The sequence below is a fragment of the Pseudomonas sp. P116 genome, from assembly GCF_020149425.1.
Taxonomy (GTDB): domain Bacteria; phylum Pseudomonadota; class Gammaproteobacteria; order Pseudomonadales; family Pseudomonadaceae; genus Aquipseudomonas; species Aquipseudomonas anatoliensis.
Map to the genome: position 1 here is coordinate 173,014 of NZ_JACVHB010000007.1, position 208,102 is coordinate 381,115.

The window sequence follows — 208,102 nt, forward strand, 5'->3', positions numbered from 1 at the left end:
CCGCGAACAAGCCGTCCGCCGTCGCGCGCATCTGTCGATGGAAATCACCATAGCTATAACCGGACAGCGCTGGCGTCCCGCTGCTGCCACCGGAGCGGAAATACAACTGCGCCGTCGCGTTGAACGGCTGGCCGTTGAGGCTCTCCTTGTCCATGATTGGCTGCCCGCAAAGCATTGCGGGTACAGGCGCGCGGTCAAGGGTGGCGTGGCTTGGCAACCGGTCGGCGGCGACGCTGACGGACACGCGTCGACTGAGCCGTTGCAACGCGTAAACGCCATCATGGGGCTCACCGTCATAGCCGTCGTGAATGCCGGCCACTGGCGCGATGCGCGTCACACCGGCACTGATCAGCCTCCGCGCCAACTCGCCGATCTGTGCTTCGCCGCACAGCAGCGCGCAACTTTGCAGGACATTGCGCCATGGCAGCAGGGTTTCAGTGATCAGCTGCCGTGGTACCGGATGCAGTAGCACGCTGCGAAATAGTGGGGAGGGTGCTAGCTGACGCTCGTGCGCCCAGATCACCCGCCAACCCGGCGCGCTCCAGACATGGCCGGTTTGTTCAGCGAAACTCTGCGCCAAGCGTGCCATGTGCGTGTGCGTGGTGATTTGCGCGGCTTCCTGTGGCGTTGGCAGCAGCGCCGGCCATCGCCCGGCGCGGCGCTCGAAGGCTGCCGCCAGGCGTTCACCTATCTGGCGCAACACCACCGGGTTGTCACTGTCCACCAGCAGCCATTGCGGGCTGGAGCAGGCTTGCTGATCCAGCCGACAGACTTCATCGGCGACGGCATCGAGGTTTTGCGCTGTGGCGGCATCGGGGGTCAGATAGACGAAGCTGATGCGATGTCCCCAATCGATCCAGCGGCAACCGGACGGTAGCTGTTTGCGAATGGCTTGTAAGGCGGGTTCGCCTCCCCACGCCGCAACGCCATTGGCGTGTTTACACAGTTGCCCGATCTGCCCGGTGCTCACTGGCAATACCGCCACGTAACCAGCGAGTTGGCCACTCGAATCGCATTGCAACAACGCGTGCAGTAACCGTGCGGTCAGGCCCTGGTCGCTGCTGCTGGGCCGTAACCAGTTGACGTTGCCAGCCAACAGACTTTCCAGTACCGCGCAGAACGCCAGCAACGGCGCATTGCCCGGCGTGATGTGCACCACCAGCCCGAGTGGGCTCCAGCATTCGAAGCGCGATTGTCGATAGTCGATGCGGCGCAAAGAACCTGGTTGTGCGCCCAGTTCGCGTTGCAGTTTGATCTGCAACGCCTCGGCCGTGCAGAACTCGATCAGGGCCTGTCGCTGTTCGAGATCAAGCGCGAGTTCTTGATTGTCGCCGCTCAATTGCTCAGCAAAGCAGGTCGCGGCGCTGATCACAGTGCTGCTTTCCAGCGGCGTGCTCAGATGATCCGCAAGATCTGCCTGAAGGCATTCGAGGGTAGCGTCAAGGTCGTTGGCGTCGCGTAATTGTCCGTCGATCAAGTACATATCAGTAGCCCCCCAGTAGTTCGGCCGCTGCCATCGCGCAACTTCTGCCAGCGGTTGTGCCCGCGCGGCCATGCAGTTCAAACCAGTCGCTGCTCAGCCCGCAGTCGCAACTTCCGCCGGGGTGCAACGTCGCCAGGTCGCTCATCACCACCGCATGCGCGGGACTGGACGAGATGTAGGGCGAGACGAATCCCAGCAGGCCTTGCTGGCCGTAAGGCTGAACTGAAAAATCCGCGGGATGGCGCACGTACACCTTCGAATAGACCGGGACATGAAAACGCTGATGGGCGCATTCGATGTAAGGCACGGCATGCTCGACGGCGCCGTAGCCATCTCGACAACGCGAGGTTTCAATGCCCAGTTGGCGGTGGATGCAGGCATATAACTGTTGCCTGGGAATCTCATGTGCGGCCTGGGTTTTCCAGCCACCGCCGAAAAATGCCAGTGAACCGACCGGCAGTTTCAGATTTGTCATGCCGAGGGCCTGCATCTGTTGCAAGGTCTGCCAGAGAAACGCCGGGAAGCCGAGGATGCGCACCGGCAGACCTTCTTCGGCAAACGCCTGCAAGGCCTGGATGACGCCAAACACATCAAACTGATGACTGTCACCGGTGCTGCGCAAGGCATACACCACGCGGTTGGCGGGAGCGAAACGGCACAGGAACTGATCGGTGAAGGAGGTGCCGAGCGTGATCTGCCCTTGCGGCTCGTAACTGAGCAGCAAATAGTTGCAGGGCGTGTCCGGGGTGTCCCAGCCGTAATAGCGGAAGATCTGCGCGACCATGAATTGCGCCGCGCCAAGGCTGCGCTCGTCGTAGCGCATGCGGCTGCGCTGACCGCTTGTGCCAGAAGACGTCAGTTCCAGGGCATCGGCGCCGGTGCTGCTGAGCAGCAGCCGTTGCTTGAAAAAATTGGCGAAGATCGGTGGCAAGCGCGACCAGTCATCAAGCGTGTCCAGTTCATGCGCACCGAGCCCGTGGGCGTTCAACCAATGTTCGTAGCCCGCTGTGTGCCGGCAATGAAAACGACTGATCTCGGCCATGGCCCGCTCGAACAGGCCCGCTGGCACGGAATCCGGGCAATAAGGATGGGGCAACGCGCATAACGCATCGCTCGCGGGTAAATGGATCATCGAAACTCCCTTATTCAGATGCGGCGAACGCGGTTTTGGCGTCTTGCAGAAACCAGAGCAGTAGGGGCAGGCACATCAAGCCTGCGAGCGCGGCCCAAAGGGCGAAGAGTTCAAGGCGGGTTCCGCCGCCAATGGCGGCAATGAGCGAGCCGCCGATACCCATCACGGCAATCGAAATCATGCCGACCATGGCCGAGACCAGACCTTTGCTGTCATCCGAGCAAAACAGCGCCAATCGATACAGCGCCGCATTGCTGATGCCCAATCCAACGGCGTAAAGCGCCAGGCTGGCGACTGTCACTGCCAGTCCCAGACCTTGCATCGCGCAGCCGATCAGCGCCAGCAGGCCCAGGCAAAACGGCCAGAGCCCCAGCTGAATCAAGCGGGGTAACGAATGCGTCACTAGCAGACGGTCGAGAATCAGATTGCCGACGATGACGGCAGAAAAAACTGGAATTTGCCACAGACCGTACGTCAGCGGCGTCAGGCCCAGGCCCTGGATCAGCAGCAACGGCGCCAGACCGATCCAGGCAATCAGCGGCAGGCTCATCAGTCCCAGGGCCAGGCTTGCGCCGAGGAACCGCGGATTGCCGAGCAGGGCGAGGTAGCGCTGGCGGATCTGACGCAGGGAAAACGTCACGCGGGCTTGCTGCTGCCCATCGCGGCGGACAACGCCCACGGTCTCCGGCATACAGGCGTAAAGCCCCAGCCAGACCAGCATCGCAGCAATGCCGAGTGCCAAAAACAGCTCGCGCCATGTCAGCCATTCCAGCAGTACGCTGCCGAGCATGGGTCCCAGCAACGGCGATAGCAGCGTAATGTTGCCGAGCAGGGCCATCAGGCGTACGGCATCCGCCTCGCAGAACACCTCCTGCAGCGCCGGATAACTGACGGCCACGACAAATCCCAACCCCATGCCCTGTATCAGGCGCAGCACATTGAACGCTTCAATGCTGCGGGTGGCGAAAGCGGCGGCACAGGCAACAGCAAATGCGGCGCAGCCGATCAACAACAGGCGCCGCCTTCCCCAGCGATCAGACAGTGGCCCCATCAGCCATTGCAGGCAGACACCGCCCAACAGATACAGATTGAACGCATTGGGAACATGGCGAACATCGGCTTGAAATTCTTCAGTGACGTTCAACATCGCTGGCATGATCAAGTCACTGGCCATATAGGTCAGGAGTTCAAAAGCGCTGAGCGCCAGGCAGAATCCCACCACTTGGCGTGGCCCGATTCTTATCAATGTTCTCTGCATAAACATCCTTGTCAGTTAAGGAGGAAGGTTGCAGAGCCTAGGTCCAGACATTGGCGTGACCTACTGGTTAGCTGAAACATTAGATTTCGAATCTTTGCAGGATATGAAACGGACCCAAAACGCTCGTAAAACAAGATGTTACCGGGCAGTCATCCATGGCCAAAAAAAATGCCCGCGAAGGGGGCGGGCATTGTTTGTCAGTTAATTCAGCGTGTATTTTTCATGCCCGGCATCTGACACTGACGGGCAGGCGGGGTGAAATATCCTGTCAACGATGTTGATAGTAGCCAGGGCCTCCACGGTCGTAACGATGATGGTCGCCGTGCCAGCCGCCGTGGGGAAAGATGATGCAACCACTCAGGGTCAGCAGGGCGAGAACAGGAATCAGCCAGGTGATTCGACGCAGCATTTGAATAATCCTCATGTTAAAGCCGTCATGAAGCCAAAAGCCTTCATCGGCTGTAACATGAGACCCCGTTTGCAGCGGCGCATCCCCGTAAGACGGTAAGTGCATGGCATGCAAGTGGACACAAACCGGATACATTCCAAAGTTTCAGGAAGCCGCAATGACCCAGAAGCAACGCTTGATTTATTCGATTCTGATCGCCGTCTCCGTACTGGCGATCATGCTCGGCCTGTCCTGGCTGCAAAACACCGGGAGAATCGATGAAAAGACCTTCCAGTACATCGCCATCGGTGTGGCGGTGATCGTCGTGGTGATCAACGGCGTGATGCGCCGCAAGGTCAAACCCTGACGGCGATCGCTGGACGTTTCAATCGATGTCGAGCACTGCAGCAGCCTGCGGATGCAGGCTGTAGCTCTTGTCGGCGTTGACGGTGATCACGCCTTCGGCGCTCAGGCGCTTGAGGACTTCGCGCACACTCAGAAAGGACAGCGGAATATCCAGATCCAGCAATTGGCTATGGACGCCGCGAACGCCCAGGCGACGGTCGTTCTGTGCCGCGACCAGCAGGGCGTCGATGACCTTAAGGCGAATCAGGCTGGTGCGCAGACCAAAACTTTTCAGCAGCAGACGGATGCGTTCGTTGCCGTGACGCTCGACGCGTTGTTCGAAATCGCTCGCGTGCGGGCTCATGGATGCTCCTTGTAACGCCTGGCTACCGTCCGTTGGTAGTTGCGAGTTGTACATGTGATTACTCCTTTTCAGAGCCCGATCGGGAAAGGTTTTCTTTGCGCTCTCTAAAACAAGACGTTTCAGCTCGCCAAATCATGAAAGAAAAAATGTAGAAAATTTGTCGGGATTTCGTCTTCTGCGTGTAATCACTGCGCAAAACCGCCGCGCACCGCGCTAAATTTTTTTCGTCGACGTTCGTTTTCAGGACAGGCTCATTGCGTGTGGACGCATGGGTGTTTCCACAGCGGATCCGTCGCCCGTCACATGCTTCGCACGGTATGCAGATCCGCTCTTCGGCATTTCGATCAGGAGCGAGCGTGATTATTTCCAGGCAGTTAACCGGACTGGCCCTTGCCGGTATTTTTTGCGGGCTTAGCCTGTCGGCCCATGCATTCAGCCCCTCCGTTGATGCCAGCGCCGAGATCCGTCGTACCGGTTTTGGTGTGCCGCATATCCGCGCCCAAGACGAGCGTGGCCTCGGTTTCGGCATCGGTTACGCCTATGCGCAGGACAACCTTTGCCTGCTGGCCAACGAGATCGTCACGGTCAATGGCCAGCGTTCGCGTTATTTCGGCCCGGATCAGTTCACCGTCGAGGAGCGTGAAAACCGCGTCAGCGATGTCTTTTTCAACTGGCTCAATACGCCGGAAGCGGTCAGCACGTTCTGGCAGGCGCAAACGGCCCAGGTACGTGATTTGGTCCAGGGTTATGCCGCGGGCTACAACCACTATCTCGCCGAACGCCGTCAGCAGGGCCTGCCGCAACAATGCCAGGGCGAGTGGGTTCGCGAGATTGCTCCAGAAGACCTGGTCAAGCTGACCCGTCGGCTGTTGGTCGAGGGCGGGGTTGGTCAGTTCGCCGAAGCCTTGGCCGGTGCCACGCCGCCACAGGCCACAGCGCGGATCGCCAACGATACGCATACCTACCAAATGGCAGATGCCCGTCAGCAGCGCTTCGCGCTCGATCGTGGCAGCAATGCCGTGGCGGTGGGTGGCGAGCGTTCGTTCAATGGTCGCGGCATGCTGCTGGCCAACCCGCACTTTCCCTGGGTTGGCGGTATGCGTTTCTATCAAATGCACCTGACCATTCCCGGCAAACTTGACGTCATGGGCGCCGCGTTGCCGGGCCTGCCGATGATCAACATCGGTTTCAACCAGCATCTGGCCTGGACCCACACGGTCGATTCCTCCAAACACTTCACCCTGTATCGCCTGCAACTCGATCCGAAAGACCCGACGCGCTATCTGCTCGATGGCCAATCATTGCCGATGAGCAAGCAGACAGTGACCGTGCAGGTCAAACAGGCCGATGGGCAAGTGCTGCCGGTGGCACGCGACATCTATAGCTCGAAGTTCGGCCCGATTGTGCAGTGGCCGGGCAAGCTCGATTGGGACACTCAGTTCGCCTACAGCCTGCGTGATGCCAACCTCGACAACGATCGCGTGCTCAAACAGTGGTATGCGATGAATCAGGCTTCCACGCTTAAAGAATTGCAGGATTCGGTGCACAAGATTCAGGGTATTCCCTGGGTCAATACGCTCGCCGCAGATGACAAGGGACAGACGCTGTATATGAACCTGTCGGTGGTGCCGAACGTCAGTCGCGAAAAACTCGCGAAGTGCAGTGACCCGCGAATCGGCACCCAGATGATCGTGCTCGACGGTTCCAACAGCGCCTGCGCCTGGGACATCGACCCGCAAGCTGCGCAGAAGGGTATCTACGCCTCCAGCCAATTGCCGCAACTGCTGCGCAAGGACTTCGTCCAGCACTCCAACGATTCCGCATGGCTGGCCAACCCGGCGCAACCGCTCACCGGTTTCTCGCCGCTGATCAGTCAGGACGGCCAACCGCTGGGGTTGCGTTCGCGCTTTGCCCTTGATCGTCTGGCCAGCCTGAATAAAAAAGGCCCGTTGGCAGTGAAGGATCTGCAGCAAATGGTGATGGACGATCAAGTGTATCTGGCGACCCAGGTCGTGCCGGATCTGCTGAAGTTCTGCGCCGCTGACCTTGGCGCCGATGCGCAAGCCCTCAAACCTGTGTGTGCCAGCCTGAAAGCCTGGGACGGGCGCGCCAATCTGGATTCGGGCCTGGGCCTGGTGCATTTCCAGAACATCATGCAAGCCCTGCAGCAGTCAGCGGACATCTGGCGCGTAGCCTTCGATCCGCAGGATGCGCAGCACACTCCGCGTGGTCTGGCTGTCGAGCAGTCAGCGGTGGCCAAGGCTCTTCGCGAAGCGATGCTGGCGTCGGTCGATACGGTTGCCAAAATGGGCCTGAAACCGCACACCCGTTGGGGCGACATTCAGGTGGTCAGCAGCGGCGGGCAGCAGACGCCGATTCATGGCGGGCCGGGTACGCTGGGGATCTACAACGCGATCCAGAGCGTGCCGCGCGAAGATGGCAAGCTTGAGGTGATCAGTGGCACCAGCTATCTGCAAGTCGTGACGTTCGATGAAAAGGGCCCGCACGCGCAGGGGCTGTTGGCCTTCTCGCTGTCCAGTGATCCGGCATCGAAGTATTCACGCGATCAGACCGAGGCGTTCTCGAAGAAACAGTGGAGTGTGCTGCCGTTTACCGAACAGCAGATTCTGGCTGATCCGCAGTATCAGGTGCAGACCATTCACGGGGCGCCGGAGAAAACGGGGAACGTCGCCGCACAGTAAACACGGCGTTACTTGAAAAACAATTGAAGGCCGCATCCCGCAAGGGGCGCGGCCTTCAGCTTTTTGGCGGCTGCTGCGGCATCGGGTTGATCACCGGGTTGCCTTCCTTGTTGCGCGTCAGGTAGACGGGCAAGACCTTGGGCAGGGAGTTGGCAAGGTTGTTCAGCTCTTTGATGTTGTAGATACCGCCCACCCGAATTGTTCCGGTGCTGTTGTCAGCGAGCATCAACGGTTTTTCCAGGTAGCGGTTGATCAGCGGCAGCGCTTCATTGAGCGGCAGATTGTCCAGCACCAGTTTGCCGCTGCGCCAGGCAAGCGAAGCATCGTTTGGGTAGGACTGGCTGATCTGCGGCATGTAGTCGCCCGGCTTGTAACGCGCTTGCATGGATGGCTCGAGACGCAAGCCATCGCCCGGCAATTGACGATTGCTGCTGACCAGCACCGAACCTGCAATCAGGTTCACCCGCACTTGATCCTCGTACATCCAGACATTGAACCGCGTGCCGGTCACCCGAATCTTGCCTTCGCCTGCACGCACGACAAACGGGTGCGACGTGTCGTGACTGACGGTAAAGAACGCCTCGCCTTTTTTCAGCGTGACGCGGCGTTCGTCCTTGTAGTTGCTGAAGGTCAGGTCAGTGTTGAGGTTCAATTCAAGTTGGCTGCCGTCACTCAGCGTTACCTGACGCACATTGTCAGTGGCGGCAAAATGCTCGTAACTGTTGGGCAGCCAGCCGAGATTCCAACCGGTGTAAGCCGTCAGTGGCAACGCCACTGCGCAGAACCCGGCCGCTATCGCGTATCGGCGCCATGGGCGGGCAGGCTGAGCAACCGGCACGACCAATGCTGTATCCGGGCGCGGGAGGTGGCCGGCAACGTCCCAGATCTCCAGCATGGCTTCGTACTCGAATGCATGCAGAGGATAAGCATCGTGCCATTGCTGGAAGGCGCGACGCTCTTCGTCCGTGCAGTCGGCGGCGTGCAAACGCATGCACCAGTGCGCAGCGGCATCGGTGATCGCATCGTATTCGGCTTCCGAGAGAGTGTCTTGGGTCATTGACTCATCCTGATTTCGCACATTCTAACCTTGACGGGAAGTTGCCGAGAACATTAGTCATGGCATTTACCCATCAAAGTGGAACTTATTTTTCGCTCAGGCGCCCAAAAAACAGGAAGCCCATGACCACTATCCACAAATGGAGTGAAAAAATGATCAAGAAGACTTTTGCCGCCCTGATTGCCACCGCCAGTTTGCTTGGCGCCGGCGCTGCGTTGGCGGACAAGCCTGGCGCAGGCTGGATCACCATCGAAAAAGCGATCGATACCGCAAAAACCAAGGCCGGTTATGTCGAGATCTACAAGATCGAAGCTGACAACGACGGCTATTGGGAAGGTGAGGGTCGCAAGGCCGATGGCGTCGTGTACGAGTTCCGCATCGACGGCGCATCGGGCAATGTATTGCGAGATCAAAAGGACTGAACGTCGTCAGTTGAATAAAGGTAAGCGCAGGTTAATCCTGCGCTTTCTTGTACGTGTTTCAGGTGACTGGCTCGGTGTCCAGCTGCCGGCCGATTTCGCAGATCAGGCGTGAAATCGAATCGGCATTACTCAAAATCACATCAACGCGAATATCCGCTGAGTCAGGGTCTAAAAACGCATCACGTGCGTCTTCAATGGTCTGGCAGCCCGTCAACTTCAGAAGTTTCTTGCTGACCCTTTCTGCACCCATATCTCGAATTTTATCCCAGGTGATATAAGCGCCTGCCTTTCTGTTCCAGCGCGAAAAAAGCTCATCTCGAGGTGTTTTTAACGAAAGTGCCCGGCTTTGAAATTTTTCCTGCTGATGCTTCATCGACAAGCCTTTCAAAGTATCGATTTTGATCAGATCAACAAACGGCCGTCGAGATTCCAGAGAGGCAAAATCTTCGGCTTTTGAGAATTGATGGGCGAATTCGTGAATCAGAGTCGATGCCTGAGCGTGGCCGTTGATATCGAATGGCTGCAACGTAGATGAATCGTACTCAACCAGACCTGGGTTGAAAAAATGCTCGGTGAGGTGAAGCTTTTTCTTACTGTCGTTTCCAAGTACGAACGCAATAGTCGTTGAGCGGCTGTTGACGTTTGAGCCGATAACGAAACGTTCGGTATTCATCAAGTCCTCGGTAGGATCCACCAAGGCATTGCAAATAGGCACGATCGTTTTTTTGATTCTGTTCAATAACTTTGTATCGATCTGCTGGACACCAAAAAAAGACTTGAGAAAGCTGTCCACGCGTTCGACAGGGATATTGCTTTTGACTAATGCCAGGTTATGCAGGCATTGGAATGCATAGTTTCTTGCCATATCGATTGCATGTTGAATCGTCCGGGCTTTTTGAGGGAAATTGAGACTGATAGCCTCCATGCCTTCAGCCTCGATGTTCATCATCACCTGACGATTCACCTCTACGGAAATGTGGTTGTGCAGTTTCGAAATGGCTTTACCGTAATGAACAGCATGGCGGTCAGGATTCAGGAAAAGTTGTGAGCCACTCTCTCTTAATGAGGGGCCGGGGTTTTCATCGTTTACCATCTGCCAGACCGCGCCGGGTTGTTCGATGCGGTAAACCTTGCCGGCAATGGCGGTGTACGTGCGCTTGTCGGTCGTGTCCTCGTAAATGCCGTTGCTGGTGTCGTGCTTGAGAGCCTCGAGCACCACATCTGATGCTTCAAAAGACTGCAGCTCGGTACGCAGCGGCGAGGTCGGCCTGATCTGCGACCATGCAGGGACGGGGATATTGCTTTCAGTCCCGGTCGGCACTTCAACGGGTGTTTCGGGCTCCACCTTGTCAGTTGCTCCAACGGTTATGTCTTCTGTTTGCGCGGTGGCTTCCAGTGACAGGCTGCCGAGCAAGAGCATTTGCGCCGCGCCGGCGATGAACGCCTGCAGGGCTTTTTTCCAATGATGATCCTGCAAGGCTTCAGCCGATTCCTTGAAGTCTTTGTAGGCCTGCCAGAGAAAAATCGGACAGGACAGTTTGCCAGGCAGCAGATGCGCGGCCAGGCCGACGCCATACCTGAACAGGGTTTTGGCGGTCTCCCAGTCCGCTTGCGCGTTGCTTTGCAATTGGCAGTTGAGAAACTGCGGCAGCAGTTTGAGGTTGTCAGCGAAAAACCGGTGCAACAGATTGCCGGTAATGGCCGCGCCAGCCAGGGTCAATTCACTGGTCTTGTTCACGCTCGACTGCAACACGCCGCGAAAGACCGCTTGTTGCGCCTCCGGCAGGCGACGAATCAGCAGGTCCGGAAAATTGCCCGGCGTGTTGATGGCCGCGATCACGCTCGCTTCGTCCGCAAACTCGCGGAACACCTGTTCTGCATAGGGCGCATAAAGCACCAATGGGCCCTTGTGCCCAATGCCCGGCCTGATCAAATACAGCCCCAGGGTTTCCACGGCGACTGCGCCCGGCGTCTTGATCAACGACAGGGGATAAACCATCGCGTGGGCGCCTGCAACTGTCTCGCGTGCAAGACCATCCGGCATGTCCAGCACCTGGCAGAGGTAATCGAACGCGTCGCTGGACAATTGCTGTTGCAGTTTCAGGCCGTGCGCATGTTGCAGCAGTTGCCAGGGCAACTGGCGGTAGAATCGTTGTTTGCGCTCTTGGGCCAGAGGGTTAGTGTCCGATAGCGCGTCGACCACGGTCGTGGCGTAAGTCGTGGGTATCTCCAGCGACAGCAGCAGTTGCTGGACCGCGCTTTGATCCAGCTTGGCCGGCAGCGGCGTGGCTGTCTTCGAGGCGACCTTGTAGTGGGTGCCCTGGGCAAATTTCAGGGCAAACTCGGTGAGTGTGCACGCGGGGCCGCCCAAAGCCAGATCGGGTGTGATCTCGATATCAGTCGGCTTGAGTTTGCTGTCGGGGAAGCGCGCGTCCAGCAGAGACGTCAATCGTTTGGTCACATGATCCGGGAGCGAGGGCAGATCGCTGAGATAGTCTTTATCGTCGGCCACGCTCTGGCACCACTGCTCAAGCAGTTCGAGGTGCAACTGCTGCTCTGCCACCGGAGCCATGCCCAGCCAGGCGGGGAGAGTCTGCTGCAGGGCGATGGCTTTTGCCAGATGACTGGTTCGCAACAGGTTGGTTGCGATCATCTGCCTGGTGACGCTGGACAACGCCGGCACGAGTGCGGTCTTGCCCTTGAGACGCTCGCGTAGCACGGCGCAGCGAGCAAGGAAGTGATCGATGCCGGACTGGACGCAATGATCCAGCACATTGCCCTCGATCAACTGCAACGCACCCAACGTGAAGTTCTGCTGGAGCAGTTGATCGCCTGGCAGCAGGTTTTCCAGGAGTGACAGGCGATCCACCTGGTCCTTTAGACGTCGCTCCAGCGCGCGCCGCGCAACGTTGATGCTGGAAAAGACCTCAAGGCCAAGGGCGGGCGTCCACAGAATCGCTGTTCCCGCGTGCGCGTCGTCGAGGCCGCCACGCTCAGTCAGCAATACACAATGGGCCAACGTCCGTGGGTCTTTCGTCACTGGGTGCTCCAAGGCAATTGACCAGGCGTCAGGCCGAAAACCATTGAGTGAGCGGCGAGCGTCGCGATTGGGCTGAGCGGCATTGAAAACAGTTTCGACAATCGCCTGTTCAGCGGCTTTGAGCGAGCCACTGAGTACCCGCAGCTTTGCCTCACTGGTCACTCCGAAAAAGAGTGCGTGGGTCAGTCGCGGCTTCAGGTTTTCAAGGTGACTGCGTTGCTCGATCACATTGTCGAGCGGTTGACTTTCAAACAAACCGGCAAGCTCCGTGCGGATGCTTTCGCACGATTTCTCCACCACTTTCGCTTTTTGCTCAAGCACCGCTGAAGGTTGTTGAACGCCGGCCAGCACGGGCCGCGTCACCCAGCGTTCACCCGCGTCCATTTCCAGTAACTTCTCGTGGATCATCGTGTGGATATCCAGAGCCTTGTCGAACAGCGAGTGGATGCCTACGGCGCCATCGCTGAGGCGAAACGCCTGTAAGGCATAGGCGATGTTCTGACGTTGTTTGGTGATGATTGCCTCGAACAGGACCTTGAAAATCTCACCACTGATGCGTTCGCCGGTCACGTGAGGCCGGTCAAAACCGATATAGCGTTTGCGCTCTTCCAGGTTCAATAAGCCAAACAACTCATCCTGGTGGCCGGCTGCGCGAAACTTGCTGATCAAGGTCTCTTTCAGATCGCGGTAATCCTTGAGCACCTGCAGCCCCATGGTTGGCGTGTAGAGGCAGGCGTCGGCATGACTGATCATCAAGGAACCGGCCAGTTCGACATAGTTGGGTTCGTCTTCCCACAGGCGCACGGTTTCGATGGTCGGCAGCGGTGCCGTGCCCTGCTGGATCACGTGATGCAGGATGGCGAACTGCGTCGGATCAAGAATGTTGCTTTCGCGCTTGATCATCAGCTCGGCGCGTGCCTGCTCGCGCAACACTTCAGCAAAAAATGTCCGGCGCGCGGATTCTGCCGAGGCGGGCGCATTCCAGTAGTTTTCCATTTCGCTAAACAGCAGTACTTGAAGTTTGCCCGACGCCTGGTTCACCGCGTCTTCCCAGGCAGCCTGATCGCCTTCGACGGTCGCATGACCGGGGTGGGAAAATTCGCGCAGTTGGCCGCTTGGCCAGGCTCGCTGGCGGTAGATCAACAGCACGGCGTCACTCAGGCTCATCGAATCGTGCAAGTGCCGGCCAGACAGCGGCGGTGGCACACCGTCGATAACCTCGGCATCGGTATAGAAGGTGACCCGGGTCTGCGCCTGTTTAAGGTGGGGAAACCGGTAGGCCAACAGGCCATCAAGGATTTTTTCCAGCAGGGACGTGAGTGAGGGCAGTTGTTTCAGTTCCTTCAGCACAGCCTCGGCGTCGATTTGCCGGCAGGCGAGGATGGCAGCCTTCTGGCTATCGAAAATATCGCCTTCAATCGCTTCGTAGCTCAGAGTGTGGCTGCTTTGCCCGACGATTTTGCGGCGTTGGGATAACGCCAGAAAAGCCAGTATCGAATCGTCTTCCTTGATCGACTTGAAGCGCATTTCGAGTGCATCGATGAGGTTGGGCAGGCTGTCATATTTTTTCAGGCCATCGTACGGCGTATAGAGAATCGCGCCTTTGTCGTCAGGGGTTTCACTGAGAATAAAACTGCCTGCCAACGCGACGGGCGAAGGTTCGCCTATATCGAGGCTAATGCTTTGCGCGAGCATCGGCGGGGTCTGCTTGCTGCGTAGCGCCTGTGTGGCCAGTTCGACGTTGGCGAGCCAGCGGAAGTCGTTGTCGTTGAGGTTATGGGTCTTGCCCAGTGCTATCCACTGGCCAGATGAATTCAGGATTTCGGGGAAAAGGAGCGGGGGTACAGGCACGGTCATCATCGAGTCTCGGTATGGCGCGTTCGGCGCGAAATGTGAGGCTCAAGGCTAAAGGCGTGCCCGCGGCACGGGTGGTAGATAGTTATCGCGCAGCCAGCCTTGGCAGTGCCGCTGCACTGGCGGTCGGAGGGTTGACAGCAGGCGGGTCTGGCGTGGTTAATCGGTGGGCAAGTTATCCGTACGCTGGTGTTCCCTCCAATAATTATTCTGGAGCTTCAGATGTCTGCGCCACACGATTGTGCAACGCCTGCTTCTGCGTCGTCGATTTCACTCGAAACGCTGACCCGATTGCTCGAAACGATTTTTCTGCGCCATGGCACCTCCACTGAAGTGGCTCAGGTGCTGGCCGCCAACTGCGCCAATGCCGAGCGTGATGGCGCCCACAGCCATGGCGTGTTCCGAATTCCCGGTTATGTCTCGACCCTGAAAAGTGGCTGGGTCGACGGCCACGCAGTGCCACAGATCGAAGACGTCGCCGCGGGTTTCGTGCGTGTTGATGCCGGCAATGGTTTCGCCCAGGCGGCACTGGCAGCGGCTCGACCGTTGCTGGTGGAGAAGGCGCGTCATGCCGGGATCGCCGTGTTGGCCATTCGCAACTCGCATCACTTTGCTGCCCTGTGGCCGGATGTCGAACCTTTCGCCGAGGAAGGTCTGGTTGCGCTGAGTGTGGTCAACAGCATGACCTGCGTGGTGCCGCACGGCGCCGATCGACCGTTGTTCGGCACTAACCCGATTGCTTTCGCCGCGCCACGCGCCGGCGCCGCGCCGATTGTTTTCGACCTGGCCACCAGCGCTATCGCCCATGGCGACGTGCAGATTGCTGCGCGCAAGGGCGAGAAGGTGCCGGCAGGCACGGGAGTCGACAGTCTCGGTCAGCCAACCCAGGACCCCAAGGCGATTCTCGAAGGTGGGGCATTGTTGCCGTTTGGCGGCCATAAGGGGTCGGCGCTGTCGATGATGGTGGAATTGCTGGCGGCGGCGTTGACCGGGGGGAATTTCTCTTTCGAGTTCGACTGGTCAAATCATCCCGGCGCGAAAACACCGTGGACCGGGCAGTTATTGATCGTCATCGATCCGAGTAAAGCGGCGGGGCAGAGTTTCGCCGAGCGCAGTGAGGAACTGGTGCGGCAGATGCATGGGGCAGGGCTCAAGCGATTACCGGGGGATCGTCGGCATTTGCAACGGGCCAGGTCACTGGCGGAGGGGATCGTGCTGGATGAACAGACTTTGGGACAGCTGAGGGATCTGGCAGGTCATTGAAATGTTGCTTGGGGATCTGGCACGTAATTGAAATGTTGTTTGGGGATCTGGCAAGTAATTGAAATGGGGTGAGGATCAATGTGGTGAGGGGATTTATCCCCGATGGCCTGCGCAGCGGGCCCCTGCTTTTGATTCAAAAGCGGGGGCCGCTTCGCGACCCATCGGGGATAAATCCCCTCGCCACAAAAATCCCCTCCCCACAATGGGTTTCTGATCAAGTTAAAGCTTTGATTCTAAAAAGGTTTTTTTGCTTAGCGACGACCCAGCAGCAATCCCACTACCAAACCAAAACCAGCTGAAATCGCCACGGTCTGCCAAGGATGGCCGCCGATATAGCTCTCGGTGGCATCGACAGCGGGTTTGGTGCGCTCGCGTACGCTGGAAACCGAATCCAGCGCCTGTTGCAGCTTCAGCGCGACTTGTCCGCGCAGGGTCTCCGCTTCTTCGCCAACCAGTGAGGCGCTGCTCTTGAGCAGTTTGTCGGACTCTTCGATCAGTGCCTGAAGGTCGCTGAAAGCTTGATCCTTGATTTGATCCTGAGCGGCTTGCACGGCGGATTTGCGGGCCATTGGGTGACTCCTTGCAGTTGAATGGACAGTGATCAATGGAGTGTGACGCTGAGTAAAAAGTTGCACTGAATTTAGTCCGGAATCAAAAACCTGCGCGGGAGATTTCCGTCGAGCGTGTAAGATGTCGGCATTTTACGCCGCAGGATAATTCCCCATGAGTTTCAATCTGGCCGACAAACCCCTCGCAGAGCGCGCCGCGCTGGAAGACGAGAAATCCCGTCTGTTCGACCTCTGGCAAAGTAATCTTGGCAAAGCCAAAGGCGAGGCTGCACGGTTGTTCGGCGAGCGCGCCAAGCGCAAGGGCAAATGGGCCGAGTGGGTCCGTGCGGAACTCGACGGCATGTCACCGCCGGAGTTCGCCAACATGGTGCGCAGTGAGGTCAACCGCTTGATGGCGGCGAAGTAAGACCACGTCAGTCGCGTTTGAAACCCGCAACAATTGCTTCGCGCACCTTCACCACCACAGGGTCGATCTGGGTGCTGGTGCGCCAGCCGAGTTCGATCGGATAACGCGGCAGGGCCAACGGGCAGGGCAACAGCGCCAAGCCGCTGAGTGCGGCGATGCTCACGGCGGCATGCGCCGGAATCGTCGCCACCGCCTGACTGCCCTTGAGCAGAAAGGGCAGCGCGGCAAAATGCGTGGTCGATGCGCAGACCCGGCGACTCAAACCTAGCGCCGCCAGCCCTTCATCGGTAATGCCGATAAACCCTCCTGACGACACCAGCAGGTGCTCGCGGGCGACAAACTCCTGCAGATCGATCTGTTGCTGGCCGGGCGCAAGGCTCGCCGGGTCCACCAGGCATGCGTAACCCCCTTCACCCAACACCTGACGGCTGAGCAAGCGTTCGGCAAAACCGCCGGCAGTGATCGCCAGATCGATGCTGCGTTCCATCAGGTCGCGGGCGACAATCTGGCTGTGAGTCTGCCGGAAGATCAGCCGCAGCTTCGGCGCGCTACGGGCGATTTCTTCGATCAGGCGGCGACCGTAAGCGATTTCGAAATCGTCCGACAGGCCCACCGTAACCGACCGCCCTTCGTAGTGATTGGCTGCTGGATCAACCATCGCCAGGCTTTGCCGACACTTGTCAAGCGCCTCGCTGACCACCGGTTTCAACTGATTGGCCTTGAGCGTCGGCGCCAGTCCGCGCCCGGTGCGCACGAACAATTGATCGCCATAAACCTCACGCAGGCGCCGCAACGCCGCGCTGACTGCCGATTGCGTCACGCCCAGACGCAACGCTGCGCGGCTGGCGCTGGATTCTTCATGCAGTGCTTCGAAGACTTTCAACAGGTTGAGGTCGACCGTGGCGATATTCATTTGGCTCATATCATTCAGCAGCGATTGGGGCTTTATTCATGATCCCGTGGCGCCGGAGAATCAGCAACACTTGAATCCGATGGAGTGACCGCGATGCCAAAATCAATTGTTGCTGCGCTGCAAATTGGCGCGTTATCCGGTGGTAAAGGCGAAACCCTGGCGCAGATCCTCAGTTGGGAAGCCGCCATCATTGAATCCGGCGCGGCACTGGTAGTGATGCCGGAAGCGTTGCTTGGTGGTTATCCGAAAGGTGAAGGCTTCGGCACGCAACTGGGTTATCGCTTGCCCGAAGGTCGTGAAGCGTATGCACGCTATTTTGCCAATGCCATTGATGTGCCGGGTGCGGAAACCGAGGCGTTGGCGGCGTTGTCGGCGCGCACGGGGGCCAACCTTGTGATCGGCGTAATCGAGCGCGCGGGCAGCACGTTGTATTGCACGGCTCTGTACTTCGATCCGCAGTCAGGACTTGTCGCCAAACATCGCAAGCTGATGCCCACCGGTACGGAACGGCTGATCTGGGGCAAGGGCGACGGCTCGACGCTGCCGGTGCTCGACAGCCAGGTCGGCAAACTTGGCGCAGTGGTCTGCTGGGAAAACATGATGCCGTTGCTGCGCACGGCGATGTACGCCAAGGGTATCGAGGTCTGGTGCGCGCCGACCGTGGATGAGCGCGATATGTGGCAGGTGAGCATGCGTCACATTGCTCATGAGGGTCGCTGTTTCGTGGTCAGCGCGTGTCAGGTGCAGGCATCGCCAAATGAGCTGGGAGTCGAAATTGCGAACTGGCCGGCGGATCGTCCGTTGATTGCCGGTGGCAGCGTGATCGTCGGGCCGATGGGTGATGTGCTGGCGGGGCCGTTGCGCGGCGAGGCGGGGTTGCTGGCTGCTGAAATCGATACCGATGAACTGATTCGGGCGCGCTATGACTACGACGTGGTCGGCCATTATGCGCGGCCCGATGTGTTCGAGTTGAGCGTGGATGAACGCGCCAAACCGGGTGTGCGGTTCAATACTTAATCCTTGTGGCAAAGCCTGCCCTGAGTCGTATCTGGATTCCAACAGGGCAACACTCGGGGGTTCTGGATTGCGCCGGCCTGGCAAGGTCAGTGAGTTGATCCGCGAGGCTCACGTATTTTTACCAGGTCGCGGCGCTGGCCTTGGGCAGGCTGAGCTTGCCGCTGTCGACAAAACGCATGGTGCCGAACAGCCCGCCGGCGAGTTTTCCGCGCAGCACGTAGGGCAGGTTGTCGAGGGTTTGTGTCTGGCTCAGGCCGAGGGTCTGGCGCAACACCGAGAACGCCGAAACGCTGACCGGGACGCTGACCACGGTTTCGGAAAACCGCGCGATCGTCCCGCTCTGGTCGCTGACGCCCGAGGCCAGCGCATGGCCGTTGACCTCCAGATCGAGGGCGATGCCGTTGTAATCAATAGCGGTTTCGTTGGGGTTCTGTACGCGCAGTTTGATCGCGAAACGCACTTCAAGATCCTGGCTGGTCAGCGGTTCGATGCCGACCACATTGATGTTGACCGGGTCACGATTGGGAAATAGCGCGCAGGCACTGAGCGACAGCAGAAGGAGTGACAGGATGAAAGCGTGCAAGCGGCGCATAAACAGTCTCTCAACAAAAAAGGGCTGAACCGATTGCAGGCTCAGCCCTTTTTCACAGGCGCAGCTTTTAGCGGTTCAACTGTGCGACAGCCGCAGGCGAAGCAGGTTCACCCTTGGCCGGGACATCCGGGTTTTCCATGACTTGCAGAATAGAAGCTTCCGGATCGAAGTCGTCTTCCTCAAGTTCGATGAATTCTTCCGGCAGGAAGATGTTCAGCACGATAGCGCACAACGCGCCCACGGTAATCGGCGATTCGAAGATATTGCGCAGCGCTTGCGGCAGTTCGCGCAGCACTTCCGGCACGGCGGCGATGCCAAGGCCCATGCCCAGCGAAATGGCCACGATCAGCATGTTGCGTCGGTGCAGGCCAGCCTCGGCAAGGATCTTGATCCCGGCCACGGCCACGGTGCCGAACATCACCAGTTCGGCGCCGCCGAGCACCGGTTTGGGCATCAGTTGCAACACCGCGCCGATCATCGGGAACAACCCCAACAGCACCAGCAGGCCGGCAATGAAAAAAGCGACGTAACGGCTGGCCACGCCGGTCAGCTGAATCACGCCGTTGTTCTGCGCGAAGGTCACCATCGGCATGCTGTTGAACACCGCTGCCATCGCCGAGTTGAGACCATCGGCGAGCAAGCCGGACTTGATCCGGCGGATGTACAACGGGCCTTTGACCGGTTGCCGGGAAATCATCGAGTTGGCAGTCAGGTCACCGGCAGCTTCCAGTGGCGAGACAAGGAAAATCACCGCGATTGGCACAAACGCTACCCAGTCGAAATTGAAGCCGTACTTGAACGGCACCGGCACGCTGACCACCGGCACGTCGGGCAAATTGGCAAAGTCGACGGTGCCCATCAGCCAGGCGACCACGTAGCCGAGGGTCAGGCCGATAACAATCGCGCCCAGACGCAGGAACGGCACGTCGACCCGGTTCAGCACCACGATGGTGCCGAGCACCAGCGCCGCCAGAAACAAATGGCTGGCGCCGCCCAGATCCGCCGCGCCGAAACCGCCGGCGATGTCGGTCATTGCCACTTTGATCAGCGACAGGCCCATCAGCGTGATGATCGTGCCGGTGACCACTGGGGTAATCAGCATGCGCAGTTTGCCGATGAACTGGCTCAGCGCCACTTCAATGAACGCAGCGAAAAAGCACACGCCGAAGATCGTCGAAAGGATTTCATCCGTGCCGCCGCCGCGAGCCTTGACCATAAACCCGGCACTGAGAATCACGCTGATAAATGAAAAACTTGTTCCTTGCAGGCACAACAAACCAGAGCCCACCGGGCCGAAGCGCTTGGCCTGAACGAACGTGCCCAGGCCCGAGACGAACAGCGCCATGCTGATCAGGTAGGGGATTTCGCTTTGCAGACCGAGGGCGCCGCCCATGATCAGGGTCGGGGTGATGATGCCGACGAAACTCGCCAACACGTGTTGCAACGCAGCAAACACAGTGGCGGTCAGGTGCGGGCGGTCGTTGAGGCCGTAGATCAGATCGTTGTTGCGCAGGGCTTTTTCAGAGGCGGTCATGGTGATTTGCGCGCCGTGAGGCGGGGCCGGGTCAGAAAATGGAGGCGCAGGATGCCGGAAGAGAGCGGCGAGGGCAACGCAATAAAACTGCCTGAAAGGTCAGGTTTTATTGGGTGTGGAAGGTTTGAACACAGCCCCGATCCTGTAGGAGCTGCCGAAGGCTGCGATCTTTTGACTTTGGTTGTTCAGATCACAAGCCAGATCAAAGGATCGCAGCCTTCGGCAGCTCCTACAGGGAGTTGGGGTGACTTAAAGGTGTGGGCAAGCCATGGCATACTGCCGCGCATGAATTTCGACTCTCCGCTAAGCGCTTGGCAGCATGCCATCGAGCACAAGGGTTTCATCCAGGATGAAGCTCAGGAGCACGCCGTATGGGCGCTGCAAAAATGCCACGAAGCCTTACACGCCGGTGCCCGCTCGGTCAGCGGTGTGTACTTGTGGGGCCCGGTCGGGCGCGGCAAGACGTGGCTGATGGATCAGTTCTATCAAAGCTTGCGAGTGCCGGCGCGGCGCCAACACTTCCATCATTTCATGGGCTGGGTGCACCAGCGTTCGTTCCAGTTGACCGGCATCGCCGATCCGCTGCGTGCGCTGGCCAAGGAATTGGCGGGCGAAGTGCGGGTGCTGTGCTTCGACGAACTGTTCGTCAACGACATTGGCGATGCGATCATTCTCGGGCGCCTGTTCCAGGTGATGTTCGACGAAGGCGTGGTGGTGGTCTGTACATCCAACCTGCCGCCGGATGATTTGTACGCCGATGGCTTCAATCGCGACCGCTTTGTCCCGGCGATCGCCGCGATCAAGGCGCATATGCAGGTAGTCCCGGTGAATGGCGCCGAGGATCATCGCTTGCATCCGGGCGCGATTCACCAGCGCTACTTTGTCGCCACTGCCGAAGGCACCAGTGCGCTGCGCGAGGTCTTTGAAGCGTTGACGGCCGGGCAATCGGCGAGCGCTGCACCGGTAACGGTCGGCCATCGAGTGCTCAACGTGGTGCAGGCCAGTCAGACGGTACTCTGGTGTCGCTATGCCGACCTGTGCGAGCAACCGTTCGCCGCCATGGATTTTATCGCGCTGTGCGACAACTACCGGGCTATTCTGTTGAGCGACGTGCCTAACCTCAGCGCACAGAAGCGCGAAGGACGCATCGCTCGCGGCACCGAAGACGGCTCCGCGCAAGTGGTGGCGGGGGATCGTGAGTTGCCACAGTTATCGGTGCACGACGATGGCGTACGGCGCTTTATCGCCTTGGTCGACGAGTGCTACGACCGCAAGGTGCCGCTGTACATCGAGGCACACGTGGCGATGGAGGCGCTCTACACCGAGGGCTATCTGCAATTCCCGTTCCGCCGCACCCTCAGTCGCTTGCAGGAAATGCAGTTGCAGCGCTTTGCCGAGGCTTGAAAGAAGAGGGCGCCCACATGAACCAGCCGCTGTCCCATCATCTATTGACCATGGCGTATCAAAACGCCTGGGCCAACCACCGACTGGCCAAGGCCTGGGCGCAACTCGGCGACAGCGACCTGTCGGCCCCTCGGGTGAGTTTTTTTCCGAGCCTGCGGCTGACCCTCAACCATATCCTCACCTGTGACTGGTTCTACGTGGATGCGCTGGAGCGCGAACTGCGCGGGGACGAACCGCATCCGGACTGCTACGTGTTTTTCAACGCCGACGAACCCTTTACCGACCCACTTCCATTGCGTGAGGAACAGGCCCGTGTCGATCGCCGGCTGATCGCTTATTGCGAACAACTGCGCGATGCCGATCTGGGCCGGCTCGTCACCATCGCCCGCGAGACGCCGCAGCACGACAGTCGCTTGCGCATGCTTTCGCACCTGTTTGAGCATCAGATTCATCATCGTGGGCAGGTGCATTCAATGCTTAGCGATACGACCGTGAAACCGCCGCAACTGGATGAGTTTTTCTGTGTCGGTGAGGCTGGATTGCGCGCCGGGGATTTTGCTGAACTGGGCTGGACCGAGGAACTGATCTGGGGTCGTTGACCTACAAAAGATCGCAGCCTTCGGCAGCTCCTACACCGATCTCCTGTAGGAGCTGCCGAAGGCTGCGATCTTTTGTTCTTTTGCTTTTCTTGCAGGTTGTCTGCCGCCCCGCGCTCGCGCTAAGGTCAACACAGCCTATCAGCAAGCACTTTGCGCGCCGGGGCTTTTGTGTTCGGGGATGGAAATGGATTCCGCAGAAATTCTTGTGCTTCAGGCCAGTTACACCAATCCACTGCATGCCGAGGCCATCGGCGTAGTACTCAATCACTATGCAGAAGACCCCATGGGCGGCGAGCAGCCGATCGACCCTGAGTTGCTGCGCCGACTGCCCGAAGAGCTGGCGCGCCGGCCGCACGCCTTCAGTGTGCTGGCATTCGTCGGCGGCGAGCCGGCAGGGCTGGTGAACTGCTTTGAGGGGTTTTCCACCTTCGCCTGCAAGCCCTTGGTCAACGTCCACGACGTGGCGGTGATGAGCAAGTTTCGCGGTTTGGGGTTGAGCCAGAAAATGCTCCGCAAGGTCGAGGAAATCTCCCGTCAGCGCGGCTGCTGCAAGATCACCCTCGAAGTACTGGAAGGCAACGCCGTGGCACAAAACGCCTACAGCAAATTCGGCTTTGCGCCAGGCATGTTCAACCCGGATCACGGGCGCATGCTGTTCTGGATCAAAGACCTTCAGGCATAAAAAAGGCGCCCGAAAAGGGCGCCTAACTGTCATCTCCCAGGCCGGAGCACAGCCGTGGGAGGTCCATCGGTTGCTCGGTAAAAACTCAGTTGCGGTAGGACTCGGTCACTTGCGCCGTCTGATCGGCGGGAACCCGAATCTCTTTCGCGCTGGCGTCGCTCGTCTGTTCGCTTTGCGCGTGATGGACCGGGAAGTTGTCGTAGTAATGGCGCATACGTTCGGCGCCTCCTTCAGCGAATACGCTGGCGGAACCGAGGGCGAGTAGCCCGGCAAGCATTGCGGTAGTGATTTTCATGGTGCCTCCTACTGAACAAGTCGGAGCCGTTCGTCCATGAAGCAGATCTCGCAGGCAAGTCTGTGCCGAGCGAATTAACGCGGGGTTAACAGCAAAATGTGGCGAGGGGATTTATCCCCTCGCCACAGATAAATCCCCTCACCACAGATAAATCCTAGTCACAGATAAATCCCATCCACAGTTGAATCCCGACAGCAGATACAGTCTTCACCCATGACATTTTCCTTCAACACAACTTCCTGTGTCAGAAGGGAGTAATCAGGCGTCGTGTCAGAGCTTCCAGTCTAGGCTCAACGTGACCGTGCGCGGATCGCCCCAGTAGACGCCATTGTAGAAGCCAACGTTCTCGTAGTACTTCTTGTCGAAAAGGTTGTCGACGTTAAGCGAGGCCGAGAGGTTTTTGTCGATGGCATAGCGCGACATCAGCTTGACCACGGTGTAGGCGCCCTGGTGGATTTTGGTGTTTTCGGTGATGAATGCACCCTCGGCATCGCGGCCGACCGGGCGATTTGAATCGCCGAAAATACGGCTTTGCCAGTTCACTGCACCGCCGACAGTCAGCGCCTGCCATTCGCCCGGCAAACGATACGCCGTGGAAACCCGCAGCATGTTCAGCGGCTGGTCTTCATTGGTGCGTTGTTGCTCACCGTTGGCCGAATGGGTGTAGGTGTAGCCGGCGGTCATGTTCCAGCCGTTGCTGATTTCGCCCGAAACCTCGGCTTCGAAACCGCTGACCTTGTTGCCTTTACCACCGGACTTGTAAAACTGTTCGCGCGTGACGGGATCTGGCGGCACCGAATTGTCGACCTCGGCAACGTTGTCCTGCTTGCTCCAGAACAGCGCCGTGGCGACGTTGAGTCGCTCTTCCAGCAAACTGCCCTTCAAACCGAGTTCGTAGTTGCTGCCAACCACCGGGTCAAGATATTTGCGGCTGCTGTCGCGGTTGCTCTGCGGTTTGAAAATATCGGTGTAGCTGACGTAAGCGGTGTACTCCGGCGTCAGGTCGTAGAGCAGGCCGGCGTAGGGTGTCCAGACGTCATTTTGTTGCTGACGGGTTGTTTCAACGCGGGTCAATTGCAGGTTTTTGTCATAGTAGTGATCGGAATTTTCACCTTCCCAACTGCCGTAACGGCTGCCAATCACGGCGTGCAACTGGTCGGTCAGGCTCAGGCGCGTAGCGATATAGCCAGCCTTCTGCCGCGTGCTGCCCCTTGAGCCGGTCAGTCCGGTGACGGTGTCGGGAAACTTGCCGATGCTACCCATGTACTTCCAGTCGCGGATCGTACCGTAGTCGTCCGGTACGGGACCGTCGACGGTCTTGGGGGAGTAGGAGCGGTGCTCGGCTTCGCCATAGCCAAACATCATCTCGTGCTCGCGGCCGAACAACGAATAGGGGCCCGAGAGATTGAAGTCATAGACGTCCATTTTCTGCGTGCCGACCATGTGCGATGTGTAAGCGATCATGCCGCTGCGGTCCGCCTCGGGAAAGCCTGCGCCGCCGTAGTAGACCTTGCCGTCGATATCGCTTTGGCGATGGGTGTAGGCCGCTTTCAGGTGCCAGCCACCTGCCAGTGCCTGATCAAGGGTGGCGAAGGCGGTTTTATCCTTGAGCGGCCACGAGCTCCAGGAAGTCGCCATATTGGTCGAGCGGCCGAGCCCGGCCTTGCCGCCGTCGGCGTTCCAGTAAGGCACGGTGCCCCACGCCGAACCTTGCACCTGTTTGTCCTGATAGTCATAACCCACGGCGAGCACTGTGGAGTCGGTCAGGTCGGCCTCAAGAATCCCGTAACCGACCTCCCGTTGCAGTGCGTACTTGTCGCGAAACGACTGGCTGTCGCGATAGGCCAGAACGGTACGCCCGCGCAAACGGCCATCGAAGGCCAGCGGGCCACCAACATCTACGTAACTGTAGTAATCGTCGTAGCTGCCACCGCTGACCCCGGCCAGCGCCTGAAGTTGGGCGGTCGGGCGTTTGCGCACCATGTTGATGGTCGCCGACGGATCGCCCGCGCCGGTTGTCAGGCCTGTGGCACCGCGCACCACTTCAATGCGGTCATAAATGATGGTGTCGGCGTCGGACTTCATCCGGTCGAACGTGTTGAGCATCCCGTCGATCTGGAAATTGTTGATCGAATAACCCCGGGACGAATAGCTGACCCGATCCGAGTCCAGGTGCTGGACCACCACGCCAGTGGTCTGGCTCATGACTTCGGACAATGTACCGAGCTTGAAATCATCCATCTGTTGGCGGGTGACCACGGACACCGACTGTGGCGTTTCCTTGATCGACAGGTTCATCCGCGTGGCGGTGCTCATGGCGCCGGTGGTGTAAGCGTGGGTGTTTTCGGTGCTGCTGCCCAAGCCTTGGGCGGAGATGTTGGTTGTTTCCAATTGCATAGCCGGGGCTGCGGGCTCCGGTGGTTTTTCGAGTTCGGATTCAGCCAGCAGATCGGTGCTCAGGGCGGCTCCGCAGAGGCCGAGGGTGAGGGTCATGGAACGGGTGATGGGGGTCGCGAACATCGCAGCCGACTCCTTGTCTTCGAGGGGAAAAAATCCGTTTGTTCAAAGACGAGGCGGGGCACTGCGATTTAGTATCAAACGCGAAATACTTTCATTTGTAAATGTTGCAGGCATGAAAAAGGGGCCGGTTTTGGCCCCTTTTTCTATGTCACTTTTGTACGACTTTCGGCTCTGCGCCCGCGACGGGTTTGGGCTTCATCAAGCTGAAATCGATCAGCGCCCGTTGTGCCGTTTGATACGGATCGCCGATCAGCAATGGACGAGCTTTGAAGCTGTCGCTGACCACGCTTTTGCTGCGGTCCAGTTCATCGAAGCTCAAACCGGCCAGGTCTGCCCAGGTGTGGATCAGATGCGAGCTGCTGTACGGTCGCTGCAAGTCACCGGCCAGGTTCCAGTCATGGTTTTCGCGCCATTTCGGCGAGGCCCAGGCCATGAACGGAATGGTGTACATCGGTGCGGTCGGTTTGCTTTCGTTACGGCCCAGGGTGTTGTGGCCCACCGAGTCGAACACGTCTTCGCCGTGGTCCGAGAGATACAGCAGGAAGCCATTCGGATCGGATTTGGCGTAATCCTTGATCAGGCTCGACACGACAAAGTCGTTGTACAGCACGGCGTTGTCATAGCTGTTGTAGGTCGGTACCTGATCGTCACGCACACCCGGTGGTACACCGTTGCGGTCCTTGAACTTGTCGAAGGTCGGCGGATAACGGTACTGGTAGCTCATGTGGGTGCCGAGCAAATGTACGACGATCAGCTTGCGCGGTGCCGCATCGGCCAGCGCCTTGTTGAACGGCTCGATCACGTCGCCGTCGTACTGGGCAGCGTTCTGGTTGCGGTTGTTGTTCAGGTACACCTGCTCGTCGGCCTGTTCGGAGAACGTCGTGAGCATGGTGTTGCGCTTGGTCATGGTCTGCTGGTTGGTGATCCAGAAGGTCTTGTAACCCGCCTGTTTCATCATGCTGACCAACGATGGCGTGGACAGATACAGGTCCGGGTTTTCTTCGTCAGCGAACGTCAGAACCTGCTGCAGCGCCTCGATGGTGTACGGGCGAGGGGTGACGACGTTGTCGAACACCGCCAGTTGATCCTTGAGTTTGTCCAGTTCCGGCGTGGTGTTACGCGGGTAGCCATACAGGCTCATGCGCTGACGGTTGGTCGACTCGCCGATTACCAGCACAAGCGTTGACGGCTGATCGGCGCCGGCAGCCTTGAGGTTATGCAGCGGCGGGATCTTGCTGGCGCTGTGCAGCATGCCCTGCATGTCTTCCAGGGTGTCGAGGTAACGGTGGTAAGCCACAACCATTTGCCATGGCACCGCCGGCTCGATACGGGTTTCGAATTTCTCGAAGCCTTGAGCGAAAGTACCCATGCGCAGCGTTTGCTTGACCAGCGGATAACCGACAACAGCGATCACGATAGCCGCGGCGGCGACCATTGCACGGCCACGGGGCATGTACACCGGGCGCAGGCGAGTCCACAGAAAGTAAGCGAATGCGGTATGCGCGAGGAACGCCGCGACCATCCACCAGGCAAAGTACTGGGTCATGTACTCGCCGGCTTCAGACACGTTCGACTCGAACATGATGAAGATGACGCTCTGGGAGAACTCCTGCTGATAAATGAAGAAGTAACCCAGGCTGGCCATCGAACAGGCCCACAGCACCACGCCGATCAGGGCGGCAAGCAGTTTTGTGCGTTTGGGGAATAACAGCATGGGTGCCAGCCAGATCGCGCTCATCACGAACGCTTGGCGAAACCCCGTGAAACCGGAGGTGCCGGTTATCTGAATCAGCAGTTGGGTAATGCCGGAGAAGTACCAGAAGAACACAAACAGCCAGAGGAAACCGGCCCAATCGAAACCTGCCGCAGTCGTTTTGCTGCGTTTGAACAATGCCATTCGGCGCTCCAGCTCACTCGTTACAACTACCGCCGGAACATCCATGAAACCGACGAACGGACGCCGTACGCGCAGGTACGGCCAGAATGCGGCGCAGTATCACGAAGGGAATGTGAAAGTTTTGTTAATCGGCGCGCTTGTCTATGCAAAAGCGGCCAGAGGTGCATCGTGTCGGGAACAGCGTCGGCTGTTCCCGAAAATAGCGGGGAATATCAGGCGTGCGGGTGACGCTGGACAACCGGCAGCGGTTTGGGCTGAGCACCCTGGGTCAGCGCGCGCAGTTGCGCCAACTCCTGCTTCAATTGGTCGCGCTCGTCTTTCAACTGACGCAATTCATCGCGACGAATCGTGACGTACAGGGTTTGTGGCGGCATTGCTGTGTGTACTGTGCCCATTGCTCACCTCGCAAATGGTGTGTCTCAACTGTAAGTAGCCCCCTTTTTTGGGGTGCTGACTTACTATCGGCAGCAATTTTGTTTTCTTTTGCCTCCAAATGGAACTTTTTTATTTTTCATGGTCGGTGTGTCTTCGACAGGTTTGAGGGCGTTATCAGTCTAGATCGGGCACAATGCCCGGAAACTTCATCCCGGTGCTCTGGACTAACCTCCATTAGTCGCGTTGGGCTATACCTTTTGACACACATTATTTGTAGTAAGGAGCATCAGCACATGCAACTCGGGATTATTGGACTGGGCCGTATGGGCGGCAATATTGCGCGGCGTCTGATGCTCAACGGTCACACCACCGTTGTTTTCGACCGCAATACCGCTTTCATCGATAACCTGGTCGCCGAGGGCTCCACGGGCGTTGCCGATTTGCCGGCACTGGTTGCAGGCCTGGCCAAACCACGTGCCGTGTGGGTCATGCTGCCGGCCGGCGCGCCGACCGAAGACACCATCGAAACGCTGAGCAACCTGCTGGAAGCTGGCGACACCATTATCGACGGTGGCAACACCAACTATAAGGATGACATCCGCCGCGCCAAAACCCTGGCCGAGAAGGGCCTGCACTACATCGACGTCGGCACCTCCGGTGGCGTCTGGGGCCTGGAGCGCGGTTACTGCATGATGATCGGCGGCGATGCCGAAACCGTAAAACGTCTCGACCCGCTGTTTGCCGCATTGGCGCCGGGCATGGGTGATATTCCGCGCACCAAGGACCGCAAGTCCGATGACCCGCGTGCCGAGCACGGCTACATCCACGCCGGTCCCGCCGGTGCCGGGCATTTTGTGAAGATGATTCACAACGGCATCGAGTACGGGATGATGGCGGCCTTCGCCGAAGGTTTTGACATTCTCAAGACCAAATCCAGCGAGCGTCTGCCGGAAGATCAGCGTTTTGATCTCAACGTGGCTGACATTGCCGAGGTCTGGCGTCGGGGCAGCGTGGTGTCGTCCTGGTTGCTCGACCTGACCGCCGACGCGCTGGCCAGCGACCCGAAACTCGACGGTTTCTCCGGCTCGGTGGCCGACAGCGGCGAAGGTCAATGGACCATCGAAGCCGCCATGGAACAAGCGGTGCCGGTACCGGTGCTGTCGAACTCGCTGTTCTCGCGCTACCGTTCGCGCGGCCAGGGCACTTTTGGCGACAAGATTCTTTCGGCCCAGCGCTTCGGCTTCGGCGGCCACGTAGAGACTGCGAAAAAATGACCCATACGATCCGCAGAAAATCCAAGGCAGAACCCGCACCACCGACCACGCTGTTCCTGTTCGGTGCCCACGGTGACCTGGTCAAGCGCTTGCTCATGCCCGCGCTGTACAACCTGAGTCGCGACGGCTTGCTTGATGAGGGTCTGCGGATCGTCGGCGTTGACCACAACGCCATTACCGATGAAGCCTTCGCGCAAAAACTCGAAGACTTCATCCGCACCGAAGTGGCGGCGAAGGTCGGCAAGGGCGATCAGATGCTTGATCCGGCCTTGTGGGCCAAGCTCGCCAAAGGCATTAGCTACGTCCAGGGCGACTTTCTGGACGACAGCACTTATTCCGCGCTGGCGGCGAAAATCGCCGACAGCGGCACCGGCAATGCGGTGTTCTATCTGGCCACCGCGCCGCGTTTCTTCAGCGAAGTGGTGCGCCGTCTCGGCAGCGCCGGTTTGCTTGAGGAAACCCCCGAAGCATTCAGAAGAGTGGTGATCGAGAAGCCGTTCGGCTCCGATCTGCACACTGCCGAAGCACTGAACGCCTGTTTGCTCAAGGTCATGTCCGAGAAGCAGATCTATCGGATCGACCATTACCTGGGCAAGGAAACCGTGCAGAACATTCTGGTCAGCCGGTTCTCCAACAGCCTGTTCGAGGCATTCTGGAACAATCACTACATCGACCACGTTCAGATTACCGCCGCGGAAACCGTTGGCGTTGAAACCCGTGGCAGTTTTTACGAACACACCGGCGCGCTGCGCGACATGGTGCCCAATCACCTGTTCCAGTTGCTGGCGATGGTCGCCATGGAACCTCCGGCGGCGTTCGGCGCCGATGCGGTGCGCGGCGAGAAGGCCAAGGTGGTCGGCGCCATTCGGCCATGGACCGTGGAAGAAGCGCGGGCCAACTCGGTTCGCGGGCAGTACAGCGCCGGCGAAGTGGGCGGTAAGCCACTGGCCGGGTACCGCGAAGAGGCCAACGTCGCACCCGACAGCAGCACCGAAACCTACGTCGCGCTCAAGGTGATGATCGACAACTGGCGCTGGGTTGGCGTGCCGTTCTACCTGCGCACCGGCAAACGCATGAGCGTGCGCGACACTGAAATCGTCATCTGCTTCAAACCGGCGCCTTATGCGCAGTTTCGCGACACCGAAGTCGACGAGTTGCAGCCGACCTACCTGCGCATCCAGATCCAGCCCAACGAAGGCATGTGGTTCGATCTGCTGGCCAAACGGCCCGGTCCGGCGTTGAACATGGCCAACATCGAACTGGGTTTCGCTTACAAGGATTTCTTCGAGATGCAGCCGTCGACCGGCTACGAAACACTCATCTACGACTGCCTGACTGGCGATCAGACACTGTTCCAGCGCGCCGACAACATCGAGAACGGCTGGCGCGCCGTGCAGCCGTTCCTTGACGCCTGGCAGCAGGATGCGAGCGTACAGACCTATGCCGCCGGTGAAGACGGCCCGCAGGCTGCCGAAGATCTGCTGACTCGCGATGGTCGCGTCTGGCATGGTCTGGGATGAGCGAGCCTATCCGTTTTCTGTTGAGCGATATGGACGGCACGCTGTTGCTGCCCGATCACAGTCTGAGCCAGCGCACCATCGACGCCGTTCGATCGTTGCGCGAGGCGGGCGTGCTGTTCAGCCTCGCCACTGGCCGCCCGCCAAAAGCCATGCTGCAGCAGATCGAAGCCCTGGGCGTCGACCTGCCGACGGCGGCATTCAATGGCGGCACCATCGTCAATCCGGACGGCAGTCTGCTGGTGGCGCATTACCTGCCGGCGACGACCGCACTGATTGCACTGGCGACCTTCGCGGACCAGCCTGATGTTGAAGTCTGGGTGTTCAGCGGCGGTGACTGGCTGCTCAAAGACCCGAACGGGCCGATGGTGCCGCGCGAGCAGCATGGCCTCGGTTATCCGCCGGTGGTGGTGGAGAGTTTTGAACCGTATCTGGAGCGCATCGACAAGATCGTCGCGACCAGTAACAACACCGAATTTCTGATCGAGCTGGAAGCGCGCCTGTTGCCCAAGGTCAACGGCATGGCGCAAGTCTCGCGTTCACAACCGGTGTACCTCGACGTCACGGCGCTGGAGGCGAACAAGGGCACCGCGCTGGCAACGATTGCTGCGCATCTCGGTTTTGCGCTGGAACAAACGGCGGCAATTGGTGATGGCGGCAACGACCCGGCGATGTTCCATTGCGCGGGGCTGTCGATTGCCATGGGGCAGGCGGAAGAAGCGGTGCGGCGTCAGGCCGATGTGGTTACCGGCGCAAACACTGAAGACGGTGTGGCCCAGGCGATCGAGAAATACATCCTCCCTCGCAAGCCCTGAATCACCGAAACCCTGAATCACGGAACCCCTGTAGGAGCTGCCGAAGGCTGCGATCTTTTGATCTTTTTTTTAACAATCAAGATCAAAAGATCGCAGCCTTCGGCAGCTCCTACAGGGAGTTGTGTTTACAGCCAGTAACTCACCGCATACCAGCCCAACAACCCCATCACCACGGTGTAAGGCACTGCCATCCAGACCATCCGCCCATAAGACAACCGCACCAGCGGCGCAATTGCCGACGTCAGCAAAAACAGAAACGCTGCCTGACCATTCGGCGTCGCCACGCTCGGCAAGTTAGTGCCGGTGTTGATCGCAATCGCCAGCGTCTCGAAATGCTCACGGCTCATGTGGCCGGCGAGAAATGCCTGCTTCACTTCGGTGATGTAGATGGTCGCGACAAACACGTTGTCGCTGATAGCCGATAGCAGGCCGTTGGCGATAAACAGCATGCCCGGTTGTTGATCCACCGGCAGCGCCAGTACCCACGTGATCAGCGGCACAAACAGCTGTTGATCGTGAATCACCGCTACCACGGCAAAAAACACCACCAGCAATGCGGTAAACGGCATGGCGTCCTTGAACGCACTGCCCAGACGATGCTCATCGGTGATTCCGGTAAATGCGGTAATCAACACAATCACCATCAAACCGATCAGGCCGACCTCTGCCACGTGAAAGGCCAGGCAGCCAATCAGGATCAGCGCGGCGGCGCCTTGCACCAGCAGCGCAGCGCGCTGGCGTGCGGTACGTTCAGCGTTGTCTTCGGCGGCGTAGTTGGCCAGTACGGCGCGCACGTTGTCCGGCAGCAGGGTGCCGTAACCGAACCAGCGCAGTTTCTCCAGCAACACGCAGGTCACCAGGCCCGCCGCCAGTACCGGCAAGGACACCGGTGCGACTTTCAGGAAGAACTCCGCAAAATGCCAACCCATTTCATGGCCGATCAGCAGGTTCTGCGGCTCGCCCACCAGCGTGCAGACGCCGCCAAGCGCTGTACCGACCGCGCCGTGCATCAACAGACTGCGCAGGAACGAGCGAAATTGTTCCAGGTCGGCATGGTGCAAAGTCGGCAGGTTTTGGTCGTCGCTGAATTCGCTGTCCTGGCGCGGATCGTTGCCCGAGGCCACCCGGTGGTAGACAGAGTAAAAACCTACCGCTGCGCTGATGATCACTGCGGTCACCGTGAGGGCATCGAGGAACGCCGAGAGAAACGCCGACAGAAAGCAGAACATCAGCGACAGTATCGCTTTGGAGCGCACGCCCAACAGCAGACGCGAAAACAGATACAGCAGCAGGTCTTTCATGAAGTAGATGCCGGCGACCATAAACATCAACAGCAGGATCACCGGGAAGTTGTGCACCAGCTCATCGTAGAGCGCCTGCGGCGTGGTCATCTTCAGCAGCAGGGCTTCGATCAACAGCAAACCACCGGGCATCAGCGGATAGCACTTGAGGGCCATGGCCAAGGTGAAAATGAACTCGATCACCAACAGCCAGCCCGCCGCGACGGGGCCGACGGTGAACAGCACCAGCGCATTGAGGATCAGGAAACCGACGATGGTCGCCTTGTACCAACGTGGCGAGTGCCCGAGAAAGTTGTGCGCGAACGCCTGGGCGATTGAACCGGACATCGGTTGCTCCTTGTATTCTGAAGCGCGCAAGTTGCCGGATGTTTCAGCCGAGTTCAAGTTCTAACTGCTGGATACGGTGTCCTGTAGGAGCTGCCGCAGGCTGCGATCTTTTGATTTTAGAAACAAGATCAAAAGATCGCAGCCTTCGGCAGCTCCTACAGGGGCGTAATTGTGCCAGGTAAAATTTATTGATTTGTGTAGCGCGCAACCATCGCCCGGTAGTTGCCATCCAGCGAATAGCCGCCGACCAGTATTGAACCGTCTGGTTGCACGGCCAGTGAGTTGGCCGTGTCAAGGCTGCGGCCCAGGCGTGTGCGCAGCCAGCCGCGGCCATCGCCGAAGCTTGGGTCGAGGCTGCCATCGGCGTGATAACGAGCGACGATGAAGTCTGCCTCGACACCGCCAATGGTTGCTCCCACCGCGATCATCCGACCGTCTGCCATGCGTTGTGCGGCGCTCCATTGACAGCCGCTGGGTCCGATTTCGAGCAGTTGCGACTGGCCATTGCCGATGTGCGAGTCCGGGCGACCATTAGAGTGCAGGCTGAGCGTGAGGCAGCGGATCGGGTCGCGACTGCTGCCGAAACAGTGCAGCGATTCGGTGGATTCAAGGATCTGACTGACCAGTGCACTTTTGCCTTGGGCGGTGAACGCCATGAAACCATCCACTGCAAAGCGTTCATCAAGACAACCATCGGGCAGGTATCGCGCCAACAGACCTTGCTGCGGAAAGTCGATCGAACCGCCAACCACGATCCGCCCGTCAGCCTGCAACAACAGACTGCTGAGCCAGGTATTGAGCAGCAAATGGCGGATCATCACGAAGCCGCGACCGTTGAAAGCCTCATCCAGACAACCATCGGGTTTGAGGCGAATCAGCATCCCGGCGTGATCGGCAAGTTCGAAATGATGGTTGGCGATCAGCAGAATATGCCCGTCGTCCTGAACCGCGAAGTCGCAGGCTTCGGCACCCGGTACACCGGGCGGGAGCCAGCTATCGCGGGTGCCCATGGACAGGTCGCCCGGCAGACGCACGACTTGCCGGCCGTTGTCGCCGAACGTTTGATCCGGATTGCCTTGCGCATCGAACAAGGCTAAGGCGGGCAAAGTGCGATGGCTGTTTTCATAGTGCAAACCGGCCAGCAGGATGCGTCCATCGGCCAGTGCCTGGACTTTGCCGGCCATCGCTTCGAAACCATGGGTAAACGTGTCAATCACGCTGCCGTGGTTGCCGAAGGACAAATCAGCAGAACCATCCGCGAGCAACCGCGCCAGACCGAAACGGCTGCCCTCGGCAACGCCGACTTTCGCCGCCACCAGAGTCCGACCTTGCGCATCGAGCGCAACATCCCCGGTCAGGCTGGACAAACTGCCGGCGAAATACACCTGAGCAACGCCGCGGAAGGCGAAGGTCTGGTCAAGTTGACCGGCATTATTCATTAAGGCTGGGAGCGCAAAGGCGTTCAGGGTGGACATGCACGCATCTCCTTGCGAGTTGACCAAGACCGCAAACCGGCTGGTAACTGCATGAGCGGAACATTCAAAACCTGAACTGAGGGAAGTACAACTGTAAGAACTAACAGGTGGAGGGTCGCACTGTGCCAGAACAGTGTCTTTTTGAACCGAATGCAAGCGTGCCAAGCAATTACGCCTGAGCGTATTGCCGAAAGTTGTACAAAAGTATCGAGGATTAACCAGAAACAGCAACTAACAAGAGTAGGGCGGATGACCAGGAAGTCATCCGCGTCACCCGGTTATCAGTGCGGCATCGACCAGGATTGCAGCGTGTAACCTTCGTCGCTCAATTCAGCACGAGCCTGCTGCAGCAGTTGCTCAAGTTGTGCCGGATCGGAGTAGGCGCTGCTTGGAATCTGTTTGCGACCGATGTGGGAGTTGGTGCGGTCGATAACGGTCAGGCTCAGTTCGCCATTGCCGTCTTGTGGCGCCCAGGCCACGCACTGGAAAGGCTTGAAGGCGTGGTTGGCAATCAAAAGTGCTTCGTTGATACGGAGCGGGGCGGTCATGGGGTCTTCTCTCTGTAGTGCCCAATCAAGTGATGTGCCGTCGGTTGGGCTTACCGTTCGGCTGGTTACTTGTACTGATGCACGCAACCCCGGAGCAGGTCACACTCTTGGCAAAGAAATTTCGACTTTCTTTCATATACCCGGTTTTAAACCGGTTTTGAAAGCTTGGCGAAAGCTTATTAACTGGGATTCATCCAGACATAAGTCGATAGCTAACTAACAACTGCAGTTCTTATAACGAGTTTGCTTGTACACCTATAAGCAATCGATACAAGGCGCTGTCAAAATCTTGCTAATGTTACAGCCAGGTCTGCCAAATGACTGTTTTTTCAACCTTTTCCTAAAATTTGGCGCCAAGGAACAGTCATGAGCGAAGCGCCTGCGTTACGACGTTTATTGGTGGTCGATCCGTGCGACGACTGCCATCGCCTGTTACCCGGTTTGCGCGCGGTAGGGTGGGATGTCGACAGTTGTACCCTGGAAAACGCTGCCGACCGCACCTGTGATGTCGGGCTCTTGCGTTTGCAGCCCTTTCATCTGGAGCGACCTGAAGCCGTCAAGGAACTGATCAGCCGCAGCGGCACCGAATGGATCGCTGTGCTCAATCAGGAAGTTCTGCGTTTGCAGAACGTTGGCGACTTCGTTTGCGAATGGTTTTTCGATTTTCATACCTTGCCGTTCGACGTGTCGCGGGTGCAAGTCACGCTCGGTCGGGCCTTCGGCATGGCGCGGCTGCGCGGGCAGGGCACGATTCACGTGGATCAGCCCGAGCATGAACTGCTCGGCGACAGCAAACCGATCCGCGAACTGCGCAAGTTGCTCAGCAAACTGGCGCCCACCGAATCGCCGGTGTTGATCCGTGGCGAAAGCGGTACCGGCAAGGAGCTTGTCGCGCGCACGCTGCATCGCCAATCCCAACGCCACAGCAAGCCATTTGTGGCGATCAATTGCGGGGCGATTCCCGAACATCTGATTCAGTCCGAGCTGTTTGGCCACGAAAAAGGTGCGTTTACCGGCGCTCATCAACGCAAGGTCGGGCGTATTGAGGCGGCCAACGGTGGCACGTTGTTTCTGGATGAAATCGGTGATCTGCCGCTGGAATTACAAGCCAATCTGCTGCGTTTTCTGCAGGAGAAACACATCGAGCGGGTCGGTGGCAGTCAGCCTATTGCGGTGGATGTGCGCGTTTTGGCGGCGACCCACGTCGACCTCGAGGCGGCAATTGAGAAGAAGCGCTTTCGTGAAGACCTGTATTACCGGCTCAACGTGCTGCAAGTCGTCACCGCGCCGTTGCGCGAACGGCATGGGGATCTGTCGATGCTGGCCAACCACTTCTCACATTTCTACAGCCACGAAACGGGCCGCCGGCCGCGCAGCTTCAGCGAAGATGCGTTGATTGCCATGGGTAAGCATGACTGGCCCGGCAATGTCCGTGAACTCGCCAACCGCGTTCGTCGCGGCCTGGTGTTGGCCGAAGGTCGGCAGATCGAAGCGCGGGATCTGGGGCTGATCAGCCAGCATTCGATCGCCACGCCCATGGGCACCCTGGAAGACTACAAGACCCGCGCCGAACGCCAGGCCCTGTGCGATGTGCTGAACCGGCACAGCGACAACCTCAGTATTGCCGCCAAAGTGCTTGGGGTTTCGCGGCCTACGTTTTATCGGCTGCTGCACAAGCATCAGATTCGTTAGTTAGATAGCTCAAAAGCAAAAGATCGCAGCCTGCGGCAGCTCCTACATTAGATCTATGTAGGAGCTGCCGCAGGCTGCGATCTTTGCTGTTGCTTTAGAAGTAGTACGGGAATTTCAGACTGAAGGAAAAGTCCGGGGCATCCTCGGTTATACCGATAGACAGGTTGGGTACGATGGTCAGGTTGTCGGTGGCCGCAATGGTCATGCCGACGTTGAAGTAACCGGCGTTGGCGTCACTGGACACCACCGACTCCCAATCCCCGCCATCCTGCTTCAGTTTGCTTTTGCGCTGCACCAGGTCGGATACCGAGAACGACATACTCATCTTCTCGTTCAGTGCAAAGGCAATACCGGCGCCGATCTGGAAGCTGTCGCCGATCTTCACCTTGCCCGGGTTTTTCTGGTTGACGGTGGAGCTGATATCGTCGAACGACTCCTCGAGGTTGTGCGTATAGGACAGGCTACCGAACAGCACGGCCGGGTCAAACGTCTTGACCAGCGAGATGCCCGGTGTGATCGACCAGACGCCGTTGCCGGTCGGCAGGGTGTCAGGCACGAACAGGTTGGAGTTGGCGTCGGTCTGACGCAGTTTGATGCCGAACGGATCCTTGCCGGTTGGCGCCTTGACCCGCAAGGTGACGACTGCATCCGGCGTGTTGACCGACTCGTCGAGGAACTTGTACGCAATACCGAAGTTGACGTCGCCGAGGGTTGGATCCTTGGTGACGGTTTCCTCGGTAGTAACGCCTGCCGCACCCTCGTTGCCGCCGCCCGACTGATACGTCGACTCGCGATACACCACCGGCACGTTCAGGTCGAACTGCCAGCGATTGTCGAAGTTGTAGCGGCCCGTGAGGTCAAGGGTCCAGGTGTCGGCCTTGATCCGGTCGAGGTTGATGTTGCCGAGAAAGATCGAGTCCAGTGCCAGGAAGCCGTTGAGAATCAACTGGCGGGTGTCATAGCGTGAATAAGTAACGCCGGTTTCAACGCTGAACTTACCGCCGCCGAAGAAGCCGCTGGCCTCGTCATAAAGGTTGGAGACGCTTTGCGCCGGTTGTGAATCGTCAGCCAGAGATTGCCCGTAAGAGGCGCCGCTGCCCCCGGCGGCTCCTCCTGATGCTGCGGCAGCACCGGTGCCGGTGGCGACGCGATTGCCTTTCATGTCCGACGGCGATTTCGCCAGCCGTTTTGGCGGTGGGGCAGAGGGTTGTTCCTCAACCTGGCGGACCCGTTGCTCGAGTACCGCCAGGGCTTTTTGTTGTACTTCGTAGCGTTGCTTGAGCTCCAGAAGTTCCTGTTTCAGGGCCTCTACATCCGCGTTGGGAGCCGCTTGCAACATTGCGGCAGGGAGAAGAGTGCTCAAACACACTGCGGCACGCAGTGATACTGATCGATACATGAATAAGCCGTCCCTTTATGCCCAATGATCGAGACTCAGCGTAGTTCAATATCCGATATTGCGTAGGGCCCCGAGTTGAGTCAGGTTGCAGTCCAGTGCGCCGGCGCTTCTGCCGTTATTGTTCAATACGACGTTGAGTTGAGTCAGGTTATTGACCACGTTGGCGCTGCCCAGCAATCGAGTGTTCTGCAGTAAACCGCCCTGGGCGACTTGTTGCAGTGCAGTTCCCTGATTGCCGCTGGCTTGAATAGCCATTTGAACGCCGCCGCCAGTGGCCGACACCGCGACACTGCCCGCAGCGTTGCTGCCACTGATGGTTTGTCCGGCGACCAGCGCCTGGCCTTGAGAAGGTGCCAGCGCTGGCGCCTGACTGGCTTCGCTGACGTTGATTGCAACATTGTTGCTGGCGGTATTGCTGTCGCCCGCGGCACGTACGCTTTGCGTCACGCCCTGGCTGCTGTTGAGCCCCGCGCCACCGATGACACTGCCAGTACCCGGCGTCGGGGTGCTGCCATTGCCGTGTTCCTTGATGGTCGAGACGTAGAACTCCGGTTTGACCGTCGCGGCCTGAATCTGCATCGAGGTCGCGGCCCCGATCAAGTCACCGCTGGCGTTGCGCCAGGTACTGCTCATGACAATGCCGAAGCTGATGATTCGCCCCGGCATGACATAACGACCACGCAGCTCGGCGAGCTCTTGGTCCTTGATTTCGATAGGTGTGAATCCTGCATTGGCATAGCCTGAAGCACTCGCCGCCAGGCAGGCGGCGGCCAGCCAGTATGAGGTTTTCATCTGCTGCTCCCGGGACATCCAGTCCCTTTTTATATAGTCGGCGATTAAAAGAAGTCGCTCTGTATGAACCCGAAATCCATCAATTCAGCATCTTTGACAGGATTGAAGCCATCCAGCTGGTTCTTGGCCGTCAACGGTACCGGTGGACTGCGCAAGGCGTTGGCCTTGTCGTACCCGGGACCGACGATGGCGAAGACAATGCCGTTCCAACCTTTGACAAAGTCATCGTGTTTGTAGCGCTTATGACCCAGGACAGGGTCTCCGATGTAAACCCACTCCTTGTCTGCACGCTGCAACACGACGAAATGCTTGTAGCCGCGAATATCTATCAGTACCACCACCGGAATCGTCACCGCTTCGAGCTTCTCGGGCGGTATCCGGTAGCCTCTGGCACGCATGCCGATGCTTTCAACGTAGCGCTTCATGTCGAGCATGGAGAAGCCTTGAGTACGAACAAGGTCCTGGTCTGCAGTGACCAGCATGCCTTTGATGATGTGCTCCTCATCGACGTCGAGCCAATAAGCCTGGCGTAACACCGTGGCCAGTGCGGCAGCGCCGCAGCTGAAATCGGTTTTCTGTTCGACAATGTCGGCAAACTTGCGCTCACGGATGCTTTGCACGTCCTTGTAGACGAGTGTGCCGCCCGGCAAGGCAGCCACAGGCATCTGTGCCGCCTGAGTCAGACCGCACAGGCACAGCAAAGCGAGAAGGGCAGACTTACGCATGATCGATACGCCTTTGCGGACTGAGGAAAAGCCCCGTTTCCGGGGCTTTCGTTCGATCGCGATTACAGGCAGGCTCTGCAACCTGCGGCGATGGACAGCGAGTTGCTTTGTTGGTTGCCCACACCAGACGAGACGTTGGCCCCACCGTTGCCGGAGAAGTTGTTCATCGAGTTGGTCATGTTGGCATTGTTGACCACTGGCGCTTTCCAGCCGTCTTTGGTCATCACTTGCTGAGTGGTTACGCCAGCGAGGCCAAAGGTACCCACGGCTTCGAACTTGGCTTTCTGATCATCGTTGCCGCCGTGGCCGCCGCCACGATTGCCCCAACCGCCGTGATCATTATCGTCTTCGATGGTTGCAGTGCCTTTTGCCTTGAACGTCCCGGCAGCGGCATAAGTGCCGGTGAGGGTGTCGGTTTTGTAGGCCTGCACGCCTTTGTTTTCTACAACCAGGCCAGTGGAAGACTGGTTGGCAGAAGCAGCAGCCTGAGCTACGCGGCCACCGGATACGGCGATCGCCAGGTTGTTTTTCTGCTGGTTGAAGTTACCGGCAGTGACGTTGATGCCGATGTTGCCGGAACCATTGTTGCCTGCGTTGTTGAGCGTGGCGTTGTTGAAGGTGGACGAGTTTTTCACATAGTTGTTGGTGTTGGTTTGAGTGGCGCTTGAGGCAGCAACAGCGTTACCGAAGATGAAGCTTTCGTCAGCGGTGGCCAATGCAGCAGCGTTGTCCTGCTGGTTGCCGTCGCCGGCTGCCACGTTGGCGCCCATGTTGCCGTTGGAGTTGTTGAGCGAGTCACTGGCGTTAGCGTTATTCAGCGTGCCCTGGTTTTTGACAACGTTGCCGTCGCTGTCTTGCTCATCGAGCACAGCGGCGCCGGCGCCTGCAGTGATTTGCAGCAGTTGTTCAAGGCTTGGGCCCCTAGGCTGGTTATTACCATGGCCGTTGCCGTGTCCATTACCATGATCGTCATCACGACCGCCTGCCTGTGCTGCGATAGCCATCACTGCTGCAAGTGCGAAAACCAGTGGTTTGAGAGCCATTGTAGGTTTCATGGTGTTTCTCCGTCGTGCTTATTAGTTGGTTAAGTGTTGGTACTTTCTAATTGCACTGCTTTTTATTTGGGTCAGTCTGCGACCCGGATGCTCAGGGTGTTGGCCATTCGGTTCCCCACCCCGGCACTCTGGTTCACCTGGATTACCCCGCGGCTGCCGGTGAAGGCCTGATCACTTGTCGTGACCTGGCGACTGCCGGGTGAGGTACCAGTTGCTCCTGAGCTCGGTAACAACGCCACGTTCTGTTGCGAAAGGGCGCTATCGTCAACGCTCTGCGGGGCAGCACTGATGCTGACGCGCGTCACGTTGGCCATCTGGTTATTGGCCCCGGCACCCTGGTTCACACCCAGTACTCCGTTGCCATTACTGAAAGAGTTGCCGCCGATGTTGGCGCTGGCGTTCATCGAGCGATCGGCAGGTGTGCCGATCTTCTGGATGACGCGAGTGGAGGCGTGGGATTCGGTGCCGATGGCAATTGCCTTGGTGTTGGCTTGCTGCATCTGGTCACCGGCGGCCTGGTTGACGTTGAAATTGCCGCGGTATTGCATGCCTGAATCCTGAATGTTTGCGCTGTTGACTGAACTTGGGTCAGCCATGGCGCTGGTGCAACCGAGCAAGGCGAGGAGAAGGACAGTGCGATTCATCTCATTGGCCTCCGGCCATGCGGGTCAGGGGGGCCAGGCCGGTGCTCATGGCGCGGTTGACGGTATTGGAGATCGAGCCGCCAGCGCCGCCGCCGGTGCCAGTGCGCATGCCCGGCAAGCCGTTGGTGTTGGTCAGCGTGTTCATGCCCGGAAGGTTCGAAGCAGGCGTGTTCATGTTGCCGCGTATCGAAGAACCACTGGCGATCCCGGCGAAGTCACCGTCACTGAGTTCAGTGCTGCTCAGGGTCTGGTTGATTCGAGCGGAGGGGTTGGCGTTGACGGTCGTCGGGTAGGGGTCTTTGCCGCCATTGCGGCCGATTGGGATAGGCTGAACATCGCGATCAAGGACGATCACGCCATTGCCTTCGGCCTGAACGTTGAAACTGATAAATGCGCTGGCTGCTGATCCGATCAGCAGAAGGCAGGTCATGCTTTTTTTGATATTCCCCACGGCTGCAATTCCTTCTTCAGTGGGCTGCCCTTGTCAGCGTTGTGAAGGAGATAGCGAAAGCTGTGCCGCTTTTGAATTGTTGTTGTTTTCCAGCGGCTTACCGCAAGCACGCGCAGAGTCGATGCACAGGGTGTTTCATCGTTGAAACACAAGCAGTCTCGCCAGCCCGTCTATTGGCTGAACAAAGCTCTGGAACAAGGGTTTGCGGGGATGTGTATCAGTGGCGTAACAAGTGCCATGACAAAGCGATGAATGCCGCTGAAACGGCCACTCTGCACTCGCGTCAGTGTTTCAGGAATGGACACTTTTTCCCCAAAACAGGGTGAAGCAGTGGGGCAGGTGACCCATCAGGCGGTTTACTCGACCAGTAGTCTTTCGACTGCAGCGAAGGCCTGGACCTGTCGTTCGGCCCAGTCGCCCTGAATGATCTGGCAAGGTTGCCGATGCTGTTCCAGCCAATCGCGCGTGGCCTGGAAGAAAGCCAGGCGCTGATCAAGGTCCGGCTGGCAGCGCTGACCGTCATCGGTCCAGTCAATTCGTTCCGGGGACAACAGAAGGTGCAGGTCGTAATGGCGCGCCAGCAACTCGCCTTCCAGCCATTCCGGGCAGGCGCCAAACAGGGTCTGGCTCCAGAGAATATTGCTCAACAGGTGGGTGTCGAGAATCAGCAGCGACGGTTGCTGCGCCCGCGCCTGATCTTCCCATTGCAGTTGCCCGCGGGCGATCTCGGGGATGTCGGCCAGGCAGGTGTCGCGCGGGTTCTGCTCGATAAACCAGCGCACGTACTCGTCCACCCGCAGACCGCCAAACTGTTGCTGAAGACCCGCCGCCAGCCAGCTCTTGCCAGTGGATTCCGGACCGGTCAGAACCACGACCTTCATGTGCGCAATGCCGGGTCGGCGCGCCATTCGCGCCAGCCTTGAATGGCAATCACGGTGAACAGTGCGTACAGGCCCGCGGTGAGGTAAAGCCCCTTATAAAGGAACAGCCCGACAAAAATCACATCGAGCACGAACCACAGCGCCCAGCATTGCAGGCGTTTCTGCGCCATCCACAACTGCGCGACCAGGCTGAACCCGGTGAGCGCCGCGTCCAGCCACGGTTGCGCAGCGTCAGTCCAATGCGCCATCGCAGCCCCCAGCAACACGCTGCCAATTGCGCCGACACTCAGGCCAAGCGCAATCGAGCGAGCATCCAGGCGGGTGACTTGTCGCCCGTCGTGCATCGTCCCGGCGCGCGTCCATTGCCACCAGCCATAAACCTGCAGCGCGGCGTAGATCACTTGCAGCAACATGTCCGAATACAGCTTCACTTCAAAGAAGATCCAGCTATAGAGCAACACCATGACCAGCCCGATCGGCCAGCACCACGGATTCTGTTTGACCGTCAGCCACACGGCAATGACACCGAGAGCGGCGGCAAACAGTTCAAGCCCGGACATGTGGGTTCCTTGGGGGGAGTTGAAAGAGGGGGCGGATTGTACTGTATTCGCCAGAACACTGAAGGACCCAAGGAGCGAGCTTGCTCGCGAAAGCGTCGGCACACTCAACAATGATGCTGAATGTTGTGCTCTCATCGCTGGCAAGCCAGCTCCCACATGGATTTTCGCGGTGCTCAGCCTTTGTGGCACGCCGACAAAGTCTGCCAGCTCCCACATGGATTTATGTGGTGCTCAAAAATGATGGCGCTGCACAAAAACTTGTGGGAGCTGGCTTGCCAGCGATAGCGGTGGGTCAGGCGACATCTCTATCGACAAATCCACCGTTATCGCGAGCAGGCTCACTCCTACAGGAGAATGGCGTTAGACGCGGAACTGGCGCAGCAGGCCGTTGAGTTGTTCGCTCAACTGGCCAAGTCGCACGCTGGCCGCACTCGACTGTTCTGCCGCCACGGCCGTGCTGTGAGAAAGCCCCGCCGCCTGAGTAACGTTCTGGTTGATGTCTTCGACCACATGCGCCTGTTGCAGCGTGGCGCTGGCAATCGATGCGTTCAGGCCATTGAGATTGCGCAATGCCTGGCCGATGGCATTCAAGCTAGCTCCAGCCAGCCCAGCCTGTTCAATGGTCAGTTGCGACGCCTTGCTGCTGTCACCGATAACCTTGACCGCTGCCTCGGAGTGATTTTGCAGGCGTTCGATCATCGACTGGATTTCCGCTGTCGACTTCTGTGTACGCTGCGCCAGCAAGCGCACTTCATCCGCCACCACGGCAAATCCACGACCCTGTTCACCGGCCCGTGCTGCTTCGATGGCCGCGTTGAGGGCGAGAAGGTTGGTTTGCTCGGCGATCGAACGAATCACCTCCAGCACACTGCCGATCTGGGTACTTTCGGTGGCCAAAGTGCGAATCACCTCGACCGCTTGGTCAATGGTGCCCGAGAGCTTGTCGATCTGTTGCAGGCTGCCGTCGATATTGATCTGGCCCTGTTGCGCCTGCGCCTCGGCATCACGCATTTCGGCGGCGGCATGCTCAGCGTTTTTCGCCACGTCCTGCACGCCGTAAGTCACCTCGTTGATCGCGGTGGCGACCAACTCCATTTGTTGCGACTGTTGCTGGCTACGTTGTTGGGCCTGCGAGGCATCGTTGCCCAGTTCGCTGGACGATTGACCGAGCGCGCTGGCCGACACCTGCAACTCACCGATCACCCGGCGCAATTTGGCGGTAAATGCATTGAAGTGGTGAGCCAGTTCGGTGACTTCATCCTTGCCGTGGGTGTCGAGGCTGCGGGTCAGGTCGCTTTCGCCGCTGGCGATGTTGGCCATGGCGTTCACGGTCTCCTGCAAGGGGCGCACGATGCTGCGCGCGATCAGGATCACCAACAGCGCCATGATCACGGCGATCACCAGGCCGATAACGGTGGCCTTGATCACCTGGCCCTGGAATTCGGCCTGCACATCGTCGACGTAAACCCCGGAGCCAAGCACCCAGCCCCACGGTTCGAACAATTTCACGTAAGAGGTTTTCGCCACCGGCTCACTCGCGCCAGGCTTCGGCCAGCGGTAGTCGACCATGCCGGCGCCCTTGGACTTGGCAATCGCGACCATCTCGTTGAACACCGCAAAGCCGTCCGGATCGCGGATCGCCGACAGGTTCTGACCTTCGAGCTTGGGGTTGGTCGGGTGCATGACCATTACGGGCGTGAGGTCGTTGATCCAGAAGTAATCGCTCTGGTCATAGCGCAGGCCACGGATGGCGGTGAGGGCCTGTTTCTGCGCGGCTTCCTTGGTCAGCGTGCCGGCGGTTTCCAGGTCGTGGTAATAGGTCAGCAGGCCGCTGGCGGTCTGCACCACATGCTGGGTTTTCTGGGCTTTGGCGTGATACAGGTCATCGTGGATCTGCTTGAGCATCAATGCGCCCAAGGTCAGCAACATGACCACTGCCACAATCAAGATGAGCCACAAGCGTCGGCTGATCGACACACTGCGCAAGCTGTTCATAACGCTGTCACTCCGGATTCTTTTTCTTGTAATTAACGACCGCCAGCATCCAACCACGATTTCGTAGGCGGGCATACGCGACCCAAGTCGTATAACGCGGCAGCGCTATTAAGGCTTGTCTGTTAGGATTTCGGCCCCGCGCGTGAAAACCTGAATCGAAGTTGCTATTTCACGGAATTTTGACCCTTTCGTAAGGATCCTGTGCGCGCGGAATCGGTCCAGCATTAACCAGCTACGCTGATCGCAGTGAACGTAAAAAAATACTATCGGGGCATGCCGGCGTGCATCGCTCTTTGGGGGATTGATGGATCTTTGGACCGCCTTGCAGGCATTGATACTAGGAGTTGTAGAAGGGCTGACGGAGTTTTTGCCCATTTCCAGTACCGGACACCAGATCATTGTTGCCGACTTGCTCAACTTCGGCGGCGAACGGGCCATGGCGTTCAACATCATTATTCAGCTCGGCGCGATTCTCGCGGTGGTCTGGGAATTTCGCCGCAAGATTTTCGACGTGGTCATCGGCTTGCCGACCCAGCCAAGTGCGCGTCGCTTTACGGCTAATCTGCTGATCGCATTCTTGCCAGCCGTGGTGTTGGGAGTGATTTTTGCTGATCTTATCCACGAATACCTGTTCAACCCGATCACCGTGGCGGCCGCGCTGGTGGTGGGCGGGGTGATCATGTTGTGGGCCGAAAAGCGTCAGCATGAAGTGCATGCCGAGACGGTCGATGAAATTCGCTGGAGCGACGCGCTGAAAATCGGCTTCGCGCAATGCCTGGCAATGATTCCCGGCACCTCGCGTTCCGGCTCGACGATCATTGGCGGCCTGCTGTTCGGCCTGTCGCGCAAGACGGCTACCGAGTTTTCTTTCTTCCTCGCCATGCCGACCATGGTCGGTGCCGCGGTGTACTCGGGCTACAAGTATCGGGATCTGTTTGTGCCGGCGGATTTTCCGGTGTTCGCCATCGGTTTCGTCACCGCGTTTATCTTCGCGATGATCGCGGTGCGCGGCTTGCTCAAATTCATCGGCAGCCATAGCTATGCGGCATTCGCCTGGTATCGGATCGTGTTCGGGCTGGTGATTCTGGCGACATGGCAGTTCGGCTGGGTGGACTGGACGGCGGCCAAGGCATGAATGATTCGCGCGCCCGCCGACCCGAAGGTCGGCCGTCCGGTGGCAGCATTCAGAACCTGAAACTGAAGCTGGTCGTTCTGTTGATCGTCTGCGCGTTGCCGTTGGCAGGCTCGCTGTCGATGTGGCTGAGCGGCATTTCGCTGGTGCCGCTGGCGGCGTACGGCATCGTCAGCGTGTTGGCGTTTTTCATGTATTGGGCAGACAAACGCAAGGCGCGCACCGATGCATGGCGCACGCCGGAAAACATCCTCCATGCCGTGGAACTGGCCGGTGGCTGGCCGGGCGCGCTGATTGCCCAGCAAGTATTCCGGCACAAGACGCGCAAGGTGTCGTTTCAGGTGCTGTTCTGGGTGATTGTCGCGCTGCATCAGGTGTTCTGGATCGACCAGTTGTTCCTTGGCTCGAATCTGCTAACCCTGCTCTAACCCCACCGCAAACCCCCTGTAGGAGCTGCCGAAGGCTGCGATCTTTTGATCTTAAAAGACAAGATCAAAAGATCGTCCGATCGCGGCCCGAGCCTTCGGCAGCTCCTACAGGGAGTGAGTTACAGAAGTAGGCCAACCCGGGTTTTCTTCGGCAACTTGCTCACCACCAACTGATGCGAGCGTTGTAGCAAGCCCTGCAATTCCTCAGCCCCCAGCGGGTAGGGTGGATGCATGATGATCCACTGTGCCCGGGCCAGATAGGGCGCCGGATGAATCCCCGGTCGATCGCAATGACCAAGAAACAGGTCCTTGTCGACCTTGAACGCCAGCGAATCCCCGCGTAAACCCTGCAAGGCGAACATCTTGTTGCCCGCAATCGAAAACACCCGCACGCCACCCCACTTGTAGTCCTCGCGCGCGCCGGGCAAGGCCAGACAAAACGCGGCGACATCCGCTTCGCTCATTTTTCCCTTGCTCATAACAACCGCTCCCCACAGGCATTGAACGACTCGACCAGGTGATCAATCCACGCACGCACCGCCGGCATGACCCCACGCCGATGCGGGTAAACTGCTTGCAGCCAACCGCCGGGCAGCGACCACTCGGGCAGCAATTGCACCAAGGCGCCGCTTTCCAGCTCCGCTTCGCAAAACATCATAGGCAGCATCGTGAAACCCTGGCCGGCCAGTACGCAGGCCTTGCGCACGACAAAATCGTCGATGCCCAGCCGTGCTTCCATGCTCAGTTCGAAGCTGTTGCCCTGCTGATCGAGTAAACGCAAGTGCACCAGGCGATCGGCCTCCAGCGCCCCGAGCACCGGCAGGTTCTTCAGCTCTTGCGGATGGCTGATCGACTGGCCTTGCATGAATGTCGGACTGGCCACGACCACCGTTTGTGCCTGGCGCAGACGTCGGGTGACCAGCAATGGATCTTCATCACCCAGCTCGCGTACGCGCAGGGCAACATCAAAGCCTTCGGCGACCAGATCGACCCGACGATTAAGCAGCACCACTTCAAGTTGCACCTGAGGAAATTTGCCGAGAAAGTCGCTGATCACCCACGGCAGCATTTCATGCGCAAGACCGGTAGGGCATGACACACGCAAACGACCCCGCGGTTCGCTGGACATGCTGGCGACGGCTTCGTCGGCCATTTCCGCTTCAAGCAGCATCGCCTGACAGTGACGCAAATAACGCTCGCCGACGGCGGTGAGATTGAGTTGGCGCGTGGTGCGTTGCAGCAAACGCGCACCGAGGCGCTCTTCCAGTTCGGCGATTCTGCGTGACAGTCGTGACTTTGGAATCCCCAGCAGACGTCCGGCTGCCGCAAAACCGCCAGCCTCGACGACTTTGGCGAAATAGTAGAGATCGTTGAGATCTTGCATGGTTGGTACCCAACTGTTCTATCAGTGGGACGAACTATCGCATTGCTGGCGGCTAATCAGCTATTGGTTTCTTGCGTAGGATTGTCTCCATTCCGTCGCCACCGGCGATTCATTCCAGGAGATCCCACATGAAACTGCTGCATATCGATTCGAGCATTCTGGGCGACAACTCGGCTTCCCGTCTGTTGAGCAGCGAAGTCGTCAAAGCCTGGCAGGCCGCTGAGCCAAGCGCTGTGGTGACTTACCGTGACCTGGCCGCCGATGCCATCAGCCACTTCTCGTCGACCACTCTGGTTGCCGCCGGCACCACCGCTGAATTGCGTAACGCCGCACAGCAACACGAAGCCGACCTCAGCGCTTCGACACTGGCCGAGTTCATCGCCGCCGACGCTGTAGTCATCGCTGCACCGATGTACAACTTCACCGTACCGACGCAACTCAAGGCGTGGATCGACCGCGTTGCCGTTGCCGGTCAGACCTTCCGCTACACCGAAGCCGGCCCTGAAGGCCTGTGCGGTGGCAAGAAAGTGGTGATCGTTTCCACTTCTGGCGGCATTCACGCCGGTCAGGCCAGCGGCATCGCTCACGAAGAATATCTGAAGCTGGTATTGGGTTTCCTTGGCATCACCGACATCGAAATCGTCCGTGCCGAAGGCCTGGCGTACGGTGACGAAGTGCGCAACAACGCCATGACCGCCGCGCAAGCGAAGATCAGCGAGCAACTGTTCGCCGCCGCGTAAGGCTTGCGTAAAGAACAGCTGATGTTCAGGTAGTCTCTCAAAAACTCTGTATTCTGGTTCCGCAAGGGCCAAATACGGAGTTTTTTGTTTCTGACTGTTACATAATCTGGCCCGGGTTATGCAGTCAAACGATCAGCGTCTGAGCGCAGTGTCGACCCGGAACATCGATTGCCCGTCGTTCGGGGCTCGCACTGCAACGGATCTTTGGATTGAGTCACAACAGGGTGGGGCATCGCGTGATGCGTCTTTGTGCAACGTTACTGATTTGCCTGCTCGGCAGCCTGAATTCAGTGCAGGCGGCGCCCGGGCGTCATCCTGTGTGGAGCGTCGGTTACCACGAGATGACGTTCCTCGATCCGCTCGACTTGCAACCGATGCGCGCCATCGCGTTCTATCCCTCCAACGACCGCGAACACCTGAGCCTGCTCGAGGGTTATTCGGTCGAAGCGGGCGAAGACACCAAAGTCGCCATGGGCCGGTTCCCGATGCTGATGCTGTCTCATGGCAACACCGGCACGCCGTTGGCCCTGCACGATCTTGCCACGTCGCTGGCGCGCAAGGGGTTCGTCGTGGTGGCGGTGATTCACCCCGGCGACAACTCCAAAGATCACAGCCGACTCGGCACCCTGAGCAATCTTTACGGGCGACCGATCCAGATTTCCGAAGCGATTACTGCGACCCTTGGCGACTCCATGCTGGCGCCGTTCGTCAATGCTGAGCAGGTCGGCGTGATCGGCTATTCGGCGGGGGGCGAGACAGCGTTGATTCTTTCGGGGGCACAACCGGACCTGGATCGCCTGCGCCGCTATTGCCAGGAACGCCCGGACGACCGTGATGCCTGCAACACCCAAGGCGAGCTCATTGTTGACCGTGATGACTTGCAGCCGGTGGCCGACCCACGCGTGCACGCCTTGTTGCTGATGGCGCCGCTCAGTTTGAAATTCGGCCGACATACGTTGGCAGACGTGCATGTGCCCGTGCTGCTGTACAGCGGCGATGGCGACAAACTCGTCGCATTCGATAAAAACGCTGCCGCACTGGCGCGCAAACTGCCGACCGCACCGGATTTCAAATTGCTGGCCGGGGCAGGGCACTTTGTGTTCATGGCGCCGTGCAACGAAGAGCAGATTATTGCCATGCCGGCGCTGTGTACGGATGCCGACGGGGTTGATCGCAAAGACATCCATCGCAACCTGATTTCCGAGGCGGGTCGATTTTTCGCCCATGCGCTGGGCTGGCCTACACGGGCGGGGATGCAGACTGCGGATCAGTAACACGGAAGATCAAAAGATCGCAGCCTTCGGCAGCTCCTACATTGGCTTGGCGTAGAAGCTGCGGAACGCTGCGATCTTTTGATCCTGCTTTTCAGGGGCTCGCCCGGCGCTTGAGCATCAAGGTCAACCCCAGCCCGGTCACCGACAACAGCGCCGCACTGAAGAAAATCCACGAGTACCCCAGATTCAACGCCACCGCCCCCATCAACGGCCCGGCAACCGCCAGTGCCAAGTCAAAGAACACCGCATAGGCACTCAACCCGGCACCGCGACTGGAACCCGGTACCTGCTTGATCGCCTCGACCCCCAGCGCCGGATACACCAACGACAGGCCGAAACCCGCCAGTCCGGCGCCGATCAATGCGAAAGCGGTGGAGGGCGCGAGCCACAGCATCACCAGCCCCACGGTTTCAACGGCAATGCAAACGATGGCCGAGGTGAAACCGCCGAATCGACTGATCGCCGAAATAAACAGCAGTCGCGACACAATGAAACACACGCCGAACACCGTCAGGCAATACGCCGCGCCGCTCCATCCGCGGTTGAGGTAATAAAGGGTGATAAATGTGGTGAGAGTGCCGTAGCCGATCGAGGCCAGCGTGAGGCTCGCGCCGAACGGTGCAATCCGCCCGAACACGGCCCAAAACGGCAGGCGCTCACCGCGTATCACCGGCACCGAAGGTTTGTTGCGGATCAACAGCAATGCCCCCGCCGCCAACACCGACAGCGAAATGCCGAGGCTGGTGAAACCGTATTCGGCCACCATCACCACGCCCAGCGGCGCGCCAATCGCAATGGCGCCATACGACGCGATGCCGTTCCAGCCGATGGATCTGGCGGTGTGCTCAACCCCGACCTGGCCCATGCACCAACTGATGGTGCCGACACCGATCAGCCCCTGCGCAATGCCCAACAGCAATCGGCCGAGAATCAGAATCAGCAGGCTCGGCAGCGGATAGCTTTGCAGCAACGTGGACAGCAGCGTCAGCGCGCCACTGAGCACAATCCCCAGCAAGCCATAAACGATCGCCCGTTTGGTGCCGAGGGTGTCAGACATGCGCCCGGCCATCGGTCGGCTGAGCAGGGTGGCCAGGTATTGCGAGCCGATTACCAACCCGGCAATGATCGCGCTGAAACCCAGTTGTTCATGTACATAACCCGGCAGCACCGCAATCGGCAGACCGATGCAGAGGAAGGCAATAAAGGTATAGAAAACGATGGAGACGATCTGCACGGTGATCGCCATGGAGCTTTGTGGTGGCAGTTGCTGCGCAGACATGAGGACTCGTTCGCGGGCGGCGGTGGGAGAATTCGCATCATGGCGTGGGTGTGGAACAAAAGGAAGCTGGCTAACGATCAAAGGATCGCAGCCTTCGGCAGCTCCTACAAAGATCAAAAGCGGTCCGGTGTTGGGGCTGCCGAAGGCTGCGATCTTTTGATCTTCAACACTTGAATGCAAAAAGCCCTGTCACATGGACAGGGCTCTTGACTTGCAGCTAGCAGCTGAAAACTCGAAGCTGCTTTTTAGAACACCACACCCTGGCTACGCAGGTAATCGTCATACGTACCGCTGAAGTCGGTCACGCCGTCCGGGCTCAGCTCGATGATGCGAGTGGCCAGGGACGATACGAACTCACGGTCGTGGCTGACGAAAATCAGCGTGCCCGGGTAGTTTTCCAGCGCCAGGTTCAGCGCCTCGATGGATTCCATGTCCAAGTGGTTGGTCGGTTCGTCCATGATCAGCACGTTCGGCTTTTGCAGGATCAGCTTGCCGAACAGCATGCGGCCTTGCTCACCACCGGAAATCACCTTCACCGACTTGAGGATTTCGTCGTTGGAGAACAGCATGCGACCCAAAGTGCCACGGATCACTTGCTCGCCCTGAGTCCACTGACCCATCCAGTCGAACAGGGTCATGTCGTCTTCGAAGTCGTGCGCGTGATCCTGGGCGTAGTAGCCCAGCTCGGCCGCGTCGGTCCACTTGATGCTACCGGCATCCGGAGTCAGTTCGTTGACCAGAGTACGCAGCAGAGTGGTCTTGCCGATACCGTTCGGGCCGATGATCGCTACGCGTTCGCCGGCTTCAACCTGGAAGCTGAAGTCCTTGAACAGTGGCTTGCCGTCAAAACCTTTGGCCATCTTCTCGACCATGACGGCCTGACGGTGCAGCTTTTTGTTCTGATCAAAACGGATGAACGGGCTGACACGGCTCGAAGGCTTGACCTCGGCCAGCTGGATCTTGTCGATCGCCTTGGCGCGGGAAGTGGCCTGCTTGGCTTTCGAGGCGTTGGCCGAAAAGCGGCTGACGAACGATTGCAGTTCGGAAATCTGGGCTTTCTTCTTGGCGTTGTCCGACAGCAGTTGCTCGCGGGACTGGGTCGCCACGGTCATGTACTCGTCGTAGTTGCCCGGGAACAGGCGCAGCTCGCCGTAATCCAGGTCAGCCATGTGGGTGCACACGCTGTTCAGGAAGTGACGGTCGTGAGAGATGATGATCATCAGGCTGTTACGCTGGGTCAGGATGTTTTCCAGCCAGCGAATGGTGTTGATGTCCAGGTGGTTGGTCGGTTCGTCGAGCAACAGCACTTCCGGATCGGAGAACAGTGCCTGAGCCAGCAGCACACGCAGTTTCCAGCCTGGCGACACTTCGCTCATCGGGCCGAAGTGCTGCTCGATGCCGATACCCAGGCCCAGCAGCAGTTCACCGGCACGGGATTCGGCGGTGTAGCCGTCCATTTCGGCGAATTCGGTTTCCAGCTCGGCAACGGCCATGCCGTCTTCTTCGCTCATTTCCGGCAGCGAGTAGATGCGATCCCGCTCGGCCTTGACCTTCCACAGCTCTTCGTGACCCATGATCACGGTGTCGATTACGGTGAATTCTTCGTAGGCGAACTGATCCTGGCGCAGCTTACCCAGGCGCACGTTCGGCTCGAGCATGACCTGGCCACCCGACGGGTCAAGGTCACCGCCGAGGATTTTCATGAAGGTCGACTTGCCGCAACCGTTGGCGCCGATCAGGCCATAACGGTTACCCGCGCCGAATTTGACGGAAACGTTTTCGAAGAGCGGCTTGGCGCCGAACTGCATCGTGATGTTAGCTGTAGAGATCAAGAGTTTTTCCTGCGAAGCATTCTGAATAGCGAGGGTGCGGCCGTAGCGCTTGGCCCGAGTCAAAGTGCGCTGAAGCGGGGAGTTCCCGGCATCAACCAAGGGGGCGCGTAAAGTTTGGCGGCGATTGTACTGGTCTGGCTCTTTAAACGATAGGGCGAAGACGTCGCGGGTGCCGATTGGCACTATCGCGGGACAGTTTTTCACAGATGAAGGTTCACTATCCGTTACAAAGTGTGGCTAAAATGCCATCCATTCAACCACCGCCCTACAGCGGCGCGGGCTCAAGGACGTGCCATTTTGTACTCAGACCACTGCATAAGACGCTGGGCCTCAGGCCGACAGGCGCGCAGTTTGTTCACTTCTGACGTGTGACGAATTCCGTGAAACTCATCATTGCTGCTATTTATGTCATTTCCATTGCATACGTTCACTTGCGTGGCCGTGTGCGCCACAAACTGGGGCGACAACTGAGCGACCATTCGACGTTTCTGGCGCCGATCAACTGCTTTCTCTACCTGTTCTCGAAAAAGCCGAACAAACCTTACCTTGATCCGACTGAATTCCCCGACCTGAGCCCGTTGCAGGCGCATTGGGAAGAAATCCGCGAAGAGGGCCAGAACCTGCTGCGTGCGGGGGAAATCAAGCGCTCGAACCAATATGACGACGTCGGTTTCAACTCCTTCTTCAAAAGCGGCTGGAAGCGTTTCTATCTCAAGTGGTACGGCGAGAGCCATCCGTCGGCCATGAAGCTGTGCCCGCGCACTACGGAACTGGTGCAGAGCATTGGCTCGATCAAGGCTGCGATGTTCGCCGAGCTGCCGCCAGGTTCGAAACTGGTACGTCATCGCGACCCGTACGCCGGATCCTATCGTTACCACTTGGGCCTGGACACGCCTAACGACGCGGGTTGTTACATCAACGTCGACGGTGAGAACTACCACTGGCGCGACGGTGAAGCGGTGATGTTCGATGAAACCTTCATCCATTACGCGGAAAACACCACTGACAAGAACCGGATCATCCTGTTCTGCGACATTGAGCGACCGCTGAAGTATCGCTGGGCTGCAGCGTTCAATCGCTGGTTCAGTCGTACGGTGATGTCCGCCGCCGGTGCGCCCAATGATGCGGGTGACCGTACCGGTGGTATCAACCGTTTGTTTACCAAGATCTACAAGATCCGATTGCGTGGCAAAGAGCTGAAAAAGCGCAATCGTGCGCGGTACTACATGGAAAAGTGGGCGATTTTTGGTGGTTTGCTGGCGATCTTCATCCTGATCTGAGTGACCTCGAAACTGCGCGATTGACTGTAGGAGCTGTCGAGTGAAACGAGGCTGCGATCTTTTGACTTTGCTTTTTTTAAAGGCCAGATCAAAAGATCGCAGCGTGCCGCAGCTCCTACAGGAATTGCGTGCAGCCGGCCTGCTCGCGATGACTCTCTCAAAAACAACCTGTCAGTCAGCTGACAATCCTTCAATTGTCATGCCCCGGACGCTTTTTTGGTCTTCTTCGCCGGCGCTGCTTTCGAGGCCGTTTTGGCCTTCGGCTTAGCCGGTGTCTTGCCACCGAGGCTGCGTTTAAGCAGCTCGGTCAGGTCGATAACATCGGCAGTCTTGCGCTGTTCCTCGCCACCCACCGTCTCGACATCCTCGATCTCGCCCTCATGGGCCTTTTTCTCCACCAGTGCCATGATCTTGTCTTCGAACTCGTCTTTGTAATCCTCGGGGCTCCAGTCCCCGCTCATGTCCTCGACAAGACGTTTGGCCATGTCCAGCTCACCTTTGGCCAACTGCGGCTTGGTCACTTCGCTGCCCAGTTCCAGCTGGTCGAGACCGCGTACTTCCTGTGGCCAACGCAATTTCACCAGCACCAGCGCTGACTCCAGCGGCATCAGCGCCGCCAGATACTGACGCGTGTGCAACACGACGCGGGCGAGCGCAACCTTGTTGGTCTTGCTCAACGTTTCACGCAACAGCGCATAAACCTTGCCACCGCGCTTATCCGGCGCCAGGTAATAGGGGGTGTCGATGTTCTGCAACGGGATCTGCTCGGCGTCGACGAAGGAAAAGATGTCGATGGTCTGGGTCGAAACCGGGTGCGCCGAGCGGATTTCCTCCTCGCTGAGCACCACATAACGGCCCTTTTCATAGGCCACACCTTTGACGATGTTTTCCTTGGTAACTTCCTTGCCGGTCACCTTGTTGACGCGCTTGTAGCCAACCGGGTCCATGCTGCGACTGTCGAGCCAGTCAAAATCCACGCCTTGAGACGAGGTCGCTGAAACCAGCGCGACAGGGATATGGACCAGTCCGAAGCTGATCGCGCCTTTCCAGATTGCCCGAGCCATGGTGAGTTCTCCGAGTGATGATCAGGTGACCTGAAGCCCGGCGCGAAAGTTTCCGGAGAATGCGCGTTTTCAGTCTGGCTCGGTCAAGCCGTGTTACATGTTGTTTAAGACCGACGGGTTAACAAATCCGAACCTGAAGCGTAGCGTGGACTCGAAGGCTCTACTCCACGCACATCGAGAGGCTGTCCCATGAACCGATTTCTGATTGGCATCGCCGTCCTGACACTCAGTGGCGGCCTGGTTCATGCGGACGTTGTGCTGGCGCAGAGTCCGACCGGCAACAGCAACAACCCCTATAACAGTCCGATTCGCCGGGCGAATCCCAACAGCATGCAGGGCACCCAGCCCAGCTCGCCGCCCATCCGAGGGCCGAACACCGTTCCCGTGCCACGTCCGCCAACGCTCGACAACAGGGGCATTGGCAATGGCCAGCCGATTCGCTCGGTGCCCAGCAAGCCGCCCACATTCATTCCCAACCCACCTTCGCGAAGCACCGACACTCAACGTTAAACGGCAGATCAAACGGTCGGCCAGCCTTTGAAACCACAAAAGGAATCGTGCATGTTGCGTAAAACCCTTCTAGCCAGCCTGTGCGCCGGCGCTCTGATAAGCGCTCCGGTGTTCGCCGCCGCCCCCCAAGAGCTGCAAAGCGAGCAAGGCACTCTTGAAGTCACCACGATTGCCCAAGGACTTGAGCATCCATGGGCGCTGGCCTTCCTGCCGGATCGCCAAGGCATGCTGGTGACCGAACGACCGGGCAATCTGCGCGTGGTCGGTGCCGATGGCAAGCTATCGGGACCCATAGACGGCGTGCCGCAAGTGTGGGCCAAGGGGCAGGGCGGTTTGCTGGATGTCGTGTTGTCACCCGACTTTAAACAGGACCGACTGGTTTACCTGTCCTACGCCGAAGGTGGCGGCGCGGGAGACAAGGCCGGCACGGCGGTGGGACGCGGTTACCTGTCGGATGACTTGAAGACGCTGAAGGATTTCAAAGTGATCTTCCGCCAGGAACCAAAACTCTCCACCGGCAACCACTTCGGTTCTCGGCTGGTGTTTGATCGCGATGGTTATCTGTTCATCACCCTGGGTGAAAACAACGACCGGCCGACTGCGCAGGATCTCGACAAGCTGCAAGGCAAGATTGTGCGGATCTACCCGGACGGCAAAGTCCCGGACGACAATCCGTTCGTGGGTCAGTCAGGCGTGCGACCGGAGATCTGGGCTTACGGCATTCGCAACCCGCAAGGTGCGGCGCTCAATCCCTGGAACGGCACAATCTGGGAAAACGAACACGGACCGCGCGGTGGCGATGAGGTGAATATCATCGAGCGCGGGAAAAACTACGGCTGGCCGATGGCGACCCACGGCATCAACTATTCCTTGCAGCCGATCCCGGAAGCCAAGGGAAAAACTGTTGAAGGGGGTGTCGATCCGCGCCATGTCTGGGAAAAATCACCGGGTGTCACTGGGATGGCGTTTTACGATGCCGATCGTTTTAAACCGTGGCAGCAGAACCTGTTTGTCGGCGCGCTGGTGAGCCAGGAGTTGATTCGCTTGCAGTTCGATGGCGACAAGGTCGTGCATGAGGAGCGCTTGCTGGGTGAACTGAAACAGCGCATTCGTGACGTGCGACAGGGGCCGGATGGGTATTTGTATGTGCTGACGGATGAGGAGAAGGGTTCGCTCTATAAGATCGGCCTGAAGCCCTGACTTTGAAATGCATGCCCTTGTAGGAGCTGCCGAAGGCTGCGATCTTTTGATCTTGTTTTTAAAAACCAGATCAAAAGATCGCAGCCTTCGGCAGCTCCTACAGGTTCAGCATCGGCATCGGCATCGGCATCGGCATCGGCATCAGCATCAGCATCAGCATAAGGGTCAGTGTCAGAATCAGGGTCAGGGGCAGGCTAATCACTACGTGAGTAAAGAATCACAGCAGCCCGCAGCTTCCCCCGCCCAAACCGGCACATCTTCTCGAACTCTCCATGACTGACCGGCACATGCTGGCAGTCCATGGGCTGGCGATGCTGGCTGTGATCGACATCGGGGTCATGCAGATAAACAAAATCCTCATCGCAATCAGTCACCACTACCCAATGCGGTGATTTCGATCGTGTCAGCCGATAGCTGCTGATCAGCACCAGCGGTTGGCCTCCCGCTTCCAGTAAGCGCGGCAAATCCAGCGCAGCACCGATCACTCGCTCGACATCGGTCTGCGCCAACTGCGCGGTGAACTCTTCATGGACCAGGCGCATGACGTCTTTTTTATGCTCATTGCGTACGCCGTCAAGGAACAACGGCCCCGCCAGACTCAACTCCAGACGCACGCGAAATCCCCGTCGCCACGCCGCGAGCGCCAATCCCTGCGGACTGCAACCACCATGTCCCGACGTCATGAAAACGGTGGTCGCCTCACGCCAGATCTGCAGTTCCTCCCGTCGCTCCAACAAGCGTTCTGACTGCAGTGCCCCCATGGCCATCAACAGACACGCCGGGCCACAGGTGAAATCGGTGGTTTGTCCGTACCAAGGCACTTTGATGCTGCGTGAGTCTCGATGCTGAAGAATGCGTTTCTCCAGGCGCAGCGCGTCGGCATGGTCTTCGTAGTAGTCGTGGATCAGTGCAAAACGCCGGTAACCATTGCGTTCATACAGGGCAATGGCGGCGGGGTTGTCGGTGCGTACTTCCAGGCGCAGGTACGCGCAATCGTGTTCCAGCGCGCAAGTCTCGATCCGTTGCAGCAGTTGTTTACCCAACCCGCTCCCGCGCGCCTCGGCAGCAATCGCGATGGAATACAGCCGTGCCAGCGACGTACCACGGTGAAACAACGCCAGTGCGTAACCCCGTATTTGCCCGTCGAGCTCGGCCACCAGCAATTGTGCGTGGGCGCGGGTAATCATCCAGTGAAAACTGCGACGGCTGAGCCCGTCCGTGGTGAAACATTGCATTTCCAATGCCAGCAACGCCGGCAGATCTTCAACTACCGCCAAACGAAAAACAGCACTCATATGACCACCGTAAAAGTTGCGTAACGAAACGAGACTTTCGAAAAACTTCGTGCTTAATAGAAAAGGTCTTGTTCTCCAACGGATCAATCTCTATGTCAGCGGTACAGGGTCATTGGCGCGAAGTATCCGAGCAAAGTTTGCCGGCGGCAACTTATTTAAATTCAGCGACTGGCACTTCCAGTCGAGTGTTGATCATTGTCGAGCGCAAGGAAGACTGGGCTTCGTACTTCCCCAGCGAGGACATCATCACGGCGCAGGAATACCTCGAGCAAACCCGAGACAGCGAGCCAGGCAAGCGTGTGCAGGTAATCAATCTGTGCCGCAGCTACAAGTACCTCGGCCATGGCTATTACTGCTCGCTGCTGGCCGAAGCCCGCGGGCACAAAGTGATTCCGTCGGTTCGCACGATCAGCGAACTGACCAAGAAGTCACTCTACGGCCTGGCGCTGGATGATCTAGATAAAACCCTGGAAAAAGCCCTAAGCCATCATCTCTACAGCGATACCGAAGGTTTCACCCTGACGCTGTATTTTGGCAAAACGCATATCGAGCCGTTACAGGATCTGGCTCGCCAATTGTTTGAAGTGTTTCCCTGTCCAATTCTGTTAGTTGAGTTTCGTCGAACTAACGGCTGGCACATCGAGGGCATAAAGTCCGGCACATTGCATAAGTTGCGCGACGACCAGGAAGATCAATTCGCCAATGCGCTTGATGGCTTCAGCCGCAAAGTCTGGCGGGTGCCTCGCTCCAAGCAAGTGGCGCGGTATGACCTGGCGATCTTGCACGATCCGCAAGAAGCGTTGCCGCCATCAAACAGCAAGGCGCTTGCGAACTTTGTTCGGGTCGGCAAGACCATGGGCATCGACGTCGAACTGATCGAGCGCAAGGATTACGCGCGACTCGCCGAGTACGACGGCTTGCTGATTCGCGAAACCACCAGCGTCGACAACCATACCTACCGTTTCGCCAAGAAGGCTGAAAGCGAGGGGCTGGTGGTGATGGACGATCCGGCCTCGATTCTGCGCTGCACCAACAAGGTCTACCTCACCGACCTGCTCAACAGCCATCAACTGGGCATGCCCGCGACGGAGATTCTGTACAAGGAGCGACCCGAAGATTTCGAGCGGGTAGGGGAACGCCTTGGTTTTCCGTTGGTGTTGAAGATCCCCGACGGCTGTTTCTCGCGGGGTGTGATCAAGGTCGAAAGCCAGCAGGCGCTGCTCGAAGCCACGGCCGAGCTGTTCGAACATTCGGTGCTGTTGCTGGCCCAGGAGTTTTTCTACACCGAGTACGACTGGCGCATTGGCGTGCTCAACCGCAAACCGATTTTCGCGTGTCAGTACTTCATGTCCAAGGGCCACTGGCAAATCTACAACCACAAGGCCAAGGGCCAGGACATCAACGGCGAATGCCGGACAATGGCGGTCCACGAGGCACCCCGCGCCGTGGTGGAACTGGCGGTGAAAACGGCCAACCTGATCGGCGACGGCCTCTATGGCGTGGACCTGAAACAGGCCGGCGACAAGGTGGTGGTGATCGAAGTCAACGACAACCCGAACATGGACGCCGGTATCGAAGACGCTTATTTGCAGGACGATTTGTATTCACTGGTGCTGGAAGAGTTTGTGCGGCGGCTGGAGCTCAAACGTCGCGGCCAGGCCTGGTGAAGCGCCGATGATCAACAGTTTTGCATTGAGCCATGGTGCTTTGCAGCGGGTCGAACGACTGGACGCCGAGGTGATGCTGTTCAGCGATCCCGACGCCGCCGAGCGTGACCTGCTGCACAGTCATTTCAAAGTCGATGAACACGCACTGGCCTCGGCACTCGATCCGGACGAAGTGTCGCGAATCGAGTTTCACCCCGATCACTTGTTCCTGATCTGGAAGCGCCCGGAAAACTATTCCGGTGGCGGCAGCCTTGCGTTTGAGGTGTCTTCGTGCGGTTTGCTGTTCTCGCCCGGGCAGTTGCTGGTGATCGCCACCGACGACACGCCGCTGCACGGCCTCGGCACTCGCCAGCCGTTAAACACGCCGCTGGATGTTCTGCTCGACCTGCTGTTCAACAACATCCATCACTACCTCGGGCACTTGAAGGTGATCAAACTGGTCGCCCGCGAGTTGCAGCAAAAATTCAACGCCTCGATGCAGAACCAGCATCTGGTGCAGATGTTCAACCTCAGCGAAAGCCTGATCTATTACATCAACGCCCTGCACAGCAACGGCGCGGTGCTCACGCGGCTGCGCAACCACGCCGAAAAACTGCATTTCAACAGTGAAGCGATCGGCCTGATCGACGACCTGATCATCGAAAACAACCAGTGCTACAAACAGGCGGAGATTTATTCCACGGTGTTTTCCGGGCTGATCGACGCGCGCGGCAACTTGATGAACAACAGCATGAACAACCTGTTGCGCAAACTGACATTGATCAACGTGGTGTTTCTGCCGTTGAACCTGATTGCGAGCATTGGCGGGATGTCGGAGTTCAGCATGATGACCGCGGGAACACCGTGGTGGGTGTCGTATCCGCTGTTTTTGGCGGCGATGTTGCTGGGGGCAGGGGGGATGTTGTTTGGGCTGCGGCGCTTGGCCAGTTGATCGTTGGTAATCCCTGTAGGAGCTGCCGAAGGCTGCGATCTTTTGATTTTCAAGATCAAAAGATCGCAGCCTTCGGCAGCTCCTACACGGTTTATGTATTTCTCACAGTCCCGCATTTGGCCGAACCGCCACCGTGATGCCTTGTTATAGTTCGGGCCTCATTTTCAGCCCGGTAAAGGATCACTGCCATGTCTCAATACACCGCCTTCAGCGTCGAACTGGCCGACAATATCGCCCATGTGCAGATCAATCGTCCGGAAAAGATCAACTCGATGAACGCCGCGTTCTGGAGCGAGATCGTCGAGATTTTCCAGTGGATCGACGACACCGACGAAGTGCGCGTGGTGGTGCTCAGCGGTAACGGTAAACACTTTTCCTCCGGCATCGACCTGATGATGCTCGCCGGCGTCGCCAATGAACTGGGCAAGGATGTCGGCCGCAATGCGCGCTTGTTGCGCAAAAAAATCCTGACCCTGCAAGCCTCGTTCAACGCCGTCGACAATTGCCGCAAACCGGTGCTTGCGGCGATTCAGGGTTACTGCCTGGGCGGCGCCATCGATCTGATCGCCGCCTGCGATATGCGTTACGCAGCTGAAGACGCGCAATTCTCGATCAAGGAAATCGATATCGGCATGGCCGCCGATGTTGGCACTTTGCAACGGTTGCCACGGATCATCGGGGACGGCATGCTGCGTGAACTGGCTTACACCGGTCGCCACTTTGGCGCTGAAGAAGCGCGCAGCATCGGTCTGGTCAATCGCGTTTACAGTGACAATGACGCGCTGCTCGAAGGCGTGCTGGACATCGCTCGCGACATCGCGTCCAAGTCGCCCATCGCAATTGCCGGCACCAAGGAAATGATCAGCTACATGCGCGACCATCGCATCGACGACGGCCTCGAATACGTTGCCACCTGGAACGCCGCCATGTTGCAATCCACCGACTTGCGCGTGGCCATGGCCGCCCATATGAGCAAACAGAAACCCGAATTTGTGGATTGAGAACCATGACATCTCGCTGGACCACTGCAGTACTGGACACCGATCAACCCGGCGGCTTGGCCGTGGCGCGTAGCCCCGAAGGCTTTCTGTTCGACGACAACGGCGCGCTGTTCCCGCGTGAATGGCTCAAGCGTCAGGACTTGTCGGTGCTGGCCGAGCATGGCATCGGCCACCTCGATGGCGAGCCGGTGTACCTGCTGGAGTTGCGCAGTGCCAGCGAGGTCATGGGTTGCAGCTGGAAAGGCCTGCGGGCGTTCATGCTCGACGGCGATCACACGATCTACAAAGTGCTGGGTTATGCCGCGCAGATCGGCACTTGGGCCCGTGAACACCGCTTCTGTGGCAATTGCGGGCAAGCCATGACGCAAGTGCCGCGCGAGCGGGCGATGTATTGCCAGCCCTGTGATCTGCGCAGTTATCCGCGGATTTCGCCGAGCATGATCGTGCTGATCACCCGTGGCGACGAGATTCTGTTGGCACGCTCACCGCGGTTTGTCAGTGGGGTCTACAGCACGCTGGCCGGTTTCGCCGAACCGGGCGAGTCGGCGGAGGAATGCCTGATTCGCGAGGTGCGCGAAGAAGTGCAGATCGAAGTGAAGAACATCCAGTATCTGGGCAGCCAGTGCTGGCCGTTCCCGCACTCGATGATGCTGGGTTTTCACGCTGAATACGCGGGCGGCGAGATTGTCTGTCAGGAAGACGAGATTGAAGACGCCCAGTGGTTCAACGTGCACGATCTGCCGCCGTTGCCGGCATCAAAATCAATTGCCCGTTACCTGATCGACGTCTATGTGGCGCGGCGCTTAGGCCACGCTGAACCAGTGTTGCCAGGCTAGGCGCACGGTTAATCCCAGCACCACGGTGATGAACACCGGACGAATGAACTTGGCGCCACCGCTGATTGCGGTGCGCGCGCCAAAGAAAGCACCAACCATCACCGACAGGCCCATGCTCAGGCCGATGATCCAGTCAACTTGCCCGGAAAATATGAACACCGACAGCGCCGCAATGTTGCTGACGAAGTTCATGCTGCGCGCCACGCCGCTGGCCTTGACCAGGTCGATCGGGTACAGCAGCAGGCTGCTGACGGTCCAGAACGCGCCCGTGCCGGGACCGGCCACACCGTCGTAGAAACCGAGGCTGAAGCCTTGGGTCGATTGCCATTTCTTCTTGATCGGCGCGTCGCTGTCCAGCGGCGCTTTTGGCGTGCCGCCGAACAACAGATACAGGCCACAAGCAAACACGATCACCGGAAGCATTTTGTTCAGCCATTCCGCCGGCAGGTAATGGGCGACGACGGCGCCGGTCAACGCACCGACCAGGGTGCCGACAATCGCGTGCATCCACTGGCGAGGATGAAACAGCTTGCGCCGGTAGAAAGTGAAACTGGCCGTCGCCGAACCGAAGGTTGAACTCAGCTTATTGGTGCCCAGCACCAGATGCGGCGGCAGGCCAGCGGTCAGCAGCGCAGGCGTGGTCAACAGACCGCCACCGCCAGCGATGGCATCGATGAAACCGGCAACGAAAGCGACAACGGCCAGAATGGCCAAAGTGGTGAGGTCAACGCTGAGTTCAAAAGGCATGGAGTCGACTTATTCGGCAGGGGCGCAGATCGGAGCTGCGGGGAAGGGCTGCCATGTTACCTGTATCCAAGTGTTGCGGCGAGACGACTGACGTCTTCGCGAGCAGGTCTTAGAGTTGTTCCCAAAACCCTGTAGGAGCTTTCGAGTGCAACGAGGCAGCGATCTTTTGATCTTGAAATTCAGAATCAAAATCAAAAGATCGCAGCGTGCCGCAGTTCCTACAGGGGATTGCGTTGTGCCTAGGTCAAGCGTTGCGATTGGCCAACGCGCGTTCCATCCGTGCAATCCCTTCTTCCAGCAACGACCGCGGGCAGCCGAAGTTCAGCCGCACGAACTGCTGATTTTGATCGCCAAAGTCCAGCCCGGCGCTCAAACCGACCTTGCCCTGTTCCAGAAAGAACTGCTGCGGGTTTTCCAGATCCAGAGCCGAACAATCGAGCCAAGCCAGATAAGTCCCCTGCGGCACATTAATGGTCACGCCCGGCAAACGGCTGCGAACCGCTTCAACCAGATAATCACGGTTGGCCTGCAGGTAGGTTTTCAACTCGGCCAGCCATGGCCCACCTTCGCTGTAAGCGACGCGGGTGGCTTCCATGCCCAGCGGATTGACGCTGTCGACCATGCCGCAACGGGCGTGGTTGACGCGTTCGCGCAGGGCGGCGTCCTGAATGATCATGAACGAGGTCTTGAGACCGGCGATGTTGTAGGCCTTGCTCGCCGACATCAGGGTGATCGTGCGCTGGGCGATTTCTGCGCTCAGCGAAGCGGTCGGAATGTGCACGCGGCCATCGAAGCACAGTTCGGCATGGATTTCGTCGGAGATGATCCATGCGTCCTGCGCCACGCAGATGTCCGCCACCGCTTGCAGCTCATCGCGGCCGAACACTTTGCCGATCGGGTTGTGCGGGTTGCTCAGCAGCAACGCGCCGCCGCCGTTCAGCGAATCACGCAAAGTGTCCAGCGGCGTGGCGTAGGTGCCGTCAGCCTGCGGCACGAATTCCAGCTCAACCTTGTTCAAACCCCAATGAGCCGGCGCATGGCGCAGTGGCGGGTAGTTCGGCACTTGCACCACGACATTCTGCTGCGGCTGCACCAGCGCCTTGAGCGCCATGTTGAAACCGGATTCAACACCCGGCAGGAAGATCAGCTCTTGCGGTTGGACTTTCCAGGCGAACTTGGTCCAGAGGTCGGCAACGATGGCTTCACGCAGGTTGTCCTGCGCGACGCTGTAACCCACCAGCGGGTGCAGCAGGCGCTGTTGCAGCGCCTCGATGACCACCGGCGGCGCGGCGAAATCCATATCAGCGACCCACATCGGCAACACGTCGGCCGAGTAGCGGCTCCACTTGGTGCTGCCCGTGTTGTGGCGGTCGAATACCTGATCAAAATCGAAAGTCATGCGCGGTCTCGTGAAGGCGGGTGAGTTCTGCCGGACATGATAAACCTTGAACCCCTGTAGGAGCTGCCGAAGGCTGCGATCTTTTGATTTTGTTTTTAAAAACCGGATCAAAAGATCGCAGCCTTCGGCAGCTCCTACACAGACTCGGTTGCGCCCCGACAAACGGCCGACGGTCGGTTTTCACACAGTCTGTGTGGTCATTGTCTACAGTGAAAAGGCTGGCACCCGTTGCCGCAACCGTGATTGTCCAGATAAAGCCCGGCATCAGTACCGGGTTCCACCTGATCAGGAGTGCACGATGGATCTCAGCCGTCGTCAGTTCTTCAAGGTCGCCGGTATCGGCCTTGCAGGCTCAAGCCTGGGCGCGTTGGGCATGGCCCCAACGCCTGCCTTCGCCGAGCAGGTGCGTCACTTCAAGCTTGCCCACACCCATGAAACCCGCAACACCTGCCCGTATTGCTCGGTCGGTTGCGGTTTGATCATGTACAGCCAGGGCGATGCCGGGAAGAATGTCGCGCAAAATATCATCCACATCGAGGGCGACGCCGACCACCCGGTCAACCGCGGCACCCTCTGTCCAAAAGGCGCGGGCCTGCTGGACTTCATTCACAGCCCGGGCCGTTTGCTGTATCCGCAGACGCGCAAACCCGGCAGCAGCGAATGGACACGGATCAGTTGGGATGAAGCGCTGGATCGCATCGTCGACCTGATGAAAACCGACCGCGACGCCAATTTCATCGAGAAAAATGCCAACGGGCAAACGGTGAATCGCTGGCTGACCACCGGTTTCCTCGCGGCCTCGGCGGCGTCCAACGAAGCGGGCTACATCACCCAGAAGGTGATTCGCAGCCTCGGTTTATTGGGGTTCGATAACCAGGCGCGTGTCTGACACGGTCCGACGGTGGCAAGTCTTGCCCCGACGTACGGCCGTGGAGCCATGACCAATACCTGGACCGATATCGCTAACGCGAATCTGATCCTGGTGATGGGCGGCAACGCAGCAGAAGCGCATCCGTGCGGCTTCAAATGGGTGACCGAAGCCAAGGCGCATAACGCCGCGCGGCTGATCGTGGTCGACCCGCGTTTTACCAGGACCGCTTCGGTGGCCGACTATTACGCGCCGATCCGCACCGGCACCGACATCGCCTTCATGGGCGGTTTGATCAATTACCTGCTGACCGAAGACAAGATCCAGCACGAATATGTGCGCAACTACACCGATGTGTCGTTCATCGTCAAAGCCGGATATGGCTTCGAGGACGGCATCTTCAGTGGCTACGACGTGGCCAAGCGCAGCTATACCGACAAATCCGGTTGGGGCTACGAAATGGGCGAGGACGGCTTCGTCAGAGTCGACCCGACCCTGCAAGACCCGCGCTGCGTCTACCAATTGATGAAACAGCATTACAGCCGCTACACCATCGACCTCGCGAGCCAGATCTGCGGGATGCCGGTCGATGCCATGCAGAAAATCTGGGACGAAATCGCCACGTGCTCGATACCGGGCAAAACCATGACGATTCTCTACGCGCTCGGCTGGACCCAGCATTCGATCGGCGCGCAAATCATCCGCAGTGCGGCGATGGTGCAACTGTTGCTGGGCAACGTCGGCATGCCGGGCGGCGGGGTGAATGCCTTGCGCGGGCACTCGAACATTCAGGGCCTGACCGACCTCGGATTGCTCTCCAATGCGCTGCCGGGCTATCTGTCACTGGGCACCGATACCGAGCAGGATTACGCCACCTACATCCACAAACGCACGCAAGTGCCGTTGCGGCCGGGGCAACTCTCGTACTGGCAGAACTACAGCAAATTCCACGTCAGCCTCATGAAGTCGTGGTACGGCGCGCACGCCACGGCCGAGAACAATTGGCTCTACGACCATTTGCCGAAACTCGACATCCCCAACTACGACGTGTTGAAGATGTTCGACCTGATGAGCCAGGGCAAGGTCAACGGCTACTTCTGCCAGGGCTTCAACCCTATTGCGGCGTTGCCCGACAAGAACCGCGTGATGGGCGCGTTGGCCAAACTCAAATGGCTGGTAGTGATGGACCCGCTGGCCACCGAAACTTCGGAGTTCTGGCATAACGTCGGGCCCTACAACGATGTGAAAACCGACGAGATCCAGACTGAAGTCATTCGCCTGCCAACCACCTGTTTCGCCGAAGAGGACGGCTCGTTGGTCAATAGCAGTCGCTGGCTGCAATGGCACTGGAAGGGCGCCGATGGTCCGGGCGAAGCGCAGACCGACATCCGCATCATGAGCGAGCTGTTCCTGCGCCTGCGCAAACGTTATCAGGCTGAGGGCGGCAAGTTTCCCGACCCACTGCTGAAACTGACGTGGCCGTACAAGATTGCCGACGAACCGTCCCCGGAAGAGTTGGCCAAAGAGATCAACGGCAGCGCCGTTACAGACTTTACCGATGCCACCGGCGCCACGGTCAAGGCTGGCACGCAACTGGCCGGGTTCGGTTTGCTCAAGGACGACGGTAGCACCGCGTCCGGTTGCTGGATCTTCGCCGGCAGCTGGACCGAGGCCGGTAATCAAATGGCGCGGCGCGACAATGCCGATCCATATGGCATGCATCAACACCAGGGATGGGCGTGGGCCTGGCCGGCCAATCGACGGATTCTCTACAACCGCGCTTCCGCAGACGTTGCGGGCAAACCGTGGGACCCGAAAAAGCGTCTGGTCTGGTGGAACGGCAAAGTCTGGACCGGCACCGATGTGCCGGACTACAAGGCCGACGTGCCGCCGGAAGCCGGGATGAATCCGTTCATCATGAACCCGGAAGGCGTGGCGCGGTTCTTCGCCGTCGACAAGATGAACGAAGGGCCATTCCCCGAGCACTACGAGCCGTTCGAAACCCCCATCGGCATCAACCCGCTGCACCCGCAAAACAAGCAGGCCACCAGCAACCCGGCAGCGCGGATCTTCGATTCGGTCTGGGAAACCCTTGGCGAAGCCAAGGACTTCCCGTACGCCGGCACCAGCTATCGCCTGACCGAGCATTTCCACTTCTGGAGCAAGCACTGCAAGTTGAATGCGATTGCCCAGCCTGAACAATTCGTCGAAATCGGCGAAGTGCTGGCGAAAGAGAAGGGCATCGCGGCCGGTGATCGGGTGCGGGTCAGTTGCAAACGCGGGTTCATTGAAGCGGTCGCGGTGGTGACCAAAAGGATCCGGCCGCTGCAGGTCAACGGCCAGGTGGTGCATCAGATCGGCATCCCGTTGCACTGGGGTTTCACCGGCCTGACGCGTCACGGTTATCTGACCAACACCCTGGTGCCGTTCCTCGGCGATGGCAACACACAGACCCCGGAATCCAAGTCATTCCTGGTCAACGTGGAGAAACTGTAAATGGCCAGCCAAGACATCATTGCCCGCTCGGCCACCACCACGGTGCCGCCCTCGGTGCGTAATCAGGAGGCCGTGGCCAAGCTGATCGACACCACCAAATGCATCGGCTGCAAGGCCTGCCAGGTCGCCTGTTCGGAATGGAACGAACTGCGCGACGAGGTCGGCCACAACCACGGCACTTACGACAATCCGCAGGACCTGAGCGCAGAATCCTGGACGCTGATGCGCTTCACCGAGCACGAAACCGACGCCGGCAATCTCGAATGGCTGATCCGCAAGGACGGCTGCATGCACTGCGCCGAGCCGGGGTGCCTCGCTGCATGTCCGAGCCCCGGCGCGATCATCAAACACGCCAACGGCATCGTCGACTTCGATCAGGATCACTGCATCGGTTGCGGCTATTGCATCACCGGGTGCCCGTTCAACATTCCGCGTATCTCGCAAAAAGATCACAAGGCGTACAAGTGCACCCTGTGTTCGGATCGAGTCGCGGTGGGTTTGGAGCCGGCCTGCGTGAAAACCTGCCCGACCGGCGCCATCGTCTTCGGCACCAAGGAAGACATGAAGGAACACGCCGCCGAACGCATCGTCGACCTGAAAAGCCGTGGCTTCGAGAACGCCGGTTTGTATGATCCGGCCGGCGTCGGCGGCACTCACGTCATGTACGTGCTGCACCACGCCGACACGCCGAGGATTTACGCCGGTCTGCCCGACGCGCCGGCCATCAGTCCGCTGGTGGGTTTGTGGAAAGGCATCAGCAAACCGCTGGGGTTGCTGGCAATGGGCGCGGCGGTGCTGGCCGGGTTCTTCCACTACGTGCGCATCGGCCCGAACCGGGTTGAAGAGGATGAGCATCCGACAGCTCCCGACACCTCGGTGCATGTCGTTGATCCGGCGGTGCACACCTTCGACCCACGCGGGGAGGACCGGCCATGAGCAACAAGACGATCCTGCGTTACACCGCCAACCAGCGCACCAATCACTGGCTGGTGGCGATTCTGTTTTTCATGGCCGGGCTGTCGGGGCTGGCGCTGTTTCATCCATCGATGTTCTGGCTGACGCATCTGTTCGGCGGTGGGCCTTGGACGCGGATTCTGCATCCGTACATGGGTGTGGCGATGTTCGTGTTGTTTCTCGGGCTGGTGTTCAATTTCTGGCGTGCCAACTTCTTTATCGCCAACGACCGGCAGTGGCTGCGGCGTATTGATCGGGTCATGGTCAACGACGAAGAATCCGTGCCACCGGTTGGCAAGTACAACGCCGGGCAAAAGCTGCTGTTCTGGACTTTACTGCTGTGCATGCTCGCGTTGCTGTTCACTGGGCTGGTGATCTGGCGCGCCTGGTTCAGCGCGTTTTTTGGCATCACCCTGATTCGCTGGTCGATGCTGCTGCATGCGCTGGCCGGGTTTGTGCTGATCCTCAGCATCATCATTCACATCTACGCCGGGCTGTGGATCAAGGGCTCGGTCGACGCGATGCTGCATGGTTGGGTCAGCCGCGCCTGGGCGAAGAAACACCACGCACTGTGGTATCGCGACATCACCCGCGATGAGCGGCAACCGGACGTGCCAGAGCGACCGATCACCAAAAAGGGCTGACCTTTGCCAAGCATTCTTGAACCCGGAGAAATCGAAGCGGCGGCCAGTTCGCCGCCGTTTCTGCACTTGCCACCGCACAACCTTTTCAGCCTGCGCGCCGAACGTCTGGAGCGATTGGCCGATGGGCATCCGTTGGCCGAGTACCTGCGCTTGATCGCCGGTTTGTGCCGGGCTCAGCAGCAAGTGCTGGGTGATCCGCCGTCGACCGAACCGGTTGATCAACAACGGCTTGCGCTGTGTCAGCAACACGGTTTGCCGCCGTTCGGCGCCGATACCTTGATCCGCGAAGATGACTGGCAAGCCTGGCTGGAGGCTCTGTTGCAGTGCTACACAGCACCCGAGCAACCCGCAGTAATCGATGCAATCGCCACTTTGCGCAGTGCCGATTCTGGGCAGTTGCGCAGCTGGGGGGTGGCGCTGGTCAGCGGTCAATATTCCATGGTGCCGGCGCAACTGGTGCCGTTTTTGGGCGCGGCGCTGCAAACCGCGTGGAGCCACTGGCTGCTCAGCGCACCCAACCTGCAACTCAAACCCGGCGACAGCCTCAGCCAATGCCCGGCCTGTGGTTCACCGGCCATGATCGGCGTCATTCGCCATCGCGGTAAACACAACGGCTTGCGCTATCTGGTGTGTTCGCTGTGCGCCTGTGAATGGCACGTGGTTCGGGTCAAGTGCGTGTATTGCGAGTCGAGCAAAGGCCTCGACTACCTGAGTTTTGAGGACGATCGCCACGCCGCCAATCAGGCGCCGCTGCGTGCCGAAGTCTGTCCGGGCTGCAACAGTTATCTGAAATTGCTCTATCTGGAGAACGATGCCGACGCCGAGGCCTTGTCGGCGGACCTCAGCAGTCTGCTGCTGGACATGCGTCTGGCGCAGGACGGCTATCAGCGCCTGGCACCCAATCTGCTGCTGGCGCCGGGAGACGAATGACCGCAGCGTCTACACTCGCCGGACAGTCTTTCGTTTCGGGAGTGGCAGATGTCTGCAAGTGTTGCCCTGCGGTTACCTTCCATTGATGGTTTGTTGCGTCATCCGGCGTGCTTGCCGCTGGCTGAGCGTTATGGGCGCGAGGCGTTGCTGGCGAGTTTGCGACAGCTGCTGGATGAATTGCGTTCGAGTGTGTTGAACGGGCAGTTGTCCGCTATTGAAATCAGTCCTGAAGTGCTCGCCGGGCGGGTCGGCGAACGTCTTGCACAGCAACAGCGCAGCCAGGTTCGGCGGGTGTTCAACCTGACCGGCACGGTGTTGCACACCAATCTTGGCCGCGCGCTATTGCCTGAAGAAGCGATTGAAGCGGTGCAAATGGCGGCGCGTTATCCGCTCAATCTGGAATTCGATCTGGCCAGCGGTAAACGCGGCGATCGTGATGATCTGATCGAAGGTCTGATCCGCGAACTGACCGGCGCTGAAGCCGTCACCGTGGTCAACAACAATGCCGCTGCGGTGCTGCTGACACTCAACAGTCTAGGTGCGCGCAAGGAAGGCATTATCTCGCGCGGCGAGTTGATCGAGATCGGCGGCGCGTTTCGCATCCCCGACATCATGGCCCGCGCCGGTGTGCGTCTGCACGAGGTCGGCACCACCAATCGCACCCATGCCCGCGACTATGAAGCGGCGATCAACCCGCGCAGCGGTTTGATCATGCGTGTGCATGCGAGCAATTACAGCATTGAGGGTTTTACGGCTCGGGTGGCGACCGCCGAGTTGGCCGAGTTGGCGCATCGTCACGGGCTGCCGTTGTTGGAGGATCTGGGCAGCGGCAGCCTGCTGGATTTGACGCGCTGGGGTTTGCCGGCGGAACCGACGGTGCGACAGGCGCTGCTCGATGGCGCCGATATCGTCACCTTCAGCGGTGACAAGTTGCTCGGCGGCCCGCAGGCCGGATTGATCGTCGGGAGCAAAGCGCTGATCGCGAAGATCAAGAAGAACCCGCTGAAGCGCGCATTGCGTGTCGACAAGCTGACCTTGGCGGCGCTGGAAGCAGTGCTCGGTCTGTATCGCGATCCGGATCGACTGGCCGAGCGATTGCCGAGTCTGCGCCTGCTGACCCGTGCGCAATCCGACATTTTTGCGCAGGCGTCACGATTGCAACCGGCCATGGCTGACGCTTTGGGCGAGGTCTGGAGTGTTGCTGCCGTGCATTCACTGGGCATGATCGGCAGCGGCAGCCAACCGGTGGCGCGCTTGCCCAGTGCGGCGCTGTGTTTGCGTCCGCAAGTGTCCAGGCGATTACGCGGCCGTCATCTGCTTAACCTTGAAGCCGCGCTGCGTGCCTTGCCGATCCCGGTGCTCGGGCGCATTGACGACGACGCGTTGTGGCTGGACTTGCGCCAACTCGACGACGAGCCCGCATGGCTGGCGCAGTTGCCGCTATTGCAGGTCGCGCAATGATTATCGGCACGGCGGGGCACATCGACCACGGCAAGACGTCGTTGCTGCAAGCGCTGACCGGGCAAACCGGCGACCGCCGCCCGCAGGAACGCGAACGGGGCATGACCATCGACCTTGGTTATCTGTATGCCGAACTGGAGCCGGGTGCCGGGCTTACCGGTTTTATCGATGTGCCCGGCCATGAAAAATTCACCCACAACATGCTTGCCGGCGCGCAGGGCATTGATCTGGTGTTGCTGGTAATCGCGGCGGATGACGGCGTGATGCCGCAAACCCGCGAACATCTGGCGATTGTCCAGTTGCTCGGCATTCCCCGCGCGGTGGTGGCGATCACCAAGTGCGATCGGGTCGAGGCGGGCAGGGTGGAGGAGGTGCAGCGCCAGACACTGGACTTGCTGGAGGCCGGGCCGTTCGCCGAGGCGCCGATTTTGGCTGTATCGAGCGTGAGCGGGCGGGGCATTGATGAATTGCGACAGATCCTGTTGCAGAGCCAACGCGAAGTGCTTGAGCGCAGTCGAGAAGGAGGTTTTCGTCTGGCCATCGACCGCGCTTTCAGCGTTGCCGGCGCGGGGATTGTGGTCACCGGTACGGCGCTGTCGGGCTTGGTCGCGGTGGCGGACAAACTGGTTTTGGGTCCCGCCGGCAAAGCCGTAAGGGTTCGTGGTTTGCATGCGCAGAATCAGCCCGCCGAACATGCGTTTGCCGGGCAGCGGGTGGCATTGAATATCAGCGGCGATCGCCTGGCACTGGAACAAGTCCATCGCGGCCAATGGCTGCTGAGTGAGTGGCTATACGCGCCGACACAACGGGTCGATATCGAGTTTCAACTGTTGCCCGGCGAACGCCCCTTCGAGCACTTCCACCCGGTGCATCTGCACCTTGGCACTCAAGACGTGATCGCCCGCGTCGCCTTGCTCGAAGGCCCGCGCCTGAATCCCGGCGAACGCATGTTCGCGCAGTTGCTGATCAACGCGCCGGTGCACGCGGTGCACGGTGATCGGTTGATCCTGCGTGATCAAAGTGCGCAACGCACCCTCGGCGGCGGCCGGGTGCTCGACCCGTTCGCCCCGGCCCGCCAACGGCGCAGCCCCGAACGGCTGGCGCAACTTGAAGCCTTGGCGCGCAGTGAACGTTTTGAGCAGGTGCTGCCGGTGTTGCTCAATCACAGTGCCAGCGGCCTCGATCCGCAGCGGCTGGAGCGCCAGTTCAATCGTCCCCGCGAAGACTGGTCATTGCCGCAGAACGTCCGGCTGATCAATACCCGCCAAGGGCCGGTGCTGTTCAACGTGCAGCGCTGGGGGCAGTTGAAATTCACCCTGCTGGAACAACTGACGAAGTTTCATGAACTGGAGCCAGATCAGATGGGCCCGGATCGGGATCGACTGCGGCGTTTCAGCGGGTTGGCGCTGGAGCGTTCTATCTTCGTCAGTCTGTTGGAGGAATTGCTCGGCGCCGGTTCGATCAACGCCAGCGGGCCGTGGCTGCACCTGCCGGATCATCAGGTGCGCTTGAATGCCGAAGACGAAACCCTGTGGCAACTACTGCAACCGCTGTTCGAACTGGCCGGATTTGATCCGCCGTGGGTGCGCGACATCGCCAAAGCCGTTGAGCAGGACGACGCCGTCGTCCGCTTGCTGCTGCGCAAACTCGCGCGCCTTGGGCTGATGCATCAAGTGGTGCGCGATCTGTTTCTCAGCGACGCGATGCTGCGGCAAATGGTGGCCGTGTTGCTGGAACTGGCCAAGGAAAATCCGCAGATCCAGGTGACAACCTTCCGCGATGCGCTAGGCTTGGGACGCAAACGCTCAATTCAATACCTCGAATACTTCGACCGCCTCGGCCTGACCCGGCGCAGCGGCGAATCACGCCAAATCCGTTACGACAACGCGCTGGCCACCGCTGACGCGCACTGAGTTCAAGGAAGGCAATCGCGCCCGGTGGCGCGGCCGGGCTTCAAACCCGGTTGGGGACGGCATCCGTTCCCGGGCAGGTTCGACTCCGGCTGCCTTCCGCCATTTCGAGAATCGTTCCCCTTGAGATTTCTGCTGCTCATTCATGTGCAGGGCGGCCATCACGTGCTCGCGGGTGGCATTTAAGATTGCTCTTATTCACGCCTTTGAGATTAGTGGTTTAAATGCTCGGTCAAGTGATCTGTTCAAGACTCACGAGCGGCTACGATCGAGGATTTTTTATGAAGTTATGGATTGCGCTTTTGGCGTGGTTTATCGTTCCGAATGCATGGGGTTATTGTGTCTTTGCTTTAAACGACGACTTGGACAAGATTCGAGATTATGGTGCTCACGGACCAGGCTCGCAGTTTATTAATACACCTAGAGATGCTACCGGTTTGCCGGTGATTTACACTGAATCGTTGCCGGTCGTGGGCAGCAAAATGATAATTACATGCCCATTCAAAGAGACCCTGGGCCTGAGATTAAATCCTGCCATTGGTGCGCAGCCCAACTTCAGCACTTCGCTTTTCCGATTGAAAGACACCGGGATTGCACTTCAGTTCTTCCTTGATAGCAACGCTGCCGCATTGGTCCCCCTCCAATTTAGCGATGCGTCTATATGGTTACACGCGAAGATCCCCACGCCGGCTCCTCAATTGCGTGTGGTACAAACCGGGCCGATCAAGGAAGGGGCTGTGATCCCGGCGGGACTGCTCGCCTCATTGGTATCCAGTGACGACCAAACGTTTGCAACGTTCAATTTGTCGAACCCTGTCTATATTGTCGCAGGAGCCTGCAAGACACCTAATGTCAGTGTCGATATGACGCGGGACAACAAAACCAGTTCATTCAAGAAAATAGGGAGCAAGACCAATCCTGTTGCATTCAATATTCAATTGGTCGAATGCCCCAACTTTCTGAAATCAGTCAAGTATTCAATAAAGGCGAACACGAAAGTCATTGATGCGAATAAGGGCGTTATTTCACTGGATGCATCTTCTACCGCGAAAGGTATAGGGCTGCAGGTATCACGGGGGGATGATCAGCCAGTGGTGATTGGAAAAGAATACAACTTTGCTGGATATGATCGCGCGGGAGGCGATTTCAATATCCCTTTCAGTGCATCGTACATTCAAACCGATGCATCGATAGAAGCCGGAATCGCTGACACTTCTCTGACGTTCGTCATGAGTTATCAATGAGTATTTGAACTTTACGCAAGACAGCGAAAAATCACTAGACTCTTGCTTCTCAATTGCAGGAGCCTGGGTTTATTCTTTTTCGAGGGTAGGCGAAGGGTTGCATTGCAGTAGCCCGATTTTTTCTCGTCTGGTTTCATGCCGAGGTATCATTAATCATTGCGGCAAAAGTTACAGGTAGTTTATCAGGAACATCATTTCAGAGTTCGCGGTTCCTGCCTTGATGGGGCCGGTTCCCAGATTTATATATTTAGCGGAAAGCGTTTGGATAAAGGTGCCCTGGCTATCTCTTGAGGATAAAGGGTAGGCCTTGTCGAAAGTGATAGCCTTACCCGAATCGTCAGTGATTTGTATGCCGATATTTTTTGCATTAGAAGCGTTATTTAATGAAATAACTCCGTTGTACCCTTCTATCACCTGAGTGAGAGGTTTCAGGCTAAAGGTCAGTCCTTTGGTGCTTTTTGGGCATTCGGTAATCGAGACAGAGAAGCTTTTCGATAGGCCTTCGCCACTCGAATCATAAACTTCATGAATATAACGCTTCCCCATCTCGACCACTACTGGTTGCACTTGGCAAGCGCGCTCATAAAATCCGCTATCGCTGTTGGTTCTGAATATATATGAAGCTATGCCCCCGTCACTTTGCGTAGCGATCTGTCCACTGGGCAACACGTAAGTTGTGTCGATTTTTCCGGTTTTAACGATTCTCAGGGTAAAACGTGTGTGGGTATAACCCCAAATGCCTTCGCCATTGGACGTGGTGCCGTAGGATGTCAATAGATTACCGTCCGAACCTTCGATGCTGAAAGAAAGTCCGGTGGTACCCACTCGAAATAGCCTTTCGCCTGCAGCCGGATTGCTGTATCGGGGAATGACTCCTGAAGGGCTATTGCCGCTGCATATGACGACCGGGTAACGGCTCACTGAAGCAGATGTGGTAAACAATACGGTATTCATAGGAAGACCGGGTTCGATAGCTTGCCAACCTCCACGTCCTGCGAATGTTACAAGCGCAGGGTCCGTACCTTCCTTGAGTCGACAGTTGGCATTAGAGGTATTCCAGAAAAATAATGCAGCCAGCGGAATGAATAAAATAATTATTTTTTTAAGGGGCATGCTAAATCCTTTAGGTTAGTTGATGTCCACTGAGAGAGGCTCTCGCCGGGGTTGTGATACCTGAGGGGTTTTTTTAAGTGGTGCTGGCTGACGGAGTACGCTAATTCTCAGGCAGACAAACTAGTTGGTAGGTCTCGTAGTTTCGGTTTTTATCCTGCGCTGGTAATACATAAGGCGCCTGGCATTGTTTTTCGCCCCATTTTATATTGATCACGCCTTGCTCTTTCTCCATCAATGCCAGCGCTTTCCCACTTGGATCACTGAGCGACAGTTGTTTACCTTGGCTGTCCTCAAGTACTGCGCCAAACGGTAACGGCTGTTTCTGCGCGTCAAACAGTTCAAATTGCACGCGCCGGCCGGTCTTGCCGGCATAACGTGCCTTGACCACCGCACCACGGCGCGGCACGCGTTGTTGGCTGGCGTTGTCGATTTCGAGATCGGCACCGAGGTCGCGGGTGTCCAGGGTGATCCAGTTGACCCGATAGGGTTGCGCACTGGGGATCACCGCATAGCCATTTCGGCCGGTGGTCACACCGCTGTAGCTGCTGATTTTGGCGTCCTTGACCCCCGGCACTTCAACCAGGGCGAAGGTTTCGCCCACCGTCTGGCCAAGGTTTATGCCGCCGGCATGGGCCACAACCGATCCTGATGAATTAAGGCTTTGTGATTTATAACCACGGCCCTCGCTATAGCCCAGGCTCAAGTCGCCCACTGATGTGCGGGTGTTGAGATTGAACGAACCTGAATTTCCGCCACTGGAGCTATTCCCGGCCTGTACGGAGTAGAAGGTATCACCGGTTTCCGAGACATAACCGTTGATACCGGCCTGCGTGCTGCTGTTGTTTTTCTGACGGGTAGTGGTCATGAAAGCGCGGGGCGCGCGAATTTTTCTACCCAGCGGAAAGGAGATCGACAGGCTCATTTGGGTGTCATTGCTGGTCGAACCGTAATAGCCCTGATCCTGGGTATGCGTGACGCCGAAGTTATAATTCAGGTCGCCCCAGTTATTGCTGTAGCCCGCAGAAAAGCTTCGCGAACCGCCACGATTCCAATAGCGTTGATCACTCGCCGTCAGATAGAGATTACCTAGCTGTTGATCCCGGCCAAGGCTCTGGTTGATGGTCAAGTCGGTGCGGGTTTTCGAGCTGCCGCTGTTGCGCGCGCCGTCATCACTGATGGCCTGTACGTGTTCGGGCAGGGTACGAAAACCCTCGGTTGAATAGCGGTAGGCCGCCAGGGTGAAGCTGGTGTTGGTGCCCGTGAACGTTTTCGCATAGAGGGCACGCACGCTGTCACCTTGGGTGGATACCCCGCCAACCTCGCTGGTGGAGTGGGTCATATCCAGTGAAACCGCGCCTAAGGAGGTGTTTTTGCCCATACCCAATCCCAGCGCTTTGTAGCCATCACTGACCTGGACACCGGCTATGCCGGTCAAATTGCTGGTGAGGCCGTACGCCAGTGTGCCACTGACCAGTTGCGGGTTTTTCTCACCCTCGGCGTGGCTGCTGTATTCACCGGCCGAGACGCTGTACTTCAATTGACCTTCACGCACCATGATCGGTAGCGCGGAGAACGCCTGGCGGGTGACGTGACGTGTACCGTCAGCTTCGATGACGGTGATTTCCAGATCACCGTTGGAACCACTGGGGTAAATGTCGCTGATCTCGAACGGCCCCGGCGGCACGTTACTTGTGTAAAGGATGTAGTCGTTCTGGCGGATTTCCACCTTCGCACTCGTCTGCGCTACACCCCGAATCACGGGGGCATAGCCGCGTTCGCTGTCAGCACGCATGCCTTCGTCTGACGCCAGTTTCAGGCCGCGATAGCGCACGCTGTCGAACAGATCCGGATCAGAAAAGATATCGCCTGCGCTGAACTGGCCCTTGATCGCGGTGACGTCATGCTGCAGGTAGGTGCGATTGCTGGTGAAAGTATTCGGGCGTCCGGTGCCGGTGCTGAAGTTGGATTCATTGCGCAGGCGCCAGCCAGCGAGGTTGATGCCGTTGCGCAGCCCCAGGTTGTTGGAAATCTTGACGCCGTAATCGCCAGCATTGCGATTGGTGTTGAGTTGGTAGTTGATGAACGCCGCCGACACGCCTTCGTCCCACAACTCGGGAGCGACATAGCCGCGAAGGCCTTTCTCCATCGACATCTGCGGCACGCTGACGGCCAGGCGCAGGTGACTCGCGTCGTAACGCACGCTGGCCTGATCAATCATGCCGGGCAAGTCATAGCAGGCTTGCGGGTCGTCCGGGGTAAACGTGCCCTGCGCCTGAAGTTTATTCAGATCGATGCCCAGTTGTTTGAGCAGATCAAACGTCAGGCACGGTTCAACCCGACCATTGATCGCGTTGCGCATAAAGTCGATATCGCGCCGACCGACCAGCACTTCATTGCTGTAAAGATCGACCCGATAATTGCCAGGCAGCACGCTGTCGGCTGCCAATAGCAGCTTGAGGTCGACGTTGGACTGCGCACCTTGCAGGAACGTGGTGTTGTAATCGTCCAGTTGCAAATCTTCATCTGCACCCAGCACGAGAGTGGGCAGGCCAATGAAAATGGCCAATGCCAGCGCATTGAATGCTGTCGAATCAAATGCCTTGAGAGCATATGAATTGCACGCGGGCTTCCCTGAACAACTTCCGATTTTGTTTAGAGTGGAAAATGGCATGCAATAAAACCTGTATCGGCGCTCACAACTCAATCGCTGGCCGAGCGCAAGCGAGCACCTGGTTTGAAGGTGCTTGCGCAAGGACTTGTTACTTGGATTCAGTCGGTTCGGCTTTGACGGCTTGGCCGTTGATCAGCGACGCCTGGTAATGACTCATCGCCCCGTAGTCATTGATGCTGGAAAACGTCAGGCTCACCGGGGGACTGCCGGATGGGAAGCGGCTCAGCGAAAACCTGGCTTCTGTTCCCGGCGCGACCATCTTCGAGTCCAATGGAAGTTCACTTCCTTTCGAATCGCGAAGTGTCAGATCGGCCATTGATACGTGGTACGCGCTGGGGTTTTTTACAATAAGAACGGCATTGCCGTTTTCTTGTGTGACTTGCCACTGCAATTGGATCGGCGCCAGTATGGGATCGCCGGGCAGGCCAGGGGGACGGAAAAAAACTTTGATCCGTTGGCGCACGGCCAGTTGCAAGGTATTGGCGGTTTTGGACGCCTGTGGAATCTCTTGGACATTAAGCCAGACCACCGATTCTTTATCGGTCGGCATCCCTTGGCCTTCGTAAAGAATGCGAAGAAGTTGTTGTTCTTTGGCAAATACACGGGCCAATGGCGGTGTGACTGCGAACGGAGTCGCTTTATCACTGGTGTCTTCCCGGTCGATCCAGGATTGAATGAGTGCGTCCTGGTTGCCGTTGCGCACGGTGATGTTGGCTTCTTTATGAGCCCCATCAAACACCACACGCGTGGCACTCAAGGAAATACTGCCCAGTGCCTGCGCACTCACTAGCAGTGCCAGGAAGGCGAAAATGAATTGACGCAACATAGTGGTTACCGCTGTTTCAAGATAAAAGGCGAGGCCGAGGCCTCGCACGAATTCAGGCAGGCGCCAAGGACTTAGTTGTATTCGAGAATGAAGGGCAGGGTGGCATCGCCACGACCGGCAGTAGCGCTGCCTTCCACGCCTGTGGTGACGTAGGCGGCAGAAAAGCTCAGTGTGCTGTCGCCACCGAATTCACCAGCACCATGCATGCCGGCTTCGATACGAGCATCGTTTCTGTTGCTCAGGTTGATTTGCACGCCGTTACTGTCCAGCAACGCGATACCGACGTTGGTTGCCGTGCCGTTGCCAGGGGTCAGTGCCAGCAATTTTTTGTCGTCAGGGACAAAACCAGAGCCGCCGCTGCTCGGATCGAAGATCATCGCGACTTTGGTGCCTTTGTTGCAGTTGACGTTGAGGTTGAAGTGGTTACCGGCGACACGCCCGCCAGCCGGGTTAGCAGCAGTGCCCATGTCTTTGATCGAAACATCGCCCATATTGACAGCGATCACTCGATTGGCATCGCTGCCGTCGACGGAGCAGGCATCGTTGTTGATTACGCCAGTAAAGCTGATTTGGCCGCTGCCACCCTGTGTTGGTTTTACTGGATCTTCTGCGAGCGCGTTGCACGAAGCACCCAGTATGGCGGCAGCGAGAAGGGCGATTGAGAAGTTTTTCATCGTTGTGTCCATTTATATGAAAGTGAAATGTGCTGAATGAAATTGCATGAGCAAGATAGTCAGCGAGCACTTTCGAGGACATCAGACGAATCTTAATAGTCGTGGCCGTTTAATCCCTGTTAGTTAAAAACATTGAGTGCGTGACAATAAGCCAACAAGTCCTGATCGCTAGAAACTTCCAGTTTACGCATGGCCGATATCTTCTGCGCGCTGACTGTTTTGGTACTGCGGTTTTGACTGCGGGCGATATCACTGACGCTTTTTCCAGACACAAACAGCCGCAGAATCTCGAACTCCTTTGGCGACAGGGTTGAAAATCGCTGTTGGATATCGGCGTTGGATTTGATGACAGATTGCGGTACGGGTTGCTGGCTGAGGTATTGGCCTTTGCGGGCAATGGTTTCGAGGGCCAATTGAATCTCATTGTGCAATTGACTCTTTTGAATCACACCGGCCACACCCAACTCATGCAAACGCGTGAGTATCAGTTGATTGGACAGCATGGTCAGTACCAGCACCTGTACCGCAGGGAAGTGTCGCTGCAGATATTCAACCAGCTTCAGGCCATCGCCATAGGGCGAGTCGGCGGGCATGTTGTAGTCGGTAATGACAATGTCTACCGAATGCAGGTTGAGCAGATCGATCAGACCTTGTGAGCAGATGGCTTCACCTACTACGCAAAAGCGACTATCGCGTTCAACCAGTTCGCGCACTCCGAGCAGAACAATCGGGTGATCGTCAGCAATGACTACGTTCAACTTTTTCATGAAAACCAACCCGTGGACGCGTGTATCGATGAGTGAACTGCATGTAAGTCGTTCAAGGGGAAACCTTGTCGAGCAGGTTCTGGATGCGCCGCACCATTTGCCGGACATCAGCCAGCAATGTCGCGGTGACTGCGCCTGATGACAGTCGGCACTCCAACTCAGTGCAAGCATGAGCCAACTCGCCTGCCTGTACGGCGCCCATGGCACCTGCAATGCTGTGAAGCCTTTGTGCCACAGCCAGCATGTCAAGGCTGTCCAGGGCTGAGTTGAGTCGTGCCAGGTCCTCGCGCATTGTCACGGAAAAGATGTTGCGCATTCGCGGCGAAAGCACCACGTTGTCATCAAAAGATTCGGGGTGAACAGAAGTCGAGACTTCACTGACTGACACGGCTTCAACCGGTAACGAGCAAAATCCAAGCAATTGTTCGCGCAATGTTTTGAGGCTCAACGGTTTTACAATCCAGGCATTCATCCCGACCTCAAGGCAGCGGGTGCCTTCTTCACGCATTGCATTAGCCGTGACGCCAATAATAGGTGTGCGCAAATCCAGTTTCCGCAATGCCTTGGCCAGTTCATAACCGTTCATTACGGGCATGTTGACGTCAGTCAAAACCAGGTCGAAAGCCCGCTCGCGCCACTGCTCCAACGCTTGCTCGCCATTGGCCGCAACGCAGACGCTACAGCCCAGTGCTTCCAGTTGTTCTTTGATGATCGCCTGGTTGATCGGATTGTCCTCGGCGACCAGAATCCGCAACTCAAGCGGTGTTTGGGCAGGGCGTGCCAGTTCGGTCGCGTCTACCACCTTGCCTTTTTGCACCAGACTGACCGCCCGGGCGATCGCTCGGATGTCGTACAAATCGACATCTGGCGTATCTGCAATCGTTTCAGGCTGATTGAGTCCATTTATCCGGCAGACAATCCGCGAGCCCTGCCAGGCCGCGACGTTGTAGGATGGAAGAATGTCAACCAGGACCGCGCCAGGCTCAACAGTCAGGTTATCGCTGAGTGGGCGGGCCATCAGTCCGAAACGATTGAGCCAAGCGCAGACATTCTCTGCCAGTTCCGGCACTGGGGCGCGAACGAGGACAGTCGCCGGGCTTGGCGTGATGTCCATACAATCGGTCAATTCGCCGGGCAGTCCCTTGAGCCTCAGGTCCAGCGAAAAACTGCTACCAAGCCCCGGCTCACTGATGACGGTCAACTCGCCATTCATCATTGCGCAAAGCCTTTGACAGATCGCCAGCCCCAAACCGGCCCCGGCCTCGCTGGAGGCGTCGCGTACTTGAAAGAACGGCGTGAACAACTGAGTTTGTTGTGCCTGAGCGATACCTATTCCGGAGTCGCTTACTTGCCATTGCACCGAAACTTGATCCAGGTCGCTGGCCAGCACCCGAGTACGCAGGACAACCCGGCCTGAGTCGGTGAATTTGATCGCGTTGCTCACCAGATTGTTGAGGATCTGACGGATGCGCACCGGGTCACCCTGCAACCGATTGGGCAGGGCGGGATCGGTGCACGCACAGAGCAGCAGCCCCTTGCGCTGGGCGAATGCGGCATACGTATGCAGCGTGTCCTCGATCAGTTGCAGGGGGCAAAAACCGATGGACTCGATCAGCATTTGTCCGGATTCGATCTTGGAAACGTCCAGCACATCGCTGATCAACTGAAACAATGTGGTCGATGAGCGTTGAATGGTCTGTAGATAGTCCTCTTGACGTGCGCTCAGGCTGGTCATGCCAAGTAACTCAAGCGTGCCCAGAACGCCGTAGAGCGGGGTGCGGATTTCGTGGCTCATTGTCGCCAGGAACCGGGTCTTGGCCTGGTTCGCCAAATCGGCCGTTCGCCGAGCCTTTTCCAGGGCCAAGGCATCCTGGACGTGGCGCGTGATGTCATTGAACGCGCAAAGTAGTACGTCCTGCCCTTGATAACGGGTCGAAATAAAGCCGACATGTAAGTGCCGGCCTTCGATGTCCAGGCGCGTTTCACCGACATCGGCCAGATCGTGATGGCGGTCCAGCACCGCTACCAGTTTTGCGGTGCCTTGCCACTGCTGGGCACGCTGGTTTTCCAGCAGCACTTTGAAATCGGTGCGCCGCACCACACACAATCCGGTGGGGGCGGTATCGATCACCGCACGGCTGAACGCTTCGCTTTCGGCGATGCTTTGATGCGCTTTTTCGGCTGGCTGAACGACGCGAATCCTGTACCAGCGACTGATCATCCAACTGATACCCGCCCCGCCCAGTAACAACATCAGCAGGCCAACCAACGGCCACATCAGTTGCCCGAAGTAACTCTTGAAGCTGATGGTATAAATGGCTGTCCAGGGTTGCTCCGTTTTAGCCACGACCTTGAACACCATGCCATTGCGATTGATGTTCAGACCTTCATGCAGTGTTCGATCGGAATTGATGGAACCGATGACCGCACGACCGTCGGGGGTTATCAACGTGAAACTGTCGTAAATCGACCATTCCATGATGCGTTCAACATCATTGACCTGGTTCATGTTCAATAGCGACGCCACCACGCTCGACTCACTGGTCCCATTGATTTTCCGTTCGTTGGGATCAAGCTGAATATTGATATAGGCGAGCATTTCGGTTGAGCGCGGGTAATCGTCGGGCACGTTGTAGGCTTCCCAGTGCACCCGACCATCGGCGAGTCCGTTGTTCTTCACTTTGAGGTGTCGGGCCACGCGCGCGACGATCGTATTAAGCGGTTCCTCACTTTCTTTTGTGCCGGCGTGCAGAACGCCGTTGGATGGAACGGTGATGTCGAAGTTGTCATTGTCGTTGTACAAGAAGATTTGCGGCGATTGATAGTGCGACGTCGACCAAAAGGCGCTGTAAAGACTCGAAAGGTGGACGCCGAGGGTGAACACTTTAGGCAGTTCACTTTCCTTGAGTTTTTGATGGTTGAAACTCAGGCCGAAAGGAACGGAATAGGGGAACTCATAACCTTCGTAAATATTCGGGCCTTCGGTTGGCAGCTGTCTGGCGCTATAACGCGCATTCAAACCCTTGTAGAACATTTCCCCTCTTACACTTTGCTGCGCTACTTCACGCAGAAACGCTTCATGCCGCTGCACATTCTCCATCAAGCGAGCAAAGTGAAATCGCACGGTGTCGTTTTGCTCCCTGAGCAAACGCTGGAAAGCCCAATAGCTGAATCCCACCAACAGGATGGCAATGCCCAACAACACCAGCAGCACTTTGTTCAGGCGCATGGAGCTTCGGGAAAGGTTTTCAAGCAAGGAGGGATTGTGTTTCATGTTCGGTCATTTCCAAAGGGCATGCAGGTGCCTCGTTGAAGGGCATCTTGTCTCTAAGCTCCTTTTTTCATTGGCTTGAGACCGGCTGCACCGTAGCGTTTTGCGGGGCTGTCCGACCATAGGGCAGCAAGCAATTGAACAGCGCTCGCAATGCAAACGGCTTGACCAAGCAGTGGTCCATTCCTGCTTCAAGGCACAACGCTTCTTCGCCGCGCATGGCATTGGCCGTCGCGCCGATGATGGGTTGTACATAGCCTAGACGTCGTAATTCTTTTGCCAACTCGTAGCCGTTGAGTTTCGGCATATTTACATCACTGAGCACAACATCGAAGGTGCCGGCTTTCCAGAGTGCCAAAGCTTCTTCACCGTTGCAGGCCAACTCCACCGAGCAACCTAATTCTTCGAGTTGATCACGAAGAATCAGCTGGTTGATGTCATTGTCTTCAGCAACCAAGAGATGCAGATTGAGTTTTTTCAAAGCGCTGGTCGTCAAGCTTTGTGTGGTCTGGTCGACCCACAGGCCTTGTGCCTGGCTGACAGCCTGGTGAATGGCATACAGGTGGCTGACATTGACGTACCGGCATTCGGGCTGCGATGCAGGCGTATTGCGCAGGTTGGCGGTGGCGATTATAAGTGGACCGCACCAATTCGGCACCAGGCGTTTTTCAACATCACCCGCATGCAGCTCGATCAACAGGCTGCCACTTGCCGCTGTGGTGTTTCCAAGGGGCGCCACCTGAGCCCGTGCCCCCCACCGACGCAACCAGCCCGCGATGGACTCGTTCAACTCTCGCACCGCAGACGCCACATAGATTGTGTTCGGAAGCAAACTATTCGTTGCCGGCAACGATCGGGTGACGATGTCGAGTGGCAACGTCAGCGTAAAACTGCTGCCCAGTCCCTTTTCACTTACCATACGCAGTGTGCCTTTCATCAGCTGCGTCAGGCGTTTGCAGATCGGCAGGCCCAAACCGGTTCCGGCGACGACATTGGTATTGCCTTCAGTCTGATAGAACGGCTCGAAAATATGGGCCTGGTCATCCCGGGAAATACCTCGGCCGGTGTCTGTCACTTGCCACGCCACCTGTGCTTGTTCGTCAGCACAGTCGAGTAGCCTGACCCGCAAAACCACCCGCCCTGAATCAGTGAACTTGACTGCGTTGCTCAGCAGATTATTCAAAATCTGCCGGATACGTGTGACGTCGCCAATCAATCGCTCGGGCATTTGTGGATCCATGCACGCATACAACCGGACGCCTTTTCGCTGCGCCGCCGCCGCGTAAGCCTGAATGGCCTCGTATACCAATTCCGTCGGGGCAAACTCGTGCAGTTCGAGGGCCAGTTGACCTGCCTCGATCTTCGATACGTCCAGGACATCGCAGATCAATTGCAACAAGGTCGCGGATGAACCTTCGATGGCACGCAAATACCCTTTCTGTTGGGTGTCCAGCCGAGTCCGGCCCAAGAGTTCCAGTGTTCCCAACACGCCATACAGTGGGGTACGGATTTCGTGGCTCATGGTTGCCAGAAACAAGGTTTTGGCTTCATTCGCCGCGTCAGCCAATCGCCGCGCCTCTTCAAGCGCCGCCTCGACTTGCTTGCGCGCACTGATATCGCTGAATGCGCAGAACAACACGTCTTCACTTTTGTAGCGAGTCGGTGCGCTGCTCAAATAAAGGTGGCGTCCGTCGGCTGTGGAAAAATAGTCACTGCGAATGGGTTGCGTCGCATCAAACGCTTGCTCGATCCAGCTTTTGCAGAGCATTTCGCGCTCAACACCACTGCCCAGCCAACGCTCGGACAAGGTGTTTTCGAGCATCACCTGGCCGTCAGTGCGCCGCAATACGCAAAGTGCGACGGGCGCGGTTTGAATCACGTCACGGCTGAATGCTTCACTCTCGATCAGTGCCTGCAAACGGTTGAGTGCCGGTGTAATAAACCTGTGCTCGACCCGACGAATCAATAGCCAGATCAAAACCATGCTTGCCAGGCAGAACGCCAATGTCGCGATCAGTTGCGGCAATAAAGCCTTCAGCAGATCCAGCAAGTCGAACGAGTACACCAATTGCCAGTCCGTGGATTTCAACTGCTTGCGGATCACCAGATGATCGGGAAGCCAGCCGCTGCCCACAAAACCGAAGTAGTTGTTCTCATGCGATCGGCTCAACGTCTCGCCGAGTCGGTGCGCAGGGGTGTTGGCAAACAGCAGAGAACCTTGGGAGTTGAGCATCATGAACGTGCCGGCGCTTTGATCGTTCAGGGCTGCGGAGATTTCTGCACCCTCCATTTCCAGACCGAGCCAGCCTGAGTCTTTCACGCCATCATCCAGACGGATGAAGATGTACAACTGCGAAGCGCTTGCCGCTTGGTCAGTCAACCACAACTCCTGATCCCGTTCCGGCAATTGGTCATTCAATGCGGACAGTTGATCCAGGATCGACCGGGGAAGCCGCGGAAGATTCGCACTGGCGGTATACAGGCGATTCACCTGAGGATTCGCTTCGGCGGAAACATAAATCAGATTCAGCTGATTACGCTGCATGTAATCGAGCATTCTGCGTGTCAGCCAGAGGGTCCACTGAGCTCCGCCGGAAATGCCCAATTGAACAGAATGGTCCTCAATCGACGGCGAGTAGGAGAGTGGGGTGGCCATCATCGGCTTGCATACGGCTGAAAGCCCCAAGCTCTCAAGCAAGGACTCGCGGCTGGTAAAAAATGTCTGCGCCTCTGCTACCGCGCTGCTCATATAGCTGCGGCGCTGGGAAATATCGTTGGCGAGGGTGGAGCGCAAGAAGTTGTACGAAGCGCTGAGGATCCCGGCCATCAGGACCAGCGCAAACAGACGAAGCAGCCGGCGGGCTGCTTCGGGACTGGATAAGAACGGGTTGATCTGATGCAGGTAACTTTTGAGTCTCATTACCCCACTGTAAGGACTGTGTCATCCGCGGGGCATAAGACGATTCTTAAAGTGGCGTTTTTGTGAGCCTCTTCACCCACATTGTCGGTCACCCGTTTCAGAAGCCCATCGGGTACTGAACCACCACATAGATCCGATCAATATCATCCCCCGCTTGAGCTTCATTGGCCCGGTGTGAAACATGCGATACCTGCACCGACAAATCCTTCGCCGCACCCGACTGCACGATGTATTTCAAATCAATGTCGCGCTCCCAGTGTTTACCGCCATCGCCTTGCTGCGGCTGGTATTCGCCGCTATCGGCATCAAACGGATTGTAGGCACCACCCTTGGGCGCATGGGTGCCATCGATGTGGCTGCCGGAGACGTAGCGGGTCATGAACTTGAGGCCGGGAATGCCAAAGGCGCCGAGGTCGAGGTCGTAGCGTGCTTGCCACGAACGTTCACCGGCACCGTTGAAGTCGGCGTATTTGATCGAGTTGGCTAGGTAGATCGAGTCGCCGCCGACGAAATCGAACGGTGTGTTGCCATTGATCCGCTGCCAGCCGAGCATTACTGCATGCGGGCCGAGGGTGTATTTGCTCGAAAGGCTGAACGCGGTGTTGTCGATTGTCCCGGCCAGCGCCTGCCCGGTGTCGCGGGTGTGGTAGAGGTTGGCGTCGAGCAACAGGCCGGGTTGCTTGAAATGCAGGTTGCCGTAGTACTGATGCCAGGTGTCGGTCAGCTCGGAGGCATACAGCGCGCCGCCCAGCGGACTATCAGCAAACAGATCGGCACCGACAAAGCTGATGGCGCCGGATTCTGTGCTGGCACCGTACCCGTAAAAATCATCTTTTCCGCTAGAACCATCCTGATTCTTGAATGCCGTGAAATGCCCGGCCTGTAGATTGACGTTGTCGATCTCCCGGCTGCTGAGCAGAAACCCTGTGGCGTATTCCGGTTGCAGGCGTTTATCGGAGGTGTCGAATACAGGGGTTTCGACGGTCATTTCGCCGAACGCCAGGGTGGTGCGCGAAGCCTTCAACTTGAGGGCGCCGCCGGCGCTGGAGTAGTCGTTTTCGCTGCGGCCATCGCTGTCGACCGGCAACAACCCCGTGCCAGAATGGCCCTTGCCGCCATCGAGTTTCAGTCCGAAAAATGCGTGTGCATCGACGCCGAGTCCAATGGTACCGGGTGTGAAACCAGATGAGAAAGTGCCGATAAACCCTTGAGCCCATTCCTGTTTATAGTTTTTCCCGGTAGGTGAGGGCGAGCGGTAGTCGTTGCTCAGGTAGAAGTTGCGGCTGAGCACTTCAGATTTGGAATCGTCGAAAAAACCGTCCGCTGCCGCTGTTTGTGTCAGGCCGCATAACAGCATAAGTAGCGTCATACGCGTAAGTGCGCGATCAATCATGGTCGGTGGCCAACATTCAAGGGTTGACGCTGATGATCAAGGGACTTTGAGCGAAGGGATTGAGGCGATGTGCTGTGCGGAACACAAAACCTTGTAGGAGCTGCGGCACGCTGCGATCTTTTGATTTTGATTGCAAAAAAAGAAAGATCAAAAGATCGCAGCGTGCCGCAGCTCCTACAGGGGTATCGTCGTTAGCGTTATGACAACGGCGGGGTGCGTGGCGGGATCATTCGTTTGCTGCCCGTCGATTCAAACGCCGCGGCCAGGCGCAGCAGGCTGGAGTCGTCGTAGGCGCGGCCGGCGAAGGTCAGGCCGACCGGCATGCCGATGTCGGCCATCACGCCCATCGGCACGGTGACGGTGGGCACGCCCAGGTGGCGGATCGCGAGGTTGCCGTTGGCGACCCAGATGCCGTTGCTCCAGGCGATGTCGGCGGACTCAGGGTTCACATCCGCATCCGCCGGGGCGACATCGGCGACGGTCGGGAACAGCACGGCGTCGAGGCCCAGCTTATCCATCCAGTCCTCAAGGTCGATGCGCCGGGTTTGTTCCAGACCGCGTAAGCCATCGGGAACAGTGGAGATTTCATTCCAAGGCGTGATGCCACGCTCGGCCATGCGTACGTACTCGTCCATACCGGCAACGAGATCGCCCTCACGGTTGGGCAGAGTGCCCGGCTCGTGCGGGAAGATTTTCGCGCCGTCGACGTCCACCAGACGATTGAGCTTCGGGTCGCCGTTGGCTTGCAGGAAGTCGTCGAACGCCCAGGCAGTCAGGTCCCACAGTTCATGGTGGAGGAACTCTTTGGACACCAGCCCACGAGTGAACACGGTCGGTGCGCCGGGACGGTCGCCTTCGCAGTTGGAGACCAGCGGGAAGTCGGTTTCGATCACTTCGGCACCGGCAGCTTCCAGTGCCTGACGCGCCTGTTTCCACAGATCGATCACCGACGCGCGCGTGTTGATGCGTTGGCCAGTCGGGCCGCCGATGCCCGGCGCTTCGCTGGTGCCAGCGTCAGGGTCGGCGTTGATGAACATGCGCGGCACGGCGAAACGCTTGCCAGCCAGTGCGGTGCGGTCGGCAGCCAGTTCAGCGTAAGCGGCAGGGCGTACGGTGCTGACACTCGGGATCGGCACCCAAGGTTGCAGGCGCCACAGATCGCCGCGTGTATCCGGGTCTTCGGCGACGACGATGTCGAGGACTTCGAGCAAGTCAGCCATGGTGCGTGCGTACGGCACCACGACATCCATGGTCGGGGTCAGTGGCCAGTTGCCGCGCACCGAAATCACACCGCGCGACGGGGTGTAGGCACACAGACCATTGTTCGACGCAGGGCCGCGTCCGCTCGACCAGGTTTCTTCGGCCAGGCCGAATGCAGCAAAACTCGCAGCCGTGGCGGTACCGGCGCCATTGGACGAACCGGAGGCGAACGGTGCGGTGAGGAAGTCGGCGTTGTACGGGCTCTCGGCGCGGCCATAAACCCCGCGCTGCATGCCGCCATTGGCCATCGGTGGCATGTTGGTCTTGCCCAGGCAAATCGCCCCGGCACCGCGCAGGCGCTCGATGGTGAACGCGTCGCGATGGGCGACCAGATCAACGAAGGCCGGGCTGCCGGACGCGGCGGTCAGGCCCTTGACCAGATAACTGTCCTTGGCGGTGTAAGGAATGCCGTCGAGCGGGCTCAGGGTTTTGCCTTTGGCGCGGCGGGCGTCGGCGGCCCGGGCTTCGTTCAGCGCTTCGGGGTTGCGCACGACAACCGCGTTGAGCGCTGTCGCCGTGTCGGCGCCGTCGTAGGCATCGATGCGAGCGAGATAGGCCTGCACCAGCTCAAGCGATGTGGTCTGACCGGACTCAAGCGCAGCGCGCAGTTGGGCGATGGAAACTTCAGTGACTTCGATCATGCGTTCACCGCCGATTGCAGTTGAGCGTCATGGTTTTTTGCAGAGCTATTCATATCAGTTCTCGTGCACGGCTTTAGCGACAAGGTTAAGACTGGCGCCTATTTAACACCATGCCGGGCGCGGAGTAATCGGCGGGATGGTTTTTGTCCATCGATGCCTCCTTGGCGGACCCATCAATCAAACAGGAAGAATGCAAGGAGGTGATCTAGGCTCAGCGCAGTCCGACCGATGCGCTTGACAGGGGAACCACTGTGGAAGAGAAACCGCTGATCGCATTCAACAGTTCCAGAACTTTGCTTGACGTGCTGATCCGTGCGGGGTTGATCGTCATGCTGGTGCTGTTCTGTTACGACATTTTCCATCCGTTCCTCAATGTGATGCTCTGGGCGCTGATCCTGGCCGTCACCCTGTACCCGCTGAACAGAATGCTCGGCGCCAGACTCGGTCAACGTTACGGCTGGGCCGCGGTCATTGTGGTGGTGCTGGGGCTGCTGATCCTGATGGTGCCGTTGAGTCTGCTGGGCGCATCGGTGGCCGAGTCGGTGAAGGGCGGGATGCAGGTGCTTGAAAGCGGCCATTTCGAAATCCCGCCGCCGCCGGCCAATGTCGAGACCTGGCCGCTGATCGGGCCACCGATTTTCGGTATCTGGCAGCACGCCTCGCAGGATCTGAGCTGGGCCTTCCAGGAACTGGCGCCGCACCTCAAGGAATGGGGCAGAGTGATGCTGCACCAGGCGGCCGGGGTGGGAGCGGGCATTGTGGTGTTCGTCGTAGCGTTGATCGTTGCCGGGTTGATCATGACTTACGGTGAAAGCGGCCATCGCACCGCCGTCGCCGTCACCACGCGGATTTCCGGGCCCGCGCGTGGGCCGCAGATTGCCCAATTGTGCACGGCGACCATTCGCGCTGTAGCTCAGGGCGTGGTGGGCATCGCTTTTATCCAAATGCTGCTGATCGGCGTCGCCCTGGTGATCATGGGCGTACCGGCGGCCGGCATATTGGCGCTATTGGTGCTGTTGCTGGGCATCACCCAATTGCCGGTGCTGTTGATCACGCTGCCTGTGGTGATTTTTGTTTTTGCCCAGCAAGGGGTCAGCGCCGCGACGGTGATCTTTGGCGTGTGGATGGTGGTTGCCGGGCTTTCCGACAATGTGCTCAAACCGATGCTGCTGGGACGCGGCGTGGCCGTGCCGATGCCCGTCGTGTTGATCGGCGCCCTCGGCGGCATGGTGACCAGCGGGATTATCGGGTTGTTTACCGGGCCGGTGATTCTGGCGGTCGGTTATGAGTTGTTTATCGGTTGGGTGTATCAACCCGCCGACGTTGCCCAGGTACTGGAACCGCCCCCAGAGCAAACTCTGCCCTGATTCGCGCGGTGCTGAGAGGCTGCGGCAGCCCGGGCAGGTTTCTACACCGGGCTACGCAGACGTCATGTTGCCTTAGTTGATCCGTGGATGCTGTTGCACCAGGTTCTTGCGCTTGGCTTCCAGTTCGGCAATTTCAGCATCGATGTCTTCGATCTTCTGCTCGATATTGTCGTGATGCTCTTGCAGCAGCTCCTTCGCCTCTGCGAGGTCAGAGGCTGCCGGGGCGGCGCCACGCAACGGTTTGTTCGCCGTCTCCTTCATGGTCAGGCCGGTGACCAGACCGACCACGGCAACTACCATCAGGTAGTAAGCCGGCATGTAAAGGTCGTTGGTGCTTTCCACCAGCCAGGCCACGACGGTCGGCGTCAGGCCGGCGATCAACACCGAAATATTGAAAGACGCCGCCAGTGCGCTGTAGCGAATATGCGTGGGGAACATGGCCGGCAGGGTCGAGGCCATCACGCCGATGAAGAAGTTCAGCAACACCGCCAGCATCAGCAGCCCGGCGAAGATCAGGCCGATCTTGCCGCTGTTGATCAGCATGAACGCCGGAATGGCGAGAATGAACAGGCCAATGCTGCCGATGACGATGAAAGGCTTGCGGCCGATCTTGTCGCTGACAAAACCAATCAGCGGCTGCACGAACAGCATGCCGACCATGATCGCGATGATGATCAACACGCCACGATTTTCGCTGTAGTGCAGGTTATGCGAAAGGTAACTCGGCATGTAAGTGAGCAGCATGTAGTAGGTGACGTTGGTCACCGCTACCACTCCCACGCAGGTCATCAGGCTGCGCCAGTGCTTGGTGGCGATTTCCTTGAACGACACCTTCGGGCCACGGGCCAGACCTTCGCGGTCGCCTTGTTCGAGCTTCTCCACGTGCTGCTGGAACGCTGGTGTCTCTTCGAGCGCGTGACGCAGATAGAGACCGATCATGCCCAATGGCAGGGCGAGGAAGAACGGCAGACGCCAGCCCCATTCGAGAAACTTCTCTTCACCGATAATCGCCGAGATCATCACCACCACACCGGCGCCAAGGACGAAACCGGCAATCGAACCGAAGTCCAGCCAACTGCCGAGGAAGCCGCGTTTGCGGTCCGGCGCGTATTCGGCGACGAAGATCGAGGCACCGGTGTACTCGCCACCGACGGAGAAGCCTTGAGCCATTTTCGCCAGCAACAGCAGGATCGGCGCCCAGATACCTATGGAGTCATAGGAGGGGATCAGGCCGATGGCGAAGGTGCTCAGGGACATGATGACGATGGTCGCGGCGAGGACTTTCTGTCGTCCGTACTTGTCGCCCAACGCGCCGAAAAACAGGCCGCCCAGCGGCCGGATCAGGAAAGGCACGGAGAACGTCGCCAACGCCGCGATCATCTGTACGCCAGGGTCGGCGCCGGGGAAGAAGATTTTGCCGAGTGCATAGGCGACAAAGCCGTAGACGCCAAAGTCGAACCATTCCATGGCATTGCCGAGTGCAGCGGCCGTAATGGCTTTGCGCATCTTGACGTCGTCGACGATGGTGATGTCTTTCAGACCAATCGGTTTGACGCTGCTTTTACGTGATTTCATCCGGGTATTCTCTTTACTGATCCATCTTGTTACGCCGATGCCATCTATTTGATGGCGCGTGCTTAATGGGTCTGATACATGAGGACACGAAATAATTCACCGCTCGCGGCTTTTTTTAATTTTTAAACACAAGATCAAAAGATCGCAGCCTCGTTTCACTCGACAGCTCCTACAGAGTCCTGTGTTCAGTGTAGGAGTTGCCGAAGGCTGCGATCTTTTGACTTTGCTTCTGTCGGTTTTACTTACGAATCGCCACGTACGATTTGCCTAGATCACTGGCCCAGCCATCCAGCACCACTTTGACGTCGTCAGCCGTCAGCACTTGTTTATTGTTGTCCAGGGGCACGCCGGTACCTTTGCGCATGACTTCTGCAACCACTTCCCCGGTCGAGCCGTCCTCGAACGACACTTCGGTGGCGATTTCGCTGTCTTGGTCACGAATGCCAGTGGCGGTGCTCACGCCGGCCGCGACCAGTGTGACCGGCAACCATTCGTAAAAACGCAAACCTTGAGTGCTAGTGGCGACCCGGGTAATCGCAGGCCTGACGATCAGCGTATTGGGACCGGGAGTCGATACCAGTGGCAGGACTTTGCCCAGTTCGTGCCTGAGGGCCGCGTCGTAATAGTCGGTGACGCCCGCGAGGGTGCTGAGGGGAATGCGTGCGGTGGGCTCGGCGCTGGGAAAAAACTGACTCGGCGCCAGATAGGCCTGGGTGTAACGCCCCCTGGCCAGGGCAGGGCTGACCCACCCCAATACATCGTGACCCGACGGCGATGTGTGTTCCTTCAGAACGCTGTAATCATGCAGAAATCCCGTGTGTTCGACGCTTGTACTGGTGCAGGCCGACAGGCTCAGGGACGCAGTACAAAGCACCGTCATCAGGCAATGGCTTCTCATTAATGTGAATCCTTGTTGGTTTGCGGGGCATTTTCCGAGCACTCGATGTGCAACTGGCCGTGGGTCATGATCCAGTGGATGAGGTCGGCGGCCGGGATCGAATGGGCGTACTCCACCCACTGGGCATTGGCCGGGCTGAACTGTTCAAAGTAACGGCGCAGGACAATCCGGCTCTGATCACTGGACAACCCCAGGCAAAACTCCTGAAACAGGATCGGCGTATCGTGCGTCGACGCCGTGGTGCGCTGGCTGAGGATCAACGGATATTTGGCGTTATGCCCCTCGGCGGTATACCTGCTGTGCAAGGCCTTCATGAACAACCCCCTGATTTGGAAAGGTGTGCAGGATGCACGAGGGTTTTTGCCGGACGATGTCCGGTTAATGTCGCTGGCGAAGGAATGTTGCTCGATTGAAATAAATGACCAGGACGCCAGAATGGTTTTAGATGCGCTCTTTTCTGGATTGAGGATCCTGTGCCCGTGAGCAGACTGCTGATCGTCGACGACGACGTGGAAATTCTGTCGCTGCTGAAGAAGTTCTTCGTCCAGCACGCCTATGAAGTCGATGTGGCCGCGGACGGCGAGGCGATGTGGGCGGCGATCGCGCAGCAGCGACCGGACACGATCATTCTCGACCTGATGCTGCCCGGGGAGGGCGGCTTGAGTCTGTGCCAGAAAGTGCACGCACAGATGGCCATTCCGATCATCATGCTCACCGCCATGGGCGAACTGAGCGACCGCATTGTCGGCCTTGAGCTGGGGGCGGACGACTACGTCACCAAGCCGTTTGCACCGCGTGAGCTGCTGGCTCGTCTGCGTGCCGTGCAACGCCGCGCGGGCGAACCGGTCAGCCAGCCGAGTGAGCCATCCCGGCCAGTGATCGCCTTCGCCGGTTGGCATCTGGATATCACCTGTCGCGAACTGCGCTCACCGCAAAACGTGATGATCCCGCTGTCCGGTGGCGAGTTCGATTTGCTCGTGGTGTTTCTCGAAAATCCGCAACGCATCCTCACTCGCGAGCAATTGATCGACCTGACCCACGGCCAAGGCCACGACGCGTTTGATCGCAGCATCGATGTTCAGGTCAGCCGGCTGCGGCGCAAGATCGAGCCCGACTGCAAACGCCCGGATTTGATCCGCACCGTTCGCAACGGCGGTTATATGTTCACTGCCAAGGTCAGCCGCTCGTGATCCGCCGGATGCTGCGGCGCGACACCCTCAGTCGGCGGATTGCCCTGACCATCGTTGCGGCGATGCTGACGTCGCTGGCCCTGAATGCCTTGTTCGTGCAAGTCGCCGGGATCTGGGCGCGGCCGCCGATTGAACGTACCGGTTTGCTGGAACAGATTGCCGCTACCGTGCGCGTGATCGAGGCCGCGCCGGTACCGTTGCGCCCGCAGTTGGCGGACGCGGCAAGCAGCCCGCGGCTGAAAGTGGCGTGGAAAGCGCAGCGCGCCGACTTCGGGCTGCCGGCGGGCGGCAATCCGGTCGAAGCGGGCAGGGTGCCGGTGCTGCAATTGCTATTGGGTAATGGCCGCACCATGGAAGCCTTCAACCCCGACGACTGGCCGAGCCACAGCCCGCAGGCGCACTATGCCGCACTGGTGCAACTGGTCGATGGCAGTTGGTTGTCGTTCACCCCACCCGAGCGGGTTTGGGGGCTGGAGGCCAGCACGCGGATCGCGGTGGTTATTGCCCTTGGCCTGATCGCAACCTTGCTGGTCGCCTGGATCGCTACGCGCCAACTGGCCAAACCCTTGCAACGTTTCGCCAGCGCTGCGCGGCGTTTCGGTGGTGACCTGCGCGCACCGCCGATCAAAATCGAAGGCCCGGACGAAATCCGCCAGGCGATCATCGCCTTCAACACCATGCAGGCGCAGATCCAGCATTTCATCGGCGAACGCACGCACATGCTCGCGTCCATCTCCCACGACTTGCGCGCACCGCTGACGCGCATGCGCTTGCGTAGCGAGTTCATGGAGGACCTGGATCACCAAGGCAAACAGATTCGTGACATCGAAGAGATGCAGTCGATGATCAACGCCGCGTTGGCGTTTTTTCGCGAGGACACCCATCGCGAGTCCACTACCGCGTTCGATCTCGCCGAACTGCTGCAAACCATCATCGATGACTACCGTGACCAGAACATCGCCGTCGATTACAGCGGCCCCGCACATTGGGTGTATGAGGGGCGGCCGCTTGGCATCAAACGAGTAATCGTCAACCTGCTGGATAATGCCGAGAAGTACGCGCAACACCCGCGCATCGCGTTGAGTGGCGATGGCTACACGATCTGCATCGAGGTCAGCGACGACGGGCCGGGGATTGCCGAAGAGTCGCTGGAACGCGTGTTCGATCCGTTTCTGCGCCTCGAAACCTCTCGCAACCGCGAGACCGGCGGGGTCGGACTCGGGCTTTCCGCGGCGCGGGCCATCGTGCGCGAGCAGGGCGGGGAACTGACGCTGAGCAATCGCAGCGGCGGCGGGTTGGTGGCGCGGGTTGAATTGCCGATTCAATGACCGCGCCTTTAGCCGTTGTCAGGGGGCATCGTCATCAGCGTCGGACATTCAGTGGTAGTGCGAAACTTCCGTCAGATAATAAGACGTGCCATCTCGGGTCTTTTATTGAATCGCCAAACTTGATCGCGACATATTTTGTTTACCGTTTCAGAAGGGTCCTACAACCGGACTAAAACTCCTTTCATTAGGATGTGCGGCTTACCAAAAGGAGTGGGCGCGCATGGCTAATCACGGTTACATGACCATCACCGGCAAGGCTCAAGGATTGATTTCATCGGGTTGTTCGACCCAGGACTCTATTGGCAACAAGTGTCAGACAGCCCATGCAGACGAAATCATGGTGCTGTCTTACAGCCACAACATGGCCAATATCGGGAATATCAATAAACCGACGCATAACCCCATCGTCATTACAAAGAATGTTGATAAATCATCGCCGCTACTGGCTCAAGCGCTCTCAAGCAGAGAAGAAATCAACTGCATCATTAACTTCTACCGCATTTCTCCGTTTGGCTTGCAGGAGAAGTTTTATACGGTCGAAATCAGGGGCGGCGTGGTTACCGATCTGACACTCGACATGCCTCATGTGGTTTTACAGAACGACGTCGAACCTCAGGAACATCTTGCTATTCGCTATCAAGACATCATCTGGACTCACCACCTGGCAGGGACCAGTGGCTACAGTTCATGGGGGGAATAACCCATGGGCCGGTCCAAGGATAGCTGCAAGTCAGGAAGTTGCGACTATTGGATGGTCAGTAACGCCGCTGCCAATCTGACGAACCAAGCCTGTACGTTAAGTGCTCGCCACATTAAAGACGGCACGTTACGCATTCAATTCAATCGTGAGGTTTCTTATTACGCAAGAGGCGTTGTCAATGACGTTGCGCAGGGAAGAAAAAGCTCTGAACAGGGACTGAAAGACATAAAGGACGAGCAGAACAGTCTGTTAAGTCAATCGATGGAGGTTGCTCAAAGAGGCGTCGGCGCAATTGCAGGTGCACTTCAGTTTGTAGCCGGTGCCGGGATTTGTTACGGCTCAGTCGGTACGTTATGCCTTTTCGCGGGGGCGCCGATGATGGCTCATGGTGCCAACAATGTGTATGAAAACGGGCGGAATTTATGGGAGGGCCGTTCAGATACACAAGGCCCCGTCAGAAAAGTTTATCAAGAGGTCGCTAAAATTATTGGCGGCGGAGCATTTGAAGGGAATATGGCCTATGGGACTGTTGACTTGGGACTTTCCGTATATGGCGCCGGCAGACTGATATTGAAGCCGGATGGATGGCGTCTATTTAGGTATGTGCATGGTGATTATGTTCGAGGCTATCAAAACTCAAGCAAGGCAGCGCTGATGTTAGAAGCGGCTTCCAACACGATAACAATAGAAACCATGTACAGGCAGGTCACGGATAATGATTAGCAGTGCATCCCTTGTAGTGTTGGTTTATTTGCTTATTTCTTTGGTTGGCTTTTTCTTTTTTGTCTCCATTTCAAGAAAAATTTCGGGGCGCAAGCTTACGCCTGGAAGATTTTGGGTGTTTTTTGCAGTTCTCCTGTTTTGGGTGGTGAACCAAATGAGCGTAGCTCAAAATGGTTATTTATTTTCATATAGGCCATCCAAAGAGGTTTTGGAGAATGATTATGTAATTCGGTGGATCGCATATATAAGTGCTATTGCTCAGGCCTTTTTTCTTCCAAGCAAAGAAGAACCAAAGCGCTGGTTTTCACGAAAGTAGACGCACCTATGACAACCCCCACACCACACTCTCTCTCCAACCGACTGCTTTGGATATCACCATGATTGGCGGTGGACCATCTGAAGGGAATACGGCTCGCGGCACCGTTGACTTGGGACTTTTCGTATATGGCGCCGGCAGACTGATATTGAAGCCGGATGCTTGGCGCCTGTTTAGATATGTGCGTGCTGATTATGTCCGGGTTTATGAAGACTCAAACAAAATCGCATCGGGGCGTTTTCAGACGTGACAACAATAAATTCCGTGTATCAGGAGGTCAAAAAAAATGACAAGTGAGCCAGTATTCATAACGTCGATATATTTAATTGTTTCTCTGGCGGGTTTCCTGTTTTTTCTCTTCATCTCAAGAAGATTTTCAGGGGTTAACTTTACGCATGGAAGGTATTGGTTGTTTTTTGCATTAGTAATGCCTTGGGCAACCAATCAACTCAGCGTGGCTCGCTATGGTTACTTGCTTTCATTTATGCCAGCCATAGGTTTTTTTGAAAATGATTACGTTATTCGGTGGGTCGCATTTATTACTGCTATCGCTCAAACGTTCTTTTTTCCAAGCAGAAAAGAACCAAAACGCTGGTTTTTACGAAAGTAGACGCACCTATGACAAGCCCCGCACCACTCTCTCCAACTAATCGTTTTGGGGATCACCATGATTGGCGGTGGAGGCTTTCCGTATATGGCGCCGGCAAACTGATATTGAAGCCGGATGCATGGCGCCTTTTTAGATATGTGCGTGCTGATTATATTCGTGGCCATGAAGGTTCAAGCAAAATTTCGCTGTTGATCGAAAGTGTTTCCGGCGCAGCTACAGTGGACGCCCCGTATCGGGAGGTCAAAAATAATGATCAGTGATCCGAGATTCATAACGGCACTATATTTTCTTGTCTCTGTAGCGGGCTTCTGGTGTTTGCGCTCTGTCTCAAGAAGGATTTCAGGAGATAACTTTACAGATGGAAAATTTTGGGTTTTTTTTGCTTTGTTTTTATTTTGGGGCGGGAACCAGATGAGCGTGGCTCGCTTTGGTCAATTGATGTCTTTCATGCCAGCCGTGGAAGCTTTTGAGGATGATTACATAATTCGATGGATCGCATTTATAACTGCCATCGCTCAAGCCTTTTTTGTTCCAAGCGAAAAAGAACCAAAGCGCTGATTCTCACGAAAGTAGACGCACCTATGACCACCACCGCACCACTCGCCATTTATTTCTGTTAATGGCCCCCACGTTCGCACCGTCCATATCGCGTCATCGATCGGCCCACATCACAATAACAATGTCGCAATAGCACACTGTCATGCAGGTCGACAGATGGACAGGCGCGCATCCCTCGACCTGCTGGAAAACTGCATAAAAAGGGATCTGTGGCTTTTGGTCGACAACCGTCCCAATGAACACACACTTTTTCACAAAGACCTCCTGCCAACCATTCAATGGCAGAATCTCTCCAACTGACTGTTTTGGAGATCATCATGCTTCGTGCGTTTGAACGAAGACTCGACCCTTTTCCTCCTGACGAGGTACCGCCGCCGCCCAATGGCCTGGCGCGTTTTCTGTGGGCCTGTACGCGGGGCGCGCGCGGTTACATTCTGCTGCTTGCGCTGGTGAGTGCCGCTGTGTCGATTTACGAAGCCTGGCTGTTTTCATTCCTCGGGCAGGTTGTGGACTTGCTCTCGACCTGGCAGGCCGGCGGTGAAGCGGCCGCGCAAGAAAGTCGCGTGTTGTGGGGCATGGGCATCGTCATGGTAACCAGCGTCGGGCTGGTGGCGTTGCGCACCATGGTGCAGCACCAGATATTGGCGATTAACTTGCCGTTGCGGCTGCGCTGGGACTTCCATCGTCTGATGCTGCGGCAGAGCCTTTCGTTTTTTTCCGATGAGTTTTCCGGCCGGGTCACCACCAAGGTGATGCAAACCGCGCTGGCAGTGCGTGACGTGCTGTTTACCCTGATCGAGATCATCCCCGGGATCGGCGTGTATTTCATCGCGATCATCGCGCTGGCCGGTGGCTTTGCGCTGAAACTGATGCTGCCGTTCATTGGCTGGGCGGTGTTGTTCGCGCTGGCCATGTGGTACTTCGTGCCGCGCCTGGGCAAAGTCGGGCAGGAGCAGGCCAATGCGCGGTCAATGATGACCGGGCGTATCTCCGACGCCTACACCAACATCACGACGGTGAAGCTGTTCTCCCACTCCAATCGTGAAGCGCACTTCGCCCGATCAGCGATGGAAGATTTCAAACTGACCGGTTTTCGCCAGATGCGTCTCGTCAGCATGTTCGAGATCGTCAACCAGGCCTTGGTGGTAGGGCTGATCGTGTCCGCGGGTGGTTACGCCTTGTGGTTGTGGCACCAGGGCGATGTCGGCGCCGGTGCGGTGGCGGCAATCACTGCCATGGCGTTGCGCATCAACGGCATGTCCAACTGGATCATGTGGCAAATGACCTCGCTGTTCGAGAGCATCGGCACTGTGCAGGATGGCATGGCCACACTGACTCAAGGCGCCAAGGTGCAGGACGCGCCGGATGCAGGTGTGCTGGTGACCAAGGGCGGCGCCGTTACTTTCGATAAGGTGCACTTCAACTACAACGGCGAACGCCAGGTGCTCGATGGCCTCAGCCTGAACATCCGCCCGGGTGAAAAGATCGGTCTGGTCGGCCGCTCCGGCGCCGGCAAATCCACGCTGATCAACTTGCTGCTGCGCTTCTATGATGTCGACAGCGGTGAGATTCGCATCGACGGTCAGAACATTGCGCACGTGACCCAAGACAGTTTGCGCAGCGCCATCGGCATGGTCACTCAAGACACCTCGCTGCTGCATCGTTCGATTCGCGACAACATCGCCTATGGCCGTCCGGATGCAACCGATGCGCAAATCCGCAGCGCCGCCGCCAGCGCCCAGGCCCATGAGTTCATCAGCCAACTCAGCGACCGGCAAGGCCATAGCGGCTACGACACGCTGGTCGGTGAGCGGGGCATCAAGCTGTCGGGCGGTCAACGGCAACGCGTCGCGATTGCCCGGGTGATGCTCAAGAATGCACCGATCCTGCTGCTGGATGAAGCCACCAGCGCACTGGATTCGGAAGTCGAAGTGGCCATTCAGGAAAGCCTCGATGACATGATGCAGGGCAAAACCGTGATCGCTATCGCCCATCGACTGTCGACGATCGCGGCCATGGACCGATTGATCGTGATGGATGACGGACGCATCATCGAACAGGGCACCCACAGCGAATTGCTGGAGAGGAATGGCGTGTACGCGCGGCTTTGGCAGCATCAAAGCGGCGGGTTTCTGGGTGAGGACAAGGGGTTGGTCGAGGCACTGGATCAGGCTTGAGATGCAAGGGCGCCTGGCGCGGATTTATTGAGTTCCGTCCATGCGCCCTCTATATGGGCCGACAGTAGCCCGTGGTTAACCAGAACTTTGGGCAGAGGTCGACCAATACCTGCCAGTCATCAACGCCGGCCTTCGACTCAGCATCGCGGTCATTCCCCAAAGGCAAACCCGTATCTGAATAGGGAAACTCCGAGAACGCCTGAAAGTCTATTCTCCAAGACTTGACTCCACTGTTCAGGGTGCTGATGCATGAACTCTCTCTGGATCGCCCTGGCCATCTTCGGGTGCCTGGTTGCTGCCTCGCTTCTGATGATGAATGGGTACCCCAAGCTGGCGTCCCACCACCGGGATGACGACACCAATACGGTCATTCGCCTGGTCGCCAACATTTTTGTGGTTATGACGTCGCTGGTCTTTGGTCTGATGATCAATTCTGCCAAAAACACCTACGAGTCCATAGATGCGAACTTCCATGGGTATGCAACCAGCCTGATTATTTTTGACCGGACGCTACGAGGCTATGGAGATGCGACACAAGTCACGCGCAACCGTCTGATCACTTATCTTGCGCGCGCTATCGAGACCCCGTATCGAGGTGATGAGGCATTGCAGCATCGCAACAGCAAAGCGGCTAAATACCTGGATGACGTAGGCAAGTCGCTGACCGGCATAAAGCCACCGGATCGTTTCCATGAAACGATGCTTCAGGATATCCGTCAGCAATATCATTCGCTCATCGAGCAACGCTGGAGGATCGTCGAGCAGTCAGAGGGGGCAATTCCGGGCCCTTTGATTGGAATGCTGGTTGCCTGGTTGACACTCATCTTCGCCAGCTTTGGTTACCGCGCTCCCCGGAACTCGATGGTGATTGGAATGTTTATTGTCTCGTCATTTCTCATCGCGGCCTCTGTTTACCTCGTGTTGGACATGGATGTGCCATTTCACGGCCCTATTCAGATATCCGATGAGCCCCTGCGCAGGGCGCTCGCCGAAATGCAACTCTGAGCGGCTTGTTGGGCATTTGCATTCCAAGTGGCAGCTTTCATCCGGATGCCAATGCTCCAGCCGTTGCAGGTGGTGCGGCAGGAAGCAGCCGATCACCGTCCGCCGGTGTTTTAACGGCAATGGAACAATGACCCTGTAACTTCTCAAGAACCCGAAATACGCTATCGTTGCGCGACTATTGAAGAAGGAACGCGGGTACATGGCCGACTCTTGTACGACTGAACGAAACAGTGCCTGGTCGGTGTTTCTGATCTTTATGCGGCTCGGATTGACTTCATTCGGTGGTCCCATTGCCCACTTGGGCTACTTCCACCATGAGTTCGTCAGCCGGCGGCAATGGCTGACCGAGCGCAGCTATGCCGATCTGGTCGCGCTTTGTCAGTTTCTGCCGGGCCCGGCGAGCAGTCAGGTCGGCATCGCTTTGGGCCTGTCCCGCGCAGGTTATCGCGGTGCGCTCGCTGCTTGGGCCGGGTTCACGTTGCCGTCAGCGATGCTGATGATTTTGTTTGCGCTGGGCCTGTCGCGTTATGGCGCTGTTCTTTCGCCCGGCGCTCTGCATGGCCTCAAAGTCGTCGCTGTCGCAGTGGTTGCTCAAGCCGTGTGGGGAATGGCACGAAACCTGTGCACGGACGTGCCGCGAATGACCCTCATGGTGATCGCAGCGTGCGTAGCGTTGCTTGCGCCGTCTGCCTGGGGGCAGGTCAGTGTGATTGTCATCGCCGGGCTGCTGGGGCTGATGCTGTTCAAGCCTGCGCAACGTGTCGAACACGACGCGCTGTCGATACCGATCAGTCGCAGGGCAGGAATGATGTGGCTGGCCTTGTTTCTTCTGTTTTTGGTGGGGCTGCCGCTGTTGGCTGAACGGGTAACCGATCAAAGCCTGGCAATGGTCGATGCTTTCTACCGTTCCGGCTCTCTGGTATTCGGCGGCGGCCACGTGGTTCTGCCTCTTCTGCAAGCAGAAGTCGTGCCCACCGGTTGGGTCAACAGTGAAACGTTCCTGGCCGGGTACGGTGCTGCGCAGGCTGTGCCGGGTCCGTTGTTTACGTTCGCGGCGTTTCTTGGCGCCTCCATGAACGGCGCGCCGTCAGGTTGGGCGGGCGGCGTGATCTGCTTGTTGGCGATCTTTGCCCCAGCGTTTTTGTTGGTCGTCGGCACCTTGCCTTTCTGGGAGCGGTTACGGCGAAGCGTGCGTGCGCAAGCCGCGCTGGCTGGCGTAAACGCAGCGGTCGTCGGCCTGTTGCTGGCCGCGCTTTATCAACCCGTGTGGACCAGCGCGATTCTCAAGCCGCAAGACTTCGGCCTCGCGCTGGTCGCCCTGATGGCGTTGATGATTTGGAAGTTGCCGGCGTGGCTGGTTGTAATCGGCACGGGAGTGGCGGGGTGGGTGATGAGTGTCACGCTTTGAAAACGTCCAGGTCAGCGCTCTACGCGACCGCGCCTGTATAGCATTTGAAAATCACACTTTGCGCGCCCAGCTACCGAACATCACGTCGCCGATATACGTTGCGCGAGAGTCTGAACGCTCCTGGTCCAGACGTTCTTGCAACGTTTCAATCCCGACGTCTTCTGCACTGGCCACCCCCAGCGCAATGATGCGCGGCAAGCACGCTCGAACAATGCTGCCGAGACCGTAAGGTGTATCAGGCGTTTGCACCAGACATTCAGCCCGCACATGTTCGACGGCCAGGCCCGCCTGGGTGAAGAGGCTGTGCAGGTTGAATCCGATGTGTAGATCGGCTCCCTCACGCGCGATCATTTGCTGTATCCAAGCTTGCGCTTGTCTATGCAGCGGGAAAGGCTCCAGGCTTGCCGGTACCATCGTCGTATCGTGTTCTTGAAAGACCAATATGCCGCCGGGACGCAAACATTTCGACAGCGCCCGAATCGTCGCCACGGCATCCTTCTGATACATCAGCACGCGTCGCCCGACAATGGCGTCGAAAGTACCCATGGAATCTGGCAGCTCCAGAAGATCGTACTGCACAAAGGTCAGGGCAGGGTGGTCTTTTGCTGCACTGCGCTCGCGGGCAATGGCGACGGCGCGGGCGTCATGATCAACGCCGATGATCTCTCCGTCTTTTCCCACCAGTTCGGCCAGGAGAAAGGAAACATCCCCTGAGCCGCAGCCCACGTCCAGAACACGCATTGCTTTGGTGATGCCCGCGTCGATCAGCAAGCGCGTGGTGAAATCCGGTCTGTTGCTCGTCATCACAAAGCCTCATCAAGTGTTCCGGGGAAACTCCCCAGCAGCGCTTCATCTTTCGCCACGGCACGCTTATAGGCGTCGCGACTTATCAACTTCCCGGCGTAAGCGAGAAACGCGGGTCTGTGCGGCAAAGTGCCCAAGCCTAATCCCCAGCCGATGTGGGAGCCAACATAAATGTCGGCAGCGCTGAAGTGCTCCCCGGCAATGAACGGATGAGCCAGCACGGCGCGTTCAAGTTGGTCGACGGTGCGTTCGTAGCTTCCATAGCCAAAGAAGAACTCCTGATCCGCCGTCGGGTTGAAGCCGGCGCGATGATTGGTCACGGCCTGTTCCAGAGGGCCCGCGGCGAAAAACAGCCAACGGTAGTAGGCCGCCCTTTGCGTTACCGCAGGGGCCAGCCCGGCTTCCGGGAAAGTGTCTGCGAGGTACGCACAGATGGCGGCCGTTTCTGTTATGGTTTGCCCGTTATGCACCAGCGCAGGGATCTTGCCCATCGGGTTGACGTCGCGAAAGAATCTGACCCGCGGATCATCACCCTCGGCCAGCGCCGGTACTGCCAGCGCAGCGCCTCCCCAGCGGTCTGCCTGACTGGTCGCCTGGTAATCCAGAATGACCGTTTCATACGAACAGCCGATCTCTTCAAGCATCCAGCGCACCATGCGACCGCGAGAGTTGGGATTGGTATAAAAGGTCATCGTCATCGTGAGCTCCTTTCAGCTCGATTCGTTGCCGACAATGTTAAAAGCGAAGCTACATCATCCCTTCGGCGGTTTGCGCCAAAACACTCGCAGAGTGCGCCATCAACGAGGCGCTACGTCAGTAAGCCGCTTGCCTGCGGCTCGGAGCCTGGAAAAATGTCCCACCTTCAGACCAGCGCCGAGCGCTGTAGATTACCCCGAGCGTTCTGGCAATCGATCGAACAACTGGGGCTGAATCCCTCGTTGATCCAGGCGCACGCTCAACTGCCCCATGACCTTCATCTGAACGAAGCTGCCGTTGTCAGCACACAGCAATTGTTTGCCGTGTGGAACGCGATCGAGGCGCTTTCAGCAGACCCGGCCTTCGCGATAAAAATGGTCCGCGATACGCCCAGCGCGAAACACAAACTCGCGTTTCTTGCAGCGCTATATGCGGCCAGTTTTCGCGACGCACTAGCGAGGTTTTGCCGTTTCAAGCGCCTGTGCAGCCCCGACCAGATTTGCATGGATGAGCGTGAGGACAGGGTGCTATTCACGATTCAGTGGCCTTCTGGTGCAGGGCTTGCGCCTCATCTCTCGGTCGATGCCTGTTTTGCTTTGGTACTTGAACTGGGTCGACGAGGCACCGGTAAGCACCTGAAGCCTCTTGCACTGAGCTTGAGGCGCCCGCCGCAAAACCTGGAAACTCATTCGGGTTATTTTGATTGCCCCATTCAATACGGCGCGGCTCGTGACGAGTTGAGCATGAGCGCCGCCGACCTCGATCTGCCATTTCTTCAACACAACCCGGAAGTGCTGGACATGATGACGCCCGGCCTTAGCGCTGCGATGCGAGAGATCGAAGCGCCGGCTGGTTTCTGTGAGCAGGCGATTGAAGTTCTGAAGCGAGCCTTGGCGGATGGTCGGCCGAGTTTGCAATATCTCGCCCGTGAACTGTTGCAAAGCGAGCGCACCTTGCAACGACGATTAACGGCGGAGGGTACGACGTTCAGCGCGCTGCTCAACGAGGCCCGGCGCCAGGCAGGATTGCACCTGCTGGCTGACAAGACGATTGAGCTGAAAGAGGTGGCTTACCTGCTCGGCTACCAGGACGTTAACTCTTATTACCGGGCGTTTCGGCAATGGGAGAACGTGTCACCGGGTGAGTGGCGACGCGCCAATGCATGAGGTTTTAGTGGGTAGAGACAGAGACTGATCAACGCCTGGCACAAATAATTTGAACGGCTCTCGGGCGCGCTCACCTAATGATTAGCTTGTGAATAATCACACAGGCACTGTGCCAATATCGGCATTCTCCGAGAGGTGATCAACGTGGCTAAAGACGACAAGAAAAGCAAAGGTGACGCTTCGAAAGCCAGCAAGGACTTGAAAGACAAAAAGTCATCACCGGCCAAGAAGTCAGCTGCGGCCTCGACGCTTTCCAAATCCTCCGACAAGAAGGACAAAAAGAAAGACGCCGAACCGAAGAAGTCTGCAAAGAAGGCTGATAGCAAGCCAGAAAAGACCAAGAAGACAGAGAAGGCTGATAGCAAGCCAGAAAAGGCCAAGAAATCAGAGAAGTCTGATAAGCCTGCAAAGAAGAAAAAGTGACACCTGCTATCTGCTAGGGCTTTACGCCCTAGCGTTTTTCAAGCCAATGGCTCAAAACCTTCAGGCCAGTTCTTCAACCCTGTGCACATCACCCAAGGAATCACGCTGCATCGACTGCAGGTTTTTCTCGATGGTTTCGCACAGCGCTTCCATCTGAATCTGGTGCTCACTGAGGCGAAACGGGCTTTGCAGATCGGTGCCGATGCGCTCGATGGCCAGCAGCATGAAACCCACCACGGTCGAAGCGAGCGGGGTGAACCAGCCCAGCGATTCCACCAGCCCCACCGGTACGATCAGGCAGAACAGCGAAATAAACAGCCGTGGGAAATACACGTAAGGGTAGGGCAGCGGGGTATTGGCGATCCGCTCCATTCCGCCCTGGCTGTTGGACAGATCGACCATGGTCGATTCCAGCCGCGCAAGGCGAATGCTGTCCAGGCGCCCGGCCTTGTATTCCTTCGCCAGCAGGGCGGCGGAACCGGTGAGGATGTCGTTGGCGAAGTTGTTGGTGGTGCCGCTGCGGGCGAACTCGTCGGCAGGGATAAACGCGCGAACTTCTTCCGGGCAAGGCTCGCCCTGTAGATGCGCCGCGAGGCAATTCACATAGGCCACGTGGCGGCGCAGCAGGGTCGATTTGACTGGATTGACCTCATTGTCCGGGTCATCCAGCAATGTCAGCACCTGCCGGGCGTAGCTACGCGAACTGTTGATCATCATGCCCCACAGCGTGCGCGCCTCCCACCAACGGTTATAGGCGCTGCTGTTGCGAAAACTGATCAACACCACCAATGCCGAACCCAGCAATGTCAGGGGCATCAGCGGCAGGTTGATCTTGGCATTGAGAAACAACATGAAGTCTACGGTGACGGCGATATCCCAGAGCAATAACCAAAACAGGGCCCAGCCCACATAGCCCATGGTTTTGATGATCAGACGGTATTTTTTGATGATGGCTGCTTTCAAACGGAAACCTCGAGGTGAGCAGTAAGCATTAACGCCTTAGCTCGGACGGTGTTTTCGGGGTAAAGGTTCGGCGATTGAAATACCTGTCGTCCATTCGTCCAGAATGCGGCACTCCTCAGAGCGGATCGCCTCTGAACTTCAAGCACGGACTTCCCGCGCCCCGGTTGGAGAGCCAGCATGGAAATTGATGAAAACGCGCCAGGCAACAAATCTCAGCAGGAAGTGACACGCACCACGGACAACGAGACCGGACACGATCCGCAGCGCGATGAACCTGAGGTCCCGTTGCCAGCAGACGACGAAGCGCCGCTTGAGGAAGATATGAGTGATGTGGATGCGAATAACTCGGTATCGAGCGAGCATCCTTGATCAACATAATCGAGCAATAAAAAACCGGCATTGCGCCGGTTTTTTTATGTTCTGCAATCGGCAAATCAGAGTGCAGCTTTCACCTGCAAGCCAAACACCAGTGCATTGTCGATGTCCTGCCCGGAAAAAGCGCCCGGCTCGATGATGTACTGCATATTTGGGCGCAGGGTCAGCCAGGGCGTGGCCTGATAACCGTAACCGAGTTCGATCAACTGTTCGGCGCTGTCCAGATTCGGGAACGCTGTGCCGTTGTTCAGCGCGGCGTCTTGTTGCACATCGCGACTGCGTGGGTTGGGCACGGCGCGGCCATAGCCCAAAGCAAGCGTGTCACGCGGCCGGCCTTCGAACGGTTTGTACAACACCACACCCGTGCCGTACCACTTGCTGAAAGGCGAAGCGGCAGAACTGGCTGCCGAATACTGACCGAAGGCGTGCAGGCTGCGACCTTCGGACGCCTGCGAGCGCCACACCGCCTGGTCGACGAGCAGGTAATGACCACCGCGACCGGACACCTCTTTGTCGCTGTCGATGCGTTTTACATCGGAGCTGTCGTAGTAGTAACCAACCTTGTATTCACCCGGCAAGTCCCCCGCGTGCTTGTACACCAACTCGATCGGCACCACGGTACCCGTCGTGTGTTTCGGCCCAAGATGCCAGGCACGGCTGGAGTCGCCGTTGCTTTCGGGGTCGACATTGAATGCGGCCACACGCAGTTGCCACGCTGGCGACAGGTCGTATTTCACCCGCACGCCCAACCGGGCGTTGGGGTAGTTGGTCCAGCCGCTGCCGCCGGACATGTTCAGTGGATGGCCGCAGAAACCGGCGTTCATGAAGTTACACAGAATGCCACTGTCCAGGCCGCCGAGGTCGTTACCCATGGCCATGTAGCCGAGTTTGACGTTCAGCGCCGGGGTGAAGAGCGAACGCTCGTAGCTCAACTCGGTCAGGCGGGTGTAGAGGCCACCGTAGTTTTCCTGAATTGGCAGACGGTTGCCGACCAGATCGTCGGAGGCGCTGTTGCCGCGGCGGTCGTTGATGGTCAGTTGGACCTTGCCGGCGTTGTCCACGCCATACAGTTTGCTCAGGTCGAATTGCACGCCGAGCTTGATGTTCTGCGAGTAACGCGCCGAACGATGCAGCCCGCCGTCGGCGTTGTAGGCCGTCTCGCCGCTGTAATCGCCGGTGAACTTGACGCCATCTTCGTCCATCTGGTGGCGCAGGCCGCCCCAATCGCCAGTCAAGGTGTTGCGGGTCAACAGGTTCGAGTCGGCATCGGCGAAGGCGGGCAGGGCGGTGCTGCAAGTCAGGCCCAACAGCACGCCGTTGATCCAGCCGATATGAGAAAAACGAAACATGGAAATCTTCCTGGTGAAATCTTCAGCGATAGGCATAAAGCGGCGCGGCACCCGAAGGTGCCGCGCACAAGTGCAATGAAGTGGCTCGCAGATGTTTACGGCAGCGCGTAAGCCATCACGTAGTCGCCACGATCGGTCGACTGACGAGCACCACCGGCGGTAATGACGATGAACTGCTTGCCGGTCTTCGGCGAAACGTAAGTCATAGGGCCGCCCTGGCTGCCCACAGGCAGACGCGCCTTCCAGACTTCTTCACCGTTGCCGCTGTTGAAGGCGCGCAGGTAGAAGTCTTGAGTGCCGGCGATAAAGATCAGGCCACCTTGGGTCGACAGGGTGCCGCCGAGGGTTGGCAGACCAACCTTGATCGGCAGGTGCATGCGGATACCCAGCGGACCGGTGTCTTCAACAGTGCCGACCGGCACTTGCCAGGCGACTTTCTGCGTCTTCATGTCGATGGCGGTCAGCGTACCGAACGGCGGAGCCTGGCAAGGAATGCCGGCGACCGACAGGAAGCGGTTTTTGTTCACCGCGTAAGGCGTGCCCTTGAGCGGCACGGCGCCCATGCCGGTGTTCAGCGATTCGCCACCGGAAGCGGCCTGAGCCTTGTTCTGCGACGGGATCATCTGAATCCACAGACCCAGGCGCATGTCGTTGACGAAGATGAAACCGTGCACCGGATCAGTGGAGATGCTGCCCCAGTTCATGCCGCCCAGCGAACCCGGGAAGCTCAGGGACTTGTCGGTGCCCGGCGCGGTGTACAAGCCGTCATAACGCATCGACTTGAAATCGATCCGGCACAACAGTTGGTCGTACGGCGTTGCGCCCCACATGTCCGATTCGGTCAGGTGCTGAGCACCGATCTGCGGCATGCCCACCGATTTTGGCTGGGTTGGCGAGTACGGTTCGTTAGGGATGTTGGCCGCTTTGACCGGCACTTCTTCAACGTCGGTCAGCGGTTTGCCGGTAGCGCGATCCAGTACATAAATCTGGCCAGCCTTGGTGCCGATGACCAGCGCCGGAACGGTTTTGCCGTCCTTGGTGAAGTCGATCAGGCTCGGCTGCATCGGCAGGTCGAAGTCCCAGAGATCGTTGTGAACGGTCTGGAACACCCACTTTTCTTCACCACTGTTGGCGTCCAGCGCGAGGATCGACGCACCGTAGGTGTGATCCAGTTTGCTGCGCTCGACACCGTAGATGTCGGTGGAAGAACTGCCCATCGGCAGGAATACGGTGTTGGTGGCCGAGTCGTAAGACATCGGTGCCCAGCTGTTCGGCGTGCTGCGCACATAGGTGCTGCCGTCGGCTGGCGCGTTGCGATCCTGCGGGTTGCCCGGGTCGAACGCCCAGCGCATGGCGCCAGTCATCACGTCGAACCCACGGATCACGCCCCCCGGCATGTCGGTTTGCACGTTGTCGGCCACACGACCGCCAACGACTACGGTGGTCCCGGCCATCAACGGGGCGGAGGACAACTGATAGTAGCTGTCCGGGACATCACCCAGACCAGACTTGAGATCAACCTGGCCATTGTTGCCAAAACCCCGGCAGAACTCGCCGGTGTCGGCATCCACGGCAATCAGGCGTGCGTCGATGGTGTTGGTCAGCAAACGACGTTGGCAGTGGGCAGGGAGGGCATCGGCCGTTTCTTGAACGACTGGCGAGTTTTCTGGCTTGGCGACTGCCGCAGTGGCGTCGAAGTAAGCCATGCCACGGCAACGCTGCCAGACTTTCGATTGCGCGTTGATCGAGTTTTTCCAGATTTCCTTGCCGGTGTCGGCATCCAGCGCGATCAGGTTGTTGTGCGGGGTGCAGATGAACACTTTGTTGCCGACCTGCAGCGGGGTGAGCTGGTCTTCGGCACCGTTGCCATCGCTCTCGGCGACGTCACCGGTGTGATACGTCCACGCGACCTGCAATTTGTCGACGTTGGTACGGTTGATCTGGTCCAGCGCGGCGAAGCGGCTGCCACCTTCGGTATTACCGTAGTGAGCCCAATCCTTCTGCGCCTTGTCTGGCTCGACAGGGGTGAGGCCCGGGCCAGTGCCGGTCGCGGCAACTGTCGGGTGGGCGACGAACATATTGCCGGCCGCGACAGCCAGTGCCACCGCCAATACCGCGGCAACGCCATAAGCGCCACGGCCAGGCACACCGCCGTTGGCGCGGGTCAGCAGGGGATAGACCAACGTAACGGCCAGGCCGACCGCGCCGAACATGAACAGACGCGAGAACAACGGCCAGAACACCAGGCCCACGTCGCTGACTGCCCAGACGGCCGTTGCGAGCAGGAACGCCGCAAACAACCAGGCACCGGCCGGCTTATAGCGCGCGATCAGCAAACCGGCGATGGTCATGACCAGACCACCGACCAGGAAGTACCACGATCCGCCGAGGCCGACCAACTTCACGCCCCCGGCCGCGAGGGCCAGACCGAGCAGGGCGATGATCACGCCCAACCCGATCAGAATGAATTTTGATACGCCAGAGACGCGTTGACTTTGCTTCACGTTGAGAGCCCCGTTGAAATGAAGCGCGCATTATATAGTTAGGTAACTATCTAGTTAAATCACAATTTCACCCTCAAGCGTAGTTCGTCCTTGTCAAGCGCTCCATCGCGAGGCCCTGAACACGTCAGGCGTTTGCTGCGTTTGGCCAAATGCTGACGACAGGCGCTAAAATCGGCGGTGAGCGCCGCCCGTCGCAAGCGCACCGTGAAAATTGCAATTATTCCTTTCGACCACGTTTCAGATCATTGTGGATTGCCTGCACCGCTGCCGATCCCGGCGCGGACGTGCGATGTACCCACTTCAAAAAAATCAGGAGGAGCAATGTCGCAACCTGTTGCGTCTGCAAGGCCGACTCAAGCGTCAAACCGGCGCTGGATGGGCATGATGTTTTGGCTGGTACTGGCAGGGGTGGCAGTGCTGTTGCTGGTCAGTGGCTACGGTGCGTTGGTAAATGCCGACCGCGCTAACTTGCAACTCGCCGTACTGGGTGGACTTTCCGGATTTGGTGCGACCGCGCTGGGCGCCGTGGCGGCCATTGCGCTGCGCGACATTTCGGCGCGCACGCAGGACACCATGCTCGGCTTCGCCGCCGGAATGATGCTGGCCGCCAGTTCGTTTTCATTGATTCTTCCCGGTATCGAGGCCGCTCGGGAGCTTAGCGGCAACCCGATGCTGGCTGCGGGCATCGTCGTGCTGGGATTGGGACTGGGGGTGGCGTTGATGATCGGACTCGACCGATTTGTCCCTCACGAACATGCCGAGAGCGGTCGGCGCGGGCCGGAAGTCGAGCGCATCAACCGGGTCTGGTTGTTCGTCCTGGCGATTACCTTGCACAACTTGCCGGAAGGCATGGCCATCGGCGTCAGTTTCGCCAATGGCGATATGCAGGTCGGTTTGCCGCTGACAACCGCTATCGCCATTCAGGACATTCCCGAAGGTCTGGCGGTGGCGCTGGCCTTGCGGGTGACCGGTATTTCAGCACTGCGCGCGGCGATGATCGCCATTGCATCCGGCTTGATGGAGCCATTGGGCGCCGTCGTTGGTCTGGGCATTTCCAGCAGCTTCGCGCTGGGTTACCCGATTGCACTGGGGCTTGCTGCCGGCGCGATGATTTTTGTGGTGTCCCACGAAGTGATTCCCGAAACGCACCGTAACGGCCATGAAACACCGGCGACGCTTGGGCTCATGTTGGGCTTCGGGGTAATGATGTTTCTCGACACGGCGCTGGGCTAGTCGCTCATCGTCCGGTTTGAACTCCTGGCCTGAGTGTTGCGTCCGTTGCTGAGAGGGCCTCACTACCGTTTATAGCCTCGCACCGGGGGATCCGTGCCATGAATGCCTACAAGAATCTGCTGAGCGATACCGAAGTCAAAAAACTCGCCGCACTGGATCGTTGGCACGCGGCGTTTGACGATGTGACGTTGCGTCGGGATAACCCGGACGGCTATCACGAAGAGCTGATCCGCCGTGCCGATGAACTGGACCGCTTGGGGGAAATCACCTTCGAAGAGTGGCGGGTGTTGCGTCTCGACGCTGATCAAGCCTGGCTGCGCGCGGTTTCTGGGGATGACTATCGGTAAAGTGGTTATCAACTATGGAGATTATGTGTCCACATTCAACATCGAGGCCGTGACCCGGTCAGAGATTGCCGAGGTCATCGACTTCGTCATGCAGGCTCGCGCTGAGCTTTTTCCGAAGCTGAGCGCCACAGGAATCCCGCCAGATCTGGCGAATTTTGAAGAGACTTATATCAGTGGCGCCGGACGTTTTCTGGTCGCCCGTCATGAGGGCCGCATCGTCGCCGCGATCGGTTATTTACCCTATGACCAGCGCTTCGAACACCTCGACTATGAGCAACTCGAGGTCGTGGAAGTGGTGCGGCTGTTTGTCATTCCCGAGTACAGACGCTCAGGATTGGCCAGTGAGCTTTACCAGACGTTGAAATCATCAGCCGAAGACGCCGGAGTCGACGTGATCTACCTGCACACGCATCCGTTCTTGCCGGGTGCGATCAATTTCTGGCTCAAGCGCGGTTTTCAGGTGATCAACGTCGATCCCGACCCGGTCTGGCAGACGACCCACATGGATTGCCGGATTCAAAACTGACCAATCAGGAAGAGCGCAATCGCAGGATCTGCGCGCCGTCGAAAGGGTCAGTCAGGTAATGGGCATGCACCCCGAACGTGTCGAGCAGGCGTTGCGGGGTCAACACCTCAAGTGGTTTGCCGAGGGCGACCAGGCGACCCTTTTCCAGTACGGCCAATCGATCACAAGTCAGTGCTTGATTGAGGTCGTGCAGGGCAATCACCGTGGTCACCGGCAACGCTTGAACCACATTCAAAATAGACAGTTGATGCTGGATATCCAGGTGGTTGGTGGGTTCGTCCAGCAGCAGGATTTGCGGGCGCTGGGCGAGGGCGCGCGCGATGTGCACACGCTGGCGCTCGCCACCGGAAAGGCTGCGCCAGGAGCGATTGCGCAGATGCGTCGCGTCAACATCGCGCAAGGCCTGATCGATAATGCCATCGTCCTCGGCAGACCACGGACTGAGCGCCGACAGCCATGGCGTTCGACCCAGCGCCACGGCATCAAACACGCTGATCGCGTCGAGGGTGTCCGCCTGCTGCTCAACCACCGCCAGCGTTTGCGCGATGGTTCGGCGCGACAGCGTCTTCAACCGCTGGCCGTGGAGATGGATGTCGCCACGACTGGGCGAGCGTACGCCGCAGAGCAATTTCAGCAAAGTGGATTTGCCAGAACCGTTGGGGCCGACAAGGCCAAGGGTTTCGCCGCGACGGATGTCCAGATCAATCTCGTGCAGCAACCGCGCATCGCGGATATCAAAGCCGAGGCCGCAGCAACGCAGCACCGATTCGCCGACCACCGGGGACAGCGCATTCATCGGGCATTCCTCCGGCCGATCAGGATCAGCGCGAACACTGGCGCACCGACCAGCGCGGTAATCACGCCGACCGGGATCACCTGGCCTTTGATCAGCGTGCGCGACAGCACATCAGCGGCAATCAAAAACACCGCGCCGCCCAGTGCACTCGCGGGCAGCAGACGCGTGTGTCGAGTGCCGAGCAAAAGCCTTACAGCGTGGGGAATCACCAGACCCACGAAACCGATAGAGCCGACAATCGACACCATCACAGCCGTCACCAATGCGGCACAACTGATCAACAGCAACTGCACGCGCCGCACCGGAATCCCGAGCGATGCCGCTGAGTCGACGCCGAAGGTAAACGCGTCCAGCGCACGCCGATGCCACAGGCACACAACGAGCCCGATGACTGTCACCGGCACTGCCAGCCACACCGATGGCCAGCGCACGCCGCTGAGATTGCCGAGCATCCAGAACATGATGCCGCGTGCCTGTTCGGAGCTGGCCGACTTGGTGATCAGAAATGCCGTGAGGGCATTGAACAGCTGCGAACCGGCGATCCCCGCCAAAATGATCTGGCCGGTATTACCCGGTGAGCCAGCGGCGCGGCCGAGTAAAACCACGACGGCGAACGCCACAACAGCGCCGCCGAACGCACCAACTGACATGGAAATCGCCCCGGCGCCGAAACCCAGCAACGCGACCATCACCGCGCCCGTTGAGGCGCCAGCGGAAATGCCGAGCAGATACGGGTCGGCCAGCGGGTTGCGCAGCAGCGATTGCAGAATCACCCCGCAAGTCGCCAAACCCGCGCCGCAAGCGGCAGCCACCAGCGCGCGAGTCAGGCGATAGTTCCAGACAATGCCTTCGTCGATCGGATCAAGCACATAACCGGCCGCCCACAGTTTGTTGGCCAGCACCTGAAACACCACGATGGGATCAATGGTCGTCTCACCAATGGCCACACCGGCAATCACCGCTAAAAGCAGGATCGCCAGTGCCAACAGGGTGCGTATCAACGTCGCGGTCATTTGGACAGGTCGTAGCCGTTAATGGCGCTCGCCAATGAGGCGATGCCGTCGAATGTGCGCATGCTGGCCTGCATGGCCATGGCGTCGAGAATGATGATGCGGTTGTTTTTCACCGCGTCCATGTTGCGGGTCACGGGATCGTTGCGCAGGAATTCCAGCTTCTTCAGATAGTCGTCAGCCGGGAAGCGCCGGCGATCCATGCGCGCGATGACCAGGAACGTCGGGTTGGCTTTGGCGATGGTTTCCCAGCCGACAGTTGGCCATTCTTCATCGGACTCCACGACGTTGCGCACGCCCAGCGTGTTGAGCATGAAGTCTGGAACGCCCTTGTGTCCGGCGACGTACGGGTCGATATCCAGACTGGCACTGGAAAACCAGACCAGTGCGCTGATGTCTTTCGATTTCTTGTCATTCGCCATGGCAATCGAGTTGGCGAGGCTCGCCTTGAGGTCTGCGTTCAACTGTTGAGCGCGCGCCTGGACATCAAAAATCTCACCGAACTGGGTGATGCTTTTATAGATGCTGTCGATGCGAAACGGCGCCAGACGCGTGCCGTCGGCACCGACCAGATTGTCCTTGGCCTCGCAGTCAGACGGCATCAGATAAGTCGGTATGTTCAGTTCGTGAAACTGTTCGCGGGTGCCGACCGCGCCTTGCGGCCCGACCATCCATTCCAGCTCCACAGCCACCAGTTGCGGGCGCTTGGCGATCACCGATTCGAAACTCGGTTCGTTATCGGCCAGGCGCTCGATGTTGTCGTTTTGCGCTTTGTACTGAGGCAGCACATCGTTGAACCACAGCGAAGTGCCGACGATTTTTTCACCCAGTCCGAGGGCGAAGAGCATTTCCGTGCCGGCCTGGCCGATTGTCACCGCGCGCGCCGGGACCTGCGCGAAGGTCAGCGTGCTGCCGCAGTTTTCAATCGTCAGGGGGTACTGCGTCGGTGCAGCATGGGCGAGGGCGCCAACACCCAGGCCAACGACGAGGGCGACAAAACGAGGCAACAGCATGATGCAATCTCCATTCGAACCGTACACGGAGCCAGGGTGCAGGTTCTGGAAACACATCGCTCACGCTGCCTTGAAAGCAGTGCCAGGCCGATCACCGAAGTGACGCGCGCACAAGGATGTCCTTCCCGGACACCCCGCCGGTTAGTGATTGTTGCTTGGCCGGCAGGTCTCCTGACTGATGCGTCGTCGCCTGCTTCAGCCTTCCCGGGAACAATCCCAGTGGCAGTTTAGAAGCAGGCTCGGCATCTACAGTTGCGGGGGCAGTTCCGTTTGATGCGTTGGGCGCATCACGGATTCCCTATTAATCCCAATTGGAAACCGGCGGGCGGCATGGTATCCGATCGTGGCGGTTGAGGCGAACGGGCGTGCTCGCTCAAGGCGTGGGGCAGCGCCAGCAGGAGGGGCGATGGTGAGAACGGACCAGTCAGGTACTTTTATGCGAAGCACTTTTGCGCCACCTATTCAGTTACTGCAACGATTCAGCGCAACTTGTATCCTTGCGTTACAAGAGGACGAATGGCCCCAGCTATTGCCCTGACCCAATAGTCGCGGGAACGGAAAACCGGACTTTCCTTAAGGTAATAACGTGAAGCGTGATTCGCACCTGGTTGTGCTTTTGCTGTTCGTGATCGGTTGCTCTCTGGCGTCATTGACGGTCTGGAAAGTATTGGCTTCTCGAGATCGGGCACTGGAGGAAGTGGATGTCCACGGCTTGAACCTGACCCAGGCGCTGTCTACCTACTCCGAGGGGATTGTCCGCCAGAGCTCGCTGCTTTTACTCGGGCTTGTCGAGCGCCTGGAAATTGAAGGTAGCGGCCCCGCGCAGATTCAGCGGCTGAGTGCATTGATCATCCGCCAGTAACCGTTAATGCCACAGCTCAGTGGTATCACGATCTACGACAATCAGGGACGCTGGCTGATGTCCTCCAATCGACCGATTCCGGCCGGGGCGAATAGCAGCGATCGGGCCTATTTCATTCATCATCGCGACGATCCCAGCCGTGAGACCTTTATCGGTCCGCCTATCCAGAGCCGTTCGAATCAGGAATGGGTGATCACCGTCAGCCGCCGCTTCAATGATGCGCGCGGAGAGTTTGCCGGGGTGGTGGCGGTCACCTTGGGCGTCGAAAACTTTCTTCGGTTGTTCGGAAAGATCGACGTGGGGCAGGAGGGCGCCATCGGGTTGTCTTACACCGATGGGACGTTGCTGGTTCGTTATCCATTCCGCGAGCAGGACATGGGCCGCAACTTTTCCAAATCGCCCATCTATGCCAAGTATCTCGTTGATCGAGCAGTCGGCACCGCGTCGTTTACCTCCAGCCTGGATGGTGTGGAGCGGCTCTACGCCTTCCGCAAGAGTGACCGGCTGCCGCTGATAACGACGGTGGCCCTCGGCAAGCGCGAAGCCCTCGCCGCGTGGCGAACCGAGGCATTGTTGTCGGCGGTGGTGGTCACCGGGCTGCTGGGACTCACGGGCCTCATTGGCTGGTTCCTGATTCTGGATATCCGTCGGCGTACCAAGGCCGAAGATCAGTTGCGAGGCACCCAGCAGCAGTTGCTCTCAACCAATCGGCAACTGGAATTGCTGGCGATGAAAGACGCCCTGACCGGTCTGGCCAATCGACGCTGCTTTGATCAAAGCCTTGCCATGGAAGCCCGCCGAGCACGACGTGACGGTACGACGTTGGCATTGCTGATGATCGATATCGACCACTTCAAGCTGTTCAACGACTCACTCGGACATGTTGCCGGAGACGCCTGTCTGCAAACCGTTGGCAGAATCCTGGACGAATGTGTGCGGCGCCCCTCGGACCTGGTGGCCCGATATGGCGGTGAAGAGATGGGGGTGATCATGCCGGACACCGATATCGACGGTGCCGCAGTCGTGGCGCAACTGATCATCGACCGCTTGCAGCAAGCAAACATCCCGCACAACGCCAGCCCGCTCGGACGCGTCAGTGTCAGCATCGGGATTGCGACCGCCACGGGGCTGGAACTGGATCACCTGCAAGGTTTGATCGAGGTAGCCGATCAGGTGCCGTACAACGCCAAGGCCCGGGGTCGGAATCAGTATGTAAGGGGTGGGTCGTGACAGGCGATCGCCTTTAGGTCTGGCACGGCATCAAAGGGCCTCTTCAAGCATTCGTGTTTTGCTACCGGCAAAAGCACCTTCTCACGAGCCTGCGACTTCCTCTAGCGATTGCAGTTTTTCTAGCTACGCTTGCCAGCAAGAGAACGGCGTCACCGCGCCCACTCGTTACTGGTCACGAAAGGGAGCCGACATTCATGGACAGCGTGCAGGACCTGTATCCATCAGCAACCGTCCTGGTGGTGGACGACACCCCCGACAACCTGATGCTGATCGCCGAGTTGCTCAAGGACAAATATCGGATCAAGGCAGCCAACAGCGGCGAGAAAGCACTGCGTCTTCTGCAAAGCGATCCGCTTCCCGACCTGATCCTGCTGGACATCATGATGCCCGGCCTGTCCGGGTATGACGTTGCCGAGCAGCTCAAGGGTGACCACCGTACTCGCCACATTCCGATCATTTTCCTGACTTCCATGGTTGCTACAGAGTACGAGATTCGCGGTTTGAGCCTGGGGGCTGCGGATTACATCACCAAACCGATAATCCCTCCGGTGCTCTTGGCCAGGGTCGAGACTCAGATCAAGCTCAAGTCGGCTGCAGACTTCCTGCGCAATCAGAACGAATTCCTGGAACAGGAAGTGCAGCGCCGGACCCGGGAGGTGATCGCCATCCAGGACGTCACTATTCACGCCATGGCATCGCTGGCCGAAACCCGCGACAACGAAACCGGCAACCACATTCGCCGTACTCAACACTACGTAAGACTACTGGCCGAACTGCTGCGCGAGCATCCGCGCTTCCGGCACTTCCTCGATGAGGAAACCATCAAGCTGCTATTCAAGTCAGCACCGCTGCACGATATAGGCAAGATTGGTATCGCTGATCGCATCCTGCTCAAGCCGGGACGTCTTACTGCGCAAGAATTCGAGATCATGAAGACCCACACCACACTGGGGCGCGACGCGATCCAGCACGCCGAGGATCAGTTAGGAATCAAAGTCGACTTCCTTCATCTGGCCAAGGAAATCGCCTACGGCCATCAGGAAAAGTGGGATGGCAGTGGCTATCCGCAAGGGCTGGCCGCCGACGACATACCGATCAGCGCCCGTTTGATGGCCCTGGCGGATGTCTACGATGCGCTGATCAGTCGTCGCGTGTACAAACCCGGCATGCCCCATGAACAGGCAGTCGAGATTATCCGCGAAGGCCGCGGTTCGCATTTCGATCCGGACATCTGCGACGCGTTTCTGGCCAATGCCGAGCAGTTCCGTGAAATCGCACTGCGCTTCATCGACAGCGACCACGACATGGCGAGGCAGTTGGCCTTGCTTGAGCAAAACGCTGACCACTCCTGAGCCCTTGGCATCACTGCACATCAAGCTGAACGAGGCCGTATATGAACAGACTGTTCGAGCTGCTCGAGCGCCTGTCCCTGCGCAATAAATTGATCATCGGCTTCGCCGCACTGCTGATGTTGAGCCTCGTACTGGGTGTGCAAAGCCTGCGCACCCAGTATTCGCTCAGGTACGAAATGCAGCAGTTGTACCAACAGGATCTGGTCGGTATCCAGCATGTGCAGGAAGTCCGGGTGCAGTTGCCGCATCTATTGCTGGCAATGCAGCGCGCAATCGCTACCAACAACGCAGACATCCGGATCAGCGCCAGAGCCCAGATGGCCGTCGCCCAGAAACGCCTGCTCGAGGCTCTGGAGCAGCTTCGACCGACACTGCGACGACAGAGCAGTCTCAACAGCCTGTTGGAATTCGAAGTGGTGTTGCGGCGCCTGCAAAAAGACGGCGATGAAGCACTGGAGTTCGCCGGCAAGGGCTCCCTTGGTCAGGCCCTGACATTACTCAACAGTAAGGATTTTCTCGCGCTGGAACAGGGAGGCGACGAGTTGCTCACTCAGATACAGAACAACAAGGAAGCCGACATCCACGATATGGCGAAGAGTCAGGTTGAGTATGCACAGCGAAGCAGCACGATCACTTATGTCTTGCTGCTGGGCGGTTCGACGCTGGCCTTGCTCTTGACCTGGCTGGTCAGTCAATCCATTCGCGTGCCGCTCAATCGGGTGCGCGTGGCGGTTGACGAGTTGGCTTGTGGCAAGCTGGACGGTCAGATTCCTCACACCGATCTTCGCAACGAAACCGGCGACCTGGCGCGTGCCATTGCCACGCTGCAACTGGAGGCTCGTCAGCTTGAGCGCCAGCGCTGGGTCAAAGCCCACGCCTCGCTGCTGCAAGTGGATCTGCAACAGGCAGAGACGCCACAACAGTTGGCGCAGGCTTTTTTCAGCCGTATCGCGCCACAGTTGGGCATGTGCCAAGGGGCTTTGTATGTCCTCTATGAGGGCGCGTCACGTCTTCGGTTGGTCGGCGGTTATGCGGTGGATAGTCAGCAGCCTCTGTCGACTGAGGTTGAACTCGGTGAAGGATTGCTCGGCCAGTGTGCATTGGATCACCAACCTCGCCAGCTCGACGATCTGCCTGAACGGTTCTGGCATGTGCGCGCGCAATTGGGTACAGCCCCCGCCAGCCATCTGCTGGTTCAGCCGGTGCTGCGTGGTGAGCGCTTGCTTGGCGTTCTGGAAATGGCCGGCTTTCGACCGCTGGAAGAAAATCAGGCGTTGCTCTTGCAGGAAGTGCTGCCCAGGCTGGCCGGTGCCATGGCGATCATGGAGCGCAGTGAGGCGGCTCGGGCACTGCTGCAGGAAACTCGTCGCCAGGCGGACGAAATGGGTGCGCAAACTTTACTGCTGGAACACCAGGCCAGAGAACTTGAAGCCCAGCAGACGGCACTGCGCGCTACCGAGGCCTGGTATCGCGGCATTATCGAGGCGGCACCGGATGGCATGTTGGTGCTGGGGGCCGACGGCCGCATTCTGATGACCAATCCACAAATGGACACACTGTTTGGTTATGAACAAGGCGAGCTGATCGGCGCCAGCATTGAGCGTCTGGTGCCGCAGGCTGCACGCCAGCGGCATGTCGGATTGCGCGACGGTTTCATTGCCAGCGGCGGAACCCGGCAGATGGGCGGCGACCTCGGTGACCTGAGCGGCGTGCGCAAAGACGGCAGTCTGTTCTCCGTGGAAATCGGCCTGTCCCATTTGCCTCGCCTGGAGGGCCGCGGCGTCTGCGTTTGCGCCTCGGTGCGTGACGTGAGTGAGCGCAGGGCGATGGAGGCGAAACTGCGCACTGCCAGCGATCGCCTGAATCTGGCGCAAGAGGCCGGCGACATCGGCTTGTTCGACGTTGATCTGGTCAGCGGTACAAATTACTGGACGCCCCAGCTCGAAAGCCTTTTCGGTCTGGAGACTGGCGCATTCGGCGGCACGCTGGAGCACTGGAAGGCGCTGGTCCATCCCGATGACGTAGCGCGCGTCAGCAGCACGTTCGAAAACGCCGTCCAACGGGGCGATGATCGCGTCGAGTTCGACTTGCGCATCGTGCGTAAAAACGATGGAAAGGTGCGCACATTCCGGTCGCTCAACCGCTTCTCACGCACCCCTGACGGTAAGCCGTTACGTGCGACCGGTATCAACATCGACGTGACTGCGCTGGCAGAGGCGAGGGCAGTGGCCGAAGAGGCCACGCGGGCCAAGAGCGAGTTTCTCGCCAACATGAGTCATGAGATCCGAACGCCGATGAACGCCATCATCGGCATGAGCCATTTGGCGTTGCGTACCGAACTTGATAAGCGCCAGCGCAACTACATTGAAAAGGTTCACCGATCGGCGGAGAACCTGCTGGGGATCATCAACGACATCCTCGATTTCTCCAAGATCGAGGCTGGCAGGATGAGCCTTGAACAACTCCCGTTTCGCCTCGAGGACGTACTCGACAGCTTCGCGGCCATGATTGGCCTGAAAACCGAATACAAGGGCCTGGAGCTGCTGTTCCAGATCCCGCCCGACCTGCCCACTGCACTGCTCGGAGATCCCCTTCGTCTTGGCCAGGTGCTGATCAATCTGGGTAACAACGCCGCCAAATTCACCGAGCGCGGTGAGCTTGTGGTCGGCGTGGAAAAAGTCAGTATGCACAACGAGCGCGTGGAGCTGCATTTCTGGGTGCGCGACACGGGCATAGGCATGACGGTCGAGCAGTGTTCACGCCTGTTTCAGTCGTTCAGTCAGGCTGACAGCTCGATTACCCGCAAGTACGGTGGCACCGGGCTGGGCTTGTCTATATCCAGGAAGCTGGTGGAACTGATGGCCGGCCGCATTTGGGTCGAAAGTGAGCCTGGAGTCGGCTCCACGTTTCATTTTCAGGTGCAGCTCGGTGTGCAGCAAGACGCTCAGCCGCGCCGAATGTTCAAGGCCGGCGAACTGATGGGGCTGCGGGTACTGGTCGTGGATGATAACGCCAGTGCCCGTGAAATCCTCTCGGGTATGGCTCGCAGCTTTGGTCTGGAAGTGGACGTCGCGCAGTCCGGTAGTCTGGCCCTGCGCATGCTCGGCGACGCCGAACTCAAGGCGCTGCCGTACGATCTGGTCCTGATGGACTGGCGGATGCCCGGCATGGATGGCATGGAAGCGGTGAGCAGAATGCATTCCGCCAGCCTGTTGCATACGCCGTCGGTGATCATGGTTACCGCCTTTGGCCGTGAAGAAGCTTGCGAGGAAGCCGACCGACAGGGTATCCAGTTGCCGGTGGTGCTGACCAAACCCGTAACTCCGTCCTCTTTGCTGGAAGCTATTGGTATGGTGCTGGGAAAAGGCCTGAACGGCGATACTCGGGCTGGCGAACGCGCCCAACTCAACGCCAGCACCGTAGACAGCTTGAAGGGTGCGCGGGTGCTGCTGGTCGAGGACAACGACTTGAATCAGGAACTCGCCTGCGAGCTGCTGGAGAGTGCCGGAATGCGACTGCGACTCGCCAGGCACGGCCAAGAGGCGCTGGACATCCTGGCCGAGGATGACGACTTCGATGGCGTGCTGATGGATTGCCAGATGCCGGTTATGGACGGCTACACCGCGACCCTGAAAATCCGCCAGCAGCCGCGTTTCAACGCTTTGCCGGTGATCGCCATGACCGCCAACGCAATGGACGGTGACCGCGAACGAGCGCTGCACAGTGGTATGAATGACCATATATCCAAGCCACTCAATGTCGAGGCGATGTTCGCCACATTGGCAAAATGGATCAGTCCACGGGCTGCGCTTGCATCGCTGAATGCAACGCTGTCGGATCGGTTGCCAGACCGTATCGAGGGTATTGATGTGGCGGCCGGTTTAGCCACCTGCATGCAGCGGCGAGACCTTTATTTACGTCTGCTGTGCAAGTTTCGCGACACTCAGGCAGGCTTCGCCGAGCAATTCGAGGCCGCACTCGACGACCTCGATCCTGGCGCCACCGAACGACTGGCGCACAGTTTGCGCGGCAGTGCCGGCAACATCGGCGCCATGGCCGTGGCTCAGGCTTGCGCGCTGCTGGAACAGGCCTGCCACAACGGCGAGTCTGCTAGCGTGCTGCGAAAGCTGGCGGCGCAGGTCGAAAATTGCTTGCTCCCGATCTTGGCGGCGCTGGCCAACCTGACCGCAAACGCCCCGGCATCAATAGATGATGGTGTGCTGGTCGGGTCAGAAATCAGTGAGCGACTGAACAGTCTCAAAGATCTTTTGGTACAAGGTGACACCGCGGCACTGGACGCAGTTGCCGAACTTCGCCACATGCCACTCGCTCGGGTCTTGGCAGAACGTCTGGCGCTGGTTGCCGAGCAGGTGGAACTGTTCGACTTTGATCGTGCTCTGGAACTCTTGCAGGAGGGGTAGGTTTTGCCGGGAGAGGGACGGCAGACTGCTCCGGTGTCCATTTTTGTCGCAAACAGGCTTTCTTTAATGCTCTAGAAGCAACGGATCAGCTACAGAACACGGTTGACGCCAGGTCAAGCCACTGTCAGGCATCATTGTTCTTTGCGATGAAGCTTCGCAACCGTGACGACGAAGGTGGTACCGCTTTCCGGATTCGAAATGACCTCGATAACACCACAGTGCGATGTAACGATCTCTGAGGCAATAAACAATCCCAGCCCCAAGCCTTCAGTAGGGCCATGGTCGATAATCGAGTGCTGAGAAAAACGACCCATCGGGTTGAAGATGAACGGGATCACGTCATCTGGAATGTGCTCACCGCTGTTATGCACGGTGAAAATGACATTCTCCTCAGCGGCGACCAGAGTGACGGTCACTGGCTGCTGGTTATCGCCATGCTGTACGGCATTGCCGATCAGGTTGGAAAGAACCTGCTCCATCCGTGCGCCATCGAAGTCCCCCACACAGGATGTTTTTGTCTGCAAGAGTATGTCCGCATCAGGGTGAAACGCCCGGATTTCATCAACGATGCGCTCGCACACAGGCAACAAATCCAGGCGCTCTCGTTTAACCGGTATACCCGGACCCATTTGGCACCGTGTTAAATCCAACAGGTCGCTGACGATCTGATTGGCACGTTTAACGCTGGTGTAAATTTGAGTGGAAATCTTGGTTGCCTTGACGCCGATGCCTTCTGAGCGCCTCAACATGTCGGCGCCGAGCAAGATAGCGCCAAGCGGGGTTCTCAGATCATGGCCAAGGATACCCAGGAATATGTTCCGTGACGCTTCGACGGCTCGTGAATAGCTTGCAATTGACTCGGCGAGGGCCTGGTCAATTGCTTCATGAAACCTTGTCATGTCATCCACATCGAGTGGCGTGCCGGCCTTGATCTGCTTTGACCACTGACCGAGGACGCTGGCTCTGAGCGCACGATATTCAGAGACCATCTGATCGATCGTGAACCCTGCCATGAGCCGCGTGACTGCGTGGGTTTCCGCTGGCGTTTCGGAGTCATTTGACGGGGCATTGCCATGTGCCTTCGCCAGTTGTTCTTTTGCAGTCTGTTTAGTCCGCAAATCGAGCACGATGGCGTGGAGCATCTGTTCGGCATGATCACGCAGCGCTTCTGTGTCCAGCGGTGCGCCGGGCGTTTCTATCGTTCGCGCAAAATCTTCCCAGTCCTGCAGAATCGGCTCGAGGTTGGTGGTGATGAAGTCGGACAGTCGCATGTTCGTGATCCTGGTCAGGAGCGCGAGTTCCAGACAGGAAAGATGGGGAAGCCGCAACGTGAAGTAGAACACGGATTTGCTGTTTTGCTGCGCTGTCCTATCAAACGTAGCGCCCTGAACGCTGATTCCGCTATGCGTTACTTGGGCGCTCGCCCTACAGGACAGCATTCACTTTGCCGCTAGCGCTTATCTACCCCCGGCACATCCATGTTTATCTTGCGCCAGGCACCTTCGGAGAAACTGTAAACCGAGAATGCGATCAATCCCAACGCCATCACCATCAGAATCAAACCGCCAAAAGGCATGTTTTGCAGCGCATCAAGGGCTTCCTTCATGCCCGGGGGATTGGTGGCTTTATAAAGAGATCCGCTGATCGCCATCAGCAGTGCAATCTCGATAAACACGACGCCTCGGGCAATCAATCCGAATTGCGCTACAGGGCGGATATAGCGCATCACATCTTCGTCAGCTTCAAAGTACTTCTCGAATGACGCTTTACAGCCTTTGATGATGTGCGCAATGCCGACACCTAACGGCACTAGCGCCACTAGGTAGACCAGCAGGTTTGAATGTTCGAACGACAAAAGATGTGCCAGCAGATCCTTGGTCTTGCCATCACCGGAATTACCCGAGCTGCCAGCACCACTGACAAGCAGGCCCAATGCAAAAACCGCCAGCGCGCCATTGACCAGACCTCCCGCGAACAAACCTGCACGAATAACGAGGCCCTTGAGTTCGGTACCGTGATGATCAACGTCGCGAACGGCTTGCAACACCCGCCATGCAGCGAAGGCGAGTAGGCCGGCCACCACCAGCCCTACTAGTACGTAGCCGAACGGCTGGCTTAACAACGCCTCGAGACTTTTATGACTGTCTTTTGGTTTCGTAGCGTCTTGAGCCGCCAGCAGCGCGAATATCCCGATGATCAGATACAGAACGCCCCGAGCGACATAGCCGCAGCGCGCGAGCAGAACAAGGGTGTGTTGGGCAAGCATTGAAATATTTCCAAACAGAGAAGGTGTATACGAGCAGACCCGCCGCTGCAGCAGGGGTTCGATAAAGCACGTTGAAGGGTTGATTGGGGAAACCTGACCGTGTTCTGTTAATGCGATTGCCGAAGTGTGCACATATTGCGTGTTGACTGAAGACCCTATGGCTTGCTCAGAAGAGTATTCAATGTTTATCGCTAGTCGTTTGTACACAACCAAAGGTCCTAAGCAATGATGCGAGCGATAAACCTCATGTGGCCAAACGTCTCGCCTGGCGAAAGGGCCACACTGTTACTGGGTTTCGCCTTCCATTTCTGCGTTCTGGCGAGCTATTACCTCGTGCGCCCATTGCGTGATGCGCTGGGGCTGGAGGGCGGTGCAGACAAGTTGCAGTGGCTGTTCACCGCGACTTTTCTGGTGATGCTGCTGATGGTTCCGCTGTTCGGCGCACTGGTTTCGCGGCTGCCCGCCACGCGTTTTGTGCCGTTGATCTATCGCTTCGTCGCCTTGTCGATGCTGGTGTTTGGCGTGTTGATTGCCAACAGGGTTGCGCCGGTCCAGGTGGGGCAGGTGTTTTTCGTCTGGATCAGTATCTACAACCTGTTCATCGTTTCGATTTTCTGGAGCGTACTGGTCGACCGGTTTTCCAGCGCACAGGGGTTGCGTCTGTTCGGTTTCATTGCGGCGGGAGGAACCCTGGGTACGTTCGTCGGCCCTCTGCTGGCAGCGACCATGGCAACAAAGCTTGGCCCGATAGCGTTGACCTTTGCAGCGGCGGTCCTGCTGGAATTGGCGGTGCGATGCTATCGGGGACTGTTGTCCCGGACTGACACGCAGTCTGCCGGCCCGATAACGGCTGAACGAGAGATGGGCGGCAGCATGCTTGCGGGCATCACGCTGATCACACGCTCGCCCTATCTGCTAGGGCTAGTGCTATTCATGCTGCTGCACACGACTGCCGCGACTTTCCTGTATTTCGAGCAGGGCCGGATAGTCGCTGGCAGTTACTCGGACGTGGCCAGCAAGACGCAGTTTTTTGCTGTCGTCGATCTGATCGTGTCGGCGCTGACCCTGATCTTTCAACTATTGCTGACCGGGCCGTTGATCCGCCTCGTTGGCGTCGGCGGGGCACTGGTCGCATTGCCCGTGGCGACCATCGTGGCTTTCACTGCGATGGCATTGGCACCGGTGCCGGCCACGGTGGCGCTGGCGCAAGGTTTGCGCCGCGCTATCGAATTTGCCGTTGTGCGCCCGGCGCGGGAAGTGCTCTGGACGGTGGTCAGCCGTGAGGAAAAGTACAAAGCCAAGAATGTCATCGAGACGCTGGTGTATCGAGGCGGAGACGCCGCCAGTGGCTGGCTGTCCGTCGGGTTGACGGCAGTGGGCGCCGGGTTTGGATTGGTGGCAGTATTTATTGTGCCCGTGGCAGGGCTTTGGAGCGTCCTTTGCTTCTGGTTAGCCAGACGGCAGCGGCAAAAGGCAACGCTGAACGCCTCGTCATCGTGAAAGAGTCGCTGCTCGATCATCTGGCGGAGGGTTCGTTGCACCCCAATCGGCGTTGAAGAATACAAATGCGAATACGTATCAAACACTCGCAATGTCATATATCATCCCCCGCGAATTATTGGCACGTATGCCGTCCCATTTGGCTATTTCCTCAAGGCTTCCTCGATGCGTCGTACTCTGGTTTCCATCTGTGTGCTTCAGGCGTTTTCCGCTTCCTCTTGGGCGGAGCAGGCGACATCCGATACAACCGTTCTGGAGTTGCAGGCGACTGACATCGTCGGTACTTCCGAGTACGAAGCCCCCCAAGGCCCGGTGAAGGGCTACCGCGCAACGCGTTCTGCCAGCGCAACGCGAACCGATACGTCGATTCATGAGACACCGCAGTCACTCAGTGTGGTGACCAAAGATGCTGTCGAAGACATCGGCGCTACTCGCCTTCAGGACGCGCTTGATTACGCCGGCGGGGTAGGACGGGCCAATAACTTCGGTGGCCAGGGACTGACTACTTTCACGGTGCGTGGATTTACCACGGGCGAGTTCTATCGCAACGGTTTCCCGATCAACCGTGGTTATCCGAACATGCCGGATGCGAACACCATCGAGCGTCTTGAAGTACTGCGAGGCCCGGCCACTACTCTCTATGGCCGGGGTGATCCGGGTGGCACGTTCAATGTGGTCTCCAAACAGCCTTTGACGGAGCGCACCGTGACCCTGGGCAGCCAGCTCGATGATCAGGGAATGAAGCGTGGCACGCTGGATGCGTCCGGCCCGCTCGACGAAGAAGGCCGACTGGCCTATCGCTTGAATGTGGTGGGAGAGGGCGGCGATACCTTCCGTGATCATGTTGAAACCGAACGCTATGGTGTGACGCCGGTAATTTCCTGGCAGGCCAACGACGATACCAAGGTGATCTTCGAGGGCGATTTCATGCGCAATAATCACCCGCTGGATCGTGGCGTGACGCGCTATCCGAAGCAGATTGGCACCGCGTCTCGCGATACCTTCTTTGGCGAAAAGAACGTTGGCAAACTGCACAACGACAACAACATGGCGCAGCTGCGTTTCGAACATCTGCTAAGCGATAACTGGACGTTGGGCGGTGGTTTCCAATGGCTCGACGGCTCCTTGCAGGGCAATGCCATTGAAGCGAATGGCGTCGCTGCCGACGGGCGCACGCTGGGGCGCAACTTCAACTATCGCAAACTGGAGTGGACGGACAAGGACACCCAGCTGAACCTCACCGGACACTTTTCAACTGGTGGTTTCGATCACACGCTGCTGACCGGAATCGAGTACGAAGATTACGACTACAAGTCCATCATCCAGCGTTCCAGCGGCGCAGTAAGTGCCTACCCGATTGATATCTTCAATCCAGTGTATGGTCAGCCTCGTCCAGCCCTGGCCCGCACACCCACCCACGACAAGGAAAATCTCAAGACCTACGCCGCCTTCATCCAGGATCAAGTGGCATTGACCGAGCGCCTGAAAGTTTTGGCGGGCGCCCGGTTCGAGCGTTTCGAGCATGACTATGAAACCTATGTACCGGGCGGCAAAAGCTGGGAGGCAAGCGACAATGCGGTGACCCCGCGTCTCGGAGTCCTTTATGACCTTACCGATACCGTCGCGGTGTACGCCAATACCGCGCGCTCATTCAAACCCAATACGGGCGCGAGTCGGCAGGGTGGCGGTTTTGAGCCGGAAAAGGGTAAGTCTTATGAGGTGGGGATCAAATGGGAGGCGCTGGATCGCCAGTTGAGTGTTGACGCGGCGATCTACCAGATTGAAAAACGCAACGTCCTCACCACCGATCCTGTGGACTCCACTTTCAGCGTGGCGGCCGGCGAGGTACGCAGCCGTGGCTTTGATCTCAACGTCGCAGGCAACGTAACCCCAGAGTGGCGGGTGATTGGCGGTTATGCCTATGTGGACGCCGAGGTCACCAAGGACAATGTAATTCAGTCGGGCACACGACTGATGAACATTCCGAAGAACAGCTTCAGCCTGCTCAACGTTTACGAATTCCAGGATGGCAATCTGAAGGGCCTGGGTTTGGGTATGGGCAGTAAATACGTTGCCGAACGTGCAGGCCAGACCGCTAACACCGCATTCTCGATGGGCAGTTACACCGTTGTCGATTTGCTCAGCTTCTACAAGATCAACGACAAGGTCAGGCTTAACCTTGATGTGAAGAATGTCTTCGACCGGGATTACGAAGAAGGCGCCTTTGGTAATGTCTACGCGTACCCTGGTGAGCCGAGAACAGTTCAAGTGGGTGTTTCTTACACTCTGTAGACGATTCGGTGAAATGAAGCGCTGTTAATCATGCCCGCAGGACGGGAGAATACTGATCCATAAACTTCAGTGGAATCCGCATGCGATATCGACGCCTCGACCTGAACCTGTTGGTTGCGCTGGATGCCCTGCTGAGTGAGTGCAGTGTGAGCAGGGCGGCCGAGCGTCTGTGTCTGGGGCAGTCAGCTACCAGTTCGGCACTCGGGCGTTTGCGTGAATATTTCAACGACCCGTTACTGGTGCAAGTGGGGCGGCGTCTGGAGCCAACGGCGTTGGGCCTGGAGTTATTGCCGAAGGTGCGTGCGGCCTTGGCTCTGACGCGGGAAATCGTCGATGCACCGCTGAATTTCGACCCGGCCCAGTGCAATCGGCACATCACTTTGGTGGCCTCCGATTACGTGGCGGACGTGCTGTTTTCGGCAGTCAGCCGTGAATTGGCGCATATCGCTCCGGGCGTTCGTCTGAGCCTGCGGGACATGCCGCTGCCGCGCGACGGTGATGTCGTCAGCGAGGCGCTCGACTATCGGCGCAGTGATTGTGTGATCGTGCCGCGGCAACGCGTGAATCCCGCGTACTCGCAGATGCCGCTGATGACTGACCAACTCTGTTGCATCGTCTGCGCGCAGCACCCGCAGTTTGCCGAAGGCCTCAGCCTGGCCGACTATTGCGCCGCGGAGCACGTCGTGCGCGAGTTTGCCGACGGGCGCAACCTGGCAATGGACGCCGTGCACCTGCATGAACTGGGCATTGAAAGGCGTGACGCGGTGACTGTTGAAAGCTTTGTACTGATGCCGGAATTTATTGTCGGCACTGCGCGCATCGCCACCGTGTTCCAACGGCAGGCGCAGCGCTTTGCACAGCGTTTCCCGTTGCGCATTCACCCGGCACCGCTGGCGTTTCCGCAGGCCGAGCAAGTCCTGCAATGGCATCCCTATCAAGAACATGACCCGGCCATGCAATGGTTTCGCGGCCTGCTACTGGAGCAGGCCGCGCTGCTCGATCAACCGGGGACCTGATCACCGCTGTCGGCCACCAGTCCGGCGTGGGCGATTGCGTGTAATGCACAGCGTTCGTCGTTGTCCGAGGTATCGCCGCTGATGCCGATGGCACCGAGAATTAAGCCCTCGACATTACGGATCAGCACGCCGCCCGCCACCGGAATCACCTCGCCGCCGGTCAAACTGTTGATGGCATCGAAAAATGCCGGCATGGCCTGCGCACGTCGTGCCAGCTCACGTCCTCCAAAACCCATGCCCAGGCAACCGCGCGCCTTGCCGGTGGCGATTTGTGGGCGCAGAAATGTCGCGTGCTCGTCACGCAGAACCGCCAGTGAATGGCCTGCGGCATCCAGTACGGCGACGCCCAGAGGTTTGATCCCGGTGTCCCGAGCGAAGCGCATGGCTTCACTTGCCATGTTCATGGCGGTCAGCAAATCGAGTCGTTGCATGGCATCAGTCCTCATACCGTCCACTTACCCAGTTGGGCAACGCGGTCGCGGGTGTAGAGATCTGTCCATTTCAGCGAGTTGAAATCAGACACTTGTTTAGGATTGTAGGGGCTGCGATCCATGCGCACCGGTTGGCCGGATTTATAGACGGCTTTAATGCGTGACCGGTCTTGAAGGAGACGGATGTCATCCAGCGGCGAGCCGTCGAGCAAGAGAAAGTCTGCCTGCTTGCCCACTTGCAGCGAGCCAAGGGTTTCACCGCGCGGCATGCAGCGCGCACCGACAGCGGTTGCGGCGTATAACGCTTCGGCCGGTGTGAAGCCGAGTCGGGTCACCAGTAACTCCAGTTCTCGGGCATGCCACTCGCCGTACGGTGTTACCGCAAAACCGCTGTCACTGCCGCAGGCAAAGGGTACGCCGGCAGCCTTGGCGCGCTTGAGTACCGCCGAACCCACTTCCAGTGTGCGTGCGCAATAACCCGCATAACCCGTGCTGATCGCCGGGTCATGGGGCTGGCAGAAGTCCACAGTGTTTTGCGGAAACGTCATGGTCGGGGCAAGAATGCTGCCGGCCTCAAGCAATGCTTCGATGCATGCGTCATCCATATAAAAGGCATGGAAAACCAGATCGACCCCTGCGCGTGCCGCGTACATCACGGCCTCGCGACCGTAGGCATGAGTGGCGACTTTGCAGCCCAGGCGGTGAGCTTCTTCGACCATCTCAAAGGTTTCGTCGGCGGTGAAGGCCGCAATGATTTCACCATTGGGGCGGCGGTGGGTGCCGTCCATGGCGATCTTGATCAGGTCGACTCCATCCTTGGCTTGCTTGCGAATCTCCGCGAGGGCGTCGCTGCGGCTGGTGACCAGTTGCGCCGTGAAGTATTCCGGGGCGCCGACCCGGCTCGGGAACCAGTCGTTAAGGCTCTGGCGATTGGTGATGACGCGGCTGCTGGCCGCGATGCGCGGGCCTTCAAACAAACCTGCGGCGACGGCATTGCGCACGGCGATGCTCAGCTGGCCGCTGTCGCCGGGGCAGACCATGCTGGTGACGCCGGCAGCCAGTACGTGCTGCGCGAAAAACATCCCGCGCAGTGCGCGAAACTCGTCGCTGGTCCACAGATCAATGTCTTCTTCGCTTTGCGCATTACCGAACGCCAGATGCGTGTGCACATCCACCAGACCCGGCATGACGAAGTTGTCGCCGGCATCCACTTGTGTGTCGCCAGGCTGGGGAGAGGGTGCCATCGCGGTTGGGCCGACGTAAGTGAGCAGGCCGTTTTCGACGATCAAGGTTTGTTGTTGGCGGGTTTCAAGTCCGGTGCCGTCGAACAGGGTCTGGCATTTCAGATGCAGGGCAGTCATGGCGTCTTCGCTTTGTGATTTTTATGCAAAGCGAGGCTAAAGAGCAGGCGGGTGCAGAACCAGCAGATTGCATCGATGCCTGCGTATTGATCGCGTCAATAGGTGCCTTTGGTTCAACCCGTAAACGCAAAAACGCCGGAGAATCGAAAGATTGTCCGGCGTTTTTTTGGGCGTGGTTCCAACGGATCAGGCGGTGCGGCCACCCAGGGTTTCGGCGATCCAGTCGGCGATGTATTGACCGGCATTGATGCTGTTGTCGAAGCTGGAATGCTGCACACCGCCCTCACGCTCAGTGAAGATTTTCAGCTCGCGTTTCGGGCTATTGACCAGTTGTTCGTAGGTACGGTGCGCCCACTTCAGCGGGATCTGCGAATCCTTTTCACCGTGGGTGACCAGGAACGGCACCTTGATGCGATCCAGTATGCCGTCCAGATGCACGTTTTCGGCGATGGCCATGAAGTCATCAATGTCTTTGGCACCCCACACCCAACTGACGTGCGACCAGTAATGCGGCACCGGAAAGCTGCCTTCTTTTTCCAGTCGACGCTTTTGCACATCGCGCCAGTCGTGGTTCGCACCCCAGACCACGCCGCAGGCAAACCGCGGCTCGAAGGCCACCGCGCGCGGGCAGTAATAACCGCCGAGGGAGACACCTTCCAGGCCGATGCGCTTGGCATCCACGTCGCTGCGGGCTTCCAGCCAGTCGACCACGCGACTGGCCCAGTGCTCACTGTCATAACGGGCGATCAGGTTGTGCAGGCGCAGCGCTTCACCGGTTCCGGGCTGGTCGATGATCAGCGAAGACACGCCGCGTTTTGCCAGCCAGGCCGGCAGGCCGACGCGGTATTTCATCTCTTTGGTCGAATCCAGCCCGTTGACCTGAACCAGCAGCGGCGCGGGGCCGCTCACCCCTTCAGCACGGACCAGCAGGCCGGAAATATGTTTGCCTTCATACGGGATTTCGACGCGCTCACAGTTTTCCCGCGACAGCTCGATACCGCGTTTGAAGGTCTGCAAAAAGCGCTGATACAGTTCGGTACGGCCCGCAGCGCCGTGGGCTTGCAAGCGTTCGCACGTCAGGTAATAGGTGGCGGCGCGACTGTATTTTTCGCCGGCGGAAAGCAGCCGGCCATTGCCTTCATCTTCTTCGGCGAGGCCACACAGCTTGTCGGCCATTTTTGCCCAGGTTTCGCGAAACGCCTGGGTGCCGGCGGCGTCAGGTTGCTTGGCAGCTTCTTGCAGCGGGGCACACATTTCTTCGATTTCGCCCATCCGGGCGCCCATTTCAATGGCCAGATCGACAGAAAGATTCCACACGTAGTTAGTCGGGAAGTAGCGGAACATTATTGTTGTCCTTGTGGTTGCCTTGACGATTGCAAGGCACGTTAAGGACGGCCCGACTATTTGGCCAATCGTGACTCGGGATGGGAGGTATCGCGAGCGGCGATAGCAGCCGGTTCCAGATCCGTGATGAATTCGCTGATGCGCTCGCGCAGCCAGCGGTGCATGGCATCGCCATCGACGCTGCGGTGCCAGAGCATGAACTCACGCATGACCGGGATCTTGACCGGCGGCGGCAGGATGCGCAGCGGCAGATATTCGGCGTACAGACGCGCAAGGCGTTGGTGCATGGTCGCGATACGTTGGGTGCCGACAATCAATTGGGGGAGGGTATTGAAGTCATTGGTGATGACTTCCAGTCGGCGATTGAAACCGTACTGGTTCATGAACCATTCCTCGATGCTCATGTGCCGGGTCCGCCCGAAGCCGACCGACACGTGGCCCATTTCCATGTACTGCTCAAGGGTCAGGCTGTCGCCGACCTGCGTGTTGCCTTGCCACACCACGCACACATGATCTTCTTCAAACAGCAGTTGGGACGGGTGACCCTCGATGATGTAGCGCTCGGGCACGATCATCAGGTCGACCTCGCCGCGCACCAGCAATTCGCCAGAGTTGTCGCTGGGGCCGAGCATCTCGAAGGTGATGTTCGGGGCTTCCTGATGGATTTTCTGGATCACCTGAGCAAACAGCACGCTGATCAGATAATCCGAGGTCACCAGGCGGAAATGCCGCTTGCTGACCGCCGGGGAAAACACCGGTTTGGCGGTAATCGATGACTGAATCGTCAGCAGCACTTCGCGCACCGGTTCGCTGAGCTCCACCGCATAAGGTGTGGGCTGCATCTTGCGGCCGACCTGGACGAGCAATTCGTCTTCGAAATAGGTACGCAAGCGCCCGAGTACACCGCTTGTAGCCGATTGAGTCATGTGCAGGCGTTCGGCGGCACGGGTGATGTTCTGCTCCTGGAGCAACACATCGAGCGCCACCAACAGATTGAGGTCCAGGTGATTGAAACGCATAGGCCACGTCCATTTTTATATTTATTTTCGCGATACATTCGGTCGAATACATCGCCGCGTCAACCCTCCCGTTATTCGCTGTGTCAGTCGCTGCGCAGGTATCGCGATCGGCGATAGGTCGCATCCCGACAGACGATTAGTCAGCTGCCAGATCCCGCGTCAATCTTCGCCGCAGTCGGGCCTCTTGCCGACACCACCACCGGATTCCAAGCATGGCTGATCGCCTGAACAGCCGTTGGCAACAGTCTCCACAATCATAATTTCAATGGAGTGGTAGCCATGAACATCATTGGCCTTGATGCCCTGATCTTTGGCGTCGATGACATCCAAGCCTGTAGCGATTGCCTGCGTGACTACGGCCTCGCGCCGATTGGCGTGGACAGCAATGGCGGGCGTTTTGAAGCACTGGACGGTACCGCCGTGATCATCCGGCGCGCAGACGATGCGAACCTGCCGGCCGCCATCGGCCCGGCGCCATCGATTCGCGAAACCGTCTACGGCGTAGCGGGCGTGGCAGACCTTGATGCGATCGAAGACGAACTGGCACGTGATCGCCAGGTGAGCCGCGATGCGGATGGCGTGCTGCACAGCGTCGACGACATGGGTTTTGCGATTGCTTTCCAGGTCAGCGTGCGCAGGCCGTACAGCGCCCCGGATGACTTGACCAACGCGGCCGGCAATTCCCCGCAACGTCCGCTCAATCAACCCGGTATCAGCCTGGACATGAGCGCGCTGCCGCGCACCTTGTCGCACGTCGTGTATTTCGTTCCTGATGCGGCGAAAGCCGAGGCGTTTTACGCCGAACGCCTGGGTTTCAGAACCACTGACACCTTTATCGGCGCCGGACCGTTCATGCGTCCGGCGGGTTCCGATGACCATCACTGCCTGTTCATGATCCAGACGCCACCGCACATGAAAGGCTGCGAGCACTTCACGTTCCACATGGGCAGCGGCACCGAAGTGTTGTTGGCGGGCACGCGTTTCGAGCAAAAAGGCTGGACCAGTTTCTGGGGGCCGGGCCGCCATCTCTTTGGCTCCAACTGGTTCTGGTACTTCAACAGCCCGCTGGGTTGCCATATCGAATATGACGCCGACATGGACAAGCACGACGACGCCTGGGAGGCACGTCGCGCGCCGCTGTCGGCGGATAACTCGCAGCTGTTCCTGTTCAATTCGAAAGAAAAATGGGCACCCGTCGGCCCGCCACCGAAGCTCGGCTGAACCATGGTCGACCACGGGTTTTACCTGTGCCGACTGGAAGAGCTGGTGGAAGGGCAGGCGCGTGGATTCGATCCGCTGCAACGCGGTAAAGACAGTGTTTTTGCGCTGATGCACCAAGGTCAGGTGCGGATTTATCGCAACAGTTGCCCGCATCTGGATGTACGCCTGGAGTACCGCAAAGACCGGTTCCTGTCCGCCGATGGCCAGTTGATCGTCTGTTATGCCCACGGTGCGCAGTTTCTACCTGACACCGGCGAATGCATCTACGGCCCGTGTCTGGGCCAGACACTGGAAGCGCTTGAGTGGTTTCTGGAGGAGGGTTGCGTGGTGCTGAAAATGCCCGTCGCGGGAGAGGTGCAGCTACAAAACGAGGTATCGCGCCTGGCGATACATCGCATCCCTACTCGCGATTAGTCAAATCCCTGGTTTGCCCGGAAGCTGGACCCAACGACGCAGCGCCCCGCGCTGCAGCGAATCACAAGAATAAGAAGCGAGATTGCCATGAGTGCAGTGAACAAAGTTCTGATCGTGGGCGGCGGTATCGGCGGCCTGTGTGCAGCCATCGCGTTGCGCCGCAAAGGTATTGCAGTTGATCTGATAGAACTCAAGTCGCAGTGGACCGTGTACGGCGTCGGCATTATCCAGCAGAGCAATGTGGTGCGCGAAATGGCCAAGCTGGGCGTGCTCGACGGTTATCTCGATGCGGCATACGCCTTCGAAGACGTCGCCATTTACGGCCCGGGCGGCCAGCAACTGGCTCGCATCCCCGGTCAGCGCCTCGCGGGCCCTGAATACCCGGCGAACGTCGGCATCTCGCGGCTGGCCCTGCACAATGTGCTCAGCACCACGGCGATGGAGCTCGGCGCCAATGTGCGCCTGGGCCTCAGCGTGGAATCGCTGAATGACCGGGGTGACAGCGTCGAGGTGGTGTTCACCGACGGTACTGACGGCACCTATGATCTGGTGGTCGGCGCCGACGGATTGTTCTCCAAAGTCCGCGAACTGTTGTTTGGCGACACATACCAGCCGCGCTTCACCGGCCAATCGGTGTGGCGCTACAACTTCCCACGCGCCGCGCAAATCGATCACCTCGCCAACTATCAGAGCGCCGCCGGCAACGCCGGGCTGGTGCCGTTGGCCGGGAACTTGATGTACATGTTCCTGACCTCCCATGAGCCCGCCAATCCGTGGATGGATCCCGCCACCCTGGCCGAGCAGATGCGCCAACGCCTGCAAGGCTTTAGCGGTTTGATCGGCGAATTGCGCGAGCAAATCACTGACAGCAGCCAGGTCGTTTACAAACCGATGGAAGTGATTTTCGTCGACGAGCCCTGGCATCGCGGTCGCGTCCTGCTGATCGGCGATGCCGCCCACGCCACCACGCCGCACCTCGGTCAGGGCGCCGGTATGGCGATCGAAGATGCCGTGGTGCTCAGTGAAGAACTCACGGCCGGCGGCAGCGTTGAGCAGCAACTCGAACGCTTCATGGCGCGGCGCTTTGCCCGCTGCAAGTTCATCAGCGAAAGCTCGGTGCTGGCCGGCGACAAGGAAATGCAGCAAGACCGGGATTTCGACCGTATCGGCCTGGTCAAGCAGATGCTTGCGCGCACGGCTGAGCCAATCTGATTACACACCCAGCATTCCCACAGCAGTTACCACTATAAAAACAAGAGGTTAACGCGATGGTTAGCTCAACGACTGCGACGCTCGCGCGCCGCCCGGTTCGCTTGTCTGCACCCTGCGGTTTGAGTCTGGCGGCGGCATTGGTGCTGTGTAGCCAGGCCGTTCAGGCGTTTCAGGTCGAGACCGGTAATCCCGATTTCAACCTGCGCTGGGACAACACGGTGAAATACAGCACCGCGTGGCGAACCGAGAATCCCAGCCACAAACTGACCCGTGGCCAGGTCGCGCTGAACCAGGACGACGGCGATCGTGCCTTCCAGAAGGGACTGATCTCCAACCGAATGGACATCCTCTCGGAACTGGACATGTCGTTCAAAAACGTCGGCGCACGGCTCAGTGGCGCGGCGTGGTACGACACCGAGTACCAGAACGACAACGACAATAATGACCCCAGCCGCGCCAACGCGCGTTCGGTTGGCTACGACGAGTTCACCGATGACACCCGCCACTTGCACGGCGGCGATGGTGAGTTGCTGGATGCGTTTGTCTACTGGAACGGCGAGATCGCCGAGCGCTCCACGTCCGTGCGTGCCGGGCGCCATGGTTTGATCTGGGGCGAAAGCCTGTTTTTTGGTGCCAACGGCATTGCCGGTGGCATGGCGCCGGTCGATGTGGTCAAGGCACAGTCGGTGCCCAATACCCAATTCAAGGAAATCACGCGCCCGGTCAATCAGCTCTCGGGCACGTTTCAAGTGACCGACGATGTCTCGCTCGGGGCGTTCTACCAACTGGAATGGGAAGAAACACGCTTGCCGGGCGCAGGCAGTTATTTCTCCACCAGCGACACCATCGGTGAGGGTAACGAACGCCTGATCGTCGGCGCGCCTTTCCCGGCGTTCCTCGGTGGCAACGCCGGCAGTCCGGCGGCGTTTTTCCACGGCAAAGACAAAGACGCCAAGGATTCGGGGCAGGGCGGCCTGCAATTGAAATACAACGCCGAGACCGTGGAGTACGGCCTGTACGCCATCCAGTACCACGACAAGACGCCCAAGCTGTACCTCAAACCTTCCGCCGGTGCGCCGAATTTCAGCACCGGCCAGATCGGCGACTACTACTGGGTTTACCCGGAGGAGATCCGCGCGTTGGGCGCCAGTTTCTCCACCACGGTTGATGCCTACAGTTTTGCCGGTGAAGCCTCGATGCGCTGGAACATGCCACTGGTCTCCAACGGCGTCACCGTGCTGCCGGGGGTCGTGGCCGACAACGACGATGACGCGCTCTACGCCGTCGGGCGCACAGCGCACATCAACCTCAATGTGATCGCTTCGTTCGGACCGAACTTCATTGCCAAGGAATCGGGATTCGTCGGTGAGATCGCCTGGAACCGTCTGCTCAATGTCACGAAAAACCGTGCCGCCCTCGACCCCGGCGCCACCGATGACGGCCTCGGCTTCAAGGTGGTCTACACCCCGACCTATCGCCAGTTTTTCTCCGGCGTCGATATCAGCATTCCTGTCGGCCTGAGCTATTTCCCCCTCGGCAAGTCGGCGGTTGTCAGCTCGTTCGGCCCGGATAACGGCGGCGACATGAACATCGGTATCACCGCGACTTACCTGGATCGCGTGACCGCCGGCCTGACGTACACGCATTACTACGGCCCCGAGAACACCAACCTCAACGCAGCCAGCCAATTCAACTTCCAGCAATCGCTGAAGGACCGGGATTACCTGGCCTTCTCCGTCAAGACCACGTTTTAAGAGGACTTGCGCATGACCCATAACAACAAAAATGCCGCATTCACACTCAAAGCCTTGTGCTTCGCGCTGCTCGGCAGCCTGGCGGTGTTGAGCCAGGGCGCAACCGCGGCCACGGCTGACGAAGCGGCAAAGCTGAACAAGTCGCTGACCCCGATGGGCGCTGAGCGCGCAGGCAATGCCGACGGTTCGATTCCGGCCTGGGACGGTGGCTACACCAAGGTCGACCCAGCCTTCAAGGAGGGGGGCAAACGCAGCGATCCGTTCGCAGCGGACAAACCGTTGTTCAGCATCACCTCGAAAAACCTGGCGCAGTACGCCGGCAAACTGACCGACGGCACCAAGGAAATGTTCAAACGTTTCCCCGACACCTATCGCATTGATGTGTACCCGACCCGCCGCACGGCCGCAGCGCCGCAGTGGGTTTATGACAACACGCTGAAAAACGCCACTCGCGCCAAACTGGTCGACAGCAGCGCCGGCCCGGTGCCGGAAGGTGCCTACGGCGGCATCCCGTTTCCGATTCCGAAAAATGGCGCTGAAGCCATGTGGAACCACATTCTCAACTGGCGCGGTACGTCGTTGTCCATGCACTTTCGCCATTACCTGATGACCGCCGATGGCAAACAGGTGATGACGACTGACGGCCAGGCGATCCAGGAAATGCCTTATTACTACCAGGACGGTACGCCTGAATCCTTCGCCGGCGATTACTGGCTGTTCCGTCTGCTCAACGTCGGTCCGCCGCTGCGTGCCGGCGAGCAGATCATGGGCCGTACCAACATCAACGGCGACAAGTCTCAGGCCCACGTCTACCTGACAGGGCAGCGCCGCGTACGCAAGTTACCGAACGCCTGCTGCGATACACCGACACCGGCGACTGCCGGGGTCATGTCGTTCGATGAACTGAGTGTGTTTCAGGGTCGAATCGACCGTTTTGACTGGAAGCTGATCGGCAAGCAGGAGATGTACATCCCTTACAACACCAACAAGGTGCAGGCCGCTGCCAAACCCGAGGACCTGTTTCTCGCCCATCACATGAACCCCGATGTCGTGCGCTGGGAACTGCACCGGGTGTGGGTGGTGGAAGCCGATCTGGCACCGGGCAAGCGTCATCAGCTACCGAAGGGCCGTTACTACCTCGATGAAGACACCTGGCAAGCCATGCTCGGCGACCGCTGGGACGCCAACGGCCAGTTGGCCAAAACCCTGTGGTCGCTGCCAGCGGTGCTGCCGGACTTGCCTGCCCAGGCGCAATTGTCTTCGGGCTTTTACGACCTGACCTCCGGCGCCTGGTTTATCCAGAACGTTTACACCGGCCAGCCTGAGCAGTACGGCGTGGTGGATCGCTATAAGGCCTCGGAGTTCTCGCCGGCGGCGATGGCGGGTGCCGGGGTTCGCTGAATCGGACCGGGTCACGCTGCGCAAGACGTGACCCGGTTTCACAGGATTTTCGAGGTCGCATATGAACACTTTCTCAAGGCTGGTGTGCCTGTTCGCATTGTCCTGGGTCGGGCTTGCGAGCCTGGCGCAGGCTGGCGCTGTGGGCGATACCCTGAGCACTGCGGCCATGCGAGTACCGCAAGCGCAGCACGCCGTTCTGCTGGATCTGGCTCGGGCCGGAACGCGACTGGTGGCAGTCGGCGAGCGCGGCGTCGTGGTGCTTTCCGACGACAACGGTACGAGCTGGCGACAGGCCGAGGTACCGGTATCGGTGAGCCTGACGGCGGTGCAATTTGTCGATGCCAGCCTGGGTTGGGCGGTCGGCCACGCCGGTGTTGTGCTGATGTCCAAAGACGGCGGCGAACACTGGGCGCTGCAACTCGATGGCAAGCGCGCCGCACAGCTCGAACTGAAGGCGGCCCAGGAACAATTGCCTTCAGCCGTAGACACGGATGTCGCCGCCACACGGGTGCAAACAGCTGAACGCATGGTGGACGAGGGCGCGGATAAACCCTTCCTCGCGCTGGACTTTGTCGACGCCCGGCACGGCCTGATCGTCGGCGCCTATGGCCTGGCATTCGAAACCCGCGACGGTGGGCGCAGTTGGCAGTCGCTGATCGGCCAGATCGACAATCCGGCCGGCGCCCATCTCTACTCCATTGCGCATCAGGGTGAGCGCTGGTTTATCGCCGGAGAGCAGGGCTATCTGGCGCGATCCGAAGACAACGGCCACACCTTCAAGCCACTCGACAGCCCTTATTCAGGCAGTTTTTTTACCCTGCAAACCGACGCCGACGGCACGCTGCTGGTGGCTGGCCTGAAAGGCAACGCGTTTGTCTCCCACGACTTTGGCGACAGCTTCCAACCCGCGCCCGTGGCGCTGCCGATCTCCTTCAGCGATGCGATTCGCAGCAGTGACGGTCAGTTGCTGCTGGTCAATCAGGGCGGCGCGCTGTTTCGCACCGATCGCCAACCCGGCGCGCTGCTCAAGCCCTACGGCAAACCGTTGGGCAGGCCCGTTTCCAGCCTGATCGAGGCCGCCGACGGCAGCCTCATCATGGCGGGTTTTACCGGTGTGACGCGAGTATCGCCACCCACCGTAACTGCTTCGGAGTGAGGTTATGAAGTCATTCGACAACGCCACGGCCAGCCTGGCGAGTTTCGACCCACGCTCAGGCTCGGTGGTGGAACGCACGCTGTTCAATCACCGCGTCTGGGTGCTGCTGGTGTGTGTGCTGACCACCCTGGTGCTGGGTTTTCAAGCGACGCGGATCGAGCTCAACGCCAGTTTCGAAAAAATGATCCCTACCCAGCATCCCTACATCGCCAATTACCTTGAACACCAGAAGCAACTCACCGGGCTGGGCAATGCCTTGCGGATCGTCGTGGCGAACCGCAAGGGCGATATCTACGATGCCGAGTATCTGAAGACTCTGCAGGCATTGAGCGACCAACTCTATCTGTTGCCCGGTGTCGATCGCGCCTACATGAAGTCCCTGTGGACGCCCGCCACCCGTTGGGTAGCCGTGACCGAAGAGGGCCTCGACGGCGGCCCGGTCATCCCCGATGACTACAGCGGCACTGCGGCCAATCTGGAAGCGTTGCGCCGCAATGTTCAAAGGTCCAATGAGCTCGGCCAGTTGGTGGCGCTGGACCAGACGTCGAGCATCATTTACGTGCCGCTGCTGGCCAACACCGCCGACGGAAAGGCACTCAACTATTCGACGCTGTCCGAGCAACTGGAGAATCTGCGCAGCACCTATCAAAAAGACGGGATCGAGATTCATATCACCGGTTTCGCGAAGAAAGTCGGCGACCTGATCGATGGACTGAAACAGATCCTGTTGTTTTTCGCCGTAGCCATCCTGATCACCACCGCCGTGCTGTTCTGGTACACCCGTTGCCTGCGCAGCACATTGCTGGTGGTGTTCTGTTCGCTGGTGGCGGTGGTCTGGCAGCTCGGTTTGTTGCCGTTGCTCAACTATCAACTGGATCCGTATTCGGTGCTGGTGCCGTTTCTGGTGTTTGCCATTGGCATGAGTCACGGCGCGCAGAAAATGAACGGCATCATGCAGGACATCGGTCGCGGCATGCATCGCGTGGTGGCCGCGCGCTTCACCTTCCGCCGCCTGTTTCTGGCGGGGCTGACGGCGCTGCTCTGCGATGCGGTGGGGTTTGCCGTGCTGATGCTGATCAAGATCCAGGTTATTCAGGATCTGGCCGTGATCGCCAGTATCGGCGTCGCGGTGCTGATCTTCACCAACCTGATTCTGCTGCCGGTTTTGCTGTCGTACGTCGGAGTATCACCGCGTGCCGCACAGTTGAGCCTCAAGAGCGAACAAACCGAGCAGGCCGGTCTGCGCCGTCATGCCTTTTGGCGCTTCCTGGACCTGTTCACCCAGCGCCGTTGGGCGAGTCTGTGCATCGCCATCAGTATCGCCCTGGCAGCAGCCGGTTTTGTCGTCAGCCTGCAACTGAAGATCGGCGACCTCAATGCTGGCGCCCCGGAGTTGCGCGCAGACTCGCGCTACAACCAGGACGACGCTTTTCTCACCCGGCATTACGGTGCCAGCAGCGATCTGTTTGCAGTCATGGTGAAAACCCCGGCCGGCGGTTGTGCGCGTTACGACGTTCTTGCCAAGGTCGATGCGCTGGACTGGCAACTGCGTGCGCTGCCGGGGGTGGATTCGACCAACTCGCTGGCCTTGCTTAACCGCCGCATGCTGGTCGGGCTCAGCGAAGGCAGCGCCAAGTGGTACGAGCTGCAGAACAATCAGGCGATGCTCAACATGATCACCGCCAGCGCACCTCGCGGCTTGTACAACGAAGATTGCAGCCTGTTGACGCTGTATGCCTACCTCACCGACCACAAGGCCGAAACCCTGACGCGCCTGGTCGAGCACGTGGAAACGTTCGCCGCCGCCAATAACACCGATGAGGTGCAATTCTTGCTGGCGGCAGGGAATGCCGGTATCGAGGCGGCGACCAATATCGTCGTCAAGCAGGCTAACCGCGAGATGCTGTTCTGGGTGTATGGCGCGGTGATCGTGTTGTGTCTGATCACCTTCCGCTCATGGCGTGCCACGGTCTGCGCGGTGATTCCGCTGATGCTCACCTCGATTCTCTGCGAAGTGCTGATGGTCTGGCTGAACATTGGCGTGAAGGTCGCCACGCTGCCGGTGATCGCCCTCGGTGTGGGCATCGGCGTCGACTATGCCTTGTACGTGATGAGCATTTTGCTCGGCCATCTTCGCCGCGGCGCGAGTTTGTCCGAAGCCTATTACCTGGCGCTGGTGTCCACCGGCAAAGTGGTGATGCTGACCGGTATCACCCTGGCGATTGGCGTGGCGACGTGGATGTTCTCGCCGATCAAATTCCAGGCCGACATGGGCGTGCTGCTGGCGTTCATGTTCGTCTGGAACATGGTTGGCGCCCTGGTACTGCTGCCGGCGCTGGCGCATTTCCTCCTGCCTGTACGCCGCTCGTCTGCCGATGCGGTTGTGCGAGCCGGTGTGTTGAGCGTGACGAAACCAGCCACCGCGGTTGCGGCCAATCCCGAACATCTGCACACCCAGGAGCGTTGCCATGCGCGTTGAAACCTCAGACGTGAACGCCGGCAGAACAGCCGGGCTGGCGCAATCGCTGTTACTGCTGCTGGGCAGTTGCCTGCCGGTACTTGGCGCGGTGCTGCTGGCGCCGGTGCTACCGCGCATGCAAGCGCACTTTGCCGACGTTGCGAACAGCGCCGTGCTGGTGCCGATCGTGCTGACGTTGCCGGCGTTAATGATTGCCCTGTTGGCGCCATTTGCCGGAATGATCGCCGACCGCCTCGGGCGCAAGCCGTTGTTGCTCGCCAGCATGGGGCTTTACGTGCTCTGCGGTGTACTGCCGCTGTGGCTCGAATCACTGCCGGCCATCGTCCTCAGTCGCGCCGGCATCGGTCTGGCCGAGGCGGGCATCATGACCTGCTGCACCACGCTGATGGGCGATTACTACAGCGGCGCCCGACGGGAGCGTTTGTTTGCCTTGCAGATGGTCGCCACGTCGCTGTCCGCAGCGGTGTTTATCGCGCTGGGCGGTTTTCTCGGGCAGGACGACTGGCGCACGCCGTTCGCGTTGTACGCCGTCGGGCTGGTCTTCCTGCCGCTGATGGCGTGGAAACTCTGGGAGCCGCAATCGCACACCCGGGCCGAGCATCCACTGCATAGCGCGCTGGTCGACAAATTCCCATGGCGCGCGCTGACCCCGATGTATGCCTTGGCACTGTTGGCCGGCCTGAGCCTGTTTATCGTGCCGGTACAGGCCGGGTATCTGCTCAATCTGCTGCACGTCGATGCGCCGCAGGACATCGGCATGACCATGGGCGCCAACCAATTGGGCGTGCTGGCCGGGGCGCTGAGCTTCCGCCTGTTCAGTGGCATGCGTGCGCAGCACATGTTGTTGATCGCCTATGCGCTGGCGGGCGTCGGCGGCTTGTTGATGGCCAATGCCGGCAGCCACATGCAGGTGGTGGTCGCGGTGACGATCAACGGTCTGGGCATCGGCCTGATGTTGCCGACGCTGATCACCTGGATCATGGCGCAGGTCGACTTTCATCAACGCGGGCGCGCGGCGGGGTGTTTCACCGCGGCGATTTTTGCCGGCGAATTCATCAGTCCCTTGGTCGTACTCGGCATCACGCATGGCGTCAGCTCGGTGTTGCCGCATGCCTTGGCCATTGTGGGTGGCCTGCAATTGCTGGTGGCGCTGTTTTGCCTCGCCATCCCCAGACTCGGCGGATTGCTGCCCCGAGCGCCGCTGACAACTGAACGAGAACTTTAAATGCAGACCCTTCCCGAGTTCAAAAGAGTGGTCACCGGCCACAACGCCCAAGGCCGGGCCATTGTCGCCAGCTGCGGGCCGACGCCTAACGTGTTCCCGCTGCTGGCGGTGCCCGGCACGGTGTTTTACGAATTGTGGAACACCGGCGCCAGCCCCGCACCGCTCGACAATGCGAGTGATCCGAGCGCCCAGCCGCTGCGACTCAGTCCCGCGCCGCAAGGCAGCGTGATTCGCGTGGTCGACATCCCGCCCGACAGCGTGCAGAACCGGGTCAGCGATGAAAACGCCGCGGCGGTATTTGCCGAAATCGGCGAGTCGCATGCCGGCACGGGGCAGGGCGCAGGCAAACACAAACTGATGCACCGCACGGAAACCCTCGACTTCGGCATCGTCACCGAAGGTGAAGTCTGGCTGGTGCTGGACGAGGAAGACGTGCACCTCAAGCGCGGCGACGTGGTGGTGCAACGCGGCACCAACCATGCCTGGAGCAACCGTACTGAAGCGATGGCGCGAATGGTGTTCATCCTGCTCGACGGGCGCTTTGCCACTGAACTGAACCCTATGCAAGGAGCATCATCATGAAACTCGCCACGCTGAAAAACGGCCATCGTGATGGACAACTGGTCATCGTCTCGCGGGATCTGCAATGGGCACTGGATGCCGGCTCGGTGGCGTACACCCTGCAACAGGCTATAGAAGACTGGCCTGATGCCGAACCGCGCTTGCAGGCGCTGGCCACCCGATTGAACGCGGGCGATGCGCCTGACGCGTTTGCCTTCGACCCGACTCAGGCCATGGCACCGTTGCCACGCGCCTACCAATGGTGCGACGGCTCGGCATTCCTCAGCCATGGCGCGCTGATGCAAAAGGCTTTCAACCTTGACCCCATTGAAGGCGTCGAACACACGCCGTTGATGTATCAGGGCGCAGGCGATGATTTCCTCGGCCCCCGCGACAACATTGCGCTGCCCAGCGAAAGCCAGGGCATCGACTTTGAAGGCGAGTTCGTCGTGCTGGTGGACGACGTGCCGCTGGGTTGCAGCGCGGAGCAGGCCATTGGGCACATCAAGCTGATCCTGCAGATCAACGACGTCAGCCTGCGCGCGTTGGCGCCTCGGGAGATGAAAACCGGCTTCGGTTTTTTGCAGGCCAAACCGTCGTCGAGTTTCGCCCCGGTGGCAATCACTCCGGACGAACTGGGCGATGCCTGGCGCGACGGGCGTGTGCATCTGCCGTTGCAGGTGAGCTGGAATGGCGAGTGGTTCGGTCATCCACACGGTGGGCAGATGACCTTCGGCTTTGGCCAATTGATTGCCCATGCCGCGCTGACTCGCCGGTTGGGTGCGGGCACGTTGATCGGCTCCGGTACGGTTTCCAATGCCGAGCGCAGCGTCGGTTCGGCCTGCATTGCCGAACGCCGCGCCATCGAGATGATCGAGCACGGTGCCCCGCAAACCGCTTTCATGCGCTTCGGTGATCGCGTGCACATGAACGTCCTGGGGGCTGACGGTCAGTCAGTGTTCGGCGCGATTGAGCAATGCGTCGTCAAGGCCCAAGGCTAAGGAGCGGCACATGCGTGTGTTGATTACCGGAGCCAACGGCTTCGTCGGCCGTGAACTGGTGCGCTGTCTGCTGGCGAAGGGCAGCGTGCGTGGACGGATCATTGTTTCGATGCTGGTGCTGGACACTGACTTGCAAGGCCTGCCGGACGATCCGCGCTTGCGCCGTCATCGCGGCAATATTACCGACGCCGCGTTAATGCGCCGGGTGCTCGCCGATGGCATTGATGTGGTTTTTCACCTGGCGAGTATTGCTGGTGGCGCGGCGGAAGAACATTACACGCAGGGCTACCAGGTCAACCTCTTGGCGAGCCTCGAATTGCTCGACCAGTTACGCAACAAAACCCAGCCGCCGGTGCTGGTGTACGCCAGCAGTGTCGCGGTCTACGGCGGCGAATTGCCCGTGCGCATGAATGAGCAGGCACCGCTGCATCCGGAGCTTTCTTACGGTACGCACAAGGCCATGGTCGAAAGTGTCATTGTCGACTTGGCCCGGCGCGGGGAAGTGGACGGTCGCGCGCTGCGCCTGCCGGGCATCGTTGCCCGCCCGCGCGAACCCAACGGATTACGCTCGGCGTTCATGAGTGACTTGCTGCGCGCCTTTGCCGAAGGCGAGGCCTATCGTTGCCCGGTTTCCGCCGAGGCCACTGCTTGGTGGATGTCGGTGCGCTGCTGCGTGAACAACCTGATGCACGCCGCTGAGCTGGATCACCACGAACTCGAATCGCAACGGGTGTGGCAATTGCCGGTACTGCATCTGTCGATTGCCCAAGTGGTCGATGCCTTGGCGGCGAGTTATGGGCAGGAACGCCGCAACCTGATCACTTACCTCCCCGACAGTCAGTTGGAAGCGCTGTTCGGGCGTCTGCCACCGTTGAAAACCCCACAGGCGCGTGCCGCCGGTTTCAGCCATGACGGCAACGCCGCCACGTTGATTCGCAACTCACTGAACCCCGCCGCCCCTCGGCATTTATCGATTACCGGAGATTCCCTTCATGCAGCCAGCCAAGCCTAAACGTCGCCTGGTCGACCTCTCGGTCACGCTCGACAATAACCCTTACACCGATCCGCCGCCGTTGCTGCCGAAGATCGATTACATGGATCACCAGCAGGGCTGGCCAGAAATGGCCGCGATGTTTCCCGGTCTGCAACTGGACCAGATGCCGGGTAAAGAGTCATGGGCCGCCGAACGTCTGCAAATCACCACCCACAGCGGCACGCACATGGACGCGCCGTGGCATTACGCGTCGACCACCGATGGCGGCCAACCGGCATTCGGTATCGACGAATTGCCGCTGGACTGGTGCCTGCAACCGGGGGTCAAACTGGATTTTCGGCACATGCCCGACGGCCATGTGGTGACCGCTCAAGAAGTCGAAGCGGAGCTGGCCCGTATCGACCATGTGTTGCAGCCGCTGGATATCGTGTTGATCAATACCCGCGCCGGCGCATTGTTCGGTCAGCCCGGCTATCTGGATGCCGGCGTCGGGATCGGCCGTGAAGCCACGATGTATTTGCTGGAGCGCGGTGTGCGGGTAGTCGGCACCGACGCCTGGAGTTGGGACGCGCCGTTCAAGTACACCCGCGAGCGATTCGCCGCCAGCGGCGACGCCTCGATCATCTGGGAAGGGCACAAGGCCGGGCGTGATATCGGCTACGGGCAAATGGAAAAACTGGCCAATCTGGAAACCTTGCCGGCCAATGGCTTCGTGGTGTCGTGCTTCCCCTACAAAATCAAACACGCGTCGGCCGGATTCGTGCGCGCGGTGGCGATCTTCGAGGAGTGAGAGGCCGCTGCTGCCCGTGGCATTTTGATCAAACAACAAGAGAGAAACCATGCCTCTTCTGCGAATGCCTTTAAGCCTGCTGCTAGGCGCGTTGACGCTGGGGAGCAGCCTGGCGATGGCTGCCACGGCGGAGTCGACGCCACCGAACATCCTGCTGATCGTCGCCGACGATCTGGGTTATTCCGACCTCGGCAGTTTTGGCGGTGAAATCAACACGCCCACCCTCGATTCACTGGCGCGCGAGGGCTTGCAGTTCACCAGCATGTACGCCGCGCCGACCTGTTCGATCACCCGTTCGATGCTGATGTCCGGCACCGATAATCACCTCGCTGGGCTTGGCACCATGGCCGAAGCGCTGCAGCCGTTTCACCGCGGCAAACCGGGGTATGAGGGGTATCTGAATCAACGTGTCTACTCGGTGGCCGAGCTGCTCAAGAATGGCGGTTACCAAACGCTCATGGTCGGTAAATGGCACTTGGGTCTAGAGGCTGATCAGGGCCCCGATCAGCGCGGATTCGAGCAGTCGTTCACCTTGCTGGAGGGCGGCGCGTCGCACTTTAAGCCTTCTAGCGTTGAACCGAGCAAACTGGAGCAGGTGCATTACCGGGAAAACGGCCGGGCGGTGCAGGTGCCCGAGAGTTTTTATTCCAGCGATTTCTACACCGATAAGCTGATCGGTTATCTGCAAAACACTAAAAAACAAGGCAAGCCTTTTTTCGCCTACGCAGCCTATACCTCACCGCATTGGCCGTTGCAGGCGCCCAAGGAGTACCTGGATAAATACCGCGGCCGCTTCGATCAGGGCTACGACAACGTGCGCCAGACGCGGATCGAGAGGATGAAGACGCTCGGTTTGCTGGCAAAGGACGCGCAACCGGCGCAACCCTTGCCCGCCAATCCAAAACTGCCGGGCTGGGACCAGCTAACGGCTGAGCAGCAACAGTTTGAAGCGCGAAAAATGGAGATCTACGCGGCGATGGTCGACAACCTCGACCACAACATTGGCCGCCTGATCGAGTATCTGCGCGAGAGCGGCCAGTACGACAACACGCTGATCGTGTTCATGTCTGACAACGGCGCGGCCGCTGAAAACCATGCGCAGTTCTATCCCCCCGGCGCAAAAACCGATAACCGATTGGCGAACCTCGGCCAACCAAGTTCGCAGATCGACTATGGCATGCGTTGGGCCGAAGTCAGCGCAGCACCGTTTCACCTGTTCAAGGGCACCACTGCCGAAGGCGGAATCAGCGTTCCGGCGATTGTTCAACTGCCCAGGACACTGCGTCGTCAGGGCGTGGAGCGGGGCGTGGCACGGGTGGATGACCTGGCGCCGACCTTTCTCGAGTTGGCGGGCATCAGCTTGCCGAGCGAGGCGGGCAAGCACCCGATCACCGGCAAATCTATCCTGCCCATGCTGACGGGCAAAGGCAGCCCCCACGGCGATGGTTTTCTGGCCGCAGAGTTGTTCGGCAACGCCTACTATCGCGAGGGCAACCTCAAGTTGTTGGGCATGCGCCCGCAGGCGGGATTCGGCGACCACGCGCAGCCGCCACAATGGCAGTTGTTTGATGTCGCACAGGATCGCGGTGAAACCCATGACCTGGCGGGTGCCCAACCGCAAACCGTCGAACGGCTCAAGGCCGCCTGGCTGAAGTATGCCGAGCAGGTCGGCGTGGTCTTCGCGCCGCGCTGATACGGCGCAACCACCCAGCCGCCACGCGATTTTCGCTGCGGCTGGGTAATGCATCGTCAGCCTTGAACGGGGCCGTTGCGCAGTCGCTCGATGATTCTGCGAGCACGGTTGGCGCCCACATCGACATGAATATCGATCATCGGGCGTGTGCCGAAGCGGCACATGTTCTGGTACTGGGCTTCGATTACCACCTTGTCTTCGTCGAACGTCAACATGGTCTGCTCGAGCACTTTGGCCATGACCGCCTGCGGATCATTTTCAGGGTTGGTGGCTATGGTCCAGAAGTAGTGGCTTGAGCTTTCGGTTTCTGGTGTCACGCCGTGAAAACCGCGCATATGGAAGCCGGCGCGGTCGGGGTCGTTCAGATTGTCCGTGCCTGCGTCTACCGCCCCGGTCCAGATGCGCAGGTGATTGATGTGAAATTCGATTTCCTGCCAGCGATCAACGTTGCCCTTGAACGGATAGGCTGCGGTGTAGGTCGGCGGTGGCACGGAGTCGGGCATGTGCCGAACCACGCGGACCATCGAGTCGTCACCGTCCACGTTCATCTGCGCGTTCATATGAATGCTGGCGTTGCCGCCGATGGTGCGTAAATGGACGTAGCCCAGATGGCTGAGGTCCATGAGGTTGTCGTGGATGAGCTGATAGGGCGCGTCGTAGTGATAGACATCACCGTCGAACAGGTATTTGCCACTGCTATGGACGTCGTAGGTGGGCGGCGCGAATGTCGGCTCAGGATGCTCGGCGCTACCGAACCAGATCCAGATGATCTGGTCCTGCTCGCGCACGTGGTAGGCGGGCACTTTCGCCTTGCTCGGAATCCTGTCCTGGCCGGGAATTTCGATGCACTTGCCGCCCTCGTTGAACAACAGGCCGTGATAGCCGCAGCGCAAGCCACGTTCTTCCAGCGTGCCGTTGGACAGTGGGAGGGCCCGGTGACAGCAGCGGTCTTCCAGTGCGGCGACCTGGTTATCGGCGGTGCGAAACAGCACCACGGGTTTATTCAGCAGCGTGCGGCCAATGGGTTGATCCTTCAGTTCCCAACCGAGCGCGGCGACGTACCATTGATCGAGTGGGAAACTCGATAGGGCAGGCGGGGCGATCTCGTGGGCAAGGGGCAGGGCAGCAGTCGTCATGGTGTTCTCCGGCGAGCGGGCAATGCTCGGTTCAGGTCAAAGGTCCAATACCAGGCGGGGCGATTTGGCACGTGAGCAGCACGGGGTAAAACGGTCATTGGCGGCATGTTCTGCGGCAGTCAAAAACTGGTCACGATGATCACCAATGCCATCGAGCAGACGCGTGACACAGGTGCCGCAGACGCCTTGCTCGCAGGAGGTTTCGATTTCAATACCGGCCTCATCGAGTACCTCGAAAACAGTCCGGTCGGCGGGGATGTGAAATATCTGCCCGCTGCTGGCTATCTGTACTTCAAAGGGTGTATCAGCGCTTTGATCGACTGGTGCGGCGGTGAAAAACTCTCGGTGCACCCGGTCTTCGGGCCAGTTGGCTGCTTGTGCAGTGTCCAGAATGAAACTCATGAACCCTGACGGGCCGCATACGTAAAGGTGGCTCGCACAGCCCGGCGTCGCTAACAGGGCGGCGGCATCAAGTTTCTGTTCAGGCGAGCCGCTGTCGTCGTGCAAGTACACGCGACTGGCGAATGGCGCTTGCCCGAACCATTGAATGAAGGCAGCGCGCTCTGTGGATCTAAAGCAGTAATGCAATTCGAAATCCGCGCCCTGACGGTGAAGCTCATGTGCCATTGCCAGCATTGGCGTGATGCCAATACCGCCGCCAAACAAAAGGTGCCGCTTGGCTGCGGGTGCGAGTGAAAACAGGTTGCGCGGCGCGCTGATGGTCAGTGTCTGGCCTTGGCTGACTCGCTCGTGCATGGCGCGGGAGCCGCCACGCGAGGCCGGATCCTTGAGCACGCTGATCAAATAGCGATGACGCTCCGTGGGGTCATTGCATAGCGAGTATTGGCGCGTGAGGCCGCCGGCAATGTGAACGTCGATGTGCGCACCTGCCTCGAAAGGGGGCAACGGGCTGCCGTCGTTGGCACAGAGCTCGAAGCTGCAAATACCTTCAGCTTCGATCTCTTTGCGGGTGACGTTGACTTCAAACATGACTTCTCCCTCCACACTGAAGTGGCTGCTGAAAAAACAAGGGTGAAAAAGCGCGCGTGCGGGCTACAAATCAGCCAGGAGAAAAGGCGCAGGGAAGGGCAGAAGTCGCATTCGTCAAAGAAGGGCGCAACGGACAAGGATTCATGAGCAAGACCTGATAATTATTTTTTTGAGGTGGTGCTACGGCGTAGTATGCGGGCATTGCACGCATCGCTTGGCTGAGTAAATCCTTATCCGATTTGGTTGCGGTGTCAACTAATATTAGAGATCTTTGACCTTCGGTGTTTTCTTTATGCCTACCGAAACACAACTCAACCTGTCGCGTTATGTGCCTGGCCTGGTGACGTTCCTGGCGAACAAACTCGCCACTGGGGCCTCCCAGTGCTATCGCAAACATTTCGGAATTGGCGTGGTGGAATGGCGGATGCTTTCAATGCTGGCTGTTGAATCCGATATCTCCGCCAACCGCATCTGCCAGGCCATCGGGCTCGACAAGAGTGCTGTCAGTCGCTCATTGCAGACGCTGGAGGCGGCCGGGCGAATCACCAGTCGGCCTGATCCGGCAGATGCCCGGCGTTCCACTGTCCGGTTGACGGCCAGCGGCAAAGAACTGCACGACCGCGTGCTGAAAGTGGCACTCGAACGTGAGTCTCGCCTGTTAAGCGGGCTCTCGGCAGCAGAGATCGACACGCTGGTTGATTTGCTCGGCCGCCTGCATTTGCAAGTGCCGAACGTCAACAGCTATGACCCTGGTGACGCGTGAGGTGAGGAGACGCTGCCAGCGAACGTGCAGAGCCATAAACTCTAAATCCAACATTATGTGAACAATGAATCGTCAGCTGTTCGTCTCTCTGGATGGGCCCAAGGCCACCGGTAAAACCACACTGTTGGAGGCCGTCGCGAAAGTGCTGAGGGCCGACAACAACAAAGTAGTTCGGCTTTGCGAGAGAAAACGGGATCCCTACAGGGCAGAAACCATGGCCCTGGTCAACAATCTCGCCCGAAATCCCTCCAGGGATCTGGAGTGGGTTGTGTGCGGAGCCTTTGCTGAAAGCCGCAGCTGGATTTCCCGACATGTGCTCACTGAACAACCGCCAGACAGCATAATCCTGATTGATCGCTGGTATCCGTCTGACGCCGCGTTTCGGCAAACAGTCCCGTTTGCCGACATTCTCCAGTTGAACATGGATCGAGACGTACGAGTGCCAGACCTGCATGTCGGCGTCGTTACCGACCCGGAGATTTCATGGGCGAGGGCAGCGACACGATCGCGAGGACTGGGCGGCACTGTGATTCAGAAATATGCAGAGCACGTTTTGTGTACCGAATTGTTCGAGCAAGCGGCAGCCGATCACGGTTGGGTTCTATGCCGCAATGAAGGAACAATCGAAGAGGCAACGATGCAGGTGGTATCTGAGATCTATGGAGTGCTTGGGAGGCGTGACCGATGACTGATCAATCTCTCAATTGAGCGCCATTTTCAGCGTCGTCACAGCGTGGTGATCTGTCCATTTCGATCCAGCTCAAAAACTTTGTTTTCCTGCAATTTCTCTTTCAGCCAGCGTTCAGCCTTGCCCAAGGGCCGCTGGCGAGCCCACAAAAGGTCCACGCCTATTTGCCAGTCGGTGTGCGGGTAGGCCGAGAGTTGAAGTTCTACCAACTCACCTCTGGCCAGTTCGCGCTGGATGAGTTGACGGGGCAGGGTGGCCCAACCGAGGCCGGCGCGCACCATTTCCAGTAAAGCCAGATAACTTTCCGCCTGCCAAAGTTGGGTCGAGCGCAGGTATTCGCTGCTGGGCAGTTTGCTCGCGTGGGCGCTGAACGCCAGACGTCGATGGACGTGCAGATCCTCGAAGCTGACGTTGTCGAGTTGCGCCAACGGGTGATCGGGATGGCAGACGTGCAGCATGATCAGTTTGCCCAGTTGCTGGAACGCCAGCTCAGGGGGGTAGCCGGGCTGTGAAAACGCCACGCCGAGTATGGCTTCGCCGCTGCTGACGAGCTCGCTGACATCGCCGTACACCGGATGGCGGATGATCAGATCGACGAAGGGGAACGCTTCTTCGAAAGCTTTGAGTACGGACATGATCGGGCCGTACGGCGTTTCAATCGCGAGCGTCAGGCTGGGTTCGACGTCGTCCGAGAGGCAGTCGGCGTGGGCTTCAAAGGTCATGCAGCGTTCGAGCACGGCTTCGGCCTGCAGCAGCAATTTGTGGCCGCTGGCGGTGAGGGCAGGGCTGCGGTTGCTGCGGTCGAACAGGTCGACGCCGAGGTCGGTTTCGAGGTTGGCAATCGCCGCGCTGATGGTCGATTGGGTCTTGCCCAGTTTGCGCCCGGCGGCGGAAAACGATCCGCTTTTGACCACTTGGACGAACATCAACAGTTGATCGAGTGAGAAGCGCAAGCGGTGGACTCCCGGGTCGAAGGTGAGGGTTATCAGCGTCTGGCGAATGCCTGATTGTGCCGTGTAAGTGCCATCGAAAAAAGCGATGGTTGCCAATTTGTTTCATCGTAATAAACGTTCAAATATGACCCCGCGTCAAACGATCTCCGGGGCGGATCCACCTTTCAAACGCCCCTGAGCATGCCCGCGATCTCAATAGATGCCGCACCTTCAGGAGCGTGTGAAATGACCACACAACGCATTCATCCGGTGGACGAGGTTTTGCCACTACGACAGTTGTTCACGTTTGGCTTGCAGCATGTTTTGGTGATGTACGCGGGAGCGGTGGCGGTGCCGCTGATTCTTGGCAGTGCGATGGGCCTGACTTCGGCGCAGGTGGTGTTGTTGATCAACGCCAACCTGTTGACCTCTGGTGTGGCGACGTTGATTCAAACCCTCGGTTTCTGGAAATTCGGCGCGCGTCTGCCGCTGATTCAGGGCTGCTCGTTTATTGCGCTGGCGCCAATGATCATGATCGGCAAGGAGTTCGGCCTTAGTCAGATTTTCGGTGCGGTGATCGCGGCAGGCTTTATCACCATTGCGCTGGCGCCGGTGTTCAGCCGTTTGCTGCGCTTTTTTCCGCCGGTGGTGATTGGCAGTCTGATCACCATTATCGGTATCTCGCTGATGCCTGCTGCTGCGATCTGGTTGGGCGGCGGTAATCCCGATTCGGCGGATTTTGGCAATCCCGCCAACTTGTTGCTGGGCTTGGCCACGGTCAGTGTGACGCTGGTTATCTATGCCAAATTCAGGGGTTTTATCGGCAACCTCAGCGTGCTGATCGGCTTGTTCGTCGGCAGTCTGATCGCAGCGGCTTGCGGCATGACTCACTTCAGCCGGGTCAGCGAAGCGGCATGGTTTGAGCTGAGCGCGCCGATGGCATTCGGCGCACCGGAATTCTCGCCGGTACCGATTCTGATCATGACTCTGGCGATGCTGGTGATCATGGCCGAGACCACCGGCAACTGCCTGGCAATCGGCAAGTTGACCGGCAAACCGACCACGCAACAGACCCTTGGCAACGCGTTTCGCGCCGACGGTTTGTCGACCATGCTCGGCGGCTTGTTCAACAGCTTTCCTTACAACGCGTTCACCCAGAACACCGGTTTGATTGCGCTTTCGAACGTTAAAAGCCGCTTCGTCGTCGCTGCTGCCGGGGCAATCATGGTGCTGATGGGCTTGTTCCCGAAACTCGGCGCGTTGATCGCGGCGGTGCCGACGCCGGTGCTCGGTGGCTGCGCGATCGTGATGTTCGGCATGACCACGGTGGCGGGGATTCAAGAGCTGTCGCGGGTGCAATTCGAGGGGACGCGCAACGGCATCATCGTCGCCGTGTCGGTGAGTGTCGGCGTGCTGCCGATGTCCTTTCCGGCGCTGTTCGAACACGTCGGCCCAACGCTGAAACTGGTGCTCGACAGCGGGATTTTCCTCGGTGCGATCACCGCCATCGTCCTCAACCTATTACTCAACAACGAAAAAAAATCGACCGAAACCATCGGCGCTACGTCGGCTGAACTGGCCGACTGACTGTGTTTTTCCACTGCCCAGGAGTTACCCATGAATCAATTTACCCAGCTCATCCCGGCCGGTGTCAGCGATCTTGACCTGACATTGCTGCGCCAGACCATTGCCTTGTCCGAGGCATCGAAACAGCGCGGTCGCCATCCGTTCGCGGCATTGGTAGCCGACCGCAATGGCAAGGTGATTGTCGAGGCAGGCAACAACTCGATGCCGCCGGAAGGTGATCCGACCCAGCATGCCGAACTGGTTGCAGCGGCTGCAGCGGCCAAGCTGCTGTCGCCGCAAGAGCTGGAACTGTGCACGCTGTACACCAGCGCCGAACCTTGCTGCATGTGCGCAGGCGCCGTGTATTGGACGGGGATCGGGCGGGTGGTTTATGCCTTGTCGGAGCATGCGCTGCTGGGGTTGACGGGGGACCATCCAGAGAACCCGACGTTCTCGCTGCCGTGCCGCGAGGTGTTCGCCAAGGGGCAGCGCAAGGTCAGTGTGTTGGGGCCGATGCTGGAGGGCGAGGCGGCTGAACCGCATAAAGGGTTCTGGTCGTAAACTGCTGTTGGGCACCTGTGACGGTGCGCATCACAATGTCCAGCGAGGCGGGGACATTAAACAGGCTTGACTGCCGCGCATCTTCGGATGCGCGGCAGTCTATCGTTTCGCTACTCACGAAACTGTCGCAAAACGAACCTGGCTTTTACAACGCAAACGTAGTCCCACGAGTATTCACAAAAAGCGAATAGATCGAGTGACTGCTGGCCATGAACAGCCGATTCCCTTCGCGTCCCCCGAAGCACAGATTCGGGCAGCGCTCTGGCAGTGAAATGTGCCCGATGGCCTTGCCCTGAGGATTGAAAACCCGCACGCCGTCGAGTTTTTCCAGGTCGGCCTTGGGATCACCATTGCCGCCCCAGCCGCACCACAGGTTGCCCGATTCGTCGCATTTGATGCCGTCGATCGCGGCATATTCCAGCCCTTCAATGTGCTTGCGGCGTTCGCCGAGTGTGCCGTCGTCCTTCACGGCAATTGCCCAGACCAGACGATTGGGCTTGGCGCGACCTTCGACGACGTACAGGGTTTTTTCATCGGGAGAAAAGCACAGGCCGTTGGGACCGTTGAGATCGTCGATGACCCGCGTGACTTTTTTGCTCTCGCCGTCGATGCGGTACACGGCGTGGGGTTGGCTCGGGGTGACTTTGTGGCCTTCGTAGTTGTTGCTGGTCTGGAAGGGCGGGTCGGTGAACCAGATCGAACCGTCACTTTTGCAGACGATGTCGTTGGGCGAATTGAAGGGCTTGCCGTCGAAGCTGTCGGCCAGCACGGTGATCGTGCCATTGGATTCGGTGCGCGTGATGCGGCGGCCTTCGCTGGTTGTGGTGGAGCCTTCGCAGACAATCAGACGCCCTTGGCGATCCCGGCACATGCCGTTGGAAAAGTTGGAGTGTTCGCGGTACACGGTGAAGGTGTCGGTGATTTCATCCCAGCGCATGATGCGATTATTGGGGATGCCGCTGACCAACAAATAGCGGCCATCACCGACCCACACCGGTCCTTCGGCCCAGCGCATACCGGTGGCAAGTTTTTCAACACTGGCGTTGAACACACGTAGCTCGAGGAAGCTGTCGTCGAGGATGTGAATCAGCGGATCCGGGTAGCGCTGACTCAAGGGTTCGGCGGCCTCGGAAAGTCGGGTTAGCGCGGTACTGCCGACGGTGGCGAGTGTGACGGAAACAGCGAGGGACTTTTTCAGAAAGCTACGGCGGGTGTTGCCCTTCGCTGGATCAAGGCTTTCAGGCTTGGCGGACAGGGATGAGTCCATGTAGCAATCTCCGTGGTTTTATTTTTTTTGTGGGAGACATAGTAACACCTCGTGATAGGACATCGTACAACTGGTTCATTGCGCACGGGGCATAGGCCGTACGCAGCGATGGAAGCGATCAAGCATCGCCTCCACCATGAATATTGGCATGCGATAACTTCGTGCCCTGCGGGCACGAACAGGTCTTAGCCAACCATCACTTCATCCAGTGCCTGCTCAAGCGTACTGATCGTACGCTCGATATTGTGCAGCTTCTCGAGGCCGAACAGGCCGATGCGAAATGTCTGGAAGTCGGCCGGTTCGTCGCATTGCAACGGCACGCCGGCAGCGATCTGCAGGCCGTGCTCGGCAAATTTCCTGCCGTTTTTGATGTCGGCATCATCGGTGTAGCTCACCACAACGCCAGGGGCCTGAAAGCCGACAGCCGCCACGCTTTTGAAACCTTTGCCGGTCAACAGGGTGCGTACCCGGTCACCCAGCGTCTGTTGCTCGTCGCGAACTTTGTCGAAACCGTAGACTTGCGTCTCTTTCATCACGTCGTTGAACCGCGCGAGGGCATCGCTGGGCATGGTCGCATGGTAGGCATGTCCGCCCTGTTCGTAGGCTTGCATGATCTGCAGCCACTTTTTCAGGTCGCAGGCAAAGCTGCTGCTTTGCGTCTGTTCAATGCGCTCCAGAGCCCGAGCACTGAGCATCACCAGGGCGCAGCAAGGGGAGGCGCTCCAGCCTTTCTGCGGTGCGCTGATCAGCAGGTCGACGGCACATTTGTGCATATCCACCCAAATCGTGCCGGAAGCGATGCAGTCCAGCACGAACAGGCCGCCCACCGCATGCACGGCGTCGCCGACTGCCCGCAAGTACTCGTCGGGCAGGAGGATCCCGGATGAAGTTTCAACATGGGGCGCGAAGACTATCTGCGGCTTCTGCGTCGCAATGGCAGCCAGCACTTCGTCCAGAGGTGGCGGGGCATAGGCCGCTTGGTGACCCGTTTCGACTGGCCGGGCTTTGAGTACCGTGGTGGCGGCCGGGATGTTGCCCATCTCAAGGATCTGGCTCCAGCGATAGCTGAACCAGCCGTTGCGGATCACCAGACATTGCTGGCCGGTAGCGAACTGCCGGGCCACCGCCTCCATGCCGAATGTGCCGCTGCCCGGAACCACCGCAACAGCCTCGGCGTTGTAGACCTGTTTCAGGGTTCTGGAAATGTTATTCATCACCCCTTGAAAGGACTGCGACATGTGGTTCAGCGAGCGGTCGGTGTAGACCACTGAGTATTCGACCAGCCCCTCGGGATCGACACTGGGATAGAGCTTCGACATAAGGTGACTCCTTGGGCAAAGAGGTAAACATCATTGCCGAGGAGTGTAGGCAAAAGGCACTAATGGGCTCATTCAATTACGCAAATGAGGTTTAGCGTGCTTCACATTGCGGCGAAGGCTCGCCGCTCAGTGCATCAACCATCGGCGGATGCTCCTGCACGGCCTGACGCAGATCTTCGGTCACCCGCAGTTCCGCACCTGTCGGCGAGAACGTGGCTGCCGCTGCAAACGGAGCTGGATTGGCCGGAACCGGGCGTTTGCCACGTCGCCACAGGAAGAAGGTGACCATGCACAGATTGACCAGCGCAAACACCCAGAACAAACCATTGGCACCGAACGAATTCATCACCGGCGAAATCATCATCGGGCTGATCGCCGAGCCCAGTGAGTTGATCAGCAGCAAGCCCTGAATCATCGGCACCAAGGCTTCGGCAGGGGCGCGGTCGGCGGCGTGGCTGACGGCAACCGGGTAAAGCGCGAAGACGCCGCCACCGAGCAGAAACAACATCACCGCGAGCATGCTTGAGGACAACGGCAGCAGGACGATCACTAGCGATAACACGGTGCACGCCACGGTCAGAATCGTCAGCACCTGCAAACGATCCTGGCGGTCGGACCAACGCCCGACCGGGTATTGCAGAAGCATCGCACCGAGGATCGTCCAAGCCATCATGCTGCCGACTTCACCGACATTCAGACCGCTGCGTTGCAGATACAGCGGCAGCAAGGTGTAAATCGCTGCGATGGTGATACCCGAGCCAAAACAACCGACCAACCCGGTCGGCGTCACGCCCAACAATTGCCGAGGCTTGAGTGGCTCGACCTGATCGAGCAATGGCGACACGCGCGGCAGGATCACGATCGGCAACACCGACAACGAGGCGAGCATGCCAGCGACCATAAACGGTGCGCTGTCGCTCAATCCGGTAATTTTCCCCAGCGTTGCCTGGCCCAGCACGCCGGCACCGTACAAGACGATCATGTACAACGCGAGCAAGCGCCCGCGAATCTTCGCGTCACCCGCCAGCAACAGCCAGCTCTCGATCACCAGAAACACGCCGACCGTGGCCCAGCCATTGATCAGACGCAGCGCGAACCAGCCCCAGGTGTCATAGAACAAACCCTGCAGCAGGATGGTCACTGCGATCAGCGAGGCAAAGCTGCCGTAGGCGCGGATATGGCCGATGCGCAGAATCAAGCGGTCATTGAACACCGCGCCCAGCGTCAACCCTATGAAGTAGGCCGAGGAGACGATACCGATCATCGTGGTTGAGGCACCGGCAGCGTCGAGGCGAAGGGTGGTCAGCGAAGACAGAAAACCGTTGCCCAGCGCAACAATGAACAGCCCGAGCAGGGGCGCCAGCGCCATGGCCAGCAAACGCGGAGACATAAAAACCTCTAGAAATCGAACAGCGCAACGTGCGCCTCTGCGCATGCGATTGCCAAGCCGGGGGGTGTTGTGGTGTAAGTGCCCGCCGATCGGGCAGGGCGGTTGAGTCCGAGGTGGGGTCAGCCCGTCAGGTATGCCTCGGGCGCCAAATCTGGCGACTGCAAGAGCGCGCGGATTCTAAGGCTTGTGCGGAATTTTCCAATGGCTGTTTGCTGCGACAGTTGGACGCAGGCCACTCAGGGCTGAGGGATAACGACAGGTCATCGTTTTGCACTGCACAAATGCACCAAAGCCTCACACCCAGGCTTTGACCTCAGCCTTGACGACTGACTTGCGATACGTCAGCAAAACGATGCCCGTGACCCCATTCACCGAGCCTCAACGGCGTCCGGTGCGCGTACTCACATCCACCCACACGGCCAACACCAGAATGCTGCCCTTGACGATCATCTGCCAATAGCTGTCGACGTCGAGCATGGACATGCCGTTGTCCAGACTGGTGATGACCAGCGCGCCGAGGAGGGCGCCGTAGACCGTCCCCGAACCGCCGCGCATGGAGGTGCCGCCGATGAAGCAGGCGGCGATGGCGTCGAGTTCACCCATGCTGCCGGCCGAAGGTGAACCGGCGGCCAGGCGCGCGGTATTGACCACGCCGGCGAGGGCGCACATGACGCCCATGATCCCGAAAATCCACAGCTTCACGGCCTGCACATTGATACCGGAAAGGCGCGTCGCTTCCATATTGCTGCCGACGGCATAGACGCGCCGACCGAACACGGTCTGGCTGGTGACGTAGCTGAACGCGCCCAGCAAAACAAGCAGCAGCAAGACCGGCACGGGAATGCCGTCGTAACTGTTGAGCGTCTGGACGAAACCGGCCAGCACGGCGCCGATTACCAACACGCGTATGACGTCTCGCAGCAAGGAATGCGCCGCCAGGCCGTGAAGGGCGCGATTGCGCCGTTGTTTCCAGGTCAGGAACACCGTCAGCGCAAACAGCAGAACGCCCAGACCGGTGCCGATTGCGTGGGGCAAGTAACCCTGACCGATGTAGACGAGTTCCGGCGACACCGGCGCGATGGTCGTGCCGCCGGTAATCCCCAGCAGAATCCCGCGGAACGCCAGCATGCCCCCCAGACCGACAATAAAGGACGGTATGCGCAAGTAAGCCGCCATGTATCCGTTGGCCAGACCGATCAAAAGTCCACAGAGGGCGACCAGGCTCAGATTCGCCAGCAGCGGGACGTGGTAAATCACATCGAGAATGGCGGCGAGGCCACCGAGCAGGCCCAGCAATGAGCCGACCGACAAATCGATCTCGCCGCTGATGATCACCAGCACCATGCCGCAGGCGAGAATTCCGGTAATGGACATTTGCCGCAGCAGATTGGAGAGGTTGCGCGGGGTGAGGAATCCGCCCTCGGTCTGCCAGCTGAAGAACAGCCAGATCAACACCACGGCAAACACCAGCGCGAGCATTTTGTAGCGGGTGAACAGTTGTTTGACCTGATTCATTTACGCGGATTTCCGATCATTATTGTTATGGCTGCCAGGCTGGCTGAGGGCGGCGGCGAGCACCTGCTCCTGGGTGAGTTCATGGTTGACGAAGTCGCCACGCAACTGACCTTCGCCGATCACCAGCACGCGGTCGGAAACGCCGAGCACTTCGGCCAGCTCCGACGACACCATGATGATCGACACGCCTGCGGCCGACAGCGCGCCCATCAATTTGTAGATTTCGTATTTGGCACCGACGTCCACGCCTCGGGTCGGCTCATCGAGAATCAGCACTCGGGGTTGGGTGAGTAGCATCTTCGCCAGGACGGCTTTTTGTTGATTGCCACCCGACAGGCTGGTGATCGGCAGATACGGGCTCGCGGTCTTGAGGTGCAGGCGGGCGATTTCATGATCGATGCTGCCCAGCTCGGCCTCGGCATCGATGCGGGTGAGTTTCGAGTAGTTGTCCAGCACGGCGAGGGTGATGTTCTGGCCGACGCCCAGGTCCGGAATGATCCCCTGGCGCTTGCGATCCTCCGGCACCAGGCAGAGCCCGGCACGAATCGATTTGAGCGGTGTACGCGTGTCGATGGGGTGACCGTCCAGCCAGACTTCGCCCTCATGACGACCCGGGTAGGCGCCGAACAGCGCGGTCACCAGTTCGGTACGGCCGGCGCCGACCAGCCCGGCGATGCCGAGGATCTCGCCGCGTTTGAGGACGAACGAGATATCGTCGACCCGTTTGCGCTTGGGGTTGTCGACGTCGTAGCAGGTGATGTGGCGGGCCTCGAAAATCACCTCGCCAATGTCGTGTGGCTCGCAGGGGTAGAGGTTGCTCATTTCCCGCCCGACCATCTGAGTAATGATCTGTGGAATGTCCATGTCGGCCATGGCGGTGGTGGCGATGTGTTTGCCGTCGCGGATCACCGAAATGGTGTCGCACACGGCAGCCACTTCATCGAGCTTGTGCGAGATGTAGACGCAGGCAACCCCCTTGGCTTTGAGGTCGCGGATGATGTCCAGCAACACCTCGATTTCCGAGCGGCTCAAGGCTGATGAAGGTTCGTCGAGGATCAGCAGGCGGGCCTTTTTGTTCAGGGCTTTGGCGATTTCCACCAGTTGCTGATAGCCACCGCCGTACTGCGATACCGGCAGCGCTACGTTCATGTCGGGGACTTTCAGCTCGCGCATCAAAGCTTCGGCGCGGTGAATCATCGCCGGGTAATTCATCCGCCCGCCTGGCAGCGTCAGTTCATGGCCCATGAAAATGTTTTCGGCCACCGACAGGTCGGGCACCAGCGTCAGTTCCTGGTGAATGATGACGATCCCGGCCGCTTCCGTCTCGCTGATCGATTGCGCTGTGAGCGGTTGCCCGTCCCAGAAGATTTCACCGTCCCAGGTGCCATGGGGATAGACCGCCGAAAGGATCTTCATCAGCGTGGACTTGCCGGCGCCATTCTCGCCGCACAGGCCAACGCATTCCCCCGGTTTGACCTTGATGTCGATACCGTTGAGCGCTTTGACACCGCCGAAGGTTTTGACGATGCCGTTCATTTGCAGCAAATAGTCGGACATGGAGAGGGCTCGTATATCAAAGACTCACACACCACTGAACCTGTGGGAGCGAGCCTGCTCGCGAAAGCGGTGGTTCAGCGGGCATCGATACTGAATGTGCTGCCGTCTTCGCGAGCAAGCTCGCTCCCACAAGGGTTTTCGCACCGGAGATCACTTCCCGGCAATTTGCGCCTTGGTGTAGAAGCCGTCCTGTTCCAGCAAATCGATGTTGTCCTTGGTCAACGGTGTTGGCGTGAGCAGGATGGTGTCGACTTTTTTGCTGCCGTTGTCGTACTGCGAGCTGTAGGTGGGTTTCTCGTTGCGCGCCAGTTGCACCGAGAGCTTGGCCGCTTCGGTGGCGATGAGTTTCAGCGGCTTGTACACGGTCATGGTTTGGGTGCCGGCGATCACTCGCTTGACCGCTGCCAGGTCGGCGTCCTGCCCGGAAATCGGCACTTTGCCCGCCAGTTGCTGCGCGGCCAGGGCCTGGATGGCGCCGCCTGCCGTGGCGTCGTTGGAGGCGACGATGCCGTCGATTTTGTTGTCGTTGCGGGTCAGGGCGTTTTCAACAATGCTCAGCGCTTCGGTCGGGTTCCATTCCTTCACCCACTGTTGGCCGACAATCTTGATATCACCCTTGTTGATGGCCGGTTGCAGGACTTTCATCTGGCCTTCACGCAACACTTTGGCGTTGTTGTCGGTGGGCGCACCGCCGAGCAGGAAGTAATTGCCCTTGGGCGCCGCGTGCAGCACGCCGCTGGCCTGCATCTCGCCGACCTTTTCGTTATCGAAAGAGATGTAGGCGTCGATATCGGCATTGAGGATCAAGCGATCATAGGACACGACCTTGATCCCGGCCTTCTTCGCTTCGGCCACCGCATTGGTCAGCACCGTGGCGTTGAACGGCACGATGACGATGACATCGACGCCCCGGGAAATGAGGTTTTCGATTTGCGAAATCTGCTTTTGCTCGTTGGCATCAGCCGACTGCACGAAGACCTTGGCATCCATTTTTTCCGCCGCCGCGACGAAATAGTCACGGTCACGCGACCAGCGTTCCAGGCGCAGGTCATCAATGGAGAAGCCGATTTTCGGGTGGGTAGCGTCTGCCATCACCGGCAGTGACAGCAACGCCAGGGCAGTGGCCAACAGCGTGCGTTTTACGTTCTTCATGTGGGGCGTCCTTTTATTGTTGTTGGAAAGACACGGCCTGACGATGAATTATCGGGCTGGTAAAACTGTAGAGAATCCGCAGGCGCCGCAGGCACAGATTTGTCGTTGAAATGTCACCGCATGGCGCGCCCGCAGACTCTGTGGGTGATCAGCGATAGATAAACCGGTTGACGACGTTCTCGAGCATTTCCTGGCGGCCGCTGACGGCTTGCGGGTTCAACTCGTTGGTGAACGCGTGCTCGGCCAAGGATTCAAGATTGAAGTCACCCGCCATCACCGCCTGCCCGAACGGCTGCTTCCAGCCGGCGTAGCGTTGATCCTTGAGCCGTTGCAGTTCGTCGTTCTGCACCATGGCCGCTGCGCGTTGCAGAGACAGGGCAAGAACATCCATGGCGCCGACGTGACCATGAAACAGGTCGATCTGATCGAGGCTTTGCCGGCGAACCTTGGAGTCAAAGTTGAACCCGCCATTCTTGAACCCGCCGGCCTTGAGGATTTCGTAGGTGGCCAAGGTCATTTCTTCGACGCTGTTGGGGAATTGATCGGTGTCCCAGCCGTTTTGCGGATCACCGCGGTTGGCATCGATGCTGCCGAAAATCCCCAGCGAGACGGCCGTCGCTATCTCGTGATGAAAACTATGGCCGGCCAGGGTTGCGTGGTTGGCCTCGATGTTGACCTTGATTTCGTGCTCCAGCCCGAACTGCTGGAGGAAGCCGAACACGGTGGCGCTGTCGTAATCGTATTGGTGCTTGGTCGGCTCCTGCGGCTTGGGTTCGATCAGCAGGTCGCCAGTGAAACCGATCTTGTGCTTGTGCTCGACCACCATGCGCATCAAGCGGCCCAGTTGTTCGCGTTCACGTTTGAGGTCTGTGTTGAGCAGGGTTTCGTAGCCTTCGCGACCGCCCCACAACACGTAGTTGGCGCCTTTGAGGCGATGGGTCGCGTTCATGGCGCTGAACACCTGGGCGGCAGCGCAGGCGAACACTTCGGGATCCGGATTGCTCGCGGCGCCAGCAGCAAAACGCGGATTGCTGAAGCAATTGGCGGTGCCCCACAGCAGCTTGATTCCGCTGGCTTCCTGGTGTTGCTCGAGGTGATCAACCATTTGCGCGAAGTGGTTGCGGTACTCCCTTAAAGACTGGCCTTCCGGGGCGACATCGGTGTCATGGAAGCAGTAATAGTCGATCCCCAGTTTGGTGAAGAATTCGAAGGCGGCTGCCGCCTTGCCAATGGCCAGTTCCATCGGATCGCCGGCGTGTTGCCATGGGCGCTTGAACGTCCCTGCACCGAACACATCGGAACCCGGCCAGACGAACGTGTGCCAGTAACAGGCGGCCATGCGCAGGTGTTCGCGCATGGGTTTGCCGAGGATGACCTTGTCGGCGTCGTAATGACGAAAGGAGAGGGGAGACTCGCTGTCCGGACCTTCGTAGCGAATCGGCTCGACATCGGGGAAATACTGCATGGGCCTTGTCCTTGTTGTTCTTGGCGGTGTCTCGATACTAGCAACGGCCCCGTGCCCGCTGATTATGAAAAACACCAACACGGGGTGCGATTTTGCGTATTGAGCTTCGTCGCCCACACGCCTAGTCTGTCTGCATCGCCTCCGGAACAAGGGGCTCAGAACAAGCATAAAAACAATGAAAACCGTACCGCCTGTTCACCGCATCGCCCTGTTGTTCAACGGCAGCAAGATTTACGACCGTGGCATCATCAGCGGCATCGGCAACTACCTGAGCAGCACCCGGGCTTCATGGGATCTGTTCCTTGAAGAGGACTTTCTCTGTCGCTTGAAAGGCATCGAGCGCTGGCAGGGTGACGGCATCATTGCCGACTTCGACGATCCGCTGATTGGCGAGGCGCTGGCCGATATCCATTTGCCGGTGGTAGCGGTGGGGGGCTCGTACGAAGACAAACGCGCCTATCCGAAAGCGATTCCATACGTCGCCACCGATAACAACGCGCTGATGACGCTGGCCTACACCCATTTGATTGAGGCGGGACTGCAGCGTTTCGCCTGCTTCAGCCTGCCGGAAGCGCAGGCCAATCGCTGGGCTCAGGAGCGGGAAAAAGCCTTTCGCAAACTGATGAAACGCGATGGATTGCACGGCGAAATCTATCGCGGCATGGGCACCAGTGCACCGTTGTGGGACAGCGCCGTCGAACAACTGATCGCCTGGCTGCAAAGCCTGCCCAAGCCCATCGGCATCATCGCCGTCAGCGACGCCCGCGCGCGCCAGTTGCTGCAAGCCTGCCTGACCGCCGGCATCGCCGTGCCGGAGCAGGTGGCATTGATCGGCATCGACAACGACCCGCTGACCCGCAGCCTGACCCGAGTCCCGCTGAGCTCGGTCATCCAGGGCACCGAAACCATGGGCCGTACCGCCGCGCAACTGCTGCACCAGATGCTGCACGGCATGCCGTCCACCGGCACACAAATCCTGATTCCTCCCGATGCGGTCAATGTGCAGGTGTCGAGCTTGCACCAACCCTTGGGCAATCCGTACGTCATGCAAGCGCTGCTGTTCATCCGCCAATATGCTTGCCAAGGCATCAAAACGGCGCAGGTGGCGGCTTATGTCGGCGTATCGCGCTCGTCACTCGAAGCGCATTTCCGCGCTGAGCGAGGCTGCAGCGTGCATGACGAGATCCTGCGTTTCAAACTCGCGGCGGCCACCAGCGGGCTGAAAAATACCGACTCGGTGATTGCCGACGTCGCACGCAGTTGTGGCTTCAAGTCGGCGCAGTATCTGCACACGGTGTTCCGACGGGAGCTGGGGTGTACGCCTCGTGAGTATCAGCAAGGGGCAGGGATGAGCTGATGAGTGGGCTGTGTGCGAGTTTGTTGGCGGGCCTTTGTGCTGGTCCAAAGCTCACTGACCTTTGTTGTGTAAGTCTGGCTCAACAGCTCGCGACGCATCGCCCATCCAGGCTCCGCCGGCACGCTAGCTACCCGGAGGACTCCCTCTTGGGGAGGCTGCTCCAGAACTCAAAGCGGTCATTCAAGCTGTGCACCCAGCATTCCTGTTTCGCCACCACTCACTGTCGCATTTGTAATGTTGCGTCCAGGGGACTCAATAGTTCGCTTGAGGGTGTACCATCAGACTCTGCTCATCAGATATCAGTCAGCCATGTCCACGCTTAGCGAAGAGAGCCGCCGGATCGTAGCTTCTCTGGCGCAGGGTGTCGGTCTTAATGCTGACACTGCAAGCATCGCCGAGGCGATTGTTGCGAAATTGCAGGCTATGGACGCAGCCCTTACGCCGATTATTGGCCAGCAAGGGGTTGTCGCCCTGTACCGGCGCAGTTTACATCTGTGTGTTTCTGCTCATCCGCATCTCGCCGGCACCTATGACAGTCTGCCGGCCGCGATGGATCTTATTGCCCTTAAATCCATACTCGTCGAGCAGCAGGACACCGAAGCACTGTTTTGTGGTGAAGTGTTGCTGACTACTTTCTACGAGCTTCTGACCACACTGATCGGGCCCTCGCTCACCGCTAGTTTGCTTCGTGGCGTGTGGGAACCTTCTTTGAGCGACACCCCCTCGCAGGAAAATTCGCCATGAGCACCAAAGTGACTATCAACCGTCTGGCCACCGGCGTGCCTGGACTGGACGAGGTGCTGGGTGGAGGATTGCCGGAATTTTCGTTCAATCTGATTGCCGGCCCTCCTGGTTGCGGCAAGACCACGCTGGCCCACCAGATGATGTTTGCCCTGGCAACGCCCGAACGCCCGGCGCTGTTCTTTACCGTCCTGGGTGAACCGCCCTTGAAGATGCTGCGTTATCAGCAGCAATTCGACTTTTTCGACAGCGAAGCGATCAACCAGTCGATCCGTTACATCAACCTGGCCGACGATACCCTGGCCGGGGATCTGGACGAGGTGCTGCGGCGCATCGTCAGCGAAGTCGAAGCGCATTCGCCGGCGCTGGTGTTTGTCGATTCGTTCCGCTCAGTGGTGCTGGCCAGCCAGACTCAGGACAACCCCAACAACAACCTTCCGCAGTTCGTTCAGCAACTGGGCATGCTGATGACGACCTGGCAAGCGACGACGTTCCTCATCGGCGAGTATTTCACTGAAACCGACACCAACCCGATTTTTACCGTGGCCGATGGCCTGATCTGGCTTCGACAAAGCGTTCAGCGCAACTCCATGGTACGCAAGCTGGAAATCATGAAGATGCGCGGCCAACCGACGTTGCCGGGCCTGCATACCTTCCGCATCGCAACTTCCGGGATCAAGGTTTTTGCACCCGTAATAGCTAGCCCGTTCGATACGCCGCTGGAATCACCGATCAAGCGCTTGGGCATGGGGGTAGCGCGGCTCGACGAGATGCTCGGGGGAGGCCTGCCTCGGGGCTATTCGTTGCTGGTGGCCGGGCCATCGGGGTCAGGCAAAAGCATCCTCGCGGCGACCTTCCTCGCCGAAGGCGCGCGCAACGGCGAAACCGGCGTGATCGCAGTATTCGAACAACGGCCCAATCACTCGCAGAATGCGACCCTATCGGGTTTGATTGCGAGCGGGCAGGTCGGTCTGGTGGATAGTCGCGCTCCCGATCTTTCGATTGACGAAATTGTCCAGCTGTTGCTCGGCGAGATCACCCGGCTGAAAGCCACTCGCGTGGTCATCGACTCGCTGTCGGGCTTCGAACTGGCGGTGGCGCCGACCTTTCGCGAGGACTTTCGCGAGTCGCTGTCGCGCATGGTCACGGCGCTGACCAATTCCGGGGTCAGTGTATTGATGACCTCGGAGCTGGAAGACCGTTACACCGACTTGCGTTTCAGCCCTTACGGCACGGCGTTTCTGACGGATGCGATCATCGTCCAGCGCTATATTGAGGTGGAGAGCCGGTTGCTGCGCATCATGGCCGTGGTCAAGGTTCGCGCCAGTGCGCACTCTGATGAGTTACGTCAGTACTTCATTGATGATAGTGGCCTACACATCGGTGACATGTTGCCGGAGCAAGAAGGTTTGCTCGGTGGGCGACCGACAAGGCAGGTTTTGAGCAAGGTCGATAGATGAGCGAAGAATGATGAGTGAGGCCAGCGGCAAGAATGAACAGGCTTTAGCCACTGCTGCACGCGAGCTGTTCCTACTGGGCCGGAAAACGGTCGCGGCTCGTGCGGCACTCGCGGCGCTGCACAAGGAACTCAGCGAAGCTAACAGCCAGCTTGTTGATACCTTGCAAGTCGAGCAACTCATTGAGGCCAATCAGCAGTTGGTGCTGGCGATTTTATCGGCGCAGTCGGATGTTGAAGATCAGAAAAACGCTCAGGCAGAACAGCATCTGTACTTGGAAATGCGCGAAGCCAACGAGCGATTGGTTATCGCAGCGCTTAGCGCCCAAGACTTACAAATTGCAGCTGAACAGGCATTGGAGCAGCAGCGCAATATTCTTTCTATAGTGGCCCACGAGCTGCGAAATCCACTGACGCCTATCAGCATGATTGCTGGCCGGCTGGTGCGAATTCCTCGCGAAGAGTTGCCACGCATGCAGCTATTGATTGAAGGCCAGGTACAGCGGATGTCCCGACTGGTGGAAGATTTGCTCGACATTGCTCGTGCTTCCACCGGTAAATTTCGCCTGAACTTCCAGGTTACTAACATGGCTGACATCATTAGTGACGCAATAGCAATCTATACCCCGGTCATGCTCGCTCACGGCTTGAGTTTCAGCTCAGAACGCTTGGAATCTCGTTTAGCGGTGAACGGCGATCCTGTAAGGCTGACGCAGATTATTGATAATTTGCTGGGTAACGCAGCCAAGTACACGCCGACCGGCGGCACTGTCACACTTGCCGTTTCCGTTGAAGACAATCTGCTGGAAATTCGCATTCGTGATTCCGGCATTGGTATCTCAGCCAAAGCGCTGCCTTTTATCTTTGAGCCGTTTGTCCAGGATGATCATGCAGTGGGTTTCAATGGCGCAGGTTTAGGCATTGGTCTGACGGTGGTGCGAGAGTTGGTTGAAGCCCATAGTGGAACAGTGTCCGGTACAAGTGCGGGGGAAGGTAAGGGAAGCGAATTCGTAGTGAAAATACCGCTGTTAAATCCCGGATCCCACTTCCACCAAGATTCCTCGCATTCCACCCTATAAATCGGGATATGATCGCGCTCAACGACTCAGACCCACATGACTTATGGCCATCGATCTTCAAGCGCTCTACCCCAAACTGATCCACCTGATGCTGGATACTGTTTTTGTGGTTGATGAAAGCGACCACATTGTTTTTGTGAGTGATGCCTGTAAGGCCCTGTTGGGCTACCTCCCTGATGAGCTGATTGGCACCACTATCACAAGCTATATGCATCCTGAAGATCTGGATGCGACGCGAGCTTCGATTTCCCGGGTCATGAATGGTCAACCTCATTTCGATTTCCGGAACCGTTACATCCGCAAGGATGGGGCAGTCGTGTACATCCTGTGGGCTGCATTCTGGTCGGAGGAGGTTGGTGCCAGGATTGGGGTCGCTAGAAACGTTACAGCTTTAGCTAAAGCCGAGGAGGAGTTACGCTTCCTCGCTCATCACGATCCGCTGACGAAATTAACCAATCGGTCGCTCTTTAGTGATCGACTGATATCTGCACTGCAGACTGCGCAGCACCACGGTAATGAGCTGGCTCTGCTTTTTTTGGATATAAATGACTTCAAGAGTATCAATGATGTCCATGGTCACGCAGCCGGAGATAGTGTTCTGCGCATTGTTGCCCAACGTCTAAAAAGCTGTGTGCGTGAGACAGACACCGTGGCTCGCATTGGCGGCGATGAATTTACGGTGCTGCTTACAGACGTCCAGTCGAGGGACACGATTTCCAAAAAGTTAGAGCAGATTCACAACGTCATGGCTGAGCCACTGGGCCCTGAGTTCGGCACACTCAAGATGCCATTGTGCAGTATTGGCGTTGCCTATTATCCCGAACACGGAAATGATGCCGACACACTGCTCACCCATTCGGATAGTGAAATGTACCGAATGAAGAGGTGTCGCTCCTTGGAGAGTTAAGCGTGGGCTCTGAATGTAGCTGTCCGGTATGTCCAACCCCCTTCAACTCCAGTGCAGAGCGTGGCGCCGCGTAACTTCATCTCTTTAGCCACATCGACGATCCATTCGCAGCGCCTACCGATGATTCAAGTTGCTCCAGGCAATCAACCCGAGTCAGGCGTCCAGCTTGTTGTAAGTAAACGCATGCCACCGATTACTGCATTGGCCCAGAGCGAAAATGGCGTTAGCATTCCACCACTCGGCTTAAACAGCCTGTTTTTCAGATCAGGGTCGCATTGTGGAAAAGCTAAAACGCCTCGAAAGTGGAATCGAAGGGCTCGACGCTCTGCTCAAGGGCGGGCTGGTAGCGGGCTCTTCATACATAATCCAAGGGCGCCCGGGGTCTGGAAAAACGATCTTGGCCAACCAGCTTGGGTTCCATCACGCGCAAAAGGGTGGGCGGGTTCTAGTCGCAACGCTGCTGGCCGAGTCACACGATCGCCTTTTTCAATTTCTTTCGACTCTGAGCTTCTTCGACTCTTCCAAAGTCGGGGCTGAAATCCAGTTTGTCAGCGCATTCGATACTTTGGAAAACGAAGGTTTGGATGAAGTAGTGAAGCTGCTTCGGCGTGAGATAAGCCGTCAGAAAGCCACCGTTATGGTGGTGGACGGTTTGCTAAATGCGCGTTCAAAAGCTGATTCCCATATCGACACCAAGAAATTCATCTCTGAGTTGCAAGGGCACGCCGCGTTCGCTGGTTGCACGGTGCTGTTTCTAACCAGTTCTCGCCTTGACGATGGCAGTCCTGAGCACACGATGGTTGATGGTGTGATTGAGATGGGCGAAGAGTTGTATGGCACTCGTTCGGTACGTCGAATTCAGCTGCGTAAAACTCGCGGCAGCGGAGCAATGACCGGTCTTCACGAGTGTGAAATTACCGACAATGGCTTGGTTGTTTATCCACGGCTCGAAAGTCTCTACAGCCATCCGTCCTCTCCCGACAGCGCCGACATGACGCGTATCGCCAGTGGCATTGAATCACTGGACCCTATATTGGGCGGAGGCCTGCACAGTTCCAGTGTGTCTCTGGTCATAGGACCCTCCGGGATTGGTAAAACGACGCTGGGCCTCAAATTCCTGGCCGAGTCGACCGTGGAAGCGCCGGGCCTGCATTTCGGCTTCTACGAGAGCCCACAACGGTTGCGACTCAAGGGCCAATCACTGGGCATCGATATAAAAAGCATGGAAGACAGCGGCGCATTGACCATTGCTTGGCAACCCACCACAGAGGGCCTTCTGGATGGGTTGGGCGCACGACTACTGAATCTCGTTGAAGAAAAGGGCATCAAGCGCCTGTTTATCGATAGCCTGAGCGGTATGACGCGAGTCTCGACAAATCCGGCGCGGATTACAGACTTCTTCAGTGCACTGATGAACGAGCTGCGATCCAGGGGCGTTACAGTATTTGCCTCTTGGGAAATGCGCGATCTTTTTGGCTCCGAGGTCAGCGCACCGAACTCTGACCTGTCCAGTATCGTCGACAATCTGATGCTCATGCGGTTCTCTGAGAATCATTCTGAACTTAGCAGGACGCTTTCCATTCTTAAAATACGAGACAGCTCCTACGATCCTTCGCGGTTTGTGGTCGTGATCCGTGATCAAGATGTTTTCCTGGAAAAGGCTTCAAGACGTGAACCATCAGTTCCCGCTGAGTCATCGCCCGGTTCAATTTCTTAAGCTTTTGAGTGGGTTGAATTAACATGTCCACCATCCTGGTCGTCGACGACGAGTATTTGATCGCTGACATTCTCAGCTTTGCGCTAGAGGATGAGGGGTTCATGGTGGTGACGGCCAGCAATGGTCGAAAAGGGCTGGAGGTACTGGATAGAGAACGACCTGCCTTGATCATTACCGACTTCATGATGCCTGTCATGGACGGCCTGGAATTCGCCACAGCCGTTCGAGCTCTCCCTTCAGCTAGTCAATTGCCGATCATCTTGATGAGCGGTGCTCAAGCACATATCGGTATGCAGAGATCGGATTTGTTTGATGCCGTACTGGCAAAACCATTCGATATCGACTTGATCATCGCCGAAGTTAAAAAGCTCTTGGCTGCTGATTAGTCAACTGTCTCGCAAGGCGTATTTGATGGGCAGATCGACTGCGATCTCCATATGGAGCAGGCTTAGATGGCCAGCTCGGTTCAGACCTTCATACCTTCATAAGTCTCAAGCCTGGCTGCCTTCGGGTGGGCGGCTACCGAGGTTATCGGTTACAAAGTGACTTTTGGCCGTAGATGAACGGACTTGTTTTTGCCGTTTTCTATGGCTCTTTAAATCGATGAAGTTTTTCGTTGTAACTCAGCCAACTGGGCTTTCAGATTCTCGACTTCAGCCTCCAACTGGCGGACACGCTCGCTAGTCTCGACCTGGACAGTAACGTCCTTCTGGATGCCGATGTAATAGGTGAGTTGATCCGCGTCGTTGAACACTGGGGTAATCGACAGCTCATTCCAGAAAGCACTGCCGTCTTGGCGATAGTTTCGAATGATTTGCCGGCAAGGCTGAAAATTCTTTAATGCCTCGCGGATAGCCACAATGCCTGGTTGGTCCCGGTCATCGCCCTGCAGGAACCGGCAATCCTGATACAAGGTGTCCTCAGTGCTGTAGCCCGTCAGGCGCTGGAAGGCCTGGTTGGCGTAAATAAGAACGTTCTCATCGCCTTCCTGCTCTGCCACGACGATGCCATCGTTGGATGTCTCGATCATCAGTTTCAGCAATTGTGCATCGATCATTTTCAGAGTCCCTGTGACTTTCACGGAAGTCTATACCAACCTTTCCGATCTGACGTTTAGAGGTGGCTGGCTGAATCGGCATATTTATTGCGTTGCTAACGATAAGTTGCGTTATAGCTAGCAAAAATAGGGAGGGCCTTTAATCATGATTGCCACGTCGCGTCAGGCGGTTATCTGTACACCTCATGCTGAAGCGAGTGCTGCCGGCATGCGCGTTCTCGAAGCGGGAGGCACCGCGATCGACGCGATGTTGTCGGCCAGCGCCATGCTTGCAGCGGTTTTTCCGCACATGACCGGGCTGGGCGGCGATGCGCTGTGGATGATCCATGATCGTCGGGTACGCACCATTGTAGGGATCGGGCAGGCCGGGCAGCGCTTGCCAGAGGCCGGCAAGATCAGCCTGCGCGGCCCCGCGTCGGTCGCCACGACAGCGGGAGCTCTGGCCAGTTGGCAGACAGCGGCCACTATCAGTCGCCATGAATGGGGCTCGAAACTGGGTTGGGCCGATCTGCTGGAGGACGCGGCATTCATGGCCGGGCAGGGCACGCCCGTCTCACAATCGCAATTGTTCTGGCAGACCCTGCGTCAGCCGCTGATCGAGCAACTGCCGGATCTCCATCACCTGTGCAAGACCGAGGGCCGCTGGTTGCACGAAGGCGACATTCTGCGTCAGCCAGAACTGGCCAATACCCTGCGCCATCTTGGGCGGCACGGTGTTGAAGACTTCTATCACGGCGAGCTCGCGCAAGCCTTCGGCGCAGCATTTGACCGCTTGGGTTGCGGCTTGACGGCCGCCGACCTGGCTCAGACCCGAGCCCTTGAAGCTGCGCCGATTTCCGTGCGCTATCGTCAGGGCACGCTGTACAACGTCGCGCCGCCTTGTCAGGGCCTCTACACCTTGCAAGCCATGGCCGCACTGCAGCACAAGCCGTTGGCCGACGTTGGCAATGGCAGTGCGCTCTACTATCACTACCTGGTTGAAGCGATCAAACAAAGTCTGCTGCGCCGCAATGCGCAATTGTGCGATCCGCTGACGTCTGACCGGGATTTCACCTTGAGCCTGCAGGCGGCAAAGATTCAAGCCTATGCGGATGCCATTGATGATCAGCGTGCGGCACCCTGGAACGAACCTGGTCGTCCCGCCGACACGGTCTGGATGGCCGCAACCGATGAGCAAGGGCGTACTGCATGCCTGATCCAGAGCCTGTTTCATGATTTCGGCTCCGGCTGCGTAATGGGCGATACCGGCGTGTTGTGGCAGAACCGTGCCGCCGGGTTCAATGGCAATGCGGGCCATGTCAACGGCTGGGCGCCGGGCAAGCGGCCGGCACATACACTGAACCCTTCCTGCTACTTGGCGGACGACGGCCGTCGCTGGTTTTTCGGTACGCAAGGCGGCGATGGCCAGCCACAGACGCAAATGGTCCTGGCGACGCAGTTGATCGACTATCAGCAACCCATTGACCTTGCCCTGCAGACCCCACGCTTTCTGCTCGGCCGCAGCTTTTTCGACAGCACCGATAACCTCAAGCTGGAATTCGATATGCACGAGTCGACGATCACCGGCCTTGCCGCACTGGGCCACGAAGTGGAAGTGATTCCGGCACTTAGCGCCATGACCGGCCACGCCGGGATAATCGCGATTGACGTCGATGATCAACGCAGCGCCATGCACGATCCCCGGGGGGAGGGCGTCAGCCTGGGTCAATCGAGCTGAGCTGCCCGTCACAAGGTTTGCCGCCGCCGGGGCGGCTGGCGGATAATGCCGCCCATTGCTTGCCGCCAGCAGTTTTGCGTGACGGCATGAGGCCTTTTGGAAAAAGAGGAAAGGATGGGCTTGACCACAGTCACCGCCAAACAGCTTGAGGTCCAGCGCATCGTCGACGCGTTGTACAAGGCCATCGCCCAGCATCGCCTGCCACCTGGCACGCGATTGATCGAAGCGCAGATTGTCGAAACGCTGCAAGCCAACCGCAATCATGTGCAAGTCGCATTGCAGCGCCTGGCCATGCAAAAAGTCGTGACCATCGAAGCCAACCGCGGCGCCATGGTCGCCCAGCCAACCGCACGCGAGGCCAGGGATATCTTCAGCGCGCGGCGGGCCATCGAGCGGGCCATTGTCGAAGCGATCACCCCGGCGGTCATGCGTAAACAGCGTCAGCGCGTGGCCAGCCACATGGACAACGAACGCAAGGCCACCAACGACACCGACCGCCGCGCCATCGTCAGGGAACTGAGTGAGTTTCACTTGATGCTGGGCGAGCTCAGCGGCAATACCGTGCTCAGCGATATCCTCGCCAACCTGATGGTGCGCAGTTCGTTAATCGTCGCGTTGTATCAGCGTAACGACGTGCCGTCCTGTGCGTCCGATGAACACCAGGAAATCATTACGGCGCTGGAAGCGGGCGATAACGCCAAGGCAGTCAAGGTCATGATCGAACACCTGGACGAGCTGGAAGGGCAACTGGCTCTGGAAGAATCAGCGCCTGAAGAGTTCAACCTCAAGCAGGCGTTAAGCGACTGAAATATTGCCGCAAGCCACGCTAGGGCTTGAGTATTACCCCTGCTGGCCTGCTGAACGTTGGACGTCCAGCCTTGTAGCCCATTAACGGCGCGCTGATCTCAGCGATCACTGCAGACGGTGAAGGCGCGTCGAAGACGATGAAATCTGCACGGCAACCAGGTAGCAGGCCGTAATCCGTCAGGCGTAGCAGGCGCGCCGATTCGCTGGACACCCATCCTAGGCATTGCAGCAACTCCGGCACAGTACCCATCTGACTGACGTTGGCGAACAGGTTGGCCTGGCGAATCAGCGAGGCGTCGCCATAGGGCGTGAACGGGTTGCCGATGTTGTTGGTCGAGATCGAGCAGGTCACCCCGCAGGCGTGCAACTGAGCCAAGGGTGCAAGACCGCGTGGTTTGTTATGAAAGGCATCGCGCCCCATCAGGAACAGATCGGTGCTGGGCAGGCAAGTGACCTGCACGCCAACGTCCGCCAACTGCCGGCCCAACTCCATCAGATGTTCACGGGGCAACGTCGACAGTTTGGTGACATGGCCGATGGTCACTCGACCGCCCCAATTATGCAGTTGTGTACAGCGAGCCACTTCCATCACGGTCATGCCTTCAGGATTCAGATCGAAATCCAGGTGCAAGTCCAGATCACAATCGTAAGCCACGGCCAGTTCAAACAGGCGCTGAATCTGCCCGAGAGGATCAGTGTCCATGTAGGGGCAGCCGCCAAGCACCGTGGCGTCGCTCTCCAGCGCCTGGCAGAGCAGGGCTTCGGTGCCGGGGTTGTTGAGTAGCCCTTCTTGAGGAAATACACAGATTTGCAGCGTGATCGCCCAGGCGTAATCGGTCTGCAGGCGTCGGATCGCATTGAAGCCGATGAGCCCTATTTGCGGGTCAAGTTCGACGTGGGTGCGCATGAAGGTGGTGCCCTGCAGGATTGCCTTGTCCAGCACCTGTGCACCGCGCAGATAGATGTCTTGCTCGGTGAATTCGGCTTTAGCCGCCCGTGTCTGGACAATCGCCTCGGCCAGCGTGCCTTGCTGCAAATGGCAGCGCTGCATGATGCACGCCTTGTCCAGATGGATATGGGTCTCGATCAGCCCTGGCAGTATCAGGTGACCTTGCAGGTCGAGGGTTTCCCATGCGGTTGTGGCTGGGTTGAAGGCCGGGACGAAATAGCCATTCTCGATATACAACACCGCGCTCGCAGAGGTCTTTTCGCCGATGCGCGCATTAATGATTTTCAGGGCACTCATGCGCTGACTCCTTCACCCAGATACGCGGCAGCGAGTTCATTGTCGCCGCGCAACTGCGCGGCGCTGCCGGACTTGACGATGCAGCCGGTTTCCAGCACGTACGCCCGATCGGCGACTTGCAAGGCAAGGTTGGCCATTTGGTCCACCAACAACAAGGTCACACCATCGTCACGCAAGGCTGCCAAGGCGTCGTACAGCTCGCCGATCATCGCCGGGGAGAGGCCCAGCGACGGTTCGTCGAGCAGCAGTATTTTGGGTTTGGCCATCAAGCCGCGACCCACGGCAACCATTTGCTGTTCGCCACCGGACAGCAGGCCCGCCGGGCTGTCGATGCGGTCGCGCAAGCGCGGGAAGCGCCGCAGGATCGCCTCGATTTCGGCACCGGCATCGAACGCTTCGCGTCGCGAATAGCCACCCAGCAACAGGTTGTCGCGCACTGTCAGGTAGGGGAATACCTGGCGACCTTCCGGAACCAGTGCCAAGCCCTTGCCGGCGATGCCACTGGCGCTGGCCATCTCGATGTTTTCGTCGTCCAGCAGGATGCTGCCGCTGGCGGCCCGATGCAGCCCGGCCAGGCACTGCAGGATGCTCGATTTACCCGCGCCGTTGGCACCCAGGATCGCCACCATCTCACCGGGATTGACCACGAGGTTGACCTTGTTGACCACCGGCGCAGCGCCGTAATCGATCACCAGATCCTTGACGTATAACCGCGCGTCGCGACTGCCATTCCAAGTCTGTTCACGTGGCGTCGCCTGATAGTCGGTCCCACCCAGATAGGCGGCTATGACTTGTTTGTTCTGACGAATTTCGGCCGGTGTACCGAAGGCGATCGGCTTGCCCGCGTCCAGCACCAGCAGGCGTTCCGACACCGACATCACCAACGCCATGTCGTGCTCGACCAGAATGATCGTCAAGCCGAAATCCGCCAGTTTGCGCAGCAGTACCGCCAGTTCATCGGTGTCGCGTCGGCTCAGGCCAGCGGCGGGTTCGTCGAGCAGCAGCACCGCGGGGGCGGTCGCCAATGCCCGGGCAATCTCCACCAGACGACGGTCCACGTGGGGCAAATCCTCGGCTGCGATGTTGACCGCGCCGCGATAGCCGACCAATGCCAGCAGATCCAGGGCGAGGTCGCGTTGCTCGGCACTGCACAGCCTGAACGGTGATCCGAGGCGGCCTTTCTGCATGGCCACCAGCAGATTGTCGAGTACCGACATATCGCCGAATAACTGAGTGGTCTGGTAAGTGCGGGCAATCCCGGCGCGAGCCGTTTTCCAGGCGGGCAAGCCGGCCAGGGCCGCTTGCAGTTCGATCTGGCCACTGTCAGGCGCGTAGAAGCCGCTGATCATGTTCAGCACCGTGGTTTTGCCTGCACCGTTGGGCCCGATAATGCTGGTGATGCTGGCGGCGGGGGCGTGCAGACTTACGTGCTGCGCGGCCTGGACGCCGCCGAAGCGAATGCCGATGTCGGTGACGCGTAAACCGCTCGAGCGCCCACGACTTTGCAGATGCGCGGCCAGCCTCGCTTGATTGATCGTGTTGGGTGGCACCAGGTGCGTGGGTTTGATCCAGCGCCGAGCGAGAGCGCCCAATAGGCCGTTGGGTGCGATCCACAGCACTATCAGGAGCAGGGCAGAGAAAATTAACAGACGATATTCGGCGAAATCCGAGAGCAACTCCGGCACCAGCACAATCAGCAGCGCACCCAGTAACGGGCCGAACAACGTCCCGCTGCCACCGACAATGACGGCCAGTACGAACAGGATCGACTGCGAAAACGGAAAGGATTCGGGGTTGATAAACATCAACAGTGGAGCCAGCACAGCACCCGCCAGACCGGTCAGCGCCGCCGACAAGGCGAAGGCCAAGGTCTTGCTCAGAACCGGATTGAACCCCAGCGAGCGGGCGGCGATCTCCGCTGCCTTGACGGCGCGCATGGCTTTGCCAAAGCCGCTGTGGCGCAGACGCTGATAAAAGGCGAGGGCGCCGATCATCAAGGCTGCGGCAATCAGTGCCAACAGGATGGCCGGGTCGAGACCGGCAAACTCAGGCAACGGAATGCCCATCAACCCGTTGGAACCACCGGTAACGTCACGCCATTCGATCAGGCCGTGATGGACGATGAAGGCAAACGCGATGGTGATCATCGCCAGATACGGGCCGCTGACGCGCAACGCAGGAATCGCCAGCAACGCACCGATCAGGCCAGTGACGACAGCTGTCACCGGCATCGCCAGCCACAGCGGCCAGCCCGCGATGGTCAGCAGTGCCGAAACATACGCGCCAATGGCATAAAACGCGATATGGCCAAAGGAAATCTGGCCACTGAGGCCAATCAATATATTGAGCCCTACACCGACCACTGCCGCCAGCGCGCAGAGGGTGAAGACCAACAGGGAATAGCTGTCTAGCGTGAACGCCAGGCCAACGCAGAGCAGCGCCAGCAACGCGATGAACACCGGGCCGAGCAGAGTTTTGAAGTCATTCATACTTTCACCAGTGCCTGACTGCCGAACAGGCCGTTTGGACGGATCGCCAACGCCAGAATCACCAGGGCGAAGGTCAATATCTGCGTGAAGGCCGAGCCGAAATACAGGGTGATCAGCGCCTCCGAGAGACCGAACAACAACCCGGCGGCAAACACCCCGCCGGCGCTGGTAATTCCGCCAAGGATCGCCACGGCGAACGCCTTGAGGCCGAACAGCAGACCCATCTCGGCATTGACGCTGAACAGGGGCGCAATCAGCAGACCCGCCAGGGCCGCGAAGACGGTTGAGATGGCAAACGCGATGGCAACCACCCGATTGACGTTGATGCCCATCAGCATCGCCGCACGTGGATTTTGCACGCAGGCTTCCAGCACCTTGCCCAGCCGGGTGTAGCGCCGCACCAGAAATAGCGCGAGCGCGATGGTTGCGCCGGCCACCGGGATCAACAGTTGCAGTGCGCCAACACTGGCGCCTGCCAGTTCAACATTGACGTTGAGCAGACTGCTGGTGAATTGCCGAGGCTCCTTGCCGAAGGTAAACAACGCCAGGTTATCTACCAGAATGCCGCCGGCCACCGTTGCCATCAGCCATGCCTGCGAGCCACGACTGTGAAACGGCCGCACCAGCCAGCGCTCGATCACCAGGCCATAGAGCGCATTGAGGATCAGCGTGGCCGGCAGTGCCAGCCACATCGACCATCCCCAGGTAATGCAAAAGGTGTAGCCCAGCACGGCGCCGACCATCATGGCACTGCCTTGAGCGAAGTTGACGGTGCGTGAAACCACATAGGTCAGGTGAAAACCCAGCGCCAGCAGGGCGTACATACTACCTAGCCCAAGGCCGGTGACGATGGCAGCGGTGAACATGGCGAACTCCTCAGGGCTTGAGTGGAACGATCTGGTCGTCGACGAAATGAGTGAACAGATAGTCGTCCGGCCCCAGCGCGTCATGTTTTTTGGCTGTAAAAGGCTGCTGGTAGCGCTTGATCAGGCCCTCATAACCCTCGATCGCATAGAAGCCGTTGCGCACGGCAGGACCATCGGTATTGCCTGCCTTTTCAATGGCCAGAGCACTCAAGTGCAGCGCGTCGTAAGCATTGGCAATACCCACGGCGGGCGTGACGTCGGCCAGGCCTTTGATCTGCGGATAGGTTTTTTTCAGAGCGGCGAATACTGCGTCGCCCTTGGCGCTGTTGTGTTCTGTGAACACGTAGGTCTGGATGAAATGCACCCGCGAAGCGTTCGGGCCGGCCAATTCACCGAAGCGGCCACCGGCCGGCCCCCAGTGCGACACCACCGGCACGTCCCAACCCATACGATCCAGAGACTTGACCACTTGCGCTGACGGGCCGACGTTGCCGACCATCAGCAGGGTGTCGGCCCCGGCGTTTTTGAGGCGTGTGAGCTGTGGCACCACATCGAGGTCGCTGTCCTGGATCCGCTCGACGCCGGCATTGGCCAGCCCGCGCTTCTCCAGGGCGCGCTTGAAACCCGCTTCATTGGATTCACCCCACGGGTTATTGATGAGGATCATCCCCGGCTTCTTCATCCCTTTCTCGGCGCCGTATTTCACCAGCGCTTCATCCACCAGTTCATCGACGGCCGAGACGCGGAACACATAGTTATCCGCGGCACCGTTCTCGGTGATTTTCGTGCCGGCGGCCCAGATGCCCATGAACGGCACTTTCAGCTGATTGGCCAGAGGCACGATGGCCAGGGAAACCGGGGTGTCCAGCCCACCGAAGAGCACGGTGACTTTCTCGCGCTGAACCAACTCGCGTGCCGCCAGCATGCCTTTGGACGGATTACTTTCGTCGTCGCGGCGCACCAGCTCGAGTGGCCGGCCGAGCACGCCACCCTTGGCGTTTACCTCATCGATGGCGATGGTCAGGCCGCGAGTCAGCGCCTCGCCGGATTTCGCCGACTGCCCCGACAGAGCAGCGACAAGACCAACCTTGATCGGAGGTTCGGCCGCTTGGGCACCACCAGACAAAACCACATTGAGCGTGACTGCCGCAGCCACGGGAAACACAAGACGCTGCAGGTTTAAAAGCGGGAAGGCCATTGATCATTCTCCTGATTGCTAGCATTTGCATAATTATTGCTAGCAAGTAGGATGCCAGTCAGCCGCCCCAATAAAGCGGGGGAGAGGGCGCAAATAACTTGAATCCAAACGCGCCAAATTAACGCGCCCTGCACTAAGCAGAGGCGTCGATCCAGTGCTTATCAATAGTCAGTCAGGAGATTCGACGATGCCGCAGGAAAATACAGACGTGCAGATTGTCAGCAGCTTTCTCGAGGCCTCCATGGCGCCCGATCCCGTCAGGGCCGCGACCTTCATGAGTGCCGATGTGAAGATCACTTTCACCGGCGGCCGGGTCATGCCTGATCCACAGGCCATCACGGCGTTCAACGGTTCCCGTTATGCCTGGGTAAAAAAAGCCTTGGGCAATTTCGACTGGATGGATCGCGGCGATCACACCGTGGTGTATTCCAACGGTACCTTGTATGGCGAATGGTCCGATGGGCGCAGTTTTTCCGGTAATCGCTATCTGGATCGCTTCGAAGTGCGCAACGGCAAGATCACCCACATGGATGTCTGGAACGACAGCGCCGAATGGCTGTTAATGCCGGAAATCGCCAAGGCTTGAGTTCACACAGTGTTGAGGCGACAGGTCGGGGCACCGGTCAGGAACAAGAAGCCAGCGCAACAATGTCCAGAAGTTGCGTGCTGATTTTTTGTACATACGAAAACGCCGCTCAATGAGCGGCGTTTTCGGAACAGGCAGTGAAGCACCCCTGAATGTTGCGAGCCTTAGGCGTCGCCGTTCCAGGGACGATCTCCATTCTCGTCCTTGATGCGGGTCGGCAGACCCATTACATCCAGTGCCTTGAGGAACGGCTCAGCCGGCAGCTCCTCGACGTTGGCCATACGCTGCACATCCCACTCGCCGCGGGCGACCAGCAGGGCAGCAGCGACAGGTGGTACGCCGGCGGTATAGGAAATGCCCTGGCTGTCGGTTTCGGCAAAGGCTTCTTCGTGGTCGGCTACGTTGTAGATGAACACTTCGCGCGGCTGGCCATCCTTGGTGCCTTTGACCAGATCACCGATGCAGGTCTTGCCGGTGTAGCCGGGCGCCAGCGAACTCGGATCAGGCAGCACGGCCTTGACCACTTTCAGCGGCACAACCTCCAGGCCTTCGGCGGTCTTGACCGGTTTCTCGGACAGCAGGCCAAGGTTCTTGAGTACGGTGAACACGTTGATGTAGTGCTCGCCGAAGCTCATCCAGAAGCGCACGTTGGGCACGTCCAGATTCTTCGACAGCGAGTGCACTTCATCGTGACCGGTCAGGTACAGGTTCTGCGACCCTACGACTGGCAGGTCGTCGGTGCGCTTGACTTCGAACATGGTGTTACTGGTCCACTGGCTGTTCTGCCAGCTCCACACCTGTCCGGTGAACTCACGGAAATTGATTTCCGGATCGAAATTGGTGGCGAAATACTTGCCATGGGAACCGGCATTGACGTCGAGAATATCGATCGATTCAATTCGGTCGAAATACTGTTGCTGCGCAAGTGCAGCATAGGCGTTGACCACGCCTGGGTCGAAACCCACACCGAGAATGGCAGTGATGTTCTTCTCTTTACACTCTTCGAGGTGATTCCACTCGTAGTTGCCGTACCAGGGCGGCGTCTCGCAGATTTTGCCCGGCTCCTCGTGAATGGCAGTGTCCAGATAGGCTACACCGGTATCGATACAGGCACGCAGTACCGACATGTTGAGGAACGCGGAACCGACATTGATGACGATCTGTGATCCGGTTTCGCGGATCAGCGACTTGGTTGCCTCGACATCCAGCGCATTCAGCGAGAAGGCTTTGATGTCGGCGGGTTGTTTAAGGCTACCCTTGGCCTTGACGCTGTCGATGATGGCCTGGCATTTGGAGATGTTGCGCGACGCGATAGCGATACGACCGAGTTCATCGTTATGCTGTGCGCACTTGTGGGCCACCACCTTAGCGACACCTCCTGCACCAATGATAAGAACGTTCTTTTTCAATTGCTTTTACTCTCCTTTATCTGTCCGTTAAGAAAGGCTGGACAGGTAGTCTTCATAACCAAATTGGCGCACCACTTCGACCGTTCCGTCGAGTTGCTTCACCACGATGGATGGCATTTTCAGGCCGTTGAACCAGTTTTTCTTGACCATGGTGTAACCCGCGGTATCGATGAATGACAGTCGATCACCGATGGCCAGCGGACGGTCAAATTGGTACTCGCCGAAGATGTCCCCGGCCAGGCACGACTTGCCGCACACCATGTAGGTGTGATCACCCTCGCTGGGTGCCAGCTTGGCATTGAGGCGATAAATCAGCAGGTCAAGCAAATGCGCTTCAATGGAGCTGTCGACCACGGCCAGGTGCTTGCCGTTGTAGAGGGTGTCGAGCACCGTCACTTCCAGTGAGGCACTGTTGGTGATCGCCGCTTCACCGGGCTCCAGGTAGACCTGCACGCCGTACTTTTGCGAAAACGCCTTCAACCGCGCACAGAAAGCATCCAGCGCATAGCCTTCACCCGTGAAGTGAATTCCGCCGCCCAGACTGACCCAGTTGACCTTGTGCAGCAGCTCACCGAAGCGTTCTTCGATGGTGCAGAGCATTTGGTCGAACAGACCGAAGTCGCCGTTCTCACAGTTATTGTGGAACATGAAGCCGGATATCTGATCGATAACGCCTTCGATCTTCACCGGGTCCCATTCGCCGAGACGGCTGAACGGACGCGCCGGGTCGGCCAGCAGATAATCGGAACTGCTTACTTTTGGGTTGACTCGCAGGCCGCGGACTTTGCCTTCAGCGCGCTTGGCAAAGCGTTGCAGCTGGCTGATGGAGTTGAAGATGATCTTGTCGCAATTGTCGAGCATCTCCTCGATCTCATCGTCGGCCCAAGCCACGCTGTAGGCGTGGGTTTCGCCTTCAAACTTCTGCCGGCCGAGCTTGAGCTCGTACAGCGACGACGAGGTGGTGCCGTCCATGTATTGCTGCATCAAGTCAAACACCGACCAGGTCGCGAAGCACTTGAGCGCCAGCAGGGCCTTTGCCCCGGACTGTTCGCGCACATAGGCAATCTTCTGCATGTTGATCAGCAGTTTCTGTTTGTCGATGAGGTAGTACGGTGTTTTGATCATTTCGAGGCCTCCGGCAAGGCCAGCCAAAAAAGGATGCGCATTGTGCCCGGACTGACTCCATATCGAAAGAGCTGAGCGTACGAGTCATTCAGAGAACCCGAGATTTGCTTTGCCGTACCGCGAAGTATTTGCCAAGGGCCAGAGCAAGGTCAGCGTGTTGGGGCCGATGCTCGAAGCCGAGGCCGCGGAACCATATAGAGGATTGTGCTTATGAAGGGGTTTCGAAATGAACCTGATTGAGGGGAGGGAAGTGGCCCATCCACTGCGGATCACTTCGATTTGTCATCGGGGCTTTCAGACTTGTGTCGGTCGGCGCTTCCTTTCCTGGTTGCTTAGCGATGACAAATGTTCATAGTTCCAAAAAAAAACCTGAGAATTTCGAACGGGAATAATCTTGACACGCGTCACGAGCGGCAACGTTTTCAATCTTCACATCCCTTCGATGCTGGTAGACAATGCGCGCTCTGCTCCGGGGTAGTTCAGTGGTAGAACACTCGGCTCTTAACCGGGTGGGCGCTGGTTCGAATCCAGCCCCCGGACCCACTACATAGCAGGGTCAGAAGGACAAATGTCCAGGCACGATAGGGAATCGGATGCAATGGCCGGCATAAACGCCGGTTATGCGGTCTTTCAGTTATCTCGAGCATTGACCGCATCGGATCTCAACACTGAGGCAAAAACACACGAACGGATTGAACGCTGGCAGCAGGTGGTCGAACACATGGTGCAGGGTACTGCGCTGTATGGCTCGCGCACACCGCTCGTGGATGTGCCTGAATGGGTCACCCTGGAGGTTGTCACGGGTGGTTTTGCCACTGGGCAGTATCTGGCCGGTGGCGCACTGACCGAGTACGAGCGGCGGTTGGCCGCCTCAATCCCAGGCATCCGCCCTGGTTTTGAACGACTTGATCTCAACATTTGGCACCTAACGGATGAGGGGGTCGAAGCACTGCAAAAGCAGCTGGTGAACAGCGACTATCGGGTCGATGTACCAGAAGAGGCTGCGCTACTGTACGTAGCTTGGTTGTTGGGCCAGCAGCGCACGGAGGACGCGCGCAAACTGATTGTGTCTATCGCTCCTTTTTTTGAGCAACTGCGTTTCTTTCCAATGGCTTCTGACGGGTTGCCACTCGCGGCGGCGGAAGTGCACATATTCGATGTCGGCGATATCAAAAAGCTGCTTTCAAAACTCCCAGCGCAGCAGCGCCTGGCAGTGCAAAAACATGTGGTCACGACTCGGTTGACTCTCTACGACGCAGCCATCTCGCTCTTCCTCTTGACGTACGAGGATGATTGGCCTTGTCAGCAGTATCCTGAAGGCTGGCTTGAGCAGGCCAATGCTCTAAATAGTCAGTTCGATGCCACCAGTAACAATGACATCCTCAATGTTGAACATTTCAGAGATCGGGTAGGGGAGTTATACGCGTTGCTGAGGCTCTGCTCCCGTGACCCAGCTTCGCTTACAGGGCGTCAAGTCGGACGTATTCGGCGGATCGTCAATGATTTCGTGTGCAAACATGGCCATCCAGAATCTGAACATCATCTACAGTACCGAGAAATACAGCACCGTCAGGTGGCCGCGCCCGAGCATCATCTGATCGCCAAGGTTGTTTCTGAACGTCTGACCAGCTATTCGAGCTCGGAAGGTATCTCTGATTTTTCGTCCCTGTTGGAGCCCGTTACCGGCGAGGAGGCGAAGGCATATTCGCTGATAACCGGTGTCGCCATTCCTCCGGCGGTTCGCCGACGCCTCGAGCGCTGTCGAAAGGGAACCATTACTGAGTTGATTGACAAGGGATTGATCACATCTGGGGATACCGTGGCGCGAGTACTGCCGGCGATGACAGCCGAAATCTGCAGTGCTGGATTTCGCGATACGACGCTGCGTATGTTGTCTGTCGCAACGTATCGTGCTTTTCGGCGACGCCGTTCATTACTGCTGCTCAACCTTCAGAGCCAAGTCAAAATCAGTGAGCTGCCTTGGGTAGCGGCCGTCGAAAGTGAACGTGAGGCACACGCTCTCAGTGTTGAGGGAGCCAGACAAGCTTTGATCGAATCCTCGGCAACGACTCTCTCAGCTTTTCCTCAGGCAATCCTTCCGAACAAACTACTTCAGGAGTTTGGTTCGCTTGCTGCCACCGCGAAGCTTGATCTTCCTTTTGTGGAGGAGGTCGCAGTGGACATTTTCATGGGAACCTTCTCGAACAAATTCGTGGAAGCAGCCAGACGAGCGGCTTCGTTGATAGGTGGCACCCTCTACGCCCATTATTACGACATCGACACGAACCAACTGGCGATCCTTCCCGATAAGCCGAAATCGAAGAGCAGAAACTATTTCCAGCGAGACTTGGATACCAGTGATGCATTGGCGAACCTTTGCGCACAGCGGGCTAATGCACCATTGGGTGCATGGCACTCAGCAACCAACGGAAGGATCATCGAGCAACAACAGATTCTGACGACGCAAAACCTTTCGCTTCTATTTGGTGAGCTCGGTTTGAAAGCGCTGCTACATCGCCACCTGGGTTCACTTGCTCAGCAGTGCTTCCAATGGATATGCATACGGCTGCAGATGAAAATCAAGTTCTACCACTCGAGCTTGGTGATGCTCAAAAATACCGCTTATGCCTGGCGCCAGATGGTGTTTTATTTATCCATGCTGGATGACGCCGAGAGGCGTTGCGCTATCGATAGCATGGAAGAACATTTCGCGGCTCAACCCACTGTATTCCGGGAGAGATTTCTACCGGCAATTATAGGGTTACGTGTGGCGGCTGCCGGGCTCCCGTTGACTCTGAATCGCCAGAAAAGTGAGGGGGCTCGTGTTTTTCTCGGATGGACCACCGAACGACATTGGTTGTTGCCGCCGCAAACGAATGACCTCAGGTAAACGCTCTGTATCGGCGATGCGTGCTTGAACGCATCAAAAGCGATGTTTGTGTGTCCGGCTGGAGTTCTTGTACACACGCGGTCAAAACTTTCATGCATACGCCAGGTGTCGAAGTCAGGATGAACGTCCAATGAGAAAAGCCTGGACGCTTGAAAAATCGAAAAGTGGTGAAGCTTGACCTCAAGCATAGGAAGTTCCGTACAGATATATGATTTAACTAGTGGGCCATGTCATATGTTCATAGGCAGGCCGTTACTATGTTCTGCGGCACGTCCGAAGGCTAATGGCATGGAAATGTTCATCGGTCCAAGTTCATGGAAACCGGGCTGCAGCTTCCGAACTGTCCGGCCCAGCAGAACATCAAAACGGCCAAGCACCCCGACCATTCCAGCCAAACGGCGGCAATCTGATACTGTTTTTTATGTTGGATCTGAGCCTTTTATTAGTTAGCCGGTGCTCTATAGAGTGCGCGTCCGACGCACTAGTGGACAGTGATCGGCCGCCCACTGTTTCAGGCTCTCTGAAGACCGGACGACCTCGAGAGTCTTCAGGAACCACCATGAATACTCGTCCGAGCTTTCACAGCAAGACCTTCCCCGAGTCGCAACGTGACATTCTCGGTATGATCGCGACCGATCATCATCTGGGCGACATACTCTGCGCCATCTGCCAGATGCACGACGCACAAGTCCCCGAAACCTTCTGTTCGATACTGCTCACTGATGCCGAAGGCAAACACTTGCTGACCGGCGCGGCGCCCGGCCTGCCGGCCGAGTACAGCGAGGCGATTCATGGAATGGCCATTGGTCCACAAGCAGGAACCTGCGGCACCGCAGCGTTCCGTCGCGAGCTTGTGGTCACCGAAGACATCGCCCGGGACCCCAATTGGGAGCGTTTCCGCAGCCTGGCGCTGGGGCATAACCTGCGTTCCTGCTGGTCAGTGCCGTTGCTATCCCATCAAGGAAGCGTGTTGGGCACATTTGCCCTGTATCAGAACCGTGCCCATGCGCCGGACGGCGCACAGATTCAACAACTGGCCTGCGCGGCCCAACTGGCAGTCATCGCGATCCGCCATGAACGTGATGGCCAGCGTCTGGAGGAAAGCGAACAACGTTTTCGTTCATTGTTCACCTACAACCCCAACCCAGTGTTCGCCCTCGATCTGTTCGGCAACATCCAAAGTGTGAATCCAGCAGGCTTGAAGCTGAAACCGCACACCGCAACCGATTTCATTGGTCATCACTTTTCCAATTTGCTACTCGAAGAAGACCTGGAACGGGTCAGCCAGCATTTTTCCGCAGCCTGCGCCGGAGTGCCTCAGCGCTTCGAGGCCCGAGTTCTCGACGAGAGTGACAATCTGCTGACCATGGACATCTCTAACCTGCCGATCATGGTCAACGGAGAAATCGTCGGAGTATTTGGCATTGCCCGGGACATCAGCGAGCAAAAGCATTTCGAGCGCCAATTGAGTTTCAACGCCAGCCATGACCGCCTGACCGGTTTGCTTAACCGTGTTTCGCTTGAAGACCGGCTTATGCTGGATTGTCACATCAGTCGTCGGCGCAAGCGTCGTCTGGCGGTGATGTGCATTGATCTGGATGGATTCAAATCCATCAACGATTCGATCGGGCATTACTTCGGCGATCAGGTGCTGATTGAGGTGGCGGAGCGTATGACCCGGCAGGTTCGTCCCGGTGACACCATCGTGCGCATGGGCGGTGACGAATTTATCGTGCTGCTGCCGGACCTGCTTCGTGATGAGGACGTTGTACCGGTGGTCGAGCGCTTGATGGCCAGCATTGCCAGACCCTACTGCATCCAGGGCATTGACCTGCACGTGAGTGCAAGTATTGGCATCACCCTGAGCGATGGTCACATCGAGCTGCCGATGCAGCTGATCCAGCAGGCTGACATGGCCATGTACAAAGCCAAGCAGCAAGGGCGCAACAACTTTCAGTGGTACACCAGCGATCTTAATCAGCGCGTTTGCGAGCACGCGAGTCTGCGCAATGACCTGCAAAAGGCTATCGAAACTCAGTCGTTACAGCTGCATTATCAACCGCAGATAGACGCGCGCACGGGTCGGGTGGTCGGGATCGAAGCGTTGCTGCGTTGGGAGCATCCGGAAAAAGGATTTATCTCACCCGCGGTGTTTGTGCCGGTGGCAGAGGACAGTGGTCAGATCATTCCGCTGAGCCTTTGGGTACTCGATACGGCCTGCGCGCAGCTGCGCCAGCTAGGCGAGCAGGGCATCACGGGCATTTCGATGGCGGTGAATATTTCGCCGATGCATTTTCAGCGTGGCCATTTCGTCCAGTGTGTCCAAGCCACCCTGGAGAAATATGGTCTGCGTGGTGAGCAGCTGGAGCTGGAGATTACCGAGTCGCTGCTGTTGCATAACGCTGAACAGGCGATCGACACGTTGCACCGGCTCAAGGCTTTGGGGGTGCGTATTGCGCTCGATGATTTCGGCACCGGTTTTTCCAGCCTCAGCTACCTCAAGCGTTTGCCCATCGACAAGATCAAGATCGACCGCTCGTTCATCCAGGAAATCGCCACTGGTAATCACGATGCAGCGATCACCCAAGGCATTATTTCCATGGCCCATCACCTCAGCCTTACGGTGGTCGCCGAAGGCGTGGAAACGGCGTCTCAGGTGGATTTCCTGAAGGGCAGTCGCTGCGATGTTTTTCAGGGGTATTACTTTGCCAAACCGATGCCCTATGCAGAAATCGAAGCTTTCCTGAGCCATCCCGCGTCCCATCCCTGACCACCAGTTCTGTCTGGTCCCAGACCTGAAAATCAGACGCTAAGGCAAATCTTCAGACCCCAGCGCAGAACTCCCTCTCCACAGGCAAGGCGCTCCCTGCGCCTTTCTCACACACTCGGCTCTAACGCTATCGCGCTGCACAACAACAAGAGCCGCGAAAAAAATGACTAGTTTCCAGCCTGCTACCGAAAGCCAGACCGGCCACATCGGCGCCCGTCAGACCCGTGTCGAGGACGCCGCATTGTTGCGCGGCCTCGGCTGTTATGCCGATGACGCTGCGATCCCTCCGGGTACGCTACACGCGGCGATCATCCGTTCACCCCACGCTCATGCGCGGATCACCTCGGTGGACTTTTCCCGTGCGCTGCTGATGAAAGGCGTGCACGGCGTGCTGGTCGGCGAAGACGTCAAACGCTGGGCGCTGCCGTTCCCGGTGGGTGTGCGGCAGCCGATGGAGCACTGGTGCGTCGCCGTCGACAAGGTACGTTATGTCGGAGAGCCGGTGGCCGTGGTGATCGCCGAGAGCCGCTATCTGGCCGAGGACGCGATCGAAGGTGTACGCGTTGAATACGAGGCGCTGCCGCCGATCATCGACCCGGAACTGGCCACCGCTGAACAGGCGCCGATCCTGCACGAAGCCGTCGGCAGCAACGTGGTCAACGAACGACACTTTCGTTATGGCGAACCGGAGCAGGCCTTCGAGCAGGCGCCGCACAAGGTCTCGCTCAAAGTAAAGTTTCCGCGCAGTTCCTGCACACCCATTGAATGCTATGTGGTGCTGGCTCAGTACGAGCGCGCCACCGGCATTTATGACGTGCTGGCCAATTTCCAGGGCCCCTATGCGCTGCACACGGTCATGGCCCGGGCACTGAATGTGCCTGGCAACCGCCTGCGTTTGCGCACACCGAAAGATTCCGGCGGCAGCTTTGGCATCAAGCAAGGGGTTTTCCCTTACGTGGTGATGATGGGCCTGGCGTCACGCAAGGTTGGTGCACCGGTGAAGTGGGTCGAGGATCGTCTGGAACATCTTCAGGGCGCTTCTTCGGCGACCAACCGGGTGACCGAAATTGAAGCGGCGGTAGAAGCAGACGGGCGTATCACCGCTTTGCGTTATGACCAGATCGACGATTGTGGTGCCTACCTTAGAGCGCCTGAACCGGCGACTTTCTACCGCATGCACGGCAACCTGACGGGTGCCTACGCGATCCGCAATTTGCAAGTGCGCAATCGAGTGGTGCTGACCAACAAAACTCCTTCCGGCCTGAACCGTGGTTTCGGTGGCCCGCAGGTGTATTTCGCCCTTGAACGGCTGCTGCAACACATCGCCGTGCAGTTGAAGCTTGATCCGTTGGACGTGATCCGCCGGAACCTGGTGCCGGCCGATGCCTTCCCTTATCGCGCGGCTGCCGGTGCGTTGCTCGATTCCGGCAACTACCAGGCTGGCATTGCCTTGGCGGCGGCGGACGGTGGACTCGACGAGTTGCTCAAACGTCGTGATCAGGCGCGTGCCGAAGGCCGGATCTATGGCATTGGTTATGCCGCTGTCATCGAACCGTCGATTTCCAACATGGGCTACATCACCACTGCGATGACACCCGAAGAGCGGCGCAAGGCCGGTCCGAAAAACGGCGCTGTCGCCACCGCCACCATCAACGTCGGACCATTGGGTGACGTCAGTGTGCACGTGTCCTCGGCACCGCAAGGGCAGGGCCATCAAACCACCGTCGCTCAGGTCGTCGCCGAAGTGCTTGGGGTTGCGCTGGAGTCCATCGTGGTCAACGTCGAGCTCGATACCCAGAAGGACGCCTGGTCGATTGCCTCGGGCAACTATTCCAGCCGCTTCGCCGGCGCCGTGGCCGGTGCCGTCTACAAGGCCGCGCTGAAGATCCGCGATCGCCTCGCCGCGATTGCCGCCGAACAATTGCAGGCCAGTCCCGAAGATATTCGTTTCGCCGGCGGCAAGATTTTTGTCGTCAATGGCGGGGCGGTAGCGCCATTTCATCGGATTGCCGGTGCGACCCACTGGTCGCCGGGCCTGCTGCCGGAAGGTGAAAACGGCGGTCTGCGTGAAACCGCCTTCTGGAGCCCGCCGCAATTGGAGGCACCGGACGACAAGGATCAGGTCAACAGCTCGCTGTGCTACGGCTTTGTCTTCGATATCTGTGGTCTGGAAATCGACCGCATGACCGGCGAGATCCACATCGATCGCTACGTCACCTGCCATGACGCCGGCCGCCTGCTCAACCCGGCGCTGGTCGATGGCCAGATTCGTGGGGGCTTCACTCAAGGCCTCGGCGCAGCGCTGATGGAAGAATTCGCCTATGGCGAGGACGGCAGCTTCCTCAGCGGGACCTTCGCCGATTATCTGGTGCCGACCGCACCGGAAGTGATCGAACCGATGATCCTGCACATGGAAACGCCATCGCCATTCACCCCATTGGGCGCCAAGGGTGTGGGCGAGGGCAACAATATGAGCACGCCGGTGTGTATCGCCAACGCGGTGGCCGACGCCCTCGGTCGCTCGGACATCCGTTTGCCACTGACGCCATCAAAAGTACGCACGCTCATCGGCATCGACGAGCCGCCACGGCCCGCCGGTATGGAGGCCGATGACAACCTCGACGCAGCACCTGCCGGTGGACCGGCACTGCGGGCCAACGACTCGGTGGTGATTCCTGCTTCGCCGCAACAGGTCTTCGACACCTTGCTCGACCCGCAGACGCTGGCGGCGATCATTCCCGGTTGTCACGACCTCGTGCTTGAAGGCGAAAACCGTTACCGCGCAGATGTCACCGTCGGCGTCGGCATGATCCGCGCGCGCTTCGAGGCCAAGGTTGCCCTGAGTGATCTGGACCCGCCGCATTCATTGCGTCTGTCCGGTTCCGGCAGCAGCTCAATGGGGTCGGCCCAGGGGCAGGCCAAGGTGCGATTCGTTGAACTGGAAAATGGCCACACACGCCTGGAATACCAATACCAGGTGGCGGTCAGCGGCAAAGTCGCCGCGGTCGGCGGCCGAATGTTGCAAGGGGCCTCGAAGGTGATCATCGGACAAATATTTACTCGCCTGTCACAACGGGTCAGCGGCCAAGCCATCTCCACCGGCTGGTGGGCTCGCCTGCGGGCCTCGCTTGGCGCGCTGTTTGGCAAGGGAGGTGCGCAATGAAACCGGCTGCTTTCGATTACGTTCGGGCTGAAAACCGTCGTCAGGTCGTTGAGTTGCTCGCCGAGTATGGCCAGGAAGCTCGCATCATCGCCGGAGGCCAATCGCTGATGGCGGTGCTGAACATGCGCCTGGCTCAACCCAAGTTGCTGATCGATATCAATCATGTGGCTGACCTGGCCTATATCGAACTGCGCAAGGATTGTCTGGCGGTAGGTGCCGGGGTACGGCAGGCGCAGTTGCTGGCGCGTTCGACCCTGATGGACGAGGTGCCTTTATTGGCACTGGCGATGCCCTGGATCGGTCACTTCCAGACGCGTAATCGCGGCACAGTCTGCGGTTCGGTGGCTCATGCCGACCCGAGCGCCGAGTTGCCGCTGTGCCTGGTGACGCTGGGTGGCGAGATCGTTCTTGAGTCGAAAAAAGGCAAGCGCATCGTCAAGTCTGCCGACTTCTTTCAAGGCATTCTCACCACCGACAAGCGTGCGGATGAACTGGTTGTCGAGGTGCGTTTTCCGCTCAAGCGCGAAGGCATTACCTATCGCTTCCGCGAGATCGCCATGCGCCACGGCGACTTTGCAATTGTCTCCCTGGCCGCGGCCATCGGCGCGGACCAGGTCGAACTCGGCATCGGCGGGGTCGCGGACCGTCCGCAACGTCGCAGTCTGCCTCGTGGTGCGGGGCTGCCGGACGCGCTCAATCAAACCGCCTGGTCGCTCGACGCACAAGACGACGTGCAGGCCAGCGCTGCCTATCGCCGCCAACTGATTCGCGAGCTGGGTCATCAGCTGATCGAAGGAGTCTGAACATGCGTGTAACTGCCGACCAAACCTTTCCGATTCGCCTGGAACTCAACGGCCGCTCCCGCGAAGCCCTGGCTGAACCGCGGACCCAACTCTGCGACTTCCTGCGCCACGACCTCGGTGCCACCGGTGTCCATGTCGGATGCGAACACGGTGTCTGCGGTGCCTGCACGGTGCTGGTGGACGGAGTCGCGATGCGTTCCTGCCTGATGCTCGCAGTACAGGGGCACGAGCGGCGTATCGAGACCGTCGAGTCCCTGGCTGACGACGACACTCTGAGCGACCTGCAACAAGCCTTTCGCCGTCATCACGCCTTGCAGTGTGGCTTTTGCACTGCGGGCATTCTCATGTCCTGCGTGGATTTTCTCGAGCGGGTACCCAACCCGGACGAGACCCAGGTACGCGACATGCTTTCGGGGCACCTATGTCGCTGCACGGGTTACACCGGCATCGTTCAGGCCGTGCTCGAAGTCGCTGCCCAGCGCCAAACGAACAAAGGGGTATAACAAAAATGTTCGATCTCGGACGCAGTTTCCTCGCTGCCGTTGAACGCCGACCGCATGCCGTGGCGGTCAGTGACGGTGCGTTGAAGAAAACCTATGAAGAATGGTTCGTCGATATCCAGAGCGCCGCTTGGGGCTTGCAATGCCTTGGGCTGCAACGCGGTGATCGACTGCTGGTAGTGATGCAAAACCGCTGGCAGATGGCAACCTTGCATTGGGCCTGTCAGTTTGCGGGCATCGTCATGACCCCGTTGAACTGGCGTTCGACTGCCGAGGAACTGGGCTACTGCATCGAAGATGCGCAAATCCGTGCAGTGGCTTACGACGACGCGACCGTGACCGCCGTGGCCGGTTGCAGCGCCGCTACAAGGCTGCCACGGATCGCCACCGGTCTGCGTGCCGCCAACACCGACCTGAGTTTCGAGGAACTGTGTTCGCAGACCCCCTCCGGCATGATTTTGCAGGCCGACGCCGAAGACTTTTCACTGCTGCTGTACACCTCCGGAACCACCAGCAAGCCCAAGGGCGTGCCTCGTCGGCACCGTAGCGAACGCGCCGCGGCGGTTGCCCACGTAGCGCAAAACCTCTACCGCCAGAATGAATGCACGCTGGGCGTCATGCCGCTTTACCACACCATGGGCGTGCGTTCGTTGTTGTCCATGGCGCTGATCGACGGACATTTCGTCTGTGTACCCAAGTTTGATGTGGAAGCCACGCTGCAGGCCATCGAGCGGGAAAAGGTCAGCAACCTGTACCTGGTGCCGACGCTCTACCACATGCTCATCGAACACCCGGCCTTTGCTCGCGAGCGAGTCGCCAGTGTGGAAAAAATCGGCTTTGCCGGTGCACCGATGAGCGACGGCTTGATGCGTCGCGTCGAGCAGGCGTTTCAGCCGCAGTTGTTCGTCAATCATTACGGCAGCTCGGAGATCTACACCTTCACCATCGACCAGCAAGCCAGCCGCAAACCCGGTTCGTCAGGGCGCAGTGCAATGAACCAGCGCGTGCGCGTGGTGCCGATCGACGCTGAAACTCCGCACGTGCAGGTCAAACCCTTGGAGGAGGGCCAGATCATCGCCGACCTGGCGAGTGACGAGGCGTTCGAAGGCTACCTGAACCGCCCCGAAGCGACCGCAAAGGCGTTGCGTGACGGATGGTATTTCACCGGTGACATCGGCTACTTCGATAGGGAAGGCGATCTGTTCGTCACGGGTCGTGTCGATGACTTGATCATCACCGGCGGCGAAAACGTCAGCCCGGCAGAAATCGAAAACATGCTCTCTCTGCACCCGGCAGTTGAGGAAGTGGTGGTGGTCGGTCTGCCCGACGAGCAGTGGGGCAAGATCATTGCCGCGTTTATCAAGTTGCGCGCCGAGGCCTCGGAAAGCGACCTCGATGCCCATTGCATCGCTTCGGGCCTGGCCAAATTCAAGCGGCCACGGCGTTACCAGTTCATCGATCAGATTCCCAAATCCCCAGTGGGCAAGGTGCTGCGGCGCGTGCTGCTGGCTCAATTTCAGGAACAGGCCTTGAAGGCCATCAGCTAATCATCCAGAGGACACTCACATGCAACAACAAGCGATCCAGCAATTTCTCGACACTCAGTTCGATGGCTTCCAGGTTGAAGTCGATGTGTCCCGCGAGCGCGCCGACATCATCCTCAACCGGGCACCGTTGAACGTCATTTCCATGGGCCAGCGTGATGAACTGCGCCAGGTCTTCGAAGCCCTCGATGCACATAAAGGCGTGCGCGTCATTGTGCTGCGCTCGGTGGGTGAACACTTCTCCAGCGGTGGCGACATCAAGGGCTTTCTCGAAGCGTCGCCTGAGCACGTTTCCAAGCTGGCCTGGAACGTCGCGGCACCGGCCCGTTGCGAAAAACCGGTGATCGTTGCCAACCGAGGTTACACCTTCGGCGTCGGTTTCGAACTGTCCCTGGCCTGCGATTTTCGCATTGCTTCGCAAACCACTCGCTACGCCTTGCCTGAGCAGAACCTGGGACAGATCCCGGGCTCGGGTGGCTCCGCACGCCTGCAGAAAATCATCGGCATCACCCGCACCAAGCACATGGTGATGCGCGCCAAACGCATTACCGGCGACCAGGCCTACGCCTGGGGTATCGCGACCGAGGTCGTGCCGGATACCGAACTGGAAAGCACCGTCGATGCGTTGGTCGATGAACTGCGTCGCTTCTCGCCGCTGGCTCAGCGCACGGCGAAAAAACTGATCAACGACAACGAAGATGCGCCGCTGACCGTCGCGATCGAAATGGAAGGTCACTGCTATAGCCGTCTGCGTAGCTCCAAGGACTTCAAGGAAGGCGTTGAAGCGTTTCACAGCAAGCGTACGGCCGTGTTTATCGGCGAGTAAATCGTACTGGCGAGCGGGCCCGGGAGTATGTTGGTAACAGCGTACGCCTTACTGAGCAGGGCCTGCCGCCCCTTCAATGCAACTGAAAGGGCACATCAAGGTTTCACCGCTGACCTGCTGATTACTCGCAACCCGTGCACCGGGATGCAGAACGTTCGATCACCGTTTGTGTGAGGCAACCATGACTACGACAACAACAATAACTGCATCACCCTCCAGCGCCGCTTGCGATACACCACAGATTCCACCGGGCAAGGCCTTGCTCGCGGCATTTGCCTCGACATTCGGCTGGGCGCTGGATTTGTTCGACCTGTTCATTCTGCTCTACGTGGCGCCCATCATCGGCCGCCTGTTCTTCCCCTCGGACACCCCGACCCTGTCGCTGGCCGCGGTATATGCCTCGTTCGCCGTGGCCTTGCTGGTGCGTCCGCTGGGCTCGGCGATCTTCGGCGCGTATGCCGATAAACACGGCCGCAAGCGTGCGTTGATGGTGTCGATGGTCGGCGTCGGTATTTCCACGGCACTGTTTGGCGCGTTGCCGACCATTCATCAGGTCGGCATATTGGCCCCGATACTGTTTTTGGTCTTGCGGGTGATACAGGGCATTTTCGTGGGTGGCATCGTTGCCTCCACTCACACCATCGGCACCGAATCCATCTCGCCGCGCTATCGCGGCTTGATGTCCGGGTTGATCGGTGGTGCCGGTGCCGGTATGGGCGCGCTGTTGGCGTCATTCACTTATCTGGTGTTGTCGGAGATCTTTCCCGGGGAAGAATTTGACGTCTGGGGCTGGCGCTTCATGTTCTTCTGCGGCCTGCTAAGCACGTTTTTCGGTCTGGTGATGTTCCGTTACCTGGAAGAAACCCCGGTCTGGCAGCAACTGCAACAAGCGCGCAAAACCAAGGGGCCGGCGGTAGTTGTCGTGTCGCCGCTCAAGCGTCTGTTCGGTCGCGAGTACCGCGGCGTGATGCTGGTCAACCTGCTGATTACGTTCGGAGGCGGTGCCACGTATTACCTTGCCTGCGGTTATCTGCCGACGTTGCTCAACGTGGTCGCCAAAGTGCCTCATGCGCAGACTTCGCAGATGCTCATGTACGGGTCGGTGGCAACCATTGTCGGAGCACTGGCCTTCGGTTACCTGAGCGACCTGATCGGTCGCAAGAAGACCTTCATGCTGCTGGGTGTGATCAACCTGGTGAGCCTGCCGATGATGTTTCTGGGTGTCGCCGAATCGGGTTCGCTGACCCGTACTGCGCTGTATTGCGTGGGTATAGGCTTCATAGGTGGGGCGATCATCGCGCCGATTCTGATCTTCCTCAACGAACGCTTTGCCACCGAGCTGCGAGCCAGCGGCACCGGATTGTCATGGAACATCGGTTTCGCCCTCGGCGGAACCATGCCGACCTTTGTGTCCCTGGTCAGCGGCAGCCCGGCGCAGATCCCCATGGTGTTGGCGATGTTCGCCGTCGGTCTGTCGGTGATCTACCTGATCGGCAGCGTGGTGATTCCAGAAACCCAAGGCAATTTCAAGTAAAGGCGGGGAGGTGCTCCAGGAATTCGCCGATCAGCTGCAAGGTCCGTTCGGTCGCTTCGGTTTGGGGAAAGTGTCGACAGTCATCCAGCAGTACACAGCGGCACGGTCCAGATACCTGTCGCTGGATGACCACCAGTTGCTCGGGCGTGGCGTAGTGGTCTTCGCGCCCTTGAATGACCAGCAGCGGTTTTTCGATATAAGCCAACTGCGCTTCGAGATCGTCCAGGGAAAAGTCCGGGTGCAACCAACTGTCGCTCCAACCGTGAAAAGCGCCGTCGACATTGGTCCCATGGTGACGTGCCAGGCGCTCGCGCAATTCGCCCTGATGCCACACCTCGGTGGTATGGCGAATGCCATCGAGGCTCTCGGTCTCGACAATCACGTGAGGTGCCAGTGCGATGCTGCCCAACACGCGTGGATCGTTGGTGGCGGCATAGGCAAGGACGATGGATGCGCCGTCACTGTGACCGAGCAAGACCACTTGCGGCAGTTGCAAGGCATCGAGCAATTGCCGCAGTTCACGAGGGCCGTCGGTGCTCAGGTAGTCCAGCGGACGCGGCAGGGTTACCGGGCTCGATTGCCCATAACCCTGACGGCTGTAAGTGACCACACCGTAACCGCTGGCCTGGGCCAGGCGTAGGGGGAAGTCTTTCCATTGTTCGGCGCTGCCGAGGCCTTCGTGCAACAGCACAAGCGTCGGTCGCGAAGGCTCAGCCGCAGGGATTTGGCGATATTCCAGGCGCAGCGGCCCAAGTTGCAAAAACTGTTGTGGCGACATGTTGAATCAACAATTGAACAAGATTGCTCGCAGGTTACCGTAAACGTAACCCCGCATGCAGCACCACGCTTTTGCTTGAGGTATTGAAAACATGCGTCATCTCGATGTTCAGGTGATCGACCAGGCACTGCAATGGGCTCGCGCCGGGCAGGCCCAATGGCTGTGCACAGTGCTCTCCACCTATGGCTCGGCGCCGCGTGCGCCGGGTGCGATGCTGGTGACCAATGGCGCGGGCGAACACGTCGGCTCGCTGTCGGGTGGCTGCGTCGAAGAGGAGTTTCTCGAAAGCCTGACGCGCGGTGAATTACGCGAACCGGCGCAGATCGTCAGTTATGGCGACAGCGTCGAGCAACGCCACCGTCTGCGTTTGCCCTGTGGTGGTGTGCTGATCGTGCTGGTCGAACACCGCGATGCCAGCCTTGAATGGATCGCACACCTGGAGAGTCTGCAAGCGGCGTTACTCGGTCAGCGACGTCTGCAGCGTCATATCGAGCTGAGCAGCGGTGCCTTGCGCCTGGACCCGGACGCGGGGCACGGCAGCGAACGGGTACAAGTCGACGACGAAAGAGTGCGCATCAGCGTTGGCCCGGCGTTACGCCTGATTCTGGCAGGGCTCTCGCCGGTCGCTGAAGTTTGCGCCAGTTTCGCCCGAGCCATCGGATGCGAAGTTATCGCCTGCGACCCCCGGGAAGAGATGCTGCATGTGCATCTCGAAGGCGTGGAGATGCAACGTGTGCTGCCTTCGATGTTCATTGCCGCCGGAGGCTGCCACGCGGCGACCGCGGTGGTGGCGCTGACTCACGATCCGCGAATCGATGACCTGGCGCTGATGGAAGCGGTCCACACCCCAGCGTTTTACATCGGCGCCATGGGCTCCCAGGCAACCTCGGCCAAACGCGCCGAGCGGCTCAAACGCATCGGTGGTCTGACGGATGAACAGATCGCCCGTTTACACATGCCCATCGGCCTCGATCTGGGCAGCAAGGCCCCGGCGGAAATCGCTCTGGCGGTGGTGGCCGATATCCTGCGCGTTTATCACGGCAAAGAACGCCATGCCTTGTAAGGCGGTTTTTCCGACGAACGTGGGGGCTGCGAAAGTCGAGGTAGACGCTCGGTCATTCGCGCGCGATAGTGGCCAGCCAAGTGTTGCTGAACCATGGACCGATCGACGGGCTTGTGAAATAGATAAGCGCCCCGATGATATGCATTGAGGCCGATAACGATATCGCTTCAAGCGAGCGGAGGAATCTGATGTCGATTGCCCAACGGGTTTTCCACGGCAGGTTTGGCCGGGTCGCCTTGCTGAATATGGATCATTCGCTGGTCACCCATACCCATTCCGAATGCCATGTGCTGGTCAAAGTGTCCGGCGAGGACACTTACTTCAACGTTAACGGTCGGCGGGTTCCGCTCAGTGATCGCACCGCGGTGCTGGTCAACGCCTGGGAGCCGCATTTCTACGATCCGCAGCCGGGTGCCGGTGCCACGCTAATCCTGGCGCTTTACATAGAGCCCGCCTGGCTGGCCACTGCCCAGCAATCGCTGGCGCTCAGCGGTCGGCCGGACTTTTTTGCCCAATCATGCATCGAGCTGTCGAGTCGAAATCGCACCCTGGCCGACATCCTGGTCGCCGAAGCGCATGGTTGTGGGATCGTGCCGAAAGAGCGTTTGGAGTTCATGCTGTTCGACTTCCTGATCGAACTGATCGAGGACTTTTCCAGCTGGCGGCATTTGTCGCTACTGGGTGCGCCCAACACAGGTGAGTTTCGGGATGCACGCGTGCGCCGTGGCACCGCCTGGTTGCTTGAGCACCTCGATGATCCGAACCCGATCGACAACGCCGCGCGGGCCTGTGGTCTGTCTCGGGCACACTTCTTTGCGCTGTTCAAGAAAGACACCGGCATGACGCCGAACCTGTTGCTTAACGACGCGCGCATGCGCCGGGCTTTTGCTTGGCTTGAGCGTGAGCGCAGTGGAACGCTGGGCCTTTTGTCGGAGAACCTCGGGTTCTCCGAGCAAGGTCATTTCACACGGTTTTTCCGTCAGCACATCGGAGCTTCGCCCAGCCAGTATCGGCGTGTAGTGGATAGTTACGCGGCGGTTTGAACCGAGAGGAGGGCGGGGGTATAGGGCAATACTCCCGCCGATGAAGTTAGTCTTTCATCTTGAAACGAGCGGTTTTTATAGGCTGCGAAATTTGTAGAGTTTATTAATTGTCCAGAAAGTCATAAATCTCTTTCATGCGTTCTTCGCGCATCAACTCAAGTTCTTCCTTGGTTTCGGCTACCCACTGCAGCATGAAGTCCCAGCAATCGCAGTCGTGAGCATCCGCCTCTGCTTCAAATGCTTCTTTCAGAACTTTAAAGCGATATTCTTCTGGCGAGAGCCCGCAGTTTTCAGCGAGGCTGTAGTTCAGCACGCTGAGTTCAAGCTGGATCCATAAGTTGGCTTCCAGGAGTTTCTTCAGGGCGAGTTCGGCTCTAAGTTCTTTTGCGATCATGAATACACTCTCGTGTCATAAAACAGGTAGACATTTTTTCGAGATCAGTAGCGCTACACAGGATTATGTCAATTTCCCGCCATCATCCATCCTCTAACACCATGACTTTCACTCAACTCTTTCACTACTCGAGCCGCGTCCTGCTTTTGTTTATACGGGCCAATGACGACAAAGTTGTTTTCTTTACGCGCTACCGGCAACTCCAACTGCTGAATGGCTTTTACTGCGCGATGGCGGCTGGGTGTGTTCAAAGCAATTTCGACCACCCAAACGCCGGATGAAGGCGTGGTTGAAGCTTCTTTTTTAGGGTGGAGAATATAGCCGCCGCATTTCAAGCACGGGCGTTCCAGCGTGATTAGCGAGCCTGGAATGGTACGAAAGACATGCCATTGCGTATGAATGGTTTTTTTACGAACGAAGAGTGCCAAGAGCAGGCCGGTGAAAGCAATCAGACCGCTTAGAATAATTGTCCATTTGTGTGCCTGTGTTGGCAATGAAGGCAGCGTAAGTACTGTAGTTTCATCTGGCTTTTCAATCAAAAACTGTACGGCCTCAGCCTCCGTTGAGTCGGGTGTGCGGGATTCGTTTTTCGCAAGGTGCGCGAGCCCGTCGGAATATTTTGTACTGAGCGCTGTCGCAAGGTTATTAGCGGTGTCATCAAGTAGTTGTTCGAATTTTGTCACTCTTTGGTGGGGGTATGAGTCGTCGACGTTATTTTGACAATGGGCAACGGCGCTGCATCACCGGTCTGCACGAGCAGCGGCATACGCTGACCTGAAGAGAAACGGCACTGAATCAGCTTCATCGGCAGCCACCTCAGTCAAGGACTCGCCATGAACACGAAGTACATGGCCCGTTGACAGAGTAGAAATTAGAAGCTGATTTGTCGAATCAAGGCTTTACGACGCTCATGAACATTTCTAACATAGCCCCTCGTTTAACATAATATACATTATGCGAACCGTCCTATGCGGAGCTGGGGGACTCTGGAGGCTGCTTTTCACCTGATGATCAGCGTTAAGGTGTTGCTACTAGCAACACACGTTCAGGACGATGACCCCTAGGCTTGGCCATCTG

Annotated in this window: 174 protein-coding genes, 2 tRNA genes, 3 pseudogenes and 1 riboswitch (1 of these 180 cut by a window edge); of the genes and pseudogenes, 96 read left to right on the forward strand and 83 right to left on the reverse strand. The window is 58.3% G+C overall.

Translation table 11 applies throughout. From position 1 onward, the window contains the following. The 4 genes from ICA15_RS22670 to ICA15_RS22685 all read right to left on the reverse strand — a co-directional run. Positions 1-1,483 carry the 5' portion of an aldehyde dehydrogenase family protein gene (locus ICA15_RS22670; RefSeq protein WP_210554701.1) on the reverse strand. The gene continues 920 nt to the left of window position 1, outside the view, so only the first 1,483 of its 2,403 coding nucleotides appear in the window; its start codon is at positions 1,481-1,483; its stop codon lies beyond the left edge, outside the window. A gap of 1 nt (position 1,484) precedes the next feature. Beyond that, positions 1,485-2,615, reverse strand: coding sequence for an acyl-protein synthase (locus tag ICA15_RS22675; RefSeq protein ID WP_210554702.1), 1,131 nt, complete (start codon positions 2,613-2,615; stop codon positions 1,485-1,487). A gap of 10 nt (positions 2,616-2,625) precedes the next feature. Continuing rightward, positions 2,626-3,873 (reverse strand): MFS transporter, encoded by a 1,248-nt coding sequence (locus tag ICA15_RS22680; protein ID WP_210554703.1) that lies wholly within the window; start codon positions 3,871-3,873, stop codon positions 2,626-2,628. Positions 3,874-4,141: 268 nt separating this feature from the next. Continuing rightward, complete coding sequence (locus tag ICA15_RS22685) at positions 4,142-4,282, reverse strand: hypothetical protein (protein WP_191627647.1); 141 nt, start codon at positions 4,280-4,282, stop codon at positions 4,142-4,144. Positions 4,283-4,439: 157 nt separating this feature from the next. Between ICA15_RS22685 and ICA15_RS22690 the strand changes: the two genes are divergently transcribed. After that, positions 4,440-4,628 (forward strand): hypothetical protein, encoded by a 189-nt coding sequence (locus ICA15_RS22690; RefSeq protein ID WP_210554704.1) that lies wholly within the window; start codon positions 4,440-4,442, stop codon positions 4,626-4,628. An 18-nt stretch (positions 4,629-4,646) separates the two neighbouring features. Here the strand turns inward: ICA15_RS22690 and ICA15_RS22695 are convergent, their stop codons facing one another. Beyond that, entirely contained in the window at positions 4,647-5,024 is a 378-nt protein-coding gene (locus ICA15_RS22695; protein WP_150615725.1) for a fe2+ zn2+ uptake regulation protein, read from the reverse strand. Positions 5,025-5,326: 302 nt separating this feature from the next. Between ICA15_RS22695 and ICA15_RS22700 the strand changes: the two genes are divergently transcribed. Then, positions 5,327-7,672 (forward strand): acylase, encoded by a 2,346-nt coding sequence (locus tag ICA15_RS22700; RefSeq protein ID WP_210554705.1) that lies wholly within the window; start codon positions 5,327-5,329, stop codon positions 7,670-7,672. 55 nt (positions 7,673-7,727) lie between these two features. Here ICA15_RS22700 and ICA15_RS22705 read toward each other — a convergent pair whose 3' ends face one another. Continuing rightward, positions 7,728-8,729, reverse strand: a complete 1,002-nt coding sequence (locus ICA15_RS22705) for a FecR family protein (protein WP_210554706.1) — start codon at positions 8,727-8,729, stop codon at positions 7,728-7,730. A 152-nt stretch (positions 8,730-8,881) separates the two neighbouring features. On the opposite strand from ICA15_RS22705, the gene ICA15_RS22710 reads away from it, so the two are divergent. Further along, a complete protein-coding gene (locus ICA15_RS22710) occupies positions 8,882-9,151 on the forward strand; it encodes a PepSY domain-containing protein (protein WP_150603134.1) in 270 nt (89 codons plus the stop codon). Positions 9,152-9,209: 58 nt separating this feature from the next. Here ICA15_RS22710 and ICA15_RS22715 read toward each other — a convergent pair whose 3' ends face one another. Further along, positions 9,210-13,340, reverse strand: a complete 4,131-nt coding sequence (locus ICA15_RS22715; RefSeq protein WP_318010481.1) for a dermonecrotic toxin domain-containing protein — start codon at positions 13,338-13,340, stop codon at positions 9,210-9,212. A 927-nt stretch (positions 13,341-14,267) separates the two neighbouring features. On the opposite strand from ICA15_RS22715, the gene ICA15_RS22720 reads away from it, so the two are divergent. Further along, positions 14,268-15,308, forward strand: coding sequence for an Ldh family oxidoreductase (locus ICA15_RS22720; protein ID WP_210554708.1), 1,041 nt, complete (start codon positions 14,268-14,270; stop codon positions 15,306-15,308). Positions 15,309-15,559: 251 nt separating this feature from the next. Here the strand turns inward: ICA15_RS22720 and ICA15_RS22725 are convergent, their stop codons facing one another. Next, positions 15,560-15,877, reverse strand: a complete 318-nt coding sequence (locus ICA15_RS22725) for a YqjD family protein (RefSeq protein ID WP_150603131.1) — start codon at positions 15,875-15,877, stop codon at positions 15,560-15,562. A 154-nt stretch (positions 15,878-16,031) separates the two neighbouring features. On the opposite strand from ICA15_RS22725, the gene ICA15_RS22730 reads away from it, so the two are divergent. After that, positions 16,032-16,283, forward strand: coding sequence for a hypothetical protein (locus tag ICA15_RS22730; RefSeq protein WP_042559031.1), 252 nt, complete (start codon positions 16,032-16,034; stop codon positions 16,281-16,283). Between the two features lie 7 nt (positions 16,284-16,290). On the opposite strand, the gene ICA15_RS22735 is transcribed toward ICA15_RS22730, so the two are convergent. Continuing rightward, positions 16,291-17,205 carry a LysR family transcriptional regulator gene (locus ICA15_RS22735; RefSeq protein ID WP_210554709.1) on the reverse strand — a complete coding sequence of 305 codons (915 nt, stop codon included), beginning with the start codon at positions 17,203-17,205 and terminating at the stop codon, positions 16,291-16,293. Between the two features lie 84 nt (positions 17,206-17,289). Here ICA15_RS22735 and ICA15_RS22740 point away from each other — a divergent pair, with 84 nt between their 5' ends. Further along, a complete protein-coding gene (locus tag ICA15_RS22740) occupies positions 17,290-18,213 on the forward strand; it encodes a carbon-nitrogen hydrolase family protein (RefSeq protein WP_210554710.1) in 924 nt (307 codons plus the stop codon). Between the two features lie 118 nt (positions 18,214-18,331). Here the strand turns inward: ICA15_RS22740 and ICA15_RS22745 are convergent, their stop codons facing one another. Beyond that, a complete protein-coding gene (locus tag ICA15_RS22745) occupies positions 18,332-18,805 on the reverse strand; it encodes an LEA type 2 family protein (protein ID WP_150603128.1) in 474 nt (157 codons plus the stop codon). Between the two features lie 67 nt (positions 18,806-18,872). Beyond that, on the reverse strand, positions 18,873-20,339 hold the full coding sequence (locus tag ICA15_RS22750) for a nucleobase:cation symporter-2 family protein (RefSeq protein WP_150603127.1): 1,467 nt from the start codon (positions 20,337-20,339) through the stop codon (positions 18,873-18,875). Positions 20,340-20,624: 285 nt separating this feature from the next. On the opposite strand from ICA15_RS22750, the gene zapE reads away from it, so the two are divergent. The 3 genes from zapE (at position 20,625) to ICA15_RS22765 (ending at position 23,024) form a co-directional block, all read left to right on the forward strand. Next, entirely contained in the window at positions 20,625-21,743 is a 1,119-nt protein-coding gene (gene zapE / locus ICA15_RS22755) for a cell division protein ZapE (RefSeq protein WP_210554711.1), read from the forward strand. Positions 21,744-21,760: 17 nt separating this feature from the next. Further along, positions 21,761-22,342 carry a DinB family protein gene (locus ICA15_RS22760; RefSeq protein ID WP_210554712.1) on the forward strand — a complete coding sequence of 194 codons (582 nt, stop codon included), beginning with the start codon at positions 21,761-21,763 and terminating at the stop codon, positions 22,340-22,342. A 184-nt stretch (positions 22,343-22,526) separates the two neighbouring features. Next, on the forward strand, positions 22,527-23,024 hold the full coding sequence (locus ICA15_RS22765; protein ID WP_150603124.1) for a GNAT family N-acetyltransferase: 498 nt from the start codon (positions 22,527-22,529) through the stop codon (positions 23,022-23,024). 85 nt (positions 23,025-23,109) lie between these two features. Here ICA15_RS22765 and ICA15_RS22770 read toward each other — a convergent pair whose 3' ends face one another. From ICA15_RS22770 to ICA15_RS22785, 4 genes are all read right to left on the reverse strand, one after another. Then, the gene (locus ICA15_RS22770; RefSeq protein WP_150603123.1) at positions 23,110-23,319 is read right to left on the reverse strand and encodes a hypothetical protein; all 210 of its coding nucleotides are present in this window, start codon (positions 23,317-23,319) and stop codon (positions 23,110-23,112) included. 270 nt (positions 23,320-23,589) lie between these two features. Further along, a complete protein-coding gene (locus ICA15_RS22775; protein WP_210554713.1) occupies positions 23,590-25,839 on the reverse strand; it encodes a TonB-dependent siderophore receptor in 2,250 nt (749 codons plus the stop codon). Positions 25,840-25,987: 148 nt separating this feature from the next. Next, positions 25,988-27,736, reverse strand: coding sequence for a phosphoethanolamine transferase CptA (locus ICA15_RS22780; protein WP_210554714.1), 1,749 nt, complete (start codon positions 27,734-27,736; stop codon positions 25,988-25,990). Between the two features lie 212 nt (positions 27,737-27,948). Continuing rightward, positions 27,949-28,131, reverse strand: coding sequence for a DUF6026 family protein (locus tag ICA15_RS22785; RefSeq protein ID WP_064391122.1), 183 nt, complete (start codon positions 28,129-28,131; stop codon positions 27,949-27,951). A gap of 273 nt (positions 28,132-28,404) precedes the next feature. Here ICA15_RS22785 and gnd point away from each other — a divergent pair, with 273 nt between their 5' ends. The 3 genes from gnd to ICA15_RS22800 are packed head-to-tail and all read left to right on the forward strand — an operon-like array spanning position 28,405 to position 31,717. Next, positions 28,405-29,385, forward strand: coding sequence for a phosphogluconate dehydrogenase (NAD(+)-dependent, decarboxylating) (gene gnd / locus ICA15_RS22790; protein ID WP_150603120.1), 981 nt, complete (start codon positions 28,405-28,407; stop codon positions 29,383-29,385). After that, positions 29,382-30,905, forward strand: coding sequence for a glucose-6-phosphate dehydrogenase (gene zwf / locus ICA15_RS22795; RefSeq protein WP_150603119.1), 1,524 nt, complete (start codon positions 29,382-29,384; stop codon positions 30,903-30,905). The genes gnd and zwf overlap by 4 nt, the downstream gene beginning before the upstream one ends. Then, positions 30,902-31,717, forward strand: coding sequence for an HAD family hydrolase (locus tag ICA15_RS22800; RefSeq protein ID WP_210554715.1), 816 nt, complete (start codon positions 30,902-30,904; stop codon positions 31,715-31,717). The genes zwf and ICA15_RS22800 overlap by 4 nt, the downstream gene beginning before the upstream one ends. A 125-nt stretch (positions 31,718-31,842) precedes the next feature. Here ICA15_RS22800 and nhaB read toward each other — a convergent pair whose 3' ends face one another. The 3 genes from nhaB to ICA15_RS22815 all read right to left on the reverse strand — a co-directional run bounded on the left by nhaB (position 31,843) and on the right by ICA15_RS22815 (position 35,368). After that, the gene (gene nhaB, locus ICA15_RS22805; RefSeq protein WP_150615712.1) at positions 31,843-33,345 is read right to left on the reverse strand and encodes a sodium/proton antiporter NhaB; all 1,503 of its coding nucleotides are present in this window, start codon (positions 33,343-33,345) and stop codon (positions 31,843-31,845) included. Positions 33,346-33,530: 185 nt separating this feature from the next. Next, on the reverse strand, positions 33,531-34,820 hold the full coding sequence (locus ICA15_RS22810) for a hypothetical protein (protein WP_210554716.1): 1,290 nt from the start codon (positions 34,818-34,820) through the stop codon (positions 33,531-33,533). 281 nt (positions 34,821-35,101) lie between these two features. Beyond that, complete coding sequence (locus ICA15_RS22815; protein ID WP_095188991.1) at positions 35,102-35,368, reverse strand: hypothetical protein; 267 nt, start codon at positions 35,366-35,368, stop codon at positions 35,102-35,104. A gap of 366 nt (positions 35,369-35,734) precedes the next feature. Here ICA15_RS22815 and ICA15_RS22820 point away from each other — a divergent pair, with 366 nt between their 5' ends. Next, positions 35,735-37,060, forward strand: coding sequence for a sigma-54 dependent transcriptional regulator (locus ICA15_RS22820; protein ID WP_150603115.1), 1,326 nt, complete (start codon positions 35,735-35,737; stop codon positions 37,058-37,060). Positions 37,061-37,154: 94 nt separating this feature from the next. Here ICA15_RS22820 and ICA15_RS22825 read toward each other — a convergent pair whose 3' ends face one another. The 9 genes from ICA15_RS22825 to ICA15_RS22865 all read right to left on the reverse strand — a co-directional run bounded on the left by ICA15_RS22825 (position 37,155) and on the right by ICA15_RS22865 (position 45,562). Further along, positions 37,155-38,459 carry a transporter gene (locus tag ICA15_RS22825; RefSeq protein WP_150615710.1) on the reverse strand — a complete coding sequence of 435 codons (1,305 nt, stop codon included), beginning with the start codon at positions 38,457-38,459 and terminating at the stop codon, positions 37,155-37,157. A gap of 45 nt (positions 38,460-38,504) precedes the next feature. Then, complete coding sequence (locus ICA15_RS22830; RefSeq protein ID WP_150615709.1) at positions 38,505-39,251, reverse strand: hypothetical protein; 747 nt, start codon at positions 39,249-39,251, stop codon at positions 38,505-38,507. Between the two features lie 44 nt (positions 39,252-39,295). Beyond that, positions 39,296-39,976: a C39 family peptidase gene (locus tag ICA15_RS22835; protein ID WP_150615708.1), complete on the reverse strand. Its 681-nt coding sequence runs from the start codon at positions 39,974-39,976 to the stop codon at positions 39,296-39,298. 62 nt (positions 39,977-40,038) lie between these two features. After that, a complete protein-coding gene (locus tag ICA15_RS22840) occupies positions 40,039-41,031 on the reverse strand; it encodes a heme utilization protein (protein WP_210554717.1) in 993 nt (330 codons plus the stop codon). Between the two features lie 71 nt (positions 41,032-41,102). Continuing rightward, positions 41,103-41,675 (reverse strand): adhesin, encoded by a 573-nt coding sequence (locus ICA15_RS22845; protein ID WP_210554718.1) that lies wholly within the window; start codon positions 41,673-41,675, stop codon positions 41,103-41,105. Position 41,676: 1 nt separating this feature from the next. Next, positions 41,677-42,126 (reverse strand): hypothetical protein, encoded by a 450-nt coding sequence (locus tag ICA15_RS22850; RefSeq protein ID WP_150615705.1) that lies wholly within the window; start codon positions 42,124-42,126, stop codon positions 41,677-41,679. A gap of 356 nt (positions 42,127-42,482) precedes the next feature. Then, positions 42,483-43,007, reverse strand: a complete 525-nt coding sequence (locus ICA15_RS22855) for an AAA family ATPase (RefSeq protein WP_210554807.1) — start codon at positions 43,005-43,007, stop codon at positions 42,483-42,485. Then, positions 43,004-43,567 carry a nicotinamide riboside transporter PnuC gene (pnuC, locus tag ICA15_RS22860; RefSeq protein ID WP_210554719.1) on the reverse strand — a complete coding sequence of 188 codons (564 nt, stop codon included), beginning with the start codon at positions 43,565-43,567 and terminating at the stop codon, positions 43,004-43,006. The genes ICA15_RS22855 and pnuC overlap by 4 nt, the downstream gene beginning before the upstream one ends. Positions 43,568-43,927: 360 nt before the next feature. Then, entirely contained in the window at positions 43,928-45,562 is a 1,635-nt protein-coding gene (locus ICA15_RS22865; RefSeq protein ID WP_210554720.1) for a methyl-accepting chemotaxis protein, read from the reverse strand. A 304-nt stretch (positions 45,563-45,866) separates the two neighbouring features. Here ICA15_RS22865 and ICA15_RS22870 point away from each other — a divergent pair, with 304 nt between their 5' ends. Beyond that, positions 45,867-46,697, forward strand: coding sequence for an undecaprenyl-diphosphate phosphatase (locus tag ICA15_RS22870; protein WP_150603105.1), 831 nt, complete (start codon positions 45,867-45,869; stop codon positions 46,695-46,697). Then, positions 46,694-47,122 (forward strand): DUF1294 domain-containing protein, encoded by a 429-nt coding sequence (locus ICA15_RS22875; protein ID WP_150615701.1) that lies wholly within the window; start codon positions 46,694-46,696, stop codon positions 47,120-47,122. Before ICA15_RS22870 ends, ICA15_RS22875 begins: the two co-directional genes overlap by 4 nt. Before the next feature lie 119 nt (positions 47,123-47,241). On the opposite strand, the gene ICA15_RS22880 is transcribed toward ICA15_RS22875, so the two are convergent. Further along, a complete protein-coding gene (locus tag ICA15_RS22880) occupies positions 47,242-47,601 on the reverse strand; it encodes an MmcQ/YjbR family DNA-binding protein (RefSeq protein WP_210554721.1) in 360 nt (119 codons plus the stop codon). Further along, entirely contained in the window at positions 47,598-48,506 is a 909-nt protein-coding gene (locus ICA15_RS22885) for a LysR substrate-binding domain-containing protein (RefSeq protein ID WP_150615699.1), read from the reverse strand. The genes ICA15_RS22880 and ICA15_RS22885 overlap by 4 nt, the downstream gene beginning before the upstream one ends. 128 nt (positions 48,507-48,634) lie before the next feature. Here ICA15_RS22885 and ICA15_RS22890 point away from each other — a divergent pair, with 128 nt between their 5' ends. Together ICA15_RS22890 and ICA15_RS22895 are read left to right on the forward strand one after the other, a co-directional pair. Continuing rightward, positions 48,635-49,246 carry an FMN-dependent NADH-azoreductase gene (locus ICA15_RS22890; RefSeq protein WP_047301015.1) on the forward strand — a complete coding sequence of 204 codons (612 nt, stop codon included), beginning with the start codon at positions 48,635-48,637 and terminating at the stop codon, positions 49,244-49,246. Between the two features lie 236 nt (positions 49,247-49,482). Beyond that, positions 49,483-50,520, forward strand: coding sequence for an alpha/beta hydrolase family protein (locus ICA15_RS22895; protein ID WP_210554722.1), 1,038 nt, complete (start codon positions 49,483-49,485; stop codon positions 50,518-50,520). A gap of 91 nt (positions 50,521-50,611) precedes the next feature. Here the strand turns inward: ICA15_RS22895 and ICA15_RS22900 are convergent, their stop codons facing one another. Continuing rightward, positions 50,612-51,799: an MFS transporter gene (locus ICA15_RS22900; protein WP_210554723.1), complete on the reverse strand. Its 1,188-nt coding sequence runs from the start codon at positions 51,797-51,799 to the stop codon at positions 50,612-50,614. Between the two features lie 245 nt (positions 51,800-52,044). Continuing rightward, on the reverse strand, positions 52,045-53,631 hold the full coding sequence (locus tag ICA15_RS22905; protein WP_150603099.1) for an ABC-F family ATPase: 1,587 nt from the start codon (positions 53,629-53,631) through the stop codon (positions 52,045-52,047). A gap of 380 nt (positions 53,632-54,011) precedes the next feature. On the opposite strand from ICA15_RS22905, the gene lpxO reads away from it, so the two are divergent. Next, the gene (gene lpxO / locus ICA15_RS22910) at positions 54,012-54,911 is read left to right on the forward strand and encodes a lipid A hydroxylase LpxO (protein ID WP_150603098.1); all 900 of its coding nucleotides are present in this window, start codon (positions 54,012-54,014) and stop codon (positions 54,909-54,911) included. A 197-nt stretch (positions 54,912-55,108) separates the two neighbouring features. Here the strand turns inward: lpxO and ICA15_RS22915 are convergent, their stop codons facing one another. Beyond that, the gene (locus ICA15_RS22915; RefSeq protein WP_210554724.1) at positions 55,109-55,975 is read right to left on the reverse strand and encodes a Ku protein; all 867 of its coding nucleotides are present in this window, start codon (positions 55,973-55,975) and stop codon (positions 55,109-55,111) included. Between the two features lie 189 nt (positions 55,976-56,164). Between ICA15_RS22915 and ICA15_RS22920 the strand changes: the two genes are divergently transcribed. Both ICA15_RS22920 and ICA15_RS22925 read left to right on the forward strand, forming a co-directional pair. Then, positions 56,165-56,485 carry a hypothetical protein gene (locus ICA15_RS22920; RefSeq protein ID WP_150603096.1) on the forward strand — a complete coding sequence of 107 codons (321 nt, stop codon included), beginning with the start codon at positions 56,165-56,167 and terminating at the stop codon, positions 56,483-56,485. A 51-nt stretch (positions 56,486-56,536) separates the two neighbouring features. Next, the gene (locus tag ICA15_RS22925) at positions 56,537-57,685 is read left to right on the forward strand and encodes a PQQ-dependent sugar dehydrogenase (protein ID WP_210554725.1); all 1,149 of its coding nucleotides are present in this window, start codon (positions 56,537-56,539) and stop codon (positions 57,683-57,685) included. 194 nt (positions 57,686-57,879) lie between these two features. On the opposite strand, the gene ICA15_RS22930 is transcribed toward ICA15_RS22925, so the two are convergent. Beyond that, positions 57,880-58,980, reverse strand: coding sequence for a GNAT family N-acetyltransferase/peptidase C39 family protein (locus ICA15_RS22930; RefSeq protein WP_210554726.1), 1,101 nt, complete (start codon positions 58,978-58,980; stop codon positions 57,880-57,882). Between the two features lie 92 nt (positions 58,981-59,072). On the opposite strand from ICA15_RS22930, the gene ICA15_RS22935 reads away from it, so the two are divergent. From ICA15_RS22935 to nudC, 4 genes are all read left to right on the forward strand, one after another. Then, positions 59,073-60,647 (forward strand): RimK family protein, encoded by a 1,575-nt coding sequence (locus ICA15_RS22935; RefSeq protein WP_150615692.1) that lies wholly within the window; start codon positions 59,073-59,075, stop codon positions 60,645-60,647. Positions 60,648-60,654: 7 nt separating this feature from the next. Next, complete coding sequence (locus ICA15_RS22940; RefSeq protein ID WP_210554727.1) at positions 60,655-61,578, forward strand: magnesium transporter CorA family protein; 924 nt, start codon at positions 60,655-60,657, stop codon at positions 61,576-61,578. A gap of 188 nt (positions 61,579-61,766) precedes the next feature. Beyond that, positions 61,767-62,579: a crotonase/enoyl-CoA hydratase family protein gene (locus tag ICA15_RS22945; RefSeq protein WP_210554728.1), complete on the forward strand. Its 813-nt coding sequence runs from the start codon at positions 61,767-61,769 to the stop codon at positions 62,577-62,579. 5 nt (positions 62,580-62,584) lie between these two features. Then, a complete protein-coding gene (nudC, locus tag ICA15_RS22950) occupies positions 62,585-63,415 on the forward strand; it encodes an NAD(+) diphosphatase (RefSeq protein ID WP_150603426.1) in 831 nt (276 codons plus the stop codon). Here the strand turns inward: nudC and ICA15_RS22955 are convergent. Together ICA15_RS22955 and ICA15_RS22960 are read right to left on the reverse strand one after the other, a co-directional pair. Then, on the reverse strand, positions 63,383-64,162 hold the full coding sequence (locus tag ICA15_RS22955; RefSeq protein WP_150615690.1) for a TSUP family transporter: 780 nt from the start codon (positions 64,160-64,162) through the stop codon (positions 63,383-63,385). The two genes, nudC and ICA15_RS22955, sit on opposite strands and share 33 nt — an antisense overlap. Before the next feature lie 244 nt (positions 64,163-64,406). Beyond that, a complete protein-coding gene (locus ICA15_RS22960) occupies positions 64,407-65,561 on the reverse strand; it encodes a MalY/PatB family protein (RefSeq protein ID WP_210554729.1) in 1,155 nt (384 codons plus the stop codon). A 298-nt stretch (positions 65,562-65,859) separates the two neighbouring features. Here ICA15_RS22960 and fdnG point away from each other — a divergent pair, with 298 nt between their 5' ends. The 8 genes from fdnG to ICA15_RS23000 all read left to right on the forward strand — a co-directional run bounded on the left by fdnG (position 65,860) and on the right by ICA15_RS23000 (position 76,068). Further along, positions 65,860-68,925, forward strand: a complete 3,066-nt coding sequence (fdnG, locus tag ICA15_RS22965; protein WP_210554730.1) for a formate dehydrogenase-N subunit alpha — start codon at positions 65,860-65,862, stop codon at positions 68,923-68,925. Further along, on the forward strand, positions 68,926-69,861 hold the full coding sequence (gene fdxH, locus ICA15_RS22970) for a formate dehydrogenase subunit beta (protein WP_150615687.1): 936 nt from the start codon (positions 68,926-68,928) through the stop codon (positions 69,859-69,861). Next, complete coding sequence (locus tag ICA15_RS22975; protein WP_210554731.1) at positions 69,858-70,523, forward strand: formate dehydrogenase subunit gamma; 666 nt, start codon at positions 69,858-69,860, stop codon at positions 70,521-70,523. The genes fdxH and ICA15_RS22975 overlap by 4 nt, the downstream gene beginning before the upstream one ends. 3 nt (positions 70,524-70,526) lie before the next feature. Next, positions 70,527-71,453, forward strand: a complete 927-nt coding sequence (gene fdhE / locus ICA15_RS22980) for a formate dehydrogenase accessory protein FdhE (protein ID WP_210554732.1) — start codon at positions 70,527-70,529, stop codon at positions 71,451-71,453. A 48-nt stretch (positions 71,454-71,501) separates the two neighbouring features. Beyond that, positions 71,502-72,914: an L-seryl-tRNA(Sec) selenium transferase gene (selA, locus tag ICA15_RS22985; RefSeq protein WP_210554733.1), complete on the forward strand. Its 1,413-nt coding sequence runs from the start codon at positions 71,502-71,504 to the stop codon at positions 72,912-72,914. Further along, positions 72,911-74,827: a selenocysteine-specific translation elongation factor gene (selB, locus tag ICA15_RS22990; protein ID WP_210554808.1), complete on the forward strand. Its 1,917-nt coding sequence runs from the start codon at positions 72,911-72,913 to the stop codon at positions 74,825-74,827. The genes selA and selB overlap by 4 nt, the downstream gene beginning before the upstream one ends. A 6-nt stretch (positions 74,828-74,833) precedes the next feature. Then, positions 74,834-74,929, forward strand: a tRNA-Sec gene (locus tag ICA15_RS22995). A gap of 176 nt (positions 74,930-75,105) precedes the next feature. Next, on the forward strand, positions 75,106-76,068 hold the full coding sequence (locus ICA15_RS23000; protein ID WP_210554734.1) for a fimbrial protein: 963 nt from the start codon (positions 75,106-75,108) through the stop codon (positions 76,066-76,068). Between the two features lie 168 nt (positions 76,069-76,236). Here the strand turns inward: ICA15_RS23000 and ICA15_RS23005 are convergent, their stop codons facing one another. The 6 genes from ICA15_RS23005 to ICA15_RS23030 all read right to left on the reverse strand — a co-directional run bounded on the left by ICA15_RS23005 (position 76,237) and on the right by ICA15_RS23030 (position 85,003). Then, a complete protein-coding gene (locus ICA15_RS23005; protein ID WP_210554735.1) occupies positions 76,237-77,181 on the reverse strand; it encodes a fimbrial protein in 945 nt (314 codons plus the stop codon). A 100-nt stretch (positions 77,182-77,281) separates the two neighbouring features. Continuing rightward, positions 77,282-79,852, reverse strand: a complete 2,571-nt coding sequence (locus ICA15_RS23010; protein WP_210554736.1) for a fimbria/pilus outer membrane usher protein — start codon at positions 79,850-79,852, stop codon at positions 77,282-77,284. 88 nt (positions 79,853-79,940) lie between these two features. Further along, on the reverse strand, positions 79,941-80,678 hold the full coding sequence (locus ICA15_RS23015; protein ID WP_210554737.1) for a molecular chaperone: 738 nt from the start codon (positions 80,676-80,678) through the stop codon (positions 79,941-79,943). Between the two features lie 71 nt (positions 80,679-80,749). After that, positions 80,750-81,352, reverse strand: coding sequence for a fimbrial protein (locus ICA15_RS23020; RefSeq protein WP_210554738.1), 603 nt, complete (start codon positions 81,350-81,352; stop codon positions 80,750-80,752). Between the two features lie 119 nt (positions 81,353-81,471). Next, complete coding sequence (locus ICA15_RS23025; RefSeq protein ID WP_210554739.1) at positions 81,472-82,119, reverse strand: response regulator; 648 nt, start codon at positions 82,117-82,119, stop codon at positions 81,472-81,474. Positions 82,120-82,171: 52 nt separating this feature from the next. Continuing rightward, positions 82,172-85,003 carry a hybrid sensor histidine kinase/response regulator gene (locus tag ICA15_RS23030; protein ID WP_224450906.1) on the reverse strand — a complete coding sequence of 944 codons (2,832 nt, stop codon included), beginning with the start codon at positions 85,001-85,003 and terminating at the stop codon, positions 82,172-82,174. A gap of 30 nt (positions 85,004-85,033) precedes the next feature. Here ICA15_RS23030 and ICA15_RS23035 point away from each other — a divergent pair, with 30 nt between their 5' ends. Continuing rightward, positions 85,034-85,432: a hypothetical protein gene (locus ICA15_RS23035; protein ID WP_224450907.1), complete on the forward strand. Its 399-nt coding sequence runs from the start codon at positions 85,034-85,036 to the stop codon at positions 85,430-85,432. A 28-nt stretch (positions 85,433-85,460) separates the two neighbouring features. On the opposite strand, the gene ICA15_RS23040 is transcribed toward ICA15_RS23035, so the two are convergent. The 3 genes from ICA15_RS23040 to ICA15_RS23050 all read right to left on the reverse strand — a co-directional run bounded on the left by ICA15_RS23040 (position 85,461) and on the right by ICA15_RS23050 (position 91,604). Then, positions 85,461-88,310, reverse strand: coding sequence for an ATP-binding protein (locus tag ICA15_RS23040; protein WP_210554741.1), 2,850 nt, complete (start codon positions 88,308-88,310; stop codon positions 85,461-85,463). A 97-nt stretch (positions 88,311-88,407) separates the two neighbouring features. After that, on the reverse strand, positions 88,408-89,703 hold the full coding sequence (locus ICA15_RS23045; protein WP_210554742.1) for an OprD family porin: 1,296 nt from the start codon (positions 89,701-89,703) through the stop codon (positions 88,408-88,410). A gap of 197 nt (positions 89,704-89,900) precedes the next feature. Then, positions 89,901-91,604 (reverse strand): amidase, encoded by a 1,704-nt coding sequence (locus ICA15_RS23050; RefSeq protein WP_210554743.1) that lies wholly within the window; start codon positions 91,602-91,604, stop codon positions 89,901-89,903. Between the two features lie 251 nt (positions 91,605-91,855). Between ICA15_RS23050 and ICA15_RS23055 the strand changes: the two genes are divergently transcribed. Next, complete coding sequence (locus ICA15_RS23055; RefSeq protein ID WP_150615679.1) at positions 91,856-92,971, forward strand: AI-2E family transporter; 1,116 nt, start codon at positions 91,856-91,858, stop codon at positions 92,969-92,971. 72 nt (positions 92,972-93,043) lie between these two features. On the opposite strand, the gene proP is transcribed toward ICA15_RS23055, so the two are convergent. The 3 genes from proP to ICA15_RS23070 form a co-directional block, all read right to left on the reverse strand. Then, on the reverse strand, positions 93,044-94,546 hold the full coding sequence (gene proP, locus ICA15_RS23060; RefSeq protein ID WP_150603444.1) for a glycine betaine/L-proline transporter ProP: 1,503 nt from the start codon (positions 94,544-94,546) through the stop codon (positions 93,044-93,046). A 238-nt stretch (positions 94,547-94,784) separates the two neighbouring features. Then, entirely contained in the window at positions 94,785-95,444 is a 660-nt protein-coding gene (locus ICA15_RS23065) for a DUF3313 domain-containing protein (protein ID WP_150615678.1), read from the reverse strand. Beyond that, positions 95,444-95,758, reverse strand: a complete 315-nt coding sequence (locus ICA15_RS23070; protein ID WP_210554744.1) for a hypothetical protein — start codon at positions 95,756-95,758, stop codon at positions 95,444-95,446. The genes ICA15_RS23065 and ICA15_RS23070 overlap by 1 nt, the downstream gene beginning before the upstream one ends. A gap of 165 nt (positions 95,759-95,923) precedes the next feature. Here ICA15_RS23070 and ICA15_RS23075 point away from each other — a divergent pair, with 165 nt between their 5' ends. The 12 genes from ICA15_RS23075 (at position 95,924) to chrA (ending at position 105,459) form a co-directional block, all read left to right on the forward strand. Further along, entirely contained in the window at positions 95,924-96,634 is a 711-nt protein-coding gene (locus tag ICA15_RS23075; protein WP_150603447.1) for a response regulator, read from the forward strand. Beyond that, the gene (locus ICA15_RS23080) at positions 96,631-97,962 is read left to right on the forward strand and encodes an ATP-binding protein (RefSeq protein WP_210554745.1); all 1,332 of its coding nucleotides are present in this window, start codon (positions 96,631-96,633) and stop codon (positions 97,960-97,962) included. Before ICA15_RS23075 ends, ICA15_RS23080 begins: the two co-directional genes overlap by 4 nt. A 220-nt stretch (positions 97,963-98,182) precedes the next feature. Next, positions 98,183-98,662, forward strand: a complete 480-nt coding sequence (locus ICA15_RS23085; RefSeq protein ID WP_150603449.1) for an Hcp family type VI secretion system effector — start codon at positions 98,183-98,185, stop codon at positions 98,660-98,662. A 3-nt stretch (positions 98,663-98,665) separates the two neighbouring features. Continuing rightward, positions 98,666-99,385, forward strand: coding sequence for a DUF4225 domain-containing protein (locus ICA15_RS23090; RefSeq protein ID WP_210554746.1), 720 nt, complete (start codon positions 98,666-98,668; stop codon positions 99,383-99,385). Continuing rightward, the gene (locus ICA15_RS23095; RefSeq protein ID WP_210554747.1) at positions 99,378-99,701 is read left to right on the forward strand and encodes a hypothetical protein; all 324 of its coding nucleotides are present in this window, start codon (positions 99,378-99,380) and stop codon (positions 99,699-99,701) included. The genes ICA15_RS23090 and ICA15_RS23095 overlap by 8 nt, the downstream gene beginning before the upstream one ends. Before the next feature lie 61 nt (positions 99,702-99,762). Further along, positions 99,763-99,951: a DUF4225 domain-containing protein gene (locus ICA15_RS23100; protein WP_210554748.1), complete on the forward strand. Its 189-nt coding sequence runs from the start codon at positions 99,763-99,765 to the stop codon at positions 99,949-99,951. Positions 99,952-99,987: 36 nt separating this feature from the next. Further along, the gene (locus ICA15_RS23105; protein ID WP_210554749.1) at positions 99,988-100,311 is read left to right on the forward strand and encodes a hypothetical protein; all 324 of its coding nucleotides are present in this window, start codon (positions 99,988-99,990) and stop codon (positions 100,309-100,311) included. Between the two features lie 8 nt (positions 100,312-100,319). Then, a complete protein-coding gene (locus tag ICA15_RS23110; protein ID WP_210554750.1) occupies positions 100,320-100,571 on the forward strand; it encodes a DUF4225 domain-containing protein in 252 nt (83 codons plus the stop codon). Continuing rightward, the gene (locus ICA15_RS23115; RefSeq protein ID WP_210554751.1) at positions 100,561-100,869 is read left to right on the forward strand and encodes a hypothetical protein; all 309 of its coding nucleotides are present in this window, start codon (positions 100,561-100,563) and stop codon (positions 100,867-100,869) included. Before ICA15_RS23110 ends, ICA15_RS23115 begins: the two co-directional genes overlap by 11 nt. A gap of 317 nt (positions 100,870-101,186) precedes the next feature. Then, positions 101,187-103,046 carry an ABC transporter ATP-binding protein gene (locus ICA15_RS23120; RefSeq protein ID WP_210554752.1) on the forward strand — a complete coding sequence of 620 codons (1,860 nt, stop codon included), beginning with the start codon at positions 101,187-101,189 and terminating at the stop codon, positions 103,044-103,046. Positions 103,047-103,295: 249 nt separating this feature from the next. Further along, positions 103,296-104,051 (forward strand): hypothetical protein, encoded by a 756-nt coding sequence (locus ICA15_RS23125; protein WP_210554753.1) that lies wholly within the window; start codon positions 103,296-103,298, stop codon positions 104,049-104,051. A 199-nt stretch (positions 104,052-104,250) separates the two neighbouring features. Beyond that, on the forward strand, positions 104,251-105,459 hold the full coding sequence (gene chrA / locus ICA15_RS23130; protein ID WP_210554754.1) for a chromate efflux transporter: 1,209 nt from the start codon (positions 104,251-104,253) through the stop codon (positions 105,457-105,459). Positions 105,460-105,510: 51 nt separating this feature from the next. Here chrA and ICA15_RS23135 read toward each other — a convergent pair whose 3' ends face one another. Both ICA15_RS23135 and ICA15_RS23140 read right to left on the reverse strand, forming a co-directional pair. Next, entirely contained in the window at positions 105,511-106,263 is a 753-nt protein-coding gene (locus tag ICA15_RS23135) for a methyltransferase domain-containing protein (protein ID WP_210554755.1), read from the reverse strand. Further along, positions 106,263-106,961, reverse strand: coding sequence for a glutathione S-transferase family protein (locus tag ICA15_RS23140; protein WP_210554756.1), 699 nt, complete (start codon positions 106,959-106,961; stop codon positions 106,263-106,265). Before ICA15_RS23140 ends, ICA15_RS23135 begins: the two co-directional genes overlap by 1 nt. 153 nt (positions 106,962-107,114) lie before the next feature. On the opposite strand from ICA15_RS23140, the gene ICA15_RS23145 reads away from it, so the two are divergent. Both ICA15_RS23145 and ICA15_RS23150 read left to right on the forward strand, forming a co-directional pair. Next, a complete protein-coding gene (locus ICA15_RS23145) occupies positions 107,115-108,125 on the forward strand; it encodes an AraC family transcriptional regulator (protein ID WP_210554757.1) in 1,011 nt (336 codons plus the stop codon). 135 nt (positions 108,126-108,260) lie between these two features. Continuing rightward, positions 108,261-108,548 (forward strand): hypothetical protein, encoded by a 288-nt coding sequence (locus ICA15_RS23150; protein WP_191626453.1) that lies wholly within the window; start codon positions 108,261-108,263, stop codon positions 108,546-108,548. A 60-nt stretch (positions 108,549-108,608) separates the two neighbouring features. Here the strand turns inward: ICA15_RS23150 and ICA15_RS23155 are convergent, their stop codons facing one another. Then, positions 108,609-109,511: a bestrophin family protein gene (locus ICA15_RS23155; protein WP_150615658.1), complete on the reverse strand. Its 903-nt coding sequence runs from the start codon at positions 109,509-109,511 to the stop codon at positions 108,609-108,611. Between the two features lie 177 nt (positions 109,512-109,688). Between ICA15_RS23155 and ICA15_RS23160 the strand changes: the two genes are divergently transcribed. After that, positions 109,689-109,880, forward strand: a complete 192-nt coding sequence (locus ICA15_RS23160) for a hypothetical protein (protein ID WP_150603461.1) — start codon at positions 109,689-109,691, stop codon at positions 109,878-109,880. Between the two features lie 65 nt (positions 109,881-109,945). Here ICA15_RS23160 and ICA15_RS23165 read toward each other — a convergent pair whose 3' ends face one another. Together ICA15_RS23165 and ICA15_RS23170 are read right to left on the reverse strand one after the other, a co-directional pair. Continuing rightward, positions 109,946-111,235 carry a carbohydrate porin gene (locus tag ICA15_RS23165; RefSeq protein ID WP_210554758.1) on the reverse strand — a complete coding sequence of 430 codons (1,290 nt, stop codon included), beginning with the start codon at positions 111,233-111,235 and terminating at the stop codon, positions 109,946-109,948. A 95-nt stretch (positions 111,236-111,330) separates the two neighbouring features. After that, complete coding sequence (locus ICA15_RS23170; RefSeq protein ID WP_210554759.1) at positions 111,331-113,739, reverse strand: glucose/quinate/shikimate family membrane-bound PQQ-dependent dehydrogenase; 2,409 nt, start codon at positions 113,737-113,739, stop codon at positions 111,331-111,333. A 321-nt stretch (positions 113,740-114,060) separates the two neighbouring features. Between ICA15_RS23170 and ICA15_RS23175 the strand changes: the two genes are divergently transcribed. The 3 genes from ICA15_RS23175 to ICA15_RS23185 all read left to right on the forward strand — a co-directional run bounded on the left by ICA15_RS23175 (position 114,061) and on the right by ICA15_RS23185 (position 115,845). Beyond that, positions 114,061-114,972, forward strand: coding sequence for a ZIP family metal transporter (locus tag ICA15_RS23175; RefSeq protein WP_150615654.1), 912 nt, complete (start codon positions 114,061-114,063; stop codon positions 114,970-114,972). A gap of 98 nt (positions 114,973-115,070) precedes the next feature. Then, positions 115,071-115,319, forward strand: a complete 249-nt coding sequence (locus tag ICA15_RS23180) for a hypothetical protein (protein WP_210554760.1) — start codon at positions 115,071-115,073, stop codon at positions 115,317-115,319. A gap of 25 nt (positions 115,320-115,344) precedes the next feature. Next, entirely contained in the window at positions 115,345-115,845 is a 501-nt protein-coding gene (locus ICA15_RS23185; RefSeq protein WP_224450908.1) for a GNAT family N-acetyltransferase, read from the forward strand. Between the two features lie 4 nt (positions 115,846-115,849). On the opposite strand, the gene ICA15_RS23190 is transcribed toward ICA15_RS23185, so the two are convergent. The 3 genes from ICA15_RS23190 to ICA15_RS23200 are packed head-to-tail and all read right to left on the reverse strand — an operon-like array spanning position 115,850 to position 118,664. Further along, on the reverse strand, positions 115,850-116,641 hold the full coding sequence (locus ICA15_RS23190) for an ABC transporter ATP-binding protein (protein ID WP_210554762.1): 792 nt from the start codon (positions 116,639-116,641) through the stop codon (positions 115,850-115,852). Further along, positions 116,638-117,654 (reverse strand): FecCD family ABC transporter permease, encoded by a 1,017-nt coding sequence (locus ICA15_RS23195; protein WP_210554763.1) that lies wholly within the window; start codon positions 117,652-117,654, stop codon positions 116,638-116,640. Before ICA15_RS23195 ends, ICA15_RS23190 begins: the two co-directional genes overlap by 4 nt. Continuing rightward, entirely contained in the window at positions 117,651-118,664 is a 1,014-nt protein-coding gene (locus ICA15_RS23200; protein ID WP_210554764.1) for an ABC transporter substrate-binding protein, read from the reverse strand. Before ICA15_RS23200 ends, ICA15_RS23195 begins: the two co-directional genes overlap by 4 nt. Before the next feature lie 143 nt (positions 118,665-118,807). Continuing rightward, positions 118,808-119,002: riboswitch (cobalamin riboswitch) on the reverse strand. Positions 119,003-119,250: 248 nt separating this feature from the next. Here ICA15_RS23200 and ICA15_RS23205 point away from each other — a divergent pair. From ICA15_RS23205 to ICA15_RS23215, 3 genes and pseudogenes are all read left to right on the forward strand, one after another. Beyond that, positions 119,251-120,756 (forward strand): annotated as a pseudogene (locus ICA15_RS23205) (diguanylate cyclase). Between the two features lie 194 nt (positions 120,757-120,950). Next, entirely contained in the window at positions 120,951-122,108 is a 1,158-nt protein-coding gene (locus tag ICA15_RS23210) for an HD-GYP domain-containing protein (RefSeq protein ID WP_150615650.1), read from the forward strand. 41 nt (positions 122,109-122,149) lie between these two features. After that, complete coding sequence (locus ICA15_RS23215) at positions 122,150-126,529, forward strand: response regulator (RefSeq protein WP_210554765.1); 4,380 nt, start codon at positions 122,150-122,152, stop codon at positions 126,527-126,529. A 131-nt stretch (positions 126,530-126,660) separates the two neighbouring features. Here ICA15_RS23215 and ICA15_RS23220 read toward each other — a convergent pair whose 3' ends face one another. Both ICA15_RS23220 and ICA15_RS23225 read right to left on the reverse strand, forming a co-directional pair. Beyond that, positions 126,661-127,800 carry a sensor histidine kinase gene (locus ICA15_RS23220; RefSeq protein ID WP_210554766.1) on the reverse strand — a complete coding sequence of 380 codons (1,140 nt, stop codon included), beginning with the start codon at positions 127,798-127,800 and terminating at the stop codon, positions 126,661-126,663. 179 nt (positions 127,801-127,979) lie between these two features. Beyond that, on the reverse strand, positions 127,980-128,795 hold the full coding sequence (locus ICA15_RS23225; RefSeq protein ID WP_210554767.1) for a DUF1206 domain-containing protein: 816 nt from the start codon (positions 128,793-128,795) through the stop codon (positions 127,980-127,982). Between the two features lie 225 nt (positions 128,796-129,020). Between ICA15_RS23225 and ICA15_RS23230 the strand changes: the two genes are divergently transcribed. The 3 genes from ICA15_RS23230 (at position 129,021) to ICA15_RS23240 (ending at position 133,603) form a co-directional block, all read left to right on the forward strand. Further along, entirely contained in the window at positions 129,021-130,295 is a 1,275-nt protein-coding gene (locus ICA15_RS23230; RefSeq protein ID WP_210554768.1) for an NTP/NDP exchange transporter, read from the forward strand. Between the two features lie 165 nt (positions 130,296-130,460). Further along, positions 130,461-132,587, forward strand: a complete 2,127-nt coding sequence (locus ICA15_RS23235) for a TonB-dependent siderophore receptor (protein ID WP_210554769.1) — start codon at positions 130,461-130,463, stop codon at positions 132,585-132,587. Positions 132,588-132,667: 80 nt separating this feature from the next. After that, a complete protein-coding gene (locus tag ICA15_RS23240) occupies positions 132,668-133,603 on the forward strand; it encodes a LysR family transcriptional regulator (protein ID WP_210554770.1) in 936 nt (311 codons plus the stop codon). Here ICA15_RS23240 and ICA15_RS23245 read toward each other — a convergent pair. From ICA15_RS23245 to ICA15_RS23260, 4 genes are all read right to left on the reverse strand, one after another. Further along, entirely contained in the window at positions 133,588-134,034 is a 447-nt protein-coding gene (locus tag ICA15_RS23245) for a GlcG/HbpS family heme-binding protein (RefSeq protein WP_210554771.1), read from the reverse strand. The genes ICA15_RS23240 and ICA15_RS23245 overlap by 16 nt on opposite strands. 11 nt (positions 134,035-134,045) lie before the next feature. After that, on the reverse strand, positions 134,046-135,395 hold the full coding sequence (locus tag ICA15_RS23250) for a metal-dependent hydrolase family protein (protein WP_150615635.1): 1,350 nt from the start codon (positions 135,393-135,395) through the stop codon (positions 134,046-134,048). Between the two features lie 186 nt (positions 135,396-135,581). Further along, positions 135,582-136,739: an alpha/beta hydrolase family protein gene (locus tag ICA15_RS23255; protein WP_210554772.1), complete on the reverse strand. Its 1,158-nt coding sequence runs from the start codon at positions 136,737-136,739 to the stop codon at positions 135,582-135,584. Between the two features lie 56 nt (positions 136,740-136,795). After that, positions 136,796-137,758 (reverse strand): LysR family transcriptional regulator, encoded by a 963-nt coding sequence (locus ICA15_RS23260; RefSeq protein ID WP_150603487.1) that lies wholly within the window; start codon positions 137,756-137,758, stop codon positions 136,796-136,798. A 279-nt stretch (positions 137,759-138,037) separates the two neighbouring features. On the opposite strand from ICA15_RS23260, the gene ICA15_RS23265 reads away from it, so the two are divergent. The 13 genes from ICA15_RS23265 to ICA15_RS23325 all read left to right on the forward strand — a co-directional run bounded on the left by ICA15_RS23265 (position 138,038) and on the right by ICA15_RS23325 (position 153,659). Continuing rightward, on the forward strand, positions 138,038-138,979 hold the full coding sequence (locus ICA15_RS23265) for a VOC family protein (RefSeq protein WP_210554773.1): 942 nt from the start codon (positions 138,038-138,040) through the stop codon (positions 138,977-138,979). Between the two features lie 3 nt (positions 138,980-138,982). Then, on the forward strand, positions 138,983-139,393 hold the full coding sequence (locus ICA15_RS23270; RefSeq protein WP_210554774.1) for a Rieske (2Fe-2S) protein: 411 nt from the start codon (positions 138,983-138,985) through the stop codon (positions 139,391-139,393). Between the two features lie 87 nt (positions 139,394-139,480). Then, on the forward strand, positions 139,481-140,605 hold the full coding sequence (locus ICA15_RS23275) for an FAD-dependent oxidoreductase (protein WP_210554775.1): 1,125 nt from the start codon (positions 139,481-139,483) through the stop codon (positions 140,603-140,605). A gap of 56 nt (positions 140,606-140,661) precedes the next feature. Further along, the gene (locus ICA15_RS23280) at positions 140,662-142,359 is read left to right on the forward strand and encodes a DUF1302 domain-containing protein (protein ID WP_150603491.1); all 1,698 of its coding nucleotides are present in this window, start codon (positions 140,662-140,664) and stop codon (positions 142,357-142,359) included. 12 nt (positions 142,360-142,371) lie between these two features. Next, a complete protein-coding gene (locus tag ICA15_RS23285; RefSeq protein ID WP_150603492.1) occupies positions 142,372-143,760 on the forward strand; it encodes a DUF1329 domain-containing protein in 1,389 nt (462 codons plus the stop codon). 61 nt (positions 143,761-143,821) lie between these two features. Beyond that, positions 143,822-144,916 (forward strand): WD40/YVTN/BNR-like repeat-containing protein, encoded by a 1,095-nt coding sequence (locus ICA15_RS23290; protein ID WP_210554776.1) that lies wholly within the window; start codon positions 143,822-143,824, stop codon positions 144,914-144,916. 4 nt (positions 144,917-144,920) lie between these two features. Continuing rightward, complete coding sequence (locus tag ICA15_RS23295; RefSeq protein ID WP_210554777.1) at positions 144,921-147,395, forward strand: efflux RND transporter permease subunit; 2,475 nt, start codon at positions 144,921-144,923, stop codon at positions 147,393-147,395. Continuing rightward, positions 147,385-148,620 carry an MFS transporter gene (locus ICA15_RS23300; RefSeq protein WP_210554778.1) on the forward strand — a complete coding sequence of 412 codons (1,236 nt, stop codon included), beginning with the start codon at positions 147,385-147,387 and terminating at the stop codon, positions 148,618-148,620. Before ICA15_RS23295 ends, ICA15_RS23300 begins: the two co-directional genes overlap by 11 nt. After that, positions 148,621-149,202, forward strand: a complete 582-nt coding sequence (locus tag ICA15_RS23305; RefSeq protein WP_210554779.1) for a cupin domain-containing protein — start codon at positions 148,621-148,623, stop codon at positions 149,200-149,202. After that, the gene (locus ICA15_RS23310; RefSeq protein WP_210554780.1) at positions 149,199-150,182 is read left to right on the forward strand and encodes a fumarylacetoacetate hydrolase family protein; all 984 of its coding nucleotides are present in this window, start codon (positions 149,199-149,201) and stop codon (positions 150,180-150,182) included. Before ICA15_RS23305 ends, ICA15_RS23310 begins: the two co-directional genes overlap by 4 nt. 10 nt (positions 150,183-150,192) lie before the next feature. Further along, entirely contained in the window at positions 150,193-151,194 is a 1,002-nt protein-coding gene (locus tag ICA15_RS23315) for an NAD-dependent epimerase/dehydratase family protein (RefSeq protein WP_210554781.1), read from the forward strand. Continuing rightward, positions 151,175-151,966 carry a cyclase family protein gene (locus tag ICA15_RS23320; protein WP_210554782.1) on the forward strand — a complete coding sequence of 264 codons (792 nt, stop codon included), beginning with the start codon at positions 151,175-151,177 and terminating at the stop codon, positions 151,964-151,966. The genes ICA15_RS23315 and ICA15_RS23320 overlap by 20 nt, the downstream gene beginning before the upstream one ends. Positions 151,967-152,015: 49 nt before the next feature. Beyond that, a complete protein-coding gene (locus tag ICA15_RS23325; protein WP_210554783.1) occupies positions 152,016-153,659 on the forward strand; it encodes an arylsulfatase in 1,644 nt (547 codons plus the stop codon). A 56-nt stretch (positions 153,660-153,715) separates the two neighbouring features. Here ICA15_RS23325 and ICA15_RS23330 read toward each other — a convergent pair whose 3' ends face one another. Both ICA15_RS23330 and ICA15_RS23335 read right to left on the reverse strand, forming a co-directional pair. Next, positions 153,716-154,795 (reverse strand): aromatic ring-hydroxylating dioxygenase subunit alpha, encoded by a 1,080-nt coding sequence (locus ICA15_RS23330; RefSeq protein WP_210554784.1) that lies wholly within the window; start codon positions 154,793-154,795, stop codon positions 153,716-153,718. Between the two features lie 36 nt (positions 154,796-154,831). After that, positions 154,832-155,785 carry a PDR/VanB family oxidoreductase gene (locus ICA15_RS23335; RefSeq protein WP_210554785.1) on the reverse strand — a complete coding sequence of 318 codons (954 nt, stop codon included), beginning with the start codon at positions 155,783-155,785 and terminating at the stop codon, positions 154,832-154,834. A 292-nt stretch (positions 155,786-156,077) separates the two neighbouring features. Here ICA15_RS23335 and ICA15_RS23340 point away from each other — a divergent pair, with 292 nt between their 5' ends. Continuing rightward, the gene (locus ICA15_RS23340) at positions 156,078-156,548 is read left to right on the forward strand and encodes a MarR family winged helix-turn-helix transcriptional regulator (RefSeq protein WP_210554786.1); all 471 of its coding nucleotides are present in this window, start codon (positions 156,078-156,080) and stop codon (positions 156,546-156,548) included. Between the two features lie 64 nt (positions 156,549-156,612). Then, positions 156,613-157,236 carry a dTMP kinase gene (locus ICA15_RS23345; RefSeq protein WP_210554787.1) on the forward strand — a complete coding sequence of 208 codons (624 nt, stop codon included), beginning with the start codon at positions 156,613-156,615 and terminating at the stop codon, positions 157,234-157,236. A 38-nt stretch (positions 157,237-157,274) separates the two neighbouring features. Here ICA15_RS23345 and ICA15_RS23350 read toward each other — a convergent pair whose 3' ends face one another. Then, on the reverse strand, positions 157,275-158,189 hold the full coding sequence (locus ICA15_RS23350; protein WP_210554809.1) for a LysR family transcriptional regulator: 915 nt from the start codon (positions 158,187-158,189) through the stop codon (positions 157,275-157,277). A gap of 225 nt (positions 158,190-158,414) precedes the next feature. Between ICA15_RS23350 and ICA15_RS23355 the strand changes: the two genes are divergently transcribed. Both ICA15_RS23355 and ICA15_RS23360 read left to right on the forward strand, forming a co-directional pair. Next, positions 158,415-159,755 carry a nucleobase:cation symporter-2 family protein gene (locus ICA15_RS23355; protein WP_150615617.1) on the forward strand — a complete coding sequence of 447 codons (1,341 nt, stop codon included), beginning with the start codon at positions 158,415-158,417 and terminating at the stop codon, positions 159,753-159,755. Between the two features lie 30 nt (positions 159,756-159,785). Further along, complete coding sequence (locus ICA15_RS23360; protein ID WP_150596364.1) at positions 159,786-160,295, forward strand: nucleoside deaminase; 510 nt, start codon at positions 159,786-159,788, stop codon at positions 160,293-160,295. Positions 160,296-160,440: 145 nt separating this feature from the next. On the opposite strand, the gene ICA15_RS23365 is transcribed toward ICA15_RS23360, so the two are convergent. The 7 genes from ICA15_RS23365 to xylA all read right to left on the reverse strand — a co-directional run bounded on the left by ICA15_RS23365 (position 160,441) and on the right by xylA (position 169,960). Beyond that, complete coding sequence (locus tag ICA15_RS23365) at positions 160,441-161,562, reverse strand: SMP-30/gluconolactonase/LRE family protein (RefSeq protein ID WP_210554788.1); 1,122 nt, start codon at positions 161,560-161,562, stop codon at positions 160,441-160,443. A gap of 185 nt (positions 161,563-161,747) precedes the next feature. Next, positions 161,748-162,881 (reverse strand): aminotransferase class V-fold PLP-dependent enzyme, encoded by a 1,134-nt coding sequence (locus ICA15_RS23370; protein ID WP_210554789.1) that lies wholly within the window; start codon positions 162,879-162,881, stop codon positions 161,748-161,750. Positions 162,882-162,972: 91 nt separating this feature from the next. Further along, positions 162,973-164,316 (reverse strand): MFS transporter, encoded by a 1,344-nt coding sequence (locus tag ICA15_RS23375; protein WP_342345746.1) that lies wholly within the window; start codon positions 164,314-164,316, stop codon positions 162,973-162,975. A 333-nt stretch (positions 164,317-164,649) separates the two neighbouring features. Beyond that, the gene (locus ICA15_RS23380) at positions 164,650-165,786 is read right to left on the reverse strand and encodes a sugar ABC transporter permease (protein ID WP_210554791.1); all 1,137 of its coding nucleotides are present in this window, start codon (positions 165,784-165,786) and stop codon (positions 164,650-164,652) included. Then, entirely contained in the window at positions 165,787-167,343 is a 1,557-nt protein-coding gene (xylG, locus tag ICA15_RS23385) for a D-xylose ABC transporter ATP-binding protein (protein ID WP_210554792.1), read from the reverse strand. 150 nt (positions 167,344-167,493) lie between these two features. Next, positions 167,494-168,495 carry a D-xylose ABC transporter substrate-binding protein gene (xylF, locus tag ICA15_RS23390; protein WP_210554793.1) on the reverse strand — a complete coding sequence of 334 codons (1,002 nt, stop codon included), beginning with the start codon at positions 168,493-168,495 and terminating at the stop codon, positions 167,494-167,496. Positions 168,496-168,643: 148 nt separating this feature from the next. Further along, entirely contained in the window at positions 168,644-169,960 is a 1,317-nt protein-coding gene (gene xylA, locus ICA15_RS23395) for a xylose isomerase (protein WP_210554794.1), read from the reverse strand. Positions 169,961-170,135: 175 nt separating this feature from the next. On the opposite strand from xylA, the gene ICA15_RS23400 reads away from it, so the two are divergent. After that, the gene (locus ICA15_RS23400; RefSeq protein WP_210554795.1) at positions 170,136-171,317 is read left to right on the forward strand and encodes a XylR family transcriptional regulator; all 1,182 of its coding nucleotides are present in this window, start codon (positions 170,136-170,138) and stop codon (positions 171,315-171,317) included. Here the strand turns inward: ICA15_RS23400 and ICA15_RS23405 are convergent. Beyond that, positions 171,293-171,460: pseudogene (locus tag ICA15_RS23405) on the reverse strand (DUF4113 domain-containing protein); the annotation flags it as partial. The gene ICA15_RS23400 and the pseudogene ICA15_RS23405 sit on opposite strands and share 25 nt — an antisense overlap. A gap of 166 nt (positions 171,461-171,626) precedes the next feature. Between ICA15_RS23405 and ICA15_RS23410 the strand changes: the two are divergent. From ICA15_RS23410 to ICA15_RS23425, 4 genes are read left to right on the forward strand one after another with little or no spacing between them, the layout of a single operon-like run. Next, positions 171,627-172,061: a hypothetical protein gene (locus tag ICA15_RS23410; RefSeq protein ID WP_224450910.1), complete on the forward strand. Its 435-nt coding sequence runs from the start codon at positions 171,627-171,629 to the stop codon at positions 172,059-172,061. Then, a complete protein-coding gene (locus tag ICA15_RS23415) occupies positions 172,058-173,518 on the forward strand; it encodes an ATPase domain-containing protein (protein WP_150603521.1) in 1,461 nt (486 codons plus the stop codon). Before ICA15_RS23410 ends, ICA15_RS23415 begins: the two co-directional genes overlap by 4 nt. A 10-nt stretch (positions 173,519-173,528) precedes the next feature. Then, the gene (locus tag ICA15_RS23420) at positions 173,529-174,593 is read left to right on the forward strand and encodes a sensor histidine kinase (RefSeq protein WP_210554796.1); all 1,065 of its coding nucleotides are present in this window, start codon (positions 173,529-173,531) and stop codon (positions 174,591-174,593) included. Positions 174,594-174,636: 43 nt separating this feature from the next. Then, on the forward strand, positions 174,637-175,500 hold the full coding sequence (locus ICA15_RS23425; RefSeq protein WP_150603523.1) for a sensor domain-containing diguanylate cyclase: 864 nt from the start codon (positions 174,637-174,639) through the stop codon (positions 175,498-175,500). Between the two features lie 10 nt (positions 175,501-175,510). Here the strand turns inward: ICA15_RS23425 and ICA15_RS23430 are convergent. Then, positions 175,511-175,607, reverse strand: a pseudogene (locus ICA15_RS23430) (DUF190 domain-containing protein); the annotation flags it as partial. A gap of 167 nt (positions 175,608-175,774) precedes the next feature. Between ICA15_RS23430 and ICA15_RS23435 the strand changes: the two are divergent. Both ICA15_RS23435 and ICA15_RS23440 read left to right on the forward strand, forming a co-directional pair. Further along, the gene (locus ICA15_RS23435) at positions 175,775-177,217 is read left to right on the forward strand and encodes an ATPase domain-containing protein (RefSeq protein WP_191626457.1); all 1,443 of its coding nucleotides are present in this window, start codon (positions 175,775-175,777) and stop codon (positions 177,215-177,217) included. A gap of 23 nt (positions 177,218-177,240) precedes the next feature. Beyond that, on the forward strand, positions 177,241-177,603 hold the full coding sequence (locus ICA15_RS23440; protein ID WP_150603525.1) for a response regulator: 363 nt from the start codon (positions 177,241-177,243) through the stop codon (positions 177,601-177,603). A 209-nt stretch (positions 177,604-177,812) separates the two neighbouring features. Here the strand turns inward: ICA15_RS23440 and ICA15_RS23445 are convergent, their stop codons facing one another. Continuing rightward, on the reverse strand, positions 177,813-178,274 hold the full coding sequence (locus tag ICA15_RS23445) for a PAS domain-containing protein (protein WP_210554797.1): 462 nt from the start codon (positions 178,272-178,274) through the stop codon (positions 177,813-177,815). A gap of 145 nt (positions 178,275-178,419) precedes the next feature. Between ICA15_RS23445 and ICA15_RS23450 the strand changes: the two genes are divergently transcribed. Continuing rightward, positions 178,420-179,991: a gamma-glutamyltransferase family protein gene (locus tag ICA15_RS23450; protein WP_210554798.1), complete on the forward strand. Its 1,572-nt coding sequence runs from the start codon at positions 178,420-178,422 to the stop codon at positions 179,989-179,991. Positions 179,992-180,105: 114 nt separating this feature from the next. Next, the gene (locus tag ICA15_RS23455) at positions 180,106-180,798 is read left to right on the forward strand and encodes a GntR family transcriptional regulator (RefSeq protein ID WP_210554799.1); all 693 of its coding nucleotides are present in this window, start codon (positions 180,106-180,108) and stop codon (positions 180,796-180,798) included. A 19-nt stretch (positions 180,799-180,817) separates the two neighbouring features. Here the strand turns inward: ICA15_RS23455 and ICA15_RS23460 are convergent, their stop codons facing one another. From ICA15_RS23460 to ICA15_RS23475, 4 genes are read right to left on the reverse strand one after another with little or no spacing between them, the layout of a single operon-like run. Next, positions 180,818-182,044, reverse strand: a complete 1,227-nt coding sequence (locus ICA15_RS23460; protein ID WP_210554800.1) for an amidohydrolase family protein — start codon at positions 182,042-182,044, stop codon at positions 180,818-180,820. Beyond that, positions 182,041-184,533, reverse strand: coding sequence for a branched-chain amino acid ABC transporter ATP-binding protein/permease (locus tag ICA15_RS23465; RefSeq protein WP_210554801.1), 2,493 nt, complete (start codon positions 184,531-184,533; stop codon positions 182,041-182,043). The genes ICA15_RS23460 and ICA15_RS23465 overlap by 4 nt, the downstream gene beginning before the upstream one ends. Next, positions 184,530-185,399 carry a branched-chain amino acid ABC transporter permease gene (locus ICA15_RS23470; protein ID WP_210554802.1) on the reverse strand — a complete coding sequence of 290 codons (870 nt, stop codon included), beginning with the start codon at positions 185,397-185,399 and terminating at the stop codon, positions 184,530-184,532. Before ICA15_RS23470 ends, ICA15_RS23465 begins: the two co-directional genes overlap by 4 nt. A 10-nt stretch (positions 185,400-185,409) precedes the next feature. Beyond that, complete coding sequence (locus tag ICA15_RS23475; RefSeq protein WP_210700007.1) at positions 185,410-186,597, reverse strand: ABC transporter substrate-binding protein; 1,188 nt, start codon at positions 186,595-186,597, stop codon at positions 185,410-185,412. Positions 186,598-186,784: 187 nt separating this feature from the next. On the opposite strand from ICA15_RS23475, the gene ICA15_RS23480 reads away from it, so the two are divergent. Further along, the gene (locus ICA15_RS23480; RefSeq protein WP_150603533.1) at positions 186,785-187,183 is read left to right on the forward strand and encodes a nuclear transport factor 2 family protein; all 399 of its coding nucleotides are present in this window, start codon (positions 186,785-186,787) and stop codon (positions 187,181-187,183) included. A gap of 164 nt (positions 187,184-187,347) precedes the next feature. On the opposite strand, the gene ICA15_RS23485 is transcribed toward ICA15_RS23480, so the two are convergent. Together ICA15_RS23485 and ICA15_RS23490 are read right to left on the reverse strand one after the other, a co-directional pair. After that, positions 187,348-188,592, reverse strand: a complete 1,245-nt coding sequence (locus ICA15_RS23485) for a saccharopine dehydrogenase family protein (protein WP_150603534.1) — start codon at positions 188,590-188,592, stop codon at positions 187,348-187,350. A 27-nt stretch (positions 188,593-188,619) separates the two neighbouring features. Beyond that, on the reverse strand, positions 188,620-189,717 hold the full coding sequence (locus ICA15_RS23490) for a carboxynorspermidine decarboxylase (protein WP_210552737.1): 1,098 nt from the start codon (positions 189,715-189,717) through the stop codon (positions 188,620-188,622). A gap of 468 nt (positions 189,718-190,185) precedes the next feature. On the opposite strand from ICA15_RS23490, the gene ICA15_RS23500 reads away from it, so the two are divergent. The 9 genes from ICA15_RS23500 (at position 190,186) to ICA15_RS23540 (ending at position 203,747) form a co-directional block, all read left to right on the forward strand. Then, positions 190,186-190,260: transfer RNA gene (locus ICA15_RS23500), tRNA-Lys, on the forward strand. Positions 190,261-190,315: 55 nt separating this feature from the next. After that, entirely contained in the window at positions 190,316-192,607 is a 2,292-nt protein-coding gene (locus ICA15_RS23505) for a hypothetical protein (protein ID WP_210552738.1), read from the forward strand. Between the two features lie 559 nt (positions 192,608-193,166). Continuing rightward, positions 193,167-195,377: a putative bifunctional diguanylate cyclase/phosphodiesterase gene (locus tag ICA15_RS23510; protein ID WP_210552739.1), complete on the forward strand. Its 2,211-nt coding sequence runs from the start codon at positions 193,167-193,169 to the stop codon at positions 195,375-195,377. A 163-nt stretch (positions 195,378-195,540) separates the two neighbouring features. Further along, positions 195,541-198,540: a xanthine dehydrogenase family protein molybdopterin-binding subunit gene (locus ICA15_RS23515; protein WP_210552740.1), complete on the forward strand. Its 3,000-nt coding sequence runs from the start codon at positions 195,541-195,543 to the stop codon at positions 198,538-198,540. Continuing rightward, entirely contained in the window at positions 198,537-199,343 is an 807-nt protein-coding gene (locus ICA15_RS23520; RefSeq protein WP_210552741.1) for an FAD binding domain-containing protein, read from the forward strand. Before ICA15_RS23515 ends, ICA15_RS23520 begins: the two co-directional genes overlap by 4 nt. A 2-nt stretch (positions 199,344-199,345) precedes the next feature. Continuing rightward, the gene (locus tag ICA15_RS23525) at positions 199,346-199,846 is read left to right on the forward strand and encodes a (2Fe-2S)-binding protein (RefSeq protein ID WP_008060977.1); all 501 of its coding nucleotides are present in this window, start codon (positions 199,346-199,348) and stop codon (positions 199,844-199,846) included. A gap of 5 nt (positions 199,847-199,851) precedes the next feature. After that, complete coding sequence (locus ICA15_RS23530) at positions 199,852-201,390, forward strand: AMP-binding protein (RefSeq protein ID WP_210552742.1); 1,539 nt, start codon at positions 199,852-199,854, stop codon at positions 201,388-201,390. Between the two features lie 19 nt (positions 201,391-201,409). Continuing rightward, a complete protein-coding gene (locus ICA15_RS23535) occupies positions 201,410-202,213 on the forward strand; it encodes an enoyl-CoA hydratase/isomerase family protein (RefSeq protein ID WP_010459412.1) in 804 nt (267 codons plus the stop codon). A 181-nt stretch (positions 202,214-202,394) separates the two neighbouring features. Next, complete coding sequence (locus ICA15_RS23540) at positions 202,395-203,747, forward strand: MFS transporter (protein ID WP_102615845.1); 1,353 nt, start codon at positions 202,395-202,397, stop codon at positions 203,745-203,747. On the opposite strand, the gene ICA15_RS23545 is transcribed toward ICA15_RS23540, so the two are convergent. Next, positions 203,740-204,525, reverse strand: coding sequence for an alpha/beta fold hydrolase (locus tag ICA15_RS23545; RefSeq protein WP_210552743.1), 786 nt, complete (start codon positions 204,523-204,525; stop codon positions 203,740-203,742). The genes ICA15_RS23540 and ICA15_RS23545 overlap by 8 nt on opposite strands. Positions 204,526-204,616: 91 nt before the next feature. On the opposite strand from ICA15_RS23545, the gene ICA15_RS23550 reads away from it, so the two are divergent. After that, positions 204,617-205,588, forward strand: coding sequence for an XdhC family protein (locus tag ICA15_RS23550; protein ID WP_210552744.1), 972 nt, complete (start codon positions 204,617-204,619; stop codon positions 205,586-205,588). 188 nt (positions 205,589-205,776) lie between these two features. Further along, entirely contained in the window at positions 205,777-206,631 is an 855-nt protein-coding gene (locus ICA15_RS23555) for a helix-turn-helix transcriptional regulator (protein WP_210552745.1), read from the forward strand. 103 nt (positions 206,632-206,734) lie between these two features. Here the strand turns inward: ICA15_RS23555 and ICA15_RS23560 are convergent, their stop codons facing one another. Together ICA15_RS23560 and ICA15_RS23565 are read right to left on the reverse strand one after the other, a co-directional pair. Then, a complete protein-coding gene (locus ICA15_RS23560) occupies positions 206,735-207,025 on the reverse strand; it encodes a DUF6388 family protein (RefSeq protein ID WP_210552746.1) in 291 nt (96 codons plus the stop codon). A gap of 68 nt (positions 207,026-207,093) precedes the next feature. Then, positions 207,094-207,708 (reverse strand): SPOR domain-containing protein, encoded by a 615-nt coding sequence (locus ICA15_RS23565; RefSeq protein WP_224450911.1) that lies wholly within the window; start codon positions 207,706-207,708, stop codon positions 207,094-207,096. Positions 207,709-208,102 lie beyond the last annotated feature (394 nt).

What these genes read in the sequence shown, in the direction of transcription:
- ICA15_RS22675 (WP_210554702.1), bottom strand. Translation starts at nt 2,615, where the DNA reads ATGATCCATTTACCCGCGAGCGATGCGTTATGCGCGTTGCCCCATCCT.
- ICA15_RS22680 (WP_210554703.1), bottom strand. Translation starts at nt 3,873, where the DNA reads ATGCAGAGAACATTGATAAGAATCGGGCCACGCCAAGTGGTGGGATTC.
- ICA15_RS22685 (WP_191627647.1), bottom strand. Translation starts at nt 4,282, where the DNA reads ATGCTGCGTCGAATCACCTGGCTGATTCCTGTTCTCGCCCTGCTGACC.
- ICA15_RS22690 (WP_210554704.1), top strand. Translation starts at nt 4,440, where the DNA reads ATGACCCAGAAGCAACGCTTGATTTATTCGATTCTGATCGCCGTCTCC.
- ICA15_RS22695 (WP_150615725.1), bottom strand. Translation starts at nt 5,024, where the DNA reads ATGTACAACTCGCAACTACCAACGGACGGTAGCCAGGCGTTACAAGGA.
- ICA15_RS22705 (WP_210554706.1), bottom strand. Translation starts at nt 8,729, where the DNA reads ATGACCCAAGACACTCTCTCGGAAGCCGAATACGATGCGATCACCGAT.
- ICA15_RS22710 (WP_150603134.1), top strand. Translation starts at nt 8,882, where the DNA reads ATGATCAAGAAGACTTTTGCCGCCCTGATTGCCACCGCCAGTTTGCTT.
- ICA15_RS22720 (WP_210554708.1), top strand. Translation starts at nt 14,268, where the DNA reads ATGTCTGCGCCACACGATTGTGCAACGCCTGCTTCTGCGTCGTCGATT.
- ICA15_RS22725 (WP_150603131.1), bottom strand. Translation starts at nt 15,877, where the DNA reads ATGGCCCGCAAATCCGCCGTGCAAGCCGCTCAGGATCAAATCAAGGAT.
- ICA15_RS22730 (WP_042559031.1), top strand. Translation starts at nt 16,032, where the DNA reads ATGAGTTTCAATCTGGCCGACAAACCCCTCGCAGAGCGCGCCGCGCTG.
- ICA15_RS22735 (WP_210554709.1), bottom strand. Translation starts at nt 17,205, where the DNA reads ATGAGCCAAATGAATATCGCCACGGTCGACCTCAACCTGTTGAAAGTC.
- ICA15_RS22740 (WP_210554710.1), top strand. Translation starts at nt 17,290, where the DNA reads ATGCCAAAATCAATTGTTGCTGCGCTGCAAATTGGCGCGTTATCCGGT.
- ICA15_RS22745 (WP_150603128.1), bottom strand. Translation starts at nt 18,805, where the DNA reads ATGCGCCGCTTGCACGCTTTCATCCTGTCACTCCTTCTGCTGTCGCTC.
- ICA15_RS22750 (WP_150603127.1), bottom strand. Translation starts at nt 20,339, where the DNA reads ATGACCGCCTCTGAAAAAGCCCTGCGCAACAACGATCTGATCTACGGC.
- zapE (WP_210554711.1), top strand. Translation starts at nt 20,625, where the DNA reads ATGAATTTCGACTCTCCGCTAAGCGCTTGGCAGCATGCCATCGAGCAC.
- ICA15_RS22760 (WP_210554712.1), top strand. Translation starts at nt 21,761, where the DNA reads ATGAACCAGCCGCTGTCCCATCATCTATTGACCATGGCGTATCAAAAC.
- ICA15_RS22765 (WP_150603124.1), top strand. Translation starts at nt 22,527, where the DNA reads ATGGATTCCGCAGAAATTCTTGTGCTTCAGGCCAGTTACACCAATCCA.
- ICA15_RS22770 (WP_150603123.1), bottom strand. Translation starts at nt 23,319, where the DNA reads ATGAAAATCACTACCGCAATGCTTGCCGGGCTACTCGCCCTCGGTTCC.
- ICA15_RS22775 (WP_210554713.1), bottom strand. Translation starts at nt 25,839, where the DNA reads ATGTTCGCGACCCCCATCACCCGTTCCATGACCCTCACCCTCGGCCTC.
- ICA15_RS22780 (WP_210554714.1), bottom strand. Translation starts at nt 27,736, where the DNA reads ATGGCATTGTTCAAACGCAGCAAAACGACTGCGGCAGGTTTCGATTGG.
- ICA15_RS22785 (WP_064391122.1), bottom strand. Translation starts at nt 28,131, where the DNA reads ATGGGCACAGTACACACAGCAATGCCGCCACAAACCCTGTACGTCACG.
- gnd (WP_150603120.1), top strand. Translation starts at nt 28,405, where the DNA reads ATGCAACTCGGGATTATTGGACTGGGCCGTATGGGCGGCAATATTGCG.
- zwf (WP_150603119.1), top strand. Translation starts at nt 29,382, where the DNA reads ATGACCCATACGATCCGCAGAAAATCCAAGGCAGAACCCGCACCACCG.
- ICA15_RS22800 (WP_210554715.1), top strand. Translation starts at nt 30,902, where the DNA reads ATGAGCGAGCCTATCCGTTTTCTGTTGAGCGATATGGACGGCACGCTG.
- nhaB (WP_150615712.1), bottom strand. Translation starts at nt 33,345, where the DNA reads ATGTCCGGTTCAATCGCCCAGGCGTTCGCGCACAACTTTCTCGGGCAC.
- ICA15_RS22810 (WP_210554716.1), bottom strand. Translation starts at nt 34,820, where the DNA reads ATGTCCACCCTGAACGCCTTTGCGCTCCCAGCCTTAATGAATAATGCC.
- ICA15_RS22815 (WP_095188991.1), bottom strand. Translation starts at nt 35,368, where the DNA reads ATGACCGCCCCGCTCCGTATCAACGAAGCACTTTTGATTGCCAACCAC.
- ICA15_RS22820 (WP_150603115.1), top strand. Translation starts at nt 35,735, where the DNA reads ATGAGCGAAGCGCCTGCGTTACGACGTTTATTGGTGGTCGATCCGTGC.
- ICA15_RS22825 (WP_150615710.1), bottom strand. Translation starts at nt 38,459, where the DNA reads ATGTATCGATCAGTATCACTGCGTGCCGCAGTGTGTTTGAGCACTCTT.
- ICA15_RS22830 (WP_150615709.1), bottom strand. Translation starts at nt 39,251, where the DNA reads ATGAAAACCTCATACTGGCTGGCCGCCGCCTGCCTGGCGGCGAGTGCT.
- ICA15_RS22835 (WP_150615708.1), bottom strand. Translation starts at nt 39,976, where the DNA reads ATGCGTAAGTCTGCCCTTCTCGCTTTGCTGTGCCTGTGCGGTCTGACT.
- ICA15_RS22840 (WP_210554717.1), bottom strand. Translation starts at nt 41,031, where the DNA reads ATGAAACCTACAATGGCTCTCAAACCACTGGTTTTCGCACTTGCAGCA.
- ICA15_RS22845 (WP_210554718.1), bottom strand. Translation starts at nt 41,675, where the DNA reads ATGAATCGCACTGTCCTTCTCCTCGCCTTGCTCGGTTGCACCAGCGCC.
- ICA15_RS22855 (WP_210554807.1), bottom strand. Translation starts at nt 43,007, where the DNA reads ATGAAGGTCGTGGTTCTGACCGGTCCGGAATCCACTGGCAAGAGCTGG.
- pnuC (WP_210554719.1), bottom strand. Translation starts at nt 43,567, where the DNA reads ATGTCCGGGCTTGAACTGTTTGCCGCCGCTCTCGGTGTCATTGCCGTG.
- ICA15_RS22865 (WP_210554720.1), bottom strand. Translation starts at nt 45,562, where the DNA reads ATGAACAGCTTGCGCAGTGTGTCGATCAGCCGACGCTTGTGGCTCATC.
- ICA15_RS22870 (WP_150603105.1), top strand. Translation starts at nt 45,867, where the DNA reads ATGGATCTTTGGACCGCCTTGCAGGCATTGATACTAGGAGTTGTAGAA.
- ICA15_RS22875 (WP_150615701.1), top strand. Translation starts at nt 46,694, where the DNA reads ATGAATGATTCGCGCGCCCGCCGACCCGAAGGTCGGCCGTCCGGTGGC.
- ICA15_RS22880 (WP_210554721.1), bottom strand. Translation starts at nt 47,601, where the DNA reads ATGAGCAAGGGAAAAATGAGCGAAGCGGATGTCGCCGCGTTTTGTCTG.
- ICA15_RS22885 (WP_150615699.1), bottom strand. Translation starts at nt 48,506, where the DNA reads ATGCAAGATCTCAACGATCTCTACTATTTCGCCAAAGTCGTCGAGGCT.
- ICA15_RS22890 (WP_047301015.1), top strand. Translation starts at nt 48,635, where the DNA reads ATGAAACTGCTGCATATCGATTCGAGCATTCTGGGCGACAACTCGGCT.
- ICA15_RS22900 (WP_210554723.1), bottom strand. Translation starts at nt 51,799, where the DNA reads ATGTCTGCGCAGCAACTGCCACCACAAAGCTCCATGGCGATCACCGTG.
- ICA15_RS22915 (WP_210554724.1), bottom strand. Translation starts at nt 55,975, where the DNA reads ATGGCTCGGGCAATCTGGAAAGGCGCGATCAGCTTCGGACTGGTCCAT.
- ICA15_RS22920 (WP_150603096.1), top strand. Translation starts at nt 56,165, where the DNA reads ATGAACCGATTTCTGATTGGCATCGCCGTCCTGACACTCAGTGGCGGC.
- ICA15_RS22925 (WP_210554725.1), top strand. Translation starts at nt 56,537, where the DNA reads ATGTTGCGTAAAACCCTTCTAGCCAGCCTGTGCGCCGGCGCTCTGATA.
- ICA15_RS22930 (WP_210554726.1), bottom strand. Translation starts at nt 58,980, where the DNA reads ATGAGTGCTGTTTTTCGTTTGGCGGTAGTTGAAGATCTGCCGGCGTTG.
- ICA15_RS22935 (WP_150615692.1), top strand. Translation starts at nt 59,073, where the DNA reads ATGTCAGCGGTACAGGGTCATTGGCGCGAAGTATCCGAGCAAAGTTTG.
- ICA15_RS22940 (WP_210554727.1), top strand. Translation starts at nt 60,655, where the DNA reads ATGATCAACAGTTTTGCATTGAGCCATGGTGCTTTGCAGCGGGTCGAA.
- ICA15_RS22945 (WP_210554728.1), top strand. Translation starts at nt 61,767, where the DNA reads ATGTCTCAATACACCGCCTTCAGCGTCGAACTGGCCGACAATATCGCC.
- nudC (WP_150603426.1), top strand. Translation starts at nt 62,585, where the DNA reads ATGACATCTCGCTGGACCACTGCAGTACTGGACACCGATCAACCCGGC.
- ICA15_RS22955 (WP_150615690.1), bottom strand. Translation starts at nt 64,162, where the DNA reads ATGCCTTTTGAACTCAGCGTTGACCTCACCACTTTGGCCATTCTGGCC.
- ICA15_RS22960 (WP_210554729.1), bottom strand. Translation starts at nt 65,561, where the DNA reads ATGACTTTCGATTTTGATCAGGTATTCGACCGCCACAACACGGGCAGC.
- fdxH (WP_150615687.1), top strand. Translation starts at nt 68,926, where the DNA reads ATGGCCAGCCAAGACATCATTGCCCGCTCGGCCACCACCACGGTGCCG.
- ICA15_RS22975 (WP_210554731.1), top strand. Translation starts at nt 69,858, where the DNA reads ATGAGCAACAAGACGATCCTGCGTTACACCGCCAACCAGCGCACCAAT.
- selA (WP_210554733.1), top strand. Translation starts at nt 71,502, where the DNA reads ATGTCTGCAAGTGTTGCCCTGCGGTTACCTTCCATTGATGGTTTGTTG.
- selB (WP_210554808.1), top strand. Translation starts at nt 72,911, where the DNA reads ATGATTATCGGCACGGCGGGGCACATCGACCACGGCAAGACGTCGTTG.
- ICA15_RS23000 (WP_210554734.1), top strand. Translation starts at nt 75,106, where the DNA reads ATGAAGTTATGGATTGCGCTTTTGGCGTGGTTTATCGTTCCGAATGCA.
- ICA15_RS23005 (WP_210554735.1), bottom strand. Translation starts at nt 77,181, where the DNA reads ATGCCCCTTAAAAAAATAATTATTTTATTCATTCCGCTGGCTGCATTA.
- ICA15_RS23010 (WP_210554736.1), bottom strand. Translation starts at nt 79,852, where the DNA reads ATGCCATTTTCCACTCTAAACAAAATCGGAAGTTGTTCAGGGAAGCCC.
- ICA15_RS23015 (WP_210554737.1), bottom strand. Translation starts at nt 80,678, where the DNA reads ATGTTGCGTCAATTCATTTTCGCCTTCCTGGCACTGCTAGTGAGTGCG.
- ICA15_RS23020 (WP_210554738.1), bottom strand. Translation starts at nt 81,352, where the DNA reads ATGAAAAACTTCTCAATCGCCCTTCTCGCTGCCGCCATACTGGGTGCT.
- ICA15_RS23025 (WP_210554739.1), bottom strand. Translation starts at nt 82,119, where the DNA reads ATGAAAAAGTTGAACGTAGTCATTGCTGACGATCACCCGATTGTTCTG.
- ICA15_RS23035 (WP_224450907.1), top strand. Translation starts at nt 85,034, where the DNA reads ATGGTTGAAACTCAGGCCGAAAGGAACGGAATAGGGGAACTCATAACC.
- ICA15_RS23040 (WP_210554741.1), bottom strand. Translation starts at nt 88,310, where the DNA reads ATGAGACTCAAAAGTTACCTGCATCAGATCAACCCGTTCTTATCCAGT.
- ICA15_RS23045 (WP_210554742.1), bottom strand. Translation starts at nt 89,703, where the DNA reads ATGATTGATCGCGCACTTACGCGTATGACGCTACTTATGCTGTTATGC.
- ICA15_RS23050 (WP_210554743.1), bottom strand. Translation starts at nt 91,604, where the DNA reads ATGATCGAAGTCACTGAAGTTTCCATCGCCCAACTGCGCGCTGCGCTT.
- proP (WP_150603444.1), bottom strand. Translation starts at nt 94,546, where the DNA reads ATGAAATCACGTAAAAGCAGCGTCAAACCGATTGGTCTGAAAGACATC.
- ICA15_RS23065 (WP_150615678.1), bottom strand. Translation starts at nt 95,444, where the DNA reads ATGAGAAGCCATTGCCTGATGACGGTGCTTTGTACTGCGTCCCTGAGC.
- ICA15_RS23070 (WP_210554744.1), bottom strand. Translation starts at nt 95,758, where the DNA reads ATGAAGGCCTTGCACAGCAGGTATACCGCCGAGGGGCATAACGCCAAA.
- ICA15_RS23085 (WP_150603449.1), top strand. Translation starts at nt 98,183, where the DNA reads ATGGCTAATCACGGTTACATGACCATCACCGGCAAGGCTCAAGGATTG.
- ICA15_RS23090 (WP_210554746.1), top strand. Translation starts at nt 98,666, where the DNA reads ATGGGCCGGTCCAAGGATAGCTGCAAGTCAGGAAGTTGCGACTATTGG.
- ICA15_RS23095 (WP_210554747.1), top strand. Translation starts at nt 99,378, where the DNA reads ATGATTAGCAGTGCATCCCTTGTAGTGTTGGTTTATTTGCTTATTTCT.
- ICA15_RS23100 (WP_210554748.1), top strand. Translation starts at nt 99,763, where the DNA reads ATGATTGGCGGTGGACCATCTGAAGGGAATACGGCTCGCGGCACCGTT.
- ICA15_RS23105 (WP_210554749.1), top strand. Translation starts at nt 99,988, where the DNA reads ATGACAAGTGAGCCAGTATTCATAACGTCGATATATTTAATTGTTTCT.
- ICA15_RS23110 (WP_210554750.1), top strand. Translation starts at nt 100,320, where the DNA reads ATGACAAGCCCCGCACCACTCTCTCCAACTAATCGTTTTGGGGATCAC.
- ICA15_RS23115 (WP_210554751.1), top strand. Translation starts at nt 100,561, where the DNA reads ATGATCAGTGATCCGAGATTCATAACGGCACTATATTTTCTTGTCTCT.
- ICA15_RS23120 (WP_210554752.1), top strand. Translation starts at nt 101,187, where the DNA reads ATGCTTCGTGCGTTTGAACGAAGACTCGACCCTTTTCCTCCTGACGAG.
- ICA15_RS23125 (WP_210554753.1), top strand. Translation starts at nt 103,296, where the DNA reads ATGAACTCTCTCTGGATCGCCCTGGCCATCTTCGGGTGCCTGGTTGCT.
- chrA (WP_210554754.1), top strand. Translation starts at nt 104,251, where the DNA reads ATGGCCGACTCTTGTACGACTGAACGAAACAGTGCCTGGTCGGTGTTT.
- ICA15_RS23135 (WP_210554755.1), bottom strand. Translation starts at nt 106,263, where the DNA reads ATGACGAGCAACAGACCGGATTTCACCACGCGCTTGCTGATCGACGCG.
- ICA15_RS23140 (WP_210554756.1), bottom strand. Translation starts at nt 106,961, where the DNA reads ATGACGATGACCTTTTATACCAATCCCAACTCTCGCGGTCGCATGGTG.
- ICA15_RS23145 (WP_210554757.1), top strand. Translation starts at nt 107,115, where the DNA reads ATGTCCCACCTTCAGACCAGCGCCGAGCGCTGTAGATTACCCCGAGCG.
- ICA15_RS23160 (WP_150603461.1), top strand. Translation starts at nt 109,689, where the DNA reads ATGGAAATTGATGAAAACGCGCCAGGCAACAAATCTCAGCAGGAAGTG.
- ICA15_RS23165 (WP_210554758.1), bottom strand. Translation starts at nt 111,235, where the DNA reads ATGTTTCGTTTTTCTCATATCGGCTGGATCAACGGCGTGCTGTTGGGC.
- ICA15_RS23175 (WP_150615654.1), top strand. Translation starts at nt 114,061, where the DNA reads ATGTCGCAACCTGTTGCGTCTGCAAGGCCGACTCAAGCGTCAAACCGG.
- ICA15_RS23180 (WP_210554760.1), top strand. Translation starts at nt 115,071, where the DNA reads ATGAATGCCTACAAGAATCTGCTGAGCGATACCGAAGTCAAAAAACTC.
- ICA15_RS23190 (WP_210554762.1), bottom strand. Translation starts at nt 116,641, where the DNA reads ATGAATGCGCTGTCCCCGGTGGTCGGCGAATCGGTGCTGCGTTGCTGC.
- ICA15_RS23195 (WP_210554763.1), bottom strand. Translation starts at nt 117,654, where the DNA reads ATGACCGCGACGTTGATACGCACCCTGTTGGCACTGGCGATCCTGCTT.
- ICA15_RS23200 (WP_210554764.1), bottom strand. Translation starts at nt 118,664, where the DNA reads ATGCTGTTGCCTCGTTTTGTCGCCCTCGTCGTTGGCCTGGGTGTTGGC.
- ICA15_RS23210 (WP_150615650.1), top strand. Translation starts at nt 120,951, where the DNA reads ATGGACAGCGTGCAGGACCTGTATCCATCAGCAACCGTCCTGGTGGTG.
- ICA15_RS23215 (WP_210554765.1), top strand. Translation starts at nt 122,150, where the DNA reads ATGAACAGACTGTTCGAGCTGCTCGAGCGCCTGTCCCTGCGCAATAAA.
- ICA15_RS23220 (WP_210554766.1), bottom strand. Translation starts at nt 127,800, where the DNA reads ATGCGACTGTCCGACTTCATCACCACCAACCTCGAGCCGATTCTGCAG.
- ICA15_RS23225 (WP_210554767.1), bottom strand. Translation starts at nt 128,795, where the DNA reads ATGCTTGCCCAACACACCCTTGTTCTGCTCGCGCGCTGCGGCTATGTC.
- ICA15_RS23230 (WP_210554768.1), top strand. Translation starts at nt 129,021, where the DNA reads ATGATGCGAGCGATAAACCTCATGTGGCCAAACGTCTCGCCTGGCGAA.
- ICA15_RS23235 (WP_210554769.1), top strand. Translation starts at nt 130,461, where the DNA reads ATGCGTCGTACTCTGGTTTCCATCTGTGTGCTTCAGGCGTTTTCCGCT.
- ICA15_RS23240 (WP_210554770.1), top strand. Translation starts at nt 132,668, where the DNA reads ATGCGATATCGACGCCTCGACCTGAACCTGTTGGTTGCGCTGGATGCC.
- ICA15_RS23245 (WP_210554771.1), bottom strand. Translation starts at nt 134,034, where the DNA reads ATGCAACGACTCGATTTGCTGACCGCCATGAACATGGCAAGTGAAGCC.
- ICA15_RS23250 (WP_150615635.1), bottom strand. Translation starts at nt 135,395, where the DNA reads ATGACTGCCCTGCATCTGAAATGCCAGACCCTGTTCGACGGCACCGGA.
- ICA15_RS23255 (WP_210554772.1), bottom strand. Translation starts at nt 136,739, where the DNA reads ATGTTCCGCTACTTCCCGACTAACTACGTGTGGAATCTTTCTGTCGAT.
- ICA15_RS23260 (WP_150603487.1), bottom strand. Translation starts at nt 137,758, where the DNA reads ATGCGTTTCAATCACCTGGACCTCAATCTGTTGGTGGCGCTCGATGTG.
- ICA15_RS23265 (WP_210554773.1), top strand. Translation starts at nt 138,038, where the DNA reads ATGAACATCATTGGCCTTGATGCCCTGATCTTTGGCGTCGATGACATC.
- ICA15_RS23270 (WP_210554774.1), top strand. Translation starts at nt 138,983, where the DNA reads ATGGTCGACCACGGGTTTTACCTGTGCCGACTGGAAGAGCTGGTGGAA.
- ICA15_RS23275 (WP_210554775.1), top strand. Translation starts at nt 139,481, where the DNA reads ATGAGTGCAGTGAACAAAGTTCTGATCGTGGGCGGCGGTATCGGCGGC.
- ICA15_RS23280 (WP_150603491.1), top strand. Translation starts at nt 140,662, where the DNA reads ATGGTTAGCTCAACGACTGCGACGCTCGCGCGCCGCCCGGTTCGCTTG.
- ICA15_RS23285 (WP_150603492.1), top strand. Translation starts at nt 142,372, where the DNA reads ATGACCCATAACAACAAAAATGCCGCATTCACACTCAAAGCCTTGTGC.
- ICA15_RS23290 (WP_210554776.1), top strand. Translation starts at nt 143,822, where the DNA reads ATGAACACTTTCTCAAGGCTGGTGTGCCTGTTCGCATTGTCCTGGGTC.
- ICA15_RS23295 (WP_210554777.1), top strand. Translation starts at nt 144,921, where the DNA reads ATGAAGTCATTCGACAACGCCACGGCCAGCCTGGCGAGTTTCGACCCA.
- ICA15_RS23300 (WP_210554778.1), top strand. Translation starts at nt 147,385, where the DNA reads ATGCGCGTTGAAACCTCAGACGTGAACGCCGGCAGAACAGCCGGGCTG.
- ICA15_RS23305 (WP_210554779.1), top strand. Translation starts at nt 148,621, where the DNA reads ATGCAGACCCTTCCCGAGTTCAAAAGAGTGGTCACCGGCCACAACGCC.
- ICA15_RS23310 (WP_210554780.1), top strand. Translation starts at nt 149,199, where the DNA reads ATGAAACTCGCCACGCTGAAAAACGGCCATCGTGATGGACAACTGGTC.
- ICA15_RS23315 (WP_210554781.1), top strand. Translation starts at nt 150,193, where the DNA reads ATGCGTGTGTTGATTACCGGAGCCAACGGCTTCGTCGGCCGTGAACTG.
- ICA15_RS23320 (WP_210554782.1), top strand. Translation starts at nt 151,175, where the DNA reads ATGCAGCCAGCCAAGCCTAAACGTCGCCTGGTCGACCTCTCGGTCACG.
- ICA15_RS23325 (WP_210554783.1), top strand. Translation starts at nt 152,016, where the DNA reads ATGCCTCTTCTGCGAATGCCTTTAAGCCTGCTGCTAGGCGCGTTGACG.
- ICA15_RS23330 (WP_210554784.1), bottom strand. Translation starts at nt 154,795, where the DNA reads ATGACGACTGCTGCCCTGCCCCTTGCCCACGAGATCGCCCCGCCTGCC.
- ICA15_RS23335 (WP_210554785.1), bottom strand. Translation starts at nt 155,785, where the DNA reads ATGTTTGAAGTCAACGTCACCCGCAAAGAGATCGAAGCTGAAGGTATT.
- ICA15_RS23340 (WP_210554786.1), top strand. Translation starts at nt 156,078, where the DNA reads ATGCCTACCGAAACACAACTCAACCTGTCGCGTTATGTGCCTGGCCTG.
- ICA15_RS23345 (WP_210554787.1), top strand. Translation starts at nt 156,613, where the DNA reads ATGAATCGTCAGCTGTTCGTCTCTCTGGATGGGCCCAAGGCCACCGGT.
- ICA15_RS23355 (WP_150615617.1), top strand. Translation starts at nt 158,415, where the DNA reads ATGACCACACAACGCATTCATCCGGTGGACGAGGTTTTGCCACTACGA.
- ICA15_RS23360 (WP_150596364.1), top strand. Translation starts at nt 159,786, where the DNA reads ATGAATCAATTTACCCAGCTCATCCCGGCCGGTGTCAGCGATCTTGAC.
- ICA15_RS23365 (WP_210554788.1), bottom strand. Translation starts at nt 161,562, where the DNA reads ATGGACTCATCCCTGTCCGCCAAGCCTGAAAGCCTTGATCCAGCGAAG.
- ICA15_RS23370 (WP_210554789.1), bottom strand. Translation starts at nt 162,881, where the DNA reads ATGTCGAAGCTCTATCCCAGTGTCGATCCCGAGGGGCTGGTCGAATAC.
- ICA15_RS23375 (WP_342345746.1), bottom strand. Translation starts at nt 164,316, where the DNA reads ATGCGCAGAGGCGCACGTTGCGCTGTTCGATTTCTAGAGGTTTTTATG.
- ICA15_RS23380 (WP_210554791.1), bottom strand. Translation starts at nt 165,786, where the DNA reads ATGAATCAGGTCAAACAACTGTTCACCCGCTACAAAATGCTCGCGCTG.
- xylG (WP_210554792.1), bottom strand. Translation starts at nt 167,343, where the DNA reads ATGTCCGACTATTTGCTGCAAATGAACGGCATCGTCAAAACCTTCGGC.
- xylF (WP_210554793.1), bottom strand. Translation starts at nt 168,495, where the DNA reads ATGAAGAACGTAAAACGCACGCTGTTGGCCACTGCCCTGGCGTTGCTG.
- xylA (WP_210554794.1), bottom strand. Translation starts at nt 169,960, where the DNA reads ATGCAGTATTTCCCCGATGTCGAGCCGATTCGCTACGAAGGTCCGGAC.
- ICA15_RS23400 (WP_210554795.1), top strand. Translation starts at nt 170,136, where the DNA reads ATGAAAACCGTACCGCCTGTTCACCGCATCGCCCTGTTGTTCAACGGC.
- ICA15_RS23410 (WP_224450910.1), top strand. Translation starts at nt 171,627, where the DNA reads ATGTCCACGCTTAGCGAAGAGAGCCGCCGGATCGTAGCTTCTCTGGCG.
- ICA15_RS23415 (WP_150603521.1), top strand. Translation starts at nt 172,058, where the DNA reads ATGAGCACCAAAGTGACTATCAACCGTCTGGCCACCGGCGTGCCTGGA.
- ICA15_RS23420 (WP_210554796.1), top strand. Translation starts at nt 173,529, where the DNA reads ATGAGTGAGGCCAGCGGCAAGAATGAACAGGCTTTAGCCACTGCTGCA.
- ICA15_RS23425 (WP_150603523.1), top strand. Translation starts at nt 174,637, where the DNA reads ATGGCCATCGATCTTCAAGCGCTCTACCCCAAACTGATCCACCTGATG.
- ICA15_RS23440 (WP_150603525.1), top strand. Translation starts at nt 177,241, where the DNA reads ATGTCCACCATCCTGGTCGTCGACGACGAGTATTTGATCGCTGACATT.
- ICA15_RS23445 (WP_210554797.1), bottom strand. Translation starts at nt 178,274, where the DNA reads ATGATCGATGCACAATTGCTGAAACTGATGATCGAGACATCCAACGAT.
- ICA15_RS23450 (WP_210554798.1), top strand. Translation starts at nt 178,420, where the DNA reads ATGATTGCCACGTCGCGTCAGGCGGTTATCTGTACACCTCATGCTGAA.
- ICA15_RS23455 (WP_210554799.1), top strand. Translation starts at nt 180,106, where the DNA reads ATGGGCTTGACCACAGTCACCGCCAAACAGCTTGAGGTCCAGCGCATC.
- ICA15_RS23460 (WP_210554800.1), bottom strand. Translation starts at nt 182,044, where the DNA reads ATGAGTGCCCTGAAAATCATTAATGCGCGCATCGGCGAAAAGACCTCT.
- ICA15_RS23465 (WP_210554801.1), bottom strand. Translation starts at nt 184,533, where the DNA reads ATGAATGACTTCAAAACTCTGCTCGGCCCGGTGTTCATCGCGTTGCTG.
- ICA15_RS23470 (WP_210554802.1), bottom strand. Translation starts at nt 185,399, where the DNA reads ATGTTCACCGCTGCCATCGTCACCGGCCTTGGGCTAGGTAGTATGTAC.
- ICA15_RS23475 (WP_210700007.1), bottom strand. Translation starts at nt 186,597, where the DNA reads ATGGCCTTCCCGCTTTTAAACCTGCAGCGTCTTGTGTTTCCCGTGGCT.
- ICA15_RS23480 (WP_150603533.1), top strand. Translation starts at nt 186,785, where the DNA reads ATGCCGCAGGAAAATACAGACGTGCAGATTGTCAGCAGCTTTCTCGAG.
- ICA15_RS23490 (WP_210552737.1), bottom strand. Translation starts at nt 189,717, where the DNA reads ATGATCAAAACACCGTACTACCTCATCGACAAACAGAAACTGCTGATC.
- ICA15_RS23505 (WP_210552738.1), top strand. Translation starts at nt 190,316, where the DNA reads ATGGCCGGCATAAACGCCGGTTATGCGGTCTTTCAGTTATCTCGAGCA.
- ICA15_RS23510 (WP_210552739.1), top strand. Translation starts at nt 193,167, where the DNA reads ATGAATACTCGTCCGAGCTTTCACAGCAAGACCTTCCCCGAGTCGCAA.
- ICA15_RS23515 (WP_210552740.1), top strand. Translation starts at nt 195,541, where the DNA reads ATGACTAGTTTCCAGCCTGCTACCGAAAGCCAGACCGGCCACATCGGC.
- ICA15_RS23520 (WP_210552741.1), top strand. Translation starts at nt 198,537, where the DNA reads ATGAAACCGGCTGCTTTCGATTACGTTCGGGCTGAAAACCGTCGTCAG.
- ICA15_RS23525 (WP_008060977.1), top strand. Translation starts at nt 199,346, where the DNA reads ATGCGTGTAACTGCCGACCAAACCTTTCCGATTCGCCTGGAACTCAAC.
- ICA15_RS23530 (WP_210552742.1), top strand. Translation starts at nt 199,852, where the DNA reads ATGTTCGATCTCGGACGCAGTTTCCTCGCTGCCGTTGAACGCCGACCG.
- ICA15_RS23535 (WP_010459412.1), top strand. Translation starts at nt 201,410, where the DNA reads ATGCAACAACAAGCGATCCAGCAATTTCTCGACACTCAGTTCGATGGC.
- ICA15_RS23540 (WP_102615845.1), top strand. Translation starts at nt 202,395, where the DNA reads ATGACTACGACAACAACAATAACTGCATCACCCTCCAGCGCCGCTTGC.
- ICA15_RS23545 (WP_210552743.1), bottom strand. Translation starts at nt 204,525, where the DNA reads ATGTCGCCACAACAGTTTTTGCAACTTGGGCCGCTGCGCCTGGAATAT.
- ICA15_RS23550 (WP_210552744.1), top strand. Translation starts at nt 204,617, where the DNA reads ATGCGTCATCTCGATGTTCAGGTGATCGACCAGGCACTGCAATGGGCT.
- ICA15_RS23555 (WP_210552745.1), top strand. Translation starts at nt 205,777, where the DNA reads ATGTCGATTGCCCAACGGGTTTTCCACGGCAGGTTTGGCCGGGTCGCC.
- ICA15_RS23560 (WP_210552746.1), bottom strand. Translation starts at nt 207,025, where the DNA reads ATGATCGCAAAAGAACTTAGAGCCGAACTCGCCCTGAAGAAACTCCTG.